Annotated in this window: 150 protein-coding genes, 3 pseudogenes and 1 riboswitch (1 of these 154 running past the window's edge); of the genes and pseudogenes, 82 read left to right on the plus strand and 71 right to left on the minus strand. The window is 71.7% G+C overall.

Annotated features, from left to right (window positions below; genetic code table 11):
- Both Afe05nite_RS14180 and Afe05nite_RS14185 read right to left on the minus strand, forming a co-directional pair.
- A protein-coding gene (locus Afe05nite_RS14180; RefSeq protein WP_203817534.1) for a phosphotransferase crosses the window boundary here: on the minus strand, positions 1 to 700 show its 5' portion. Its footprint begins 116 nt before the window's first position; 700 of the gene's 816 nt are visible here — the first part of the coding sequence; it begins with the start codon at positions 698 to 700; its stop codon lies off the left edge, out of view.
- Positions 701 to 714: 14 nt separating this feature from the next.
- The gene (locus Afe05nite_RS14185; RefSeq protein WP_203817535.1) at positions 715 to 2976 is read right to left on the minus strand and encodes an ATP-binding protein; all 2262 of its coding nucleotides are present in this window, start codon (positions 2974 to 2976) and stop codon (positions 715 to 717) included.
- Between the two features lie 117 nt (positions 2977 to 3093).
- Between Afe05nite_RS14185 and Afe05nite_RS14190 the strand changes: the two genes are divergently transcribed.
- The 3 genes from Afe05nite_RS14190 to Afe05nite_RS14200 all read left to right on the plus strand — a co-directional run bounded on the left by Afe05nite_RS14190 (position 3094) and on the right by Afe05nite_RS14200 (position 7539).
- On the plus strand, positions 3094 to 3804 hold the full coding sequence (locus Afe05nite_RS14190; RefSeq protein WP_239117810.1) for a (2Fe-2S)-binding protein: 711 nt from the start codon (positions 3094 to 3096) through the stop codon (positions 3802 to 3804).
- A 184-nt stretch (positions 3805 to 3988) separates the two neighbouring features.
- Entirely contained in the window at positions 3989 to 5554 is a 1566-nt protein-coding gene (locus Afe05nite_RS14195) for a M1 family metallopeptidase (protein ID WP_239117811.1), read from the plus strand.
- A gap of 74 nt (positions 5555 to 5628) precedes the next feature.
- Positions 5629 to 7539: a potassium transporter Kup gene (locus tag Afe05nite_RS14200; RefSeq protein ID WP_203817536.1), complete on the plus strand. Its 1911-nt coding sequence runs from the start codon at positions 5629 to 5631 to the stop codon at positions 7537 to 7539.
- Positions 7540 to 7809: 270 nt separating this feature from the next.
- On the opposite strand, the gene Afe05nite_RS14205 is transcribed toward Afe05nite_RS14200, so the two are convergent.
- From Afe05nite_RS14205 to Afe05nite_RS14250, 10 genes are all read right to left on the minus strand, one after another.
- The gene (locus Afe05nite_RS14205; protein ID WP_203817537.1) at positions 7810 to 8292 is read right to left on the minus strand and encodes a DinB family protein; all 483 of its coding nucleotides are present in this window, start codon (positions 8290 to 8292) and stop codon (positions 7810 to 7812) included.
- Between the two features lie 4 nt (positions 8293 to 8296).
- Positions 8297 to 8911 (minus strand): dihydrofolate reductase family protein, encoded by a 615-nt coding sequence (locus tag Afe05nite_RS14210; protein WP_203817538.1) that lies wholly within the window; start codon positions 8909 to 8911, stop codon positions 8297 to 8299.
- Between the two features lie 109 nt (positions 8912 to 9020).
- Positions 9021 to 12278: a S8 family peptidase gene (locus Afe05nite_RS14215; protein ID WP_203817539.1), complete on the minus strand. Its 3258-nt coding sequence runs from the start codon at positions 12276 to 12278 to the stop codon at positions 9021 to 9023.
- A 141-nt stretch (positions 12279 to 12419) separates the two neighbouring features.
- Positions 12420 to 12761, minus strand: coding sequence for a hypothetical protein (locus Afe05nite_RS14220; protein ID WP_203817540.1), 342 nt, complete (start codon positions 12759 to 12761; stop codon positions 12420 to 12422).
- A 363-nt stretch (positions 12762 to 13124) separates the two neighbouring features.
- Positions 13125 to 13682, minus strand: coding sequence for a TIGR03086 family metal-binding protein (locus Afe05nite_RS14225; protein ID WP_203817541.1), 558 nt, complete (start codon positions 13680 to 13682; stop codon positions 13125 to 13127).
- Entirely contained in the window at positions 13682 to 14632 is a 951-nt protein-coding gene (locus Afe05nite_RS14230; RefSeq protein WP_203817680.1) for a sigma-70 family RNA polymerase sigma factor, read from the minus strand. Before Afe05nite_RS14230 ends, Afe05nite_RS14225 begins: the two co-directional genes overlap by 1 nt.
- Before the next feature lie 144 nt (positions 14633 to 14776).
- Positions 14777 to 15016, minus strand: a complete 240-nt coding sequence (locus tag Afe05nite_RS14235) for a hypothetical protein (protein ID WP_203817542.1) — start codon at positions 15014 to 15016, stop codon at positions 14777 to 14779.
- 40 nt (positions 15017 to 15056) lie between these two features.
- A complete protein-coding gene (locus Afe05nite_RS14240; protein WP_203817543.1) occupies positions 15057 to 17153 on the minus strand; it encodes an iron ABC transporter permease in 2097 nt (698 codons plus the stop codon).
- A gap of 1 nt (position 17154) precedes the next feature.
- Positions 17155 to 18147: an ABC transporter substrate-binding protein gene (locus Afe05nite_RS14245; RefSeq protein ID WP_203817544.1), complete on the minus strand. Its 993-nt coding sequence runs from the start codon at positions 18145 to 18147 to the stop codon at positions 17155 to 17157.
- Positions 18148 to 18993, minus strand: a complete 846-nt coding sequence (locus Afe05nite_RS14250; protein ID WP_203817545.1) for an ABC transporter ATP-binding protein — start codon at positions 18991 to 18993, stop codon at positions 18148 to 18150.
- A 119-nt stretch (positions 18994 to 19112) separates the two neighbouring features.
- Here Afe05nite_RS14250 and Afe05nite_RS14255 point away from each other — a divergent pair, with 119 nt between their 5' ends.
- The gene (locus Afe05nite_RS14255) at positions 19113 to 19637 is read left to right on the plus strand and encodes a GNAT family N-acetyltransferase (protein WP_203817546.1); all 525 of its coding nucleotides are present in this window, start codon (positions 19113 to 19115) and stop codon (positions 19635 to 19637) included.
- A gap of 7 nt (positions 19638 to 19644) precedes the next feature.
- On the opposite strand, the gene Afe05nite_RS14260 is transcribed toward Afe05nite_RS14255, so the two are convergent.
- A complete protein-coding gene (locus Afe05nite_RS14260) occupies positions 19645 to 20679 on the minus strand; it encodes a cation diffusion facilitator family transporter (RefSeq protein ID WP_239117812.1) in 1035 nt (344 codons plus the stop codon).
- 340 nt (positions 20680 to 21019) lie between these two features.
- Here Afe05nite_RS14260 and Afe05nite_RS14265 point away from each other — a divergent pair, with 340 nt between their 5' ends.
- Entirely contained in the window at positions 21020 to 21403 is a 384-nt protein-coding gene (locus Afe05nite_RS14265; RefSeq protein WP_203817547.1) for a toll/interleukin-1 receptor domain-containing protein, read from the plus strand.
- A 330-nt stretch (positions 21404 to 21733) separates the two neighbouring features.
- Here Afe05nite_RS14265 and Afe05nite_RS45205 read toward each other — a convergent pair whose 3' ends face one another.
- On the minus strand, positions 21734 to 22471 hold the full coding sequence (locus Afe05nite_RS45205) for a fibronectin type III domain-containing protein (RefSeq protein ID WP_498371341.1): 738 nt from the start codon (positions 22469 to 22471) through the stop codon (positions 21734 to 21736).
- Between Afe05nite_RS45205 and Afe05nite_RS45210 the strand changes: the two genes are divergently transcribed.
- Positions 22431 to 22928 (plus strand): hypothetical protein, encoded by a 498-nt coding sequence (locus tag Afe05nite_RS45210; RefSeq protein WP_498371342.1) that lies wholly within the window; start codon positions 22431 to 22433, stop codon positions 22926 to 22928. The genes Afe05nite_RS45205 and Afe05nite_RS45210 overlap by 41 nt on opposite strands.
- A gap of 5 nt (positions 22929 to 22933) precedes the next feature.
- Here Afe05nite_RS45210 and Afe05nite_RS45215 read toward each other — a convergent pair.
- A pseudogene (locus Afe05nite_RS45215) lies at positions 22934 to 24580 on the minus strand (fibronectin type III domain-containing protein); the annotation flags it as partial.
- A 194-nt stretch (positions 24581 to 24774) separates the two neighbouring features.
- Between Afe05nite_RS45215 and Afe05nite_RS14275 the strand changes: the two are divergent.
- Genes Afe05nite_RS14275 through Afe05nite_RS14285 form a run of 3 tightly spaced genes read left to right on the plus strand, consistent with a single transcriptional unit; the run spans position 24775 to position 29559 of the window.
- Positions 24775 to 28293: a CHAT domain-containing protein gene (locus Afe05nite_RS14275; RefSeq protein ID WP_203817549.1), complete on the plus strand. Its 3519-nt coding sequence runs from the start codon at positions 24775 to 24777 to the stop codon at positions 28291 to 28293.
- 10 nt (positions 28294 to 28303) lie between these two features.
- Positions 28304 to 28675, plus strand: a complete 372-nt coding sequence (locus tag Afe05nite_RS14280; protein WP_203817550.1) for a hypothetical protein — start codon at positions 28304 to 28306, stop codon at positions 28673 to 28675.
- A complete protein-coding gene (locus tag Afe05nite_RS14285) occupies positions 28672 to 29559 on the plus strand; it encodes a hypothetical protein (protein ID WP_203817551.1) in 888 nt (295 codons plus the stop codon). Before Afe05nite_RS14280 ends, Afe05nite_RS14285 begins: the two co-directional genes overlap by 4 nt.
- A 24-nt stretch (positions 29560 to 29583) precedes the next feature.
- Here the strand turns inward: Afe05nite_RS14285 and Afe05nite_RS44540 are convergent, their stop codons facing one another.
- Both Afe05nite_RS44540 and Afe05nite_RS14290 read right to left on the minus strand, forming a co-directional pair.
- Positions 29584 to 29718, minus strand: coding sequence for a hypothetical protein (locus Afe05nite_RS44540; RefSeq protein ID WP_275407470.1), 135 nt, complete (start codon positions 29716 to 29718; stop codon positions 29584 to 29586).
- 100 nt (positions 29719 to 29818) lie between these two features.
- Positions 29819 to 30601: an IclR family transcriptional regulator gene (locus Afe05nite_RS14290; protein WP_203817552.1), complete on the minus strand. Its 783-nt coding sequence runs from the start codon at positions 30599 to 30601 to the stop codon at positions 29819 to 29821.
- A gap of 414 nt (positions 30602 to 31015) precedes the next feature.
- Between Afe05nite_RS14290 and Afe05nite_RS14295 the strand changes: the two genes are divergently transcribed.
- Positions 31016 to 31879 (plus strand): intradiol ring-cleavage dioxygenase, encoded by an 864-nt coding sequence (locus Afe05nite_RS14295; protein ID WP_239117813.1) that lies wholly within the window; start codon positions 31016 to 31018, stop codon positions 31877 to 31879.
- Positions 31876 to 32934, plus strand: coding sequence for a maleylacetate reductase (locus Afe05nite_RS14300; protein ID WP_203817553.1), 1059 nt, complete (start codon positions 31876 to 31878; stop codon positions 32932 to 32934). The genes Afe05nite_RS14295 and Afe05nite_RS14300 overlap by 4 nt, the downstream gene beginning before the upstream one ends.
- Before the next feature lie 53 nt (positions 32935 to 32987).
- On the opposite strand, the gene Afe05nite_RS14305 is transcribed toward Afe05nite_RS14300, so the two are convergent.
- Together Afe05nite_RS14305 and Afe05nite_RS14310 are read right to left on the minus strand one after the other, a co-directional pair.
- Positions 32988 to 33299 carry a hypothetical protein gene (locus tag Afe05nite_RS14305; RefSeq protein ID WP_203817554.1) on the minus strand — a complete coding sequence of 104 codons (312 nt, stop codon included), beginning with the start codon at positions 33297 to 33299 and terminating at the stop codon, positions 32988 to 32990.
- A gap of 142 nt (positions 33300 to 33441) precedes the next feature.
- Positions 33442 to 33900 carry a MarR family winged helix-turn-helix transcriptional regulator gene (locus Afe05nite_RS14310; RefSeq protein ID WP_239117814.1) on the minus strand — a complete coding sequence of 153 codons (459 nt, stop codon included), beginning with the start codon at positions 33898 to 33900 and terminating at the stop codon, positions 33442 to 33444.
- Between the two features lie 74 nt (positions 33901 to 33974).
- On the opposite strand from Afe05nite_RS14310, the gene Afe05nite_RS14315 reads away from it, so the two are divergent.
- Positions 33975 to 35006: an LLM class flavin-dependent oxidoreductase gene (locus Afe05nite_RS14315; protein ID WP_203817556.1), complete on the plus strand. Its 1032-nt coding sequence runs from the start codon at positions 33975 to 33977 to the stop codon at positions 35004 to 35006.
- Positions 34991 to 35614 (plus strand): annotated as a pseudogene (locus tag Afe05nite_RS14320) (NADPH-dependent F420 reductase); the annotation flags it as partial. The gene Afe05nite_RS14315 and the pseudogene Afe05nite_RS14320, both read left to right, overlap by 16 nt.
- A gap of 15 nt (positions 35615 to 35629) precedes the next feature.
- Here the strand turns inward: Afe05nite_RS14320 and Afe05nite_RS14325 are convergent.
- On the minus strand, positions 35630 to 37015 hold the full coding sequence (locus Afe05nite_RS14325) for an amidase (RefSeq protein ID WP_203817558.1): 1386 nt from the start codon (positions 37013 to 37015) through the stop codon (positions 35630 to 35632).
- A 113-nt stretch (positions 37016 to 37128) separates the two neighbouring features.
- Here Afe05nite_RS14325 and Afe05nite_RS14330 point away from each other — a divergent pair, with 113 nt between their 5' ends.
- Together Afe05nite_RS14330 and Afe05nite_RS14335 are read left to right on the plus strand one after the other, a co-directional pair.
- Positions 37129 to 38910, plus strand: a complete 1782-nt coding sequence (locus Afe05nite_RS14330) for an FAD-binding dehydrogenase (RefSeq protein WP_203817559.1) — start codon at positions 37129 to 37131, stop codon at positions 38908 to 38910.
- Positions 38911 to 38983: 73 nt separating this feature from the next.
- Positions 38984 to 39676 (plus strand): DUF4232 domain-containing protein, encoded by a 693-nt coding sequence (locus Afe05nite_RS14335; protein ID WP_203817560.1) that lies wholly within the window; start codon positions 38984 to 38986, stop codon positions 39674 to 39676.
- A gap of 72 nt (positions 39677 to 39748) precedes the next feature.
- Here the strand turns inward: Afe05nite_RS14335 and Afe05nite_RS14340 are convergent, their stop codons facing one another.
- The 6 genes from Afe05nite_RS14340 to Afe05nite_RS14365 all read right to left on the minus strand — a co-directional run bounded on the left by Afe05nite_RS14340 (position 39749) and on the right by Afe05nite_RS14365 (position 45915).
- Positions 39749 to 41416 (minus strand): glycoside hydrolase family 43 protein, encoded by a 1668-nt coding sequence (locus Afe05nite_RS14340; protein WP_203817561.1) that lies wholly within the window; start codon positions 41414 to 41416, stop codon positions 39749 to 39751.
- Between the two features lie 106 nt (positions 41417 to 41522).
- Positions 41523 to 42038: a DUF6245 family protein gene (locus Afe05nite_RS14345; RefSeq protein ID WP_203817562.1), complete on the minus strand. Its 516-nt coding sequence runs from the start codon at positions 42036 to 42038 to the stop codon at positions 41523 to 41525.
- 52 nt (positions 42039 to 42090) lie between these two features.
- Entirely contained in the window at positions 42091 to 42813 is a 723-nt protein-coding gene (locus tag Afe05nite_RS14350) for a hypothetical protein (protein ID WP_203817563.1), read from the minus strand.
- Between the two features lie 675 nt (positions 42814 to 43488).
- A complete protein-coding gene (locus Afe05nite_RS14355; RefSeq protein WP_203817564.1) occupies positions 43489 to 44679 on the minus strand; it encodes a serine hydrolase domain-containing protein in 1191 nt (396 codons plus the stop codon).
- Between the two features lie 4 nt (positions 44680 to 44683).
- Entirely contained in the window at positions 44684 to 45568 is an 885-nt protein-coding gene (locus Afe05nite_RS14360) for a hypothetical protein (RefSeq protein ID WP_203817565.1), read from the minus strand.
- A 119-nt stretch (positions 45569 to 45687) separates the two neighbouring features.
- Positions 45688 to 45915, minus strand: a complete 228-nt coding sequence (locus Afe05nite_RS14365) for a hypothetical protein (protein WP_203817566.1) — start codon at positions 45913 to 45915, stop codon at positions 45688 to 45690.
- Positions 45916 to 46003: 88 nt separating this feature from the next.
- On the opposite strand from Afe05nite_RS14365, the gene Afe05nite_RS14370 reads away from it, so the two are divergent.
- Positions 46004 to 46435, plus strand: a complete 432-nt coding sequence (locus Afe05nite_RS14370; RefSeq protein WP_203817567.1) for a MarR family winged helix-turn-helix transcriptional regulator — start codon at positions 46004 to 46006, stop codon at positions 46433 to 46435.
- Positions 46436 to 46437: 2 nt separating this feature from the next.
- Here the strand turns inward: Afe05nite_RS14370 and Afe05nite_RS14375 are convergent, their stop codons facing one another.
- The 5 genes from Afe05nite_RS14375 to Afe05nite_RS14395 all read right to left on the minus strand — a co-directional run bounded on the left by Afe05nite_RS14375 (position 46438) and on the right by Afe05nite_RS14395 (position 52264).
- On the minus strand, positions 46438 to 47577 hold the full coding sequence (locus Afe05nite_RS14375) for a glycoside hydrolase family 53 protein (protein ID WP_203817568.1): 1140 nt from the start codon (positions 47575 to 47577) through the stop codon (positions 46438 to 46440).
- A gap of 270 nt (positions 47578 to 47847) precedes the next feature.
- Positions 47848 to 48405 carry a DoxX family membrane protein gene (locus tag Afe05nite_RS14380; protein WP_203817569.1) on the minus strand — a complete coding sequence of 186 codons (558 nt, stop codon included), beginning with the start codon at positions 48403 to 48405 and terminating at the stop codon, positions 47848 to 47850.
- A gap of 68 nt (positions 48406 to 48473) precedes the next feature.
- Positions 48474 to 49445, minus strand: coding sequence for an Acg family FMN-binding oxidoreductase (locus tag Afe05nite_RS14385; RefSeq protein ID WP_203817570.1), 972 nt, complete (start codon positions 49443 to 49445; stop codon positions 48474 to 48476).
- A gap of 2 nt (positions 49446 to 49447) precedes the next feature.
- A complete protein-coding gene (locus tag Afe05nite_RS14390; protein ID WP_203817571.1) occupies positions 49448 to 50527 on the minus strand; it encodes a nitroreductase family protein in 1080 nt (359 codons plus the stop codon).
- A gap of 51 nt (positions 50528 to 50578) precedes the next feature.
- Positions 50579 to 52264 carry a GAF domain-containing sensor histidine kinase gene (locus Afe05nite_RS14395; RefSeq protein WP_203817572.1) on the minus strand — a complete coding sequence of 562 codons (1686 nt, stop codon included), beginning with the start codon at positions 52262 to 52264 and terminating at the stop codon, positions 50579 to 50581.
- A gap of 81 nt (positions 52265 to 52345) precedes the next feature.
- Here Afe05nite_RS14395 and Afe05nite_RS14400 point away from each other — a divergent pair, with 81 nt between their 5' ends.
- The 8 genes from Afe05nite_RS14400 (at position 52346) to Afe05nite_RS14435 (ending at position 61237) form a co-directional block, all read left to right on the plus strand.
- The gene (locus Afe05nite_RS14400) at positions 52346 to 52990 is read left to right on the plus strand and encodes a response regulator (RefSeq protein ID WP_203817573.1); all 645 of its coding nucleotides are present in this window, start codon (positions 52346 to 52348) and stop codon (positions 52988 to 52990) included.
- A gap of 75 nt (positions 52991 to 53065) precedes the next feature.
- On the plus strand, positions 53066 to 54460 hold the full coding sequence (locus Afe05nite_RS14405) for a cytochrome ubiquinol oxidase subunit I (protein ID WP_203817574.1): 1395 nt from the start codon (positions 53066 to 53068) through the stop codon (positions 54458 to 54460).
- 18 nt (positions 54461 to 54478) lie between these two features.
- Positions 54479 to 55474 (plus strand): cytochrome d ubiquinol oxidase subunit II, encoded by a 996-nt coding sequence (gene cydB, locus Afe05nite_RS14410; protein WP_203817575.1) that lies wholly within the window; start codon positions 54479 to 54481, stop codon positions 55472 to 55474.
- Entirely contained in the window at positions 55471 to 57084 is a 1614-nt protein-coding gene (gene cydD / locus Afe05nite_RS14415; RefSeq protein ID WP_203817576.1) for a thiol reductant ABC exporter subunit CydD, read from the plus strand. Before cydB ends, cydD begins: the two co-directional genes overlap by 4 nt.
- Positions 57081 to 58772, plus strand: coding sequence for a thiol reductant ABC exporter subunit CydC (gene cydC, locus Afe05nite_RS14420; RefSeq protein WP_203817577.1), 1692 nt, complete (start codon positions 57081 to 57083; stop codon positions 58770 to 58772). The genes cydD and cydC overlap by 4 nt, the downstream gene beginning before the upstream one ends.
- A 34-nt stretch (positions 58773 to 58806) precedes the next feature.
- Complete coding sequence (locus tag Afe05nite_RS14425) at positions 58807 to 60435, plus strand: methyl-accepting chemotaxis protein (RefSeq protein ID WP_307835636.1); 1629 nt, start codon at positions 58807 to 58809, stop codon at positions 60433 to 60435.
- A 12-nt stretch (positions 60436 to 60447) separates the two neighbouring features.
- Positions 60448 to 60717 carry a hypothetical protein gene (locus tag Afe05nite_RS14430; protein WP_203817578.1) on the plus strand — a complete coding sequence of 90 codons (270 nt, stop codon included), beginning with the start codon at positions 60448 to 60450 and terminating at the stop codon, positions 60715 to 60717.
- A 1-nt stretch (position 60718) separates the two neighbouring features.
- Positions 60719 to 61237, plus strand: coding sequence for a GAF domain-containing protein (locus Afe05nite_RS14435; RefSeq protein ID WP_203817579.1), 519 nt, complete (start codon positions 60719 to 60721; stop codon positions 61235 to 61237).
- A gap of 109 nt (positions 61238 to 61346) precedes the next feature.
- Here Afe05nite_RS14435 and Afe05nite_RS14440 read toward each other — a convergent pair whose 3' ends face one another.
- Positions 61347 to 61757, minus strand: coding sequence for a hypothetical protein (locus Afe05nite_RS14440; protein ID WP_203817580.1), 411 nt, complete (start codon positions 61755 to 61757; stop codon positions 61347 to 61349).
- A 128-nt stretch (positions 61758 to 61885) separates the two neighbouring features.
- Here Afe05nite_RS14440 and Afe05nite_RS14445 point away from each other — a divergent pair, with 128 nt between their 5' ends.
- The 3 genes from Afe05nite_RS14445 (at position 61886) to Afe05nite_RS14455 (ending at position 65159) form a co-directional block, all read left to right on the plus strand.
- Positions 61886 to 63037, plus strand: coding sequence for a hypothetical protein (locus tag Afe05nite_RS14445; protein WP_203817581.1), 1152 nt, complete (start codon positions 61886 to 61888; stop codon positions 63035 to 63037).
- Between the two features lie 55 nt (positions 63038 to 63092).
- Complete coding sequence (locus tag Afe05nite_RS14450) at positions 63093 to 63827, plus strand: dienelactone hydrolase family protein (protein ID WP_239117815.1); 735 nt, start codon at positions 63093 to 63095, stop codon at positions 63825 to 63827.
- Positions 63828 to 63902: 75 nt separating this feature from the next.
- The gene (locus tag Afe05nite_RS14455) at positions 63903 to 65159 is read left to right on the plus strand and encodes a sensor domain-containing phosphodiesterase (RefSeq protein ID WP_203817582.1); all 1257 of its coding nucleotides are present in this window, start codon (positions 63903 to 63905) and stop codon (positions 65157 to 65159) included.
- Between the two features lie 45 nt (positions 65160 to 65204).
- Here the strand turns inward: Afe05nite_RS14455 and Afe05nite_RS14460 are convergent, their stop codons facing one another.
- Positions 65205 to 65768 (minus strand): DUF4190 domain-containing protein, encoded by a 564-nt coding sequence (locus Afe05nite_RS14460; protein ID WP_203817583.1) that lies wholly within the window; start codon positions 65766 to 65768, stop codon positions 65205 to 65207.
- 159 nt (positions 65769 to 65927) lie between these two features.
- On the opposite strand from Afe05nite_RS14460, the gene Afe05nite_RS14465 reads away from it, so the two are divergent.
- Positions 65928 to 66389: a YdeI/OmpD-associated family protein gene (locus tag Afe05nite_RS14465; RefSeq protein ID WP_203817584.1), complete on the plus strand. Its 462-nt coding sequence runs from the start codon at positions 65928 to 65930 to the stop codon at positions 66387 to 66389.
- 33 nt (positions 66390 to 66422) lie between these two features.
- Here the strand turns inward: Afe05nite_RS14465 and Afe05nite_RS14470 are convergent, their stop codons facing one another.
- Positions 66423 to 67175, minus strand: coding sequence for a hypothetical protein (locus Afe05nite_RS14470; protein WP_203817585.1), 753 nt, complete (start codon positions 67173 to 67175; stop codon positions 66423 to 66425).
- 167 nt (positions 67176 to 67342) lie between these two features.
- Here Afe05nite_RS14470 and Afe05nite_RS14475 point away from each other — a divergent pair, with 167 nt between their 5' ends.
- On the plus strand, positions 67343 to 68278 hold the full coding sequence (locus Afe05nite_RS14475) for an NAD(P)/FAD-dependent oxidoreductase (protein WP_203817586.1): 936 nt from the start codon (positions 67343 to 67345) through the stop codon (positions 68276 to 68278).
- A gap of 35 nt (positions 68279 to 68313) precedes the next feature.
- On the opposite strand, the gene Afe05nite_RS14480 is transcribed toward Afe05nite_RS14475, so the two are convergent.
- Complete coding sequence (locus tag Afe05nite_RS14480; RefSeq protein WP_203817587.1) at positions 68314 to 70821, minus strand: HAD-IC family P-type ATPase; 2508 nt, start codon at positions 70819 to 70821, stop codon at positions 68314 to 68316.
- A 125-nt stretch (positions 70822 to 70946) separates the two neighbouring features.
- Here Afe05nite_RS14480 and Afe05nite_RS14485 point away from each other — a divergent pair, with 125 nt between their 5' ends.
- Positions 70947 to 71624 carry a FadR/GntR family transcriptional regulator gene (locus Afe05nite_RS14485; protein ID WP_203817588.1) on the plus strand — a complete coding sequence of 226 codons (678 nt, stop codon included), beginning with the start codon at positions 70947 to 70949 and terminating at the stop codon, positions 71622 to 71624.
- The gene (locus Afe05nite_RS14490) at positions 71621 to 72427 is read left to right on the plus strand and encodes an ABC transporter ATP-binding protein (protein WP_203817589.1); all 807 of its coding nucleotides are present in this window, start codon (positions 71621 to 71623) and stop codon (positions 72425 to 72427) included. Before Afe05nite_RS14485 ends, Afe05nite_RS14490 begins: the two co-directional genes overlap by 4 nt.
- 73 nt (positions 72428 to 72500) lie before the next feature.
- Here Afe05nite_RS14490 and Afe05nite_RS14495 read toward each other — a convergent pair whose 3' ends face one another.
- The 5 genes from Afe05nite_RS14495 to Afe05nite_RS14515 all read right to left on the minus strand — a co-directional run bounded on the left by Afe05nite_RS14495 (position 72501) and on the right by Afe05nite_RS14515 (position 77026).
- Positions 72501 to 72692 carry a hypothetical protein gene (locus Afe05nite_RS14495; protein WP_203817590.1) on the minus strand — a complete coding sequence of 64 codons (192 nt, stop codon included), beginning with the start codon at positions 72690 to 72692 and terminating at the stop codon, positions 72501 to 72503.
- 116 nt (positions 72693 to 72808) lie between these two features.
- The gene (gene egtD / locus Afe05nite_RS14500; protein ID WP_203817591.1) at positions 72809 to 73771 is read right to left on the minus strand and encodes an L-histidine N(alpha)-methyltransferase; all 963 of its coding nucleotides are present in this window, start codon (positions 73769 to 73771) and stop codon (positions 72809 to 72811) included.
- Positions 73768 to 74511: an ergothioneine biosynthesis protein EgtC gene (egtC, locus tag Afe05nite_RS14505; protein WP_203817592.1), complete on the minus strand. Its 744-nt coding sequence runs from the start codon at positions 74509 to 74511 to the stop codon at positions 73768 to 73770. The genes egtD and egtC overlap by 4 nt, the downstream gene beginning before the upstream one ends.
- Positions 74511 to 75800, minus strand: a complete 1290-nt coding sequence (gene egtB, locus Afe05nite_RS14510) for an ergothioneine biosynthesis protein EgtB (protein ID WP_203817593.1) — start codon at positions 75798 to 75800, stop codon at positions 74511 to 74513. The genes egtC and egtB overlap by 1 nt, the downstream gene beginning before the upstream one ends.
- Positions 75797 to 77026 (minus strand): glutamate-cysteine ligase family protein, encoded by a 1230-nt coding sequence (locus tag Afe05nite_RS14515; RefSeq protein ID WP_203817685.1) that lies wholly within the window; start codon positions 77024 to 77026, stop codon positions 75797 to 75799. Before Afe05nite_RS14515 ends, egtB begins: the two co-directional genes overlap by 4 nt.
- A 318-nt stretch (positions 77027 to 77344) precedes the next feature.
- Between Afe05nite_RS14515 and Afe05nite_RS14520 the strand changes: the two genes are divergently transcribed.
- The 5 genes from Afe05nite_RS14520 to Afe05nite_RS14540 all read left to right on the plus strand — a co-directional run bounded on the left by Afe05nite_RS14520 (position 77345) and on the right by Afe05nite_RS14540 (position 84001).
- Positions 77345 to 79618, plus strand: coding sequence for a glycosyltransferase family 2 protein (locus Afe05nite_RS14520; RefSeq protein ID WP_203817594.1), 2274 nt, complete (start codon positions 77345 to 77347; stop codon positions 79616 to 79618).
- A gap of 3 nt (positions 79619 to 79621) precedes the next feature.
- Entirely contained in the window at positions 79622 to 80464 is an 843-nt protein-coding gene (locus Afe05nite_RS14525; RefSeq protein WP_203817595.1) for a hypothetical protein, read from the plus strand.
- A gap of 1 nt (position 80465) precedes the next feature.
- Positions 80466 to 82028: a hypothetical protein gene (locus Afe05nite_RS14530; protein WP_203817596.1), complete on the plus strand. Its 1563-nt coding sequence runs from the start codon at positions 80466 to 80468 to the stop codon at positions 82026 to 82028.
- Between the two features lie 159 nt (positions 82029 to 82187).
- A complete protein-coding gene (locus Afe05nite_RS14535) occupies positions 82188 to 82781 on the plus strand; it encodes a DedA family protein (RefSeq protein WP_203817597.1) in 594 nt (197 codons plus the stop codon).
- A 59-nt stretch (positions 82782 to 82840) separates the two neighbouring features.
- Positions 82841 to 84001: a 4-hydroxybenzoate 3-monooxygenase gene (locus Afe05nite_RS14540; RefSeq protein ID WP_203817598.1), complete on the plus strand. Its 1161-nt coding sequence runs from the start codon at positions 82841 to 82843 to the stop codon at positions 83999 to 84001.
- Positions 84002 to 84197: 196 nt separating this feature from the next.
- Here the strand turns inward: Afe05nite_RS14540 and Afe05nite_RS14545 are convergent, their stop codons facing one another.
- A complete protein-coding gene (locus Afe05nite_RS14545; RefSeq protein ID WP_203817599.1) occupies positions 84198 to 85358 on the minus strand; it encodes a sensor histidine kinase in 1161 nt (386 codons plus the stop codon).
- A gap of 106 nt (positions 85359 to 85464) precedes the next feature.
- Here Afe05nite_RS14545 and Afe05nite_RS14550 point away from each other — a divergent pair, with 106 nt between their 5' ends.
- The 4 genes from Afe05nite_RS14550 (at position 85465) to Afe05nite_RS14565 (ending at position 89833) form a co-directional block, all read left to right on the plus strand.
- Positions 85465 to 86109, plus strand: coding sequence for an NADPH-dependent FMN reductase (locus Afe05nite_RS14550; protein ID WP_203817600.1), 645 nt, complete (start codon positions 85465 to 85467; stop codon positions 86107 to 86109).
- A gap of 72 nt (positions 86110 to 86181) precedes the next feature.
- Positions 86182 to 87651: a putative Ig domain-containing protein gene (locus Afe05nite_RS14555; RefSeq protein ID WP_203817601.1), complete on the plus strand. Its 1470-nt coding sequence runs from the start codon at positions 86182 to 86184 to the stop codon at positions 87649 to 87651.
- The gene (locus tag Afe05nite_RS14560; RefSeq protein WP_203817602.1) at positions 87648 to 88250 is read left to right on the plus strand and encodes a PulJ/GspJ family protein; all 603 of its coding nucleotides are present in this window, start codon (positions 87648 to 87650) and stop codon (positions 88248 to 88250) included. The genes Afe05nite_RS14555 and Afe05nite_RS14560 overlap by 4 nt, the downstream gene beginning before the upstream one ends.
- A complete protein-coding gene (locus Afe05nite_RS14565; protein ID WP_203817603.1) occupies positions 88250 to 89833 on the plus strand; it encodes a ricin-type beta-trefoil lectin domain protein in 1584 nt (527 codons plus the stop codon). Before Afe05nite_RS14560 ends, Afe05nite_RS14565 begins: the two co-directional genes overlap by 1 nt.
- Here the strand turns inward: Afe05nite_RS14565 and Afe05nite_RS14570 are convergent.
- Positions 89820 to 91628, minus strand: coding sequence for a substrate-binding and GGDEF domain-containing protein (locus Afe05nite_RS14570; RefSeq protein WP_203817604.1), 1809 nt, complete (start codon positions 91626 to 91628; stop codon positions 89820 to 89822). The genes Afe05nite_RS14565 and Afe05nite_RS14570 overlap by 14 nt on opposite strands.
- 68 nt (positions 91629 to 91696) lie before the next feature.
- On the opposite strand from Afe05nite_RS14570, the gene Afe05nite_RS14575 reads away from it, so the two are divergent.
- The gene (locus Afe05nite_RS14575; RefSeq protein ID WP_203817605.1) at positions 91697 to 92305 is read left to right on the plus strand and encodes a class I SAM-dependent methyltransferase; all 609 of its coding nucleotides are present in this window, start codon (positions 91697 to 91699) and stop codon (positions 92303 to 92305) included.
- Here the strand turns inward: Afe05nite_RS14575 and Afe05nite_RS14580 are convergent.
- Entirely contained in the window at positions 92251 to 93216 is a 966-nt protein-coding gene (locus Afe05nite_RS14580; protein ID WP_203817606.1) for a GlxA family transcriptional regulator, read from the minus strand. The genes Afe05nite_RS14575 and Afe05nite_RS14580 overlap by 55 nt on opposite strands.
- Positions 93217 to 93302: 86 nt before the next feature.
- On the opposite strand from Afe05nite_RS14580, the gene Afe05nite_RS14585 reads away from it, so the two are divergent.
- Positions 93303 to 93722 (plus strand): hypothetical protein, encoded by a 420-nt coding sequence (locus Afe05nite_RS14585; protein ID WP_203817607.1) that lies wholly within the window; start codon positions 93303 to 93305, stop codon positions 93720 to 93722.
- 2 nt (positions 93723 to 93724) lie between these two features.
- Positions 93725 to 93991 carry a DUF3817 domain-containing protein gene (locus Afe05nite_RS14590; protein ID WP_438868142.1) on the plus strand — a complete coding sequence of 89 codons (267 nt, stop codon included), beginning with the start codon at positions 93725 to 93727 and terminating at the stop codon, positions 93989 to 93991.
- Here the strand turns inward: Afe05nite_RS14590 and Afe05nite_RS14595 are convergent.
- Positions 93979 to 94707 (minus strand): TetR/AcrR family transcriptional regulator C-terminal domain-containing protein, encoded by a 729-nt coding sequence (locus Afe05nite_RS14595; protein WP_203817608.1) that lies wholly within the window; start codon positions 94705 to 94707, stop codon positions 93979 to 93981. The two genes, Afe05nite_RS14590 and Afe05nite_RS14595, sit on opposite strands and share 13 nt — an antisense overlap.
- Positions 94708 to 94733: 26 nt before the next feature.
- On the opposite strand from Afe05nite_RS14595, the gene Afe05nite_RS14600 reads away from it, so the two are divergent.
- Positions 94734 to 95573: an alpha/beta fold hydrolase gene (locus Afe05nite_RS14600; protein WP_203817609.1), complete on the plus strand. Its 840-nt coding sequence runs from the start codon at positions 94734 to 94736 to the stop codon at positions 95571 to 95573.
- A 24-nt stretch (positions 95574 to 95597) separates the two neighbouring features.
- Here Afe05nite_RS14600 and Afe05nite_RS14605 read toward each other — a convergent pair whose 3' ends face one another.
- From Afe05nite_RS14605 to Afe05nite_RS14615, 3 genes are all read right to left on the minus strand, one after another.
- Positions 95598 to 96008, minus strand: a complete 411-nt coding sequence (locus Afe05nite_RS14605; protein WP_275407471.1) for an ester cyclase — start codon at positions 96006 to 96008, stop codon at positions 95598 to 95600.
- Positions 96009 to 96062: 54 nt separating this feature from the next.
- On the minus strand, positions 96063 to 96650 hold the full coding sequence (locus Afe05nite_RS14610; protein WP_203817611.1) for a DUF305 domain-containing protein: 588 nt from the start codon (positions 96648 to 96650) through the stop codon (positions 96063 to 96065).
- A 65-nt stretch (positions 96651 to 96715) separates the two neighbouring features.
- Positions 96716 to 97525: a hypothetical protein gene (locus Afe05nite_RS14615; RefSeq protein ID WP_203817612.1), complete on the minus strand. Its 810-nt coding sequence runs from the start codon at positions 97523 to 97525 to the stop codon at positions 96716 to 96718.
- Positions 97526 to 97992: 467 nt separating this feature from the next.
- Here Afe05nite_RS14615 and Afe05nite_RS14620 point away from each other — a divergent pair, with 467 nt between their 5' ends.
- The 3 genes from Afe05nite_RS14620 to Afe05nite_RS14630 are packed head-to-tail and all read left to right on the plus strand — an operon-like array spanning position 97993 to position 101668.
- The gene (locus Afe05nite_RS14620; RefSeq protein ID WP_239117817.1) at positions 97993 to 99663 is read left to right on the plus strand and encodes a translation initiation factor III; all 1671 of its coding nucleotides are present in this window, start codon (positions 97993 to 97995) and stop codon (positions 99661 to 99663) included.
- Positions 99660 to 101135, plus strand: a complete 1476-nt coding sequence (locus Afe05nite_RS14625; protein WP_203817614.1) for an NADH-quinone oxidoreductase subunit NuoF family protein — start codon at positions 99660 to 99662, stop codon at positions 101133 to 101135. The genes Afe05nite_RS14620 and Afe05nite_RS14625 overlap by 4 nt, the downstream gene beginning before the upstream one ends.
- The gene (locus Afe05nite_RS14630) at positions 101132 to 101668 is read left to right on the plus strand and encodes a redoxin domain-containing protein (protein ID WP_239117818.1); all 537 of its coding nucleotides are present in this window, start codon (positions 101132 to 101134) and stop codon (positions 101666 to 101668) included. Before Afe05nite_RS14625 ends, Afe05nite_RS14630 begins: the two co-directional genes overlap by 4 nt.
- 970 nt (positions 101669 to 102638) lie before the next feature.
- Here the strand turns inward: Afe05nite_RS14630 and Afe05nite_RS14640 are convergent.
- Both Afe05nite_RS14640 and Afe05nite_RS14645 read right to left on the minus strand, forming a co-directional pair.
- Positions 102639 to 102884 carry a PspC domain-containing protein gene (locus tag Afe05nite_RS14640; RefSeq protein ID WP_203817688.1) on the minus strand — a complete coding sequence of 82 codons (246 nt, stop codon included), beginning with the start codon at positions 102882 to 102884 and terminating at the stop codon, positions 102639 to 102641.
- Between the two features lie 451 nt (positions 102885 to 103335).
- A complete protein-coding gene (locus Afe05nite_RS14645) occupies positions 103336 to 103770 on the minus strand; it encodes a hypothetical protein (protein ID WP_239117819.1) in 435 nt (144 codons plus the stop codon).
- 104 nt (positions 103771 to 103874) lie between these two features.
- Here Afe05nite_RS14645 and Afe05nite_RS14650 point away from each other — a divergent pair, with 104 nt between their 5' ends.
- The 3 genes from Afe05nite_RS14650 to Afe05nite_RS14660 all read left to right on the plus strand — a co-directional run bounded on the left by Afe05nite_RS14650 (position 103875) and on the right by Afe05nite_RS14660 (position 104841).
- Complete coding sequence (locus Afe05nite_RS14650) at positions 103875 to 104105, plus strand: hypothetical protein (RefSeq protein WP_203817615.1); 231 nt, start codon at positions 103875 to 103877, stop codon at positions 104103 to 104105.
- Positions 104102 to 104416, plus strand: a complete 315-nt coding sequence (locus tag Afe05nite_RS14655; protein WP_203817616.1) for a type II toxin-antitoxin system PemK/MazF family toxin — start codon at positions 104102 to 104104, stop codon at positions 104414 to 104416. Before Afe05nite_RS14650 ends, Afe05nite_RS14655 begins: the two co-directional genes overlap by 4 nt.
- Before the next feature lie 83 nt (positions 104417 to 104499).
- Positions 104500 to 104841, plus strand: a complete 342-nt coding sequence (locus Afe05nite_RS14660) for a hypothetical protein (protein WP_203817617.1) — start codon at positions 104500 to 104502, stop codon at positions 104839 to 104841.
- Here the strand turns inward: Afe05nite_RS14660 and Afe05nite_RS14665 are convergent.
- Together Afe05nite_RS14665 and Afe05nite_RS14670 are read right to left on the minus strand one after the other, a co-directional pair.
- Positions 104816 to 105235, minus strand: a complete 420-nt coding sequence (locus Afe05nite_RS14665) for an SRPBCC family protein (protein ID WP_203817618.1) — start codon at positions 105233 to 105235, stop codon at positions 104816 to 104818. The genes Afe05nite_RS14660 and Afe05nite_RS14665 overlap by 26 nt on opposite strands.
- Before the next feature lie 55 nt (positions 105236 to 105290).
- On the minus strand, positions 105291 to 106010 hold the full coding sequence (locus Afe05nite_RS14670) for a PP2C family protein-serine/threonine phosphatase (protein ID WP_203817619.1): 720 nt from the start codon (positions 106008 to 106010) through the stop codon (positions 105291 to 105293).
- A gap of 144 nt (positions 106011 to 106154) precedes the next feature.
- On the opposite strand from Afe05nite_RS14670, the gene Afe05nite_RS14675 reads away from it, so the two are divergent.
- Both Afe05nite_RS14675 and Afe05nite_RS14680 read left to right on the plus strand, forming a co-directional pair.
- Entirely contained in the window at positions 106155 to 107135 is a 981-nt protein-coding gene (locus Afe05nite_RS14675) for a helix-turn-helix transcriptional regulator (protein WP_203817620.1), read from the plus strand.
- Entirely contained in the window at positions 107132 to 109747 is a 2616-nt protein-coding gene (locus tag Afe05nite_RS14680; protein ID WP_203817621.1) for a Tex family protein, read from the plus strand. The genes Afe05nite_RS14675 and Afe05nite_RS14680 overlap by 4 nt, the downstream gene beginning before the upstream one ends.
- 18 nt (positions 109748 to 109765) lie before the next feature.
- On the opposite strand, the gene Afe05nite_RS14685 is transcribed toward Afe05nite_RS14680, so the two are convergent.
- Entirely contained in the window at positions 109766 to 111469 is a 1704-nt protein-coding gene (locus tag Afe05nite_RS14685; protein ID WP_203817622.1) for a serine/threonine protein kinase, read from the minus strand.
- Positions 111470 to 111569: 100 nt separating this feature from the next.
- Between Afe05nite_RS14685 and Afe05nite_RS14690 the strand changes: the two genes are divergently transcribed.
- The 3 genes from Afe05nite_RS14690 to Afe05nite_RS14700 are packed head-to-tail and all read left to right on the plus strand — an operon-like array spanning position 111570 to position 113615.
- Positions 111570 to 112301 (plus strand): nucleotidyltransferase domain-containing protein, encoded by a 732-nt coding sequence (locus Afe05nite_RS14690; protein WP_203817623.1) that lies wholly within the window; start codon positions 111570 to 111572, stop codon positions 112299 to 112301.
- Entirely contained in the window at positions 112301 to 112846 is a 546-nt protein-coding gene (locus Afe05nite_RS14695) for a GNAT family N-acetyltransferase (RefSeq protein ID WP_203817624.1), read from the plus strand. The genes Afe05nite_RS14690 and Afe05nite_RS14695 overlap by 1 nt, the downstream gene beginning before the upstream one ends.
- A 28-nt stretch (positions 112847 to 112874) precedes the next feature.
- Positions 112875 to 113615 (plus strand): hypothetical protein, encoded by a 741-nt coding sequence (locus tag Afe05nite_RS14700; protein ID WP_203817625.1) that lies wholly within the window; start codon positions 112875 to 112877, stop codon positions 113613 to 113615.
- A 57-nt stretch (positions 113616 to 113672) separates the two neighbouring features.
- On the opposite strand, the gene glgB is transcribed toward Afe05nite_RS14700, so the two are convergent.
- From glgB to Afe05nite_RS14720, 4 genes are read right to left on the minus strand one after another with little or no spacing between them, the layout of a single operon-like run.
- Positions 113673 to 115778, minus strand: coding sequence for a 1,4-alpha-glucan branching protein GlgB (gene glgB / locus Afe05nite_RS14705; protein ID WP_203817690.1), 2106 nt, complete (start codon positions 115776 to 115778; stop codon positions 113673 to 113675).
- Between the two features lie 57 nt (positions 115779 to 115835).
- Positions 115836 to 117161 carry a maltokinase N-terminal cap-like domain-containing protein gene (locus Afe05nite_RS14710; RefSeq protein ID WP_203817626.1) on the minus strand — a complete coding sequence of 442 codons (1326 nt, stop codon included), beginning with the start codon at positions 117159 to 117161 and terminating at the stop codon, positions 115836 to 115838.
- A complete protein-coding gene (treS, locus tag Afe05nite_RS14715; protein WP_203817627.1) occupies positions 117158 to 118933 on the minus strand; it encodes a maltose alpha-D-glucosyltransferase in 1776 nt (591 codons plus the stop codon). The genes Afe05nite_RS14710 and treS overlap by 4 nt, the downstream gene beginning before the upstream one ends.
- Positions 118934 to 118967: 34 nt before the next feature.
- The gene (locus Afe05nite_RS14720) at positions 118968 to 120932 is read right to left on the minus strand and encodes an alpha-1,4-glucan--maltose-1-phosphate maltosyltransferase (protein ID WP_203817628.1); all 1965 of its coding nucleotides are present in this window, start codon (positions 120930 to 120932) and stop codon (positions 118968 to 118970) included.
- 427 nt (positions 120933 to 121359) lie between these two features.
- On the opposite strand from Afe05nite_RS14720, the gene Afe05nite_RS14725 reads away from it, so the two are divergent.
- The gene (locus Afe05nite_RS14725) at positions 121360 to 121935 is read left to right on the plus strand and encodes a hypothetical protein (protein WP_203817629.1); all 576 of its coding nucleotides are present in this window, start codon (positions 121360 to 121362) and stop codon (positions 121933 to 121935) included.
- A gap of 83 nt (positions 121936 to 122018) precedes the next feature.
- Here the strand turns inward: Afe05nite_RS14725 and Afe05nite_RS14730 are convergent, their stop codons facing one another.
- Positions 122019 to 122483 (minus strand): PPOX class F420-dependent oxidoreductase, encoded by a 465-nt coding sequence (locus tag Afe05nite_RS14730; protein WP_203817630.1) that lies wholly within the window; start codon positions 122481 to 122483, stop codon positions 122019 to 122021.
- Between the two features lie 16 nt (positions 122484 to 122499).
- Positions 122500 to 123267 (minus strand): polyphosphate--glucose phosphotransferase, encoded by a 768-nt coding sequence (gene ppgK / locus Afe05nite_RS14735; protein WP_203817631.1) that lies wholly within the window; start codon positions 123265 to 123267, stop codon positions 122500 to 122502.
- A 224-nt stretch (positions 123268 to 123491) separates the two neighbouring features.
- Between ppgK and Afe05nite_RS14740 the strand changes: the two genes are divergently transcribed.
- Complete coding sequence (locus Afe05nite_RS14740; RefSeq protein ID WP_239117820.1) at positions 123492 to 124271, plus strand: RNA polymerase sigma factor SigF; 780 nt, start codon at positions 123492 to 123494, stop codon at positions 124269 to 124271.
- Between the two features lie 74 nt (positions 124272 to 124345).
- On the opposite strand, the gene Afe05nite_RS14745 is transcribed toward Afe05nite_RS14740, so the two are convergent.
- Both Afe05nite_RS14745 and Afe05nite_RS14750 read right to left on the minus strand, forming a co-directional pair.
- Positions 124346 to 124921 carry a YflT domain-containing protein gene (locus Afe05nite_RS14745; protein WP_203817633.1) on the minus strand — a complete coding sequence of 192 codons (576 nt, stop codon included), beginning with the start codon at positions 124919 to 124921 and terminating at the stop codon, positions 124346 to 124348.
- A complete protein-coding gene (locus Afe05nite_RS14750; RefSeq protein ID WP_203817634.1) occupies positions 124918 to 125841 on the minus strand; it encodes a phosphatase PAP2 family protein in 924 nt (307 codons plus the stop codon). Before Afe05nite_RS14750 ends, Afe05nite_RS14745 begins: the two co-directional genes overlap by 4 nt.
- A gap of 229 nt (positions 125842 to 126070) precedes the next feature.
- Between Afe05nite_RS14750 and gsmA the strand changes: the two genes are divergently transcribed.
- From gsmA to Afe05nite_RS14780, 6 genes are all read left to right on the plus strand, one after another.
- The gene (gene gsmA, locus Afe05nite_RS14755; RefSeq protein ID WP_203817635.1) at positions 126071 to 127210 is read left to right on the plus strand and encodes a sporangiospore maturation cell wall hydrolase GsmA; all 1140 of its coding nucleotides are present in this window, start codon (positions 126071 to 126073) and stop codon (positions 127208 to 127210) included.
- 68 nt (positions 127211 to 127278) lie between these two features.
- Positions 127279 to 129558 carry an ATP-binding protein gene (locus Afe05nite_RS14760; protein ID WP_239117821.1) on the plus strand — a complete coding sequence of 760 codons (2280 nt, stop codon included), beginning with the start codon at positions 127279 to 127281 and terminating at the stop codon, positions 129556 to 129558.
- A gap of 29 nt (positions 129559 to 129587) precedes the next feature.
- On the plus strand, positions 129588 to 130382 hold the full coding sequence (locus tag Afe05nite_RS14765; protein WP_239117822.1) for an aldo/keto reductase: 795 nt from the start codon (positions 129588 to 129590) through the stop codon (positions 130380 to 130382).
- A gap of 43 nt (positions 130383 to 130425) precedes the next feature.
- Positions 130426 to 134319, plus strand: a complete 3894-nt coding sequence (hrpA, locus tag Afe05nite_RS14770) for an ATP-dependent RNA helicase HrpA (protein WP_203817636.1) — start codon at positions 130426 to 130428, stop codon at positions 134317 to 134319.
- Positions 134320 to 134394: 75 nt separating this feature from the next.
- Positions 134395 to 134787: a DUF6401 family natural product biosynthesis protein gene (locus Afe05nite_RS14775; protein WP_203817637.1), complete on the plus strand. Its 393-nt coding sequence runs from the start codon at positions 134395 to 134397 to the stop codon at positions 134785 to 134787.
- A 38-nt stretch (positions 134788 to 134825) separates the two neighbouring features.
- Positions 134826 to 135575, plus strand: a complete 750-nt coding sequence (locus Afe05nite_RS14780; RefSeq protein WP_203817638.1) for a LamG-like jellyroll fold domain-containing protein — start codon at positions 134826 to 134828, stop codon at positions 135573 to 135575.
- Between the two features lie 91 nt (positions 135576 to 135666).
- On the opposite strand, the gene Afe05nite_RS14785 is transcribed toward Afe05nite_RS14780, so the two are convergent.
- Positions 135667 to 135912 (minus strand): hypothetical protein, encoded by a 246-nt coding sequence (locus Afe05nite_RS14785; protein ID WP_203817639.1) that lies wholly within the window; start codon positions 135910 to 135912, stop codon positions 135667 to 135669.
- A 304-nt stretch (positions 135913 to 136216) separates the two neighbouring features.
- Here Afe05nite_RS14785 and Afe05nite_RS14790 point away from each other — a divergent pair, with 304 nt between their 5' ends.
- Positions 136217 to 136642, plus strand: coding sequence for an RDD family protein (locus Afe05nite_RS14790; protein ID WP_203817640.1), 426 nt, complete (start codon positions 136217 to 136219; stop codon positions 136640 to 136642).
- 28 nt (positions 136643 to 136670) lie between these two features.
- Here Afe05nite_RS14790 and Afe05nite_RS14795 read toward each other — a convergent pair whose 3' ends face one another.
- From Afe05nite_RS14795 to Afe05nite_RS14815, 5 genes are all read right to left on the minus strand, one after another.
- A complete protein-coding gene (locus Afe05nite_RS14795) occupies positions 136671 to 137711 on the minus strand; it encodes a cobalamin B12-binding domain-containing protein (protein WP_203817641.1) in 1041 nt (346 codons plus the stop codon).
- A complete protein-coding gene (locus tag Afe05nite_RS14800) occupies positions 137708 to 139366 on the minus strand; it encodes a PP2C family protein-serine/threonine phosphatase (protein WP_203817642.1) in 1659 nt (552 codons plus the stop codon). Before Afe05nite_RS14800 ends, Afe05nite_RS14795 begins: the two co-directional genes overlap by 4 nt.
- Before the next feature lie 95 nt (positions 139367 to 139461).
- Positions 139462 to 140232: an exodeoxyribonuclease III gene (locus tag Afe05nite_RS14805; protein WP_203817643.1), complete on the minus strand. Its 771-nt coding sequence runs from the start codon at positions 140230 to 140232 to the stop codon at positions 139462 to 139464.
- A gap of 204 nt (positions 140233 to 140436) precedes the next feature.
- Positions 140437 to 142770, minus strand: coding sequence for a putative bifunctional diguanylate cyclase/phosphodiesterase (locus Afe05nite_RS14810; RefSeq protein WP_203817644.1), 2334 nt, complete (start codon positions 142768 to 142770; stop codon positions 140437 to 140439).
- 32 nt (positions 142771 to 142802) lie between these two features.
- Positions 142803 to 143675, minus strand: a complete 873-nt coding sequence (locus Afe05nite_RS14815) for a universal stress protein (protein WP_307835637.1) — start codon at positions 143673 to 143675, stop codon at positions 142803 to 142805.
- A 131-nt stretch (positions 143676 to 143806) separates the two neighbouring features.
- On the opposite strand from Afe05nite_RS14815, the gene Afe05nite_RS14820 reads away from it, so the two are divergent.
- The 3 genes from Afe05nite_RS14820 to Afe05nite_RS14830 all read left to right on the plus strand — a co-directional run bounded on the left by Afe05nite_RS14820 (position 143807) and on the right by Afe05nite_RS14830 (position 146305).
- The gene (locus Afe05nite_RS14820; RefSeq protein WP_203817646.1) at positions 143807 to 145090 is read left to right on the plus strand and encodes a citrate synthase; all 1284 of its coding nucleotides are present in this window, start codon (positions 143807 to 143809) and stop codon (positions 145088 to 145090) included.
- A gap of 73 nt (positions 145091 to 145163) precedes the next feature.
- A complete protein-coding gene (locus tag Afe05nite_RS14825) occupies positions 145164 to 145856 on the plus strand; it encodes a polysaccharide deacetylase family protein (RefSeq protein ID WP_239117823.1) in 693 nt (230 codons plus the stop codon).
- Positions 145857 to 145915: 59 nt separating this feature from the next.
- A complete protein-coding gene (locus Afe05nite_RS14830) occupies positions 145916 to 146305 on the plus strand; it encodes a nuclear transport factor 2 family protein (protein WP_239117824.1) in 390 nt (129 codons plus the stop codon).
- Between the two features lie 256 nt (positions 146306 to 146561).
- Here Afe05nite_RS14830 and Afe05nite_RS14835 read toward each other — a convergent pair whose 3' ends face one another.
- Entirely contained in the window at positions 146562 to 147773 is a 1212-nt protein-coding gene (locus Afe05nite_RS14835; protein WP_239117825.1) for a glycosyltransferase, read from the minus strand.
- A gap of 57 nt (positions 147774 to 147830) precedes the next feature.
- Here Afe05nite_RS14835 and Afe05nite_RS14840 point away from each other — a divergent pair, with 57 nt between their 5' ends.
- A complete protein-coding gene (locus tag Afe05nite_RS14840) occupies positions 147831 to 148139 on the plus strand; it encodes an ArsR/SmtB family transcription factor (protein WP_203817649.1) in 309 nt (102 codons plus the stop codon).
- Positions 148136 to 148636 (plus strand): SRPBCC family protein, encoded by a 501-nt coding sequence (locus Afe05nite_RS14845; RefSeq protein ID WP_203817650.1) that lies wholly within the window; start codon positions 148136 to 148138, stop codon positions 148634 to 148636. The genes Afe05nite_RS14840 and Afe05nite_RS14845 overlap by 4 nt, the downstream gene beginning before the upstream one ends.
- On the opposite strand, the gene Afe05nite_RS14850 is transcribed toward Afe05nite_RS14845, so the two are convergent.
- Entirely contained in the window at positions 148626 to 149084 is a 459-nt protein-coding gene (locus Afe05nite_RS14850; RefSeq protein WP_203817651.1) for a hypothetical protein, read from the minus strand. The two genes, Afe05nite_RS14845 and Afe05nite_RS14850, sit on opposite strands and share 11 nt — an antisense overlap.
- Positions 149085 to 149677: 593 nt before the next feature.
- On the opposite strand from Afe05nite_RS14850, the gene Afe05nite_RS14855 reads away from it, so the two are divergent.
- From Afe05nite_RS14855 to Afe05nite_RS14865, 3 genes are read left to right on the plus strand one after another with little or no spacing between them, the layout of a single operon-like run.
- Positions 149678 to 150400 (plus strand): histidine phosphatase family protein, encoded by a 723-nt coding sequence (locus Afe05nite_RS14855; RefSeq protein ID WP_203817652.1) that lies wholly within the window; start codon positions 149678 to 149680, stop codon positions 150398 to 150400.
- On the plus strand, positions 150384 to 151232 hold the full coding sequence (locus tag Afe05nite_RS14860; protein ID WP_203817653.1) for an NAD(P)H-hydrate dehydratase: 849 nt from the start codon (positions 150384 to 150386) through the stop codon (positions 151230 to 151232). Before Afe05nite_RS14855 ends, Afe05nite_RS14860 begins: the two co-directional genes overlap by 17 nt.
- A 43-nt stretch (positions 151233 to 151275) precedes the next feature.
- Positions 151276 to 153540, plus strand: coding sequence for a putative bifunctional diguanylate cyclase/phosphodiesterase (locus Afe05nite_RS14865; protein WP_239117826.1), 2265 nt, complete (start codon positions 151276 to 151278; stop codon positions 153538 to 153540).
- A gap of 7 nt (positions 153541 to 153547) precedes the next feature.
- On the opposite strand, the gene Afe05nite_RS14870 is transcribed toward Afe05nite_RS14865, so the two are convergent.
- A complete protein-coding gene (locus Afe05nite_RS14870; protein ID WP_203817654.1) occupies positions 153548 to 154096 on the minus strand; it encodes a DUF1707 SHOCT-like domain-containing protein in 549 nt (182 codons plus the stop codon).
- Positions 154097 to 154170: 74 nt separating this feature from the next.
- Between Afe05nite_RS14870 and Afe05nite_RS14875 the strand changes: the two genes are divergently transcribed.
- The 9 genes from Afe05nite_RS14875 to Afe05nite_RS14915 all read left to right on the plus strand — a co-directional run bounded on the left by Afe05nite_RS14875 (position 154171) and on the right by Afe05nite_RS14915 (position 177049).
- Positions 154171 to 154668, plus strand: a complete 498-nt coding sequence (locus Afe05nite_RS14875) for a SigE family RNA polymerase sigma factor (RefSeq protein WP_203817655.1) — start codon at positions 154171 to 154173, stop codon at positions 154666 to 154668.
- The gene (locus tag Afe05nite_RS14880) at positions 154665 to 155822 is read left to right on the plus strand and encodes a hypothetical protein (protein WP_203817656.1); all 1158 of its coding nucleotides are present in this window, start codon (positions 154665 to 154667) and stop codon (positions 155820 to 155822) included. Before Afe05nite_RS14875 ends, Afe05nite_RS14880 begins: the two co-directional genes overlap by 4 nt.
- 25 nt (positions 155823 to 155847) lie before the next feature.
- Positions 155848 to 157428 carry a gluconokinase gene (locus Afe05nite_RS14885; protein ID WP_203817657.1) on the plus strand — a complete coding sequence of 527 codons (1581 nt, stop codon included), beginning with the start codon at positions 155848 to 155850 and terminating at the stop codon, positions 157426 to 157428.
- A gap of 16 nt (positions 157429 to 157444) precedes the next feature.
- A riboswitch (cobalamin riboswitch) is annotated at positions 157445 to 157523 on the plus strand.
- 55 nt (positions 157524 to 157578) lie between these two features.
- Entirely contained in the window at positions 157579 to 159624 is a 2046-nt protein-coding gene (locus tag Afe05nite_RS14890) for a VWA domain-containing protein (RefSeq protein ID WP_203817658.1), read from the plus strand.
- The gene (cobO, locus tag Afe05nite_RS14895) at positions 159624 to 160226 is read left to right on the plus strand and encodes a cob(I)yrinic acid a,c-diamide adenosyltransferase (protein WP_203817659.1); all 603 of its coding nucleotides are present in this window, start codon (positions 159624 to 159626) and stop codon (positions 160224 to 160226) included. The genes Afe05nite_RS14890 and cobO overlap by 1 nt, the downstream gene beginning before the upstream one ends.
- The gene (locus tag Afe05nite_RS14900) at positions 160220 to 161578 is read left to right on the plus strand and encodes a cobyrinic acid a,c-diamide synthase CobB (RefSeq protein ID WP_203817660.1); all 1359 of its coding nucleotides are present in this window, start codon (positions 160220 to 160222) and stop codon (positions 161576 to 161578) included. The genes cobO and Afe05nite_RS14900 overlap by 7 nt, the downstream gene beginning before the upstream one ends.
- A gap of 321 nt (positions 161579 to 161899) precedes the next feature.
- Positions 161900 to 162295 (plus strand): cobalamin biosynthesis protein, encoded by a 396-nt coding sequence (locus Afe05nite_RS44930; protein ID WP_203817661.1) that lies wholly within the window; start codon positions 161900 to 161902, stop codon positions 162293 to 162295.
- Between the two features lie 196 nt (positions 162296 to 162491).
- Complete coding sequence (locus Afe05nite_RS14910; RefSeq protein WP_203817662.1) at positions 162492 to 173036, plus strand: DUF11 domain-containing protein; 10545 nt, start codon at positions 162492 to 162494, stop codon at positions 173034 to 173036.
- A 5-nt stretch (positions 173037 to 173041) separates the two neighbouring features.
- A complete protein-coding gene (locus tag Afe05nite_RS14915; protein WP_203817663.1) occupies positions 173042 to 177049 on the plus strand; it encodes a beta strand repeat-containing protein in 4008 nt (1335 codons plus the stop codon).
- A 1-nt stretch (position 177050) separates the two neighbouring features.
- Here Afe05nite_RS14915 and Afe05nite_RS14920 read toward each other — a convergent pair whose 3' ends face one another.
- Both Afe05nite_RS14920 and Afe05nite_RS14925 read right to left on the minus strand, forming a co-directional pair.
- A complete protein-coding gene (locus tag Afe05nite_RS14920; protein WP_203817664.1) occupies positions 177051 to 178532 on the minus strand; it encodes a glutamate-cysteine ligase family protein in 1482 nt (493 codons plus the stop codon).
- A gap of 166 nt (positions 178533 to 178698) precedes the next feature.
- Entirely contained in the window at positions 178699 to 179220 is a 522-nt protein-coding gene (locus Afe05nite_RS14925) for a hypothetical protein (protein WP_203817665.1), read from the minus strand.
- Positions 179221 to 179389: 169 nt separating this feature from the next.
- Between Afe05nite_RS14925 and Afe05nite_RS14930 the strand changes: the two are divergent.
- Positions 179390 to 180469 (plus strand): annotated as a pseudogene (locus tag Afe05nite_RS14930) (hypothetical protein); the annotation flags it as partial.

The raw sequence follows: 180469 nt of genomic DNA on the forward strand, positions 1-180469 counted from the left end.
AGTTGGCCGGCAGCACGCCGCCGCCGTCCCGGAAGCCGCGCAGGAAGTCGTCGGTGAAGCCGGGCGGGCGGGGGTCACGCATCAGGTTGGCGACGTCGAAGAGCGGCGAGCTGCTGAACGCGAACTCCCAGTCAAGCACCGCCACGATCGTGCCGGCTGCGGCGAGCATGTTCTTCGGGTTGTAGTCGGCGTGCACCAGTCGGTCGCTGCCCCGCAGCGCGTCCAGTTCGGGCGTGACCTGGGTGGCGTACCGGAGAAGGGCTTTCTGCTCCGCGGGGGTCAGGTGCCCGGCGGCGTTGCCCTCGCGCAGACAGCGTTCGACGAACGCGTCGAGGCCGCCGATCGGTTCGAAGCCGTCGGGGGTGAGGGTCTCGTCGCCGAAGAAGCCGGGCTGTCCGAAGGACACCGAGCCGATCCGGGCGAGTGTCTCGCCGACCGACCGACCGGCGTCGGCGGTCACCGGGCCGCCCTCGACGAACATGGACAGCAGCAGCCCGTCCGCGGGGGAGGCGGCCACCACCTCGGGCACCGGCACGATTCCGCGCAGCCGGGTGGCCAGCGCCGTCTCGACCGCGCAGCGGTTCTTCCCGAGATAGCGCCGCAGGACCAGCCGGCCGCCGTCGCTCATCTCGAGCAGGGTGTTCTCGTTGCTGTAGCCGCCGCTGAGCAGCCGGGACGACACGACCTTGCGCCCGGTCACCGACTCCGCCCACCTCATCGCCGGGCCGCCTGGCCGGTCGCCAGCTTGGCCCGCACCTCGTCGGCGTCCGGGTGGTCGAGCTCGGTGAGGATGGCCAGGGCGTTGCGCCACGCGTCGCGGGCGGAGCGGTGCCGGCCCGCCGCCTCCTCGGTGTCGCCCAGGTGGGACAGCGCGATCGCCTGGTACTGCTGGTCGTTCTCGTCGCGGAAGATCGACGCCGCGCGCCGGTAGCAGGACGCCGCCTGGGCCGGCTCACCGAGCCTGAAGTGGGCCATGCCGACACTGTCCCACGAGTGGGCGGCACCCATCCGGTTGCCCGCCGCCTCGTGCAACCGGACCGCTCGCCGGCAGTAGTCGAGGGCTTCCCGGTAGTCACCCATGGTGAGGTGACACCAGCCGATGTTGTTCATGGCGCGGGCCTCGCCGACCCGGTCGCCGGCCTGCCGGGCCAGTTCGAGCGCGTGGCCACCCTCCTCCAGCGCGTCCGAGTAGCGGGCCTCGCGCCGGGCCACGATGCCCAGGTTGAGGTGCGCGTCGGCCATCCCGCTCCGGTTGCCGAGCCGGCGGTAGAGGGCGAGCGCCGTGGTCAGGTGCGAGCGGGCCCGGTCGAGGTCGCCGAGGCCGGCGAGCGCGAACCCGACGTTGTAGTGCGACACCGCCTGCAGCAGCACGTCGCCGGCACGTTCGGCGGCCGCGATCGCGATCATCTGCCAGTGCGTCCAGTTCCGCTTGTCCCAGCGCCGCTCCAGATAGGTGAGCACCGCCCAGGCCATCCACCAGGCCGTCACGTCGAGGCCGGCGGCGACGGCGAGGTCGGCGGCGGCGCGCAGGGCCGGTTGCTCGGCGGCGAACCAGGCCATCGACCGGGCGCCGTCGCCGAACGACTCGGGTGCGGCGCCCTCGGCCATCTCGGTCGGGCGCCGGTTGCTCAGGCTGCGGTCGCTCTTCAGGCACTGGTCGGCGGCGAGGGCCGTGTGCAGGTAGTGGTCGATCATCCGGCGGGTCGCGGCCGCCCGGTCGCGGCGCGAGTCGATCTCCTCGGCCAGGTCCCGGGCGTAGTCGCGGAGCAGATCGTGACAGCCGAAGCGGCCGGGCAACTGCTCCGACACGAGGTTGGCGGCGACCAGCTCCCGCAGCGCCGTGCGCACCCGCCGAGCCGCCAGACCGGCCAGGCCGGTCAGCGCGGCCGCGCCGACCACCGGCGTGACGTGCAGGGCGAACAGGCGGAAGAGTCGCGCGGCGTCGGGGCCGAGCTTGCGATAGGACCAGGAGAACACGCCGCGTACGTCGGTGGCCGGGTCCGGGCCGGTGAGCACGTCCAGCCGCGACCGGGCGTCGCGCAGCTCGGCGGCCAGTGCGGTGAGCGGGAATCCGGGGTTGGCGGCGGCGCGCGCGGCCACGATGGCGAGCGCCAGCGGCAGCCGGGCACACGAGCGGACCAGGTCGTCGACGGCGTCCGGCTCCCGGGCCACCCGGCCGGCACCGATGCGCCGGGCCAGCAGGTCCCGGGCCGAGCCGGTGTCGAGCACGTCGAGCAGCAGCATCTGGGCGCCGTCGGCGACGGTCAGGCCGGCCAGCCGGTCGCGGCTGGTGACGATCACGACGCAGCCCGGCACCCCCGGCAGCAGCGGGCGGACCTGCTCGGCGTCACCCGCGTTGTCGAGCAGGATCAGCAGCCGCTGCCCGGCCAGCACGCTGCGATAGAGCGCGGCGCGCGCCTCGAGGTCGGCCGGGATGCGCTGCGGCGTCACCCCGAGACCGTCGAGCAGCCCGCGCAGGGCCTCGCCGGGCGGCACCGGCGGGCCGACCGGCCCGAAGCCGCGCAGGTTCACGTAGAGCTGGCCGTCCGGGAAACGGTCGCGCACCCGGTGCGCCCACCGGATGGCCAGGGTGGTCTTGCCGACGCCGGCCGTGCCCGAGACCGCCGAGATGATCACGCCGCGCGCGGCCCGGTCGGGCGGGCCGGCCAGCAACGCGTCGAGCCGGCCCAGCTCCCGGTCACGCCCGGTGAACCCGGCCGGGTCGGACGGCAGCTGGGCCGGGGTGATCTCGGTGCCGCGCACCGGTTCGGTGGCCGACCCCAGTAACCGCTCCCGGTCGGCGCCCTCGAGCCGGAACGCGTCGGCGAGCAGGCGCATCGTGGACGACCGCGGGGCGGCGACCTTGCCGGCCTCCCACTTGCCGACGCTGCGAACGCTCACCCCGGCCCGTTCGGCCAGCTCCTCCTGGGTCATGCCGAGCCGCCGGCGGTGAGCGCGCACAAGGTCACCGAACACGGAGCTCCCCCCGGAAGTTTCGCCATCGATCCCGGACGATCGTCTCAGGTGCCCGCACGCCCGCATAGGCGGGAAAGTTCCGATCAAGTTCCGATCGGCGTCCACTAATCTCGACAGGTGAGTGAAGTCGCGGCGCGGGAGGCGCTGGCCCGGGCGGCCACGCTGGGTCCCTACTTCGGGTGGGAGGCCGCCGGCGACCTGTCCGGCTGGCGGCGGTGGTCCGACCTGACGGACGGGACCGTCCTCGCCGCCCGCGTCGCCGTCGCCCGCCGCGCCCTCGCCACCATGGGCGGTCTCCCCGAGGACGCCGTCGAGGAACGTGTGGTCGCCTCCGTCGCCTTCCTCGGGTACGCCGCCCGCGTGCTCTCCCCACTGCTCGGTGCGGCCGTGCTCACCGGTGTCGTGCCGGTGGCCGGGCGGACCACGTTGTGGTGGCGGCCCGTGCCCGCCGGTCCGCTCCCGGTGGCGTACGCCGGGCTCAGCGCGACCGTTCCCGCCTCCCCGGAGGCCCTGCGGGAGATCGCCGTCGAGGCCGTCCTCGAACCTGTCCTGCTCGCCTGCCGGGCCCGCTTCCGGCTGTCCCCGCAGGTGCTGTGGGGTAACGTCAGTTCCGCCCTGGCCGGCGCCGCCGCCATGATCCGAAGGGCCGACCCGGCGGCGGGTGCACGGGCGTACGCCCTGGTCGAGGGCGTGCTCGCGGGGCCGCCGCTGGCCGGCACCGGCACCCTTGACGGCGGCGCGCTGACCAGGAACAACTGCTGCCTCTACTACCGCATCCCGGGCGGCGCCACCTGCGGGGACTGCATCCTCCATCGGCGTGGCGGGTGAAAGTGCCGATGAAGGTCCTGGCCGGGGTGCCCGCGCCGGGGGACCCTGAGTGGGCCGGGGGCGGTGCCGCACTGAACCAGAGGGGGAGGCTCAGTGGGTGGGGGGCGCCGCCCTCTCATCGTTTCTGTGGCGAAGTCGAAAAGCGGTACTAAAGGATCTAGATATATTGTTACGCTCGGCCGCCATGAGAGCTGATTTGGGTAATGTCCCAACACGCCTGGTGGCGCTTGGATCGGCAACGGTCCTCTCGCTCACCGGTGTCGTGGTGATCACAGCCGGCCCGGCGTCCGCGTCGGGACACCGTCCGACTCCCGGCGCGGCCGGGCTGGGCGACCGGTTGTACCCGCTGCTCGGCAACGGGGGCTACGACGTACAGAACTACGACCTCTCGCTCACCTATCCGCAGAAGGACCCGGGTCAGCAGGTGATCGGCGACGTGACCATCACGGCCGTCGCCACGCAGTGGCTTTCCCGCTTCGACCTGGACTTCGGCGGCGACGCCGTCGGTGCGGTCACGGTGAACGGCAAGGCGGCCGCCTTCACCCGCTCGGGCGACGAGTTGATCATCACGCCCCAGCGCGCCCTGCCGGCCGACCGCAAGTTCACGGTGCGGGTCTCCGGCTTCAAGGCCACCCCGATCGAGCCCAACGCCGACTCGCCGGCCGGCTTCGTGAAGACCCCGGACGGCACTATCGTGGCCGGTCAGCCGGACGAGACGCACAACCTCTACCCGAGCAACGACCACCCGCGCGACAAGGCCACCTACACCATCCGGATCACCAATCCGGTCGGCTGGACCGGCACTGCCAACGGCATCCAGGTCAGCCGCCGGCAGAGCGGCGACAAGGTGGTCTCGGTCTACCGCGAGACCCACCCGATGGCCAGCGAGCTGATCCAGGTCGCGGTCGGCGACTTCATCACCTACAACCGCGGGCGGGCCGGCGGCGTACCGGTGCGGGACGTGGTGCCCCGCCGGCTCGCCGACGACCTGCTGCCCAAAGCGGCCGACGAGATGAACGAGATCCCGTGGCTGCAGGGCAAGGTCGGGAAATACCCGTTCGAGAACTACGGCACCCTGGTCATCGACGGCAACCTCGGCTTCGCCCTCGAGACCCAGACCCTGTCGCTGTTCGACACGTCGTGGTACAGCCTGCCCGCCTACGTTCTCGACCCGGTCGCCGCGCACGAGCTCGCGCACCAGTGGTTCGGCGACAGCGTCGCGCCGTGGGAGTGGAGTGACGTGTGGCAGAACGAGGGCCACGCCACCTGGTACGAATACCTCTACGCGTACGAGACCGGCCGGCTCAAGGACTACGCCGGCGAGGACACCCTCGACGAGGTCTACAAGGGCATCTACGCCCGTGGCGACGAGCGGCGCGCCCGCTTCGGCCCGACCGCCCAGCCGCTGAAGGCCGATGTGATCTGGGACGTCTTCAACCCGAACGTCTACGACGGTGGCGCGCTCGTGCTCTACGCGCTGCAGCAGAAGGTCGGGGCGGTCAAGTTCCAGCAGATCGAGCGCGAGTGGGTGCGCCGCTACGCAGGCAAGTCGGCCTCGACCGGCGACTTCATCCGGCTGGCGTCGCGGGTGTCCGGGCAGAACCTGACGGCGTTCCTGACCGACTGGCTCTACGGCACCAAGACCCCGCCGATGCCGGGCCACCCCGACTGGACCGTCAAGCCGTGGCCGGCCCCGGTTCCGGCCGAGCCCGCGACGCTTTCCGCGCCGAGCGCCCGGCAGCACCGGTAACCGCCATTTCGCGACCCGGCTGACCTCTCGGCCCGTAATGTCTCAGAGCGGACATTACGGGCCGAGGAGGAGCCGTGGCGCATCCCAGCCCGCACGACACCGTGCGGCTCGCGGTCGTGGTCGGCGCGCTCGGTGTGGTCTTCGGCGACATCGGCACCAGCCCGATCTACACGCTGCAGACCGTCTTCAACCCGGACGACCCGCACCCGGTGCCGGTCAGCACGGCGAACGTCTACGGCGTCGTCTCACTGATCTTCTGGTCCGTCATGATCATCGTTACGGTCAGCTACGTCCTGCTCGCCATGCGCGCCGACAACGACGGCGAGGGCGGCGTGATGGCCCTGATCACGCTGATCCGGCAGTGGGGCGCCGCGCACGGCCGCCGGCGGGGCCTCTGGCTGGCCGCGCTCGGCATCTTCGGCGCCGCCCTGTTCTTCGGCGACAGCATGATCACCCCGGCCATCTCGGTGCTCTCCGCCGTCGAGGGCCTCAAGCTCGTCGAGCCGTCGCTCGGCGAAGCGGTCGTCCCGATCACCGCGGTCATCATCGTGGTGCTGTTCCTGGTGCAGAAGCACGGAACCGCGACCGTCGGCAAGATCTTCGGCCCGGTGATGATCCTGTGGTTCGGCGCGGTCGGGGCTCTCGGCGTCGGCGGCGTCGTCCGCGAGCCGGCCATCCTCAAAGCGCTCTCACCCACGTACGCCGTCGGATTCCTGGCCGGCCACTTCGGCATCGCCTTCTTCGCCCTCGCGGCCGTGGTGCTCTCGGTGACCGGCGCCGAGGCGCTCTACGCCGACATGGGCCACTTCGGCCGCCGCGCCATCACCCGCGGCTGGCTGCTGCTCGTCCTGCCGGCCTGCATGCTCAGCTTCCTCGGCCAGGGTGCCCTGATCCTCGACGACCCGGCGAACATCAGTGGCCCGTTCTTCCTGCTCGCCCCGGACTGGCTCAGGCTGCCACTGGTGCTGCTCGCCACCGGCGCCACGGTCATCGCCGCCCAAGCGGTGATCACCGGGGCCTACTCGGTGACCTCGCAGGCGGCCCAGCTCGGCTACCTGCCCCGGATGCGGATCACGCACACCAGCGAATCGACGATCGGTCAGATCTACGTGCCCTGGATCAACTGGCTGCTGCTGGTGTCGGTGCTGACCCTGGTCTTCGCCTTCCGCAGCTCGGCCGCCCTCGCCTACGCCTACGGCATGGCGGTGACCGGCACCATCACCATCACCACGCTGCTGTTCTTCTACATCGCCCAATGGCGTTGGAAGGTGCCGCCGTGGTTGCTGGCCGCCGGCGCCGGCATCCTGGTGGCGATCGACCTGCTCTTCGTCGCGGCGAACCTGACCAAGCTGCTGCACGGCGCCTGGCTGCCGCTGCTGATCGGCGTGATCGCCTTCACGGTCATGACCACCTGGCAGAAGGGCCGCTCGATCGTCACCGCCGAGCGCCGCCGCCGGGAAGGCTCGCTGCCGGACTTCATCGACCAGCTCCGCACCGGCGCCGACCGGATCGCCCGGGTGAGCGGCACCGCGGTGTTCCTCAACCGGGGCATGGAAACCGCCCCGCTGGCCATGCGCGCGAACGTCGAGCACAACCGGGTCCGCCACGACCACATCCTGATCATCTCGATCGAGACCCAGGTCGTGCCGCGCGTGCCCGACGCCGACCGGGTGGAACTGGACGACCTCGGCTACGCCGACGACGGCATCACGTTCGTCCGAATCCGCTTCGGCTACGCCGACAACCAGGACGTCCCGGCCGCCCTGCGCCGGCTGGACCCGGCCACCACCGAGGGTCATATCGACGTCGACAACGCCTCGTACTTCCTCTCCAAGATCTCCCTGCGCCGCGGCGACGCCCCCACCATGGCCCTGTGGCGCAAGCGTCTGTTCATCGCCACCTCCCACGTCACCGCCGACGCGGCCGAGCATTTCGGCCTGCCCCGCGACCACACAGTCATCATGGGCTCGCACATCGAGGTCTGACCTCGGCCCGGCACCTCCTCTTGCCCACGTCCCGACCCGGGCCGGGACTCCGTCGCGGTGCAGACGACCTATCGGATGCTGCGGACCCGGAATCGCATCAAGCCCCACGTGTACGCGGAAAGGGAGTACCGCGGGGCGGCGAACCGATATCGACGCCGCGACCGAGCAGCTCTACCGCCGTGCAGAGCGCCGCCGCAAGCCGCCGGCGGGCGCCGTCGACATCCGGACCAGGGCTGCGGACAACCGGACCGACCGCCGCCGGACGGCCGGTCAGCGTGTCACGTCCAGCAAGTGGTGCTCCACCTCGTGAATGGTGTGCCGGCCCAGCCAGAGGAGGGTTCGCGAGGCCGCGGCCGGCCAGTTGTAGCGAGTCGTGCGTGTCCACTGAGCGGGCGTCAGGGCGGCGAACGAGCGCGCCAGGGTGGTGGCCGCCTCGGTGAGGGCGGTCAGCACGAGCTGGGGGTCCTGCGTGTTGTAGGCGTCCCGGACCGCCAACTCGTCGCGACCCATCGGGGTCACCGGTGGGTCGTCCGCGCGGAGCGCCAACTCCAGCCGTTGGCGCTGGACCCGCAGCACGTCGCGGACGTGGCAGGCATATTCCAGCGGCGACCAGACGTCGACGGCCGGGCGGCGGCGCGGATCGGTGATCGGGTGCAGCGCCGCCGCAAAGCGTGGGCCGGCCTCCGCCAGCCGGGTGGGCAGTTCGCCCGGGGTGACGGAGTCGTAGTCGAATCCGCATTCCGCGCAGCGCACGGGACTAGTCGTTGCCCGGGGTCAGGTCCGCGACCTCGGCATAGGTGACCTTCGCCGGCGCCTCGGTGGGCGCGTAGATCACCCGGAGCACGCCGGTCGGGAAGGCCTCGGTCGCGAGCACCGAAAGGTGCTGGGCGGTGTCGCCCTCGTCGAACAGCCGGCGGCCCCTGCGTGCCGCGACCGGGTGGATCAGCAGGCGCAGCTCGTCGATCAGGCCGGCCGCGAGCAGCTGCTGGACCACCGAGATCGAGCCCGGGATGAGGATGCCCTTGACGGCCGGGTCGGCCTTGAGCGCGGCGGCCGACTTGACCAGGTCGTCCTGGATGAGCTCGGAGTTGCGCCAGGTGAACTCCAGCGGCTGCCGTGACGCGACCACCTTGCGGGTGTCGCCGAGCCGGCCGGCGAAGGTCGCGTCGTCGCCGCCGGCGGCCTCCCGGTCGGGCCACGCCCCGGCGAAGCTGTCATAGGTCTCGCGACCCAGCAGCAGCACGTCCGAGGTCTCGTAGTCCTCGGCCACGGCGCGTCCCATGCTGTCGTCGAAGTAGGGGAAGTGCCATTCGGGGTCGATCTCGGCCACCCCGTCGGCCGAGATGAAGAGAGTGGAGATGACCTTCGCCATGGCGGTGTTCCTCTCGAGTCGTGATGTCTTCGGCAGGATGGACCGCCTGAGCATGCCGAACTCATCGGTGCCCGGGCGACCATGTCAGCCGCCCGGGCACCGACGGTCGTCAGCGGAGCGCGTACGCCCGGATGATGGTTTGGTTCACGGTGTTGCCCTTGCTGTCGGTGGCCGAGACCCGCAGCGAGGCGTAACCGGCGCCGCGCCGGTGGTCGACCGTGGCCACCCGCTGGTCGCCGAACCCGCGCACCGAGGCCTGCTTCCACGTCTTGCCGTCGTCGAACGACACGTCGACCCGCACCGTGCGGGCAGTGCCGGCGGAGGAGCCCGGCTGGTGCTCGACGAGGACCGGGATGTCGAAGCGGTGGCCCGCCGGCGCCGCGTTGTAGGCGTCGAGACGCGGGCTGAAACGGACCGTCGAGAGCGGTAGCCGCTGATAGTCCGTACCGGCGACGTGCCCCGACTTGAACGTCCACGACGCCTTCACCGAGGTGGCGAACAGATGCGGGGCGCCCCGGGCGGCCGAGGTCTCCAGCCGGTACGTCGCGGTGGCGGCCGGCAGGTCGAACTCGTTGCCGTCGCCCAGCTTCGTGTCGCCCCGGTAGAGCGCCGACGTGGAGTCGCCGGTGGAGAAGCCGGGGTGACCGGCGCCGTCGCCGAACAGCGACGGGTTGGCGGTGAGGTGGTCGCCCTGGCGGACCACCCAGTCGCCGGCCCAGAGCGGCTGCGTGACGTTCGGGCCGAACACCGCGGTGTTCCACTCCTGGTGATAGGTCCGGCCGGGGCGCAGTTGCTCGCGACCGCCGAGCTGCTCGCTGATCGGCTCCGGGAAGTCGTCCCCGACGGCCGGCATCTCCTGCATGAAGTCACCCCGCCAGGGTGCCTCCGTGCTCAGATATTCGGTGCGGTGGAAGGGCAGGCTGAACGGGACGATCGCGGACCAGCCGCCGCTTTTCTCCGTGTACTGCGCCATGTTGCTCTTGGCGCCCTCGGCGCCGGTGGCGGCCACCGAGTAGTCGGCTTTCACCGTGGCCAGGTCACTCGGGCGCGGCTTGCGGGTGAGGCCGCTGAACATCCTGCCGGGCTTGAAGTAGGCCAGGTCGGTGGTCCAGGGGCTGTTCCGGAAGTCGCCGTCGGCGCCCGGGTCGGCGAACGACCCGTTCACGCTGGCCAGGAAGAAGTCCTTGGAGACCGGGGTGGCCGGGGCAGCGGACAGGCTGGCGAACGTCAGGCCGAGCGCGCTGGCGCCGAAGCTGAACTCCGGCAGGGTCCAGTCGGCGTTGACCGCGGCCAGGACAGTGCCCGCGCCGGCCTGCGGCGGGACCACGGTCACCGGCTCGGCGGTGCGGCCGTCGAAGGTGACCTTCTTCGCCTTGTCGACGACCAGCTCGGAGATGGTGAGCATGGCTGTCGACTCGGCCTCGGCGTTGTTGATCCAGACGTACGCGCCGTAGCGGCCCTTCGGCAGGCGGACCGTCTCGGTGCCCTTGGCCTGGGCCACGTCGAAGGTGTCGAACTCGTCGAGGTTGACGAAGGAGGCGTAGTGATCGAGGCTCGGCGTACCGTCCGGGTTGATCGTCTCGACCGTGACGTCGTAGCTCTCCGGCTCCCGGTTGACCCCGAGCGGCGTCACCACCCGTCCCTTCTCGGAAGTGGCGGTGAGGTAACCGTCGAGCAGGCCGTCGGACAGGCTCGCCGGGCTCGTGTCGGCGGTGACCGTCGTGCTCGCCGTCCCGCCGGCCGGCACCGAGAGCCGCGTGGTGGCCACCTTGAACGCCGCCGAGCCGGTCCGGGCGAGGGTCAGCTCGACCGCCGCCGCGCCCGTGTTGCGGTAGGTGACGGTCCTGGTGACCGGCTTGTCGTCGCCGTGCGGCCAGATCTGCAGGCCGAAGGCGAGCGAGCCGGCGTCGGCGCTCACCGTCTGAGTGATCTCGCGGGCCACGTCGACCCGGCCGGCACCCTGGTCGAACGCGTTGACCCCGGCGGTCGGCGCGGCCGAGCCCAGCAACGTGTTCTTGCGCAGCTTCGACGACCAGTCCGGGTGCTCCTGGGTCAGGATCGCGGCCGCACCGGCCACGTGCGGGGTGGCCATCGAGGTGCCGGACAGCGACACGTAGCCGTCGACCGGCGCCGGGTCACCGATGAAGCCGTTCTTGGCCTTGGCCGCCACGATGTCCACGCCGGGCGCGGTGATCTCCGGCTTGAGCCCGCTGTCGCCGCTGCGCGGACCGCGCCCGGAGAAGTCGGCGAGCTGGTCCTCGCGGTCGACGGCACCGACCGAGAGCGCCTCGTCGGCGGTGGACGGTGAGCTGACCGACCCCTTGCCGGGGCCCGCGTTGCCGGCCGCGATCACGAACAGCGTGTTGAACTGCGCGGTCAGGTCGGTGACGGCCTGCTCGAGCGGGTCGATGTCCGGGGTGTCGCCACCGCCGAGGCTCATGTTGATCACCGGTGCGCGCTCGGCCGCCCAGGCCATGCCGGCCAGGATCGCCGAGTCGTCACAGAACTCGGTCTCGCACACCTTGCCGATGACCAGCTTGGCGCCGGGGGCGACCCCCTTGTAACGGCCACCCGACGCGGCACCGGTGCCCGCGATGATCGAGGCGACGTGGGTGCCGTGCCCGACCTCGTCGTCGGCGCTCGGCGTGGTGGTGAAGTTGGCCGTCTCGGCGATCTGCCCGGCCACGTCGGGGTGGGTCGCGTCGATGCCGGTGTCGAGGATCGCCACCTTGGTGCCGGTGCCGTCATAACCGGCCTGCCACGCGGTCGGTGCGCCGATCTGCGGCACGCTGTGGTCGAGCGTGACCTTGCGCTGCCCGTCCAGCCAGATTCGCTGCACCCCGGCCTTGAGCGAGCGCGCGTTCGCCGCCCCGGCGGTCAGCGACGACCAGAGCTGGGCCCGCTCGGCGACGTCCGCCCGCGCGGCCAGGGCGCCGACCTGCGGGATGTCGCGCGTGATCCGCGCACCACCCGCGGTGAGGGCGCTGCGTGCGCCGGTCGCGCTGTTTCTGGGGTACGAGATGAGCAGTCGCAGATCGGCTTCGCCGCGCGCGGTGAGCGAGTCGAGGTCGAACAGCCGCTTGTCGACCCGTCCCGCCCGCAGCAGCGCGAGCGCGTCCGACGGAATGACGTAGCGCTTCTCGCCCTCGGTGCGGGTCAGGAAGCGGATCTTGCTGCGGCCCGGTCCGGGCTGGACGGTCGCGCCCTTGCCGTGAATCGTGACGCGGTCACCGGTGATCAGCGCGACCGAAGTGGAGTCCGCAGGCGTTCCGGTGGTCGTGGACGGTGCTGCTGCCGCCGGTGCCTGCATGGCCCCGATGACCAGGACCGAGACGAGCAGTACGGCGGGCAGTCTTCGTCGACGCATCTGGGTGCCTCCCCGGGCCGGGACCGTCCCGGCTCTCGGATAGACCCTTGCAAATGGCCGCAACTCCCGCTCCACCCCGTCGAGTCCACTCTCGACTCCACGAACCGCCGGTCCGCCCCGCCCCCTGAGCTGCGGTCCCGATCAGACGCTGGTCGAGACGCGGCCCGCTTCCGCGTGGGTCGCTTGGGTGTGGGTCGCCTGGGTGTGGGGCGCTTGGGTGTAGGGCGACTGGGTTCGGGGCGCGGGGGTGTGGCGGGCTTGCGAACGGGCCGCCTCGGTTCGGCGGTTGCGGACAGCGAGGCGCAGGGCGGGCCACCGGCGCCGGCGACTGTCGCAGGTGGCCAGCACCTTGGCCGGGTTTTCCCGTTCCTCGGGCGGGACGGCGGCGATCACGATGAGCATCGGAAGGGCAGCCGCGGCAAGCTCGGTCGAGGCCAGGAACACGAGCGCGCCCAGGGCGGCGATCACGACGTATCCGGTCATGGATTGTCTCCAGTCGTGTCGAACTCGGACGGTCGCCGCAGCGCACCGTCATGGTGGCCGCGATGACCAGCATCGCGAGGGCAAGAACGGCGCTGCTGCTCGAAGCCGCCCGCCGGATCCTCGAGCAGGACAGCTGACCCGGCCTCTGAATCCCGCTCGATGATGCGCGGCCGACCACCGGTGGCACCCTCGACGTGTCACCAGCTCGGCATGCCACCGCCCGCGGCGCTGAGCGATCCGCCCGCGGCGCTGAGCGATCCGCCCGCGGCGCTGAGCGATCCGCCCGCGGCGCTGAGCGATTTGCCGCGGCGACGCAGGCCGGGTTCGGCGGTCGGCGGTGAAGGCGGTGAAGGCGGTGGCAGGTCAGCGCCGGCCCAGGAAGGCCAGCAGACGGTCGCCCGGCGAGGCGTCGCCGGGTGGGGGGACGGGACGGGCGAAACGGCCGGGGCGGTCGGCCGGGCGGATCAGGATGACGGCCAGGTCGAGGAGCTCGTCGGCCAGCTCGGGTGGGATCGGCCTGGACCGGTGGCACGCCTGGGACACGTCCCAGCTGTGGGCCGTGAGCTCGATCGCCCCGGCGGTGGCGATCAGGGGGGCGGCGGCGGTTGCTTCGTCCACCCGTACGGTGAAATCGTCCCGGACCGCGGCCCAGGCACCCAGCAGGAGCACCGCCCGGTCGCGTGCCAGCGGAACGACCGGCGCCGCCGGCGGCGGGGCGCTGGGCCGGACCACGCCCGTGTCGGCGGCCTCGTGCAGCGCGGTCATCGAGTCGATCAGGTGCTCCAGCAGGGCGCCGAGATCCCACCCGGGGCACGGGGTCGGGTTGCTCAGCAGCGCCGGCGTCACCAGGGAAAGGCTGCCCAGGCAGTAGGAAACTGCCCGTTCCAGCACGGCCACCCCGGCCCGCAGCGCTGCTGTCATCAGGTCACCGGAAGGAAATCGGGGAGGCCGAACGTGCGGAACAGGCGCCTGTCGAAGAAGCTCGACACGTGGCTGACGCCGTCCTTGGTCAACGTCAGGACCGGGAGGTTGAACGGCTTGTAGACGTCGCCGTCGCGCATGTAGAGGCCGAACGCGTGCTGGCCGTTCGCCCTGGTCGGGATCAGCTTCATGTCGCCGGGTCGGCGGGCCGGGCAGTGCGTGTCGACAAGCCGGGCGATGTTCTCCGGCCCCTCGTACCAACCGGTGAACGGCGGCATCTCCCACACCGCGTCCTTGGTGAAGATGTCCACCATGGCGGGGATGTCCTTGGCCTCGAACGCGGCCACGAACCGGTCCAGCAGCTCCTTGCGCACGGCGTCGCCGGGCTCGGTGATCTTGTCGGAGTCGAGCTCGGTCCGCGACATCTGGGCCCGCGCCCGTTGCAGGGCGCTGTTGACCGAGGCGACAGTCATCTCCAACATCTCCGCCACCTCGGCCGCGGACCACTGCAGGACGTCCCGCAGGATCAGCACGGCACGCTGGCGGGGCGGCAGGTATTGCATCGCGGCGACCACGGCCAGCCGGATGCTCTCGCGGCCGGTCACCACCGACGCCGGGTCGAGGAACTCGTCGGGCATCGGCTCGAGCCATCGCACCTCACGCTGCTCGACCAGGTCGTCGGCCGGGTCCGAGCTGGGCGCGCCGAGCCCGATCGGCAGCGGGCGGCGGTTGCGCGACTCGAGCGCGTTGAGGCAGGCGTTCGTCGCGATGCGGTGCAGCCACGTGCGCATCGACGAGCGGCCCTCGAAACGGTCGTAGGAGCGCCAGGCCCGAACGTACGTCTCCTGCACCAGGTCCTCGGCGTCGTAGACCGAGCCCAGCATGCGATAACAGTGCGCCAGAAGCTCCCGACGGTAGGGATCCGCTTGCCGCACGAACTCGGCTTCCACCACGCCACCTCCTCATGAAGTTACGACAGCGGTCGCGGCCGGAACTCATCGTCGTCGGGCCGATGAGTTCCGCCGGCGTCCGCGGTCTGTCTCGGCGATCGTAAAGAGCAGGTATGACAAAAATGCCGACCGACCAGCCGCGGCCTAACGGCTGAGCTCGGTCGACCTGCGGAGCAGGGCGGCCCGCCGGCGGCGGGCCACCACGAGGTTCGCGACCGCGGCGACGCCGAGGGCGCCGACGACCAGGGCGAGGCCAACGGGGGAGCGGTGGCGGGAGACGGCGATGGCAGCCACTCCCATCCCGCCGGCCGGCCAGGCGGCGAGCGCGATCCAGGCGGCGACGACGCGGTCGCGGGCGAAGAGCGGGGTACGGCGGGTCAGCACCCAGCTGCCGTACCCCGCCCAGCCCAGCCCGACGAGGGAATCAGGTGCGGCTGCGCCAGAGCAGCCAGACGAAGTAGGGCGCGCCGATCAGGGCCGTGACCAAGCCCGCGGCCAGCGAGGACGGGGCGATGACGGTACGCCCCAGGGTGTCGGCCACGCTCACCAGCAGGGCGCCCAGGCCGACCGCGACCGGGACGGCGCGGCTGTGCCGGGCGCCGACCAGGGCGCGGGCCGCGTGCGGGGCGACCAGGCCGACGAAGGCGAGCGCGCCGACCGCGACCGCGGCCGCCGCGGTCAGCAGCGCGGCCAGGGTGAGCAGCCCGAGGCGGGCCCGGCCCAGCGGGACGCCCAGCACCCGGGGCACGTCCTCGTCCAGGGCGACCAGGTCGAGTGTGCGGGAACCGGCCAGGGCCAGCGGGAACGCGATCAGCAGCATGGTCGCTACCGGGACGACCTGACCCGTGGTGCGGCCGTAGGTGGAGCCGGCCAGCCAGGTCAGGGCGGTGTTGATGTTCCACGGCGAGACCGTGACCACGACCAGGGTGGTCAGCGCCGTCGCGGCGGCGCTGACCCCCACCCCGATCAGCACGATCCGGTCGGAGGCCGGGCCGCGCCCCGCGGCCAGCCAGTAGACCAGGCCGAACGCGGCGAGCGCGGCCGCAGTGGCGGCGCCGAGCACCGGCCACACGCCGAGGCCGGGCAGCAGCATGACGACGGCCACCGCACCGACGCTCGCCCCCGGGGTGACGCCGAGCAGGCTCGGCTCGGCCAGCGCGTTGCGGCACACGGCCTGCACGATCGCGCCGGCCAGGGCGAGCGCGGCACCACCGGCCAGGGCCGCGAGCACGCGCGGCCACCGCTGGTCGAGCACGAAGCTGACCTGACGCCCGGAGATCCCCTCGGCCCAGTTCAGGACGTCACCGAGCAGCACGATCCGGTCACCGAGCAGCAGCGCGGCGACGAAGGCGGCGACCACCGCCACGACGAGAAAAGCGGAGACCGAGAAGATCCGGCCACGCGTACGCACCGAGCCGGGCGCGCCGCGGGCCGGAACCGACGCCGGACCGCCGTCGCGAAGCCCCCGGGCCAGCCAGACGAGCACCACCGCGCCGGCCAGGGTGGTGACGACGCCGGTGGGCACCGAGATGGACTTGTCGGCCGCGAACACCAGGCGCAGCAGCACGTCGGCGCCGACCACGAGGACCGCGCCGGCCAGCCCGGCGAACGGCAGGAGCAACCGGTGGGCGCCGAGGCCGGGAACCCGGCGGGCGATCAGCCGGGCGATGACCGGCGCGCACAGGCCGACGAAGCCGATCGGGCCGGCGACGCTCACCGAGATCGCGGCGAGGAGTACGGCCAGGGTCACCGCGACCACCCGGGTGCGGCGTACGTCGACACCGAGCACCCGGGCCGCGTCGTCGCCGATGGCCAGCACGTCGAGCCGGTGCGCGATCAGCAGCGTGGCGAGCACGCCGACGGCGACGATCGGGGCGGCCGTGCTCACCTGGTGCGAGCCGGACTGCACGGTGGAGCCGCTGCCCCACGCGTACAGGCCGATGGTGTTCTGCTGGAAGAGCATCAGGAGCACGGTGGTCAGCGAGTTGAGCGCGAGAGCCACCGCCGAGCCGGCGAGCACGAGCCGGGTCGGGCCGGCCGCGCCGCCCCGCGCGACGAGTAGCACCAGACCCGCGGCGAGCAGGCCACCGACAAACGCGACCAGGCCGTTGACGGAGAACGGCAGGGCGACGCCGGACGCGGCGACGGCCACCACCGAGACGTAGGCGCCGGCGTTGACGGCGAGCGTGTCGGGGGAGGCGAGCGGGTTGCGGGCGACCGATTGGAAGACCCCACCGGCGATCCCGACGGCGATGCCGACCAGGAGGGCGGCGGCGAGGCGGGGGAGCCGGCTTGCCACGAGTACGGCCACCGCCCGCTCGCGGGTGCTGTCGTCGGGCGCCCACGGCCAGCCGGCGCGTAGTAGTTCGCCGACGCCCAGGCGCGCGGTGCCCTGCGTGAGGTGCACCGCGGCCAGGACGGCGAGCAGCACGACCGCCCCCGCGAAGACGGCGATGATCCCGTACGTCTGCGGGTTCCCGGTCTTCCCGATCTTGACCGGAGCGTCGATCGTGCTTGTCATGTCAGGCGGTCAGGGCCGGGACGAGCGCGTCGACGAAGGCGCTGGCCGAGGCCGGGCCGCCGAACATCCAGATGCCGTCCGGGATGCGCTTGACCTTGTTCCCGGTGACGAACGGGAGCTGCTTCCAGACCGCGTTGCCCTTGAGGTTGTCGGTGAAGTCGCCGCCGTCGGTCTTGTTGGCCACGTAGAGGAACGTGGTGCCGGCACCCGTGATCTTGGTGAGGCCCTCGACGTCGGTCTGCGCGAGTCCGTAGTCCTTGTCGCCGCCGGTGGTCCACTGGTTCGCCAACCCCAGTTCCTTGGCGATGCCGCCGAAGAACGAGTTCGGCGTGTACATGCGCAGGGTGACGGTGCCGGAGTCGACCCAGCCGTCGGCCATGGTGAACGGCGCGCCGGTCTTGCCCGCCTTGGCCAGCGCGTCCTTGCCGGTGGCGACCTTGGCGTCGAAGCCGGCGAGCAACTCGGTCGCCTTCGCCTCGGTGCCGGTGGCCTTGGCCAGGGTGTTCACCGTCTTGCGCATGTAACCGATCGGGTCGCTGCCGTCGGACCCGCGCAGCGCCAGCACCGGAACCTTGGCGGCGAGCTGCTTGAGCACCGGCTCCTGCACGTCGGTGGTGGTGACGACCAGGTCCGGGTTCAGCGCGATGATCGCGTCGAGGCTGGGTTCGCCGCGCTGGCCGACGTCCGGGGTGGTGGCGTCGATCGGGGCGCTGGTGTCCCAGACGTTGTAGCCCTTCACGTCGGCCTGCCCGGCCGGCTTCACGCCGAGCGCGACGAGGTTCTCGGTCAGGCCCCATTCGAGGGAGACCACGTTGCGGGCCGGTGCGTTCAGGTGCACGGCGCCGCGCTCGTCGGTGAGGTCGACCGGCCCGGACGGTGCCGACGACGCCGGGGCCGCCGTGTCGGTGGTGTCCTCGGTGGTGCCGCAGGCCGAGACCAGCATCGCGGTGAGTGCCACCGCCGAAGTGGCGAGGGCGCGGCGGGTGATGCTCATTTAGATGGAAACCTTTCGGATGTGGTGCCGGCCGACCGGCCGGGTGCGGACATGGCCGTCGGCCTCGACGTGGACGTCGATGCGCAGGCCGTAGATCTCGGTGAGAAGCTCGGCGGTGAGCACCTCGGCGGGGCGGCCGGTGGCGCGCACGACGCCTTTCTCCAGCAGTACGACCTCGTCGGCGACCGCGGCGGCCTGGTCGAGGTCGTGCAGCACGACGCCGACCGCGACCCCGTGCGCGTCGGCCAGGTCACGCACGATGTCCAGGGTCTCGATCTGATAGCGCAGGTCGAGGAACGTGGTGGGCTCGTCGAGCAGCACCACGCCGGTGTCCTGGGCGAGGCAGGTGGCCAGCCACACCCGCTGCAGCTCGCCGCCGGACAGCTCGTCGACCGCGCGGTCGGCCATCCCGGCCACCCCGGTCAGCTCCATGGCCCGCGACACGTGGGCCGGCCCGTCGGTGTCCCCCGCACCGAACCGCCCGCGGTAGGGATGCCGCCCGTACGCGACGACGTCCCGCACCCGCACCCCGCCCGGCGTCGGCCGCGACTGGGTGAGCAGGGTGACCTGGCGGGCGAAGTCGCGGGGCCGCAGCGCGAACGCGTCCTCGCCACCGAGGTCGACGGCCCCGGACCGCGGCGTGTGCAGCCGGGCGAGCGAGCGCAGCAGGGTGGACTTGCCCGACCCGTTGGGCCCGATGAGCGCCACCACGGTGCCGGCGCGCAACGCGATGCCGGCTCCGTGCACGACCGTCCGGCCGTCGTAGGCGAGCGTCAGGTCAGCGCCGGTGAGCGCGGCACCGTCGGTCTCGCCCCGCCTCGTACCCAACCCGGCCTCGGTCGTCATCTCGCCTCGGTCTTCATCTCGCCCCGGTTCATGAGGTGAGGCTAACCTAAGTGATTTTCGCGGTACATGAGGGTTCTTCGAGGTGGCGCCGATCACGAGAGGGCTGGCAGCATCGGGCCATGATCTCCATCGCCCCGCAGTCGTCGGCCGCCGACCCGGAACTCCGCACCGGCGTGGCCGACCTGGTCAACAAGGTCTACGCGGTCGCCGAGGACGGCCTGTGGGCGGGCGAGGTCGACCGCACGTCGCCGGCCGAGATCGGGGCGCTGATCGACGCGGGCGAACTGGTGGTGGCCCGCGACGGCGCGGAGATCATCGGCGCCGCCCGGGTTCAGCGCCTGCCGTCCGGCGAGGGCGAGGTCGGCATGCTGGTCACACACCCCGCCCGGCGCGGTGCCGGCCTGGGCGGGGACCTCCTGGCGTACGCCGAGGACTGGGCCCGCGGTCAGGGCCGGCACACCATGCAGCTGGAGCTCCTGGTGCCGAAGACCTGGTCGCACCCGGTCAAGGAGTTCCTGCGTGGCTGGTACACCCGTTCCGGTTACCGAGTCGTGCGCGTCACCGACCTCGCCGAGTCGTTCCCCGCCCTGGCGCCCCGGCTGGCCACGCCCTGCGACTTCCTGATCTTCAACAAGCCGCTGTAGCCGCCGTTCAGTGGGTGTGGGCCAGGCGGTGCCGGCGATCTTGGGACAGCGCGGCGTGGTGCTCGGCGCCGGGATGGCTGTCCGGATCGACGTGCACGGTCACTGTGGCCAGCTTCGGGACGTGGTGGGTCAGCTGGTGTTCCGCGTCGGCGGCGATCTCGTGCGCGGCCAGCAGGGTCAACTTCGCGTCGACCACCACGGCGGCCTCGGCGTGCAGGCGGTGCCCGATCCAGCGCAGGCGTAGCGCCGGCACGTCGTGGACGCCGGGAACGTGCCGCAGGGCGTGCTCGGCGGCATCCACCAGCTCCGGCTCGACCCGGTCCATCAGCCGCCGGTAGACCTCCCGGCCCGCGTCCTTGAGCACGAACGCGATCGCCACCGTGGTCGCCAGGCCGACCACCGGGTCGGCCCAGCCCCAGCCCAACCCGGTGCCGCCGGCCGCCAGAACCACCGCCAGCGAGGTGAAACCATCGGTCCGGGCGTGCCGGCCGTCAGCCACCAGGGCGGCCGACCCGATGCGCCGCCCCACCCTGATCCGATAACGCGCGACCGCCTCGTTGCCCAGAAACCCGGTCACCCCGGCCGCGAACACCCACGGCAGGTGCGTCATCTCCCGAGGGCTGAGCAGTCGCGCCACCGCCAACCAGCCCGCCCCCACCGAGGACGCGGCGATGGCCAGGACGACGGCGATGCCGGCCAGATCCTCGGCCCGGCCGAAACCATAGGTGTACGCCCGGGTCGCCGCCCGCCGCCCCAGCCAGAACGCGATGCCGAGCGGCACGGCGGTCAGGGCGTCGGCCACGTTGTGCAGACTGTCACCAAGCAACGCCACCGACCCCGACAGCACCACGACCAACGCCTGCAGCCCGGCCGTCACCCCGAGCCCCACCAGCGAGATCCACAGTGCGCGTAGGCCCGCCCGCGACCCCTCCAGCGCCGAGTCGACCTTCTCGCCGCTGGCGTGCGAGTGCGGAGTCACCAGGTGCCGCACCCGATGAAGCAGGCCGCCTTCATGCCCGTGCCCGTGCCCGTGCTCCACCACGCCTCGCAGGCTACCCTGACCGCTAGTCGTGCGACAACCGTGCAGTTGCGAACGACCTGCAGGAACGCCGCTTTCGCTACTGCCCTCGTCCGCGAACGTCCGCCCGGTTCGCCGCCCGGCGTGTTCGCACCCGCCGCCGCGACCGGCCCGCTCTCGGAGCGCGGGGTCCGGCTGGGCCCGCCCCTCGGCGAGGCCTGCGTCCCGTCAGGCCGCAACTTCCTCGATCAGGGGCTGCGTGAATTGCCGGCGGTCTGAGCACCAAGCGGTCACGCGGCGGCGAGGTGCTCGGCTGAGCGGTGGGCTGGGCGGGGGAGTGCGGGTGGGCGTTACGGTGTGGCGTATGGCGGCGGTGTTCATCTCGTATCGCACTCCGGACCGGGCCGAGGCGACTGCGCTCAAGGCGGGGCTGGAGAAGTGCGGGCACAAGGTCTGGCTCGACAGCGAGGAGATCGCGGTCGGTGACTCGATCGTCGGGAAGATCGACGAGGGGCTGGACGCACTCGACTATCTCGTGCTGTGTTACTCGTCGTCGGGGCGGTCGGCATACACGGACGCGGAATGGACTGCGACTCTGCACCGGCAGTTGAGTGGCCACGCGGTGAAGGTTCTGCCGGCCCGGCTGACCGGGGGCGAGCCACCGGCGATCCTGGCCGGCACGCGTTACGCCGATCTGGTCAAGGACTGGGACCAGGGGGTCGCCGACCTGTGCGCGGCGATCCGGTGAGGAAGCCACGGTGCGCTGACGCGTTGTTCTGAAGTGCCTTGTCGCCGATGAGGATGTCCCCACCGACCTGGATGTGCTGCGTCGGGTCGCGGCGCGGGCCAGTTCCTGGAGGCTTGCGCGCACGGCTCGGGTGTCGTCGTGGTCGGCGCCCAGCACCCGGATCAGGTCGGGCGCCGGCCGCGACGCCGTTGCGATCCTGCGCGGCGTAGCCGGCCTCGCGCAGCGGCTCGATGAGCGGCTTGGCGAGACCGGACTCCTCGGGGGCGGCGACGATCCGGACTCCCTGCCGGACCGCGCCGCTGTCCCCACGCCTCAACAGTGGCACACGGCCTATCGGTGAGCGCCGCCGCGGCGTACGCGATGCCGGCCGGTGGTGTCCTTCTCGATCGCGTACCGGCGCACCGTCACGCCACCCAGCACGGTGGCGAAACCGGCCACGATCATCCACAGGGTGGCGGCGCCGGTCACCGGCAGTGCGCCGCTACCGCCCGACGCGGCCACCGTCAGATCGAGGCGCAGCGCGCGGAAGTCACCGTTGGTGTCCACCCCGGCCGCGACGAACGAGTGCTTGCCGCTGAGGTCGGCGGGCACGGCGACCTCGGTGTCGAACGCCCCGTCCACATCGGCCTTGACGGTGCCGAGCACCCGGGGTTCCGAATAGACCGCCAGAGTGACCTCGGAGAACGGCGCATAGCCGGAGCCGGACATCCGCAGCGACGAGCCGGGCGCGGCCGAGGTGATCGGGCCGTCCGGCGTCTCGAGCGGCAGGGTCGTGTCCGGCGCCGAGGGCGGCACCGTCAGCTCGGTCGGGGTCACGGCGTTCGAGGAGTTCGAGGCGCCGGAGGCGCCGGCCTCGGACAGAGCAACGACGCTTACCGTGTACGCCGTACCGGCCGTCCCGCCCACCACGCAGGTGGTGGCTCCGCCGGTGGAACAGGTGGCGCCGCCGGGGGCGGCGGTGACGCGGTAGCCGGTGATGGTCGCGCCGTTGGCCGCCGGCGCACTCCACGAGGCGGTGATCGACGCGATGCCGGCGGTGGCCGACACCCCGGTCGGCGCGAGCGGCACGATCGGCGCCGGTGTGGTCGGCGCGGTGGTGGGCGCCGGGGTGGTCGGTGTGGTCGTGGGTGCCGTCGTGGTGGGGGTCGCGGTCGGGGAACTGGTCGGCGCCGAGGTGGGTGCCGAGGTGGAGGGTGTCACGGTCGGGCTCGAGGTGGGGGTCGCGGACGGGCTCGTCGTCGGCGCACTTGTCGGGGCCGGCGTCGTCGGTGTGGTGGTCGGTGCGCTCGTCGGTGTGGTGGTCGGCGCCGTCGTGGGCGTGGTCGTCGGGGCGGTGGTGGGTGAGCTCGTCGAGGCCGATGTCGTCGGCGCCGTGGTCGGTGCGCTCGTCGGTGCCGTGGTGGGTGCGGAAGTGGGTGCTGAGGTGGGTGCGGATGTGGGCGCGGAAGTGGGTGCGGAAGTGGGTGCCGTGGTGGTGGGGGCCGTCGTCGGCGCGATCGCCGGGGTGACGCTGCCGGCCGTGTAGACGCCGTTGCCCGCACCGTTCACCGCCCGTACCCGGATCCGGACCGCCGAGCCGTTGGTCAGGCCCCCGACCGTGGCCGTACGGGTGGTGTCGCCCTGGACGGTCAGCGCCTGCCAGGCCGCGCCGTCGACGCTCGCCTGATAGCTGAGCGCGGTGTCACTGGCCTCGGCCGGTGGCGTGAAGGTCAGGGTGGCCGACTTGTCGCCGGCCGTGAGGCTCAGGTTCCGGGGTATGCCGGGCAGGCCGGCCAGCGGCGTGAAACTGGCGGAGACGTCCGACGGGGCCCCGACGATGTCCTCCTGACCCGCCTTCTGGCCGGTGACCGCCCGCACCTTGACCACCGTGTCGGTGCCGTTGGTCAGACCGCTGACCACGACCTCGACGTCGCCCGTGGGAAGCTGCTCGGCCGGGGCCGCGGCCCAGGTGGTGCCGTCGGTGGTGGTCTGCCAGCCGGTGACCGTGTTGCCGTTGGCGGCGCCCGGGGTGAAGGCCAGCGTCGCGGCGGCGTTGCCGGCCGCCGGTGTCTTCAGGGTGGGCGCGGCCGGTGACTTGTGCGGGACCACCGGGTCGCTCGGCGCGCTGGCCACCGACAGGCCGGTGTCGTCGGTGGTGTTCGCCGCCTTCACGGTGAAGAAATAGGAGCTGCCGTTGGTGAGGCCGGTGAAGTCGCAGGCGAGATCGGTGACCCGGCACGTGCCGGCCACCGTGCCACCGGTGTAGGCCGTGGCTACGTAGCGCTTCACCTCCTGCCCGCCGTTCTGGCCGGCCGCGTCCCAGCTGAGTTTCACGGTGGCGTCGCCGGTCACCGCTTTGACGTTGGTCGGCGCCTTGGGCACGGCGCGGACCGCGATCGCCCGCCCCGCGTCGACGTTGAGGATCGGGCTGCCCAGGGCGGCGGTGTCCGAGTAGCGGTAGACGTTGCCGTCACTGGTCTCGACGTACAACGCGCCGCTGTCGCTGACCGAGAGGGCGACCGGTCCGTAGGGCATGTTGATCGCAAGCTGGCTGACGGAGTCGGCGAAGGGGTCGTACTTCGAGATCTTGTTCTGGTCGGCGATGTAGAGGTAGCCCGAGGCGTCGGCGGCCAGATCGTTGAGGCTGTCCGGTATCGCCAGCCGCTTCGGTGTCATCCCGTCCCGGTACTGGAAGACGAATCCCTGGGCGGCGAAGTAGATGTGGTCGCCGCCCGCCGCGACCTGGGTCGGGTTGTAGTTCGTCGTCGGCAGGTCGGACTCGGCGCCGGCCCGGTTGACGGCCAGCTTCTGCCCGGTGCTGTCGGCGGCGTAGACGTTGCCGACACCGTCCACGGCCACGTCGTCGGCGCTGAGCAGGTTGCCGAACAGGGAGGCGCCGAGCGACATGTCGGAGTTGACCTGCAATACGCTGCCGTCGCCGAGTGCCGCATAGGCGGTGCCGTCCGCGGCCACCGCCACCGACTGCACCGAGGGCGCCGAGCTGGTGGTGGCCTGGGAGCTGTCGGCGACCAGACGGGCCAACTTGCCGCCGCTGACGGAGTACATCATCTCGTCGGCGAGGCTTGTCGGGATCGGGTCGTCGGCGGCGGAGGGTGGCATTCCCACCAGCCCCACCAATCCGCCGACGAACAGTGCGAGCACTACGGCACAACTGCGCCGCGGAATTGTTCCGACCATTACCGCAATTCCTCACCGTGATACGCCAGCAGATGCGCAAGCTCACGGTATTGCCGACAAACAGTAAAAAAGTGCGAAGTGACGGAAGTGACGAATTAGTCGGGTACGTGCGGTGCCCCGCACCCGGTTCGACAGTGTCGGCAATTCGTCGCCACGAGGGGCGAGCGCACCTTCACCGATAGCCTCCGGGGAACATGTACGAACCGCTCCGTCCCGAGACCGTGTGCGCCCACTGCCGCCACCGGATGGTTCTCGAGCTGCGCGTCATCCGCAACCTCGAGGCCGAGCCGGAGGTCGTCGACGAGATCCGCACGGGGGTCGTCTTCGACTTCGTCTGCGGCCACTGCCACCGCACCCGGCGAGAGCCGCACCCGTTGCTCGTCTATCACCCCCGGCACCTGCCGGTCATGATCTTCGTCCCGCCACCGGGCATGAGCCGGCACGACAGCCAGTGGACCGGAACCGAGCTGGCCCAGATCGTCCGGGCGGCCGAGGCGATGGCCGAGCCGACCCACGTGGTGTGGGGTGAGCTCGACGCGGTGGCCCCGCTGCTCGAGAGCTGGGTGGCGCACCCCGGGCCGGCCGACGAGCGGCCGGGGCCGGCCGACGAACCGTTGCCGGACGATCTCGGCAGTCTGCTGGCCCGGATCCGGGCGCGACTCGACCCCGGCGCGCCGATCGCCGACCGGCTGGCGCAGATCGACACCTCGCTCGCCGAGCTGCGCCGGGCCCGGGCGCGATTCGGCCGGCCGGCGGACCGGCAGCGCCTCGCGAACGTGCTGCCGATGCTGGTGGAACTGCGGATCTCGGTCGAGCTCAACCGGATCGAGGAGCTGATCGACCCGGAGCGGGGCGCGACCCCGGCCGGCTACGAACGCGCGCTGGAGCTGGCGAGCGAACTGGCGGACCGCGCCGAGGGCAGTCAGCGGGCGCACGCGAGCGTCTATCAGGGGCTCGCGCTCTTCAAACTCGACCGGGGGCGGACCGCGGAGGCGATCGCCGTCGTGGAAGCGGTGCTCCCGGTGCTGCGGGCCGAGGCGGAGCGCACCTGGCTCGCGACCGCGCTGAGCAACCTCGCCGCGATGTACTGCGATCAGCCGCGCGACGGTGCCCGCGCGACGTGGATCGAACGGGCGATCGCCGCCGGCGAGGAAGCTCTGGCACTGCCCGAGCTGAGCCGGGTCGACAGTTCGCGCGACCGGGCCCGCCGGGCGTCCGTGCTGGCCAATCTGAGCAACGCCTACGGGAGCCGGGTGGCCGGCGACCCGGCGGCGAACGAGGTCCACAGCCGGCAGCTCGCCGAGCGGGCACTCGAGCTGCTCGACCCGGTTGAGCACCCGAACACCGTCGCCCTCATCCGCAACAACATCGGCACGCACTACCTGCGGACAGCGACCGGTGATCGTTTCGCGAACCTCGAGAAGGCCCGGGCAGCACTGGAGTCGGCGGCGGACGGATTGCGGCGCGCCCAGGCGCCGGTGGAGTGGGCGGTGATCCAGACGAGTCTGGGGCTGTGCCACGCGCTTCGCTACGGCGGGAACCGGGACCGCAACATCGAGAAGGCGTTCACCCATTTCAGCAACGCGGTCTCGGTCCTGCGCCGGCAGGACGGCCGGGCCGAGTGGGCGCAGGCCCGGATCGGCCTCGCGACGACGATGCTGGAACGCGACCGGGAGCCGGCCGACCGCTTCGAGCAGCAGGCCATCGAGTTGTTGGCGGAGGTTCTCGCCGTCGTGTCCGACGACCCGGACGGGGGCGTCGCGGCGGAGTGTCATCAGCAACTCGCCATGCTGTTCACCCGGAAGGTCAACCAGGGTGCCGTCGAGCACGCCGACCAGGCGATGGAGCACAACGTCCGGGCCGGCTCCTACTACGACCGGGAGCGCGATCCGCGGAGCTGGGGTGTGCTGCGCTCGGGACTGTCGCTGATCCTGGCCAAGAAGGCGGAACCCGACCGGGCCGGGGCGCTGGCCGCCGCCGGCGAGGCGATCGACACGCTGCGCCGCGACCGGTTTCCGTTCGAATGGGGGATCGCGCAACTCAACAAGGCCGTCGTGCACCAGCTCGGCGGGGAGCTCGAGGACGCGGTCCACCACGGCGAACTGGCGCTGGCGGAGCTCAGACCGGACCGTACCCCCTCGGTCGCCGTCCGCGTGGCGAGCCTGCTCGGCGAATGCCACGCCGCGGCCGGGCGATGGCCGGCGGCGGCCGGCGCGTTCCGGCAGGCGGTCGACGCGTGGCGGTACGCCTACGAGGAGTCGGTCCGCACCTCCGCGCGCACCGGCCTGTTCCGGCAGGCGGGCGTGCAGCACACCTCGGCGGCGTACGCGGCGGCCCGCGCCGGCGACCTGGAACAGGCGATCGTGCTGGCCGAGGCGGGCCGGGCGTTCGCGCTGCGGGAGGCGCTCGAACTCGACCCGGCCACCGTGGAACCGGCGGTCGACCGGACCACACCCGAGTACGAGACCTATCTGCGCGCGCTGGAGACGATGCGAGCCGCCGAGGCCGCGGTGCGTGCGCCCTGGCTGGCCCACGCGCGGACGGCGGCCGCGCAGGCCCGGCTGGACGACGAACGACGGCAGGCCGAACTGGCGGACGCGCGCCGGGCGGCGGCCGACGCCCGGGGCCGGCTCACCGCCCGGAAGCCCACCGATGTCACGGCGATCCGTCGCTATGCCGCCGGGGCGGATGCCCTCGTCTACGTCCTGTCGACCTCGTGGGGCTCGGTGCTGCTGACCCTGCGCCCGGAGACCGGCGAGATGACGAGACGGGAGCACGACCTGCGCCACGAGGACCTGTCCGAACTGCTGTTCCACGGCGGCGGCGGGCTGCTGGTCGGCGCCGTGTTCGGTGACGATCTGATCCGCGAGGCGCTCGCGGAGCTGCGCCGGTCGCCGGTCGCGGACTGGTTGCGGGCCGGCCTGGCCGCCGCCGGGGCCGGGGCCGGCAGCACGATCGTCGTGCCGATGGGGCCGTGGAGCGCCGTGCCGTTCGGGCTGTTCACCGACGGGACGCTGGTGCAGGCGGTGTCCGCCGAGGTCCGGCACCACTGCCGCACGCGACTGGCGGGGGGCGCCGGGCGGCGGCCGGGCGTTCTCGCGTACGCCGACCCGAGCCTGCCCCTGGCCGGCCGGGAGGTGGCGGAGCTGAGCGCCGGGGTGGTCGTCCCGCCCGGACCGCGCGCCAAGGCAGAACTGCTGGCGGCGCTGCCCCGGTTCACCCACCTGCACCTCGCGACCCACGGTGTCTACGCGCCGGCCGAGCCGGCCGACTCGGCCATCCGGATCGGGTCCGACGCGCTGCTGCTCCGCGAGCTGATCGAGCGGCAGCTGCTCAGCGGGGTACGACTGGTGTTCCTGTCCGCCTGCCAGACCGGGATCAGCGACGTCCTGTCGGCCCGGGACGAGGTCGTGGGCCTGCCCTCGGCCTGCATCTACAGCGGCGCGATCGGGGTGATCGGCACGCTGTGGCCGGTCGACGACGCGGCCACCTTCCTGTTCGTGCGCGCCTTCTACCGGGCGGCGGCCGAGGTCGAGCCGCCGGCCGCGCTGGCCCGTGCCCGCCGCCGGCTCCGGGATGTGACGGCCGGTGAGATTCTGCGAGAATGCGTCGACCTGCCGCCGGCACTGAGCTTCCTGCGGTTCCGGCCGCCGTCCGACCGTCCGTTCCGCGATCCGTTCTTCTGGGCCCCGTTCATCTACGTCGGCGCGTGAGGAGTCCTGAGTGGCCAGTGAGGAATCGACAGTCCGCCGGGCGGTGCAGGCCGTCCGCCCGCACCTGCCCGAGCTGCTCGGGCCCGACCTGGCCGGCACGTTCGGCGCGGAGATCGCGGCCGTCGCCGACGACGAGCAGCTGATCGTCCTGGTCGAGCGGCAGCCCCGGGTGCGGGAATGGCTGGCCGACTACCTCGAGGCGGTGTCGTCGGCGCCGCGCGACTACACCCGGCTGCCCGGTGACGCCGAGTTCGTCCGGCCGTCCGCCACGTTCACCTGCCCGCTGGGCACCCTGGTCTGGTACAGGCGGTTCGTCGGGGAGAAACCGCCGAAGTGCCCGGTGCACGACGTCGACCTCGTCCGAAGTGGCAGCCGGCCTTGATCGAGTCGCTCTTCCGCACGGTCAGCGGCCGGGCCTCGCAGCGGGTGTTCGGCGCCGCGCTGCTGGCCCTGGTCTTTCTCGGCGCGGCGGTGGCCGCGTGGTCCAGCCACGACGACGGCCAGCTGGTCGGGCGGTCGATGCGGTGGCTCACCGGCCGGACCGGCTTCGTCCAGGGCCTGGCCACCGCGGCCGTGCTGGTCGGGGTGGCGGTGGCCGGTCTGCTCGTGCTGGCCGCCGGGCCGGCGACCAGCCGGCTGCTGGAAGGTGACTGGCCCGGGTGGCTGGACCCGCTGCGCGAGCGGCTCGTCGACCGGGTCAAGGTCGCCGCGGAACGCGACGCGGCGCGGGCTCAGCGGGACGTGGCGGCCGGCCGGCCGGACCGTACGCGTCGGCAACTGCCGAGTACGCCGGAGCGTTACCGGCCGACGCGGCTCGGCAACCTGGCGCGGGCCGCCCGGACCAGACCGATCGACAAGTACGGGCTGGACCCGGTCGCGATCTGGCCGCACCTGTTCCTGGTCATGCCGGAGACCACTCAGAAGGAGCTCACGGCCGCCACGAACGCGGTGGAGCGAGCGGTCATGGCCGTGCTCTGGAGCCTGCTCCTGATCCTGCTGACGCCCTGGGTGTGGTGGCTGGGGCCGGTGGGGCTGGCCGGTGCCGTGCTCCTGACCCGTACGGTCGTGCTCGGCACCGCGCAGACCCACGCCGAGCTGCTCGAGGCTTCGATCGACCTGCATCGGCTGGAGCTCTACCGCAAATTGTGCTGGCCACTGCCGGCGAACCCGGCAGCGGAACGGGAGCTGGGGGAGCAGCTCGTCTCCTACCTGCGGTACGGCTCGGACAGCCCGGAGCCGGCCTTCACCACGGGCGACAAACCGTAGTTCGACGAACCTCGTTCGCGCGGCTCAGTTGGCGAAGGCCAGGTAGAGCAGGGCGCCGAGGGCGATCACCATCAGCAGGATCAAGCCGCTGACGATCACGGTGACCATCGTGCCGCCGCCGTCTTTGTCGAACTCGATGTCCTTGTTGTCGTCGGCCACGGTGGATCCTCCTGCGTGCGATCGGAACGCCGGGAGGGTAGCCAGCAGGATCGACCGGTGGCGAGGCGTCATTCCGTAGCGCGAAACGCGTGACCCGCCGTCACCGGGCGGTTGCGGTCATGACGCTGCGCACCAGGCGGCCGGCCCGGTGCAGCTCGGGCCCCGGGTAGCGCCTCGTCGGACCGAGCACCGCCAAGGCGCCCGCGACCCGGCCGGAGACGTGCACCGGAACGGCGGCGCCGGACATGCCGGGCAGGAACTCGCCGGACTGTACGGCGTAGCCCCGGGCGCGGCTGGCGGTCACGTCGGCGGTCAGTGCCGCCGGGTCGACGATGGACGCCGGCGTACGCGCGGTGAGCCGCAACTTCGGCACCACCGAGGCCAGCCCGGACGGCGGCAACCCGGACAGCACCGCCTTGGCCAGGCAGCCGCTCGCGAGGTCGTAACGGTGGCCGACCGGCGAGGTCTCAGCGGCCGGCTGCACCGGATGCCGCTTGCCGATGATCACCAGGGACAGCGACGACCAGTCGACCTCGGCGATCAGCACCGTCTCGCCGGTCATCCGGGCCAGCTCGTCGGCGGCCGGCGCGGCCAGGTGGGTGACCGCCGAGCTCGCCGTGACCTGGCTGCCCAACTCCACCAGGCGTACCCCGAGCAGGTAACCGCCGTCCTGGTCCTGCCGCAGGAAACCCCGGTCCATCAGGGTGACCGCGAGGCGCCGAACGCTCGGCCGGGGCAGACCGACCGCCTCGGCCAGCTCGGAGAGAGTCAGCCGGGGGTGCGCCGAACTGAACGCGCTGAGAATGTCCAGAGCGCGCCCGACCGACCGAACCGCACCGCTCACGGCGTGCGGGCTGTCCGGGCGGAGCTCCGGCGAAGTCATGGCGCCTTCTCTATGTCACGGGCCGGCGGGTGGCAAGGAAATGCCGGGTACGCACCACGCCCGACCGGTTCCCGCCCTGCGGTAGGCAGGGTAGCCGTCGTCGGCGGACGGCGCCCGAGCGGTTCGGCGATTTCGGCGCGGTCCGGTGTCGGCGAGGTGGGCCGGTGCAATTCTCGGGCTTTGCGGGGGGTGCCAGGGAATTGTTCCGGGGGGCTGCCGATGGGCGGTTGTTCGAGGCTTTTCCCTTTCCCGCCCCGGGTTCGGCGAAAGTGCCTGACCAGGGTATTCGGGGAGATCGCGGGAGTTGGCGAGCGTACTGATAGGGGATTTTTGTGAATACCGGGAGGAATTCGGTAATCAGTTGTGCGCGGGCAGTTCGCGCGTGCGTGCGGGGGCAGGGCATAGGGTGTGGGCATGGAGCTGTTCAGTGAGGAGCGCTCGGCTGAAGTGGTTGCCGAGAGTTTCGGTCAGACGGCCGACCCGCGGCTGCGCGAGGTGATGACGTCGCTGGTCAAGCATTTGCACGCGTTCGTCAAGGACGTCGAGCTGACCGAGGCCGAGTGGGCCGTGGCGATCGATTTCCTGACCCGCACCGGGCAGAAATGCGACGAGTCGCGGCAGGAGTTCATCCTGCTTTCCGACGTGCTCGGGGTGTCGATGCTTGTCGAGACGATCAACCACCGCAGCGGCGGCGGGTCGACCGAATCGACTGTGCTCGGACCGTTCCATGTGGTCGAGTCCCCGCCCCGCGAACTCGGCGACTTGATCGCGCTCGACGGCAAGGGCGCGCCGTGCCTGGTGTCCGGACAGGTCACCGGGCCGTCGTCGGAGCCGGTCAAGGGCGCGACCGTGGACGTCTGGCAGGCGAACGAGGACGGCTTCTACGACGTTCAGCAGCCCGGCATCCAACCGGTCGGCAACCTGCGCGGGCTGTTCACCACGGATGCCGACGGCCGGTTCTGGTTCCGGTCGGTGGTGCCGCGGTTCTATCCGATCCCGTCCGACGGCCCGGTCGGCGAGCTGCTCTCGGCCACCGGCCGGCATCCCTACCGGCCCGCGCATCTGCACTTCATCGTGACCGCACCGGGATATCGCTCGGTGACCACCCACGTGTTCGTGGACGACAGTCCCTATCTGGATTCGGATGCCGTCTTCGGCGTCAAGGACAGCCTGGTCCGTGCCGTCCCGTCGGTCGACGACCCGGAGCGCGCCGCCGCCGCCGGCCTCGGCAACCCGTTCCGCACCCTGACCTTCGATCTCCGGTTGCTGGAGTCATGACCCGGTCCTTCACCTACGCCGCGCTGCCGATGCGGGTGGTCTTCGGCGCCGACTCGCTGTCGTCGCTGCCGACCGAGATCTCCGCCCTGGGCTTCGAGCGGGTGCTGGTTCTCTGCGGCCCCCGGCAGGAGGCGCTGGGCAAGCAGATCGTTGCGACGCTCGGCGATCGCGCCGTCGGCATCCTGCCCGAGGCGGTCATGCACGTGCCCGCCGCGGTCGCCGCGCGAGCCGTCGACGTGGCCTCGCAACTGGGCGCCGACAGCTGCCTGGCGGTCGGTGGCGGCTCGTCGATCGGCCTGGGCAAGGCGGTGGCCAAGGAGCTGGGCCTGCCCGTGGTGGCGGTCCCGACGACGTACGCGGGCTCGGAGATGACGCCGGTCTGGGGCCTCACGACGAACGGGGTGAAACGCACCGGCCGCGATTCCCGTGTGCTGCCGGTGAGCGTGATCTACGACCCGTCGCTGACCGTGTCGATGCCGGCCTCGCTCTCCGTGACGAGCGGCTTCAACGCGATCGCCCACGCGGTCGAGGGCTTGTACGCTCCGGACGCGTCCCCGATCGTGTCGTTGATGGCGGTCGAGGGCGCCACCTCGTTGGCCACCGCGCTTCCCGGGGTCGCCTCGGACATTTCCGATTTATCCGCGCGAAGTACTGCGCTTTACGGTGCCTGGCTGTGCGGAGCCGTCCTCGGCGCCACCACCATGTCCCTGCACCACAAGCTGTGTCACGCCCTGGGCGGCACCCTCAATCTGCCCCATGCCGAGACCCACACCGTGGTCCTGCCCCACGTGCTGGCCTTCAACGCCCCCGCCGCCCCCGCCGCGGTGGCGGCCCTGAGCCGGGCCTTCGATTGCTCCGACCCCGCCCGCTACCTGTTCGACCTGGCCGACAGTCTCGGCGCCCCCGGCTCCCTGGCCGAACTGGGCATGGCCTTCGCCGACATCGACCGCGTCGCCGACGCGGTAGCCGAAAGCTCCTACGCCAACCCCCGCCCGGCCTCCCGCAACGAGATCGCCGCCTTGTTGCGCGCGGCCTGGGAGGGCGCCCTCAACTGAACGCGGCCGGCCGGTGGCTTTCCGGCCGCGCGGGGCGGGTGGCGGGAGCCCGTTCAGTGGTGGTTCTTGCTGCCGGTTCTGTGATGGCCGGATTTGTAGTGGCGCGAACCGTGGTGCGGCGCGTCGGGGGCGGCCAGGATGGCTCGGCGGGAGCGCCAGGCCAGCACCGAGACGATCGAGACGGCCGACAGGATCGAGCCGACGCTCAGGAACGAGCCGATCGACAGGATGGACCCGCACGACCCGACCGACCCGATCGACAGGGCGGAACCGGTCGAGCCGATCGACAGGACCGAGCCCCTCGACCAGAGGCTGAGCACCGAATCCTCGGACTTGTAGGACAGGATCGACCCGTTGCGGCTCATAGCCCGACTCTAGGCCCTCCCCGGCCGCCCGCGCCCACCCACAGCCGCCGTCCTTCGCCGTCCCGGAGCTGGACCGGCCTGGGCCGTACCGGGCCGGGCGGGGGCGAGGTGGGCGGGGGCGAGGTGGGGGCGAGGTGGGGCGTCAGGCGTCGGGAGGGTTCAGGTGGTGGCGCAAGGCGGCGGCTATTTCGCCGGCGGCGGCCAGTTGGGTGGGGGTGAGGGCGTCGACGAAGAGTTCGCGGATGGCGCGCAGGTGGGGGCGGGTGGCGGCGTGGAAGGTGGCGGCGCCGGTGTCGGACAGCACGACTTCGGCGCCGCGGCTGTCGGTGGTGCAGTGTTCGCGGCGGATCAGGCCGCGTTTCTCCATGCGGCCCAGGTGGTGCGAGAGGCGGCTACGTTCCCAGCCGACCAGCGTGGCCAGTTCGGAGGAGCGGACCCGGTTGTGCGGGGCTTCGCTCAGGGCCAGCAGCACGGTGTAGTCGCCGTTCGACAGGCCGGTGTCGGACTGCAGGCGGGCGCCCATCCGGGTGTGCAGCGCCTCGGTGGTCTCGATGAAGTCGCGCCACACGAGCAGCTGTTCGCGGTTCGGGAGCTTGGGCATAAGATCGCACCCCATCTGGTTGACGTGTCAATCGTATGGCGTCATAGTTGACACGTCAATCAGGAGGACAAGCCATGACGGAACTTCAGTTCGGCCTCGACACCTTCGGCGACGTGCCGGTGGACGACGCCGGCGCGCCGATGTCGCACGCCGCCGCGATCCGGCAGGTCGTGGCCGAGGCGGTGGTCGCCGACGAGCTCGGCGTCGACGTGATCGCGTTGGGCGAGCACCACCGGCCGGAATACTCGATCTCCACCCCCGAGACCGTGCTCGCCGGCATCGCGGGCCGCACCAGCCGCATCCGCCTCGCCTCCGGGGTGACCGTGCTCAGTTCCGACGACCCGGTGCGGGTGTTCCAGCGGTTCGCCACGGTCGACGCGCTGTCCCACGGGCGGGCCGAGGTCATCCTCGGGCGTGGCTCGTTCACCGAGTCGTTCCCGCTGTTCGGCTACGACATGGCCGACTACGACGTCCTGTTCGAGGAGAAGCTCGACCTGTTCGTCAAGCTGCTCGACGAGAAGCCGGTCACCTGGAGCGGCACCACCCGGGCGGCCCTCGAGGACGCGGACGTCTTCCCCAAGACCGAATCGGGCCGGCTGGCCACCTGGGTCGGCGTCGGCGGATCACCGCAGTCGGTGGTGCGCACCGCGAGGTACGGGCTGCCGCTGATGCTGGCGATCATCGGGGGTGACCCGGGCCGGTTCGCGCCCTACACCGACCTCTACAGGCGCGCCGCCGAGCAGTTGGGCACGGTCGCGCACCCGGTCGGCATGCACTCGCCCGGCTTCGTGGCCGACACCGACGAGGAGGCGATGGAGTTGTTCTACGCCCCCTACAAGGTGATGCGCGACCGGATCGGGGCCCTGCGGGGCTGGCCGCCGTTGCGTCGCGCCGAGTTCCTGTCCGAAGTGGAGCACGGGTCGCTCTATCTCGGCTCCCCGGACACGGTGGCCCGGAAGATCGCTCAGGCCGTACGAAAGCTGGATGTCGGCCGTTTCGATCTGATCTATTCCGCCGGGGCGCAGCCGGCCGCCGCCCGGTTGCGCGCGGTCGAGCTGTTCGGTGCGAAGGTGATGCCCATGGTCAACGACATCCTGGCCGGCTGAACATGACCACCATCGGCATCCTGGGCGCGGGCAAGGTCGGCACGGTGCTGGCCCGGCTCGCGCTGGCCGCCGGCTACGACGTGCTCGTGGCCGGCTCCGGCGACCCGGCGAAGATCCGGCTGATCGTCGAGGTGCTCACGCCCGGCGCGACGGTCGTCACCGCCGCCGAGGCCGCCGCCCGCGCCGACCTCGTGATCCTGGCGCTGCCGCTGGGCAAGTACCGCACCATCCCGGTCGACGAGCTGCGGGGCAAGCTCGTGATCGACGCGATGAACTACTGGTGGGAGGTCGACGGCGTCCGCGACGACCTGACCGACTCGACGTCGCTGATCCAGGCGTTCCTGCCCGGCTCGCACGTGGTGAAAGCCTTCAACCACATGGGATATCACGATCTCGAGGAGGGCGCCCGCCCCGCGGGGACGCCCGGCCGCAAGGCGATCGCGATAGCCGGCGAGGATCTGGCCGAGGTGGTGGCGCTCGTCGACGCGCTTGGTTTCGACCCGGTGATCGCCGGACCCCTACCGGCTGGGGTACGCATGGAGCCCGGCACCCCGGTCTTCGGCGCGAACACCGATGCGACCGAGATCCGGGCGATGCTGGCCTCGTGATCTCCGGGTGACCGGCTAGCCGATCAGCGGTGGCCGGCGGCGCAGCCACGGGGTCCGGTCTTCCCAGGCGGCGGCCAGGCTCAGCAGGGAACGGTCGTCGTGGTTGCGGCCGATCACCTGCAGGCCGATCGGCAGGCCGTCCGCGCTGAAGCCGGCGGGCATCGCGAGGGCGGGCGCGTTGATCAGGGTGGCGATCGTGCTCACCTCCATCCACCGGTGGTAGGACGACATCGGCACGTCACCGATGTGGGTCGGCCAGTGCGCGCCGGCGGCGAACGGCATCACCTGGGCGGTGGGCAGCACGGCGTAGTCGTACGTCTCGAACAGTTCGCGGAACGCCTGGTAGAGGGCGCTGCGGCGGGCCGAGCCGAGCAGCACATCACGGCCGCTGAGGTGGTCGGCGCCGCGCAGCTCGTACACAAGCTCGGGTTTGAGGTTCTCGATCCGGTCCGGGGGTGCAAAACCGGCCATCCAGTGGCGCAGGGTGAGCCAGGTCGGCCAGAGATCATCGAGCGGGAAGTCGGGGAGGGCGTCGGTGACGGTCATGCCGAGCTCCGCGAAACCGGCCCGCGCGTCGTTTGTCACCTGCCGCACCGACGGCTCCATCGGCAGGTAACCGCGGAGATCACCGAGCCAGGCGACCTTGCGGCCGGTGACGTCGTCGAACGAGGTCAGCGTGGCCGGGTCGTCGTGCAGGGAGAGCGGAGCGCGCGGATCATAACCGGACATCGTCCGCAAGAGCCAGGCAAGATCCAGCGCGGTACGGGCGATCGGGCCGGCCACACTCGACTGGGCCACGAACACCTCGTCGTCGATGCTCGGCACCCGGCCCACCGACGGTCGCAGACCGAGGACGTTGTTCCAGCCCGGCGGATTGCGCAGGGAACCCATGAAGTCGCTGCCGTCGGCCAGCGGGACCATCCGCAGCGCGACCGCGACGGCCGCCCCGCCGCTGCTCCCGCCCGCCGATCTACGCTGGTCGTAGGCGTTCAGCGTGGTGCCGAAGACGGTGTTGTAGGTGTGCGAGCCGAGGCCGAACTCGGGCACGTTGGTCTTGCCGATGAAGATCGCGCCGGCCGCGCGGATCCGCTCGACGTGCAGCGAGTCGGCGGTGGCCGGCGGCGGGTCACGGAAGTAGCCGGCGCTGGTCGGCAGGCCGGCCACGTCGGCGAGGTCCTTGACCGCGAACGGGAAGCCGTGCATCCAGCCGCGCGGCCCGATCCGGTCGGCGGTGGCCGCCTCGGCGAGCAGCTCGGCCCGCGGGCGCAGGGCGACCAGCGCGTTCACCGAAGGGTTGAGCCGGTCGATCTGGTCGAGGTAGGCGGTCATCACCTCGACGCAGCTGACCTCGCGGCGGGAAACGGCGGCCGACAGCTCGGTGGCGCTCCACTCGACGATCATGCGGCCCAGTCTGACGGACAACGAAGCGGTTCACGCTTGGCGTCCGGCGACTATCGCCGCGTCGAATCGAACTGTTTCCATTTCTGGCACATGAGCGAACGCCGGGAGGGCACATGGAATCGCCAGGAATCAGTCGTCGCCGGGCGATGGCCGCCGCCGGTGGAATAGTGGCCGGGGCGGCCGTCGCGCAGGCCGTGGCGCCGGCCGCGTTCGGGGCCGCGGCCGCCTACGACGCCGATGCGATCGTCATCGGGCACGGCCTTGCCGGACTGGTGGCCACCGCGGAACTGGTCGCGGCCGGACGCAAGGTGCTGCTGCTCGACCAGGAGCCGGAGGCGAGCCTCGGTGGGCAGGCGTACTGGTCGTTCGGCGGGCTGTTCCTGGTGAACTCCGACGAGCAGCGGCTCATGGGCGTCAAGGACAACGTGGACCTGGCCTGGCAGGACTGGCAGGGCGCGGCCGGGTTCGACCGGGGTGTCGACGACCCGCTCGGCCAGGACTACTGGGCGGCCAAGTGGGCCCGCGCGTACGTGGAGTTCGCCGCCGGCGAGAAACGGTCCTGGCTCGCCGGCCTCGGGGTGCAGTGGTTCCCGCTCGTCGGCTGGGCGGAACGCGGCGGCGGCCTCGCCACCGGGCACGGCAACTCGGTGCCCCGCTTCCACGTGACGTGGGGAACCGGGCCGGCCGTCATGGAGCCGTTCGAGAAGAAGGTCCGGGCCGGCGTGGCCGCCGGCAAGGTGGTCTTCAAGTTCCGGCACCGGGTCGACGAGATCGTCCGGACCGGGGGAGCGATCACCGGCGTACGCGGCGCGATCCTCGAACCCAGCAGCGCCGCGAGAGGTACGCCCAGCTCGCGCACCGCGGTCGGCACGTTCGAGCTGCGCGCCCCGGTCGTGATCGTGACGTCCGGCGGCATCGGCGCCAACCAGGACCTGGTGCGGCAGAACTGGCCGGCCCGTCTCGGTCCGGTCCCGAAGAAGATGATCACGGGCGTGCCCGCCCACGTGGACGGCCGGATGCTCGGCATCACCCAGTCGGCGGGCGGGCGCATCGTCAACCCGGACCGGATGTGGCACTACACCGAGGGTCTGAAGAACTACGCCCCGATCTGGCCCAACCACGGCATCCGCATCCTGCCCGGCCCGTCGTCGATGTGGTTCACCGCCGACGGCAAGCGGTTCAGCGCCCCGGACATGCCCGGCTACGACACGCTGCACACGCTCGGCTCGATCACCGCGACCGGCTACGACTACTCCTGGTTCGTGGCCACCCAGGAGATCGTGGACAAGGAGTTCGCGCTCTCCGGCTCCGAGCAGAACCCCGACCTGACCGAGAAGAACGTCTGGAAGTTGCTGTCCCGCATCTGGCAGACCCCCGAGCCGGTGCAGAAGTTCGAGAAGTACGGCGAGGACTTCGTGGTCGCCAACACGCTTCCCGAGCTCGTCGCCGGCATGAACCGGGTGGCCGGCAACAACCTGATAAACCTGGACGACCTGAAGCGGCAGATCGAGGCCCGGGACCGCGAGATCGACAACACGTACAGCAAGGACGCCCAGGTCATGGGCATCCGCAACGCGCTCACCTACATCGGCGACTCGCTCAGCCGGACCGCCGGCGCGCACAAGATCCTCGACTCGAGCAAGGGCCCGCTGGTCGCCGCGCGGCTCAACATCCTTACCCGCAAGACCCTCGGCGGCCTGCAGACCAACCTCAGCGGCCAGGTGCTCGACGCGGCCGGCGCGCCGATCCCCGGCCTCTACGCGGCCGGTGAGGTCGCCGGGTTCGGCGGCGGCGGGGTGCATGGTTACCGCTCCCTGGAGGGTACGTTCCTGGGCGGCTGCCTCTTCTCCGGACGGGCGGCCGGCCGCGCCGCCGCGGCGGCCACCGCCTCCTGACCGCCTCCTGACCGCCCCTGCTCGGCACGAAGGCGTGAGTCAGGTAGCGGGTTGATACAGGTATCAAGGGAGGATGAGAAAACTCCTGCTCCTGATGGCGATGCCGGTGCTGCTGGCGGCCGGTTGCACCGGCGGTTCACCGACGGCGGCGCCCACCACGCCCGGCGCCGCCTCGGCCGCACCCTCCGCGCCGGGCGCTTCGTCCCCCGCTTCGGCCGACACCGGATCGACCGGCAGTGGGTCGGCCGGCAGTGGGTCGGGCGGCAGCGGGTCGGCGTCGGCTGCGGCCGGTCCGGACAGTGCGGCCGGCTCGGGCACGCCAGCGGCGGGGGTGCCGCGCTGCCACACCGGTGACCTGGCCGTGAAGCTCGGCGGCGGGGAGGGCGCGGCCGGCACGCAATACGTTCCGCTGGTCTTCACCAACAAGTCCGGCCACAAGTGCACGCTCTACGGCTACCCCGGCGTCTCGTTCGTGGCCGGCGACGCGGGCACCCAGGTCAACAAGGGCTTCGCGAGGGAGCAGAACAGTAAGAAGACCACGGTGCCGCTGGCTCCGGGGGGCGTCGCGCACGCGACGATCGCGGGCAGCGACGTCGGCTTCTTCGATGCGGCCAAATGCAAGCCGGTTCCCGTACGCGGGTTCCGCGTCTACCCGCCGGACGAGACGGCCGCGCTGTTCGTGGCCCTGCCCGGCAACGCCTGCTCGGCCGACGGGGTCGGGCAGTGGCGGGTCATGGCGATCGCGCCCGGTGCCGCCGACCGGTGACGGCTCCGGTTGCCGGTGGGAGTTTTTTAATGCCCGGGCCGGGCGCACCCTGCCCAGCCCGGGCACCCCTCTTCACCCAGAGGTCTTGAACGAGGCGCGATCGAAGTCGGCGAAGCCGCCCTCGCGCCCCAGATCCTGCACCCACAAGCCGACGAACGCGCCGGTGAAGCCCCACGCCTCGGGCTCGCCCGCGACCACGTTCGCCGCGTACTCGTCCGACAGCGTGGTGGCGTCGAGCGCCGGGCCGATGTCCTGCCACTTCGGTTCGCCGGTGAGCTCGGTCGCGTACGCGAAAGTCAGCTCCGGACCGGCGAAGCGCAACCGCAGTGCCAAGCGCTCCACCCCGCTGAGGTCGCGGCGGGTGTCCGGGATCTCCCGGACCTTGCCGGAATCGGCGGCGAGCAGGCCCAGCACCGGGGTGCCGTCGTCCTCCGCCGTGACGTGCAGGTAGTACCAGTTGCGGGTGTTGTAGTAGCCGGTTATTCCGGCGAGCTGCCGGTAGTTACGGGGCTTGAACTCCAGCACCGCGTCGAAGGTCAGTTCGCGGGCGGTCACCCGGCGGGCCACCAGGCTCGGCCGCAGCCGGGTCATCGGCGACTGGCCGCCGTAGATGCGCAGGTGTGACGGCCGCTCGGTGAGCGAGACCCAGTCCGGGGTGGCCGGGCGGCGCAGCGTCGACCAGTTCACGCCGAGCGCCGGCTCGTCGAAGTCGTCCTCCTCGAACTGCTCGGAGGAGATCGGGCGCTCGCCCGGGACGGTCACGCCGAGCGGGGCCGCGACGGTGTCGGCGGGAACCCCGCCGGCCACCCGCGGCCAGCCGTCCTCGGTCCAGGTGACCTCCTGGATCGCCGACTCGCGGCCGAGCACGCAGCGGCCCAGCTCCGAGTACGGGCGGCCGACCAGGTGCGCCAGGTACCACTGACCGGCCGGGGTCTCGACCAGACTGCCGTGGCCGGCCTTCTGCAGGGTCAGCTCCGGGTGGCCGTTCGAGGTGAGCAGCGGGCCGGCCGGATCCGCCTCGTACGGTCCGCGGAGGTCCGTCGATCTGGCGACCGTGACCTGGTGCTCCCAGCTGGTGCCGCCCTCGGCCGTGACCAGGTAGTACCAGCCGTCCTTGCGGTACATGACGGGCGCCTCGGTCACCTTCGCCGCGGTGCCCTGGAAGATCATCTGCTCGTCGCCGGTGAGCTGCTTGGTCTCGCGGTCGTAGCGCTGGATCGAGATGCCGCCGAAGCGGTTTCGGCCCGGGCGCCAGTCGGCGACCATCGACAGCATCCAGGTCTCGTCGCCGTCGTGGAAGAGCGACGCGTCGAAGCCGCGGCCGTGCAGCAGCACCGGGTCGGACCAGGGCCCCTCGATGGACGGGGCGGTGACCAGGTAGTTCTGCGGGTCCCAGTAGCCGCCCTCGAACGTCGAGACGTCGGTGTAGAGCAGGTGGAACTCGCCGTGCGCCCAGGTCAGGCTGGGTGCCCAGACGCCGCCGGAGTTGCCGGCCCCGGTGAGGTCCAGCAGCCGCTTCTCGTTGAGCGCGCCGCCGAGCGGGCGCCAGTCGACCAGGTTCGTCGAGTGGTGCAGGCGCACGCCCGGGTACCACTCGAACGTCGACGTGGCGATGTAGTAGTCCGCCCCGACCCGCAGGATCGACGGATCGGGGTGGAAGCCGGTCAGCACGGGGTTGGTGATCGGTCGGCCGGCCACGGGCTGCGCCTCGATGGCGCTCGTGGTCTCGGTGCTCGTCATTCGTCAGCCACCCCCGGGTCGTAAGTTCCGTGACTCTATCGCAAGTTGCGATTCGGGGGCGTGCTGAATTTGGCGCTATCCGACCGGCGGTCCCGTTCGGCAGAGCTCAGAGATCCACTGATCCCAGCAGGTCGAGCATGAGGTCGGTGTTGTCCAGGGCCGCCCGCAGCTGCTTGCGTGCCTCCCGCAGCCGCTCGGCCTGCGCGGCCAGCGTGCCGACATCGCCCGCGGCGACCGCTCCCCGGGTCGCCACGCCCACCTCGACCAGGGTCTGCAACGCCTCGCCGGCGTGGGCGGCGGCGAGCGGGATCGGGTCGGTGCGGTTCTCCCGGGCCAGCGCCGGCAGCGGCACGCAGGCCCGTCTGACCTGCCAGAGCACCAGTTCGGCCCGGCTGACCGGCTCGGCCGCGGCCAGTTGCCGCTGCCACAGCGCGAACCGGGCCTCCCGGCTGAGCCGCACCCGGTCCGCCTCGATGGCCTCCGCCTGGGCCGCCCCCAGCAGCACGCTGGCCATCCAGGCGCGCTGCTCGGTGACGCTCCCGGGTGGGTCCTCGTCTATCCCGAGGGCGTGGAGCGCTGCCCCCAACCTCCGGACGTCCTCCGCCTTACCGCCATGCCCCATGGCAAAACGCTAACCATCGATGGCAAGGGGCGACCGGCCGCCCCGGCGCTGGTCAGCCGAGGCGCCGCAGTTTGCGGACGGCGGTGGCGGCGATGAGGCCGGCCTCCTGCGGGCTGACCTGCGGGCCGCCGATCAGCATGATCGTCAGCGCCACTCCCCGGTAGGCGACCGAGATCATCCTGCCCTGGACGGTCCTGGCGACGTCCGGCAGGCCGACCGTGAACCGCAGGCCGGCGGCGGCGTCGCCGAGGCGGGTGACCCGCATCGGGGCCAGGTGAAGGCGAGCCTTCTGGCCCGAGGTCGGCAGGTTCACCAGTACGGCCGGGCACTTGCGGGGGGCGGCTGCCACGCTTCGTACGATGGCGCGGGCGCCAGGTGCTCCGGTTGTCGCGAGCGACTGGAAGAGCATCGTGCCAGTGCCGCTCTTGGTAAACGCGGCCGTCACCGACGGGCCTTTGGGGACGGTCGAGCCGACCCGCTGAGCACAGATGTCGGTGTCGGTGTTGATGTCGGTCATCATCGACATTCCGCCGGCGTCGCCGGGTGTGGTGCGGTAGCCGTTCGGCAGGTCGTCCGCGGTGAGCAGCGCACCATTCAGCGGTCGTGGCCGGGGCGCGGCGGCCACGGGTGCGACCGCCGGCGTGGCCGTCGTCGGGGTCGTTGCGGCCGAGGCGGACGAGGCCGGCGATGCGAAGGCCGGCACGGGCGTCGCGAGTGCCACCACACTGACGGTGACGACGGCGAACTTGACTGATTCGTACCCAAATTTCCGCATTCCTTACGTTAACGTGCGGCCGCCGGATGATCGGGGAGGTCATCGCGAGCGCTGCGCCCCCCGAGCGGGTGAACCGGGCGGGCTGTGCGGCAGGTGATCGCCGGCCGGCCCGCGAGGAATACCGGCCGGCGATCGGCTCTGGGCCGAGAAACGGCGGGACTTTCGGACGACCCATCCGCCTGCCGGATCTGGGCAAGCCGGCTGACGGATGGGTCGGTTCAAGACGGTCGCCCGGCGCGGCGTGTCAGGCAACGTCCGCTGTGTGTCAGGCAGCGATCGTGTCTCGCGCCGGGCGACCGAGCCGTGGTGGCGCGGCGGACGGTCCAGATCGGCGGCGCCGCTCGTTCGCCCTGGTGGGGGCGGTCGCTCAGGGGAGCTGGTTCGCGCCCCGGCTCGCGGTGGTCGCGTGGTGGAGCTGGTTCGCGCCTCGGCTCGCGGTGGTCGCGTGGTGGAGCTGGTTCGCGCTGCTGGTTCGGGTGGGGGTGCGGGGGTGTGGGGGCCGGGCGTTGCGGGGAGTGTGGCGGCGGCAGCCCACGCGGGGGGTCGGCGCGTGGGATGCCGCCGCCAGGTTGGTGGGGCTGGGCAAAACCGCCGTGATCCTCATTTTTCGCCTCCTTTCGGGCCGTTTTGAGGCACGGCGGAGCCAGGGTGAGTTGCTGAGGGTGGGTCAGTAGGTCAGCGGGCGCAGGCGAAGTGGTCGGCTATCCGGCGGAGGGCGGCGATGGTCTCGCGGTCGCGGCCCTCGTCGTCCTGGGTCGGCCAGGCACTGCACTTGACGATCACCACGTCGGCTGACGGGTCGATGTAGAGGTATTGGCCGTGGACTCCGAGGGCGGTGAAGGCGTCGAAGGCGGAACCGCCCAGGGTCCACCACTGATTCGCGTACCCGTAGTGCGAGTAACCGCTCGGGCCGAGCTCGCCCACCGCCAGCTGGGGCAGCTCGCTGCCGCGGCTTCGGCGGATCCAGTCGCGCGGGACCACCTGGCGGCCGGCCACCACGCCGTCGTTGGCCATCAGCAGGCCCAGGCGGGCGACGTCGCGCGGGGTCGCGTTGAGGGAACCGGCACCGATGGCGGTGCGTGGGTGAGCTCGAGTGAGCCAGTAGTAGGCGTCGCGGTCGGCGCCGAGGTGACGCCACAGGCGGTCGGAGGCGTAGGAGGCCAGAGACATCTCGGTGGCGGCTTCCAGGACCCAGCCCAGGACCTGAGCGTCCAGGGTCGAGTAGTTGAAGGCCTCGCCGGACGGTGCCCGGCGCTGCGCCGACTTGACCACCTCGGCCAGGTCGCCGCCGCTCATCGCGGCCTGCTCGAAGCGTTTGATGTCGCTGTCGGGCACGTCCCACGCCTCGAGCTGGCCGACGCCGCTCGTCATGGTGAGCAGCTCGGCGAGGGTCACCTCCTCGTAGGCCGAACCGACGAAGTCCTTGCGGTAGTCGACGACGCGGTCGTGGATGCTGTCGACGAGGCCCTCTTCCAGCGCGATGCCGAGCAGCAGCGAGGTGACCGATTTGGAGATGGAGAACAGCTGCATGCGGGTGCGCGGGCCGGCGAAGACGCCGGGGTAGTACTCGTGGATCACCCGTCCGTGGTGCAGGACGACGAACGCGGTGGTGTTGGTGCGGCGGTGCAGCTCGGCGAGGGTGCGGTCGTGGCCCTCGAAGCGGTAGGTCAGGTCGAGACGGTGCGACTCGTAGGGAAGTGGACGGTGAACCTCGCCGCGGGACACCCGCTCGGTCGGCATCAGCCAGTTCATGTGGGTGAACGTGAACTCGCTGAACGGCCGGCGCATGAGCAGATCACCCTGCCGTTCCCACCAGGAGGGGGGTTTTGCCGCCCGTGGTGCGGGGCGTTCGGTGGTGCTTGTCATTTCGTCACTCCCCGTGCTCGATCGGTTGCGCTGCGCCTTCGAACACTTCACGAAGAGTCGGGCCCGGTGGTTCATCGGCAGGTTCGAGATAGCTGTTCATCATGGCCAGGATGCCCATGCCGGCCAGGTTGTCGGCGGGGCCGCCGAGCACGCCGGAGCCCGGGTCGCCGAGGTGCCGGATGGCGAATCCCTCGGTCATCGCGGCCAGGATGTTGGTGAACTGTTCGAGGGTGATGCCCTCGCGCAACCGGAACCCGCGGGCGGCGATGGTCTGCTCGTAGACCTTCATCCAGGGGTCGAGGGCGCCCGCGTAGTTGTTGGCGATCGCGTCGTGGATGCCGTCGTTGCGGTCGGCCGTCGCGCAGACGACCAGTTGCAGGCGGAACAGTGGCATTCGGCAGATGGCCAGGATCTCGTGGAACACCGCCCGGTGCACGGCGTCGACGAAGCTGTCGTCGGTGGCCAGCCAGTCGCCCCGGGTTTCCAGCTCGGCGCCGTATTGCGGGTCGTAGTTCATCGCGTGGAACAGGAATGCGAGCAGGTCGTTCAGATAGTCGTCGTGACTGGCCCAGGTCGACCGGTAGGGGCCGGTGCCGCGCTGGCGCAGGAACGGTGGCTCGAGCTCGGCCACCTCCCGCGACAGTGCCCGCTCCGACAAGAAGTTCAGGCCCGACCAGTACTCCTTACGGCCGTCGCTGTTCGGCGCCACCACTTTGGGGGCACCGAGGTTGCGCTCCACCAGGTTCGCCCCCGCCTTGAGGTAGGAGGCGACCTTGAGCGAATTGACGAGCGCCGCGCGGGTCGACTCCCGGACACCCTTCACTCGGGTGACGATGCCGGAAAAGTCCTGGCTGTAAGGATAAGGCAGGTCTTTCTTGCCGTACGTCATGACCTGATTGTTGTCCGAATCCGGGCCAACTCAAGTGCGCACGTGCGTAGTACTCGGAGGCTAGAACTCTGGACATTTCCAATAGCGAAAAAGTGGCTATTAGTAGTCGCCCAATTACGCTATGAAATCGAGCGTTCCTGACGTCGGCGTTCGCGCTGCTCCTGGGTGTACTTCTTGCGTGCGGCAAGATCACGTTTCCACTGTTCGCGGGCCGATTCGTCACAGCCTTGCACGGCACCCTTGGTTTGCGCGGGCCCGATCAGCGACCGGAACGCCCAGTCGTCGAACGTGTCGTGGAACCAGCGGCCGAGCCGGCCGCGCTCGACCCCGCGATTGTCCTTCGCCATGTGACGTCCTCCCGGGAAGCTTGGTGCACCAACTATTTGTACACCAACTATCGGTAGGATCGTACCCAACTGAAGGGGGAAGCGACCAATGAGTGACACAGATCCGCTCGCGCTGGAGGAACAGGTCTGCTTCGCCCTCTCGGTGGCCGCCCGCAGCGTCGTGGCCGTCTACCGCCCGCTGCTCGAGCCGATGGGCCTCACCCACCCGCAATACCTGGTGATGCTGGCCCTCTGGCAATACGCCCCGGTCTCCGTACGCCGCCTCTCCGAGCTGCTGCAACTGGATCCGGGCACGCTGTCGCCGCTGCTCAAGCGCCTCGAGTCGATCGGCTACCTGCGCCGCGAGCGCAAGCCCGGCGACGAGCGCAGCCTGGCCCTCACGCTCACCGACCGGGGCCGGGCGCTGCGGGCGGACGCCGAGAAGATCCCGCCGGCCGTCGTCGAGCGCCTCGGCCTGCCGATCGAGGAGTTGCGTACGCTGCACGCCGCCCTGACCCAGGTGATCGCCGCGGCGAAATAGCCTCACGGCCGCCGATAGACGCTGAGCGACGGCAGCGCGCGGCCGGTGAAGTCGAACTGGGTCAGGTTGTCGTTGGACGCCTCGGCCCCCGGCTCCCACCCGACACCCGGGATCCACTCCGGTTCCCAGGCGAGCAAGCCCAGGCCGCGGCCGTCCGGCAGCTGCTTGAGTACGTCGCGTACGGCCTCGTAGAAGCCCGCCTGACCGGCCGGAGTCGCGGGGAAGCGGTCGGCGTCGGGCAGCAAGGTGCCGGGGCCGACGATGTTGCCGCGGCCGTCGCCGTCCTCGAAGGTCCACGGGTACGCGACCTCGGCGAGCAGCACCGGCTTGTCGTAACGGGCCACCGAGTCGAGCAGGTTGGCCTGCAGCTCGGCCAGGGAGCCGTGCCACATCGGGTAGTACGACTGGCCGATGATGTCGAACGGCACCTGGTAGGTGGCGATGTTGTCGAAGAACCAGCGGGTGTCACCCATCTTCCCGCCACGGTCGACGTGCAGCACGATCTTGACGTCCCGCTGGGCCTCGCGGGCGCCCTGGATCCCCGACTTGAGCAGGTCGGTGAAGGCCGGCCACTGCTGGGTGCCGTCCGGCAGGTAGAGCTGGCCGACCGGCCACAGGATGCCGTTGGTGATCTCGTTGCCGATCTGGATCATGTCGATCGGCGTGCCCTGACGGGCGAAGTCGCGCACCAGTTCGCGGGTGTATGTGCGGATCTTGGTGAGCAGGCCGGGCTGGTCGGTGGGCCAGCTCGCCGGGATCGGCTGCTTGCTGGGGTCCGCCCAGAAGTCGCTGTAGTGCGGGTCGAGCAGAATCCGCAGGCCGGCCCGCTTGGCCCGCCGCGCCAGGGCCAGCGCGCGGGCCTTGTCGCTGTAGCCGTCCGGCGGGTCGACCCACACGCGCAGCCTCAGGTAATTGGCACCCTGCGCGGCGAGGATCCGTTCGGCCGGGCGTACGCGACCGGCGAAGTCCCGGTACTGGACTCCGGCCTCCTCCAGTTGCGGAAGGAAGGACAGGTCGGCACCGCGTACCGAAAGAGTCTTGCCGTTGTTGCCGTGCGCGTAGGCCTCGGTCGGCAGGAGCGCGGCAAACGCCACGCCGCCCACGCCCGCCAGCAGCGAGCGGCGACTCAGGGAGGACGACATATTGATGAACTCCTCTGTCGTTGGTGAGCGCTGACGGTTCCCGGCCGTGCTTCGAAAGTCAAGGGCGGTTCGCGTGCCGAGCGGCTCGCGCCCACCCCGAGCTGCGCCTCACCGCGGCCCTGGCGGGTCGTCTGGGAGACCCTTTTCACCGAAGTTGCGGTGACCTCGGTCGGGCGGACGGCGGGACGACGGTGGGCGAACGGCGGTGCGGTCGACAGCGGGGCATACGCGAATGCCCTGCCGGAGTCGGCAGGGCATGGGGTGAGGGGGTCAGATGAGCCAGCGGTTCTTCTGGACGAGGGAGAGGTTGGCCCAGATCTTGCCGAGGCCCCAGGTTTGGCCGGCGTAGGTGAGGGCGAACAGGATGGCGGCCAGTGCGTAGATGACGTGGTAGTCGATGGCGGGGTTGGCGGAGCCGGCGGCGAGGGGCCATTCGGCGAGCCACATGAAGGCCATCATGAGGGGGGCGGCGACGGCGGTGACGCGTAGGCCGATGCCGAGGATGAGGGCGAGGCCGATGGCGAGCATGCCGAGCATGAAGGTGATGTTGGCGAAGGGGGTGCCGGCGATGGAGTGGAAGAAGCCTTTGAGGGGGCCGGCTTCGACGTTGGCGAGGAAGCCTTTGGTGGGGGAGCCGCCGTTGATCCAGGCTTTGGCGGAGGGGGTGCTGTAGCCGAGGCCGAAGGTTTTGTCGAGGAAGGCCCAGAGGAAGATGAAGCCGGTGGCGAGGCGGGTGACGGCGAGGACTTTGGCGGCGGTCTTGGTGAGCATGTGCCCGGGGGCTTCGACGGTTTCGAGCTGGTGGGCGTGAGCGGCGGTGGTGGTCATCGTTGCCTCCGGGGTCTGTTTGTCTCTCGTCTTCGAGACTCCTCCGCGGCGGCCCGGTTGACCTGGGCCTAAGCGCCTGGAATGCCCGGGACCAAAGTCCCGCCGGGGAGGCTGACCTCGGCGGCGTCGCGGCGGGGGGTCGCGCCCGTCGGGTTGCCGTAGCCGAAGCGGATGACGATCTGCGGATGGCCGGGCCGGCCGAGGGTGCGGCGCAGTTGGTCGCGGGCCGCGGGGACCTCGATGGGCTGGCTGATCAGGGCGGTGTCCAGACCCGCCGCGGTTGCCGTGAGCAGGACCTTCTGCATGGCCTGGCCGGCGTTGCTCTGGTCGGCCTTGGTGTCGCCGGGCACGCCGAGGATGCCGATCAGCGGTTCCGGCTCGTAGTCGTGGCCGGGTGCGCGCCGGCGCTCGGAGAAGAAGCGCTGGGGCAGCAGGTCCTGCGGTTCGGCCAGGGGAGCACGGGCGTGCTCGGGGATGGCGGGCCGCCATGCGGCCATCTCGGCCTGGTAGGCCGGGTCGCGGCGGAGGACCCGGTCGGCGCTGGTGGCGATCTCGGCGAAGCCGGCCACCGCGACCGTGCCCACCAGCAGGGCCAGCCAGCTGCTCTCCGTGCGGGCGGCCTCGATCAGGCGCACCCGCACCTCGGCGGGCACCGGGTCGGGCCAGAACGGGCGGCGGTTGGTGTGCCGGTGCGGGATGGCGTCGTACAGCTCGGTCTCGGCGTACGTCGGTGGGCGTTGCCTTGCCGCCGTGAGCCGGGCGATCAGGCCCGGCTCCCGCGGGTCGGGGTGCAGTCGCACCTCGGCCGGACGCCCGGACGCGGCGAGCGCGAGCCGGGCGTTGTAGGTGGCCGCACCGCACGCCATGCGCGCCGCCCACCCGGTCCGGTCGATCGCCGGCAGGCGACGGGCCGGGTCGGCGAATATCTCGACCGCGCCGCCGGACAGGCGGAACAGCCAAGGCTGACTGTTGTGCAGGGACGGGGCCCGGACAGCGGCGTCCACCGCCCGGCGCAGATCATCTTCGGTGTACGCGTTCATGACTACTCCACGATGGTGATCACGTCGCGCGGGTCGCGCCGCGGTGCGCGGGGGAGCGGGACGTCGGTGTCCGGGTAGCCGAGCCGGACCACGAGGTAGGGGTCCCCGACGCCGGCGAGCATGGTGCGCAGCAGGTTTCGCGGCCACTCCACCTCGAGGGCGTCGCTGATCGGTGCGGTGGCCAGGCCGTCGGCGGTGGCCCGTAGCAGCAGGGCGGACAGCGCCTCACCGCCGCGCAGCAGGTCGACCGGTTCGTCGCCGGTGCCGAACAGCACGACGTAGGCGGCGCCGAGGTCGTGGGCCGGGCCGGCGGACAGCCCGGCGTCGCCGGCCGGGGCGAAATCACGGACCGGGACACGGCGCAGTTCATCGCGTACGGCGGTGGACGGCGGCACGCCGTCGCCGGTGAAGTCCGGCCGGTTCGTCCAGTGGCTCAGCTCCTGGCGGTAGGCCGGGTCGGACTGTTCGGCGCGGGCGGCCAGCTCGGCGGTGACCGCCAGTTTCGGGAGCTGGTCGGGACCGACCACGTGGAGGTAGGCGCCTTCCGACTCGACCAGCCGCCGCAGCGCGGTCAGTTCCGCGTCGGGCACCGGGGTGTCGCCGAAGGCCCGGCGGTCGGTGTGGCGCCGGTGGATCGCCTCGGCCAGCCGGACCGCGTCCGCCTCGGAACTGGGCGAGACCGCCGCGCCGGGCGAAATGGTCGAAAAGGGCAGGGCGGGTGCGACGCCCGACGGAGCTGGGGCCGAAGCTGGGGCGAGGGCCGGGGCTGCGGCGAGAGGTGGAGCGGGGGGTAGGGGTGGGTTCAGCGTGATCCGGGCGAGCAGCTGGGGCTGAGCCGGGTCGGGGAAGCGCTCGACGAGCGCGGTGTGGCCGGCGGCGGCCAGCCAGACGCGGGCGTGGTGCAGGACGGCGCCGCAGCTGAGCAGCAACAGCCGGCTGTCCGGGTCGACCGTGTCGAGGCGGCGGTCGGCATCGGCGTACAGCGAGAGGGTTTCGCCCGTGATCCGCCACGACCACGGCTGGGTGTTGAACACCGAGGGGGCGTGCTGGGCCGCGCGGGCGGCATTCTCCAAGGCTGGCATGTGCCAACAGTGCCGCGCGGCGACCCTGGTCGCTCAGGGCCGAAAGTCCTGTCAGCCGGCGATCGGCGCCCGCCAGGTGACGACGGTGCCGTGGCCGGCCGGGCCGGGGCCGATCTCGAACTCGCCGCCGAGGTCACCGGCGCGGTCGATCATGTTGACGATGCCGCCGCGGGCCTTGGCGGGGTCGGTGCCGACGCCGTCGTCCTCGATGCGCAGCACCACCTCCAGGCCGGTGGCGTGCACCGTGACCCGGGCGGTGGTGGCCTGCGCGTGCCGGGCGACGTTCGACAACGCCTCGCGCAGCACGGCCATCAGCTCGGGGACGATGTCGTCGGGAATGGCGCTGTCGACCGGGCCGACCGTGTCGAGCACCGGCCGGAAGCCGAGGGTGGTCTCGGCCGCGTCGACCGCCTCGCGCAATTCGGTGCGCAGCGACGGGCCGGACGGGGTGCGCAGTTCGAAGATCGAGCGCCGGATGTCGCGGATCGTCGCGTCGAGGTCGTCCACGGCCGCGTTGATGCGCCGGGTCACCTCGGGCTTGGCCGCGTGCGGGATCGCCCCCTGCAGCTGCATGCCGGTGGCGAACAGCCGCTGGATGACCACGTCGTGCAGGTCGCGGGCGATGCGTTCGCGGTCCTCCAGCACCAGGAACTGCTCGCGTTCCTCCTGGGCCCGGGCCCGTTCGAGGACGAGGGCGGCCTGGTCGGCGAAGGTGGAGAGCAGCGACGGGTCGTCGGCGTCGGCGGGCCGCTCGAGCGGCTGGGTGACGATCAGCACGCCGCGCATCGCCTGGGCCACGGTGAGCGGGGCGGCCAGCGCCGGTCCCTCGGGCACGGCGGCCGGCCACTCGGCGACCGAGGCCAGGTTTTCCACCAGGCGGTACTGCTCGCTGCCGAGCTCGGTGGTGACCACCCCGTCGACCGGGATGGACCGGCCGGACAGGCCGCGGGCGCCGTCGGCCACCTCGATGGTGTAGCGGCCGTTCTCCTCGTCGTAGAGCAGCACCATGACGAGCTCGGCGCCGGAGACCTCGCGGGCGCGGCGGGCGATCAGCCGCAGCGCGTCGTTGGTGCGCACCTCGCCCAGCAATACGCCGGTGATCTCGGCGGTCGCCGACAGCCAGCGTTCGCGGCGCTGGGCGATGGCGTAGAGGCGGGCGTTGTCGATGGCGACGCCGGCCGCGGCGGCCAGCGCCACCACGATCTTCTCGTCGTCCTCGCTGAACTCGGCCGCGCCCTGCTTCTCGGCCAGGTAGAGGTTTCCGAAGATCTTCTCGCGGGTGCTCACCGGGACGCCGAGGAAGCTGTGCATCGGCGGATGGTTCGGCGGGAAACCGTACGACGCCGGGTGCCGGGTGATGTCGGGCAGCCGCACCGGTTGCGGATCGGTGATGAGCAGGCCGAGCACGCCCCGCCCGTGCGGCAGGTCGCCGATCCGGGCGTGCGCGGCCGGGTCGATGCCGTGGGTGATGAAGTCGACCAGCTCGGTGCGGTCGGCGCCGATCACGCCGAGCGCGCCGTACCGCGCGCCGGCCAGGGCGCAGGCGGCCTCGACGATGCGTTGCAGGGTGCTGCGCAGGTCGAGGTCACTGCCGATGCCGACGACGGCGTCGAGCAGGGCGCGCAGGCGCTCGCGGCTGGCCATCACGTCGCCGACCCGGTCGAGCATCTCGTGCAGCAGTTCGTCGAGGCGCACCCGGGAGAGTGGGCCGAGTCCGAGCGAGGGCGGTTCCGACATGGGGCAAGATTATCGGGGTCCGAAAGGACACGGGACCTTAGGCACTTGGACCCCTGGACAACCTACCGGTAGGAAATAGACATGATCCGCGTCTTTCTGCTCGATGACCACGAGGTGGTCCGCCGTGGCCTCGTCGACCTGCTGCAGGCCGACGGCGACATCGAGGTCGTGGGGGAGTCGGGCTCGGCCCAGGAGGCCACCCGCCGCATCCCGGCCCTGCGTCCCGACGTGGCGGTACTCGACGCCCGGTTGCCCGACGGCAACGGCATCGACGTGTGCCGCGACGTGCGGGCGATCGACTCGTCGATCAAGGGCTTGATCCTCACCTCCTACGAGGACGACGAGGCGCTCTTCGCCGCGATCATGGCCGGCGCCTCGGGTTACGTGCTGAAGCAGATCCGCGGCACCGACCTGGTCGACGCCGTCCGGCAGGTGGCGGACGGGAAGTCGCTGCTCGACCCGGCGGTCACCCAGCGGGTGCTGGAGCGCATCCGCAACGGTGTCGAGGCGCCCCGCGAGCTTGCCGGTCTGACCGATCAGGAGCGCCGCATCCTCGAGTTCATCGCCGAAGGTCTGACCAATCGGGAGATCGCCTCGCGAATGTTCCTCGCCGAGAAGACGGTGAAGAACTACGTTTCCAGTCTGCTCGCCAAGCTGGGTCTGGAACGGCGTACCCAGGCGGCGGTCCTGGCCACCCGCCTGCTCGGCGAGCACAAATCGAACTGACGTGGGACTTTCGGCCCTGCCCGCCGGGCCGTACTGATCGAAAGGATACGGACGAACCTTTTGAAAGGATCGTCCGTGGACGCCTTGGATCTGGCCCGATGGCAATTCGGGGTCATTACCGTTTACCACTTCCTGTTCGTGCCGATCACGATCGGCATGTCGGTTCTGGTGGCCGGCCTGCAGACCGCGTGGGTGCGGACCGGCAAGGAGCAGTACCTGCGCGCGACCAAGTTCTGGGGCAAGCTGTTCCTGATCAACTTCGCGATCGGCGTGGTCACCGGAATCGTGCAGGAATTCCAGTTCGGGATGAACTGGAGCGACTACTCGCGTTTCGTCGGTGACATCTTCGGGGCGCCGCTCGCGATGGAGGGCCTGCTCGCCTTCTTCCTCGAGTCGACGTTTCTCGGGCTGTGGATTTTCGGCTGGGATCGGCTGCCCAGGAAATTGCACCTGGCGACCATCTGGATCGCCGCGATCGGCACCTGGCTGTCGGCGTACTTCATTCTCGCCGCCAATTCCTGGATGCAGCACCCGGTCGGTTACGAGTTCAACGAGGCCCGCGGCCGCGCCGAGCTGAAGAGCATCGGCGCCGTCCTGACCAACTCGACCACCCTCGTCACGTTCCCGCACACGATCGCCGCCTGCCTGCTGACCGGCGGCGCCGTGCTCGTGGCGGTCAGCGCCTGGCACCTCAAGCGGCGCAACCAGGTGGACGTCTTCCGGCCCAGCCTCAAGCTCGGCGCCTGGGTCGTGCTGATCGCGGGGGTCGGCGTGCTGATCACCGGTGACCTGCAGGCCCGCATCATGACCGAGCAGCAGCCGATGAAGATGGCCGCCGCCGAGGCGCTCTACGACACGGCCAAGCCGGCCGGCTTCTCCATCTTCACCATCGGGTCGCTCGACGGCAGCGAGGAGGTGGCGAGCGTCCGCATCCCGTCGCTGCTGTCCTTCATGGCGACCGGCAGCCCCGGCGGGGAGGTCGAGGGCATCAACAACATCCAGGGCGAGTACGAGCAGAAGTACGGGCCGGGGGACTACAAGCCCAACATCCCGGTCACCTACTGGTCGTTCCGCCTGATGATCGGCTTCGGCGGCCTCGCCATGCTGGTCGCGCTGGCCGCCCTCTGGTTCACCCGCAAGGGCCGCAGCACGGCGCCGAAGTGGCTCTGGCCGGCCGGGATCTTCGCCATCGGGGCGCCGCTCGCAGCCAACTCGTTCGGCTGGATCTTCACCGAGCTGGGCCGCCAGCCGTGGGCCGTCTTCGGCCTGCTCAAGACGACCGACGGGGTGTCCCCCACGGTCGGTGCGGGCACGGTCGCCACCTCGTTCGCCGTGCTCACTCTCCTCTACGGCGTGCTCGCCGTGATCGAGGTCGGACTGTTCCTCAAATACGCCCGGGCGGGAGCGCCGGAGCTGCCGGCCGAGGCCGAGGGCGAACCCGACGACCGGCCGCTGGCCTTCGCGTACTGAGAAAGGAGGTTTGTGATCATGGAACTCACGACCGTGTGGTTCGCGCTCATCGCGATCCTCTGGGCCGGCTACTTCCTGCTCGAGGGTTTCGACTTCGGCGTCGGCATCCTGCTGCCGGTGCTCGGCCGCGACGACCGCGAACGCCGGCTGCTGATCAACACGATCGGCCCGGTCTGGGACGGCAACGAGGTGTGGCTGCTCGTCGCGGGCGGCGCCACCTTCGCCGCTTTCCCGGAGTGGTACGCGACCCTGTTCTCCGGCTTCTACCTGCCACTGCTGCTCATCCTGGTGGCGCTGATCATCCGCGGTGTCGCGTTCGAGTACCGCGGCAAGCGCGACGGCGCCGTCTGGAAGAAGCGCTGGGACCTCTCGATCTTCGTCGGCTCGCTGGTTCCGGCCCTGCTCTGGGGTGTGGCCTTCGGCAACATCGTCCGCGGGGTACGCCTCGACGAGCGGCACGAGTACGTCGGCGGTTTCGTCAGCCTGCTCAACCCGTACGCGTTGCTCGGCGGCCTGACCACGCTCACCCTGTTCACCCTGCACGGGGCGGTGTTCCTGGCCCTGAAGACGGACGGTGAGATGCGCCGACGGGCCAACAAGCTCGCCGCCACGATCGGCCTCCCGGCGGTCGCGATCGCCGCGGCCTTCCTGATCTGCACCGCGATCATCCGGTTCGACGGGATCGGGGTGGGCCTGTTCGCGGTGGCCGCGGTCGCGCTGGTCGCCGCCCTGGTCGCCAACCGGCTGGGCCGGGAGGGCTGGGCGTTCATCGCCACCGGGGCCACCCTGGTCCTGGCCGTCCTCGGGTTGTTCGTCACGCTGTTCCCGAACGTGCTGCCGTCGACGATCGGCGACGCCAACAGCCTGACCGTCCACAACGCGTCGTCCACGCCGTACACGTTGAAGGTCATGACGTGGGTGGCGGTGTTCTTCACCCCGATCGTCCTGCTCTACCAGGGCTGGACCTACTGGATCTTCCGCAAGCGCCTGACCGTGGAGAAGATTCCGGCATGAAGCCCCTGGACCCGCGGCTTCTGCGGTACGCCCGCGCCAGCCGGGCCTACCTCGCGGCCACCGTCGCGCTCGGCGTGGCGCAAGCCGGGCTGATCGTCGGGCAGGCCACCCTGCTCGCGTACGGCATCGCCGCGGTGTTCCTCGACGGGCTGTCCGTCGCCCGCCTCACCCCGACGCTCATCGCGCTCGCCGCGGTCACCGCCGGCCGGGCCGGTCTCGGCTGGCTGCAGGAGGCCGCGGCGGCGCGCTCCGCCGCCGCGGTCAAGGAGGAACTGCGCGCCCGGCTTCTCGGCCACGCGGTCGCGCTCGGCCCCGGCGAGGTCCGGACCGGGGAGATGAGCACGCTGGTCACGCGGGGGCTGGACGCCCTCGACGCGTACTTCGCGAGATACCTTCCCCAGCTGGTGCTCGCCGCTCTGATTCCCGCCGTCGTGCTTTGCCGGCTCCTGCCGGCCGACCTGGTCGCCGCCGTCACGATCGTGCTGACGCTGCCGCTCATCCCGGTCTTCCTGGCGCTCGTCGGGTTGCACACCGAGTCGGCCAACCGGCGGCAGTTCCGGCTCCTGGCCCGCCTCGGCCACCACTTCCTCGACGTGGTCGCCGGCCTGGCCACTCTCAAGATCTTCGGGCGGGCGGGCGCCCAGATCGGCAACATCCGCCGGGTGAGTGCGGAACAGCGCAGGATCACCATGCGTACGCTCCGGATCGCCTTTCTCTCCTCACTCGTCCTGGAACTGCTCGCCACGCTGTCGGTCGCGCTCGTGGCGGTCGGGATCGGGCTGCGGCTCGTCGACGGGAACCTCGACCTGGCGACCGCGTTGCTGGTGCTGATCCTGGCCCCGGAGGCCTACCTGCCACTGCGCCAGGTGGGCGCGCAGTATCACGCGGCGGCCGAGGGGGTGGCCGCGGCGGAGGAGGCGTTCGCCGTCCTGGAGACGCCCGCCACCGCACCCGCGGAGGGCCGGCCGGCCGTCCCGGGCGGGGCGATCGTCTTCGAGGACGCGGTGGTCCGTTACCGCGAGCGGGACGCGTTGCGGTTGTCCGCGACCGTCGAGGCCGGCGAGTTCGTCGCGCTGACCGGGCCGAGCGGGTGCGGCAAGTCGACCGCCCTGAACGTGCTGCTCGGCTTCGCGGAGCTGGCCGGCGGCACGGTCACCGTGGGCGGCCGCCAATTGTCCACGACGGACCTGCGGGCGAGCGTGGCGTGGGTGCCGCAACGGCCGTACCTCTTCGCCGGCACCGTCCGGGACAACATCGCCCTCGGCGCCGCGGAGGACGCCGACGTGAAGTCCGCCGCCCGCCTCGCCGGCGCCCACCACTTCATCGCCGACCTGCCCGCCGGTTACGAGACGGTGCTCGGCGACGGCGGCGCCGGGCTCTCCGCCGGGCAACGGCAGCGGCTCGCGCTGGCCCGCGCGTTCCTGCGGGACGCCCCGATCGTGCTGCTCGACGAGCCCACCGCCAACCTCGACGCGGCCACCGCGGAGGGCGTGATGGCGGCGATCCGGCGACTGGCCCACGGGCGTACGGTCCTGATGGCCGCCCACCGCCCCGAACTCATCGCGCTCGCCGGGCGCGTCCTCGATCTCACCCCGGCCGGTGCCCGATGACGTACCTCCGGCTGCTCCGCCCCGGATTCTGGATCGCCGTCGTCAGCGGCGCGCTGGCCGCCGGCTGCGCGGTCGGGCTGATGGCCACCTCGGCCTGGCTGATCTCGCGAGCCGCGCTGCACCCGCCGGTGCTGCACCTGATGGTGGCGATCGTCGCGGTGCGGGCGTTCGGGGTCGGTCGTGGGGTCCTGCGCTACGTGGAACGCCTGACCGGCCACGACGCCGCGCTGCGGGCCCTCGGCAGCATGCGGGTGCGCCTGTTCACCCACCTCGCCCGCGTCGCCCCGGCCGGTCTCGCCGCCTATCGCCGCGCCGACCTGGCGCAGCGTCTCGCCGCCGACGTCGACGCGGTGCTCGACCTGCTCACCCGGGTGCTGCTGCCGTACGCGGTGGCGCTGGTGGTCGGGACCGGCTCGGTGCTGCTGGTGGGCGCGCTGTCGCCGATCGCGGGCGGCACTCTCGCCGCCGGGATCCTGCTCGTCGGCGTCGGTGTGCCGCTGCTTCAGTCGCGGGCGGCGCGACGCGCCGACGGCCGGCTCGCACCGCTGCGCGGCGAGCTCGCCACCGGGGCCGCCGACCTGCTGCAGGGACTGCCGGACCTCATCGCGTACGGGGCCGTCGCCGACCGCCTGGAGAAGCTGGCCCGGATCGGTGCCGAGCTGCGCCAGGCCGAGCGCCGGTCGAGCCGGATGGCCGGCCTGGCCGCCGCCGGCACCGCGCTGGCCACCGGACTGTCGCTGGTGGTCGGTCTGGCGGCGGGCGCGGTGGCGGTCCGTTCCGGGGCGCTGTCCGGCGAACTGCTCGCGGTCGTCGTGCTGACGCCGCTGGCCGTCTTCGAGACGATCGGTGCGCTGCCGGCCGCCGCCCAGCGGTTCGCCGCCTGCCGGGCCGCGATGGGCCGGCTGTCCGAGGTGCTGTCCACGGTTCCCCCGGTGACCGAACCGGCGTCGCCCGTGACGGTGCCGACCGGGCCGCACACGCTGCGGTTGACCGGGGTGGGCGCGGCCTGGCGGCCGGGGCGGCCGGTGCTGCGCGACTTCGACCTGACGCTCGCCCCCGGTGATCGGGTGGCGCTCGTCGGGCCGAGCGGGTCCGGCAAGAGCACGGTGGCCGCGCTGCTGGTGCGCTTCGTCGACCCGACCGCCGGGCAGATCACCCTGGACGGCGTCGACTACCGGCGGATCCCGGCCGACCGGGTGCGGCGCGTCGTCGGTTACCTCCCCGAGGACGCGCACCTCTTCGACACCACGATCGCGGCCAACCTGCGCGTCGCCCGGCCCGGCGCGACCGACGACGAGCTGTTCTCGGCCCTGACCCAGGCGCGGCTGGGGGAGTGGGTCGCCGGGCTGCCGGCCGGCCTCGAGACCCCGGTGGGCGAGCACGGCATGGCGCTCTCCGGCGGTGAGCGGCGGCGACTGGCGCTGGCCCGGGCGCTGCTGGCGGACTTCGAGATCCTGATCCTCGACGAGCCCACCGAACACCTCGACGAGGCCACCGCGGCGGCGCTCACCCGGGATCTGCTGGCCGCGGCCGGTGCTCGTACGGTCCTGCTGATCACCCACCGCCCGGACCTCGCCGACCAGGTCGATCGGGTCGTCCGCCTCGGCGGGATCGTGCCGGCAGGTCGCCGGAGCAAATCGGCACCCGCCCCCACTCAGACACGCGGCCTGGTTGCCGATCGGGAGTAGTGCGGGAGGCGGGGGCTGCCCGCAGGAGGGCATCGTGACAGCGATCACCATGACCACGGTGGCGCCCAATCGGGGGCGGCCGTCGTGGAGCGATCTGAGCGTGCGGGTGAAGATTCTCGCGGCTGTGCTTGTCGCGTCGGCCGTGGCACTCCTGACCGGGATCGTGGGTCTCACCGCGCTCGGTCAGGCCAGCCGATCGGCGCAGCAGATCTACCACAGCAACCTGGCAAGCGTCGGGGCGATCGCCGAGCTCGACGCGGCCATCACCCAGAGCCGGCTGGACACGGCCAGCCACGCCATCGCCCAGAACAGCGCGGCCAAGGCCAAGTACGAGGCGAAATTCGACAAGGACGTCGAGGCCGTGGACGCGGCGTTCGCCGCCTACCGGGACAGCCAGCCCACCGGCGATCCGGCGGTTCTGGCCCAGCTGACGGCGCAGTGGAACGAGTACGTCCAGATCGCCCGGACCAAGCTGATCCCGCTCGGCCGGGCGAAGGACTACATCGCTTGGCAGAAGGTCCGCGACGACGAGGTCACGCCACTGGCCGCGAAGTACAACGAGAACCTCGACACGCTGAGCACGACGGAGCGGGTGGACGCGGCCCGGTCGGCGGCCGCCGCCAAGACCAACTACGAGACCGGCCGCACCGTCGCCCTCGTCGTACTGGTGGCCGGCCTGCTGATCGCCCTGACGCTCGGGGCCATGGTGGCCCGGGGCATCGTCCGCTCGCTCAACCGGGTCACCGACGTGTGCGTGGGGCTCGCCGACGGCGATCTGACCCGCAGCGCCGGCGTCGTCTCCCGGGACGAACCGGGCACGATGGCGCGGGCCCTGGACACGGCGGTGCGCAAGATCCGCGACACCGTCACCACCATCGGCGGGTCCGCGGTCACCCTCGCCGGCGCCTCCGAGGAACTGTCCGCGGTCAGCTCCCAGCTGCGGGCCGGGGCGGGCGAGGCGGCGCAGAAGGCCACCTATGCCACCGCCGCGACCCAGGAGGTCAACACCGGCGTGCAGTCGATCGCCGCCGGGGCGGAGCAGATGAGCGCCTCGATCAGCGAGATCGCCACCAACGCCGCCCAGGCGGCCGAGGTCGCCATCCGGGCCCAGGCGGTGGCCGAACGCACCAACGGGCAGGTCGCCGAACTCGGCACGGCCAGCGCCGAGATCGGCGACGTGGTCCGGCTGATCACCAGCATCGCCGAGCAGACGAACCTGCTCGCGCTCAACGCCACCATCGAGGCGGCCCGGGCGGGCGAGCTGGGCAAGGGCTTCGCGGTGGTCGCCGGCGAGGTCAAGGAACTGGCGCAGCAGACCGCGAAGGCGACCGAGGAGATCACCGCCCGGATCGGCGCGATCCAGGCCTCGAGCGGTTCCGCCGCCGTCGCCATCAACGAGATCACCCAGGTGATCCAGCAGATCGGCGACTACACCACGACCATCGCGTCGGCCGTGGAGGAGCAGACCGCCACCACCGGCGAGATGAGCCGGGCGGTCGCCGACGCCGCCACCAACAGCGGCAACGTGGCCCGTACGGTCTCCGGGGTCGCCGAGGTCGCGGCCGCCACCGCGGACGGCGCCCAGGCCACCCAGCAGGCCGCCGCCGACCTCACCCGGCTGGCCAGCGACCTGAGCTCCCTGGTCGGCACGTTCCGCCACTGATCGGAGAACCGGATGTCCGACGCCCCGTACGGGCTGCACCCGCCCACTGTCGCCGACGCCCACGACGCGCTGCACCGCGTGCACGGCGCCGACGGACCGCGGATCTGGGCGGCCCTGCTCGCCGGCGCGGGCGTGACCGGCCAGGAACCCGACGCCCTCGACCGCCTGCTGCCCGTGCTGGACCGGGCCGACGAGGTCACCCAGCTGTGCGCCCAGGCGCTGCGGATCCGGCTCACGTCGTACACCTGCCTCGCCGCCGCGCACAGCATGACCAGGAGCTGACATGTCGACCAAGACCGAACGCGACCTGTTCGACCGGCTCGGCCGGCCTGACCGCATCCGGCGGCTCGCCGGCTACGACCTGTTCCACCCGGCCCTGCGGGCCCGGCTCGACGCCCTGGCCACCCGGGCCGCCACCGGGCTCGAGGCACCGGTCGCGCTGGTCTCGGTGGTGCTGGACAGCGCCCAGTTCATCCTGGGCGGCCACGGCGTCGGCGGCTGGGTGGCCCAGTCCCAGGGCATTCCGGCCGAGTGGTCGCTGTGCGCCCGGACCGTCCTGGACGGCAAGCCCTACCGCGTCGGCGACAGCCGCACCGAGCCCGCCTGCGCCGACAACCCGATGCTGGAACTGACCGGCCTGGCGAGTTACGCCGGGGTGCCGCTGATCGACGACAGCGGACAGGTGCTCGGCTCGCACTGCGTCCTGGACGTCCACCCTCGCACCTTCACCGACGCCGAGGTGGCCGTCCTGTCCGCCGGCGCCGACGAGGCCATCGAGATCCTCGCCGCCCACCGCCGGTGAGCCTGCCGGTCCCTGCGGGGACCAGCAACACGGCGGTATGACCTCGGGCCGGCCGCGCGCCGAGGATCGACGCATCTGCTGAGAAGCCGGTGAGCCGCCCGGCGCCGAGCTAGGCGGCGCCGGCGAGTTCGTGGTGGTCGAAGGACTCGCGCCAGATCGCCCAGCTCGTCTGCGGGGCGTACCGCTTCGCCTCGTGCATGGCGACGGTGGCCCGGCGCTCCAGCTCGGGCCGGGGCAGCGACGACGACACGGCCACGCCGATGCTTGCCGTCATGCCGGTCAGGCGGCCGGCCACCACCATCGGGCCGGCCTCGGCGGCGACGGCGCCGGCCACGTCGTACGCGACAGACGGCGAAAGCAGCCCGCTCACGGTGAGGCTGCCGAGGTGGACCGGCAGATTTCCGAGGCCGGGTACGCGGGTGCGGAGCACCTCGGCGAAGGCGGCCCGCAGGAGATCCTCGTCGCCGTCGCCGGTCACCTCGATGACGAGGACCGCGGTGAACGTGCCGATGCCGCGCATACCACCCTCCTTTCCTTGCCGGGCCGGTCCTTTCGGCCGCCGGCGGGGGCGACCTGAGGGGACCGCGGTGATCAGTTATGGCCGTCCGGCTCTCCCCGCCCGCGGCCCGCGACCGTAGGGTGCGGGCCGTGCATCAGGCTCGGCCGAAACAGGTCACCATCGCCTTCGGGCTTCAACTGGGCGCGGCCGGGACTCTGTTCGCCGTCGCCGTGCTGTTCGCCGCCGGGGCGCTCAGCTACAACGGCCTGATCAGCGATGCCGCCGCGGCCACCGACGCCGACCCGGGCGACGTCACCGGTGAGCGCGTCGGCAACCTGGTCACCACCCTGATCGTCGTCATCCCGTCGCTGCTGCTCGCCGGCTGGCTCGGCGGCACCGCCCTCGGCCTGCGCCGCGGCAGCAACACGGCCCGGGTCCTGTCGGCGATCGGGCTGGCCGCGCCCCTGGTGGTCGGTATCGTCTACTGCTGCGGCTTCGGGTCCATCCTGGGTCTGGCGGGCCTGGCCTTCTCGGCCGACGACGGCTCCGGTTTCGACGACGACGCCGGTTTCGATGACGACTTCGGCGAGTTCGACTACGAGTCCTCGCCGTTCTACGACGAACTCGACCAGCTGGACAACGGCTTCGCCCAGGTCGTCAGCGCGCTCGGCGGCCTCGCCGGCGTGCTTGCCGTGATGCTCGGCCTCGCGGCCGGGATCCTGCTGTTCGTCGGGCCGTCGCGGCGCTTCTTCCGCCCCGACCGGCATCCGCCCGGCTTCCCGGCGCCCGGCTACCCGATGGCGTACGGCTACGGCTCCGGCTTCCCGGTGGCCTACCCCGGCCCGGCCTACGGCTTCTATCCCGCCCCGGCCGACGGTTTCCCGCCCATGCCCGGCTACGGGCCTGGTCACGGCGCCCCTCCGACGCCCGGTTACGGCGTTCCTCCCGCGCCGGGTTACGGCGTTGCTCCCGGGGTGTTCGCGGGCCCCTGTCCGCCCGGTCACGGGTTCTATCCGGCCCAGCCGGACTTACCGCCACTCGTGCCACCGTTCCCCGCCGAGCCGACCGCGCCCTCAGCGACGCCGTTCCCGCCTGCCCCGCCGCCGGATCCAGCCGCCGCTGAGCCCGAGTCGCCGTCGCCGTCGCCGTCGCCGTCGCCGTCGCCGTTGCCGTTGCCGTTGCCGTTGCCGGAAGACTCGCAGCCGGATGGAGCCGCGCCGGACGGGCCGGCACTGGATGGGGCTGCGCCGGATGGGGCTGTGCCGGACGGGCCGGCGTCCGGCAATTCGGGCGTGGGCTGACGACACGCGGGAGGCTCGGGCGGGCTGCGCGTTTTGCGTGGGTAAGGTGCTCGAGGTGAAGCTCAGCGAAGAGATCGTCATGGTGCCGGCGCCGGACTGCGAGATCCGCACGGCGGTGATCCGGCCGGTCGGCGACGGTGCGTGGCCCGGTCTGCTGCTCTACACCGACATCTTCCAGCTCACCGAGTCGTCGCTGCGGTCCGCGCGTCGGCTCGCGGCCGAGGGCTTCACGGTCGTGGTGCCGGAGATCTATCCGCGCGGGCCGCTCGCCGGGGTGGCGCTGGACTTCGACGACGCCGGCAAGCAGCTCGGCATGGAGGGCGCCAAGTCGACGACGGTGGCCCAGTTCGACTCCGACCGGGTCGCGGTCCTCGACCACATGGCGGCCCACCCCCAGGTGACCGAGCTGTTCGCGGCCGGTTTCTGCATCGGCGGACACCTCGCGTTCCGGGCCGCGTTCGACCCGCGGGTGGCGGCCACCGTCTGCTTCTATCCGACCGGCTTGCAGAACGGCGCGCTCGGCGCCGACGACGACGCGGGCTCGCTGGCCCGGGCCGCCGACATCCACGGTCGGCTGATGATCGTGTTCGGCTCGCAGGACCCGCACGTGCCGGCCGACGCCCGCCTCCAGGTCGTCGCCGGTCTCTACGCGGCCGGCCTCGACGACACCGAGCTGCACCTCTACCAGGGCGGCGAGCACGCCTTCATGCGCGACATCGGGGTCCGGCACGATCCGACGCTCAGCGATCTCGCGTACGCGTCAGCGACGTCCTTCCTCCGTGGCCGCTGACCCGGCGGGCGCGGGTTGAGCGCCGGGCCGGGTGGCAATGCTCAGGCCGGTCACCCCGGTGCCGATACTGAGCAGGTGCACGACATCCACGAACTGATCGACCGGCGCGCGGTGACCACGGTCTTCCAGCCGCTCGTCGATCTGGCGACCGGTGATCTCATCGGCTACGAGGCGCTCACCCGTGGGCCCGAGGGGACGCCGTGGCACACCCCGGACGCGCTGTTCGCCGCGGCCCGTGCGGTCGGGCGGGAGACCGAGCTCGACTGGGTGTGCCGGGCGGTCGCGTTCCGGACGATCCTGGCCGCCGATCCCGACCCGGACCTCACCTGGTTCGTGAACATGGAGCCGATGGCCTCCCGGGTCCCCTGCCCGGACGACCTGGCCGACATCATCGAGGCGGCCCGCACCCGCCTGCGGATCGTCACCGAGGTGACCGAGCGGTCCATCGCGCAGGACCCGGCCGGCCTGCTGGCCGCGACCACGGCGCTGCGCTCCCGCGGCTGGGGGGTGGCCCTCGACGACGTCGGCGCCGACCCGGGCTCGCTGGCCCTGATGCCGTTCATCCACCCCGACGTGATCAAACTCGACATGCAGCTGCTGCGTGAGCCGGACGAGCCGCACACGGCCCGGGTGGTGGCGGCGGTCGGGGCGTACGCGGAGGGCAGCGGCGCGGTGATCCTGGCCGAGGGCATCGAGACCGCCCGGCACGCGTTGACGGCCCGGACGATGGGCGCGACGATCGGGCAGGGCTGGCACTTCGGCCGGCCCGGACCGTTGCCCGCCCCGGTCGCCGCGACGGCGCGACTGCCGTTCATCGAGCCGCCGGCGCTGAGCACCGGCACGCCCTTCGAGATCGTGGCTCGCCGGCGGCCGGTCACCCGTACGACCAAGGACAGTTTGATGGCGATGAGCCGTCACCTGGAAGCCCTGGCCGGGGACGGCAGTGAGCCGCCGGTGCTTCTCTCGTGCTTCCAGGAGGGACGCCACTTCACCCCGGCCACCTCCCGGCGCTACATCCGGATCGCGAGTAACAGCCCGCTGGTCGCCGCGCTCGGCACCGGCTTGGGCAACGAGCCCGCGCCGGGCGTGCACGGCACCACTTTCGGCGCCGATGACCCGCTGCGCGGCGAGTGGAACGTGATAGTCGTGGGCCCGCACCGCGCGGCCGCCCTGGTCGCCCGGGACGTCGGCGACGAGGGTCCCGATCAGCAGCGACGCTTCGATTTCGCCCTAACCCACGACCGGGCCCTGGTGGTGGCGGCAGCCCGCGCGCTGTTGCCGTGGCTGGCTCCGGTCGCGGCCGTGCCCTTGCTGCTCGCGCACACCGGATAGCGAGGACGGACGGCCGTGGCCGTCCCGTCCTCGCGGTGCCGTGCGTCAGTTGCCGGTGTCGATCGTGCAGAGCTTGTCGAACGCCTCGGCGTCCTTGGTGAGCTTGTTCTGCAGGTCGGCCGGGGCGTCGCCGGTCTTCATGCCCTTGAGCAGCGCCTTGTAGTCCTCGGCCAGGGCGAGGTTGGCCGCCTTGACGTCGTCGTGCTTGGTCTTGGCGGCGGCGGCGTTGAGGCCGTCGATGGTCGCCTGGACCGATGCCTCGTCGACGGTGGTGGAGCTCTTGTAGATCGCGTCCTTGCCGTCGGTGCAGCCGGCGTCGAGGACCTTCGAGTTGGCCACCGCGAAGACACCCGCGAGGAGCAGGCCGATCACGATCGTGCCGAGGACCGAGATGATGAGGCCGGCGATCGCGAGGCCACGGCCCGCCGCCTTGCCCGCGCCGGTCTTGAAGAGCGCGATCAGGCTCAGCACGAAGCCGATCGGCGAGAAGACGAAGGCGAAGATGAAGCCCGCGATGGCCAGGCCGCTGGTCTTCTGCGCGGGCGCCACCGGCGGCGGGTTCTGGTAGTCGGGCTGGCTGGGCGGGGGGAGCTGAGCGTCGAGCGACACTGTATGAAATCCAATCTCAGGTTTCTCTCAGGTTCGGACACGAGACGGTACTGCTTCGACGGACTTCACGCTGTCCCGCAACTGAATCGTTATTGGGGTTGTCCGTTCCGTCCGGATGAAGATCCACTCGATGATCGCCGGGCCACTTACCGTGATGGCATGACTGACGATCTGACCCTGACACTGACCCTCGAGCCGAAGGGTCCGGCCGGTGCCTTCGTGCTCTCCGACGAGCAGGTCGCGGCCGTGGGTGGCGGCCGCAAGACGTTCCCGGTGCAGGTCACGGTCAACGGCGTGACGCTGCCGCTGCGGCTGTCCAAGATGGGCGGCGAGAATCTCATCGGCCTGGCGAAGGCGGCGCGGGCCAAGGCCGGGGTCGATCTCGGCGCGAGCTACGAGGTCACGATCTCGGCCGACGAGGCACCCCGCGCGGTCGAGGTCCCGGCCGAGCTGGCCGCGGCGCTGGCGGCCGATCACGCGGCGAACATCGCGTACGAGGCATTGGCGTACTCGCATCGCAAGGAGTTCGTCCGCTGGATCACCGAGGCGAAGCGCGAGGCGACGCGGGCCGAGCGGGTCGTGCGGACGGTCGAGATGCTCAAGGCCGGCGAGCATCGCTGAGAACCGGAGCGGCGGGCCCCGGCCCCGGCCGGCCTAGAACTTGTCGGTGGTCCGCCGGTCGAAGCCGAACTGTTCGGCCACCGGGTTCCACACCGCGACGAACTGCTTCTTGGCCGCCTGGGCCTGTTTGGACGCCGACTGCCCCCGCTCCCAGGCCGTCCCGCGGGCGGGCGAGTCGGCGCAGTTGCCGGTTGCGGCCGGCTCGGCCCACGAGACGAAGTGCTGGTCGGCGGCGAGTGCGAAGCCGAGCGCCGACTTCAGCGTGGACTTGACCGCGGTGCCGTTGTCGACCCCGGACAGGTTGGCCGCCTCGACGTCGGCGATCTGCTTGGTGCGCTCGTCGCCGACCGTACGCATGTCGGCGAGCGCCGCGGACGCGCCGGCGCACCCCCGCACCTTTTCGATCGCCGCGTTGAGCTTGGCCCGGCTGGCGACACTTCGGTCGAGCAACGAATCGATCACGGCGGCCTGGTCGCGGGGCGCCGTGGCTTTGCTCGGCGCCGGGGAGGCGGTGGTCGGCGGGGTCGTCACCGCGAGGGTCGTGGGGGCGGCGGCCGGTTTCTCGGGGCGACCCCGCACCAGGTAGACCACGACCGCGCTCAAGCTCAGCAGCGCGACCGTGCCCAGCGCGAGAAGGACCAGCAGCATCCGGTTGCCGCCCCGGTCGCGCGGCGGCGGGGCGTGGTAGCTCTGCGTCGGGGGAGCGGTGGTGGTGAGCATCGCGTTGCAGCGGACACAGTGGCTCGCTGACGGATCGTTGCCGTGACCGCACAGTGGGCAGAGCATGCGGCCCAGACTATCGACGGACGGCAACGCTCGGCTCCCCCGTGCGTGCGAAGGGTGATCGTTCTCATCGTCGCCACCGCCGGCGGATCTCTCGATCGCGAAGTCTCCGATTTGCCGTTTCGGCAAGGTTCCTTGCGTCTCGTGCAGGATCGCGTCATCTTCAAGCCATGAACAAAGACGTAGTGGTAATCGGCGGCGGCGCGGCCGGACTCAACGGCGCCCTCATGCTCGCCCGTTCCCGGCGCGACGTGCTGGTGATCGACGCCGGTCAGCCGCGCAACGCCCCCGCCGACGGGGTCCACGGCCTGCTCGCCCGCGAAGGCATGCCACCGCTCGAACTGATCGCGCGCGGCCAGGACGAGGTGCGCGGTTACGGCGGCGAGATCATCAGCGACGAGGTGACCGAGGCCCGGCGCGACGGGGACGGCTTCGCGGTCACCACGGCCGGCGGCCGGACCGTACGGGCGAGGCGCCTGCTCGTCACCACCGGCCTGGTCGACGAACTGCCCGACCTGCCCGGCCTGCGCGAGCGGTGGGGCCGCGACCTCGTGCACTGCCCGTACTGCCACGGCTGGGAGGTCCGTGACCAGCCCATCGGCATCCTGGCCACCGGCCCCGCCTCGATGCACCACGCCCTGCTGTTCCGCCAGCTCAGCGACGACCTCATGTTCTTCCAGCACGACCAGCCCGACCTCCCCGACGACCAGGCCGAACAGCTGGCCGCCCGGGACATCACCCTGGTCACCGGCGAGGTGGCGGAGATCCAGATCAAGGACGACGCCATTGCCGGCGTACGGTTGAAGTCCGGTTCCCTGATCCCCCGCCGCGTGATCGCGGTCGCCTCCCGCCTGGTGGCCCGAGCCGGCTTCCTGCACAGTCTCGGGCTGGTCCCGCTGCCCCACCCCTCCGGCATGGGCGAACACCTCCCCGCCGACGCGACCGGCCGCACCGAGATCCCCGGCGTCTGGGCCGCCGGCAACGTGACCGACCTGTCCGCCCAGGTGGGCTCCGCCGCCGCCGCGGGCGCACTCGCCGGCGCCCAGATAAACGCCGACCTGGTGCTGGCGGAGACCCGGCTGGCAGTCGCCAACCGCTCCCGTTGAGGCGGGAATCTCCGTCCTTCAGGGCGGAGAGGATGTCAAAGGTGGTGCAGGCCGAGGACGCGGTCCAAGGCGTGCAAGCGGTAAGCCAGGCTCAGTACCGCGAACCAGAACACGAGCATGACCAGGACCAGGGCGAACATGGTGCGGGCCGGGGCGGTCAGGCCGAAGTAGGTGTAGAGCGCCGGGACGAACAGGACGGTGCCGAAGGCGGCGATCAGTCCGCAGACCAGGTAGGTGGGGCGTTTGTCGGGGGTGGGTTCGGTCCAGGCGGCGAACAGCTTGTTGGGCGGGGCCAGGAACAGGATGAGCACGAACGAGGCCAGGCAGAAGAACGTCGACAGGCCGGTCTGGGCGGCGATGGTGGCGGCGGCGTCGGTGAAGTTGGTGTCGCTGCCGAAGTCGAGGCCGGTGTAGCGCTCGAATTCGTTTATCACTTCGGCGGGGGTGCGGCCGGAGCTGAAGCCGATGGTGATGGCCTCGTAGATGGCGGCGTAGAGGGCGGTGCCGAAGGTCGCGGTGATCACGGCGGCGGGGATGACGAAGCGGGCCAGGCCGGCGAAGAGGTGCCGGTCGGGGGCTGTCGGTTTGGCCCACATGGTCAGGAAGAAGGTGGGCACGCCCACGGTGAACAGGGTCAGGCCGACCTGGGTGGGGGAGTAGGGGAAGCCCAGGCCCAGCATGGTGACGGTGAGGATGACCAGGCCCTGGGAGGCGACCCGGGCGAGGAAGATGTAGAGCGACATCCCGATGCCGTTGATGATTCGCCGGCCTTCGCGCTGGGCCGGGGGCAGCGCCGCGAACGAGTCGTCGACGAGCACGATGTCGGCGACGTCGCGGGTGACCGCGCTGCCGCTGCGCATCGCGACGCCCACCTGGGCGCCTTTGAGGGCGCGGGCGTCGTTCACCCCGTCACCGATCATGGCGACGTAGTGGTTCTGGCGGCGCAGGGACCGGACGATGCGTTCCTTGTGTTCGGGGGCGACCCGGCCGAAGACGGTGGTGCGGGCGACGATCCGGTCCAGTTCGTCGTCGTCGAGGGCGTCGAGCAGTGCCCCGGGTATCGGATCGCCGGCGTCCAGGCCGGCCCGCGCGGCGATCGCCGCCACCGTCCGGGGGTCGTCGCCGGAGAGCACCTTCAGGTCCACGCCGTCGTCCCGCAGCCGCGCGATCGTCGGACCCACCTCGGGCCTCAGTTCGTCGGCGAGCGCCACCATCCCGACGGCTTCGAGCGCCGGCAGGGTGGGGTGTCCGGCCGCGTCGCGCGGGTGCGCTCCGGGTTCGGTCGGGCGCGCCAGCAGGAGTACGCGTAAGCCCTGCTCGGTGCTTCTGGCCACGGCGTCGGCCGGCACGGGACCGGTCAGGCGTACGGCGAGGGCGTCAGGTGCGCCGAGAATCCACGTACCCTCCTCGGCCATGACCGCCGACCAGCGCAAGGAGGAATCGAAAGAAATCTCGTCACGCACCTGCCAGGCAGTGCCCGGCAGGGCCGCCGCAAGCGCCCGGGTCGTCAGGTTGGGTGCCGCCGCACTGCGCGCGAGCGAGCCGAGCAGCCGTCGCACCTCGTCCTCGGGGAGCGGGCCGAGGGCCTGGACCTCGTCGACGGTGAGCTGCCCGGTGGTGAGGGTGCCGGTCTTGTCGGTGCAGACCACATCCACGTTGCTCACCGATTCGACCGCGTTCACCTGCTGCACCAGCGCCCCGGTGCGGGCGATCCGGGCGGCGCCCGCGGTGTAGGCGACGGCGATCAGGAAGAACAGGCCGTAGGGCACCAGACCGGAGAGTACGGCGGTGGTCTGCACGACCCGCAGCAGGGTGAATCCCTCGATCGCGGCCTGGCCGAGGATCGCGCCGCTCATCAGGGTGGTCAGGGCCATCACGAGGCGCACCAGGAACTCGACGCGTTTCTGCAGGGGGGTCCGGTCGGTGGTGGAGCGCCGGGCCTCCGCGGTGAGCCGGCCCGCGTAGCTCTTCGCCCCCACGTCGCGGGCCACCTGGAAACCGGCTCCGGCCACGCAGAGGCTGCCGGAGCGCAGGTCGTCGCCCGGGTGTTTGGCCACCGGGTCGGATTCGCCGGTCAGCAGCGACTCGTCGGCCTCGACCCGGCCGCCGTCGAGCAGCGGACCGTCGACCACGATCTGGTCGCCGGCGGTTATCCGGAGCACGTCACCGCGTACCACCTGATCGGGGTTGATCCGGGTCTGGGTGCCGTCCCGGACGACGGTCACCCGGCTGCGTTCGAGCAGCTGCAAACGGTCGAGTTTGCGTTTGGCGCGGATCTCCTGGACCGCGCTGATCATCGCGTTGATCAGGCCGAGGCCGACGCTCACCAGGGCGTCGCTGTACCGGCCCATGGACAGCAGGGCCGCGCCGATCACGAACAGGATGATGTTGAAGAAGGAGAAGACGTTCGTGCGCAGGATCTCGGCGTACCCGCGGGAGCCGCCTTTGACCGCGGTGTTCGCGTCGCCGTGGCGGCGGCGGTACTCCGCCTGCTCGCTGCTCAGTCCCTGACCGGCGACGGTGGCCAACAGCTGCTGCTCCATCCGGCTCTCCCCTCGCCGGACTCACGCTACCTCCCGGTTGAGCCGGTTTTCGGGGCTTTTGCGGTGGCCTGTTGGTCCAGGGAGCCGCGCGTGCTTGCAGATGTCGGACATCTACACTGCAGGTCATGCTTCGCGGACCGGTCCGGCAGGCGCCCCTTGTCGTCCAGGTGGCGGGGCAGTTCCGGGCACTCGTCGAGAGCGGTGCCTGGGCGGTCGGGGCGAAGATCCCGGGGGAGAACCATCTCGCCGACCAGCTCGGGGTCAGCCGGGGCACCGTTCGGGAAGCGTTACGGGCGTTGAGCCTGGCCGGGATTCTCGAGCCCCGCGTCGGGGACGGCACCTATGTGCGGGCCACCAACGAGATCACCGGCGTGCTGGTGCGGGACGAGTTGCCGGCGCTCACGCACGTGCTCGACGCGCGGGCGGGCCTCGAAGCGGCCGCCGCCCGGCTCGCCGCGTACCACGCTACCCCGGGTGACCTGGCCGAGCTCGAGACCGCACTGGCCGGCCGAGCCCAGGCGTACGCCGCGCGGGACCTCGCCGGCTATGTCGCGGCCGACGCCGCCTTCCATCGTGGGGTCATCAAGGCCGGTGCCAACCCGCTGCTGATCCGGCTGTTCGACGCCGTGGCCGAGGTCGTCGACCAGTCGATCGCCGACACGGCGGTGTTTCCGGAGGACCCGGTGGTGCGCGACTCGCACGCCGCCCTGCTCGACGCCCTCCGGCAACGGGACGCCGACCGGGCGGTGGCCGCTGCCTATGGCCTCATCGAACGGGTCAAGACCACTCTGGAGAATCCGTGAGCATCGTCCTTCAACTCGATCGGGTCACCTTCCGCCGCGACCGGAAACAGATCCTGCACGGCATCGACTACACGGTGCGGGCCGGCGAGCATTGGGCGATGCTCGGCCCCAACGGTGCCGGCAAGAGCACGGTGCTCGGCTTCTGCGGGGCGGTCACGCATCCGACCAGCGGGACCGTGCACGTGCTCGGCGAACAGCTCGGCAAGGTGGAACTGCAGGCACTGCGCCGTTCGATCGGGCACGTCAACCCGCGGCACCCGCTGCGGTCGCCGCTCACCGTGCTGGAGGTCGTGCTGACCGGGATCACCGGCACGGTCGAGACCCCGTCGCGGTGGGAGCCGGCCGCCGCCGAGCTGGCCCGCGCCCGGGAGCTGATCGACCTGCTCGGCATGACCGCCCGGGCGGCGGACCGCTGGCCGACCCTGTCGCAGGGCGAACGCGGCCGGGCGCTGATCGCGCGGGCCCTCGTCGGTGACCCGCACCTGCTGCTGCTCGACGAACCGACGACCGGTCTCGACGTGGCGGCCCGCGAACAGCTGCTGGAGACGGTCGACCTGATGCACCGCACTCATCCCGAGCTGGCCTCGGTGCTGGTGACGCACCATCTGGAAGAGCTTCCGGAGGGTACGACCCACGCCCTGCTGATCGCCGCCGGCCGGGTGGTCGCCGCCGGCCCCGCCGAGTCGGTGCTGACCAACGCGAACGTCACCGCCGCCTTCCGCCATCCGATCGAGGTGGAGCATCGCGCCGGCCGCTGGAGCGCGCGGGCCGCCCGCCGTTCCAGCGCCCGGGCGGCGGGTTAGCTCTCGGCTGTCGGTCTGGCTCGCGGCCGGCGGGTCGGCTCTCGGCTGTCGGTCTGGTTTTCGGTCGGCCGGTTCAGCTTTCGGTCGGTGGACGCCACTGCTGGCCGGCGGTCGGTTCGAGGGAGGCGTCGCGCACGATCGTGCTGTCGTCGGTGCGGCCGGTGCCGTCGGGCTCGACCTCGGGGTGGACGGTGCGCAGGTGGTCCGCCATCTCGTCGTCGGCCACCTCGCGGTTGTCGGGCGGGCAGAGGTTGCAGGTCGCCATCGGGATTCTCCGTCGTCGCGGGCCGGCCGGTTCGGCGCTCAGTATGTCGGTCAGCTCGGCTCGGCGCGTGCCGGAACCGCTCGGCCCGGTGCGTGTCGGAACCGCTCGGACCGGCGTCAGACGGCGCGGGCCAGGGAGACGCCGAACAGGTCGTCGCGGTCGGTCCACCAATGGTCGACGGTGAAGCCCGCGTCGGACAGCTCGGCGGCCACTCCGTCGCGGCGGAACTTGGCGGAGACCTCGGTGCGGATCTCCTCGCCCGCCTTGAAGTCGACCACCAGATCGACCCCCGGGATCGTCACCCGCATCGGCCAGCGCGCCCGCAGGCGCATCTCCACCCATTCCTGCTCCGGCTCCCACAGGGCCACGTGGGCGAAACCCTCCGGGTCGAAGTCGGCGCCGAGGCTGTTGTTCATCACCCGCAGCACGTTGCGGTTGAAGTCGGCGGTCACGCCCGCGGCGTCGTCGTAGGCCGGGACCACCACGGTCGGGCTCTTCACCAGGTCGGTGCCGAGCAGCAGGTGCTCGCCCGGTTCGAGGACCGCCCGTACGTCGGACAGGAAGGCCGCCCGCTCGGCCGGCACCAGGTTGCCGACCGTCCCGCCCAGGAAGGCGACCAGCCGCGCACCCCCGCCGGGCAGATGCTTGAGGTGGCGGGTGAGGTCGCCGACTACGTTGTGCACGCGCAGGGCCGGATAGTCGACGCTGATCCGGGCGGTGGCCGCCTGCAGGGCCGTCGGCGAGACGTCCATCGGGACGTAGGTCTCCAGGGTGCCGGCCGTGGTCAGCGCGTCGAGCAGCAGGCGCGTCTTGGTGGAATAGCCGGAGCCCAGCTCCAGCAGCGTGCGGGCGCGCGTGTGCCGGGCGATCGAGTCGGCCCGGTCGGTGAGGATCTGACGTTCGGAACGGGTCGGGTAGTACTCCGGGAGCTCGGTGATCCGCTCGAACAGTTCGCTGCCCCGGGCGTCGTAGAACCACTTCGGCGGCAGCCACTTCGGGTCGGCGGTCAGGCCGGTCAGGACGTCCGCCCGCAGGGTGCGGGCCAGGTCGTCGGCGTCCAGGTGAACTTCCAGCGTCATGCTTCTCCCAGCGGAGTCGTGGTGAGCCCGGCAGTCGTGGCGACCAGCAGCGTGCGGTCGGGCACGGGGCGCCAGGCGGGGTGGTCGTCGAGCGGCTCGGAGGCGACGAGTACGGACCCGGCCTCGGAACGCACCGACAGGGAGTGGCCGACGGTCGTCGCGACCAGCACGGAACCGTCGGTGAGCAGCAGGTTGAGCCGGGAGCCGGGGGCGGCCGCCTCGACCTCGGCCACGACGAGACGCACCGCCGCGTCGGGCGGCAGGCCGGCTCGGAGCCGATCGTGGACCAGGGCCCACAGCAGGGCGGCGTCGGTGGGGGCCGCCAGCGTCAGCAGATCCTCCGGCGGCAGCTGGGCGGCCGGTTTCGCCACCGTGGCCGGCCAACCGGCGACCACCCCGTTGTGGCTGAACAGCCACGGACCGGAACCGAACGGGGCCGACGCGGTCTCCACCACCGGCATGCCGACGGTCGCGCTGCGCACCGCCGCCAGCACCGCCCCGGAACTGACCGAGGCGGCGAGAGCGGGCAGCGTGGTGTCACTCCAGATCGGCGTGCCCCGGCGGTAGCGCACGACCTGTTCACCGAGGTGGAACCCGACCCCGAATCCGTCGGCGTTGATCGTGCCCCCGCCGCGCATGTCGCGCGGCGCCCAGGACTGGCGCACCAGGGAATGGGGCGGATCGAAGAGCCAGCGAGCCAACGGTACGGGCGGCCCGAGGTAGGCCAGGTGTCGGCACATCACGCGTCCCGGGCGCAGCGGAACCCGCTGAAGATCTGCCGGCGGATCGGGTAGTCCCAGTTGCGGAACGTGCCACGGACGGCGGAGCGGTCGGTGCCGAACGACCCGCCACGCAGCACCTTGTAGTCGGCGCCGAAGAAGACTTCGGAGTATTCGCGGTAGGGGAACGCGGTGAAGCCCGGGTAACCGTGGAAGTCGGTCGACACCCACTCCCACACGTCGCCGATCAGCTGGTGCACGCCGAGCGGCGAGGCACCCGCGGGATAGGCGCCGACCGGAGCCGGTTGCAGGTGCCGCTGCCCGAGGTTGGCGTGCTCGGCGGCCGGCGGGTCGTCGCCCCACGGATAGCGCCGGGAGCGCCCGGTGGCGGGATCCCAGCGGGCCGCCTTCTCCCATTCGGCCTCGGTGGGAAGCCGCCGGCCGGCCCACGCGGCGAAGGCGGCGGCCTCGTACCAGCAGACGTGCACGACCGGTTCGTCCGGATCGATGGGGACCGCCCGACCGAATCGGATCAGGTGGCCGTCCGGGGTCCAGTGCTCCGGCCGGGTCAGCCCGGCGGTCTGCCGGTGCGACCAGCCGGCCGGGGTCCACCAGCGCGGGTCGTCGTAGCCCCCGGCGTCGATGAACTCCTGGTATCGCCCGTTCGTCACCGGCGCCCGGTCGAGGTGGAACGGGGGGACGAAGACCCGGTGCGCCGGTCGCTCGTTGTCGAGCGCCCACGCCTCGGTGCTGGTTCCCATCTCGAAGTCACCGCCGGGCACGAACACCTCGCCGCCGACCGGGGTGGCGGGCGACGGCGGCGGCGGGGCGGACAGGACGGGCACACCGGCCCGCAGCTGATGAGTGGCGAGCATGGTCTCGTCGTGCTGCTGCTCGTGCTGCACGATCATGCCGAAGGCGAAGGCCCGCTCGACCAGCCGCGCACCCTCCAGCGGGGCGTGATCGAGCACGTCGAGCACCTTGTCGCGCACCGTCGCCACATAACGCCGGGCCTCATCCGGGTTGAGCAGCGGCAACCGGGTGCGGTCGCGGCGGGCGTGCTTGAACGCGTCGTACAGCTCGTCGATGTCGTGCCGCACCGGCTCGCGCCCGCCGACGTCGCGGACCAGCCAGAGCTCCTCCTGGTTGCCGACGTGCGCGAGGTCCCAGACCAGGGGTGACATGAGCGGGGAGTGCTGCCGGACGAGGTCGCCCTCGTCGACGGCCTCGGTGAGCAGGGTGGTGCGGTCGCGGGCCCGGCCGAGCTCGGTGGCGACCAGATCACGTAAACGGTTCGTCTCGACGGTCACGATGGCTCCTCGGCGCCGAGCCGGCGCTCGGCGGTCTCGATGACGTGATTGCGGACGGCCGCGCTCAGACCGCTGCGGTCTAGATGGCGGCCGGCCAGGTGGGTCAGGGCCTCGGCGGCGCGCCGCAGCGCGCGATCCCGCAGACCCGAGCTGTACGCGATGTGCCAGCGTTCCGCCACCGGGGCCGCGAGCTCGAGGGCGGCCTCGGTGATGTGCCGGTCGGACAACAGCGCGTCGAGGATCGCGACCGGCACGATCCAGTCGCCGCCGGGCTGGCAGTCGAGGTAGCGCACCTCGAGGTAGCCGCGCGGGCGCACCGGCGGGAACAGGGTGCTCAGGTGGTAGTCGACGTCGGCCGCGGTGAGCGGGTCGGGCAGCGCCCCATCGGCCCAGTCGCCGAGCGTCGCGCCCGGCGGCGGGTCCCAGCAGTCACCGGCGCGCCGCACGCACAGCAGCGGAGCGGTCAGGGCGTATCGCACCCAACCGGCCGCCGGGTCGCCGGGCGGCCCGACCGGCGGGTGGCTGATCCGCGGGTCCACGCCCCACCAGGCGGCCATCCGGGCCGAGGCGAGCCCGGTGTCCCGGCCGGCGTGCCGGCGGGAGTTGGCGAAGAGGGCCACCAGCGGCGGGCCGAGGGCCTGCACCGCACGCCATCGCGTGGGTAGCTCGGCGGCCGGGCCGGCGTCGAAGCAGGCCTGCAGCCCGGCGGTGCTGCCCATCATGGTGCGGCCGTGCCGGCCGCGGGCGTCGAAGACGCGCTCCATGGCGGCGTAACGCGGGGTGTCGAGAAGGCGGCGGGGCGAACGGTACGGGTCGATGCCGTGCCGGCCCAGGACGAGCCCGGCGTCGTCGAGCAGCGCCGTGAGGTGCTCGATGTCCGCGTCGACCGCCGCGTGCAACGCGGCGAGCGAGGGGGCCGGGGCCGAGGAGATCTCGATCTGCCCGCCCGGTTCGAGAGTTATCTGACCACCGGCGGGCAGCGGATCGGGGGGATGGGTGGGGTCGAGAACCGCGGGGGTGTGCCGGCCGAGGGCCCGTCGCAGGGTGGCGACGTCGAGCGGGGCCTGGGGTGCGGCGGCGTGGTGCAGGGTCCATTCGAGCTCGGCGCCGACCCGTTCGGGTGGGCCGGTCTTGAAGCAGATGGCGCGGATGTGCGCTTCCACTTCCTCCTGGGTGCGCAGCCGGCGGCCGGTGGCCGCGGCGGCGTCGTGGTCGAGCGTCGTCATCAGACGGACTCCCGTCGTCACGAGACGTAGTCTCTTGATTACCTCGGTGGCCGACACTACGACGGGGGTACGACAAACTCGGGAACGTGGTGGGAGCACCACGCGTCGGTGAGTGGTCCTTCCAGCGCCTTTACGGGTGAAGGTGACCTGTGTCACTAGCGGGACCGGGGCGGCACGCGAGACGATCACAGTGGGTCACGAAACCGCCCGGGCGGCCCAATGTCGGGGTGGCCCGCACCCGCTAGGATCTGTTTCCATGCTGTGTCGCCTTCTTCGTAGTCAACCGCCCCGCTCCGTGCCGGAAGGCGTGCCGGCGAAGTGGTGACCCCACGGCTCAGCATCGTCGTCCCGTTCTACAACGTCGAGCGATACATCGCCGATTGTCTTGACTCCCTGCGGCGGCAGACGTTCACCGATTTCGAGGTGCTCCTCGTCGACGACGGTTCGAAGGACGACAGTGTCGAGGCGGCTCGCGACTTCTGTGCCCGCGACTCCCGTTTCCGCCTGATCACCCAGGAGAACCAGGGCCTGGGTCCGGCCCGTAACACCGGTGTCACGCACGCCCAGGGTGACTATCTGACCTTCGTGGACAGTGACGACCTGGTGCCCCGGCACGCGTACGAGATGATGATCCGTTCGCTGGACGAGACCGCCTCGCAGATCGCCGCCGGTAACGCCCGCCGGTTCAACAACACCTCCGGCGTACGGCAGTCGTTCGTGCACCAGAAGCCGTTCGCCAAGGATCTGGCCCCCACCGACGTCTATGAGCACCCGACGCTGGCGACCGACCGCATGGTGTGGAACAAGGTCTATCGGCGCACGTTCTGGGACCAGTTCAAGTACGAGTTCCCGGCCATCCGGTACGAGGACTACCCCATCACTCTGCGTGCCTATCTGGATGCCATCACCGTCGACTGCATCGCCGCTCCGGTCTACTACTGGCGCGAGCGCGAGTCCGGTGAGTCGATCACCCAGCTCAAGTTCCAGTACGGCAACCTGGCCGACCGGGTGACCTCCGCCGAGATGGTCCTCAAGCTGCTCGACCGGGCGCCCGAGCTGCGGCACCGGGTGCAGAAGCACCTCGCCCTGATCGACCTGGCCACGGTGGTGCAGGCGTTCGCCACGGCCGACGACGACGAGCTCCAGCCGCTGCTGGCCCTGGCCCGCCGGCTCAGCTCGAAGTTCGACCCGCGGATCGTCCGCGAGGTGGCCACCCTGCAGCGGCTCGAGTACGAGGCGCTGGAGGCCGGCGACACCGAGCTGCTGCGCCGGCTGGCCCGGTTCCGCGCCGAGGGGCACGGCCTGGTCCCGGCCCGGCGGCACCCGACGCTGCCCTGGCGGTACGAGAGTCAGTACCCGGGCCTGCGGGACTCCAAGCTGCCGGCCGCCATCTACCGGCTGCCCAACGACGAGCTCGACGTGCGCGCCCTGAGCACCGACGTCGAGTGGACCGACGACGAGCTGGTCATCCGGGGCACCGCCGAGATCACCCACCTCACCGCCGACGAGGGCACCTCGGTGCGCATGTCCCTGGTCTGCGGCCGCCGCACGCAGCGCCTGCCGGTCACCATCACCGAGGCCGAGGCGCCGCTCGTCGGCTTCGAGACCCGGGTGCCCCGCGCGATGCTGGCCGGGCTGCCCAACTGGGCCGCCACGGCCTGGATCTCGGTGGAGATGCGCAGCGGACTGGTGCGCCGGCGCGGCGCGCTCAAGCCGAGCCCGCTGCAGTATGCCGACGGTGCGTGGGTCGCCGGCCGCTGGATCCAGCCGGTCCGCTCCGGCAACGGCCGGCTCAGCCTGCAGATCCGCACCGGTTCGGCCGAGCTGACCGGGGCCGAGGTCGACGGCGACACCCTGATCCTGACCGGCCGCATCCCGGCCAAGATGACCTCCCCGACGTTGCGGCTGGCGCGCTCGGCGGGGGACATCCAGGTGCCGCTGCAACGCCGGTCCGGGGGCGCCCAGCCGCGCATCCCGAAGCAGCGCGGCCGGGAGTCGATGGACGAGTTCGAGGCCCGGGTCCCGTTCGACGACCTGATCGACACCGTCAACCCCGACGACCCCTTCCTGGATCGTACGGTCCTGGTGCCCCGCATCCACGACGGCGAGGAGAAGCAGCTGATCGTCGTCACCGGGATCAACCACGGCCTGATGACGCCGCGCGGCGACCGGGTGATCAGCCTGACCCGTTCCCCGGGGCAATACCTGAACGTGGTGGAGAGTCCGGCCCGGGTCACCGCCGACCGCATCGAGGTCGCCGGCGACCGGGTGACCGTGTCCGGGCCGCGCTGGCGCAACGTGTCCTACGACAACGTCACCTGGCGGCGCTTCCTGCCCAACTCCGACGACGGCATCGACGCCACCGTCACGGTGACGCTCGACGACGAGCGGTGGAGCGCCGAGGCCGACGTGACGACGATGACCGGCAGTGACGGCGACGACCCGTACAAGTGGACGCTGTTCGCCGACCGGCCGCACGCCTCGCCGTACGCTGTGCTGTCCGACTCGTTCCTGCTGACCAGCCTGCCCCTCAAGGTCGGCACGTTCACCCTGCTCGCCCGCTCCGGCATCTTGCACCTGGAAACGGACTGATCCGTGCATCACCACAACTGGTATTACGGCCAGCAGCACATCCTGGCCCGTTACTGCGGTCTGCCCGACGACTTCCCGCCACCCATCCCCGGTTACCTCCAGCACGGCTGGAACGTGGGCTGCGGCTGGAACCCGGCGCACGAGTTCTTCGACGGCGCCTGGCGGTACGTCTGGAGCGACGCGCCCCGCCGCCGCGGCCACTCGCTGGGCCGGCGCAACTACTCGGTGGTCGGCGCCCCGATGCTCTATCTGATGGACCTCGAGCCCGAGCTGGGCCTGACTCCCGAGCCGGAGCGCAAGGGCACGCTGTGGTTCCTGTTCCACGGCTGGGACGCCCCGGGCATCGGCGCCAACATCCACGGTGACCACCAGCGGCTGATCGACGAGATCAACGAGACCGAGACCGAGCCGGTCACGATCAGCCTCTACTACACCGAGTACAAGCGCCCCGAGGTCCGCAAGGTCTACGAGGACGCCGGCTTCGACGTGATCTGCTTCGGCGAGCGCGGCTGGAACTACGAGGGCACCGACCGGCAGTTCCTTTACAAGCAGCTCAAAGCGTTCCGCCGGTTCAAGCGGGTGGCCAGCAACCGGCTCGCGACCGCCATCTTCTACGGTGTCGCGGCGGGTTGTCAGCCGGCCGTCTACGGCGACGCGATGGAGCTCGAGGGCGACAACCCGCTGTTCGGCGGGCAGACCCGCATCGCCCGGCTCTGGCCGGACATGCTGGGCAAGGACATCGACATGGCCACCGCCCGGGCCATCACCGACGACGAACTCGGCCAGAAGTACATCATGCCGCCCGCTGAGATGCGCATGCTCTTCGATTGGAACCAGCGTGACTGACGTGCAGATCGTTCGCGGCGAGCTCCAGCCGTGGACGGACCACAACCCGACCGGCGGCGCGACCCTGCTCGCCCTCCTCGACGACCTGCTGCCGCCGCGGGCCGAGCGGACGCTGGTGGTGGGCCCGCACACGACCGAGGTGATCGAACTGGCCGCGGCCCGCAGCGCCGCCGTCTCGGTGCTGGTCCGCTCGGTGAGCGACGCCCAGGAGATCCGCGCCGCGGTGCCGGCGGAGCACGTCACGGTGATCACCGGCGCGCTGGACGGACTCGTCCTGGCCGAGCCGGCACCGTTCGACGTGGTCGTCGCCGCCGACGGGCTGGACCGGGTGCTCGGTGCCGACTCCGATCCGCTGAACTGGCCGCAGCGCGCCGCCGAGCTGTGGAAGGTCGCCGCTCCCGAGGCGCTCGCGGTGGTCGGGGTGGCGAACGAGTTCGCGCTGACCGGCCTCTACGACCGCCGCCCGGTCGACGCCCGGCACGGCGACGACGAGTGGCGCCCGCTGCACGACGACCCCGACCGCCCGACCTCGCCGGCGCAGGTCCGGGACGCCCTCGGCGCCGACCGGCTCTACGCCGCCTATGCCGCGGCCGGTGCCGTGCACACCCTTCTCGACGTCGACGCGGCGGCCGCCACCCGCCCCGGCCGGCCCGGTGCCCGGCTTGCCGTCGATGGGCTGAGCGCCACGGCCGGAACCATGCCGCTGCTCGCCCCGGTCGACGACGGCTCCGACGCCGCCGCCCGGGCCGGTCTGCTCGCGGCGGTCGCGCCCGGCTGGCTGGCGATCCGGGGGAGCGGCGGGCCGACGCACACGGCGTACTCGGAAGGGGGGTTGTTCGCCGATCTTGACGGTGCCGAATGGGCGGTGAACGTGTCCGGCGACGGCAAGCGCGTGCCCGACACCGAGAACGTCGAGACGTTGCTGTTCCGCCTGGCCGCGGCCGAGGACGTACCCGGATTCCGGGCCTTCGCCGCCCGCCTCGGCGCGTGGGCCGACGACGAGAGCGTGATCCTGCTCGACGACCTCTTCCCCGCGGACGCCGGTTTTGTCCGCGGTTTCACCGAGGTGAAGAGCACCTCCACCACTGCGGAGCTGCTCGCCGCCGCCTATCACCGGCTCGGTGACCGGCTGCTGCGCGCCCACCGCCGACACCCGTGGCCGGCGTGGATGACCGAGAGCGACGACCTGGTCTCGACCTGGCTGAGCATGTCCGGGGTGGAGGCCACCCCGGAGATCCTCAAGCGCGGCCGGGAGCTCGCCGACCAACTCGCCGAGCCCACCCCGGACGAGCCCGACCTGCGTACGATCCTGGCCGATGCCGAGGAGGCCCAGGTCCGGGCCACCGACCTGGCCGGCAAGGTCTTCGCCCTGCAGCGCACCCTGCGTTTCCGTGATCAGAGCCTGCGCACGCGCGAGCAGCAGATCCGCAAGACCCGCGACGACCTGCGCGGCCTGCGCCGTTCCCCGGCCATGCGGCTGCACGAGATCACCAACAAGGTCGCCAAGATCCGCAATCCGCGCAAGTTCGCCGGCGCCATCAAGCGCCGCATCCGCCGGAGCTGACCGGCGGTTTCCGGCACGGGTTGAGAAAGACGAAGGGCACCCTGGCGGGGGTGCCCTCCGTACGTTGCTCGTCTATCTTGACACACCCTCCGCGCGAATGGTGTCGGGTGTTAGATCGCCGTACACACGGGTTTCTGTTTGATCCCGCATGGTGACGGCATGGCGCACTACCTCCACGCCCTGGCCGCCGGCCCGTGGGTCCTCGCCGTGGTCTTCGTCGTCGCCGGCCTGGACGCGCTGGTGCCGTTCATGCCGAGCGAGACCACCGTCGTCGCGTGCGGGGTGGCCGCCGCCAGCACCGGGCGCCCGCACCTGGGCCTGCTGATCGCGGCCGCGGCGGCGGGGGCCTACGCGGGGGACGCGGCGTCGTTCCGGATCGGCCGGCGCAGCACCGGATCGGTGGCCGCGCGACTCACCCACCGCCGGGCCCGGTCGGTGCACGACTGGGTCCACCGGCTGCTGCACGACCGGGGCGGCCTGGTCGTGGTGTTCGCCCGCTACCTGCCCGGCGGACGTTCGACCACCGCCGTCGCGGCCGGCCTGGTCGGCTACCCGAGCCCGCGTTTCCATTGGTACACCGCCCTCGGGGTGATCCTCTGGGCGATCCAGGCGGCGCTGCTCGGTTATCTCGGCGGCGCGCTCTTCGCCGACCGTCCGCTGCTCGGCCTCGTCCTGGCGGCCGGGGTCGCCCTCGCCGTCACCGGTGTCGCCGTCGGCATCCGGAGCGTCGCCCAGCGGGTCCCGGCTCCTTGACGGCCCGGTCGGCCCGATCGGCCCGTTCGCTCGTACGCCGAAGGTAATAGGTTGGGGTCGTGCCCGAGACCACGGACGTCGTGATCATCGGGGCCGGCCCCGCCGGCCTCACCCTGGCGAACCTGTTGCAGCGCAACGGAATCGCGTGCATCGTGCTGGAGGCTCGCGACCGCTCTCATGTGGAGGATCGCCAGCGAGCCGGCGTGCTCGACCACTACGGCGCCGAGATCTTCACCGCCGCCGGCCTGTCCGACGCGATCATCGCCGACGCGCCCCGCGAGAAGATGCTCGAGCTGCGCTACGAGGGCGAACCCCACTTCTTCGCGGGCCCGGCACACACCGGCGGCCGGGCCGGCGTGATCGTTCCCCAGCAACTATTGGTCCGCCGCCTGCTGGCCACCTTCGTCGAGGCCGGCGGCGATCTGCGTTTCGGGGTTTCCGACATTCGACTGCGAGACCTTTCCCAACCCCGGATCACGTACGCCGGGGGCGAGCTCACCGCCTCGTACATCGCCGGTTGCGACGGTTTCCACGGAATCTCCCGCCGCAGCATCCCGCCGGATTCGCTGACCACCTACGAATTCGACCACGGCATCGGTTGGTACACCGTGCTGGCCGAGTCGCCCCCGCCGTGGCACGCCTTGATGGGGATCAGCCACCACGGCTTCGCCGCCCAGTTCGCGCGCGGCCCCCAGGCGAGCCGTTTCTACCTGCAGTACGAGCCGGGCGGCGCGGACCCCCGCGACTGGCCGGACGACTACACCTGGGACCAATTGCGCCTGCGCCTCGGCGACCCGAACCTGCCGGCCGGCCCGATCACCGACCGGGAGATCGTGGAGATGCGCAGCTTCGTCGCCGAACCCATGTCCCATCAGAACCTGTTCCTGGCCGGCGACGCCGCCCACATCATCACCCCGATGGGCGCCAAGGGCATGAACCTGGCCCTGTTCGACGCCGACGTCCTGGCCCGGGCCCTGACCGCGGCCTTGCGCGACGGCGACGAGTCCGGCTTGCCGGCCTATTCCGACGTGTGCCTGCGCCGAACCTGGGACTACCAGGAGTTCTCCCGCTGGTTCACCGAGATGGTCCACGACGCCGGCGCCCAGTCCGACCCCTTCCGCCGCCGCCTGGCCCGGGCCCGCTTCGACCGCCTCTTCACCAACCCGGCCGCCGCCGCCCACTTCGCCGACATGATGGCCGGCACCCCCCACCCCACCTGATGGGAGCCCAGGGCGTCGCCCGGTTCAGCTGTTCCGCACCGGCGGCGCCTGCCCGCGCGGTCCCAGCCAGGCGCCGCCCCGCCGGAGGGGGCGGGCTTGTTGGCGGGGGTGAGGTCGCGCGGCCAGGTGACAAAGCGCCCATCAGGGCATTCGCGGGCCGGCGGGGAGAGCGGAGAGCGGGCCGGGCGGCGGGGGGTCAGGCGGCGGCGGGGAGGTAGATCTTGGCGAGGGTACCGCGGCCGGGGCCGGCTGAGTCGAGGGCCAGGCGGCCGCCGTGGGCGTTGACGATGCGCCAGGCGATGGCCAGGCCGAGGCCCATGCCGGGGACGGCCTGTTCCTGGGCGTGGCGGCCACGGTAGAAGCGGTCGAAGACGTAAGGGAGTTCCTCGGCGGGTATGCCGGCACCCTGATCGTGGACCTCGATGCGCGGGCCGGCCATCCGTACGTGGACCTGGTTGCCGCCGGGGGAGAAGGCGACGGCGTTGCGGACGACGTGTTCCAGGGCTTGACTGAGCGCCCCGGCCTCACCCACCACGTACGCCGGCCTCTCCCCGCCGGTGAGGCTGACCCGCACGCCGCGCTCGGCCGCGAGGGGTTCGGTGGCCCCCACCGCGCTGCGGGCCGCCTCGGCCAGATCGACCAGGCCGTCGGCGCGCGCCGGTACGTCGTCGGGGCGGGTGCCGGCGAGGAGGTGGTCGACCATCCGCACGAGGCGGTCGCCGTTGCGCCGGATCGGGTCGAGCATCCGCTTGTAGGGGGCGAGATCCTCCTCTTCGGCGAGCATCTCGAGGTAGCCCTGCATGGTGGTGACGGGGGTGCGCAGCTCGTGCGAGACGGTGGCCACGAGGTCCTGTTCGCGGCGCAGGAGGCGGGTCATCTCCACGTTGAGCGCGCTGAGCCGGGCCTTGTCGCGGATGGCTTGGAGGTGGCCGCCGGCCTGCCCGGCGAGGTCGCCGAGGAGGGCCAGCTGGCGGTCGCCGATGGTGCGCGGGCGGCGGTCGAGCACGCAGACGCTGCCGAGGATGTAGCCGTCCTCGCTGATCAGCGGCACCCCCGCGTAGAACCGGATGAACGGATCACCGGTGACGTTGGAGTAGTCGTTGAATCGCGGGTCGAGCCGGGCGTCGGGGACGACGAGCGGCCGCGGGTCGTCGATCATCCAGGCGCACAGGGAGATGGCGCGGGGAGCCTCGTTGCCGTCCATACCGGTGTGGCCGGCGAACCACTGACGGTCGGCGTCGACCAGCGTGACGGTGGCCATCGGCGTGTCGAAGATCCGCGCCGCGAGCCGGCTCAGGTCGTCGAGCACCACGGGGCGCACCGCATCGAGCAGGCCGTAGCTGTACAGCGCGGCCAAACGGGCATGCTCTTCCGCTGAGCTCAACGTCATGTCCTGTCCGTCGGGTTGATGTAGTCACCCGTCGGCAGCGATGACCCGTACTTGAGCGTTAAGGTCGCGTGCTATGACGCGCATCCTGCTGATCTCCGGGCATCCCCGGGCCGATTCCCTGCACACCTCGGCCTTGCGGACGGCCGCCCGGTTCGCCCCGCCGGAGATCAGCGCGTCGCTCTACGACGGCTTGGCCGGCCTGCCGGCGTTCGTCCCGGGCGAGTACACCCCGCCGGACCCGGTGGCCTTCCTGCGCCTACAGGTCACGGCGGCCGACGCCGTGCTCTTCTGCACCCCGGAGTTCGCCGGTTACCTGCCGGGCAGCTTGAAGAATCTGCTGGACTGGCTGGTGGACGGCGGTGAGCTGAGCGGGACGCCGGTGGCGTGGCTGTCGGTGGCCACGCCGGGACAGGACGAGGGCGCCCGCGAGCAACTGGAGACGGTGCTGGCGCACGCGAACGCGAAGCTGCTGGCCCCCGCGTGCCTGCGCATCCCGGTGAGTCCGGGCGCGCTTTCCGGCGGCGAGGTCACCGACCCGCAGCTGCATCAGGCCCTGACCGACATGCTGGCGATTCTGGTACGCGCCCTGGCCGCCCCGCGACCCCGGGCGCAGCCGTCCTGGCAGGCGGTTTCCAGCATGTACCCGGTGGTGCAGCGCAACGACGCCTCGGCGCCGTTCGGCTCGTGGCGGGCGGAGATCTGGCGGCCCGCCGAGTAAAAAGTAAAAATCCGGGCGGAATTGCCGATAAGGCCCACGACAGTTCCGCGCCGGAGCGAAGGGAGACGCGTCGTGCCCGCAAGAAGGACCGGGGACGACGGCTTCACCCTGCTCGAGGTGCTGGTCTCGATCGCGATCGTGAGCATGGTGATGCTCTCGTTGTCGTCGTTCTTCGTGGTGACGTTGCGGGTCACCCAGCAGCAGGGCAACAAGCAGACGGCGATCCAGGTCGCCGAGGGCGCCATGGAACAGGCGCGGGCGCTGCAGGTCAGCGCGATGCTGACGGGCCGCGACATGCAGAGCTCGATGAACGAGCGGAGCAACGCGCTCATCCGGCCGGGGTCCTACCTCCGGGAAGATTTCGAGAAGACGACGTACGTGCCCGGGATCGCGGACGTGCTCTGGAGCAACGGGGCGTGGAACGCGGCCGTCGTCCCGTACGACACGAACGCGGCGGCCGGGTCCGGGGCGACCGCGGTGCTGCCGACCAAGCCGACCGCGGTGACGATCAACGGGAACACCTACCTGCAGTACTGGTTCGTGGAGTTGTGCTACCGGGTGTCGGACACCTCGGACACGGCCGGCCAGAACGCCGGCTGCACCAGCAGCACCGGCACCCCGGGCAGCACCGACATCCCGATGTACCGCGTGATCGTGGCGGTGACCTGGCCGGATCGGCTCTGCGACGCGAACATCTGCGGCTACCTCACGCACACCCTGATCGGGCAGAAGACCGAGGAGCCGGTCTTCAACACCTCGCTCCCGCAGATCGGCCCGCCGGGCAACCTGGCGAACGACGTGAACCTGGCGATGTCCTACGTGTTCAAGGCGACCGGTGGCACCGACCCGCTGAAGTGGAGCGCGACCGGCCTGCCGACCGGCCTCACGATGGCCGCCAACGGGGTGGTGACCGGGGTGCCGACCAAGGCCGGCCCGCCGGTCAACACGCCCGTCGTGACCGTGGTCGACTCCCTCGGCCAGAAGGACAACGTCACGTTCACCTGGACGATCAACAAGGCGCCGGCGCTCACCAACCCGGGGGCGATCTCCACTCCCGGTGGGGTGGCCGTCAACCAGGTGTTCGCGAGTTACGCCAGTGACGGGACCCAGCCGTGGTCCTTCTCGGCCGGCGCCCTGCCGGCCGGGCTGGCGCTGGACCCGGCCACCGGCATCGTCACCGGCACGCCGACGACGACCGGCACCACCCCGGTCACCCTGACCTTGACCGACAAGTACGGCCTGACCGCGGCGCAGACGTTCACCTGGACGGTTCCGCCGCTGGCGCTCACCGCCCCGGCGCTCAAACCGATCAAGTCCGGCAAGGCGATCACCCCGATCCAGCTCGTCGCGACCGGCGGCATCGCACCCTACGTGTCGTGGGCCGCCACCGGTCTGCCGGACGGCGTGACCCTGGACCCCGCCACCGGCATCGTCTCCGGCACGCCGACCGGTCTGGCCGGCGTGGCCGCGGTGACGTTCACCGTCACCGACTCGGCCGGGGTCACCGCCGCCACGAGCGGCGCGTGGACGGTGACGCCGTGAGGTTCCGGCCCCCGCCCGGCGACGAGGGTGTGTCGCTCGTCGAGCTGATCGTGGCGATGACCCTGATGGCCGCGGTCGGCGCCATGTTCACCGGCGGCATCCTGCAGGTCTACCGGTCGCTCAACAAGACCGACAGCGACTACACCGCGCAGAGCCAGCTCAACCAGGCGTTCGGCACACTCGACCGGGAGATCCGCTACGCCAAGAGCGTCAGCACCCCGGCCACCGTCGGCAGTGACTTCTACGTCGAGTACCTCATCCAGATCAACAACGTCGACACCTGCGTCGAGCTGCGGCTGAACACCTCGGGCGGGCTGTTGCAGCGGCGTACGTGGGCGCAGAGCGTCACCCCGCTGGCGCCGTCCACGTGGGGCGTGCTGGCCAGCAACGTCACCGCGACCACGCCGTTCACCGTGTACGCCCTCGACAAGCAGAACCTGACCGGCTACCGCTTCCAGCGGCTGACCCTGAACTTCACCTCCACCTCCGGGGGCGGCGGCACCGGCACCAGCCGGCAGACCGTCGTCACGTTCGCCGCGCTGAACGCCACCGCCTCGGACAACGCGTCAACCTGCATCGAGGGCAGGAAGGTCACGTGATGATGCGGATCAAGCCGGTGGACGACCGTGGCTCGCTGCCGATGGCGCTGCTGCTCACGCTCGTCGGTATGACGCTCAGCGCGACGATGGCCACCATGGTCATCTCGGCGGTGCGGGCGTCCAGCTACGGCATCCGGCGCGGACTGGACCTGCACGCCGCCCAGGCCGGGCTGGAGGTGGCCCGGGCGCAGGTGCGCGGCGCGGTCAAGCCGGGCACGGTGATGGACGACGACGGTGACTACGCCGGCTTCAACGGCATGCTGCCGTGCGGTCCGCTCACCGGTTTCGTCGACGCGGCCCAGACCATGCGGTACGCGGTGACGATCGCCTACTACCAGACCGACCCGCAGGACATGAGCGACGCCGACCTGACGGCCAAGAAGGTGACCTGCACCGGCCTGCAGGCCCCGGCCAAGGTACCGGCGTTCGCCCTGTTCACCTCGACCGGCAACATCGTCGGGCAGACCCAGTCGCGGACCCTGACCGGCACCTACATCGTGCACACGTCGAACGCCAACATCTCCGGCGGCCTGATCCACATCTACCGGGCCGCCAACAGCTCGGTGACCGACCTGTGTGTCGACGCGGGCTCCGGCAACCCGCCCGCGGGCTACAAGGTGACGATGCAACCGTGCAGCGCGGGCAAGGTGTCGCAGTCGTGGGCGTACACGTCGCTGCTGCAGATCCAGCTGGTGTCGTCGCAGAACCCGGACCACGTCGACGGTCTCTGCCTGGACTCGGCCATCCCGCACGCCGCCAACGGCTACGTCTACATGGCGTTGTGCAAGACCCCGGCCGGGGCGAACAGTTTCTCGCAGGCGTGGAGCTTCAACGACAGCGCCAACCTGATGGGCAGCAAGCCGGACGGCTCGGACATCGACTCGTTCTGCTTCAACGTGACCGCGGCCGCCACCCCGGGCGCGCAGATCTACCTGCAGAGCAACTGCAACAAGAGTTACGACAACGTGCAGACGTTCTCGGCGGACGCGAACGTCGGTGCCGGCGCGGCCTCCTCGGACACCAACCGGGCGCTCGGCCAGCTGATCAACTACGCCCAGTTCGGTCGCTGCCTCGACGACACCGGCAAGAACATCAACGCGACCAACATGATCGCCTGGCCGTGCAAGCAGAACCCGAACCCGAACAAGGTGTCCTGGAACCAGCGGTACATGCCGGAGAAGTCGCTTCCGGCGGGCAAGGGCGGCCAGCCGGACAACAAGATCAAAACCGTGATCAAGACGAGTACGACCCTGGCCGCGCCGTGGTACTGCCTGCAGAGTCCGCTCGCGACAAGCGTCGGCAGTTACGTCACCACCAAGCTGTGCGTGGACGGCCAGGCCAACCAGCAGTGGACCATCTACGGCCGGACCGACCAGTACGCGACCAGCTACATATATGTCGACAGCGCCGGCTACTGCCTGCAGCCGCGTGCCCCGAACGCGTCGCCGCCCGACCTCTATCAGACCGTCAACAGCATCAGCAAGATCTACGTGGCCAAGTGCGACGGCAACACGCTGCAGAAGTGGAACGCGAACAAGAACGTGATCGACGCGCTCGCGCTCAAGGACCTCAGCGAGAAGTAGTGCGCTTGCCCGCCGACTTGGCCCTGTACATCGCCGCGTCGGCCTCGCGCAACAGGTGGTCCGGGTCGGACTCGCCGTCCCCGGACAGGGCCACGCCGAGGCTGCAGCCGACGTCGACGCGCCGGCCGTCGATGAAATAGGGAGCGCTGACCGCCGACGCGATGGAGGCGCACACCGCCTTGTGCGCCTCCGAGGCGGGCAGCCTGTCGAGCAGCACCACGAACTCGTCGCCGCCGAGCCGGGCCACCGTGTCGGACACCCGCAGCAGCTCGGTGAGCCGGCGCGCGACCTCGATGAGCAACTGGTCGCCGGCCGCATGCCCGAGCGTGTCGTTGACCGCCTTGAAACCGTCCAGGTCGAGCAGCAGGATCGCGTAGCGGTAATCGGCGTTGCGGGCGGCCCGCTTGCCGGCCTGCGCCATCCGGTCCTCGAGCAGCACCCGGTTGGGCAGCCCGGTCAGGTGGTCGTGCAGGGCGGCGTTGCGCAGGCTCTCCTCCTTGTCGCGGAGGGCGGCCATGGTCACCTCGTAGTCGAGGGCGGCGGCCAGCAACGCCCCCGAGTGGTTCATCATCTCGCGGCCGGGCGGGGTGGTCGACTGGATCGGCCCGACCGCGGCCAGCACGCCCCAGTCGGCTTCGCGGCTGCGCACCGGCGCCAGGAACACCACCTCACCGGCTGTCCCGTCGGCGATGTCGAACAGTTCCGGCGGCGGGAAGCACTCGGCGTCGACGACCTGGCCGATCGGGCAGCCGGACCGGAACTCGCCGACCACGTGCAGGCGGTCGTGGGTCTCCTGGGTCCACAGGCCGAGGCAGCCGGCGACGGCCGGGGTCAGCCCGAGCCAGCCGAGCGCGCGGGGGTCGCTGTCATGCGTGCCGAGCAGCTCGATGCCCAGTTCGTACTGGATGTTGAGGGTGCTCTGCAGGTATTGCACCTGGGCGAACAGGTTGCGGGCCTGGGGTTCGGAGACGGGCAGGCCGTGTCCCCGGCAGCCGCAGGAGTCGCGCTTGACGAAGAAGGTCCGGACGTGCCGGACCCGGGCCTCGGCGTCGTCGCACAGGAGTTGGTAGACCACCGAGCCGACCTCGTCCAGCGGCTGCCGCACGGTCGACAGGCTCGGCCGCAGGTAGGCCGCGTCGGCGATGTCGTCGAAGCCGACCACGGCGAGGGCGGTGTCGGGGCCGAGCCGGTCGATCAGCCCGATCGCGTTGCGGTCGGTGCCGAGCACGATGGCGGTCGCCGGCATCCCGTCCTTGAGCAGCTTCTCCGCGACCACCTCGCCGCCGCTCTCGTGGTTGTCCTCGGAGTCGTAGAGCAGTGCCGGGTCCAGACCGTGCGCCAGCATCTCCGCCCGGTAACCCTCGTACCTCTCCCGGATGTCGAAGTGGGCGAGGTAGCCCGCGAACGCGATCTCGGCATGGCCGTGCGAGATGAGGTGGGCGACGGCTTCGCGGACGCCGCTGCGGTTGTCGGCGAGCACCGACGAGCAGCCGGCGCCGGTGGCGTCCTGGGCGACGAAGACGACCCGCAGCCCGGCCTCGCGGGCCTGGACGGCATAGGCGGTGTCGACCGCGCCCGGCAGCACGACCAGCCCGGCCAGGTGCTGCCAGGCGATCGGGTGCCGGAAGTCGGGCACGCCGGCCCGGTCGGCGCTGTGCGCACCGGGGTCGAGCGTCTGGATCGCCATGATCCGGTCGCCGCCGCGGGCCGCCGCCGCGTGCACACCCTCGATGATCGCCCCGTAGTAGTCGCCCCCCACGAAGGGCGACAGGATCCCGAAGGTGCGACCGCTCACCCCGCCATGATCTCTCGAATCACCGGTGTCGTGGGTCACATCCCAGTCGTCGGGCAGAATGTCTGACCGTGACACGAGCATCGGGAGACGCGCAGCCGCCGGAGTCGACGGTTTCACTCGACTACTTCACCGGGCTGTACCTCGCCAAACAGGATCCCTGGGATCTCGCCACCAAGTGGCATGACCAGCGCAAATACGCGGTCACGGTGGCCAGCCTGCCGCGCGAGCGCTACCGCCGCTGCTACGAGCCGGGCGCCTCGGTGGGCCTGCTGACCCGGTTGCTGGCACACCGGTGCGACGAGGTGCTCGCGGTCGACAGTGTGCCCGAAGCGGTGGAGACAGCTGCCCGAAATGTCAGCGATCTGGCGAACGTCCGGGTCGAGGTGGCGAACCTGCCCGCCGAGATGCCGGCCGGCACGTTCGACCTGATCGTCGTGGGCGACCTGTTCTACTACCTGTCGGCGGCGGACTTCGACGAGCTGGTGGCGGGCCTCGTGGACCGGCTCGAGCCGGGCGGCGACCTGGTGTCGGTGCACTTCCGCGACCGGCAGAACCCCGGTAACTACGACGGTTTCAACGTGCACGACCAGCTGCGGGACCGACTCGGCGAGCACGTGGTGCATCACGAGGACGAATGGTTCGTGCTCGACGTCTTCCGGGCGAACGACGACCGGTAGCGGTGCGGGCTGGTCCCGACGATCCGCTTGAACCGGTCACGGAAGGCGGTCGGCGACCCGAAACCGACCGTCCCGCCGATCCGGTCCACCGACTGCGCCGTCGTCTCGAGCAGGAACTGGGCGCGGCGGACGCGCGCCCGGTGCAGCCACTGCAGGGGAGTGGTGCCGGTGTGTTCGCGGAACCGCCGGTTGAGCGTGCGGGTGCTGATCCGGGCGTGGGCGGCGATCTCGTCGAGCGTCAGGTCGCGGCCGGCGTTGTCGTCCAGCCAGCGCAGCAGCGGCTCCATGGTCGAGCCGCGCGGCACCGGCGGCTGTGCCGGCACGATGAACTGGGCCTGGCCGCCCTCGCGCTCGAGCGGCATGACCGACAGCCGCGCGGCGTCGGCGGCCACCGCCGACCCGAGATCCCGCCGGATCAGGTGCAGGCAGAGGTCGAGGCCCGCCGCCGCGCCGGCCGACGTGAGGATCTGCCCGTCGTCCACGTAGAGCACGCCGGGATCGAGCTCCACCCGCGGGAACATCTCCGCGAACAAGGCCGCCCCGGCCCAGTGCGTGGTCGCTCGCCGGCCGTCCAGCAGACCGGTCGCGGCGAGGACGAACGCGCCGGCGCAGATGGTGGCGAGCCGGGTGCCGCGAGCGGCGGCGGCCCGCAACGCCTCGATCACTTCCTGCGGTACGACCGGAGCCGTGCACCCCGGTACCATGATCGTGTCCGCCTCGGCGAGCCGGGACAGGCCGTGCTCCACCTGGATGGTGAACAGCCCGGCGTGGATCGACGGCGACGGTGCACACACCCGTACGTCATAGGGCGCTGAACCGTCGCCCAGCCGGACCCGGCTGAAGACCTCGATCGGCGTAGCCAGATCGAACGGGATGACCCCGTCGAGCGCGAGCACGACGACACGATGCATCCGTCCACCCTAGTGGCGAGAATCCGTTGACCTGTGTCATTCCGGCCACTGTCGGGTCGCGGAGAAGGCTCATACGGTCGTTGATCGTGACAAAAGTCCTGCTCTCCCTCCATGTGCTGGCCGCGATCCTGGCCATCGGCCCGGTCGCCGTGGCGGCCAGCATGTTCCCGGCCGCGCTGCGCCGCGCCGACCTCGATCAGATGCGCACCCTGCACCGCATCTGCCGGGTCTACGCCGCGCTGGGCCTGGCCGTTCCGGTGTTCGGCCTGGCCACCGCCAGTTCGCTGGGCGTGCTCACCGACGTCTGGCTGATCGTCTCGACAGCGCTGACCGTCGTCGCCGCCGGGCTGCTGGGTCTGGCCGTCCTCCCGGCGCAGAAGCGGGCCCTGGGCGGCGAGCCCGCCGAACCGGCCCGCCTCGGCCTGCTCGCCGGCGTCTTCAACCTGCTCTGGGCGATCGTCGTGGTCCTGATGATCGTCCGGCCCGGCTCGACGACGGGAGCCTGACCGTGCGCCTGCTGAGAATCGCCGCCCGGGTCGAGCTCGTCTCGCTGATCCTGCTGCTCGCCAACCTCGCCACCGTGCACCTGCCGGCGGTCGCCACCCTGCTCGGCCCGGTGCACGGCTGCGCCTACCTCCTGGTGATCGGCTCGGCGTTCGCCGCCACTCGCGGTCGCAAGCCCCGGTTGCTCGCCGTGGTCCCCGGCGTCGGCGGCCTGCTGGCGCTGCGCGGTGTCGCGGCAGCCGGCGCGACGGAACCGCTTCACGAGCTCTGAGGCGGGCTCATCGCGCCGGCGAGCAGTTCCGTCGCGGCGACGAGTCCGGCCCGGGGCGCGTCCCGCCACTGCGGGGTGATCGGCGCCAGGCCGGCCGTCCGCGGATAGCGCTCACTCAGGTCGGGGATCAGTTCGCGGGTCGCCGCGGCCCGGTCCAGCCAGGCGGCCGCGCCGTCGCGGTCGAGGCGGGCGTAACCGGCCGCGGTCTCGGCGCAGGCCCGGACCGTGGCGTAGAGCATGGTGACGGCCGGCGTCCGCCGCGCGGGCGGGACCGCCCATCGGTCGAGGATGCCGAGAAGGCGTTCCATCCAGTCCCGCTCGTTCGGGCCCGGACCGGACCGGGCCCACGACAGCTCGGTCAGCCAGGGGTGGGCCAGGTGCAGCCGGAAGAACGCGAGGGCCCACGCGACCAGGTCGTCGGCCGCGCTCGTGGCCGGGTCGGGCCAGCTCGGCAGGGGGCTGACGTGATCCTGCAGGAGCGCCAGGAACTGCTCCTTGGTGCCGACATAGGGATAGAGCGCCATGGCCGTCTTGTCGAACCGGGCGGCGACCGCGCGGGTGGAGACGGCGGCCAGACCCGCCGCGTCGGCGAGACCGGCGGCGACGTCGAGGATCTCGTCGAGATCGAGCTGCTGGCGGGGCCCGCGCCGCGGGGCGGGCACGGTGGTGCCCCGATGACGCCACAGGCGGCGTACGTGTTCGGATGCGTCAGCCATAGTCCTTACACCGTATAGTGTTTTGCATGCCTACCGCGCGAACGCACGACGACAAGCCGATCGAAGTGACAGTGCTCGGCACCGGACCCGACGTGCTGCTTCCGACCAGCATCCGGGTGGTCGAGGGCCCGGCCGCCGACGAGATCCGGGCCTGGGGTGCCGACCCGGCCCTGGGCCACCGCCTGGCGACCGGCCTGGCCGAGGCGGGTTTCCGGGTGATCGCCGCCGATTACGAGGGCCACCTCGCCGCCCACCCGAAGCCCGGCACCCTGACCGCCGAGACGCTGTGCGCCGACCTGCTGGCGATCGCGGATGCCGGCTCGGCCGAGACCTTCGCCTATTACGGATATTCCTGGTTCGGGCTCGCCGGGTTGCAGCTGGCCACCCGCACCGACCGGCTGACCGCGCTCGCGATGGGCGGCTTCCCGCCCCTGGGCGGCCCCTATCGGCCGATGCTGCGGGTCACCCGGGCCACCTACGAGCTGGCCGTCGAGCCGCCGGCGCGGCGCGGCGACCCGGTCCCCGGCGACTGGGACAGCGCCGACCTGACGCTGAGCCCCGACCAGACCCGGCAATACCTGTCGCTCTACGAGTCCCTCGAGCACTTCGACGACACCGCCGTGACGCTGCCGCCCTTCCCGAGGCTGGCCTTCGCCGGCGAGAAGGACACCATCGTCTACGGCCCGAAGTGGGGCGACGCCGTCATCGACATGGCCGGTCCGCTGATCGCCGGCCGGGCCGAACTGGAGGCCCGCGGCTGGCGGGTGGAGGTGATCCCCGGCGCCGACCACATGTCCGCCATGCGGGCCGAGGTGGTGCTGCCGCTGCTGACCGGTTGGCTCTCGGCAGCCGACCGGCCGAAGTAGGCCGGTGCGCCCCGGCCCGGCTCGTCAGTGCTCCGGGGCGTGCACCCGGCCGCCCAGTTGCTGAGCCACCTCGAGATCGTTGCCCTCGAGCCAGGTCTCGGCCACCTTGCCGCCGGCCAGCCGGAAGATGATGATGCCGGTCTCCTCGACGTCCTGGCCATGGCCGGGCAAATCGAGGTAGCCGCCCCGATAGGTCGACCGCACCGAGTAACGCACCACCACCCGGTCACCGCAGTCGATCACGTCCTCGAGGGTGGGTCGCTGTTCGGCGAACGCGCGCGGGTACCAATGCAGCCAGTCGAGGAAGGTGTCCCGATCGCCGGTCCCGCCCGGTCCGTGGCACATGAAATCGTCAGTTGCTATCTCCCGGAAAAGGCCCACATCTCCCATCCGGCACATCTCAAACCATGCCCGCGCGATCTCCCCCGAATGCATGCATGAAGTTCTATTCCTAACCGGAGCCGCACGCAACCGCACGGGTGCGCGGAGTTATCCGATGTCCTTCGTCAGCTCGGTGACCTGCGCGGTCCGGGACTCGATCAGCTGCTCGGCGAAAGCGAGGGCGGCCGGGTTCGTACCATTCGCCTGTTCCGCCTGAGCGATCTTGACGGCCTCGTCCTGATGGCCGGCGAGTGTCCGCACCGGATCTCCCGTCGGGGTGGCCGCGGCGGCCGGGCCGGGCGGCGCCGCACCCCAGACCTTCAGCCAGTCGGTCATTCGCACGACCTCGTCCTGCTGGGTCACGATGATCGCCTCGGCCAGGGTGCGCACCTTCGGGGCGGTCGCGGCGGCGGCCCCGGCCAGTGCGATGCCCGTCCGGTGGTGGGGGATCAGCTGGCGGGCGAACTCGATGTCGGCCTCGTTGTGCCGCCGGCCGGGCCCCAGGGTGTCGGCAGTGGACGCGCCGGGCCCGGTGGCCGGGCCCGGGGTCGTCCGGCCCGGCGCTGTCGGGGCCATCGGAGCCGGCGTCGCGCTCGTCGAGGCCGGTGGCCGGGTGCCGCAGGCGGTCGCGAGCAGGGCGGCCAGGCAACCCGTGGCGACGAGGCCGGTGGCGGTGGGGATGGACGTACGCCGCATGGACCGAACCTAGCGGCCCGCCCACGACTGGTAAACAGTCTTAACCAATATGGCCGGGCCGTGCTCTACTGCTTCCTTCTCGGCATCGAGTAGAAGCCGGTGGGAAGGGTCTGCGTGTCGGTCTGCCAAGCCGGGTCGGCCTTGCGGTTGCGCGATCGGATCCGCATGAGCAGCGCGACGCCCAGGAACACCAGGACCGCGCCGATGATCAGGCCGGGGCCCAGCACGCTCGGGGTGCCGGAGGCCGGGTTCAGGGCGGCCGCCGACGTGCGTCGCCCGACCGGCGTAGTCGGGTCGGCCACCGGCTCGTCCTCGCCGTCGTCGGTCGCCGTCCCGGTCGGCTTCGGGGACGGGCTCGGGCTCGTCGGCTTCGCCGCCACGGGGGTGAGCACCCGGCTGTTCAGCGACGACGTCGCCAACTCGCGGCCGGTCGCGTCGAGCGCGCGGGCCTGGAAAGTCACCTCCCCGTTGTCGGGGCCGGTGAACGAGATGTCCCAGCGGCCCGTCACGGTCTGGTCGCGGCACAGCTGGCCGGGGTCGAGCTCGACGTCGGTGACCCGGGCCTCGTCACCGTTCGCGTCGGCGCGGACGCGGAACGACTTGTCGTCCTCGATCCGGTTGACCCGGATCTGGTCGAGGCTGACGCCGTCCGTGCGTACCGTCAACGACCATCGCACCTTGATGCAGCGACGCTGCTGGCGCTCGGTCGAGGCGATCGCGGTGAGAGTCGATGCGGACTTGCCGATGGTGAACGTGGCCGGCGACTGGCCGATGTCCACCGCGAATCCGGGGGCCGCCGAAGCCGGCGACGCCCAGGCCAATGACGCGGCGACCAGAGCCAGCGCGGTGGTTGCCCGTGCTGCCAGGTGTCGCATGTTGATCATCTCCTTAAGCACGCGAGCACGGCTGGTGGAGCCGTCCGCACACTCTGTGGTTCGCAGAGGAGCCGTGAAAGGTTCACCCGGTGCGCCGGGTCACTCGCCGGTGCACCTTTATTTTTTGCTCACCCGGTCGTTTCGTGCCGGTATAGACCCAGCTCACGGCTTTCTCTAGCAGCCCGCTGCAAACTAGCCGACAAATTCGGTCCCGCTCGTTCATCCGAACCGGCCCCACGCACGTAGATGGGGGATGGGTAGGGACCGGGGGATGGGTCACTGCCCGGACAAAGAAGCACGGGGCGCCCCCCACGGGTGCTCTCGTCCCGCCGCCCAACGGGACGTGAACCGCTGCGGAGAACGAGGAGTCAATGGCCCGGACAGGAAACAACCAGCGATCCGCCAATCGTGTGGCCGTCGATGTCGGAGCTACCGGGACTAGGACGGTAGGAAAAGGCACCATCGCGATGCTCGGCGCGAGCGTGCTCGCCGCGCTGTGGGCGCTGGCGATGATGACCTCGGCCGGACGCGTCGTCTACGTGTACATCTTCATGTACCTCGAGTACTACATGGGCGTGCTCGTCCTGGTGTCGATCTCGATCACGATCATGGTCGGGCTGGTCTCCACGGACCGCTTGGTGCTGTCGATCCGGCAGCGGGTCTTCCTGCAGTCGATCCACCGGACCACCGGCGTGCTGGCCGTGGTCGCGCTGGTCTTCCACCTCTGGACGAAGGCCGCCGAGGGGCACATCCGGATCATCGACGTCTTCATCCCGGGTCTCGCCCAGGGCAACACGCTCTACATCTTCTTCGGTCAGCTGTCCGCCTACATCCTGATCCTGGTCATCTGGACCGGCGTCGCCCGCGCCCGGTTCATCGGCCGGGGCCGTCCCTGGATGTGGCGCGCGATCCACTCGATCCCGTACCTGATGTGGCCGATCGCCCTGCTGCACGGCCTCGGTGCCGGTCGCGCCGCGAAGACCTGGGTCACCGTCAGCTACGTCATCTGCGTGTTGCTGGTGCTGATCGGCCTGGCCGTACGCCTCTCGGTCAGCCTGAACCGCCGCAAGGACTTCGCCTCGCCCGCCGGTGTCGGCGCCGGTGGCGGGGTCAGCCAGATGGTGCCCACCTCCTCGCCCACCCTGAAGGCGCCCCGGCGCGGCCGGGAGAAGGCCCCCGAGCCGGAGCTCGCCCCGGCCGCGGTGGTCGACGCCTTCCGCCCGGCCGCCGGTCCGCCGGTGCAGATGGCCCCGCCGGTGCCGGACCTGGCGCCGCAGGAGATCGACCGGGGTCGCCGCTTCGCCGACGAGGACCTGGTCGCGCCCCGGCAGCGCCGCGCGCCGATGGACGACGAGATCGAGTTCGACGAGCTGGCCCCGCGCGGCCGCCGCCGCAACGACACCACCGGCGGAATGCGCCGGATCGAGATGGACGACACGTCCGCCGGGATGCGCCGGATCGAGATGGACGACACGTCCGCCGGGATGCGCCGGATCGAGATGGACGAGCCGTCGGGCGGGATGCGCCGGCACGACCTGGACGACATGTCCGGTGGGATGCGTCGCGCCGAGATGGACGACACCTCGACCCGCATGCGCCGGGTGCAGATGGACGGCTTCGACGAGGCCCCCCGGGGCCGCCGCTACGCCGACGACGACGAGGAGATGGCGCCGCGCTCCCGCCGCCGGCCACTGGACCAGCCCGAGTACGACGAGGCCCCGGCCCCGCGCCGGCGTCGCGCCGAGCCGGAGTTCGAGGACATGCCGCGGCCGCGGTCCCGCTACGACGAGGAGCCGCCGGCCCGCCGGAGCAGCCGCTACGAGCCGCGCTACAGCGACTTCGAAGCAGAGGATGCGCCTCGGGCCCGGCGCGACCGGGGCGCAGACATCGACCGCGCCGACTCGGGGCGGCACAGCCGCAGTGGGTTCGTCGGCCTCGGGGACGGCGACCCGAACTATCCGCTCGCGGACGAGACACCGACGCTCGTCGACATGGCCTCGCGGCGCGCCCGCCGGGCCGACCTGGAAACCAGCCGGGGCCAGGCGGGCCGGGGGGCCCGTCGCAACGGTCGCGACCGGTTGAGTGACGACGTCGCTGACGACCAGTACTGGTCGCAGCTACGAGGGGAAGCGAATTGAGTACCGCCCAGGTTCCGCCGGTCACCTCGATCGGCGTACCGCGGATCACCGCGGGCTTCGACGAGTACGGCCGGCTCGATCTCACGGCCCACCAGGACGTCCACGGCGGGTTCGCGGCGCTGTCGTCGGGTGAGCTGATCGGTCTGGCCGACCGCATCGAGCTGCGCGGACGCGGCGGCGCGGGTTTCCCGTTCGCCCGCAAGGTCCGCGCGGTGCTCGACTCGTGCCGGCGGCAGGACCTGCCGCCGGTGATCGTGGTGAACGGCACCGAGGGTGAACCGCCGTCCTGGAAGGACAAGGCGATCCTCACCCGGGGCCCGCACCTGATCCTCGACGGCGCCGCCCTGGCCGCCGCCGCGCTCGACGCCGAGGAGATCGTCATCGGCATCGCCGACGACGGCATCGGCATGAGCTCGATCACCGCGGCCCTGGCCGAGCGGCGCATGCCGTGCCCGACCCGGATCGTCACGGTGCCGCACCGGTTCATCTCCGGTGAGGGTGGCGCACTGGTCCGCGGTATCAACGGCGAGGCGCACATCCCGCCCGGCCGCAAGGTGCGCTCCAGCGACAACGGCGTGATGGGTCTGCCGACCCTGCTGTCCAACGCCGAGACGTACTCACAGCTGGCGATCGCGGCCCGGCTGGGGCCGTGGGAATACAACGCGGTCGGCATCCCCGAGGAGCCGGGCACCGTCATGCTGACCGTGGGCGGCGCCTCCAGCAGCCCGGCCGTCGTCGAGGCCCCCAGCGGCACCCCGCTCATCGACGTGCTGAACATGTGCGGCGCCGACATCGGACCCGGCCTGCTGGTCGGTGGTTACCACGGCAAGTGGATCACCGCTGAGGCCGCGAACGACGTCACGATCTCCCGGAAGGGGTTCGCCAAGGTCGGCGGCACGCTCGGCGCCGGCATGCTCATCCCGATCGGCTCGAAGACCTGCCCGCTCGGCGAGGTCTCCCAGGTCGTGCAATACCTGGCCGGTGAGTCGGCGGGCCAGTGCGGCCCTTGCCGGCTGGGCCTGCCCGACCTCGCCCGCGCGGTCACCCTGGTGTCGCTGGGCGGCAACGCGGTCGACAACGTGCGCCAGGCCGCCGGTGTGGTGAAGGGCCGGGGTGCCTGCAGCCACCCGGACGGTACGTCCCGGTTCGCGCTCTCCGCACTGGAGGTGTTCGCGAAGGACGTCGACGCGCACACCAACGGCGAGGGCTGCGGCAAGTCCGTCAAGGGCATCCTGCCGCTGCCGTACACGGCCGAGACCGGGGCCCGCAAGCTCGCCCTCGACTGGTCGCGCTGTGACGGGCACGGCCTGTGCTCGGCGGTCGCCCCGGAGATCATCCGGCTCGATTCGAACGGCTTCCCGGCCTTCCCGCAGACCCCGCTGCCGCCGTGGCTGGAAAGCGGTGCCCGCAAGGCCGTCAACGTCTGCCCGGCTCTGGCGCTGCGCCTCGACGACGCGAAGGCGGCGCATTGAGAAAGCTCGGCCTGGCGCTGGTCGCGCTCGGTGTCGCCGCCGGGTGTTCCGCACCCGCGGCGGCGCCCCCGGCGTCCGTGCCGATCACCCCGGCGCTGTCGTCGAGCGCCGGCCCGGCGAACCAGGTCGTCCCGGCCACGTTGAAGTTCACCGGCAAGACCCTGGACGGCGCCTCCTTCGACGCCGCGACGCTCGCCGGCAAGCCCGCCATCCTGTGGTTCTGGGCGCCCTGGTGCGCCACCTGCGCGAGCGAGGCGCAGAGCATCAGCGACCTCGCCGACGAGTACAAGGACCGGATCGGCATCCTCGGCATCGCCGGAATGGGCGAGAACAAAGCGATGCACGAGTTCGTCTCGGACCTCGAGGTCGGCCACGTCACGCACCTCGACGACCAGGCCGGCACCATCTGGAAACGCTTCAGGATCACGCAACAGAGCTGGTATGTCTTCCTCGACAAGCAGGGCAGGGTAGTCAAGACCGGTTACCTCGACGACCTGCAGCTGACCGACGAGGTCAAGACCCTGGTGGCCTGAGGTGCTGCTCGCCCTCGCCGCCGGCATGCTGGGCGCGGTCAACCCCTGCGGCTTCGCGCTGCTCCCCGCGTACCTCTCGGTTCTGCTCGTCTCCGACTCGGCTTCGCCGCGCCGGGCGGTGGCCCGGGCACTGCGCTGCACCCTCGCTCTGACCTGCGGGTACGTCCTGGTCTTCGGCGCCTTCGGGCTCGTGCTGACGCCGATCGCCGGCGAGTTGCTGCCCAGGCTCCCCTGGTTGACCGTCGTCCTCGGCCTGGTGCTGGCCGGGCTGGGCGTCTGGCTCACGCTCGGTCGTTCGCTTCCGAGCTTCGGCGTACGCGCTCCCGTGCTCACCGGATCGACCTGGTCGATGGTCGTCTTCGGAATGGCGTACGCGATCGCCTCGCTGGGCTGCGCGGTCGGCCCGTTCCTCGCCCTGGTCGCAACCAGCCTGCACGCCTCGACACTGCTCGCCGGCCTGGGACTCTTCCTCGCCTACGCCGCCGGCATGGGCCTCGTCGTCGGCCTGACGGCCGTCGCCGTGGCCCTGCTCCGCTCCTCGGTGATCACCCGGGCCCGCCGGTTGCTCGGCCTGGTGCCGCGCGTCGGCGGGGCGATCCTCGTGCTCAGCGGCCTCTACGTCGCCTACTACGGATGGTACGAACTGCGGCTGACCCAGAACCTGCGGCTGGCCGGCAGCGACCCGATCGTGGCCTTCGCCGGCGAGCTGCAGCAGCGGCTGGCCGGTTGGATCGACACCACCGGCCCCGTGCCCCCAGCGCTGGCCCTGGTCGCCCTCGTGCTCCTGCTCCTCGTGTGGTCCCGTCCCCGGCTGTGGTCCCGTCCCCGGCTGTGGTCCCGTTCCCGGCTGTGGTCCCGTTCCCGGTTGTGGCGGCGGGCGGGCCGGGCGCTGCCGCCGGGCGGTCCGAGTGGGGCAGGGACCGAACCGGCGGCAGCCGGCCCACATCACCGCTCCGTGCGGAGCCCGAGCTCACACGGCGGGCGGGTATGCGGTGACGTAGGCGGGCTTCTCCGCCGGCATCAGGATCCAGAGGACCGGGTAGATCAGGATCTGGCTCCCCGGAATGGCCAGCAGCACCACCACGAACAGCAGGCGGGCCAGCCACGGGTCGAGACCGAAACGCTTGGCCAGCCCGGCGACGACGCCCCCGATCATGCGCCCTTCCGTCGGCCGCACCAGGCCCTGCCGGCTCATCGAGTCGTGCACCGAGTTCATGGGTCTCTCGCTTCCCTTCAGCGGTTCTTGCGGACCACCCAAGCGTGCCGCCCGGGACACCTCGGGTGCATCGGGAGGAGCCCCTGAGCCATCCCTGAGTTTTGGCCGGCCTGAGCTCGGCACCTGGACCGCCGGGTACAACGCCCGGCCGGGCAACCCTGGTGCACGGAAAGAGGGGCCTCCGAAGGCGGCGGAGGGGCCATCTTCCCTGAAATCGGGGTCGCCGACCGCTGCCGCGACGCCCGTCTGCTGGGCGCTCGTCGCAGGGACAAATGCTCGTCCTCGCGGACGCCGGTGTCGATCTTGGAGCAGCCGGCGTCGAGTGTTCGGGGCGCGGACGTCGGCGTCGGGCGAACTCGCCCGCCGGCGAGCGTGCCGCCGCCCGCGGGTGAGTCGAGGGCGGAGAGGGTGGTGGGGGGCCGGGGAGGCGCGGCGAAGGTGGTGGCCGGGGTCAGGCGGCTACTCGTTCGGGCAGGCCGTGGATCGGTTCGGCGGGGGGCCGGGGGGCGGCCAGGCGGGCGACCGCGAGGTCGGGCGTGGGCAGGGGAATCGCGGCGGCGCCGGTGCCGGTGGGGCGGGGCTTCGGGCGCTTCGAGGGCTTTGCGCCACTGCCGCCACGGCCCTCGTAGACGTAGAGGCCGGTGGCCGGGTCGGGGGTCGCGTCCAGGGCGGCCCGCACCACCGGGAGGGCTCGGAAACGGTCCCACTCGTCGGTTTCGCGGAAGGCGATCTCGAGGACCACGCCGCCGGGCATGATCGTCCATTCCCAGCGCTTCGCACCGTTGGTCACGGCGGCCTCCAGCAAGGCCTCGCCGTAACCGTCCTTCCACCGCATTGCCGAGAGCACGCCGTCGCGTACCTCGATCGACCACCATCGGATGCTCATGAATCGACGGTACGCCGGTCATGCTCGCGGTAGGGGGGCGGCAATCGGCGAGCAGACTCACCGGCGGACGCGGCGGGCGTGGGCGCGTCCGGTATGAATGCGGTATGACCGTCAAGCTCAGCATCACCGTGCCCGACGACGTGGCGGCGTACCTGCAGCAATGCGGTGATCCGTCGGCGGCGGTCACCGAAGCGGTGCGGCGGGTGCTGCCGGAGGTGCGCCGGGCCCGGCAGCGTGCCGCGGCCCGTGCCTATGCCGATTTCGTGCGTCGGGTGGGCGTCGACAAGCAGGTCGAGGACAGCAACAACGTGGCGCTGCGGGGTGCGCGGTGGTGAGGCGCGGGCAGGTGTGGACGTGGGTGCGCGGTGCCGAGCGGCATCCGGTTCTGGTGATCAGCAACGACGAGTACAACGCGCTGCCCGAGGTCCCGGTGTGGGCGCTGGTGATCGTGCCGGGGCTGCCGCAGTCGACCCCGTTCGGCGTGCACATGTGCAGCGACGATCCGCTGCCGGGGGCGTCGGTGAGCATTCCGGGTCTGGTGCAGATCCTCGACCGGGGTTCGCTCACCGAGAACCACGGCTATCTCGCGCCCGGCACGCTCGACTCCGTCGAGGACGCTCTGCGGGAGTTCATGGAGCTGACCTGAGTCCGGCGGGGACGGTGCCGGACGCGCGGCGGGGCGGGATGAGTGAACGCCCTGGTTTGTCCGGGGCAGGATAGATTGCCGGTGTGAAGCTCAAGCTGACCAAGCGCCAGATCACCATCATCGCGGTGGCCGCGATCGCCGTCCTCGCCCTGCTGGTCAGCCGGGGCCGCAAGGTCGACAGCGGCCCCGAAGGCATCGACGCCCACGCCCGTCAGGCGTGCTCGGACTTCGCCGCCGGCTATCCGAAGGCGAAGGCCAAGGCGGCGCGTCTGACGCTGGCCGACCGGGTCACGGCGAACTCCAGCAAGTCGGACAACGACCTGATCCGCAAGCGGGCGGCCACGATGGGCGCCTCCGCGAACGACAGCGACACCGAGTGGCGCGCCGCCGCCGACGCGCTCACGAGCGCTTGCCGGACCGGCTGAGCGCCTCGGTCACCGACTCGAGCACGGCCTGCCAGTGGGCGCGCTGCTCGGCCCGTTCGTCCGGTCCGGACAGACGCTCCTGGTGGAACCGTAAGGTCGCGCGGTCCCCGGCGACGGGCCGCACGGTCACCTGGACCGTGGTCTCGTGGTCCCCGCCGGGCGGGCGCCAGGTGAGCCGGATGCGGTCGTGCTCGTGGAAGCTGCGTACCTCGCCGCTGATCCCGCTCTCGGTGCGGTAGGGCGCGCCTTTCGCGGCGGTGAGCGCCGCGCCGGGGCCGAGCCACACAGCCTGGCCTTCGGCGCCGGCCACGAACTCCCACACCGTGGCGGCCGGGAACGGGATGGTCCGGGCCACCCCGATCTGGAAACCGGCGTCCTTCGTCTCCCCGATCATGTGACCGACGGTAGCCGTCTCGCCCGCGCCGGGCGACCCCGACCGGGGCGGGCGGCTAGGCCTCGGTGACGTCGGCGACGATCACGGTGACGTTGTCCGGGGCACCGTTCTCCAGGGTGCGGGTGACCAGCTCGGCCGCGGCGGTCTTGCGGTCGGCGTTGGCCAGCAGCGTCTGCTGGATCACGGCGTCTTCCACGTAGTCGGAGAGGCCGTCGCTGCAGAGCAGGAAACGGTCGCCGGGATGGACCGGGACCATCCGGCCGGCCGGGCGGAACGGGCCGCCCTGCACCGCCTGGGTGACCAGGGCCCGCTGCGGGTGGCGGCGGGCGTCGTCGGGGGTCAGCACACCCTGGTCGACGAGCGCCTGGACGTAGGTGTCGTCCTTGGTGATCTGGGTCAGCTCACCGTCGCGGACGAGATAGCAGCGGGAGTCGCCGACGTTGAGCGCGGCCATCCGCTCACCGGACAGCAGGAGCGCCGTCACCGTCGTGCCCATGCCGTCGCGGGCGTCGTCGTCGGCGACCGCGGCCTCGATGCGCTCGTTGGCCGTCTCCAGCGCGGCGATCAGGTCCTGCAGCGGCTCGCCGGTGTCGGGCAACTCGTCGACCACGCCGAGCGCCTGCACGAGGATCTCACTGGCCAGCTCGCCGGCGGGCAGGCCACCCATGCCGTCCGCGACCACGAAGAGGCGACTGCCCACGAAGACGGCGTCCTCGTTGTTGGACCGGACCAGGCCCTGATCGGTGGCGGCGACCGCCCGGACAACAAGCGTCATGTTCCAAGACTGCCAAACCGCTAATGAGAAGTCTCTAGTACGTCCTACGTAGTGCGTCCCGATGAACGCACACTCCCCGGCGGCCACAAGGATACCGCCCGCCTCGGCGGAGCGTTCAGTGACTCCGGTACGTAGGGTGGGGTGATGATGGCGGTGCCGATGGTGGGCCGGGCGCCGGCGCTCGACGAGCTGCGCCGGGCGTGGTCCCGGGTGCGGTCCGGTGGCGGCCCGATCACGGCGGTCGTCACGGGAGCCCCCGGAACAGGGAAAAGCACCCTTGTCGCGTCGTTCCTGCGGGCCGGGAACCCGCCACGGACGGTGCTGGCCGGGACGGCCCGGGTGCATTCGCCGGCGCCCTACGACTGGCTCGCCTCGGTGCTGACCCGGCGCGACACGACCGGGATCGACGTTCCCGCCGACGCGTTGAGCTGGCTCAAGCAGGACCCGGACGTCCCCCGGGAGCGGTACACTCCCGAGGCGCTGCTGCGGATCGCGGTGACGGCCGTTCGTGCGCTGGTGGCCGCGGCCCCGGCCGTACTCGTCGTGGAAGATCTTCATGCGCTCGACCCGGCGTCGCACAACCTGATCGCCGAGCTCGCCACGACGGACCTTCCGGCGCTTCTCCTGGTCACCAGCCAGCCCGCCGAGGAGCCGCTCACCACCCGCACCCTGGCCCGCCTGACCGGGCAACCCGGCGCGGTGCGGCGCCATCTCAGCGGGTTGCTTCCGGCCGAGGTCGGCGAGGTCCTGCGGCACGTGTACGGGGTGGAGGCCGCGTCGCCGGAGATGGCCGAGGCGGTCTGGCGGCGTACCGGCGGCAATCCGCACCAGCTCAGCGAGCTGATCGCGATCGAGGGCACGTTGCTTGCCCGGCAGCCGCAGCCGGTCGAGCTGACCGCTCGCGAGCGTGAGGTGCTCGGGCTGCTGGCCGAGGGAATGCCGAACAAACAGATAGCGCGAGTTCTCGGTATCTCGGTCCGGACGGTGACCGTCCACGTCTCGAATCTGCTGCGTAAGACCGGTGCGTCGTCGCGCACCGAGGCGGTTCTGTGGGCGCTGTCGGGTGATCATCGTGTGGGGTGGCGCGACAACCGGTCGGCGGCTCGGTCACAATCGTCGGCGTGACGACAGCCATCCATCAGCGCATTGCCTCCGAGCTCGGGGTCCGCGAAGAGCAGGTGACCGCGGCCGTCGAGCTGCTCGACGGCGGTGCCACCGTGCCGTTCATCGCCCGCTACCGCAAGGAGGTGACCGGCACTCTCGACGACACCCAGCTGCGTACGCTCGAGGAGCGGCTCGGTTATCTCCGGGAGTTGGAGGAGCGCCGGGCGGCGGTGCTGGAGTCCATCCGCACGCAGGGCAAACTGACCGACGAGTTGGAGCAGTCGATCCTCGCCGCCGACTCCAAGGCGCGGCTCGAGGACATCTACCTGCCGTACAAGCCGAAGCGGCGCACCCGGGCGCAGATCGCCCGTGAGGCCGGCCTGGAGCCGTTGGCCGACGCGCTGCTGGGGGACCCGACCCTCGACCCGAAGGTCTCGGCCGAGCCGTTCGTCGACGCCGACAAGGGCGTCGCCGACGTGACCGCGGCCCTCGACGGGGCGCGGGCCATCCTGATCGAGCGGTTCGCCGAGGACGCCGACCTCATCGGTGACCTGCGTGAGCAGATGTGGACCCGGGGCCGGCTGGTGGCCAAGGTGCGCGACGGCAAGCAGACCGACGGCGCCAAGTTCGCCGACTACTTCGACTTCGCCGAGCCGTACGCGAAGCTGCCCTCGCACCGCATCCTGGCGATGTTCCGCGGCGAGAAGGAGGACGTCCTCGACCTCACCATGGAACCGCACCCGGAGGAGGACGAGGGCTACTTCGAGGGCCGGATCGCCTTCCGCAACGGGATCGTCGACCAGCGGCGGCCCGGTGACAAGTGGCTGGTCGACACGGTCCGCTGGGCCTGGCGCACCCGCATCCTGATCCACCTCGGCGCCGACCTGCGGGTGCGGCTGTGGCAGGCGGCCGAGGACGAGGCGGTCCGCGTCTTCGCCGCCAACCTGCGCGACCTGCTGCTGGCCGCGCCGGCCGGCACCCGCTCCACGATGGGCCTCGACCCGGGTTTCCGCACCGGGGTCAAGGTGGCCGTCGTCGACGCGACCGGCAAGGTGGTCGCCACCGACACGATTTATCCGCACGTCCCGCAGAACAAGTGGGACGAGTCGATCCACCGGCTCGCCGCGCTCGCCTCGAAGCACGACGTCGACCTGATCGCGATCGGCAACGGCACCGCCTCGCGCGAGACCGACAAGCTCGCCGGCGAGCTGATCAAGAGGCATCCCGAGGCGAACCTGACGAAGGTGATGGTGTCCGAGGCGGGCGCGTCGGTCTACTCGGCCTCGGCGTACGCCGCTCAGGAACTTCCCGGCATGGACGTGTCGCTGCGCGGTGCGGTGTCGATCGCCCGGCGCCTGCAGGATCCGCTGGCCGAACTCGTGAAGATCGACCCGCGCTCCATCGGGGTCGGGCAGTACCAGCACGACCTCGCCGAGTCGAAGCTGTCCAAATCGCTCGACGCGGTGGTCGAGGACTGTGTGAACGCGGTCGGCGTGGACGTCAACACCGCGTCGGCGCCGCTGCTCACCCGGGTCTCCGGCATCGGGGCGGGCCTGGCCGAGAACATCGTGCTGCACCGGGACGCCAACGGGCCGTTCCGCACCCGCGACGACATCAAGAAGGTCGCGCGGCTCGGGCCCAAGGCGTTCGAGCAGTGTGCCGGCTTCCTGCGCATCCCGGACGGCGACAACCCGCTCGACTCGTCGAGCGTGCACCCCGAGTCGTACCCGGTGGTCCGCACGATCCTGGCCGCCACCAGCAACGACATCAAGAAGGTGATCGGCAACAGTCCGCTGCTGCGGGCGCTGCGGCCGACCGACTTCGTGACCGACACGGTCGGCCTGCCGACCGTCACCGACATCCTTCGCGAGTTGGAGAAGCCGGGTCGCGACCCGCGTCCCGGGTTCACCACCGCGACGTTCGCCGAGGGCGTCGAGAAGATCGGGCACCTGAAGCCGGGGATGATCCTCGAGGGCGTGGTGACGAACGTGGCCGCGTTCGGTGCGTTCGTCGACATCGGCGTGCACCAGGACGGTCTCGTGCACGTGTCGGCGCTCTCGAACACCTTCGTGAAGGATCCCCGCGAGGTCGTCAAATCCGGCGATGTCGTGAAAGTTCGGGTCGTCGAGGTGGACGAGGTCCGCAAACGGATCTCGCTGACCATGCGACTGACCGACGAGCCCGCCCAGCGCCGCCCCCGCGAGGAGGGCGGCCCCGGCCAGCAGCGTCAACCGCGCCAGGGCGCCGGCAGCGGTCAGTCGCGGCCGGGCGGTGGCCAGGCCGGTCAGGCCGGACAGGGCGGGCAGGGCGGCGGCGGGCAGCGCCAAGGCGGCGGTCAGGCCGGGCAGGGTGGCGGTCGGGCGGGCCAAGGCGGCGGTCAGTCGCGTCCCGATGGTGGCCAGCGCCGCGACGGCGGCGGGCAGCGCCAAGGTGGCGGCGGGCCCCGGCAGGGTGGCGGCGGGCAGCGCCAGGACGGAGATCGGCAGGGTGGCGGCGGGCAGCGCCAGGGTGGGCAGCGTCAGGGCGGCCCGCGTCCGGGCGGGCAGCCGGGTGGCGGGCCGCGGCCGCAGTCGGGGCCGGTCAACGACGAGATGGCGGCCGCGCTGCGGCGGGCTGGTCTGATCAAGGACTGAGGCCGGGCGTCCGGGGGCTCAGTTGCCGCTGAGTCCCCAGACTTTCACGTCGGTGAACGCGGCCTCGTAGGGGCCGTTCTCGGTGGCGCCGCGCTCGGTGTAGACGCCGAGCACCACTTTGCCGCTGGTGATCAGCGGGTCGGTGAGCGGGACGGTGCCGACGCTCACGCCGTCGCGGAAGATCGTGGCCTGGCTTCCGACCGCGTTGACGTCGATCGTGGTCGGCCTGCCGTTGACGGCGATCGGCTTGTCGAGCGGGAACGTGCGGGTCGTGGTGACGGCTTGATCCTTGTGCGTACCCAAGTAGATGTTCTTCTCGCAGACCCGCAACAGGTAGCCGTGGAAGGGCGCGAACCGGAACCACACGCCGGCGCAGCTGTCCTTGGTGAGCAGGCGCACGCCGACCTCGACGCGCATGTCGGTGGGCACGTCGTCGCCGGGGCCGGAGCAACGGTAGACGCCCTTGGTGTCGCGATGGGCGATCAGGCCGCCGTGGAACGAGCAGGACGCCCCCTCGGCCGGCAGCGACTTGGCTTCCCAGAGCCGCGGCCCGCTCAACGGGTCCTCGATGACCAGGTTCTCCGTGGCCGGGGTGGTCAGGGACTGGGCCACCGCCCGTTCGCCGTCCGAGGAGTTGAGCACCAGCATCGTCGCGCCGGCGACCACCGCCAGGATGAGCGCGGCCACCGCCACCGGCAGGAACCAGCGGCCGCGCGGCTCGGGCGGGGGCGGTCCCGGCACGATCGGCGGCATGTCGTCGATCGGTACGGTGACAATCGAGTCCTCGGTGTAGCCGACGAGCGAGGCGGTCGCTCGTACCCCCGTGACGGCCTGCGCCTCCTCGGCCGCCGCCCGCAGGTCGGGCTGGTCGGCGAGGGCCGCGGCCGCCGGTCGGGACGGGCCGGAGATCAGCATGTCGAGCAGTTCGCGGGCGCTCGGCCGCTTCGCCGGGTCCTTGTCGAGGGCGCGGCCGACCAGGTCCCGCAACGAGTCGGGCAGACCGGTGAGGTCGGGCGGCTGGGTCAGGATGCGGGCCGCGGTGGCCGGCGGCGAATCCGCCGCGAACGGGGTGCGGCCGGTTCCGGCGTACGCCACCACGCCGCCCCAGGCGAACACGTCCGCGGCCGGGGTGAGCGGGGCGTCCGCGTCACCGAAACGCTCGGGCGACATGTACGCCACCGTGCCGACCATCTGCGACGTGTCGGTGTGCCCGGTGGTCGACTCGACGTGCTGGGCGATCCCGAAGTCGATCACCTTGGGGGAGCCGGGCGCGAGCAGCACGTTGCGCGGCTTCAGATCGCGGTGGATCACGCCGGCCCCGTGGATCGCGGTCAGCGCGGTCGCCACCCCGATCGCGACACTGTGCAGGTTGGCCGCGGTGAGCGGGCCGCGATCCTCGACGACGTGCGCCAGGGTCGGGCCGTCCACGTATTCGACGACCAGGTAGGGCCGCTCGGCGTCCGGGTCGGCGTCGAGCACCTCGGCCGTGCAGAACGGGGGCACCTGCCGGGCGCGGGCCACCTCGCCGCGGAACCGGCGGCGGAACTCGTCGTCGTCGGCCAGGTCGACGCGCACCACCTTGACCGCGACCTGCGCCCCGGCCGGCGTACGGGCAAGGTAGACCGTGCCCATGCCGCCCTCGCCGAGGCGACCGACGATCTCGTAGTCGCCCAGCGTCGTCGGGTCGTGCGGGCGCAAAGGCTCCGAACGCGCCCCAGCCATCAGATCCGCCCCCCGGACTCGGAGCCGTCACTCTATCGGGCGAAGACCGCCCGGCGTAGATCGGCCGCGCCGTTGGCGCCGAACCGTCATGCTGTCACCCATGGATGATCGCCTGTCCGTCGTTCCGGTCGTGCCCGGCTTTGCGTCGGCGGTCAAGGACCTGGCCCGGGTTGTCGGGTTCTACGCCGGTGGCTCTATCGGTTCGGGAGACTACCGGCCCGGCATCAGCGACCTCGACCTGGTCGCGATCCTGTCGGCGCCGTTGACGCGCTATCGGCGAGCACGGTTGCGTGATCTTCATCGGGCGACCGGGCCGGCAAAGCTGCACTGCGCCTACGTCCCCGCCGACCAGTTGGCCGACGTCTCGTCCTCGCATGTGAACTGGGCGCACCAACGGATGTTCAAGCGCCCGCTCAGCGGGATCGCCCGCGCCGAGCTGCACCAGTTCGGCGTGCCGGTCTACGGCCCGCCGACGGCTGAACTGGTGCCGCCGGTCAGCCGCCCGGAACTGGCCGACGCCGTTCGCGGAGAGCTTCGCGGTTACTGGGCCGGCGCGGTCCGGCACGCCCGGGTGTGGCGTACCGACCTGCACGTCGACCTGGGCCTGACCACCGTGGCGCGGGCCGACGAGACGATCGCCACCGGCCGGCTCATCACCAAGCGGGAGGCGATCGAGCGGCTGCCGGCCCTCGGCGTACCGTCGTCGCTGGCCGACCAGATCCGCCGCCGGCGCGCCGGGGAGCCGGTGTCGTTGTCCGAGGCGGAGATCGGCGACCGGGCCGCACTCGTCCGCGGCCTGATGCGTCAGCACCTCGAACGTATCCTCGGCTGATGTTCATCACCACGGAGCGGCTGATCCTCCGGCGTTTCCGGCCGGCCGACGCGCCGATCCTGGCGGCCTACCGATCCGAGCCCGAGGTGGCCCGCTACCAGTCGTGGGACGCGCCGTTCCCGCTGCTCAAGGCCGAGACCGCGGTGGTCAACTTCATGGAGTCGGACCCGGATGCGCCGGGCTGGTTCCAGTGGGCGATCGAGCGCCTCGCCGACCGCCGCCTGCTCGGCGACGTCGGGGTGCGCCTGCACGACAACCTGCGGCAGGCCGAGATCGGCTTCACCCTGGCGACGGAACATCAGAAGCAGGGGTACGCGACGGAGGCCGTCCGCGGCGTACTCGATCGGCTGTTCCGCCTTCAGGGTCTGCACAAGGTGACGGGGGAGTGCGACGCCCGCAACGCGTCGTCGGCGGCCCTGCTGGAGCGTCTCGGCTTCACCCGGGAGGGCCGGCTGCGGCAGCAGACCTTCATCAAGGGCGAGTGGACCGACGACCTGATCTACGGCCTGCTGGGCAGCGAATACCTCACCCGGGAGCCGGTCTGATGTGGACGGCGACGGCTAACTTGAGCGCATGGCCGTCGTCGCCGCACTCGTCCTGCTCGCCGGCGTCTGCATGGTGGCCGTCACCGGCATCTTCGCGCTGATCAGCGTCGGCAACCTGCGGTGGGCCCGCAAGCTGCGCCGGGCCGTGCCGACACCCATCGGGTCCTGGCGGGGCGGGGTCGTCTCCACCGAGGCCGTCACCGAGCACGGAACGGCCGGGCCGCAGGTCGGGCCGCTCAGCCGCGCGGACTGCGCCTGGTACGAGATGACCATCGTCCGGATGAACAACAGCGACAACCGCTCCGACGTACGCATCGACGCCGGCCGGTCGCCCGCCTGGCCGGTCCTGGCCGACCCGTCGGGCCGGGTGACCATCGACCCGGGCCTGCTCACCGACCGGCGGGGCGAGAGCCGCACCGAGCACGCCCCGTCGGCCTGCCTCGCCACCACCGAGGAGTGGGAGCGGCGGCGCGACGGAGCGCCACCACCGTTCTGGGTGACGCCGGCGATCGAGCGAAGCTGTGCCTACGGCGATCAGCTGACCCTGCTGGAGGTGCGGCTGCCCCGCGGCCGGCGGGTCTTCGCGATCGGCCGCGCGTCGGGCGGTTCGCTGCGCCGCGGCCTCGTGACCCCCGGCCGCTGGGCGGACCTGATCACCGCGCGGGAGGACGACCTGCGACTGATGACCCGAGCCATCCCGGCCTTCGCCGTCCTCGGCCTGGCCGTCGCCGCCGGCGGCTACGGATTGCTGCTGCTCGTCACCCGATGACGCCGCGCTGACCGGGTCCGGGTCGGCGAACCCTGGTCAGCGCGGGTCAGGTGGGCCTCAGGCCTCGTAGCGGAGCCAGACGGTGCCCAGCGGGGGGACCCGAAGGGAGACCGAGGCGTTGAAGCCGTGCCACGGGACCTCCTCGGCCGTCACCTCGCCCAGGTTGCCCACGCCGGAGCCGCCGTACAGCTCGCTGTCGCTGTTCAGCACCTCACGCCAGCGGCCGGCGCGGGGCAGGCCGATGCGGTAGTCGTCGTGCGGCACCGCGGCGAAGTTGACGACGCAGGCCATCGGGTCGCCGTTGGGCGCGAACCGGACGAACGAGAACGTGTTGTGCTGCGAGTCCTCGCTGGTGATCCACCGGAAACCGGACGGGCTGGTGTCCTGGGTCCAGAGCGCGGGGGTCTCGCGATAGACCCGGTTGAGGTCCGTGACCAGGGCCTTGACGCCGCCGAACGCCGGGTCCTGGAGCAGGCCCCAGTCGAGGCCGCGCTCCTCGGACCACTCCCGCATGTCGCCCATCTCGCTGCCCATGAACAGCAGCTGCTTGCCGGTGAAGGCCCACATGAAGCCGAGCAGAGCACGGGTGTTGGCGAGCTTCTGCCACTGGTCGCCGGGCATCTTGCCGACCAGCGAGCCCTTGCCGTGCACGACCTCGTCGTGGCTGATCGGCAGGACGTAGTTCTCGCTCCACGCGTAGACGGTCGCGAACGTCATCTGGTGGTGGTGCCAACTGCGGTAGATCGGCTCCTTCTCCATGTAGGACAAGGTGTCGTTCATCCAGCCCATGTTCCACTTGAAGCCGAACCCGAGGCCGCCCAGGTGGGTGGGGCGGGTGACGCCCGGCCACGCCGTCGACTCCTCGGCGATGGTGACCACGCCCGGGTTGTTCTTGTAGACGGTGGCGTTCATCTCCTGCAGGAAGCTGATCGCGTCGAGGTTCTCCCGGCCGCCGTACTGGTTCGGCGTCCACTCGCCCTCCTTGCGGGAGTAGTCGAGGTAGAGCATCGAGGCGACGGCGTCGACCCGCAGGCCGTCGGCGTGGAACTCCTCGCACCAGTAGAGCGCGTTGGCGACCAGGAAGTTGCGGACCTCCTTGCGGCCGAAGTCGAACACGTAGGTACCCCAGTCGGGGTGTTCGCCGCGACGCCAGTCGCCGTGCTCGTAGAGCGGGGTGCCGTCGAACCGGGCGAGCGCCCACTCGTCCTTGGGGAAGTGGGCGGGCACCCAGTCGAGGATGACGCCGATGCCGGCCTGGTGCAGCTTGTCGACCAGGTAGCGGAACTCGTCGGGGTTGCCGAAGCGGGAGGTGGGGGCGAAGTAGCCGGTCACCTGGTAGCCCCACGAACCGCCGAACGGGTGCTCCATGACCGGCATCAGCTCGACGTGGGTGAAGCCCGTCTCGACCACGTAGTCGACCAGCTGCGAGGCCAGCTCCACGTAGGACAGGCCGGGGCGCCACGAGCCGAGGTGCACCTCGTACGCACTCATCGGCTCCTGGTGCCACTGCTTCTGGGCGCGGGCGCGCATCCAGTCGGCGTCCTGCCAGTCGTACTTGGATTCGAAGACCACCGAGGCGGTCGCCGGCGGTACCTCGGTGTGCTGGGCCAGTGGGTCGGCGTGCTCGCGCCAGACCCCGTCCCGCCCGAGGACCTTGAACTTGTACTTCGAGCCGGAGCGGGCGTCGGGGACGAAGATCTCCCAGACCCCGCTGCCGCCGAGCGAGCGCATCGGCCAGCCGTCGAAGGGACCCCAGCCGGAGAAGTCACCGATCACCTGGACGCCCTGGGCGCTCGGCGCCCACACCGCGAACGCCACCCCGGTGTCGCGGGGCTGCGCGCCCAGCACGCGCCACAGCTTCTCGTGCCGGCCCTCACCGATCAGGTGCAGGTCGAGCTCGCCGAGGGTGGGCAGATGACGGTACGGGTCGTCGAACTCGGTGCCGTCCACGTCGAGGCGGTAGTCGAGCACCGTGCCCGGGACCTCGACCGCGAAGACGCCGCTGTCGTGCACCTTCGTCATCTCGGCCCGCTCACCGCCGAAGATCAGCTGGACTTTCTCGGCGCCCTTGCGCAGCGTGCGGATCACCGTGTGGTCGCCGGACGGGTGCGCGCCGAGGACGGCGTGCGGGTCGTGCGTGTCGCCGGCCACCACGCCGTTCATGGCGCGCTGGTCGGCGACGAGCGAGGAGGCGGGATGGCCGATCACGACGGGGACTCCTTAGTAAGAGGTTCGGCCGACCAGGCGGGCGACGGACCGCAACGGGATCCGCAGCCACCCGGGCCGGTGTCTTGCTTCGTACGCGGCCTCGTAGACCGCTTTGTCCAACTCGTACGCCGCGAGCAGTGCACTCTGCGTGCGCGGGTCGAAGCCCGCCGCGTTCGCGTAGCCGTCGCAGAAGGCGGCCCGGTTGCGGTCCACCCACTCGCGGGCCCGCGCCGCCAGATGCTCGTCGTCGTTCGAGTCGACGAGCAGCTGATAGGCCGCGTACTCGTAGCTGCGCAGCACCCCGGCGATGTCGCGCAGCGGCGAGTCCGGCAGGCGCCGCTGGTCGAGCGGCACGCCGGGCTCCCCCTCGAAGTCGATGAGCAGCCATTCGCCGGGCGTGCGCAGCACCTGACCGAGGTGCAGGTCGCCGTGCACCCGCTGGACCGTGATCTCCAGGCCGTCGAGGGCGCGGAACTGCTCCTCGACGGTCGGCAGGAACGGCTGGAGCTCGGCGACCGACCCGGCCGCCTCGCGCATCCGGGTCAGCATCGCCTCGAGCGGGAACGGGGCGGGCCCCGAGCCCAGCTCGGCGGCCAGGTCGGCGTGCACCGACGCGACCGCCTCACCCAGGCGGTAGGACTCGCCCTGGAAGTCACCGCCGACCTCGTCGGCGGCCATCTCGGCGTCGGCGAACAGGTCACGGGCCGACGCGGTGGCCATGGCCCAGCCCTCGGCCGAGTTGGCCGCGAACGCGGTCACCATGCCGAGCGGGCACGGCTCGCCGTTCTCGGTCGTACCGAACGCGCCGAGCAGTCGCGCCACGTGCCGGTTGCCACGCCGGCCGAGCGCCTGGTTGAGCTCCACGTCGGGGTTGATGCCGACCGAGACCCGGCGGAAGATCTTGAGGATCGCCTCCTCGCCGAAGATCACGCTGGTGTTGCTCTGCTCGGCGTCGAAGACCCGCGGCCACGAGTCGTCACCCGGGAAAGTGGCGCCCGGCTCCGGCGTGAAGACCACGTCGTCGATCGAGTTGCCGTCGGCGACCAGGCTCAGCAGGTAGCGAGCCGCGCCCGGGTCGTAGAGCGCGTCATAACCGGTGCGACCCTCGACCGTGCCGATGGTGGCGACGTTGTGGAACTCGGCGAGCGGCCGGTTGTCCCACGCGACGATCACCTGGTAACGCTCGGAACCGCCGTCGGTGTACGCGACGTCGACGAGGATCAGGTCGAGGTTGTCGCCGAGTTTGGTCGACGACGCCTCGCTGACCGCCGACAGGGTGCGGGCCTTACCGGCGTACCAGCGTTGTTGCGGCAGCCACTCGGCGAAGGGCAGCGTCATTGCTTCTCCTCGGACCGGCACAACTGGAACCAGTAGAAGCCGTGCCCCGGGAGCGTGAGCAGATAGGGCAACTGGCCGATCCGCGGGAAGTTCACGTGGCCGGTCAACTCCACGGGCGTGTACCCGTTCCAGTGCTGCAGGTTGAGCTCGATCGGTTGCGGGAAGCGCGACAGGTTGTTCACGCACAGCACGACGTCGTCGCCGTTCTCGCGCAGGAACGCCAGCACCGACGGGTTCGACCCGCCGAGCTCGCGGAACGTGCCGACGGCGAACGCGTCGTGGCGGCGGCGCACGGCCAGCATCGTCCGGGTCCAGTTGAGCAGGGACGTCGCACTGTCGCGCTGGGCCTCGACGTTCACCGCCTGATAGCCGTACACCGGGTCCTGGTTGGCCGGTAGGTAGAGCCGGCCGGGGTTGGCCGTGGAGAAGCCGGCGTTGCGGTCGGGCGTCCACTGCATCGGGGTGCGTACGCCGTCGCGGTCACCCAGCCAGATGTTGTCGCCCATGCCGATCTCGTCGCCGTAGTAGAGGACGGGCGAGCCGGGCAGGGACAGCAGCAGCGCCGTGAACAGCTCCATCTGGTTACGGTCGTTCTCCAGCAGCGGGGCGAGACGCCGGCGGATACCGACGTTCGCCTTCATCCGCGGGTCCTTCGCGTACTCCCCGTACATGTAGTCGCGTTCCTCGTCGGTCACCATCTCGAGCGTCAGCTCGTCGTGGTTCCGCAGGAAGATGCCCCACTGGCAGTTGTCCGGGATGGCCGGCGTCTGGGCCAGGATCTCCGAGATCGGGAAACGCGATTCCCGGCGGACGGCCATGAAGATGCGCGGCATGAGCGGGAAGTGGAACGCCATGTGGCACTCGTCGCCGCCCGACCGCGGGTCGCCGAAGTACTCGACCACGTCGGCCGGCCACTGGTTGGCCTCGGCGAGCAGCACCCGGCCCGGGAACTCGTCGTCGATCACCTTGCGGCAGTGCTTGAGGAAGGCGTGCGTCTCGGGAAGGTTCTCCCCGTTGGTGCCCTCCCGCTCGTAGAGGTAAGGCACCGCGTCGAGCCGGAAACCGTCGATGCCGAGGTCGAGCCAGAAGCGCAGGACGTCGAGCATCGCCTCCTGCACGGCCGGGTTGTCGTAGTTGAGGTCGGGCTGGTGCGAGAAGAACCGGTGCCAGAAGAACTGCCGCCGCACCGGGTCGAACGTCCAGTTCGACTCCTCGGTGTCGACGAAGATCACCCGGGCGTCCTGATATTTGTCGGACGTATCGCTCCACACGTAGAAGTCGCCGTACGGCCCGTCCGGGTCCCGCCGCGACTCCTGGAACCAGGCGTGCTGGTCGGAGGTGTGGTTCATGACCAGGTCGGTGATGACCCGGATGCCCCGCTTGTGGGCGGCGTCGAGCAGCGCGACGAAGTCCTCCACCGTGCCGAACTCGGGCAGCACGCGGTAGAAGTCGCTGATGTCGTAACCGCCGTCGCGCAGCGGCGACTGGTAGAACGGCGGCAGCCAGAGGCAGTCGACGCCGAGCCACTGAAGGTAGTCGAGCCGTTCGATCAGGCCGCGCAGGTCGCCCGAGCCGTCCGACGAGGAGTCGTAGAACGCCCGGACCAGGACCTCGTAGAACACCGCCCGCTGGAACCAGGTGGCGTCCGCGGGAAGTGCGCGGGCGTGTCCGAAGTCCTCGGCGTTGGGATGTTCGACCACGCCGTCCTCGACGTGGCTGCCGTCCGCCGGGTCGTAGCCGTCCGCCGGGTCGAGCTCTTCACTCAGGTCCATTGCTTTCCCACCTACCCACCCGCTGGAACTTGAATCAGTTGCGTTGCAGCACGAACACGTGGGCGGGCTCGACGTAGGGGTCGATCCGGACCGCGTTGTGCTGGCCCCACTCGTACGTTGCTCCGGTGATCTGGTCGACCACCGTGAACCGCTCGTGCCAGTCCATCCCGAGTTCCGGCATGTTGAGCGTGGTGTTGCCCCACTGCACGTTGCTGGAGTCGAAGGAGACGACGACCAGAACGGTGTTACCGGTCTCGAGGTCACGCTTGGAGAAGACGAGCAGGGCCCCGTTGTCGACCTCGTGGAAGCGCAGGTTACGCAGCCAGTGCAGGGCGGGATTGTTCGCCCGGACCTGGTTGAGCCGGGTGATGTACGGGGCGAGGGAGCGCCCGGTGCGCTCCGCCTCGGCCCAGTCACGCGGCTTCAGCTCGAACTTCTCGTTGTCGATGTACTCCTCGGCGCCGGGGCGTGGTACGTGCTCGAAGAGCTCGTAGCCCGAGTACATGCCCCAGGACGGGGTGAGCATGCTTGCCAGCACGGCGCGGATCTTGAACATCGGCGGGCCGCCGTGCTGCAGCGCCTCGTGCAGGATGTCGGGGGTGTTGGGCCAGAAGTTCGGGCGCATCCAGTCGATCGACTCGAGCAGCTGACCCATGTATTCACGCATCTCCGCGGCCGTCGTGCGCCAGGTGAAGTACGTGTACGACTGGGTGAAGCCGATCTTGCCGAGCCCGTTCATCATGGCCGGCCGGGTGAACGCCTCGGCCAGGAACAGCACGTCCGGATCGGTCTCCTTGACCTTGGCGATCAGCCACTGCCAGAAGTTCAGCGCCTTGGTGTGCGGGTTGTCGACCCGGAAGATCTTGACGCCGTTGTCGATCCAGTGCCGGACCACGCGGTAGACCTCGTCGCGCAGCGCACGGTAGTCGTTGTCCCAGTTCAGGGGATAGATGTCCTGGTACTTCTTGGGCGGGTTCTCGGCGTACGCGATGGTGCCGTCGGCCCTGGTCGTGAAGAACTCGGGGTGCGACTTGACCCACGGGTGGTCGGGCGCGGCCTGCAACGCCAGGTCCAGCGCCACCTCGAGGCCGTGGTCGGCGGCCACCCGCAGGAACTGCCGGAAGTCCTCGAGCGAGCCCAGCTGCGGGTGGATCGCGTCGTGGCCGCCCTCGTCGGAGCCGATCGCCCAGGGCGAGCCCACGTCGGCCGGGCGGGGCACCAGCGTGTTGTTGCGGCCCTTGCGGTTGATCTTGCCGATCGGGTGGATCGGGGGCAGGTAGAGCACGTCGAAGCCCATCGCCGCGACGGCCGGGATGCGCTTGGCGGCGGTGGCGAACGTGCCGTGCTTGATCGGCGTCGCGTCCGGCCCGATCTCGGCCCCCTCGGAGCGCGGGAAGAACTCGTACCACGCCGAGTAGAGAGCCTTCTTGCGGTCGACCCAGATCGCGTAGGACCTGGTCGTGGTCACCTGCAGGCGGACCGGGAACTGCCAGAGCAGATCCTCGAGGTCGAGTGCGGGGGAGACCCGGGCGAACAGCGACTGCTGCTCGTCACGCAGGGCCGAGGCGGCGTGGCGGACCCGTTCCTCGTCCTCGTGCGGCACGATCTTGGTGGCCAGGTCGAGCACGTCGGCGCCCTCGGCGAGGTCGTTCGCCAGATCTTCCAGACCCTGGCCGGCGCCGATCTTCTTGACCACCGCGTCGCGCCACGTCCGGTAAGGATCCTCGAACGCCTCCACGGTGAAGGTCCACCGGCCGACCCGGTCGGGCTTGATCAGCCCGTGCCACTTGTCGAGACCCGGTTCACCGGGCCGCATCCGGGTGAACGGTTCGGTCTCTCCGTCGGGGCCGCGCCATACCACGTTGACACCGAGGGCATGGTGTCCTTCGCGATAGGACGTCGCGGAGACCGGCACGAATTCTCCGACGACGGCCTTGGCCGGATAACGGCCACAGGACACGGACGGAGTTACGTCTTCGATAGGAAAACGACCGGTCATGATCTCCACCGTAGTCAGCGAGGCGAGCGCGGGCGCGGCGAACCGAAACCACCGTCGGGGCATACATCTCCGCATAGGAGGCACCGCAAACGGCGGGCGAGCCGATGCGCTAAACCTATCGGATGGTGCTCCGCGGGGCTCAGCCAGGCGAGGTCCGGCGCTTTCCATGAAATCTGACAGTTCGGCACCCGCGGCGCACTCGCCGATGCTCGCCCGCTCCGGTCATCGCAACGTTACCGACCGGCAAAAACCACGCTCCCCATCCGTCACCCCGGCCTCACCGCGGCGGGTCCAGCGGGGGCGCGGGGAGCGTGTCGGTTGCCGAGCGGTCCCACTCCGGTACCCCTGCTCAAGTTCGCCGTCCCCGCGACCGAGGTTATCTCCGACGCGGCTCGACCGGAGCTGCGCCTGACCTCAGGAGCGTCTTGTGGCCGGACCGTCCGTCGAGCTTTCGCCGGTGATCGCCGCCAGCACCCACTGGCTGTCGCGCGCTTACCCGGCGGGCACCCCTGACACCATCGCCCACACGCTCTCCGAGCTGCAGGCCCGCCAGGCCGTCACGGTCGCGGCGTGGCTGCGATACCCCACCGAGATGGACGCGGCCCTGGTCGCGATCGCCGGCCCGGGCGGTTCCGCCGTGCTGGACTGGCGCGTGGGCAGCGAGCCGGACGACGACCAGGCCGAGGAGGAGGGCTGGCGTACCTGGGTCGACGAGGTCGTGGTCAGCTGGGCCGCCTGCCTGCTCGCCGACCCGCGGCTGGCGCGCCGGGGCGTCGACGCGGTGGCCGCCGCCATCCCGCCGAGCATGAGCGAGCGTCCCCGGCCGCACCCGCGCCGCACCGGCGGGCTGCCCAACGAGTTCCGCCGCCTGCTCGAGCCCGACCAGCGCGACCTGGACGCGGCCGTGCTGCTGCGCCACCCCGACCTGCTCGAGCCGGTCGCCGCGCTGCACCGCGACACGCTGCACTACCTGCTCGGTGTCGAGCAGGAGATCGCAGCCTGAGATCTCTCAGGAGCAAGTAGGCCGGCGTCCTGGTTCAGGGCGCCGGCCTTTTCCGTTCCCGGACTCCGAGCCGGGTCCGCGCCTCAGTCCGCCAGCCGGGCCGGGAAGCCGCCGGTGGCGATCGGGCTCCAGCGGTCGATCGTCACGCGGATCAGCGACTTGCCCTGGTCCCGCATCGCCTGGCGGTATTCGTCCCAGTCCGGATGCTCGCCGGAGATGCAGCGGAAGTATTCGACCAGGGGTTCCACCGAATCGGGCAGGTCGATCACCTCGGCCGTGCCGTCGACCTGCACCCACGCGCCGCCGAAGTCGTCGGACAGCACGCACACCGACACCTGCGGGTTGCGGCGGATGTTCATCGCCTTGGCCCGCTCGGGGTAGGTGGAGATCACGATGCGGCCCTCGGGGTCGACGCCGCAGGTGTTGGGTGAGGCCTGCGGGCGGCCGTCCCGGCGGGTGGTCATCAGGATCGCATGGTGGCGGGGCCGGATGAACTCCAGCAGTTGCTCCCGCTCGACGTCGGTGTTCGTCGCGATGGTGCGAGGCACGTATGTTCTCCTGTGTTCAGAGTGCCGAGACGTCGACCGGGTGCGGGCGCTCGGCCTGCTCGGCCGCGACCGCCGCGCCGATGATGCCGGCGTTGTTGAGCAGGGTGGCCGCGACCATCGGGGTGCGGATGTCGATGAGCGGGAAGAACTTGTCGGACTTCTTGCTGACACCGCCGCCGATGATGAACAGCCGCGGCGAGAGCAGCATCTCGACGTGCTTGAGGTAGGCCTCGACCCGGCCCGCCCACTTCTCCCAGCTCATGTCGTCGACCTCGCGGGCCCGGTCGGACGCGCGCACCTCGGCGTCCTTGCCGTCCAGCTCGAGGTGACCGAACTCGGTGTTGGGGATCAGCACGCCGTCGAGGAACAGCGCGCTGCCGATGCCGGTGCCGAAGGTCAGCATCATGATCAGGCCGCGCTGGTCGCGGCCCGCGCCGAACGCCACCTCGGCGGCACCGGCCGCGTCGGCGTCGTTGAGCACGGTGACCGGCTTGCCGAGACGGTCGCTGAACAGCCGCGCCGCGGGCGCGTCGAGCCAGGATTTGTCGACGTTGGCGGCGGTCCGGGTCACGCCGTCGACGACGACGCCGGGGAAGGTGATGCCGACCCGGTCGAAGCCGTCGAACGAGGCGGCCACCTCGGCCACCGCCTCGACCACGCTTGTCACGTCGCTGGGCTGCGGCGTGGGCACGCGGACCCGCTCGGCGAGCAGATCACCGGCGCCGGTGTCGACCGGCGCCCCCTTCACGCCCGAGCCGCCGATGTCGATGCCGAGAGTGGCCATCTGTGAGTTCCCGTCCGCTTCTTGAAGAGTGATTCCCGCTGTTTACCACGGGAGACCGACATTGAATCCTGCCTAAAGTCACCCGGACTACGCGCGGCTCGGTCGTTCGACGTGAGTGACTCATACTTTCGGCTAGTTTCATCTCCGCATTGTGGCTAGCGTGGACTCAAGAACGGTCGCCGCGCGCGGGCACGGCTCTCTGCCCGCTGATGGAGAGACCCGACATGATCCAGACCAAGGCCGAACCCAGGTCGGTGGCCGACAGCGCCTCCGAACACCTCACCGCGCTGGCGGCGGTACCGGCCGGTGACCCCGCCCGCCCGGCCCTGCGGGACACCGCGATCGAGGCGTGGCTACCCCTGGCCCGCCACCTCGCCAACCGTTACGCCGGCCGCGGCGAGCCCACCGACGACCTGATCCAGACCGCCACCGTGGGCCTCATCAAGGCCGTCGACAAGTTCGACCCCGAGCGCGGTGTCGACTTCGCCGGCTACGCGATCCCGACGATCATCGGCGAGATCAAGCGCCACTTCCGCGACCGCACCTGGTCGATCCGCGTCCCCCGGCGGCTCCAGGAGCTGCGCCTCGCGATCACCGAGGCGAACGCGACGCTCACCCACTCGCTGGGCCGCTCGCCGACCGTCCCCGACATCGCCCGCCACCTCGGCGTCACCGAGGAGGAGGTGCTCGAGGGCCTGGAAGGCGCGCGGGCCTACAACGCCACCTCGCTGAGCACGCCCATCTCCGCCGACGGCACCACCGAACTCGGCGACACGCTGGGCGGCCACGACCACGAGTTCGAGCTGGCCGAGACCCGGGTGGCCCTCGGCCCGGCGCTCGCCGCCCTCGACGAGCGCGAGCAGAAGATCCTGACCCTGCGGTTCTACGGCAACCTGACCCAGTCGCAGATCGCCGACCAGGTCGGCATCTCCCAGATGCACGTGTCGCGCCTGCTCACCCGGGCTCTGACCAAGCTGCGCGACCAGCTGAACGGGACGCTGTGAACGTTCGGCTCCCCCGATGAGCGAAGCGCCCCGGACCAGGCCTGGTCCGGGGCGCTTCGGCTGAGCGGCGGGGGCTACTGGGCGCCGGAGGCCTGCCAGTTGAGCTGGACGAGCAGCTGCCGGGCCTGGTCGGAGACCTCGCCGTCGGCGGTCACGGCGTACTGCCCGGCGACGATGGAGCTGCGCGAGGCGAAGTCGCGCCGGCCGCCCGTGGCGGCATGCGCGATCGCACCGAAGATCGCGCCCCAGGCCCCGCCGATGAGCAGGCAGACCAGGATGACGCCGACCCAGCCGGAGTCGCTGAACAGGCCGAACAGCACGCCCACGAACAGGCCGAACCAGGCGCCGCTGGCCGCGCCGGCGAGGGCGGCCCGGCCGGTGGTGAGGCGGCCCAGCACGTTCTCCACCAGGCGCAGGTCGGTGCCGATGATCGCGGTGCGCTCGACCGGGAACTTGTTGTCCGACAGGTGGTCGACGGCCTGCTGGGCCATCGCGTAGTCGGGGTAGGTGCCGACGACCTCGGTCGGCACCGCCGGCCCGCCCGCGGCCTGGGCGGGCAGGCTCGGCACGGAGCCGGCCGGGCCGGGCGGGACGGACGCGGCGTTATCGGTGACCGGCGTGCTGGCCGGCTTCTCGGATGGGGTGGTCACTGGTTGCCTCCCTTGGCCGGTGCGGTTCCCGGACGGTCGCCCGAGGCCAGCCGCACCCAGATCAGAAACACGCCGGCCACGACGGCGGCCATCCCGGCCGAGCCGGTCACGAACGCGAACTTGCCGGAGACGAGGTCCGGCGTGACCCGTTCGGACATCGCGACCACGATCAGGCCGAGCACCCCGGCGGCGCCGGCCACCACGGTCACGACGGCGAGGACACCGAAGCCGACCCGGCTGGGCCGCTCGGCGTCACCCAGGTGACGGACCCGGAACAGGCGGACGACGAACGCCACGAACGCCGACCAGGCGAGCACCAGCAGCGTCGCGGCGACGGTGTCGCTCGGGCGGTGCCATTCGGCCCAGACGGTCGCGACCGCGATCACCGTGACGTAGCCGGCGCCGATCATGGCGACCATGCCGCGTACGGCCACCGGCAGCACCAGGATCAGCGCCGCCACCACCGACGCGGCCGCCGTGGTGTGCCCGCTCGGGAACGAGTTGGGCATCCCGGTGCCGTCGAGGTCGGGCCGGGGCAGGTGGGTTTTCAGCAGTTGGCAGCTGCCGTTCGCGCCGAGCACCATGAACGCCGCGCCGACCGCCAGGTCGACGCGTTTGCGCAGCAGGCCGATGGTGGCGGCGGCCAGGCAGACGGCCACCAGGCTGACCAGCGTGGTGCCGTCGAGGGTGCGGCTGAGCACCTCCACGATCCGCTCGTGGTGCACGTCGCCGCCGTTCAGCGCGGACGTGTCGACCTGTTGGCCGAGCGTGGTGCGGATGAAGACGCGATAGAGCGCCGCGACCCCGGCCGCGGCCAGGATCGCGACGGCGAGCGGGGCGAGAACGTACCCGGCGCCGCCGCGTTTGTGGTCGGCGGCGAGGGTGGGCGCCATCTCGGAGCGGGACGCCAGGGCCGTCATCGGTGGGTCCTCCTGCGGCAGCGGTAACGAAGACGGGAAGCCGTTTGCCCAAACCTGGGTGGTTTCAAGCGTGCGGCCACACAAGTCTCACCCGTTGCCGCGCGTCGCGACAGACCCGGCGAGTGACCTCGGCAACTCAGCCGCAACCGGCATCGCTCTTGGCTCGCAACGGTCCCTCGCGACCTTCGTGGGACGGAACGGCCGGACCAAGACGAGGGGACTTCTCCACATGGGCTTGAACACCCGCCGACTGCTCGCCGCACCGCTTCTGGTGCTCGCGGCCGGTGGTGGTCTGCTGCTGGCGCCGAGTGCCGCCCAGGCCGCCGGGGTGACCGCGACCGTCGACGTGAACTCCGCGCCGCTCAAGATGCGCAAGAGCCCATCTCTCACCGGTACGGTCGTCGGCACCCTGCGCGACAACCAGAAGGTGACCATCGTGTGCGCCGTGACCGGGCCCGCGGTCCGCGGCTCGGTGCGCACCTCGACGCAGTGGGACCGGTTGTCCGACGGTGCGTACATCGCGCACGCGTACGTCACCGGCAGCAAGACGATCCCGCGCTGCGTGAGCACCTCGCCGCAGGCTCAACCCGTAAAAGCGAAGCCGGCGGCGGGCACCTACAAGATCGGCACGGTGCACAGCGCGGACGGCGCGGTGAACGTACGCACCGGGCCGTCGACGGCGGCGCCGGTGAAGCGTGCGGTCGGTGACGGCGTCACGGTGCAGGGAGTGTGCGGTGTCGTCGGCTCCAACGTCGTCGGCTCGGTGCGCACCACCACGCAGTGGAATCGGCTCACCGACGGCGGTTACATCTCGCACGCCTATGTCGTCACGCCGACGCTGAAGCTGTGCCCGGGCGCGTCGCTCACCCCGCCGAAGACCACCCCGGCGATCACGCCCGAGCAGTTCCTGGCCGCCTCGGTCACCGGTGCTCAGCAGGGCTGGCGGGAGTTCGGCGTGCCGGCCTCGGTGACCATCGCGCAGGCGATCCTCGAGTCCGGGTGGGGCCGGAGCGGCCTGTCGACCGCGGACCGTAACTACTTCGGCATCAAGTGCCAGAGCGGGCGGTTCGGGACGCTCGCCAGCGGTTGCCACGACTACGTCACCCAGGAGTGCTCGGCCGCCGGGAAGTGCTTCACGACCACGGCGAGTTTCCGGACGTACCCGACGATGGGTCACTCGTTCCGCGACCACGGCAACTTCCTGCGCGTGAACAGTCGTTACCAGCCGGCGTTCAGCTACACCAAGGACGCCAACAAGTTCATCTGGAACGTGTGGAAGGCCGGGTACGCGACCGACCCGAACTACTACATGAAGATCACCGCGCTGATGGCGTCGTACGACCTCTACAAGTACGACGTCTGGAAGTAATATCTGTTGTTTTGCCCCCGTCGGCCGATCCAGCCGACGGGGGCGTTTTGCGTATTACGCTCACTTTGGTGAGACGATGGCTGTCCGGACCGGTACTCGCCGTCGTCGTGACCCTCGTGGGCCTGATCGCCACCGGCCTGACCGTCGCCGGCCTGCGCGCCGCCCAGCGGGCGAGCGCTGAACGGGTCATGGACCAGCGGGCCGCGATGGCGAAGGCGGCCGTGCTCGCCGAGACCGACCGCTACCGCTCGCTGCTCGCGGCGACCGCCGGCGGCCTGACCACCGACTCCGCGATGACCTGGGAGGACTTCGACGCGGCGACCGCGACGCTGGACGGCGCCGGCCTCAAGGGCGTGGCCAGCGTCGCGTACGTCGTGCCGGCCACCGACGCGCAGGTCCCCGCCGTGCGGAAGTTGTGGCGGGCCCGCGGCTCCGACGGTCTCGTGCTGCGGCCGGTCGCCGGTGCCGCCGAGCACTACTTCACGATCTTCACCCGCGGGTTGCGCGACGACGGGTCGGCCGCCGGGCTCGACCTGGCCGGGGCCGCCGAGCCGGCCGAGGCACTCGTCGACGCCCGCCGGATGAGCACGGTCACCGTCTCCGACACGTACGTCCTGCTCCGTGACCGCCATCTGCCCGCCGACCGGCAGCAGCACTCGTTCGTCTTCGCCGCGCCGATCTGGCCGCGCACCGCCGACCCGGCGTTCCGTGGCTGGCTCGTCCTCGGCCTGCGTGGCCAGGACTTCCTCAGCGGCGTGCTGTCCACCGTCAGCCAGGGCCAGCTCGACGGGGAGCTGCTCGCCAGCAACGACGACGGCAGCCGGCCCGCGGTCGCCCGCTACTCCGTGCCCGGCCGTCCCGACCTGGAACGGCAGAGCCTGCTCGAGGTGGCCACCGACGAGTGGACCCTGATCGTCCGGGCCGACTCCCGCAACCTGCCCGGCGCGCGCAGCAGCCTGCCGACGACCGTGCTGCTGGGCGGCATCCTGCTCACGCTGGTGGTGGCCGGCCTCGTGCACGTGCTGGCCACCGCCCGCGCCCGGGCCCTCGCCCGGGTCCGGACGGCCACCGCCGAGCTGCGCCGCCAGGCCGGGCTGCTCGGCGCCGTGATGACGAGCATCGGCGACGGCGTCGGCGTGATCGACGAGAACGGCGAGTTCCTGCTGCACAACCCGGCCGCCCGAAAACTGCTCGGCGTCCCGGAGGAACCCGGTGACCCGGGCGACTGGCAGCAGCACTACGGGCTCTACCGGCCGGACGGGCGGACGCCGTTCCCGCAGGACGAGCTGCCGCTGATCCGGGCCCTGGCCGGGGAGAGCAGCGACGGGGTCGAGTTGTTGGTGCGTAACCCCGGCCGGCCCGAGGGCATCCTGCTCAGCGTGGACGGGCGGCCGCTCGACCCCAGCGCGGGGCAGCGCGGCGCGGTCGCGGTCTTCCACGACATCACCGAACTGCGGCGCTACGAGAACGACCTGGCGGTGTTCGCCGGGGTGGTCGCGCACGACCTCAAGGCGCCGCTCGCCCGGATTCGCGGGCACTGCGAGGCGGTGGCGGAGTCGCTTGCCGACGGGGACGGCGATCCGCAGGAGTGGCTCACCCGGGCGGTGCTGGCGGTCGACCGGATGGGCGCCATGATCGACACCCTGCTGGCCTACACCACGGCTCGCGACGCACCGCTCGCCTGCGTCCCGGTCGACCTCGCCGACCTGGTGCGCGACGTGGTCCAGGACCGCGTCGGGCATCTGCCCGCGGGGGAGCGGCCGGACGTACTGATCGCCGGCCTGCCGATGGTCGCGGCCGACCCGGCGCTGTTGCGGCATGTTCTCGACAACCTGATCGGCAACGCCCTCAAGTACGTGCGGCGGGGCGCCGCCGCCCGGGTCGAGATCACCGCCTCACCCGCATCCGCGGGCTGGACGCGGGTGACGATCGCGGATCGGGGCATCGGCATCCCGGACGCCGACAAGCCCGCCGTGTTCGAACGGTTCCACCGGGCCCACGCCGGCGCCGGCTATGCCGGCACCGGGCTGGGCCTGGCCATCTGCAAGCGCATCGTGGAGCGCCACGGTGGGGAGATCGGCGTCGCCGACAACCCCGGCGGAGGTACGCGCTTCCACTTCACCCTCGCCTTGGAGGAGTACGCCATGAAACTCAAGAAGTCACCGGTGGAAGACGACGACCAGACGCGCGCGCGACTGGAGCGGGCGCTCGCCGAGCGGGCCGCCATGGAGCGCACCGCCCTGCCCGGTCTCAGCGCGCTGCCGTCCGCGGCTCCGTCGGCCGGCGATCCGGCCGGCACCCGGTTGCGCTCGCCCGTGCCGCACCACCACACCGAGGAACCTGAATAGTCCGCATCCGGGAGGGCAAGGATGACGGTATGAGCATTCCAGCCCTCCCGCTGCCCGAGGCGGCCGACGGCAGCGCCGTCGAGATGCCGCTCCTCGGCTTCGGCACCTGGCAGATCCGCGGCGAGTCGGCCTACCGGGCGGTGCGCACCGCCCTCGACGCCGGTTACCGCCACCTCGACACCGCCACCATGTACGGCAACGAGGACGAGGTCGGCCGGGCCGTCGCCGATTCCGGGGTGCCTCGTGACCAGGTCTTCATCACCACCAAGCTGCCGCCCGACCACGCCGGCCGCGAGGACGCCACGCTCACCGAGAGCCTGCGGGCGCTGCGGGTCGACGCGGTCGATCTGTGGCTGATCCACTGGCCGCCGTCGCGGGGCCGGTCGGCCGCGGTGTGGGACCGGTTCGTGGCGCTCCGCGAGAAAGGGCTGGCGCGGGCGATCGGCGTGTCCAACTATGACGTCGCCGACATCTCGGAGCTGTCGTCCTCGGCCGGGGTGACGCCGGCGGTCAACCAGATCAGGTTCGGCCCGACGCTGTGGGACGCCGGTCTCGTGCGGGCCCACCGTGACCTCGGTGTCGTGGTCGAAGGCTATTCGCCGTTCAAGACCACCGACCTCGGCGATCCGGCGCTGACCGGGATCGCCGAGGCGCACGGCGTGGACGCGGCCCGGGTCGTGCTGCGCTGGCACGTGCAGCACGAGGTCGTGGTGATCCCGAAGTCGTCCTCGGCCGAGCGCATCGCCACCAACTTCGACATCGGCGGCTTCGCGCTCACGCCGGATGAGATGGCGGCGGTCGACGCGCTCGCCCAGCGGCATTAATCACCAGGCGTTTCCGGCCCGTTCCGCCTATTCTTGCTCCGCCATGTCGATAACACCCGCCTCGCTCCGCGCGCAGCTCGCCGAACTACTTCCCCGGGACGCCCGGCGGCTCCAGCGCCGGCTGGACGGCACCCGCCGGATCCGCGACGACGCGGCGCGGGCCACCGCGCTGGCCGAGATCGAGACCGAGGCGGCCACCGCGCGCGGCCGTCTCGAGTCCCGGCTCGCCGCCGTCCCGAAGCTCACCTATCCCGAGTCGCTGCCGGTCAGCCAGCGTAAGGACGACATCCTCGCGGCGATCCGCGACCACCAGGTGGTCGTGGTGGCGGGTGAGACCGGCTCCGGCAAGACGACCCAGATCCCCAAGATCTGCATGGAGCTCGGGCGGGGTGTCCGCGGTCAGATCGGGCACACCCAGCCGCGGCGGATCGCGGCCCGCACGGTGGCCGAGCGCATCGCCGAGGAGCTCGACCGGCCGCTCGGCACCACCATCGGCTACAAGGTGCGCTTCACCGACCAGGTGAGCGACGACACCATGGTCAAGGTCATGACGGACGGCATCCTGCTCGCCGAGATCCAGACCGACCGCATGCTGTACCGCTACGACACGCTGATCATCGACGAGGCCCACGAGCGCAGCCTCAACATCGACTTCATCCTCGGTTACCTTCGCGAGCTGCTGCCGCGCCGCCCCGACCTCAAGGTGATCATCACCTCGGCGACCATCGAGACGGCCCGGTTCGCCGCGCATTTCGAGACGCCGGCCGGCCCGGCGCCGGTCATCGAGGTCTCCGGCCGGACCTTCCCGGTCGAGACCCGGTACCGGCCGCTCGTGACGACCGATACCGAGGACTCCACCGAGGAACCGATGGATCAGGTCGACGGCATCGCCGAGGCGGTCGACGAGCTCGGCCGCGAGGGCGACGGCGACATCCTGGTGTTCCTCTCCGGTGAGCGGGAGATCCGCGACACCGCCGACGCGCTGGCCAAGCGCAACCTGCGCAACACCGACATCGTGCCGCTCTACGGCCGGCTCTCCGCCGCCGAGCAGCACCGGGTGTTCGAGCGGCACTCCCAGCGCCGCGTCGTGCTCGCCACCAACGTCGCCGAGACCTCGCTGACTGTCCCCGGCATCCGCTACGTCATCGACCCCGGCACCGCCCGCATCAGCCGCTACTCCAGCCGGCTCAAGGTGCAGCGGCTGCCGATCGAGCCGGTCTCGCAGGCCAGCGCCAACCAGCGCAAGGGCCGCTGCGGCCGGGTCGCCGACGGCATCTGCATCCGGCTCTACTCGGCCGAGGACTTCGAGAGCCGGCCCGAGTTCACCGAACCGGAGATCCTGCGCACCAACCTCGCCTCGGTGATCCTGCAGATGACCAATCTCGGACTCGGCGATCTCGCCAAGTTCCCCTTCATCGACCCGCCGGACCGCCGCAACATCACCGACGGCGTGAAACTGCTCGAAGAGCTGGGCGCCCTGGACGACCGCAAACTCACCCCGCTCGGACGTCAGCTCGCCCAGCTGCCGGTCGACCCGCGGCTGGCCCGCATGGTGATGGAGGCCGACAAGCAGGAGTGCGTCGCCGAGGTCATGGTGATCGCGGCCGCCCTGTCCATCCAGGACCCCCGCGAGCGCCCCACCGAGAAGCAGCAGCAGGCCGACGAGAAGCACGCCCGGTTCACCGACAAGGAATCGGACTTCTTCAGCTACCTCAACCTGTGGCGCTATCTCCGGGAAAAGCAGCAGGAACTGTCCGGCAACCAGTTCCGCCGGCTGTGCCGCGCCGAATTCCTCAACTACCTCCGGGTGCGCGAGTGGCAAGACGTCTACGCGCAGCTGCGGCAGGTCGCCCGTACCCTCGGATTGTCCTTGACCGAGGACCGGGAGGACGTCGCCGAGGGTGCCCACGTGCACACCGCGCTGCTCTCCGGCCTGCTGAGCCACATCGGTCTGAAAGAGGGCGACAAACGCGAATACCTCGGTGCGCGCGGCGCCAAGTTCGCCATCTTCCCGGGGTCGGCGCTGTTCAAGAAGCAGCCGCGCTGGGTGATGTCGGCCGAGCTGGTCGAGACGAGCCGGCTGTGGGGCCGGGTCAACGCCCGCATCGAGCCGGAATGGGCCGAGAAATTGGCGCCCCATCTGGTCAAGCACAGCTACAGCGAGCCGCACTGGGAGAAGAAACAGGGCGCGGTGATGGCCTTCGAGAAGGTCACGCTCTACGGCCTGCCGATCGTGCCGCGGCGGCGGGTGCTCTATTCCAAGGTCGACCCGGTGCTGTGCCGGGAGTTGTTCATCCGGCACGCGCTCGTCGAAGGTGACTGGGACACCCACCACAAGTTCTTCGCCGACAACGTCAAGCTGCTCGAACGCATCGAGGAGATCGAGAACCGGGCTCGCCGCCGGGACATCGCGGTCGACGACGAGACGGTCTACGCGCTCTACGACGCCCGCATTCCGGCCGACGTCGTCTCCGCGCGGCATTTCGACTCGTGGTGGAAGAAAGCCCGGCGCGACGATCCCGAGCTGCTCACCTTCACCCGGGAAATGCTCGTCAACGCGGGCCGCGACACGATCGACCCCAACGCTTTCCCGGACGCCTGGCTCGCGGGCGGGGTGCGACTGCCGCTCACCTATTCGTTCGAGCCCGACTCGGCCGCCGACGGCGTCACCGTCACGGTGCCGCTGACGCTGCTGAACAAGCTCGACGCCGACGACTTCGGCTGGTCGGTGCCGGGGTTCCGCAAAGACGTCGTCATCTCGCTCATCCGGGCCCTGCCGAAGGCGCTGCGCACCAACTTCGTGCCGGTTCCGGACTGGGCCGAGGCCGTGCTCGATCGCATTCCGGCCCGGCGCGGCTCCCTTCCCGACGCGATCGGCAACGAGCTGCGCCGACTGTCCGGGACGGTTGTCCCGGCCGACGCGTGGCGCCCCGATCAGGTGCCGGCCCACCTGCGGATGAATTTCCGGATCGTCGACGAGAACGACAAGGTGGTGGGGTCGGACCGCGATCTCGAGGTGCTGCGCCGCAGCCTCGCGCCGGCCGTGCGGAAGACCATTTCCGCGGCGGCCGGCAACATCGAACGGCGGGGCATCACCACCAACGACTTCGGCGCGCTGCCGCGCCGCCTCCAGCAGATCCGCGGCGGGTACGAGGTGAGCGTCTATCCGGCGCTCGTCGACGAGGGCGACTCGGTGGCCGTACGCGTATTCGAGACCGAACCCGACCAGCACCTGGCGATGATCGCCGGCACCCGGAAGTTGCTCCTCCTGACGCTTCCGCCGGCCGCTCGCTATCTGCAGGGGCGCCTCGACAACCGGGCCAAGCTCGAACTGTCACGCGGGAATCCGTACCGTTCCATCGCCGATCTTCTCGATGACTGCGCCGGTGCGGCGGTGGACAGACTGGTGGCCGATGCCGGCGGTCCGGCCTGGTCGTCGCCCGCTTTCGCGACCTTGCGCGAGGCCGTCCGGGAAGACCTGGTCGACGCCGTCGCCAATGTGGTGACTCAGGTGCAGGCGGTGCTCGCCACCACCTACGAGGTCTCGCAGCGGCTGGCCAGCACCCGCAATCCGGCCATGGTGGCGGCGATGGCCGACATCCGGCAGCAGCTCAAGGCGCTGGTCCATCCCGGTTTCGTGACCGCCACCGGCTGGCGGCAACTGCATCACCTGCCCCGCTATCTGCGCGGAATCAACTACCGGCTCGACCGGCTCGGCACCAATCTCGCCCGCGACCGTCAGCTGATGGCCCGGATCCACGAGATCGAGGCGGAATATCGCGAGCTCAAGGCCGAGTTGCCGCCGTCCGAGGAGATGACCGCGGTGCGCTGGATGATCGAGGAGTTGCGGATCAACTTCTTCGCGCAGGCCCTCGGCACGGCCTATCCAATTTCGGACAAACGGGTGTTCAAGGCGATGGACCAGCTCCCCGCGTAGCGGCCTCGTAGACGCTCGGGTGCCGTTGGGTTACCCCCCTTCTGCTGGGGGTCGGGAGGCCATAGCGTCTTCCGCATGACGAACGAATTCCTCGCCTTCGCCCCGATTTCCACCGCCGCGGACATGCCGGTTGCCGACCCGGCCGCCGCGCTGCTGGACGAGATGATGGCGCGGCTTGGCGTCGACGGCCTCAGTGCCGCGATTGCCGACCCGGGCCTGCTCGCCCTGGTCGACCAGCACGCCGCCGCCGTTCGTGACGCCCTGCTCGACGCCGATCGCGACGCCGACGCGGCCGGCCTGGCCGCCTACGCCACGTCGATCGTCGCCGCCGCCCGCCGGGGTGGCCGCGCCGTTCCGGCCATCGGCGAGGCGCCGGTGCGACCCGCCGATTGGATGGCCGCCGAGTGGTACCTGCTGCGGCTGCTGGGCGTCTGCGCGCTGGCCGAGGCGCTGGACGTTCTTCCCTGAACTTCGTAACAAAAAGGGCGAAAAGCGGTTTTCTAAGTATGAAGCTCGCACTCGCTCTCGCGGCGGCGGCCGGGATGCTGATCCCGGCGTCGCCCGCCCTGGCCGCCCCCGGTTCCTCCCTGACCACGCCCCGCCCCTCCGCGGACACCCCCGCTCCCGCGCTGGTGGCCCGCTGGGACTTCAACGCCGGCGCCACCGCCGGCAAGATCGCCGACACCTCGGGCCACGGCCTGACCCTCAGCGTCCGAGCCGCCGATCAGGGCGTGATCCGCTTCGACGCCGGGACGGTCGCCTTCCCCGCCGTCTGCACCACCGGCGCCACCCTGTGCCCGCGTGGCCTGATGGAAGCCCCGAACTCGGCCGACCTCAACCCCGGCGTCCGCAACTTCCGCTGGTCGGCGCGCGTCCGCGTGACGAAAGCCCAGCTCTCCGGCTCGGCCAACATCCTCCAGAAGGGCGTGGCCGGCTCCGGCTCGCAGTGGAAGATGCAGCTCGGCGCCACCAACGGCCGCGCCCAGTGCGTGGTGACCGGCACCGGCTCGGCGACCGCCTACATCGCCCGCTCCACCGTCTCGGTCGCCGACGACGTGTGGCACAAGGTCCACTGCCAGCGGACGAGCACGATGCTCGCGGTCTATGTCGACGACGTCCAGCGGGGCCAGACCGCGATCCCGGCGACGCTGTCCATCAGCAACACCGCCCCGCTGCGGATCGGCGGCCCCAACTTCAACGCCCGCTCCGAGATGTACCACGGCCTGCTCGACGACGTGTACGCCGAGCTCGGCTGACGAAGAAGCCCGGCGGACACCTCGTCCGCCGGGCTTCCCCGGTTACCGGTCGTCGGGCCGGCCTGGCTCCGGCGGAACGCGTAGGACCGGCCTAGCTCCGGCGGAACGCGTAGGACCGGGACTTCCCGCCGCCGGACCGGGCGTGGTCGCGCTCCGACCGGCCCCGCGCGGCCTGCCTGCCGTCGCGGGCGCCGTGGTGGGCGGGATCCACGCCGAGCGCCGGGCCGGGCAGCCCGTCGCCCGGATTGTCGGGCGCGCTGCGGGCGAGCCCGGCGGTGAGGTCGAGCCGGGCGAGGTCGTCCTGGTCCACGCGGACGGAAAAGCTCTTCGGGGGCATAAGATCCTCCTTCACACGCACCGGCGCGAGCCCGGGCCACGCGACGCGGCCAGGCGCTCGGGACAGCGCTGAGCAGGGTGAAGCCATGGATGGAACGAGAATGCTCCGGGCGTCGGCAGGCCGGTGCCGGCACGGCGGACAACCCGCCGGCGCACCCGGAACCACAACGCATGGGCCACAACGCGTCGAACGCGACTGCGGCCGCCTCATCAGGAGATCATGCGCGCAACGCTAATCTCCGCACCCCGCCGACGCCACTGATTTATTCGGGCGGCGTCTTGCGGTCGTCGAGCATGATCGACGGATGACCTACCGACCCGGCTCGCCGAACGTGCACGTCACCGGCCGCCGCATCGTGGCGACCCTGCTCGACAGCCTGGTGCTGAGCTGCTTCATCCCGGCGACCAACGGGCAGGACGGAACCAGCGGCTTCGACCTGACCACCCTGTCGGCGGGTGGCAGCCTCTCCCTGGGGCTGCTCGCGGTCCTCTATTACACGCTGCTGGAGGGCCTGACCGGCCGTACGCTCGGCAAGCTCGTCACCGGCATCCGCGTGGTCGACGCCCGCTCCGGTGGCAAACCGGGCCTGCTCGCCGGCCTTGTCCGCACGCTGCTCCGCCTGATCGACGGCCTGGTCGGCTACCTGGTGGCGATGATCGTCGTGGTCAACTCCGAGAACCGCCGCCGCCTCGGCGACATGGCCGCCAAGACGCTTGTGGTGCGCGCCTGACCGCCGCCGCTCGACCCCGCGCGGCGGATCAGCCGGCCGGCTCGAGGCGGGCCAGTCCGGCCCGCAGAAGATCGGCGGCCCGGGGGTAGTCGCGCAGTTGGGCGCGGACCATCTCGAGACCGGCTCGCAGGGCGGGCGCCGGGACGTTTCTGGCTTGCAGGACGGACGCCGTCCACTCGATGAAGTCGGTGAAGATCCGGGGCTCGTCGACATAGAGGGCGGAGGCCAGGAAGTCGACGATGTGGCCCATGTCCTCCGAGGTGGAGTCCATCTGCCGGTCGTCGTAGCGGGTCAGCGCCGGATATCGCTCGGCCAGGGCGCGCATGGCTGCCGCGATCAGGTCCGGGCGGTGCCGGACCACGTGGGTGTATTCGTCGTTGCCCAGGTAGGCGTGGACCTGCGGGTCGCGCGCGGGAGGCGGCCAGGCCGAGGCCAGGCGGCGCACCGCTTCCTCGGCGCCGGCGGCCCAGGCGTCGGCGCCCAGCAGCTGGGCGTACCGGCCGCCGGGGCCGAACCCGCGGCCACCCGCGATCACCGGGACGCCGGCCGAGCGGCAGGCGGTGATCGCGGCGTGGGCCCGGGGGAGGCGAGTGGCGATCATGCAGCTCAGCGCGACCGCGTCGGGGCCGGTCTGGTGCAGATGGGTGACCAGGTGCGGGCCGGGAACGGACGGACCGAGGAAGTCGACGCGCCAGCCGTCCAGGCGGAGCATCTCGGCCAGGATCCGCACCGGCAGGGCGTGCCACTCGCCGTCCACGCAGGCCACCGTGATGCGGCCGCGGGACGGGCGCACCACGAACCGGCCGGCAAGGGCGGCCAGGGCACGTTCGGAGGTGGCGGTGGCGGCGTGCTCGCGGGCCACCGTCCACTCGTTGGCCGCCCACAGCTCGCCGACCCGGGACTGGGTGGGGCCGATCAACTCCAGCATGATCCGCTGCGGGGGTACGCCGCTGTCGGCCAGGGCGTTGATCACTTCCACCGCCGCGTACTCGTCCCCGTCGCCGACCAGGCGCAGAAAACGGTCGGCCACGGCGGGATCGAGCGGCGGGGTGGGGGCGACGACCGTCATGAGCGCTGGCGGACCCGGCGGCTGTTGAGGGCGAAGGACGACTGGCCGCCGTCGCGCAGGCTCAGCGCGGTGCGGACGGGGGAACGCACCGCGAGCATCGCGATGTCGTCGCGGACGCCGCCGTGCACCCAGTCGGAGACGAGCTGGCGGATGCGCTCGACGGTGGCGGTGGTCGGCAGACCCCGGCAGGTGGCCAGGGCCGACCGCAGGCGTTCCTCGCCGTATTGCTCGGTGCCGGTGGGTCCGCCCCGTGCCTCGGTGAGGCCGTCGCTGAAGAGCAGGCACAGCTCGCCCGGGGCCAACTCGACCTCGGCCGGGCGGACGACCGTGTCGGGCACGGCACCGATCAGTGTGCCGCTTACCGGAACCTCCTCGACCGTGCCGTCACCGCGCAGGATCAGCGGTGGCGGGTGGCCGCCGGTGGCCAGGGTGAGGTGCACGCGACCGTGCTCGGCGCGGCGCAGCGCGCCGACCACCAGGGTGACGAACCGGCGCCGGCCGCCGGAGTCGAGCAGGGCCTGGTTGAGCACCTGCAGCATCTCGGTCGGCCGGGCGTCGACCAGGTGCAGGGCGCGCAGCGTCTGGCGGACCTTGCCGGTGAGCACGGCGGCCTCGGGGCCGGTGCCGCACACGTCGCCGAGAGCGAGGACCGTGTCGCCGCCGGGGTGGCTGGGGGCGAACACGTCGTAGAAGTCGCCGCCGATGCGCAACGCGTCGTGGGCGGCCTGGTAGGAGCCGACCAGCTCGACGCCGTCGGGCTGGACGAGCTCCGGCGGCAGGAGGTCGGCCTGCAGGATGGCGGTCGTGTCGACCTGCTCGCGATAGAGGGCGGCGGCGGCGATGGCGGCACCGGCGCGGGCGGCGAAGATGCGGGCCAGCATCTCGTCGTCGGGCCGGAACCCGCCGTCGCGCCGGGCCAGGATCAGGGCGCCGGCCGGGGCGGCGTTGCCGGGCAGCGGGGTGACCAGGAGCCCGCCGATCCGGTCGAGGCCCAGCCATGCCGGGGCCTGTGCGGCGTCGAGCCAGCGGCTGGGGATGGGCGGGAAGCCGCTGAGCACCTCGACCAGGCCGGGCACCTCGGCCAGCCGGCTCTGCGGCAGCGAGCCCTCGGCGGCGGGGGAACCGCCGCTGAGCCGGATCCAGGAGCTGCGGCGGTTTTCCGGCGGCAGCACCACCACAGCCGCGTCGGCCAGGTGGGCGACCGCCAGCTCGACCGTGGTGCGCAGGCAGCGGCCCAGATGCAGGGAGGCGGAGAGGCGGCGGCCGGCCTCGGCCAGGAACGACGCGCGGGCGCGCTCGGCGGCCAGCGCGGCGGCGCGGTTGACCTCTTCGGTGCGATCGCGCAAATACCACGCGTAGTGACCGGCGTCGAGCGCTCGTCGCCGGCCGGCCAGTCGCCGGCCCGCGTAGTCGTCGGTGAAGGTGTCGGTGCCGGCGGCCGTCGCGTCGTTGAGGCCGGGCAGCGGGCAGGGAGCGCCCGGCGTCAGGCCCGGGACGAGTCTCGCCGCGGCCTTGTTGACGAGCAGGATCGTGTCGTCGGCGGCGGCGCAGAGCAGGACCGCCTCATCGGCGGCGTCGAGCGCGGCCCGCAGCAGGGCCGGGGCCGGACCGTCGACGCGCACGTCGCCGGTGAGAGTCGGGGATTGCCCGGACATGAACTCTCCTTCCGCTCGTCCGCCATCCGATCTGTGGCCTCACTCTAGTGCGTCGGGGCCGGTCGGGCTCGGCACGGCTCGGCCGCCATCGATGATCAGCCGTCGATGTCGACCAGGATCGGGGCGTGGTCGGAGGGACCCTTTCCCTTGCGGGCCTCCCGGTCCACCACGGCATCGGTCACCCGGTCGGCCACCGACGAGGTCGCCAGGACCAGATCGATCCGCATGCCGAGATTCTTGTGGAACATCCCGGCGCGATAGTCCCAGTAGGTGAACGGATGATCACCCTTCATCGGCCGGGCCGGGATGTCGCGCAGGCCGGCCTCGGCGAGCGCGGCGACGGCGGCCCGTTCCGGCGGCGTGACGTGGGTGGCATGGGCGAAGACGGCCGGGTCCCAGACGTCCGCGTCGGTCGGCGCCACGTTGAAGTCGCCGGCGACGACCGTCGGGCCGGCCGCGAGGTCCACCTCCAGGGCCGTGCGCAATGCCGCTAGCCAGGCGAGTTTGTACTGATAGTGCGGGTCGTCGGGGGTGCGCCCGTTGGGCACGTAGACCGACATGAAGCGGATATCGCCGCAGACGGCACTCACGGCCCGCGCCTCGGCGTCCGGAAAACCAGGTTCGCCGGCGAACCCACGGCGTACGTCGGAGAGCCCGACCCGGGACAGCAGGGCCACCCCGTTCCAGCGGCCCTGCCCGTGGTCGGCCACCTCGTAGCCCAGCTCGGCGACCTCGGTCGGGAAACCGCCGGCCGCCACCTTGGTCTCCTGCAGGCAGACCACGTCCGGCTTCTTGAGCTCCAGCCATTCGAGCAACCGGGGCAGCCGGGCCTTGACCGAGTTGACGTTCCAGGTGGCGAAGCGCATCACCCAAGCATGCCGGACAGGCCGCGAAGAGGCTCAGCGCACCGCCGCGGCCAGCGCGGCGGCCAGCCCCAGGGTGAGCGCGACCAACATCGTTGCCATGCCTGTCATGGGTCGCCTCCCCGGCACTAGGTGTGACCGTCGTTACCTCAGGGGAGAAATGATGCCCGAGTCCGACGCCCACTGCCAAGGGCCGTTGGACAGGTTTCACCGATGCCGCTCGGTGCTCCCCGCGGCTGTCTGGGCCGCCGTGAGCTGACCGGCCGTGAGCTGACCGGCCGTGAGCTGACCGGCCGCGATCTGGGCCGCGGCGATCTGGGCCGCCGCGCCGCCGGCGTGCCAGGCGGTGGCGAAGTCGGCCGGGGCCACCGCCGGGCCCCACAACCAGCCCTGCCCGATGGTGACGCCGAACGAGGCCAGGGTGTCGCGTTGGGGGCGCGTCTCCACCCCCTCGGCGATCACGCTGAGACGCAGTGCCTGACTCATCGCGACGATCGCGCGGACGATCTCGCCGGCCTCCTCGTCGGCGCCGAGGCCGATCACGAACGAGCGGTCGATCTTGACGCCGGTGACCGGGAAGCGGCGCAGGTAACCGAGACCGGAGAAGCCCGTACCGAAATCGTCGATCAGAAGTTTGACGCCCAGCTCACGCAGCTCGAAGACGGTACGCGCCGAGGTGCCGGTGTTGTCCACCATCACCGACTCGGTCATCTCCAGCGCGACGCACCGGGGCGGCACCTTGAACTCCAGCAGCTCGGCCGAGACGACCAGCGGGAAGTTCGGCTCGGTGAGCTGCTTGGCGGACACGTTGATGGACAGGTAGAAGTCGTCGTCGACCGTACCGTCGGCGCGCCACGCGGAGAGCTGACGCAGCGCCTCCTGGCGCACCCAGTCGCCGAGCATGCCGATCAGGCCGGCGTCCTCGGCGATCGGCACGAACTCGGCGGGCGAGATCGGGCCGCGCTCCGGATGGGTCCAGCGGACCAGGGCCTCGGCACCGATCGCCCGGCCGGTCTCGATGTCGATCAACGGCTGGTAGGCCACCCACAGGTCGTTGTCGCCGAGCGCGCGCCGCAGCGCGACCTCCAGCTCGATGCGCTCGCGCACCTCGTCGTGCATGGAGACGTCGAAGATCGTGGTGTTGCCGGGCCCACCCGACTTGGCCTGGTACATGGCGGTGTCGGCGTCACGCATCAGCTCCTCGGGCTCGCCCTCGGGGCCGGCGTGCGCGATGCCGACCGACGCGCTGATCTTGAGCTCCACGTCGCTGACCACGAACGGCTTGTCGAAGCAGGCGCGTACGTCGTCGACCAGCCGGTCCGCGACGGCCCGGTCGCCGACCGCGGTGACCAGGAACTCGTCGCCGCCGAGCGCGGCCACCGGCACCTCGTCGTGGACGCACGCGCGCAGCCGCTCGCCGACCTCGATGACGAGCCGGTCGCCGGTGTCGTGGCCCCAGGAGTCGTTGACGTATTTGAAGCCGTCCAGGCCGAGCACGATCACCCAGGTCGACTCGGGGCCGCCGGTCGGCGTCTTGCCGAGCAGCCGGTGGATGCTGGTGGCGATCATGCGGCGGTTGGGCAGGCCGGTGAGCGCGTCGTGGGTGGCCTGGTGCTCGGCGAGACGCTGGGCGGCGGCCTGGGCGCGGACGGCGGCGATGGCGCGGATCAGCAACAGGGCGACGATCAGCGCGCCGACCACAGCGATCGCGATCCGGTGGCCGGTGCTGTCGCCGATCGTCACGAGCAGCAGGAACGGGGTCGCCAGGGCCGGGATCAGCAGCACCATGCGGCGTCCCGACCAGGCCGGGACCGGCGGCCGGTCGGGCCGGCCCATCTCCGGCGCGGAGGGATGGATGGGGGTCACCCCGAAGGCTGTGTACGCGAGCAGGAGCGGCGCGTCGAGCAGGGGACTCGTGTACAGCAGGCCCTGCGCGCCGATGATCGCGTAGCCGAGGTCGCCGACGAACAGCAGCGCCATCGCGATCACCATCGAGATCAGGCTGGGCGGCCAGCTGCGCGCGGTGAACGTCAGGCTCAGCACCAGCATCAGCAGGATCACGTCGAACAGCGGGTACAGCCCGGCGAGCGCGGACACGAGGTCGGGCCGGTCCGCTACGTTCACCGCCGGCACCGCGAGCAGCAGGGTGCTGGCCAGGCCGCCGGCCAGACAGACGATCATGCCGTCGAGAATCGTGTGCCGCTCGAGGCTCTGCCGCGCTCGCAGGAGATCGACGAAGAACGCGGAGAAGAGCACGTACCCGGGGATCGTGCAGCAGTCGGCGAGCAGGGGCAGCCCCGCCTCGGTGACGAACGGCCGGATGACGATGCCGACGAGGAAGATGATCCCGGCGCAGCCGACCAGGTTCCAGGCACGGCGAGGCTGGGCCCCGGTACGCCGTGGCCCCGCGAAACACGCCCAGATCGTGTTGCCCCCGATCACCAGCGTGCACGCGGCGTTGAGCGCGGGGTGGAGGTTCAGGAGGTACACGATCGTCGCCAGCACCCCGGTCAGGGCGAGGAGACGCCATCTTTCGGTCATCAACCGTCGTATCGGCTCTTTTGCCAGTCGCGTTAGCGAGCCAGCGCCCCGGAGCTCCCGGAGGGCGTCCGCTGGGCTGGTATCGCTCGGCCGTGCACGAAGATAGCCGGACAAGCGGCTCGATGCATCACCTCGCGAGCGACCGATCCGAGCAAGCCGGTGCCGCGGGTGCCCCGGGGGCCGATCACGAGCACCCGCGCGTGCGCGCCGGCGTGCACCAGGGTGGGCCCGGGCGCGCCGGCCAGCACCAGGGTGCGCACCCGGCCCAGCTCGGGCACGGCGGCGATCGACGCGGCCAGGACCCGATGGCCCTCCTCCTCGTGCCGGCCGGCGAATTCCCGCACCACGTGCACCACCTCCACCCCGACCCGCCGGCGCCGGCTCTCGGCGGCCGCGTACCGCAGGGCGAGCAGGCCGCTCGCCGAGCCGTCGACCGCCACCATCAGCGCACCGGCCGGCGTACGCGGCCCGTGCGTCACCATGACCGGACACCAGGAGTGACCGACCGTCAGCGGCAGGACCGACGACAGCGGCAGCGACGGCGCTGTCGCGAGATCGTCACCGGCCAGCACGAGCAGCGCGGACGTGCGGCTCAGCCGGACCAGCACGCGATCGGGCGGTCCGTCCACCAGTTGCCCTGCGACCCGGACCCGAGGTGTGGAACGCTTGGCGGAGGCGACCGCCTCTTCGACCACCCGCGAGGCGGCCCGGCGGGCGTCCTCGTAGTCCTCGCTCGCGCCCGGGTTAGGCCAGGTGAAAGCGTGAATCACTCGGAGCTGACAGTCCCGCGAGACAGCCTCTCGCGCGGCCAGTCGCGCGGCGGCCAGGCCGGCCGACGTGCCGCTCACGCCTACCACCACAGGGTTCCGCATCGAGGTTCGCCTCCGCTGTCGGCTGTGCATCATTATCTATGCAAGAGCGCCACTCTTCGTGATCAATCCCTCAGCGGGTGGCCACCTGATGACCCATTCAGGTTGAGGGTTTACGGTGAACGACAAATTCTTGTGGACATCTGCCTGTGAAGTGAGGGAAATACATGACGGATGTCAAGCTCGACCACCCCGGTGGCCAGTTGTCGATGCCGGTTCGCGAGGCCGTCGAGGGTCCGGGCGGCATCGACGTCAGTGCCCTACGCAAGGAGACCGGCTACGTAACCCTCGATCAGGGTTTCGTGAACACGGCGTCGACCACCTCGACGATCACCTACATCGACGGTGATGCCGGCATTCTGCGTTATCGCGGTTATCCGATCGAGCAGCTCGCCGAGAAGTCGACGTTCCTCGAGGTTTCCTACCTCTTGATGCACGACGCACTTCCGACGCCGGCGCAGCTGAAAGATTTCGCCGACAAGATTCGCGTGCACACGCTGCTGCAGGAGGAGATGCGCTCCTTCTTCTCCGGCTTCCCGCGTGACGCGCACCCGATGGCCGTGCTGTCCTCGGCGGTCACCGCGCTGTCGACGTTCTACCAGGACGCCCTCGACCCGCTCGACCCCGAGCAGGTCGACATCTCCGCGATCCGGCTGATGGCGAAGCTTCCGACGATCGCGGCGTACGCCTACAAGAAGAGCATCGGGCACCCGCTGCCGTACCCCGACAACTCGCTCGACTACGTCGAGAACTTCCTGCGTATGACGTTCGGGCTGCCCACCGTTCAGTACGACGTGGACCCGAAGGTCGCCAAGATCCTCGACATGCTCTTCATCCTGCACGCCGACCACGAGCAGAACTGCTCCACGTCGACCGTGCGGCTGGTCGGCTCCTCGCAGGCCAACCTGTTCTCGTCGGTCTCGGCGGGGATCGCCGCACTCTCCGGCCCGCTGCACGGCGGGGCCAACGCGGCCGTCCTGGAAATGCTGGAGCAGATCCGCAAGGACGGCGGCGACGTCGCCTCGTTCGTCACCCGGGTGAAGAACAAGGAAAAAGGCGTCAAGCTGATGGGCTTCGGCCACCGGGTCTACAAGAACTACGACCCGCGCGCCGCCATCGTCAAGAAGGCCGCCCAGGAGATGCTCAACACCCTGGACAAGCCCGACCCGCTGCTCGAACTCGCGTTCCAGCTCGAGGAAATCGCGCTCAGCGACGACTACTTCGTCTCGCGCAAGCTCTACCCGAACGTCGATTTCTACACCGGTTTGATCTACAAGGCGATGAACTTCCCGACCAAGATGTTCACGGTCCTCTTCGCCATCGGCCGGCTGCCCGGCTGGATCGCGCAGTGGACCGAGATGATGAACGACCCGGCCAGCAAGATCGGTCGCCCGCGTCAGCTTTACACCGGTTTTCCGGAGCGCGAGTTCGTCCCGATCGACAAGCGCTGATCAATGTGGTTGCGCCCCGCCGGTTCGCTTCCGGCGGGGCGTTTTTTTATTTGGTACGGCCTACGCTCGGTCCATGACCACGGCCTTGGCCGCACTCCGCCGATCAGTCATCGACGCCGCCCTTGAGTGGCGCGAGCCGGCCGCGCGCATGCTCGCCCGGCTCCTCCCGGCCGACGTCCTGTGGTTTGTGGACACCCCGGCACCGGTGTTCGGGCTCACCTTCGACGACGGGCCCGCGCCGGAAACCACGCCCCGCCTGCTCGACGTGCTCGCGCGGCACTCGGCCAGAGCCACCTTCTTCCTGATCGGGGAGCGCGTCCGGGCCCACCCCGAACTGGTCGCCGCGATCGCCGACGCCGGTCACGAGCTCGCCAACCACCTGATGCGCGACGAACGCTCGGCGCTGGTGCCCGACTCCCGGTTCCGGCGCGAACTGGCCGAAGTCACCGGGCTGCTCACCCCGTACGGTCCGGTGAAGTGGTTCCGGCCCGGCTCCGGGGTGTTCACGCCACGGATGCTGCGTTCGGCCGCCGAACAGCATCTGCACGCGGTGCTCGGCACCCTCGTCGCCGCCAACCGGGGCGGGCCGGCCGACGCGCGCATCGCCGGGGAGTTGGCCGCCGGCATCCGGCCCGGCTCGATCGTGGTGCTGCACGAGGGAACGCCCGCCCGCGGCGGCGTCGCCGAGACCACCGACGAGCTGCTGGCGACGATGTCACGGCGCGGGCTGTCCGCCGTCACCGTCTCGGAACTGACGGCCCGCTGACCGGCCGGATGCCGGGTTGCGGTGGGAGCGGCCCCGCCCGTACTCGTAAAGTTCCGTTCGTGACGCACGCAGACGAACCTGAAACGCATCCCTTCCGCGCCGCGGTCGAGGCCGGCGACATCGACGCCGCCGTCGGGCTGCTCGCCGACGACGTGGTGTTCCACAGCCCGGTCGCGTTCAAGCCCTACCGGGGGCGCGAGATGGTGAGCACGATCCTGCGTACCGTCATCACCGTCTTCGAGGATTTCCGATACGTACGCGAGATCGGCGCCGCCGACGACCACGCGCTCGTCTTCGAGGCCCGCATCGGCGACCGCGAGCTGACCGGCTGCGACTTCATCCACCTGAACGCCGCCGGCAAGATCGACGACTTCATGGTCATGATCCGCCCCTTGCGCGGCGTCCAGGCCCTGGCCGAAGCGATGGCGTCCCGTCTGCCCGGCGCCTGACCTTGTTGGGGCTGTTCGTTCCGGTGCAGTCCGCTGCATGGGGGGCGAGCGGCTCGGTTTGCGGTGCTCGAACATCGGCCTCCCCTGAAGGGGGCCGCGCTCTCACCTGTCGGCCGGGCCTTCCACGGGCTGTACTTGATCATCGAGGGCAGCCCGGCAATCGGTGCACATCGGTGGCGACGAGACGACAGTTGGTCGGCGGAGCACCCTCGCCGGTTCGTGGGCGCTGCGCGGGTGGGTGAGCGGGCCGCGAAGGCTAGGCGATCCAGTTGATGACGGGGGTGGCGCCGTTCTCGGTGCGGAGGCGGCTGGACAAGGCCTGGGCGCGGGCGGCGTAGTGCGGATTGGTGGTCACTTCGCGCAGGGCGGCGGCCAAGGCGTCGGTGGTCAGCCGGACGGGGGGCGGGGCGGCGCCCAGGCGGTGCAGTCGGCGGGCCCAGAACGGCTGGTCGGCCAGGCGGGGGACGGCGATCGCGGGGACGCCGGCGCGCAGGCCGGCGGCGGTGGTGCCGGCGCCGCAATGGTGCACTACGGCGGACATGTGCGGGAACAGGGTGTGGTGCGGAGTTTCGCCGATGCTCAGCAGGTCGTCGCTGTCCGTGGCGGCCATGCCGGACCAGCCGGCTTGCAGGACAGCTCGGACGCCGGCTCGGCGGGTGGCGCGGACCACGGTCTCGGCCAGTTCGGGGCCGCGGCCGGGGGCCATGCTGCCGAAGCCGATGAACACCGGTTTTCCGGCGGCCAGAAATGCCTCGAGGCGCGGCGCCAGGATCGGTGCGGCGGCTGGTTCGGGCCACCAGTAGCCGGTGACCCGCAGCGAAGGGTGCCAGTCGGTGGGGCGGGGCACGACCGCGGGGCTGTAGCCGTGGAAGGTCGGCTCGGCGAACTCCTGGCGGGACCGTAGCTCGGTCAGTGACGTGTGTGGCAGCTTCAACTCGCGGCGCAGCTGGTGGATCGTCTGCGCGTACAGCCGTTCGGTCACGCGGAAGGTCAGCCGGCTGACTGCCAGGTTGCCGAGCGGGCCGAACGAGCGGCCGCCGGTGAGCATCGGGCCGAGTTCGCGGGACGGGTGCACCGGCTGCAGGAACACGCCCGCCCGGCGCAGGCCGAAGGCGTCGGCCACCTGGTAGCCCAGCGGGGCCACCAGGGTGGACAGCAGCATGACGTCGGGGCGGGCTTCGTCGACCGCTTCGACCAGGCCGGCGCCGAGTTCGGCGACGAGTGTGCGGGCCAGGGTGAGCATCCTGGCCAGCGCGCGCGGGCCACCGCCGTCGAGGGTCTGTTCGAGCGCGAGGCGCAGGTCGCCGGGCAGCGGCACGAACGGGAAGCCGAGCGCGCCGATCAGGGCGCGGAACGGCTCGTGGGTCGCGATCGTCACGTCGTGCCCGGCGTCGCGGATCCGGGCGGCCAGGCCGGTGTAGGGGGCCACGTCGCCCATCGAACCGGACGTGACGATCAGAACTCGCACCTCCCGATCCTTGCACATGCCTTGACGGTTATATAACTGGCCGGGCACGATGGGGCGATGGACGCCCTCACCGCCATCGCCGAGCCGACCCGGCGTCGCATCGTCGAGCGTCTGCGGGTCACGCCCAGCAGCGTCGGCGATCTGGTGGCGGCGCTCGGCATGAGCCAGCCCGCGGTCTCGAAACACCTGCGGGTGCTGCGCGAGGCCGGGGTGGTCACCGCCGAGACACGGGCCCAGCAGCGCATCTATCGGCTCGAGCCGGGTCCGTTCCGGGAGCTCGACGCCTGGCTGGCGCCCTACCGCCAGATGTGGACGACGCACCTGGCCGCCCTCGAACGACACCTCAAGACCAAGGATCAGGGATGAAGACGTACGACGCTCGGCTCGTCGCCGATGACCCGCACTGGACACTGATCTTCGTCCGGGAGCTCGACCACCCACCCGAGCAGGTCTGGAGCGCGCTCACCGAGCCCGGCGAGCTCGACCAGTGGGCCCCTTTCGCGACCGAGGAGCCGCTCACGGCGCCGGGGCGCACCACGCTGACGATGGTCGACGGAGATGAGCGTACGGATCTGCCCGCCACCGTCACCCGGGTCGTCCGGCCGTCGCTGCTGGAGTACAGCTGGGGTGACGACGTGCTGCGGTGGGAGCTCGAACCGAGCGGCCACGGCACCCGGCTCACGTTGCGGCACACCCTTGCCCAGTCCGGCATGGCGGCCATGGTGGCGGCCGGCTGGCACCTGTGCACCGACGTGCTGAGCCGGCTGCTCGACGGCAACCCGGTCGGCGTCATCCGCGGCCGGGACGCGATGGATCACGGCTGGGCGGAGCTGCGTTCGGCGTACGCGTCGGTTATTGGTTGAAAACGCCGGTGGCCGGCAGGCCGCAGGCGCGCTGAGCCTGCCGGGCGTGACCGTTCACCGAGGCCGCGACCATGATCAGCTCGGCGAAGCCGCCGTCCATCGCGCCGTTGTCGGTGGTCGCCGACGAGTCGAGCAGGTCGGCCAGATTGTCGACGTCGTCGGCCAGGCCGTCGACCGCCTTGCGCAGACTCGTGTCGAACACCAGCAGGCGGGCCCGGTTGCGCAGCTGATCGGCCACGTGCCGCAGGTCGGCGATGTCGCCCCGGTCGAGACCCTCGGACGACGACCCCGACGACCCGCTGTCGCTCAGCTTCTCGTCCTCGATCGACGCGCAGATCGAGTGCTCGGCCCACGCGTTGACCCCCGCCGTGCCGCCGACGAGCGCCACCACCAGCGCCGCGACGAGCCCGATGAGCAGTTTCCTGGTCGGCCCGCGACGCGCCGGCACCGCCCCGAATCCCGCCGGCGGCGGATAGGCCGACGGCCACGGCGGCACCGGCCCCGCCGTCCCGCCCGACGGTGCCCATCCCGGCGGCATCGCACCCGGTCCGCCCGGCGGCATCGCACCCGGTCCGCTCGCGGGTGGAGCCCAGCCGGCCGAAGTGGGGGCTCCCGGCGCGGCCCACTCGCTCGGCGCGGGCGGCGACTGGCTTCCGGGTGCGGCCCACTCAGCGGAGGCGGGCGGTGGGTGGCCCGGTGGGGCGACCCGACCGGGGGTGTCGGAAGCCGGCGAGGCCCAGCCGGGGTTTTCCGGTGCCGGCCACCCGGTCGCATCGCGCGGAGGCAGGCCGGATGGCGTGGACCCGCCGGCGTCGTGCGCGGCCTGGCCGGACCAGGCGGGCGGGTCGGGCGGAGGCCGGCCGGACCAGGCATCGGGGTCGGCCGGTGGGGGAGCGGGGTGCGGAGTGCCCGGCGGCGCCCAGGGCTGCTCGGGTTGCATCCGGTACCTCCCAGTGCGTCGGCCGGTCGTGATTCGGTTCGGCAGGGTGGTCGGCGAACTGAGCGTCATTAATCCGGATCGGGCGGGGTATGGCACCTGCCATGACTGAGCAGTTCACCTGGCTGGCCGTGGTGCGGCACGGACAGAGCACCGGCAACGTGGCGGCCGAGCGGGCGGAGCGGGACGGCACCGAGGTGATCGACATCCCGGAGCGGGACGCCGACGTGCCGCTGTCGGACACCGGCCGGGAGCAGGCCCGCGCGGTCGGGAAGTTCCTGCGGGAGGTCGACCGGCCGGACGTCGTCGTGGTGTCGCCCTATCTGCGTACCCGGCAGACGGCCGAGCTGGCCCTCGACGGTCTCGGGGTAGCCGTCAAGATCGACGAACGGCTGCGTGACCGCGAGCTCGGCGTGCTCGACCTGCTCACCAACGCCGGAGTGCACGCGCGCCAGCCCGAGGAGGCGGCGCGGCGGGCGCGGCTCGGCAAGTACTACTACCGGCCGCCGGGCGGGGAGAGCTGGGCGGACGTGCTGTTGCGCCTGCGCGGCCTGCTGCGGGAGCTGGCCGAGGACCACCCGGGCGGCCGGGTGCTGCTGTTCGCCCACGAGGCCACCGTGCTGCTCGTGCGCGCGCTTGCCGAAGGGCTCGACGAGCCGGAGCTGATGGCGATCGCCCACCGCACCGCGGTGGCGAACTGCTCGGTCAGCTCGTGGCGGCGCGACGGCGACGTGCTGGTGGCGGAGCGGTTCAACTCGACGGATCACCTGGAGCGCCACGACGCGCCCGCGACCGAGCAGGAGGAAGTTCATGCCGAGCCGGCTTGAGGAGAAGGTCGTCACGCCGCAGGTGCTGCGCGAGTGGGCGCTGCCCGACCCGCAGGGTGACAAGAAGGCGCGCGGGACCGTGCTCGTCGTGGGTGGCTCCCGCTTCAACCCGGGTGCGGCGCTGCTCGCCGGGGTGGCCGCGCTGCGGGCCGGCGCGGGCCGGCTTCAGCTGGCGGTGGCGGCCGACGCGGCGGTGCCGCTGAGCATCGCGGTTCCCGAGGCGAAGGTCATCGGGCTGCCGGACGACGACGATCGGGTGCCGGACGAGCTGCTGGAGCTGGCGGCCGACGCCGACGTGATCGCGATCGGGCCGGGACTCGACGACATCGGGCACACGACGGTGCTGATGCGGGAAACGCTGGGTGCGGCGGCCGCGGGTGCGGGAGTGGTGCTTGACGCGTACGCGTTGGGCGCGCTCAGCAAGGACGCGTCGCTGCTGCCGCAGAAGCGCGCCGTGCTCACCCCGAACATCACCGAAGCCGAGCACCTGCTCGGCCGTGACCCCGGCGGCGACCTCGCCGCCGCGGCCCGTGACCTGGCCGAGCGCTACCACGCGGTGGTCTCGCTCTACGGCCACATCGCGGAGCCGGGCGGCGGTGCCTGGCGGGAGGAGAGCGCCGACGCCGGTCTTGGCACGTCGGGCAGCGGGGACGCGCGGGCCGGGATCGTGGCCGGACTGCTGGGCCGGGGCGCCGACCCGGCCCAGGCGGCCTGCTGGGCGGCGTTCGCGCACGCGGTGAGCGGGCAACGGCTGGCGCCGAAGTGGGGCCGCACCGGGTTCATGGCACGCGAGTTGGTCGACGAGGTCGCCTACACGATCGCAACGGTCTGAGGCTTCCCCTCAGATCCGGGGCGAACAGGCCGAAATTCCCGAGGTGCCGCGCAAGCTGACCTCCCTGTCCGTCTCGGCGATCGCCCTGGCGCTGGGCGCCGCGTGGCTGGTCGTCGGACTGTTCCACGAGTGGTCGCACCCGGTGCTCGGCTGGCTCCCGTTGCCGGTCGCCGCCATCCTCGCCGGGCACGCCTGCTGGACCGTCAGCCGCCGCCCCGACCTGGACGCGAGCACCCGCCGCTTCTGGCTTCACCTGACCATCGCGTGCGGGCTGTTCGCGGCCGGGATCGTGGCGAACGCCGCCGACGCCACCGCCGGTCCCGTGCCGTCGCAGCGGGTCGGGCCGGTCACGCTGGTGTTCTACCTGGCCGTACTCGTGCTGGTGATGTGGGGTCTGTTGCGTCTGCCCTCGTGGCAGCGCAGTCGCATCGACTGGCTCCGGTTCGGCATCGACGCGTGCGTCGTGCTGATCACGGTCGCATCGTTCATCTGGCGGTTCTCGCTGCGCGACCACCAGACGTGGGAGAAGCAGACCGGTTCGGCCGGCGCGATGCTGGCGATCGGCCTGCTGACCGCGCTGTCCATGGTCACGTTCATGAAGGTGGCGTTCGCCGGCGCCGGCCGGCTGGACCGGCGGGCCACCTACATCCTCGCGATCGGCGCCGCGACCGCCGCGATCTTCGGTGGGCTGTCGCCGTTCCTGATCAGCCGGCCCTACCTGTCGACCAGCCTGGTCTCGGTGCCGGTCGCCGCGTTCGCCATCCACCTGGCCGCGGTCAGCCAGTGGCGGGCCGGCAACGCGCCGCCCAAGGACCGCCGCCGGACCCGGCGGATCAGCGTCGTGCCCTACCTGGGCGTGGCGATCACCGACGGACTCCTGCTGACCACCAGCACCAAGAGCCCCGGCGAGACCCGGGCGATGCAGGCGATCGTGGTCGCGCTGACCGTGCTGGCGGTGACCCGGCAGATCATCGCGCTCGTCGACAACAACCGCCTGATGGCGACGGTCGAGAGCCACCAGGCGGAGCTGACCCACCAGGCCACCCACGACAGCCTCACCGGTGTCGCCAACCGGGCCCACGTCGAACAGCGCCTGCGGGCCCTGCTCGACGGGCCGGACGAGTTCCACGTGATCCTGCTCGACCTGGACGACTTCAAGGTGGTCAACGACCGCCTCGGCCACCAGATCGGCGACCGGCTGATCGTCGAGACCAGCCGGCGGCTGACCGGCCTGATCGGCGCCCGGGGCATGGTGGGGCGGCTGGGCGGCGACGAGTTCGCGCTGATCCTGCCCGGCTCCGACGACCCGACCGACCTGCTCGGCGTCCTGGTCGTCGAGGTCGGGCGGCCCGCCGACCTGGCCGGCAACCTCACCTCGACCGGCGTGAGCGCGGGCGTGACCGTACGCCAGGCCGGCGACGACCCGACCGAGCTGCTGCGCCGGGCCGACGTGGCGATGTACGCCGCGAAGGCCGCCGGCGGAAGCCGGTGGCAGTGGTTCGACCCCGCCATGGACCACGCCGCCGACGAGGCCGCCCGGATGGCCGCCGAGCTGCGTCAGGCCCTGCCCCGCGGTGAGATCTTCGCCCTCTTCCAGCCGATCGTCGACCTGACCACCGGTGCCCCGACCGGCGCCGAGGTGCTGATGCGCTGGCGGCACCCCGAGCACGGCCTGATCCCGCCGGACGTGTTCATCCCGATCGCCGAGCGCACCGGCACCATCATCGAGCTGGGCCGCTGGGTGCTCGAGCAGGCCTGCCTGCAGACGGCCGACTGGGCCCGGCGGCTGGGCCCGGCGGCGCCGATGCGGATCAGCGTCAACGTCTCCGCCCGGCAGCTGGCGGACCCCGGGTTCCTGGGCACGGTCCGCGACGTCCTGGCCGCGACCGGTGCCGACCCGGCCCGCTTGATGATCGAGGTGACCGAGACGGCGGTGCTGAACACCGGCAGCGCCGCCCGGCAGCTGGCGGCGATGCGGGCCATGGGGCTGCGGGTCGCGCTCGACGACTTCGGCACCGGCCACTCGTCGCTGAGCCTGCTGATGGACCTGCCGGTCGACGTGCTCAAGGTCGACAAGTCGTTCGTGAGCGGCGACTCCGCCGAGCACGTGGGCGCGATCGTGGTGCGCAACCTGATCGGGTTCACCGACGACTTCGGCATCGACGCGGTCGCCGAGGGCGTGGAGACCGAGGCCCAGGCCGAGCGGCTGCGGGCGGCCGGCTACCACTACGCCCAGGGCTACCTGTTCGGCCGTCCGATGACGACCGCCGATTTCGAGAAGCTCTTCGTTCCGGCGAAAGTCGCCTGAGCCCGTCCTACCAGCGCCACCACAGGAACCGGCGCTGGTAGCGCAGGGTCAGGGTGGACGAGCGCAACTGACCGCGGGCGACGATGTGCAGACCGCCCGCCTCGGGGACCTTGGCGGTGGCGGAACTGGCGGACAGGTCGACGTCGTGGATCGTGGCCGAGGCGCCGCGGGGCAGGACCACCGTCACCGAGGCGCCCTGGAGGTCGAGGATCAGCTCGACGGTGGGGTCGACCGGGCGGGCCTCGGTCATGTCCAGGCGCACGCTCGACGAGCTGCCCTCGACCCGGATGCGGCGCGGCACCAGCCAGTTGCCGGTGCGCTTGACCGACGACGCGTGCGGGCGCAGCGTCATCTCCTCGGGGACCGACGCGGCCGGCAGGTCGGCGACGAACGGGGCGAGCTCGGCCCGGGTGCGCGCGGCGAACACGGCCTGCAGGCGATCCTCGAATTCGGACAGTGTCAGGCGGCCCTCGCCGACCGCGTGATTGAGCTGCTCGACCACCGACTGCCGCTCGGTGTCGGAAAGCCGGGGCTCGGGCGTCAACTCTGCGGCCACGTAACCAATCTACGACCCGATGCAACCCCGCCGGGCACCGCGGTGTCTGGGAGGGTGATGAACGGGGAGGGGTTTTGGCGGACGGGGAGTTCGACGAGTTCGTGCGCAGTCGATCCACCGGGCTGTTGCGGATCGCCTACCTGCTCACCGGGGACCGGCACGCGGCCGAGGACCTGCTGCAGGAGGTCCTCGAGCAGATGTACGTGCGATGGCGGCGCATCCGCGGGGCGCCGGAGGTCTACGCGCGCCGGACCCTCGTCAACCGGTCGATCAACCGGTGGCGCCGGCGGGGGCGACGGCCCGAGGCGGCCCTGGGCGACCTCGACGTCGGCCTCCCCGACCACAGCGACGGCATCGTGGTCCGGGACGTGGTGGTCAAGGCTCTTCGGGAACTCCCACCGAGGCAGCGGGCGGCGGTCGTCCTGCGCTATCTCGACGATCGGCCGGTCGAGGAAGTGGCGGCGGCGCTCGAGTGCAGCCCCGGCACGGTGAAGAGCAACGCGGCACGGGGGCTCGAAAAACTCCGGGCTGCCCTCGGCCCGGTTCTGGTGCGGGAGGGCGACGAGCGATGACCGACATCGACATCCACCACGTCCTGGTCCGAGCGACCGACGACCTGGCACCCCCGGCCGACCTGCTCGACCGGGTGCGGCACGGCGGGCGGCGGCGGGTGGTCCGGCGGCGGACCGTGCTCGCGGCCGGGGCGGTCGCGCTCGGCGTGGCGCCGGCCGCCGTGTGGCGGGGCGCGACCGCCGTCGAGCCGGAGCCGTCCGCACCCGGCGACCTCGGCCAGGACCGGGAGTTCCTGGGACGGGCCCGCAAAGCCTGGACCACCGGCTTCGAGTCCGGGAGCAGACCGCGCGTGCTGTGGGCCGGCCATACCCCGGCCGGACCGGCGGCGCTGCTCACCCAGACGGCCGTGCTCGGTGACGGCCGGCGGCACTCGGTGCAGGGCTGGGTCCGCACCACCGGCGGGAAGCTGCGCGCGGTCGGCGTCGTGCGCCTCGTCCCGCCGGGCACCGTCGTGCCGTCGGCGCTGCTCCTCGGCGCCCAGCGGGATTCCCTTGTGCTCGCCGACCTGGGCCGGCCGGTGGAGTTGTCCCAGGACTTCGGCATCGACCCGGCGGGCCGGCCGGTGCGCAACTGGGCGCCCGTGACGTCGGCCGAGGGCGTCTCGATCATCCGGCTCCCGGCCCGGACCGGGCGGTTGCGGTTCGGTCTGCGCAGCGGCACCGAGCGGGTCGAGATCGACGATCTCGGCGAGATGGCGACCCCCACCTCGCCGGGGGACCGGCGGCTCGACCGGACGCTGCCCGGCGCCGGCGCGGCCACCGGCTGGGACGTGTCGAAACTTCCCGGCTACGACGATCCCTACGGCTATCAGGTGCAGCCCGACCTCCCCTCCTGGTACGTCCGGGGCACGCTGCCGGACCGGCGGCCGCTCGTGGTGCAGACCGTGCCCGCCGACGACGGCGCCCGGGCGTTCTACTTCCTCGGCAGCGGCACCCCGCACTACGCGGGCTTCCGGCCGGCGGGCGAGTTCCTGCGGCTGCGCCTGCCCGACCAGCTCGGGATCATCGTCGGCTACCTCAACGGCGCGCTGCGCTACCGCGCGGGTGGCGGCGACTGGCTGCCGGCCACCGGGGACGCGGCCCTGCTGCCGGCGGCGACGGCGCAGGTCGAGATCACGCCGCGCGGCGGACAGCCGTTCGTCACCGTGGTGTGATGATCGGCCGGATAGGTTGGGTGACATGACGGACGTCGTGATCGGCATCGACACCGGTACCACCGCCACCAAGGGCATCGCCGCCAGCATCGACGGCAAGCTGCGAGCCCAGGTTTCCGTGCACTACCCGCTGGCGGTGCCCGGTCCGGGCCGGGCCGAGCTCGACCCCGGCCACCTGTGTGACGCCGCCGTCAAGGCGCTCACCGACGTGGCCGCCGTCTGCCGGGACAACGGCGACCGGGTCGTGGCCGTCAGCCTGAGCGCGTTCCTGCACGCGCTGGTGCCGCTGGACGAGGCGGGCAAGCCGCTCGGCCCGCTGATCACCTGGGCCGACGCCCGCTCCGGCGAGCAGTGCGACCGGATCCTGGCGGCGGGCCGGGCCAAGGCGCTGCAGGCTCGCACCGGCACGCCGGTGCACCCGATGTCGCCGCTGACCAAGCTCGCGTGGTGGCGCGACAACGATCCCGACGTGCTCAGGAGCACGCCGCGCTGGGGCGGTGTCAAGGAGCTGGTGCTGGCCGCGCTCACCGACGAGCCGTTCCTGCTCGACCTGTCGGTCGCGTCCGGCACCGGGCTCTACGACATCCATCAGCGGCGCTGGGACCCGGAGGCGCTGGAGATCGCCGGCGTCGGGCGGGGCCAGCTGGCCGAGGTGGTGCCGACCACGACCGTGCTCCGTCTCAAGAAGGGCCTGGCCGGCCTGCCCGACGGCACCCCGCTGATCATCGGGGCGGCCGACGGGCCGCTCGCCAACCTCGGCGTCGGGGCCACCCCGGCGGGCATCGCGGCGGTGTCGTTGGGCACGTCCGGAGCCTTGCGTACGGTTGTCGACCGGCCCACCAGCGACGCCGACGGGCGGCTGTTCTGCTACGCCCTGACCGAGGACCGGTGGGTGATCGGCGGGGCCGTCAACAACGCCGGCTCGGTGGTGCGCTGGGCCGGGCAGAGCCTGGCCGGTGGCTTCGAACGACCCGGTGCCGAAGGTGAGGACGCCGACGAGCGGGACGCCGCGCTGCTGACCGAGGCGCAGAGCGCGCCGCCCGGGAGCGAGGGTCTGCTGTGCCTGCCGTACCTCCTCGGTGAGCGGGCGCCCTGGTGGCGCTCGGGACTGCGGGGGGCCTATCTGGGTCTTCGTCGCGAACACGGGCGGGCCCACCTCGTACGATCCGCGGTGGAAGGGGTTTGTCAGCAGTTGGCCCTGGTCAAGGACTCGTTCGAGGCTCCGGTGACGGAGGTTCGCGCGACCGGCGGGGCGGTCGCGTCGGAACTGTGGGTGGGCGTGCTCGCGGCGACGCTCGATCTGCCGGTCGCGGTCGCCGACACCCCGGAAGGCACCGCCCTGGGCGCCTGCCTGCTCGGCTGGCACGCGCTCGGTCAGCTGCCCGACCTCGACCACGCCGCCGCCCTGATCCCGATCGGCGAACCGACCCGGCCCGACCCCGAGAACGCCGCCCTCTATGCCCGGTTGCGCCCGCTCATCGAGAAGTCCGCACTTGCCATGCTCGACACCGTCAAGGAGCTCGACCGGCTCGCGCCGCCGGCGAGTCCTGCGATCCCCGTCACCGGGGGCCGCGTTGACGCCACACACGGCAGTGAGAAAGAGTGACGGTCGAGCGGTAGCGGAGGAACCCGGCGCGAATCCGGGACGGTCCCGCCACTGTGACCGGGTGCGCGACGCGTCGACCCGGGAGTCAGAGACTCCGGCCGCTCGAGTCACCGGCGCGCGGGCGTGGACACCCGTGCAGAAGGGATCTTTGTGACGCCGTACCCGTTCTCCGCCGTCGTCGGGCTTGCCGACCTGCGGCTGGCGCTGCTCCTCACCGCCGTCTCCCCGCACGTCGGCGGGGTGCTCGTGCGAGGCGAGAAGGGCACCGCCAAAAGCACCATCGTGCGGGCCCTCGCCGCGCTGCTGCCACCGGTCGACGTCGTCCGCGGTTGCCGGTTCGCCTGCGACCCGGCCGCCCCCGACCCGCTCTGCCCCGACGGGCCGCATCCCACCGACTCGCCGGGAGTCTCCCGGCCGGCCGCGCTCGTCGAGCTCCCGGTCGGCGCCACCGAGGACCGGGTGGTGGGCACGCTTGACATTCAGCGGGCGCTCGCCGACGGCACCAAGGCGTACGAGCCGGGGCTGCTCGCCGCCGCCCACCGCGGCGTCCTCTACGTCGACGAGGTCAACCTGCTGCCCGACCACCTCGTCGACCTGCTGCTCGACGCGGCCGCGATGGGCCGGGCGCACGTCGAGCGCGACGGTGTGTCGGTCAAGCACGCGGCCCGGTTCCTGCTGGTCGGCACCATGAACCCGGAGGAGGGCGAGCCCCGGCCGCAGCTGCTCGACCGGTTCGGGCTGGTGGTCGACGTCGTCGCGCCCCGGGTCGCGGGCCAGCGGGCCGAGGTGGTGCGGCGGCGGCTCGCCTACGAGGCCGGCCCGGACGGGTTCGCGGCCCGGTTCGCCGCCGACGAGCGGGACCTCGCCGATCGCATCGTGGCGGCCCGCACGCAACTGCCGCGCGTCGTGCTTCCCGACCGGGAGCTCGATCGGATCGCGCGGGTCTGTCTCGCCTACGGCGTCGACGGGATGCGGGCCGACATCGTCGTGGCCCGGTGCGCGGTGGCGCTCGCGGCCTGGCACGGGCGCGATGTGGTGACCACCGATGACGTACGGGACGCCGCCCGGCTCGCCCTGCCGCACCGGCGCCGCAAGGATCCGCTCGATCCGCCCGGCACCGACGAGGAGCGGCTGGAGGACGCGCTGTCCCAGGCCGCCGCCGAGGACGACGACCCGGACCAGGGCGGATCGCCGCCCCCACCGCCGCCCGGCCCGGACGACAACGGCGGTGGACCGCCGCCAACCGGTCCGGGCAACGGCGGCACGCCGCCGCCGTCGCGATCCGACGACGGCGGCACGCCGCCACCCGCCCGGTCGTCCGACGACGAATCGTCCTCGACGTCCCGGCCGGATGACGGCGGCACCTCCTCGCGGGCCGAGCCCGGCGACGAGGGCACGCCTCCGGCGCAGTCCGACGATGCCCGCGGCGGGGGCGGTGCACGGCCGGCGGCCGCGGCCGGGAACGCCTACCGGACTCGTACGCTCAAGATCGGATCTCGGGGGTCCGGCGGCCACGCCGGTCGTCGCTCGCCGTCGCTTGCCCGCCGAGGCCGGGTGATCGGGTCCCGCACACCGGTCGGCAAACTGGCCGGCGCCCCGCACCTGCCCGCCACCCTGCGCGCCGCCCTGCACCGCGGCGACCGGTCGGTGCAGCCGCGCGACCTGCGCGAAGCCGTGCACGTCGGGCGGGAGGCCAACCTCGTCCTGTTCGTGGTCGACGCCTCCGGGTCGATGGCCGCGCGCCGCCGGATGACGGTCGTCAAGACCGCCGTGCTGTCCCTGCTGCGCGACGCCTACCAGCGCCGCGACCGGGTCGGGATGATCACTTTCCGCGGGCACGACGCCGAGCAGGTGCTCCCGCCGACCTCCAGTCACGAGGTCGGGGTGCTCCGGCTGGCCGCGCTCAAGACCGGTGGCCGCACCCCCCTCGCCGCCGGCCTGCGCACCGCCGCCGCCACCATCGCCACCGAACGCCGCCGCGACCCCCGGCGCCGGCCGCTCCTGGTGATCGTCACCGACGGGCGGGCGACCAGCGGCCCCGACCCGGTCCGGATGGCCCCGGCGCTGGCCGGTGTCGCCACCGTCGTCGTCGACTGCGAATCCGGCCCGGTGCGGCTCGGTCTCGCGGCCCGGCTGGCGCGTGCGCTGGACGCCGACCTCATGCCGCTCGACCAGCTCGAAGCGGGGGCCGTCTGATGCCACAGGGCAAAGTAGAGGTCGTTCCCGCCGACGGACTGACCACCCGCCAGCGCCGGCGCCAGGCCGTGCTCGCCGTGCACACCGGCCACGGCAAAGGCAAGTCGACGGCCGCGTTCGGGATGGCGCTGCGCGCCTGGAGCGCCGGCTGGCCGGTCGGGGTGTTCCAGTTCGTGAAGTCGGAGAAGTGGCGGGTCGGCGAGGAATCGGCGCTCAAGGCCCTCGGCCAGGTGCCCGGCGGTGCGCCGGTGGCCTGGCACAAGATGGGTGAGGGCTGGTCGTGGATCCAGCGGGCCGGCACCGAACGCGACCACGCCGCCGAGGCCGCTGAGGGCTGGGCGCAGATCAAACGGGACCTGGCCGCCGAGACCCACCGGTTCTACGTGCTCGACGAATTCACGTACCCGATGAAGTGGGGCTGGGTCGACGTCGACGACGTCGTCGCCACCCTGACCGCGCGCCCCGGCACCCAGCACGTGGTGATCACCGGCCGCGATGCCGCGCCGGCCCTGCTCGAGGCGGCCGACCTGGTCACCGAGATGACGAAGGTCAAGCATCCGATGGACGCGGGCCGCAAAGGACAGCAGGGCATCGAGTGGTGACCATCCCCCGCGTGGTGATCGGCGCCCCGGCGTCCGGCCACGGCAAGACCACTGTGACCACCGGCCTGCTGGCCGCCTTCGCCCGGCGCGGCGCCACCGTCGCACCGTTCAAGGTCGGCCCGGACTACATCGATCCCGGCTATCACGCGCTGGCCGCCGGCCGGCCGGGCCGCAACCTGGACCCGGTGATGGTCGGCCCCGACCGGATCGCCCCGCTGTTCGCGCACGGTGCCCAGGGTGCGTCGATCGCGATCGTCGAAGGCGTGATGGGCCTCTACGACGGACGGGCGGGCGCCGGCGACACCGGTTCGACGGCCCAGGTCGCCGAACTGCTGAACGCCCCGGTCATCCTGGTCGTCGACGCGGCTGCCCAGGGCCGTTCGATCGCCGCGCTGGTGCACGGCTTCCGCAGCTTCGGCAGCGTCCGGCTGGCCGGCGTGATCCTCAACCGGGTCGGCTCCGACCGCCACGAGTCGATCCTGCGCGATGCCTGCGAGGAAGTCGGCACCCCGGTCCTCGGCGCGATGCGCCGGGCCGACGCGGTCGCCGCCCCCTCCCGCCACCTCGGCCTGGTCCCCGCCATCGAACGCCGGGCGGAGGCCCAGGCCTCGGTGGCGGCCCTGGCCGAGCTGGTCGCGAGCTCGGTCGACCTCGACGAGGTGGCGGCCATCGCCAACGCCGCCCCGCCGCTGACAGCCACCCCGTGGAGCCCACCGGTCGGCGAACCCGCCGGCCCCCGCCCCGTGATCGCCGTCGCCGGCGGACCGGCCTTCTCCTTCTCCTACGCCGAAACCCCCGAACTGCTCACCGCGGCCGGCGCCGACGTGGTCACCATCGACCCGTTGCGCGACGAAAAACTACCCCCCGGCACCCGCGGCCTGGTCGTCGGCGGCGGCTTCCCCGAGGTGTACGCGGCCGAGCTCTCCGCCAACGAGCCCCTGCGCCTGGCCGTCGCCTCCCTGGCCGCCGTCGGTGGCCCGATCGTCGCCGAATGCGCGGGCCTGCTCTGGCTGTGCCGAACCCTCGACAATGCCCCCATGTGCGGGGTCCTGGACGCCGACGCCGCCATGACCCCCACTCTGACCCTCGGCTATCGAGACGCGGTCGCCCTGGCCGACAGCCCGCTGGCCCCCGCCGGCACCCGAGTGACCGGCCACGAGTTCCACCGCACCACCGTCCACCCACGATCCGGCCTCCTGCTGTCCCCCGCCGCCGGCGCCGCCTGGCAGTGGCGCGGCGCCGACCCGGAGGGCTTCGCCACGCCCGCCGTTCACGCTTCCTACCTGCACTTGCATTGGGCCGGTGCCCCGTTCCTGGCCCGCAACGTCGTCACCGCCGCCCAGCGAACCTGACCTTTCGACCGCGGGTGGTCCTTTTCGGTCATTGAGTGCGCGTAGCGGCGTGACGCTTCCACGTGAGGTCAAGTGCCTGGTCCAGCTTCGGCTATTCAGTGATATGCCGCCCAGCCAGGCGACATCGGCGGTGCGGCGGTGCGGCGGGCGTTGATTCAGTGCTGAGGCGGGTGGGGTGCGGGAAGGGTGGAGCTGACGGGCCGCTGCGGTTGGGCGGAGTTCGGTGGGCGAGGAGGCGCTGGTGAGGCAGGCCGAGGATGCCGGGGGTCAAGCGGCGGATGGGGTGGATGGCGGCGCGGGTGAGGGGAAGAGGCAGCGGGGATGAGGGGTGGACTGGTTGTGGGGGTGGGTGCCCGGACGGGGGTGTCCGTTGGGGAGCTTGAGGTGGCTGTGGGGGCGGCACTGGGGGAGATCGGGGTGGGGCGCGGGGAAGTGGGGGTGTTGGCGACTATCGGTCGGCGGGCTCGGGAGAGGGGCGTTCGGGAGTTCGCGGCGGGCTGGGGGTGGGTGCTGTGTTCGGTGGGGGAGGGGGAGTTGGGGGCTCAGGACGTACCGAACAGGAGCGCAACGGTCGCGGCGGCCGTGGGGGTGCCGAGTGTGGCGGAAGCGGCTGCGCTCGCGGTCACGGGCGCGGGTGGGCGGTTGATTCTGCCGAAGCGGGTGCTTGGTGGGGTTGTGGTGGCGGTTGCGTGCCGAAGTGGTGCTTCGGGGGGCTGAGCGGTCGAGGGTGCAGAGAGGCGGGAGCGGGCCATGAAGTGCAGGGCGGTCCGAAATGGTGGGAAGGGGGGTGGCTGGTCTCGGGGATAGGCAACTGTCACCAGCGGATTCACCTGTAACACCGGCTTATGCCGAAATATCAGCAGGTAAGGGAAATGGCGGACTTTCGCCGTTCCAGTGAACTTGAATACTGCTCGTGGTTACCAAACGGCCCGCTCGGGGGCGCCGACTGGCCGTGCTGGCGCTAGTGGCGGTTCTTCTGGCTCTGGTGCTGCAGCCGACTTCCGCATCGGCGGCCACGCAGACGACGACGGCGCAGTTCCTCTCCGGCAGCATTCGCGTGCTCAACCTGCCCGGCATCGACCTGGGGTTGCTGAACCCCGGCAAGAGCTGGACCACCGGCGGGAACACCGCGTCGTCGAGCTTGGTGAACGCGAACCTGACCGGCATCGGCAGCAGCGTCCTCAACCTCGGGGCCGTCTCCGAACTGGCCGGGCCGGTCACCGGCGGTGGCCGGGCGGAGGCCAAGACGGCCGGGGTGACCCTGCTCGGCAGCGGCGGCATCACCACCGGCCCGATCACCGCCGGCTGCCGGATGACCAATCAGGACATCACGCCCACCGTCGAGATCGCCAACCTGCAGCTCGGGGGCAAACCGGTGGCCGCCGTCACCGGGCAGACCGGCATCGACGTTCCCGGCATCGCCACGGTCGACGTGGGCAAGCGGACCGCGACCTACTCCGGCGGCGTGCTCACCTACACCGTCAAGGCGCTGGACGTCACGCTCCTGCAGGGCGCCCTGGGTCTGGTCGCCAACAGTGCGCTGACCCTCGGCAAGGCGACCTGCGCCGGCACTGTCCAGTTCGGCGCGACCTCGGTGTCCGGGACGACGCTGGCACCCGGCGAGTCGGGCACCCCGACCGTCACCGTCACCAACGTCGGTGACGTGGCCGCGCCCAACACCACCATCACGATCCCGCTGCCGGCCGACCCGTCGCTGTACGCCCTCGGCGCGGCGACCGTCACCGGCGGTGGGCCCGACACCAAGTGCGTCGCCGACTCGGCCGCGCTGAAGTGCACCGGCGTGACCGTGCCCGGCAAGGGAAGTGTGCAGGTCAACCTGCCGGTCACGCTCGTCTCGTCGGCTCCGTCGGGGGCGGCGGCCTGGTCGACAAGTGGCATCGACGTGACGAGTGTGCCGGCGCCCGACTCGCCGGCTGTCAAGATCACCGCGACCGGTTCGGGCACGCTCGTCACCACCAAGAACCGGGCCAGCACCGGGGGCTCGATCTCGGTCACCCCGAAGGTGCTCGCGGCCGGCAAGACCATCACCGGCACGGTCACGGTCGGCAACGACGGCCCGTCCGACGCCAGCGCCTCGGTGCTCATCCCGATCGACAACCTGCCGGCCGGGGTCAACGTCCTGTCCGCCACCGGGCCCGGCTCGACGTCGTGCACGGTCAACACCGGGGTCGACATCCGGTGCACCGGGGTGCCGATCACGGCCACGGGCACGGCGGCGATCAGTGTGCGTACCGAAGCAAGCGTCGCCGCGACGCCCGGCGCGACCGTCGCGCTCAGCGCGATCACCGCCAACCTCAACGGCACCACGGTCGGCGGCCAGGGCACGCTCTTCACGATCGACCGGCCGGACGTCAACCTCAACGGCGGCGTGGTGCTGCGCCCGGTCACCGCCACCCCGGGCGGCGCGCAGGTCACCGCGACCGTACGGGTCACCAACGCGGGCCAGGTCGACGCGTCGCCGACGACCATCACGCTCCCGGCGCCGCCGGCCGGCTACACCATCGGGGCGGTCACCACCAACCAGGGCGGCACCTGCACCGCCGGCGCGGGCGGCATCACCTGCACCGACGTCATCGTCCCCGGCGGCGGCACGACAGTCGTCTCGATCCCGGTGAAGGTCGGTTCCGCCGTCACCGCCGACTGGATCGCGCCCGGCGGCACCCCGGTCACCGCGTCGGCCGGCGGCACCCAGGGCACCCAGTCCGGCCCGATCGTGGCGCTGGCGCCCAGCTTCAACCTCAGCGTGGACGCCAACGCGCCGGCCGACGGCACGGTGAGCCCCGGCGGCACCGCCACCATGCGGCTCGACGTCGCCAACCAGGGTCCGTCGAACGCGACGAACGCCTCGTTCGTCGTGATCGCCCCGGACGCCACCACGTTCGGCCCGCTGACCGGCACCGGCTGCGCCGCGATCAGCGGCTCCGCCACCCAGGCACGCTGCACGGTCAGCCTGACCGGAGGCGGCGCCACCTCGCTGAGCCTGCCGCTCGTCGTCAACCCGCTGGCGAGCCCGGCGCTGCCGATCACCGGCGGCTGCGTCAGCCTCGACAACGACACGCTGTGCACCGGCCCGACCGACTCGGCGCTGCCGTCGTTCACCCTGCGCACGCCGCTCGCGAACCGGCTGAGCACCACCCTCGTCCCGACCGTGATCACCCCCGGCGGCACCGGCACCGGCCAGGTGCGGCTGACCTCGATCCAGGCCGAGACCGGCCTGAGCGTGACGATCCCGCTGAGCGGCCTGCCGACCGACTTCACCATCCAGTCGGTCACCGCCCCCGGGGCGGCCAACTGCACATTCAACACCAGCACCATCACGTGTACGGGCGTAGCGCTCGCCGCCAACACGCCCGGCACCATCGGTGTCGTGGTCGCCGCGAACTCCGGCGCCCAGCCGTTGCGCACCTGGACGCCGACCGTGACCGTCGCCGCCGGCACCGACCAGGCCAGCCGGATCGGGGCGCTGGCCGGCACCGGCACCGGCAACTACACCCTGGCGGCGTCGTTCATCGCGCCGCCGAGCGGTCAGACCGAGCCCGGCGGCACCGCCCCGTTGCAGGTGAAGGTCGACAACAACGGCCCGTCCAACGCCGCCTCCGCCACGTTCACGGTCAAGGCGCCGACCGGCACGTCGTTCGCCTCGGTGCCCTCGAACTGCACCACTGTGGACGCCACCGCGGCGGTGTGCACCAGGAGCCTGGCGGCCGGCGCCTCCACCGGGCCACTGTCCTTCCCGCTGGTCGTCGACCCGAACGCCAACCCCGACAACCCGGTGAGCGGCGGCTGCGTCGACCTCGACGGCATTCCGGGCTGCGGCCCCGGCGACGCGGCCATCCCGTCGTTCACCCTCAAGGTGCCGTTCGCGGCCAAGGCGATCGTCACCGTCGACCCGGCCACCGTCACCCCCGGCGACCTCGCCACCGCGGTCATCCACGTCAAGGCCGGGCACGGGGCACTCACCGGCGCGACCGTCACCGCGCCGACCGCCGGCCTCAACGGCCTGACCATCGATTCGGTACGCGGCCCGGCCGGCTCCACCTGCACCTCCGACGCGTCGCAGCTCCAGTGCACCAATGTGGCCATCGCGGACGGCGCCACCGGTGACATCAGCGTGACGGTCAAAGCCCCCGCCGCCGGCACCCCCGGCACGACGTGGACGACCGGCATCACGGTTGCGGCCGGCGGCGAGAGCGGCACCACCGCCGGCCGTACCGTCGCCACCATCGGGGTGGCCAGGCCGAAGCTGACCGCCGCGGTCGCCCTGGGCGCCGGTTCCGGGTCGTTGCTGCCCGGTCAGAGCACCTCGGTCGACGTGGCGGTGGGCAACCAGGGGCCGTCGGACGCCACCAACGCCACGTTCACCGTGCTCGCGCCGGCCGGTTCCGCGTTCACCGGCTCCGCCCCGGCCGGCTGCGTCTTCGCCGACGCCCGGAAGACCCGGGCCACCTGCACCGTCGCCAACCTGGCCGCCGGGCCCGGCAGCACGCCGTACAGCCTGCCGCTCAAGGTCGACCTCACCGCCAATCCGGGGCAGCCGCTGGTCGGTGGTTGCGTGGACCTCGACGGCGACGGGGTCTGCACCGTCGCCGACGCCCCGATCCCGGCGCTGACCGTCGGCATCCCGGCCCAGCAGCGCATCACGGTGGCCGCCGTGCCGGCCTCGGTCACTCCGGGCCGGACCGCGAACGCGAAGATCACCGTGTCCTCGCCGCGGGCCGAGACCGGCCTCAAGGTCACCGTTCCGCTGGCGCTGCCGGCCGGGCTGACCGTCAACTCGGGGTCCTGGCCGGGCGGGCACAACTGCACCGTCAACGCCGGCGGCGACCTCGAGTGCGCCTCCCTCGACATCGCCGGGGCGGCCACCCCCACCGTGCTCACGGTTCCGGTCACCGCGGCGGCGTCGATGTCGCCGGCGGTCTGGACCGCGACCGGCCTCAAGGTCACCGACAGCACCGGCGACGTCGCCGTGGACAGCGCCGTCCTCGCCGTCGTCGGTGCCGCCCAGACCTCGCTGAGCGCGGTCGTCAGCGTCCCGGTGTCGACCACCGACGCCGGCTCCACCGCCAACGTGAACATCACCGTCCACAACGGCGGCCCGTCCGACGCCACCAACGCGGTCGTCACCGTCGACGCCCCGGTCGGCACCACCTTCGGCAGCCTTGCCGGAACTCCCTGCCTCGCCACCACCAGCACCCTGGCCACCTGCCAGGTGACCGCGGCGGTCAACGGCGCCGACGGCTTCACCCTGCCGGTGCGGGTGCCGGCCAACGCGGACGTGACCACGCCGCTGACCGGCGGCTGCGTGAACCTCGACGGGGTGCCCGGCTGCGGCGGCCCCGACGAGCAGCCGATCGGTCCGATACACCTCACCGTCGGGCTGGACCGCCGGGTCGCGATCGCCGCCGTGCCCGCCGTCGTCCCCCCGGGCGGCACCGCCGACGCCAAGGTGCGCATCACCGCCACCTACGACAACCTCACCGGCGTCACGGTCAAGGTGCCGCTCGCCGACCTGCCGGCCGCCCTGCACGCGACGGCCGACTGGAACGGCACCCCGTGCAACCCGGCCGGCGGCCAACTGGTCTGCACCGGCCTGACCGTCAACCGGGGCGCCACCCAGGACGTGCTGGTGCACCTGACCGCCGACGCGAACGCGGTGCCGGACACCACCTGGACCGCCACCGGGATCAGCGTCGACGACGGCGGGGCGGCGATCACCGCCACCCGGCTGCTGGCCACCGCCGGCTCCCGGCAGTACGCGCTCGGCGCGTCGATCGCCGCGGTCACCCCGGTCACGCCGGGGCAGATCGCCACGCTCCCGGTCACCGCCGTCAACCTGGGTCCGTCCGATGCGGTGAACGCGTCGTTCACCGTCGTCGCCCCGGCCGGGGCCGGCTTCGACGCGACCCAGCCGGCTGGGTGCACGAGCACCACGCCGTACACGACGGTGAGCTGCCCGGCCGGCAGCCTGGCCGCCGGTGCGAGCACCGGTGTCTACCAACTGAAACTGAAGGTCGACAGCACCGCCGACCCGGCCACCCCGCTGACCGGTGGCTGCTTCGACGGCGACAACGACGGCCGCTGCACGAGCATCGCCGCGCCGCCCGACGTGAAGCTGCCCGACATCGCCCTGGCGGTGCCGTTCGCCCAGCAGGTCTCGGTGACCTCGAGCCCGTTCACGCCGGTCGACCCGACCCAGGTCAGCACCGGCGCCCCGACGGTCACGATCGCCACCAGCGGGGATCAGAACCTGCACGTGACCATCCCGCTGACCGGCCTGCCGGCGCACCTCGGACTCGACGGCAACACGCCGCCCGGGGCCACGGCCGGCGGCATCTGCGTCGTCGACCCGGGCGTCGACGTCGACTGCACCGGCATCGCGAACACCGGTGGGCCCGGCGGAACGGCCACGATCACGGTTCCGGTCGAGGTGGGGGCGAACACGCCGGCCACCGAGGTGTGGAACCCGACGATCGTGATCAGCAACGGCACCGACACGGTGAGCGCGCCGGTCGTGATCGCCCGCGGCGACACCCCCACCTACACCCTGCACGCCTCGTTCGACACCGGTGCCGCCGACGACACCCTGCCCGGCGGCACCGCCCGGCTGGGCATCCTGCTCACCAACTCGGGCAGCGACGTCAGCAACGCCCCGGTCATCGTCCAGGCGCCCACCGGCACCACCTTCGGCACGCCCACCGGACTGCCCTGCACCCGCGCCACGCCGATCCTGCTCACCTGCCAGGCCACCGTCACCACCGCCAACTCGCCGGTGACCTGGACCGTCCCGGTGCTGGTGCCGGCGGCCACGGTGCCGGGGGCCACGATCGGCGGCGGCTGCGTCGACCTCGACGGCGACGGCGGCTGCGACACCACGATCGCCAGCTTCACCGCCGGCCGGCCGCTGACCAGCGTGCTCGGCACCGGTGGCACCGGGGCCACCGTCACCCCCGGCGGCACCGGCACCGGCACCGTCACGCTCAGCACGACCGACAACCGGACCGGCCTCACCGTGGCCGTGGACACCACCACCGGCCTGCCGAGCGGCCTGCACGTCACCGGGGTCAGCCTGGGCGGCAGCTCCTGCCCGGTCGACGGCGGCGGGGTCGCCCGCTGTCCCGGCACCACCGGCACCCCCGCGACGCTCACCTTCGCGATGTCCGCCGACCCGGACGCCCAGCCCGGCGACACGTGGTCGCCGGCGATCACGGTCACCAAGGGCGCCGAGACCGCTGTCCTGCGGCGGGTGGCGGCCACCGTCGGGGCGGCCGTCACCGCGCTGCGGGTCGACGTCGACGTCCCCGGCAGCGGCGTCGTCCTGCCCGGCGACACCGCGTACCTGCTGGTGACGATGACCAACAACGGCCCGTCGGCGATGCCCGGCGCGCACGCGCGGTTCAAGGCCCCGGACGGTACGACGTTCGCCGCCCTCGACGCGCCCGCCTCCGACTACTGCACCGCGCTGTCCGCCACGGTCGTCAGCTGCACCACCGACCTCGGCGTCGGCGCCAAGTCGTTCGTTCTCGGCGTGGACACCCCGGCCACCGCGACCGCCGGTGGCACCCTCAGCGGCGGCTGTTACGACCGGAACGAGGACGGCCTCTGCGACGACCCGGCCGACGAGGCGTTCGCCGGCATCACCCTCGGCAAGCCGTTCGCCGTGCAGGCCGTGCTCACGGTGGAGGGCGGCACGGTGGCGCCGGGCGCGACCGGCACCGGCTACCTCACCCTGACCGCCGACCGCGCGTTGTCGGGGCTGCGGCTCGACGTCGCGTACGACGAACTGCCGTCCTCGCTGACCGTGACCGCCGCGTCCACGCCGGCCGGCCGCTGCACCGTGGCCGGCCAGCTCACCTGCACCGGCCTGCGGGTCGACCAGGCCGGCACCGCCCGCCTGGTGACGGTCTCGGTGCGGGCGTCCGCGTCGGCCCCGGTCGCCACCACGTGGACGCCGGCCCGGATGACCCTGTCCAACCCGGCCGGGGACACCAGCGTGACCACCGGCACCGTGATGACCACGACGGCCGCGACGCCCGGCCTGCATTACACCCTCACCGCGCCGTCCGGCCCGGTGCGGCCCGGCGATGAGCCCGCCGTCGCCCTGACGGTCACCAACACCGGCCCGTCCGACGCGACCGGGGTGGTCGCCCGGGTACGGGCCCCGGCCGGCACCACGTTCGCCGCCCTGGACCCGGTCACGGCCTCCGCCTGCGCACCGGTCGGCCTCACCTCCACCCTGCTCGACTGCGCGTTCAACCTGGCCGTCGGCGGCACACCGAAGAACTGGGCGCTGCCGGTACGGATCCCGTCGAACGCCGATCCCGGCTCGGTGGTCACCGGCGGCTGCGCCGACCTCGACCGGGACAGCGCCTGCACCGACCCGCCCGACGAACTGATCCCCGACCTGCACCTGACACCGACCCTCGACCAGGCCCTCACCCTCACCGGCTCGGACACGTCGATCAGCCCCGGCACCTCGGCCCGCGCCCTGGTGCGGATCACCTCGACCCGGAACGCCGCCGGCCTGACCGTGACGATCCCGCTCGCCACCCTGCCCGCCGGGCTGAGCGTGCCGACCGGCCCGGCCGCCGCCACCTCGACCGCGGCCACCGGCTGCACCGTCAATGCCACCGCCGTGACCTGCACCGGCGTCAGCCTCGTGGCCGGCGTCCCGGCGGTCGTCGGGATCACCGTCACGGCCCGCGACACCGCGACCCCGAACATCGAGTGGAAGCCGACGGTCACGATCACCGGGGCCGGCGACTCGGTCACCCGCCCGCCGCTGCTGGTCGCCCATGTCGGCCCGTCGAACGTCAGCGTCAAGGTGACCGCGGCGCCGCCCGCGACCGGCACCCTCAAGCCCGGCGACACCGGTCAGGTCGTGGTGACCGCGGTCAACAGCGGAACCTCGTACGCCTCCGGCCTGAACTATTCGATCAAGGCGCCCGCGCACACCACCTTCGTGGCGCCCACCGGCACGACCGCGAGTTTCTGCCGGCTCACCACCTCGACCCGGGTGGACTGCACCCTGGCCGTCGGGGGCAACGGCGTCAACCGGTTCAACCTGGGCCTGACGGTCGACCCCGGCGCCGACGCGAACGCCACCGTCTCCGGCGGCTGCGTGGACGCCGACGGGGACGGCGCCTGCACCGGCCCGGCCGACTCGCCGATCGCCGGCTTCAAGCTCTACGCCCCGATCTCCGGCGACAGCGTCACGGTCAGCGGTACGACGGTGTCGGTCACGCCCGGCCTGAGCGGCACCGGCTCGATCCGGATCACGTCGGTGTCGGCGATCGCGTCGGCCACCGTGACGATCCCGTTGAGCACGCTGCCGGCCGGCTTCAAGGCCACCGGAGCGATCGGCCCGACCGGTTCCGTGTGCACGCCGAGCGCCACCCGGATCCAGTGCACCTCGGTCGCGCTCGCGGCCGGCGCCACCACCACGATCGCGGTCGTGACCACGGTCGCCGCCGGGGTCGCGCCCGGCACGATCTGGGCCGCCACCGGCATCACGGTGGCGGCCGGTCCGGACACGGTGAGCGGCACCGCCGACCTGATCCTGGCCGGCCCCCGCTCGGCCAGGGTCACGTTCAGCGTGGCCGGGCCGGAGGGCACGGTGGCGCCGGGGGAGACGACCTCGCTCACCGTCACCGGCGTCAACAGCGGCCCGTCGTACGCGGTGAACAGCACCGCCACCGTCAACGCCCCGACCAACGCCACCTTCGGCCCGCTCACCGGCGTCACCGCATCCGCCTGCCGGGTCGTCACGACCACCCAGCTGAGCTGCACGTACACCCTGGAAGCCGGCAACACGCTGACCTGGACGCTGCCGCTGAAGGTGTCGCCGACGGCCAGGACCGGGGACAAGGTCGCCAACGGCTGCGTCTCGGCCGACGGCGACACCAGGTGCGGCGGCAGTCAGGACGTCGACACCGGGCAGACGCCGGTGGCCGAACCGCTGGCCACCAACGGCTCGCTCAGCCTGGGCGGCGCCGTCGTCGGGCCGGGCTCGACCGGTACCGCCACCATCACGCTGTCGGCCACCGCCGACTACACCGATCTGGTGCTGACGGTGCCGATGGACGACCTGCCGGCCGGCTTCACCGTCAACTCGGCCGCCCTCGGCCCGGACTCCTGCACGGTCGGCTCCGGCAGCATCGTCTGCTCCGGGGTGGCGCTCACCGCCGGCACGACCCGCAGCCTGCGGCTGTCGGTCACGGTCTCGCCGTCGATCTCCACCGCCATCGTCTGGCGCGCCACCGGCGTCACCCTGGTGCCGGCCGGCGACCCCGCCGACAAGCTCACCTCGTCGGGCATCCTGATCAGCACCACCCCGATCCAGTACGCGGTGACCGTCTCGACCGGCGCGGTGTCGGTGAGCGCGCCGCGGCCGGGTGAGACCACGATCCTGCCGCTGACCGTGAGCAACGCCGGGCCGGGCGACGCCGACCCCTACCCGGTGACGATCGTGATCCCGGACGGAGCGAGCCACGGCACCCTGCCGGCCGGCTGCACCGAGGGCGACAGCGCCCGGATCGTGGTCTGCCAGGTCTCGCTGAAGGCCGGGGACTCGGCCGGCATCAGCCTGCCGCTGGTCGTCGACGCGGGCATCGAGCCCGGCACCGTGGTCACCGGCGGCTGCGTCGACCAGGCCCTGAGCACCGGTACGCCGACGTTCGACTACACCTGCGGCGGCACTGCCGACGTGGCGATCCCGAGGTTCACGGTCGGCCGGTACGACGTGGACCTGAGTATCACCTACGGCGGCGGGGCCGTCCCGGTGGCCGCCAACAGCCGGCCGGTGGTGCGGATCCCGTACGTCAACGCCGGCACCACCACCGCCGCGGACGTGAGCTTCACCGTCGAGCCGCCGCCCGGGGTCTGGATCGCCAAGGCCGAGATCCTGCTGGACGGCTCGGCGACCCAGCGGGCCGCCCGGATCCGGGACCGGGCCAAGAAGGTGGTGGCTCGGTCCACTGTCGAGGCGACCTGCACCAAGGTCACCACCGGCGACGCCAACGACGTCGCCTGCGCCGCCCCCAACGCCGCCGCCGACAGCGGCAGCGAACTGTGGCTGACCCTGATGCTCGGCGCCGGGGTCGAGGCCGGCACCCACGCGATGACCGTCACCGTCACCACGACCAGCGCCGACGGCCTGGCCACCAACAACACCGTCGACGTGCCGCTGGTGCTGACCGCCCAGGACACCGACAGCGGCAACGGCGGCAACGGGGGCAACGGCGGCCTGCCGACCACCGGCGCCGACGTGGCCCGGCTCGGTCTGCTGTCGGCGATCCTCGTCGCGTTCGGCCTGGTGCTGCTCGCCGGTGCCCGGCCGGCCCGACTCCGGCCGGCGGCCGCGGCCGTACGCCGGCGCGCCTCCCGCAGGCCGCGTCATGCGCGACCGACCTTCCTCCGCCGGGTTTTCCGTAAGGAGTAAATGACGTGGTTGTCCGACGTCCTGCCCGAGCACGCCGGCTGGCCGTGCTGGCCCTGGCCGCTGTCGCCCTGGGGCTGTTGATGGTGCCCGCCGCCGCGCCCGCCGCCGGCTCGATCTCGGCGTCGGCCCAGGGCCTGCGCACGATGCTCATCGGTCTGGCGAACACCGAGACCGCCAAGGCCGCCTGGAGCGCGGGTGCGGCCGTCGACAACTCCGTATCCTCGGCCGGCGCCTCCGGCATCGTCAGTGTCGGAGCCGTGCAGGTGTCGTCCGGCCCGGCCGACGGCGGCACCGGCGGCGCGGCGGCGGCCGACGTCGCGAGCGTCGGTCTGATCGGCGCCGTCAACACCGGCGCGGTCCACTCCGCCTGCAAGATGACCGCTTCGCAGATCACCGGCGTCAGCACCGTGGCCGCCCTCAAGGTCGGCTCGGCGGCGAAGGTCGACGTGAACGCGAGCACGACGGTCAGCGTGAGCAACGTGCTCTCGGTCGACCTCAACAAGCAGAGCGCGACGTGGGACAGCGGCGACGGCACGCTCACCTACAGGGTGCAGGCCCTCGACGTGAGCCTGTTGCCCAGCAATTCGTCCGGCCTCACGCTCACCAGCGAGGTGGTCGTCGGTGAGTCGGTCTGCTCGGGCAAGGTGCGGCTCGGCCCGGTGCGGGCCACCCCGGTCGTGCTGGCGCCCGGTCAGACCGACACGCCCACCGTCTCGGTGACCAACACCGGGGACGCCGCCGCCCCGAACACCGTCCTCACGGTCCCGGTGCCACCGGCCGGCTACACCCTCGGCACACCGACCGCGACCAACGGCGGCACCTGCACCAAGGACTCGACCAAGGTGACCTGCGCCGGCATCACGGTGCCGGCGGGCAGCACGGCGACCGTCTCGCTGCCGGTCACCCTGTCGAGCTCGGCCTCGGCCAACGACTGGGCGCCGACCTCCGGCATCGACGCGGTCAGCACCCCGGTCGCCGCGGTCACCGGCACGACCATCGAGTCGCGCGGCTCCGGCACCCTCGCCACGACCCTGGCCGGCGCCGACGTCGACCTCGCCGGGGGCGTCTCGATCATCCCGGCCGGCGCCACCCCCGGTGGCGCGCCCGCGACCGCCTCGGTGCGGGTCACCAACTCCGGCACCAGCACCGCGGCGCCGACCACCATCACGGTGCCCGCCCCGCCGACCGGCTACACCGTCGGCGCGGTCAGCACCAGCGGTGGCGGCACCTGCACCACGGCCGGTGCGATCACCTGCACCGGCGTCACCGTCCCGGCCGGCGGCACGATCGCCGTCTCGATCCCGGTCACCGTCGCGACCGGGGTGAGTGCGGCGTGGACCGCCGATTCCGGCTTGCCGGTCATCGCGACCTCGGGCGGCTCCACCGGCATCGCCACCGGCCCGATCGTCACGACGGGGGCGGGCCTCGCCGTCACGGTGACCGGACCGGCCGACGGCACCCTGAGCCCCGGCGACACCGGCACCCTCACCGTGACCGCCACCAACGGCGGTGGCACCGCCGCGGCCGGCGTCCAGTACGCGTTCCTGGCCCCGACCAACACCACCTTCGTGGCCCCGGTGCCCGGCTACTGCGCCGTCACCAGCTCGACCCGGGTCGACTGCACGATGAACGTCGCCGCCCACGACTACCTGCAGTTCCCGCTGCCGATCAAGGTGGCCCTCGCCGCCGACCCGGCCACCCCGCTCACCGGCGGCTGCGCCGACGCCGGCCACGACGGCACCTGCACCGTCCCGCCGGACGTCAAGGTCAAGGACATCAGGCTGAAGACTTCGCTCTCCGGCAAGGTCACGATCGGCGCGAACACCGTCACGATCGTCCCCGGCGACAGCGGCAACGGCGTCGTGCGGATCCACTCGGCGGTGGCCATCGCGGCGACCACCGTGACGATCCCGCTGAGCGCGCTGCCCACCGGGTTCCACCTCACCAAGGCGACCGGCCCGAACGGCTCGCTGTGCGTCCTGACCACCAGCAAGGTCACCTGCGCCGCCGTCCCGCTGGTGGCCGGCTCGGACAGCGACATCACCCTCGCCACTTCGGTCGACACCGGCGTCGCGCTCGGCACCGTCTGGCACGCCACCGGCATCAGGGTGAGCGCCGATCCGGACTTCGTCACCGGCAGCGCCGACCCGGTGCAGACCCCGTCCGCGGCCGCCGACGTCACCTTCACGGTCACCGGGCCCACCGGTCCGGTCGCGCCCGGCTCGGCCACCTCGCTGACCGTCACCGGGGTCAACTCCGGCACCGCCGCCGCGAACAACCGGACCGCCTCGGTCAAGGCGCCCGCCAACGCCACGTTCGGCCCTCTCACCGGGGCCACCGCCACCGCCTGCCAGGTCACCACCAGCACCCAGGTGACCTGCACCTACAGTCTGGCGGCGGGCGGCTCGCTGACCTGGACGCTGCCGCTGACCGTGTCGCCGGCCGCGAAGACCGGCGACAAGGTGGCCAACGGGTGCGTGACCGCCGACGGCAACACCACCTGCGGCGGCAGCCAGGACGTCGACGCCGGGGCCGTACCGTTGGCCACCCACGGCAAGCTGGTCGTCGCCGGCTCCGTCGTCGCGCCCGGCGACACCGGCACCGCCGGCGTGACGATGTCGGCCACCGCCGACTACGCCGACCTCGTGCTCACCGTGCCCCTTGACGACCTGCCCAGCGGCTTCACCGTGCGGTCGGCCGCGATCGGCTCGGCGCCGTGCACCGTCGGCGAGAGCAGTGTGGTCTGCACCGGGGTGGCACTCACCGCCGGCACCGCCCGCAACCTGCGGCTCTCGGTGAGCGTCGACGCGGCCGTCCCGGCCGCCGCCACCTGGCGGGTCAACGGGGTCGTGCTGGCCCGGGCCGCCGACCCGACCGACCGGGTCACCGCGGCCGGCACCCTGATCAGCACCTCGGCCGGCACGTTCACGGTCAGCGTCGCGGTCGGCGGGCTGTCGGTCGCCGCCCCGACCCCGGGGCAGACCACCCTGCTGCCGATCACCGTCACCGACAACGGACCGGGCGAGGCCGATCCCTACCCGGTGACGATCATGATCCCGGACGGCACCACGCCCGGCACTGCACCCGGCAACTGCGTCGAGGGCAGCACCGACCGGACAGTCACCTGCACGGTGTCGCTCTCGGCGGGGGAGTCGGCCACGATCATGCTGCCACTCGTCATCGACACCGGCCTCGCGGCCGGCACGATCATCACCGGCGGGTGCGTCGATCAGGCCCTCGGCACCGGTACGCCGGCGTTCGACTACACCTGCGGCGGCGCGACCGACGTGGCCATCCCGGACTTCACCGTCGGCCAGCTCGACGTGGACCTGGCCGTCACCTACGGCGGCGGCACCGTACCGCTGGCCGGCAGCAGCCGCCCGGTCGTGAAGATCCCCTATTCCAACGGCGGCACGACCATGGCCGCCGACGTCGCCTTCACCATCGAGCCCCCGGTCGGCGTCTGGATCACCCGGGCCCAGGTCGTGCTCAACTCGGCGTCCCAGGGCTCGGCGTCGTCCCGAGGCTCGGCGCAGGGCTCGGCGCGGGGTCCGGCGTCGGGCAAGGCGGTCGCCGGCAAGGCGAGCATGGTCGACGCCACCTGCGTCGCGACGCTGACCGGCAAGGAGAACGACGTCACCTGCGAGGCCCCGGACGCCGCCGCGAACAGCGGCCACGAGCTGTGGCTGACCCTCAAGGTCGGCAGCGGGGTGCGGAACGGCACCCAGGGCATGACCGTCACCGTGACCACCACCAGCGACGACGGTATCGCCACGAACAACACCGTCCAGGTGCCGCTGGAGCTGGCCGCGCAGGACACCGACACCGACACGGAGCTGCCGACCACCGGCACGGACGTGGTCCACCTCGCCGTCATGTCGACAGTGCTGGTGGCGCTCGGGGTGATGATGATCATCGGCGTACGGGATCGGCGGCCCAGGCCGGCGGGGGCTGCGCACGGCGTACGCAAGCAGGCGGAGCATGAGCCCCGCCATGCGCGACCGAAACGCTGATCTACTGGCCCGGATAGGGCCACTCGTGGACCGGCCGGTTCTCGTGCATCAGCGGCAGGTAGCGCTGCAGCATCTCGTGCAGCGCGTCCTGCCGGTCCTTGCCCTCGGCCTCCAGCGCGTGCAGGGTCTGCACCTGCCAGGCGGCGCCGTTGCGGTGGGTCAGGCAGCGCTGCTCGATGATGCCGAGCAGACGGTCCCGCTCGCCGGCCGAGACGCCCCAGCGGTCCAGGCCCTGCGCGGCCAGCGGTAGCAGGCGGCGCAGTACCAGCTCGGTGACCTGGATGTAGCCGAGACCGGGCCAGAAGACGCTGGCGTCGATGCCGTGCCGGGCGCACGCGTGGAAGTTCTCCTCGGCGGCGCTGAAGCTCATCTGCGTCCACAACGGACGCTCGGCCTCCGCCAGCGTGCGGATCAGGCCGTAGTAGAAGCCCGCGTTGGCCAGCGTGTCGAGCACGGTCGGGCCGGCCGGCAGCACCCGATTCTCCACCCGCAGGTGCGGGCGGCCCTTGACGACCGCGTAGATCGGCCGGTTCCAGCGGTAGATCGTGCCGTTGTGCAGCCGCAGCTCGCTGAGCTCGGGCACCTCGCCACGCTCGAGGATCTCGGCGGGGTCGAGGTCGTCGCAGATCGGCAGGAGCGCCGGGAAGTAGCGGACGTTCTCCTCGAAAAGGTCGAAAACGCTGGTGATCCAGCGTTCCCCGAACCACACCCGGGGGCGTACGCCCTGCGCCCTGATCTCCTCCGACCGCGTGTCGGTGGCCTGCTCGAACAGCGGGATGCGGGTCTCGCGCCACAACTCCCGGCCGAACAGCAGCGGCGAGTTGGCGCCGAGAGCCACCTGGATGCCGGCGATCACCTGGGCCGCGTTCCAGTACGCCGCGAACTGCGCCGGGCTGACCTGCAGGTGGAACTGGGTGCTGGTGCACGCCGACTCGGGCGCGATCGTGTCGGTGGTGACCGCCAGCCGGTCGACCCCGTCGATGCGGATGTCGAGATCCTCGCCGCGGGCCGCGAAGATCTGCTCGTTGAGCAGCTTGTAACGCGGATTGGCGGACAGCGAGTCGAGGGTCATGTGCTCCCGGCGCAGGGTCGGCAGGATGCCGATCATCACGGTGTGCGCACCGACCGCGCGGGCGTGCTTCTCGGCGTCGTTGAGACTGCCCCGGAGCGTACGTTCGAGATCGGCGTTCTCGTCGCCGGCCAGCCTGCGCGGCGGCACGTTGATCTCGATGTTGAACTGGCCGAGCTCGGTCTGGAAGTCGGGGTTGGCGATCGCGCCGAGCACCTCGGAGTTGCGCATCGCCGGATCGGCGGCCTCGTCGATGAGGTTGAGCTCGATCTCCATGCCGGTCAACGGCCGCTCGAACTCGAAGCGGGACTCGCGCAGCATCGCCGCGAACACGTCCAGGCTCCGGCGGATCTTGTGCCGGTACTTCGCCCTGTCTTCTCGGGTGAACTTGGTCTGCTCGACTTCTTCGCCCATCGGCACACCGCCTCTCTCGAGTGTTCTAAAGTTCGCACACCGAGCGGGTCTGCGCCAGGGTCGCCGTACCCTGCCGTCGCCGGCCACAAACGAGGACCCGGGCGACCGTGCCGTCGGCGACGCTGCCTCGGGCCGCGGTTCGACGAGTCTCCTCCCGCGCCGTCTCTTACGAGATCCACATCGCGGTGGCCGCGATCAGCACCACCGCGCCGAGGATCGCCTGCAACAGCAGTGCCGGGCCGAGATGTGACCACATGGTCGGAATACGCGGAGTGAGTGGCTGCATGGTGGTCAGGTTGACCACCTGGGTGAGCCGGACGGGCAGTTTGGGGTCTTTCTGTGGTTCCGTACGGATCTGGATCAGGTCACCGCGGTGCATCGCCGACTGCGGCAGGTGGCCGTGCATCTCCACCTCGTAGGTCTGGCCCAGGTCGTCGCGCACCCGCACCGGTGTCACCAGGAACTCGGGCCCCTTGCGGAGCTCCTTGAAGGTGCGGCGGGTGGCCCGCATGCGCAGCAGTGAGCCGATGAGCTGGGCGATGCCGGCGGCGACGAAGACGACGACCAGCAGCGGCTGGCCGACCTTGACCTCGCGGGTGTAAGCGGCCTGGTAGCCGGCGAACCGGCCGGTGATGACGGGGCTGACGTGCCGGAGAATCTGTTCGCGGTACAGCTCGACCTCGTCCATGGGGGATCACCTCCTGAATGTCTTCATATCGTACGGAGAGCAACTCCCTGTGTACCGTGAGTGAATCTTCACGACTGTCCCACCAGCCTCCGAATTACGGAAAAACGCGCGAATCGCCGCTCCGAAAAGGTGAACTTGACTCGGAACTGTGCGAATTGGGGGAAATGGCGTGACAGCGACAGAGACGTTCGTAGATCCCGAGAGCGTGCTGGCACAGACCGCCCGGGAGATGCTCGCCCTGCACGCCGGCGGGGCCGGGCCGAGCGAGGGGATGACCGAATGCCCCGTCTGCGGCGAACCCCTGCCATGCCCGGCCGGCCGCTCCGCCGCCGAGGTGGTCGAAGCCGCCGGCCTCGCGGAGGCGTCGGGGCTGATCGCCGTGCACCGCCAGGGCCTGGGCGGCCCCTCCGCTTTCGACCACGATCTGCCGTACGCCTCCCCGCTGGCCTTCGGCTCCCCGATGGAGGTCTCCCCACCCCCCACCGGCGAGCCCACCTGGAACGCCCCGTCCGCCGGCTCCCCCCTGACCGGCGGAGCCCCCGTGGAGCTGTCCTTCTCCGCCTCCGCCTTCCCTACTTCCGCCCTCCCTACCTCCGCCTTCCCCGCCTCCGCCCGGCCCACCCCGGCCTTCCCGGCCGCGGCCTTCCCCGCCTCGCCGGCTTCGGGCGACGCCTTCCATGCCTCTCACGCCGCTCCGGCCGCTTCCGCCGGGCCTTTCGCTTCCGCCGATTCGGCTGCTTCCGCCGGCGCCTTGGCCGGCAGCGACCAGCGCTTCGCCAGGCACGCCGAGCCGCCGACGCTCGCCCCCTATGACCCTGCGTTCGCCGGTCCCGAATCCCCGGCGGCGTCCTACGAACCCTCAGTGACGCCGGAGCCCCCGAAATACCGCCCGCCCGCGGCCGCCGGCTTGTCATTCGACCTGCCCCCGGTCCCCGCTTCCGCCGCCGCACCGGCAACCCGCCCCGAGGACGACCCAGCCGGCCCACGCCTGACCGGCATGACCGCCGCGTCCCTCGCCACCGCCCCGGACCGGCCCGAGCCCACCGCCCCCAGCGGCTTGCCTCACGCCCCACCGTCGTCGATGCCGACCGCCCCGTCCGGCCCCCTCCCACCGAACGGCCCCTACCAGGCCCCGGCCCCCGACTGGTCCAGCCGGCCGGAGTCCCGGCAGACCTACCCCACTCCGCCCTCAGTCGCCCCGCCCTCAGTCGCCCCGCCCTCAGTCGCCCCGCCCTCAGTCGCCCCGCCC

The organism is Paractinoplanes ferrugineus, assembly GCF_016862195.1.
GTDB classification, from domain to species: Bacteria; Actinomycetota; Actinomycetes; order Mycobacteriales; family Micromonosporaceae; genus Actinoplanes; species Actinoplanes ferrugineus.

Coding starts and splice junctions, on each gene's coding strand:
- Afe05nite_RS14195 (WP_239117811.1), top strand. CDS start 3,989: ATGAGAGCTGATTTGGGTAATGTCCCAACACGCCTGGTGGCGCTTGGA.
- Afe05nite_RS14210 (WP_203817538.1), bottom strand. CDS start 8,911: ATGGCGAAGGTCATCTCCACTCTCTTCATCTCGGCCGACGGGGTGGCC.
- Afe05nite_RS14215 (WP_203817539.1), bottom strand. CDS start 12,278: ATGCGTCGACGAAGACTGCCCGCCGTACTGCTCGTCTCGGTCCTGGTC.
- Afe05nite_RS14220 (WP_203817540.1), bottom strand. CDS start 12,761: ATGACCGGATACGTCGTGATCGCCGCCCTGGGCGCGCTCGTGTTCCTG.
- Afe05nite_RS14225 (WP_203817541.1), bottom strand. CDS start 13,682: ATGACAGCAGCGCTGCGGGCCGGGGTGGCCGTGCTGGAACGGGCAGTT.
- Afe05nite_RS14240 (WP_203817543.1), bottom strand. CDS start 17,153: ATGACAAGCACGATCGACGCTCCGGTCAAGATCGGGAAGACCGGGAAC.
- Afe05nite_RS14245 (WP_203817544.1), bottom strand. CDS start 18,147: ATGAGCATCACCCGCCGCGCCCTCGCCACTTCGGCGGTGGCACTCACC.
- Afe05nite_RS14250 (WP_203817545.1), bottom strand. CDS start 18,993: ATGACGACCGAGGCCGGGTTGGGTACGAGGCGGGGCGAGACCGACGGT.
- Afe05nite_RS14255 (WP_203817546.1), top strand. CDS start 19,113: ATGATCTCCATCGCCCCGCAGTCGTCGGCCGCCGACCCGGAACTCCGC.
- Afe05nite_RS14265 (WP_203817547.1), top strand. CDS start 21,020: ATGGCGGCGGTGTTCATCTCGTATCGCACTCCGGACCGGGCCGAGGCG.
- Afe05nite_RS45210 (WP_498371342.1), top strand. CDS start 22,431: ATGCCGGCGGTGGCCGACACCCCGGTCGGCGCGAGCGGCACGATCGGC.
- Afe05nite_RS14275 (WP_203817549.1), top strand. CDS start 24,775: ATGTACGAACCGCTCCGTCCCGAGACCGTGTGCGCCCACTGCCGCCAC.
- Afe05nite_RS14290 (WP_203817552.1), bottom strand. CDS start 30,601: ATGACTTCGCCGGAGCTCCGCCCGGACAGCCCGCACGCCGTGAGCGGT.
- Afe05nite_RS14295 (WP_239117813.1), top strand. CDS start 31,016: ATGGAGCTGTTCAGTGAGGAGCGCTCGGCTGAAGTGGTTGCCGAGAGT.
- Afe05nite_RS14300 (WP_203817553.1), top strand. CDS start 31,876: ATGACCCGGTCCTTCACCTACGCCGCGCTGCCGATGCGGGTGGTCTTC.
- Afe05nite_RS14305 (WP_203817554.1), bottom strand. CDS start 33,299: ATGAGCCGCAACGGGTCGATCCTGTCCTACAAGTCCGAGGATTCGGTG.
- Afe05nite_RS14310 (WP_239117814.1), bottom strand. CDS start 33,900: ATGCCCAAGCTCCCGAACCGCGAACAGCTGCTCGTGTGGCGCGACTTC.
- Afe05nite_RS14315 (WP_203817556.1), top strand. CDS start 33,975: ATGACGGAACTTCAGTTCGGCCTCGACACCTTCGGCGACGTGCCGGTG.
- Afe05nite_RS14325 (WP_203817558.1), bottom strand. CDS start 37,015: ATGATCGTCGAGTGGAGCGCCACCGAGCTGTCGGCCGCCGTTTCCCGC.
- Afe05nite_RS14330 (WP_203817559.1), top strand. CDS start 37,129: ATGGAATCGCCAGGAATCAGTCGTCGCCGGGCGATGGCCGCCGCCGGT.
- Afe05nite_RS14335 (WP_203817560.1), top strand. CDS start 38,984: ATGAGAAAACTCCTGCTCCTGATGGCGATGCCGGTGCTGCTGGCGGCC.
- Afe05nite_RS14340 (WP_203817561.1), bottom strand. CDS start 41,416: ATGACGAGCACCGAGACCACGAGCGCCATCGAGGCGCAGCCCGTGGCC.
- Afe05nite_RS14345 (WP_203817562.1), bottom strand. CDS start 42,038: ATGGGGCATGGCGGTAAGGCGGAGGACGTCCGGAGGTTGGGGGCAGCG.
- Afe05nite_RS14350 (WP_203817563.1), bottom strand. CDS start 42,813: ATGCGGAAATTTGGGTACGAATCAGTCAAGTTCGCCGTCGTCACCGTC.
- Afe05nite_RS14355 (WP_203817564.1), bottom strand. CDS start 44,679: ATGACAAGCACCACCGAACGCCCCGCACCACGGGCGGCAAAACCCCCC.
- Afe05nite_RS14360 (WP_203817565.1), bottom strand. CDS start 45,568: ATGACGTACGGCAAGAAAGACCTGCCTTATCCTTACAGCCAGGACTTT.
- Afe05nite_RS14365 (WP_203817566.1), bottom strand. CDS start 45,915: ATGGCGAAGGACAATCGCGGGGTCGAGCGCGGCCGGCTCGGCCGCTGG.
- Afe05nite_RS14370 (WP_203817567.1), top strand. CDS start 46,004: ATGAGTGACACAGATCCGCTCGCGCTGGAGGAACAGGTCTGCTTCGCC.
- Afe05nite_RS14375 (WP_203817568.1), bottom strand. CDS start 47,577: ATGTCGTCCTCCCTGAGTCGCCGCTCGCTGCTGGCGGGCGTGGGCGGC.
- Afe05nite_RS14380 (WP_203817569.1), bottom strand. CDS start 48,405: ATGACCACCACCGCCGCTCACGCCCACCAGCTCGAAACCGTCGAAGCC.
- Afe05nite_RS14385 (WP_203817570.1), bottom strand. CDS start 49,445: ATGAACGCGTACACCGAAGATGATCTGCGCCGGGCGGTGGACGCCGCT.
- Afe05nite_RS14390 (WP_203817571.1), bottom strand. CDS start 50,527: ATGCCAGCCTTGGAGAATGCCGCCCGCGCGGCCCAGCACGCCCCCTCG.
- Afe05nite_RS14395 (WP_203817572.1), bottom strand. CDS start 52,264: ATGTCGGAACCGCCCTCGCTCGGACTCGGCCCACTCTCCCGGGTGCGC.
- Afe05nite_RS14400 (WP_203817573.1), top strand. CDS start 52,346: ATGATCCGCGTCTTTCTGCTCGATGACCACGAGGTGGTCCGCCGTGGC.
- cydB (WP_203817575.1), top strand. CDS start 54,479: ATGGAACTCACGACCGTGTGGTTCGCGCTCATCGCGATCCTCTGGGCC.
- cydD (WP_203817576.1), top strand. CDS start 55,471: ATGAAGCCCCTGGACCCGCGGCTTCTGCGGTACGCCCGCGCCAGCCGG.
- cydC (WP_203817577.1), top strand. CDS start 57,081: ATGACGTACCTCCGGCTGCTCCGCCCCGGATTCTGGATCGCCGTCGTC.
- Afe05nite_RS14430 (WP_203817578.1), top strand. CDS start 60,448: ATGTCCGACGCCCCGTACGGGCTGCACCCGCCCACTGTCGCCGACGCC.
- Afe05nite_RS14435 (WP_203817579.1), top strand. CDS start 60,719: ATGTCGACCAAGACCGAACGCGACCTGTTCGACCGGCTCGGCCGGCCT.
- Afe05nite_RS14440 (WP_203817580.1), bottom strand. CDS start 61,757: ATGCGCGGCATCGGCACGTTCACCGCGGTCCTCGTCATCGAGGTGACC.
- Afe05nite_RS14465 (WP_203817584.1), top strand. CDS start 65,928: ATGACTGACGATCTGACCCTGACACTGACCCTCGAGCCGAAGGGTCCG.
- Afe05nite_RS14470 (WP_203817585.1), bottom strand. CDS start 67,175: ATGCTCTGCCCACTGTGCGGTCACGGCAACGATCCGTCAGCGAGCCAC.
- Afe05nite_RS14475 (WP_203817586.1), top strand. CDS start 67,343: ATGAACAAAGACGTAGTGGTAATCGGCGGCGGCGCGGCCGGACTCAAC.
- Afe05nite_RS14480 (WP_203817587.1), bottom strand. CDS start 70,821: ATGGAGCAGCAGCTGTTGGCCACCGTCGCCGGTCAGGGACTGAGCAGC.
- Afe05nite_RS14485 (WP_203817588.1), top strand. CDS start 70,947: ATGCTTCGCGGACCGGTCCGGCAGGCGCCCCTTGTCGTCCAGGTGGCG.
- Afe05nite_RS14495 (WP_203817590.1), bottom strand. CDS start 72,692: ATGGCGACCTGCAACCTCTGCCCGCCCGACAACCGCGAGGTGGCCGAC.
- egtD (WP_203817591.1), bottom strand. CDS start 73,771: ATGACGCTGGAAGTTCACCTGGACGCCGACGACCTGGCCCGCACCCTG.
- egtC (WP_203817592.1), bottom strand. CDS start 74,511: ATGTGCCGACACCTGGCCTACCTCGGGCCGCCCGTACCGTTGGCTCGC.
- Afe05nite_RS14515 (WP_203817685.1), bottom strand. CDS start 77,026: ATGACGACGCTCGACCACGACGCCGCCGCGGCCACCGGCCGCCGGCTG.
- Afe05nite_RS14535 (WP_203817597.1), top strand. CDS start 82,188: ATGGCGCACTACCTCCACGCCCTGGCCGCCGGCCCGTGGGTCCTCGCC.
- Afe05nite_RS14550 (WP_203817600.1), top strand. CDS start 85,465: ATGACGCGCATCCTGCTGATCTCCGGGCATCCCCGGGCCGATTCCCTG.
- Afe05nite_RS14565 (WP_203817603.1), top strand. CDS start 88,250: ATGATGCGGATCAAGCCGGTGGACGACCGTGGCTCGCTGCCGATGGCG.
- Afe05nite_RS14580 (WP_203817606.1), bottom strand. CDS start 93,216: ATGCATCGTGTCGTCGTGCTCGCGCTCGACGGGGTCATCCCGTTCGAT.
- Afe05nite_RS14595 (WP_203817608.1), bottom strand. CDS start 94,707: ATGGCTGACGCATCCGAACACGTACGCCGCCTGTGGCGTCATCGGGGC.
- Afe05nite_RS14600 (WP_203817609.1), top strand. CDS start 94,734: ATGCCTACCGCGCGAACGCACGACGACAAGCCGATCGAAGTGACAGTG.
- Afe05nite_RS14605 (WP_275407471.1), bottom strand. CDS start 96,008: ATGCATTCGGGGGAGATCGCGCGGGCATGGTTTGAGATGTGCCGGATG.
- Afe05nite_RS14610 (WP_203817611.1), bottom strand. CDS start 96,650: ATGCGGCGTACGTCCATCCCCACCGCCACCGGCCTCGTCGCCACGGGT.
- Afe05nite_RS14615 (WP_203817612.1), bottom strand. CDS start 97,525: ATGCGACACCTGGCAGCACGGGCAACCACCGCGCTGGCTCTGGTCGCC.
- Afe05nite_RS14620 (WP_239117817.1), top strand. CDS start 97,993: ATGCTCGGCGCGAGCGTGCTCGCCGCGCTGTGGGCGCTGGCGATGATG.
- Afe05nite_RS14640 (WP_203817688.1), bottom strand. CDS start 102,884: ATGAACTCGGTGCACGACTCGATGAGCCGGCAGGGCCTGGTGCGGCCG.
- Afe05nite_RS14645 (WP_239117819.1), bottom strand. CDS start 103,770: ATGAGCATCCGATGGTGGTCGATCGAGGTACGCGACGGCGTGCTCTCG.
- Afe05nite_RS14650 (WP_203817615.1), top strand. CDS start 103,875: ATGACCGTCAAGCTCAGCATCACCGTGCCCGACGACGTGGCGGCGTAC.
- Afe05nite_RS14665 (WP_203817618.1), bottom strand. CDS start 105,235: ATGATCGGGGAGACGAAGGACGCCGGTTTCCAGATCGGGGTGGCCCGG.
- Afe05nite_RS14670 (WP_203817619.1), bottom strand. CDS start 106,010: ATGACGCTTGTTGTCCGGGCGGTCGCCGCCACCGATCAGGGCCTGGTC.
- Afe05nite_RS14675 (WP_203817620.1), top strand. CDS start 106,155: ATGATGGCGGTGCCGATGGTGGGCCGGGCGCCGGCGCTCGACGAGCTG.
- Afe05nite_RS14685 (WP_203817622.1), bottom strand. CDS start 111,469: ATGGCTGGGGCGCGTTCGGAGCCTTTGCGCCCGCACGACCCGACGACG.
- Afe05nite_RS14690 (WP_203817623.1), top strand. CDS start 111,570: ATGGATGATCGCCTGTCCGTCGTTCCGGTCGTGCCCGGCTTTGCGTCG.
- Afe05nite_RS14695 (WP_203817624.1), top strand. CDS start 112,301: ATGTTCATCACCACGGAGCGGCTGATCCTCCGGCGTTTCCGGCCGGCC.
- Afe05nite_RS14700 (WP_203817625.1), top strand. CDS start 112,875: ATGGCCGTCGTCGCCGCACTCGTCCTGCTCGCCGGCGTCTGCATGGTG.
- glgB (WP_203817690.1), bottom strand. CDS start 115,778: ATGAACGGCGTGGTGGCCGGCGACACGCACGACCCGCACGCCGTCCTC.
- Afe05nite_RS14710 (WP_203817626.1), bottom strand. CDS start 117,161: ATGACGCTGCCCTTCGCCGAGTGGCTGCCGCAACAACGCTGGTACGCC.
- treS (WP_203817627.1), bottom strand. CDS start 118,933: ATGGACCTGAGTGAAGAGCTCGACCCGGCGGACGGCTACGACCCGGCG.
- Afe05nite_RS14720 (WP_203817628.1), bottom strand. CDS start 120,932: ATGACCGGTCGTTTTCCTATCGAAGACGTAACTCCGTCCGTGTCCTGT.
- ppgK (WP_203817631.1), bottom strand. CDS start 123,267: ATGGCCACTCTCGGCATCGACATCGGCGGCTCGGGCGTGAAGGGGGCG.
- Afe05nite_RS14740 (WP_239117820.1), top strand. CDS start 123,492: ATGATCCAGACCAAGGCCGAACCCAGGTCGGTGGCCGACAGCGCCTCC.
- Afe05nite_RS14750 (WP_203817634.1), bottom strand. CDS start 125,841: ATGACGGCCCTGGCGTCCCGCTCCGAGATGGCGCCCACCCTCGCCGCC.
- gsmA (WP_203817635.1), top strand. CDS start 126,071: ATGGGCTTGAACACCCGCCGACTGCTCGCCGCACCGCTTCTGGTGCTC.
- Afe05nite_RS14765 (WP_239117822.1), top strand. CDS start 129,588: ATGAGCATTCCAGCCCTCCCGCTGCCCGAGGCGGCCGACGGCAGCGCC.
- hrpA (WP_203817636.1), top strand. CDS start 130,426: ATGTCGATAACACCCGCCTCGCTCCGCGCGCAGCTCGCCGAACTACTT.
- Afe05nite_RS14775 (WP_203817637.1), top strand. CDS start 134,395: ATGACGAACGAATTCCTCGCCTTCGCCCCGATTTCCACCGCCGCGGAC.
- Afe05nite_RS14780 (WP_203817638.1), top strand. CDS start 134,826: ATGAAGCTCGCACTCGCTCTCGCGGCGGCGGCCGGGATGCTGATCCCG.
- Afe05nite_RS14785 (WP_203817639.1), bottom strand. CDS start 135,912: ATGCCCCCGAAGAGCTTTTCCGTCCGCGTGGACCAGGACGACCTCGCC.
- Afe05nite_RS14790 (WP_203817640.1), top strand. CDS start 136,217: ATGACCTACCGACCCGGCTCGCCGAACGTGCACGTCACCGGCCGCCGC.
- Afe05nite_RS14795 (WP_203817641.1), bottom strand. CDS start 137,711: ATGACGGTCGTCGCCCCCACCCCGCCGCTCGATCCCGCCGTGGCCGAC.
- Afe05nite_RS14800 (WP_203817642.1), bottom strand. CDS start 139,366: ATGTCCGGGCAATCCCCGACTCTCACCGGCGACGTGCGCGTCGACGGT.
- Afe05nite_RS14805 (WP_203817643.1), bottom strand. CDS start 140,232: ATGCGCTTCGCCACCTGGAACGTCAACTCGGTCAAGGCCCGGCTGCCC.
- Afe05nite_RS14810 (WP_203817644.1), bottom strand. CDS start 142,770: ATGACCGAAAGATGGCGTCTCCTCGCCCTGACCGGGGTGCTGGCGACG.
- Afe05nite_RS14815 (WP_307835637.1), bottom strand. CDS start 143,675: ATGATGCACAGCCGACAGCGGAGGCGAACCTCGATGCGGAACCCTGTG.
- Afe05nite_RS14820 (WP_203817646.1), top strand. CDS start 143,807: ATGACGGATGTCAAGCTCGACCACCCCGGTGGCCAGTTGTCGATGCCG.
- Afe05nite_RS14825 (WP_239117823.1), top strand. CDS start 145,164: ATGACCACGGCCTTGGCCGCACTCCGCCGATCAGTCATCGACGCCGCC.
- Afe05nite_RS14840 (WP_203817649.1), top strand. CDS start 147,831: ATGGACGCCCTCACCGCCATCGCCGAGCCGACCCGGCGTCGCATCGTC.
- Afe05nite_RS14845 (WP_203817650.1), top strand. CDS start 148,136: ATGAAGACGTACGACGCTCGGCTCGTCGCCGATGACCCGCACTGGACA.
- Afe05nite_RS14855 (WP_203817652.1), top strand. CDS start 149,678: ATGACTGAGCAGTTCACCTGGCTGGCCGTGGTGCGGCACGGACAGAGC.
- Afe05nite_RS14860 (WP_203817653.1), top strand. CDS start 150,384: ATGCCGAGCCGGCTTGAGGAGAAGGTCGTCACGCCGCAGGTGCTGCGC.
- Afe05nite_RS14880 (WP_203817656.1), top strand. CDS start 154,665: ATGACCGACATCGACATCCACCACGTCCTGGTCCGAGCGACCGACGAC.
- Afe05nite_RS14885 (WP_203817657.1), top strand. CDS start 155,848: ATGACGGACGTCGTGATCGGCATCGACACCGGTACCACCGCCACCAAG.
- cobO (WP_203817659.1), top strand. CDS start 159,624: ATGCCACAGGGCAAAGTAGAGGTCGTTCCCGCCGACGGACTGACCACC.
- Afe05nite_RS44930 (WP_203817661.1), top strand. CDS start 161,900: ATGAGGGGTGGACTGGTTGTGGGGGTGGGTGCCCGGACGGGGGTGTCC.
- Afe05nite_RS14920 (WP_203817664.1), bottom strand. CDS start 178,532: ATGGGCGAAGAAGTCGAGCAGACCAAGTTCACCCGAGAAGACAGGGCG.
- Afe05nite_RS14925 (WP_203817665.1), bottom strand. CDS start 179,220: ATGGACGAGGTCGAGCTGTACCGCGAACAGATTCTCCGGCACGTCAGC.